The 218,970-nt window shown below is 68.0% G+C and carries 224 protein-coding genes, 7 tRNA genes, 1 pseudogene and 1 riboswitch (1 of these 233 only partly in view); of the genes and pseudogenes, 120 read left to right on the top strand and 112 right to left on the bottom strand.

Annotation, left to right across the window (positions count from 1 at the left end; translation table 11 throughout):
* The 3 genes from ACSVDD_RS15620 to ACSVDD_RS15610 form a co-directional block, all read right to left on the bottom strand.
* Nucleotides 1–388, bottom strand: partial view of an inorganic phosphate transporter gene (locus ACSVDD_RS15620; protein WP_448190288.1) — the beginning only. The gene continues 626 nt to the left of window position 1, outside the view; 388 of the gene's 1,014 nt are visible here — the first part of the coding sequence; it begins with the start codon at nt 386–388; its stop codon lies beyond the left edge, outside the window.
* A gap of 85 nt (nt 389–473) precedes the next feature.
* Nucleotides 474–722, bottom strand: coding sequence for a hypothetical protein (locus ACSVDD_RS15615; protein ID WP_448190287.1), 249 nt, complete (start codon nt 720–722; stop codon nt 474–476).
* A 15-nt stretch (nt 723–737) separates the two neighbouring features.
* Entirely contained in the window at nt 738–1,379 is a 642-nt protein-coding gene (locus ACSVDD_RS15610; RefSeq protein WP_448190286.1) for a DUF47 domain-containing protein, read from the bottom strand.
* A 219-nt stretch (nt 1,380–1,598) separates the two neighbouring features.
* Here ACSVDD_RS15610 and hisE point away from each other — a divergent pair, with 219 nt between their 5' ends.
* Nucleotides 1,599–1,982: a phosphoribosyl-ATP diphosphatase gene (gene hisE, locus ACSVDD_RS15605; RefSeq protein ID WP_448190285.1), complete on the top strand. Its 384-nt coding sequence runs from the start codon at nt 1,599–1,601 to the stop codon at nt 1,980–1,982.
* A 52-nt stretch (nt 1,983–2,034) separates the two neighbouring features.
* Here the strand turns inward: hisE and ACSVDD_RS15600 are convergent, their stop codons facing one another.
* Nucleotides 2,035–6,885 (bottom strand): NAD-glutamate dehydrogenase, encoded by a 4,851-nt coding sequence (locus ACSVDD_RS15600; RefSeq protein WP_448190284.1) that lies wholly within the window; start codon nt 6,883–6,885, stop codon nt 2,035–2,037.
* A gap of 123 nt (nt 6,886–7,008) precedes the next feature.
* Between ACSVDD_RS15600 and ACSVDD_RS15595 the strand changes: the two genes are divergently transcribed.
* The gene (locus ACSVDD_RS15595) at nt 7,009–7,248 is read left to right on the top strand and encodes a hypothetical protein (RefSeq protein WP_448190283.1); all 240 of its coding nucleotides are present in this window, start codon (nt 7,009–7,011) and stop codon (nt 7,246–7,248) included.
* A 59-nt stretch (nt 7,249–7,307) separates the two neighbouring features.
* On the opposite strand, the gene ACSVDD_RS15590 is transcribed toward ACSVDD_RS15595, so the two are convergent.
* Nucleotides 7,308–8,423, bottom strand: coding sequence for a THUMP domain-containing class I SAM-dependent RNA methyltransferase (locus ACSVDD_RS15590; protein ID WP_448190282.1), 1,116 nt, complete (start codon nt 8,421–8,423; stop codon nt 7,308–7,310).
* Between the two features lie 440 nt (nt 8,424–8,863).
* Between ACSVDD_RS15590 and ACSVDD_RS15585 the strand changes: the two genes are divergently transcribed.
* The 7 genes from ACSVDD_RS15585 to ACSVDD_RS15555 all read left to right on the top strand — a co-directional run bounded on the left by ACSVDD_RS15585 (nt 8,864) and on the right by ACSVDD_RS15555 (nt 19,313).
* Nucleotides 8,864–10,231, top strand: a complete 1,368-nt coding sequence (locus tag ACSVDD_RS15585; protein ID WP_448190281.1) for an MFS transporter — start codon at nt 8,864–8,866, stop codon at nt 10,229–10,231.
* Nucleotides 10,232–10,259: 28 nt separating this feature from the next.
* Nucleotides 10,260–11,609 carry an MFS transporter gene (locus ACSVDD_RS15580; RefSeq protein ID WP_448190280.1) on the top strand — a complete coding sequence of 450 codons (1,350 nt, stop codon included), beginning with the start codon at nt 10,260–10,262 and terminating at the stop codon, nt 11,607–11,609.
* 48 nt (nt 11,610–11,657) lie between these two features.
* The gene (locus ACSVDD_RS15575; protein WP_448190279.1) at nt 11,658–15,413 is read left to right on the top strand and encodes a nitrate reductase subunit alpha; all 3,756 of its coding nucleotides are present in this window, start codon (nt 11,658–11,660) and stop codon (nt 15,411–15,413) included.
* Between the two features lie 13 nt (nt 15,414–15,426).
* Nucleotides 15,427–16,950, top strand: a complete 1,524-nt coding sequence (gene narH / locus ACSVDD_RS15570) for a nitrate reductase subunit beta (RefSeq protein WP_448190278.1) — start codon at nt 15,427–15,429, stop codon at nt 16,948–16,950.
* Complete coding sequence (narJ, locus tag ACSVDD_RS15565; RefSeq protein ID WP_448190277.1) at nt 16,950–17,639, top strand: nitrate reductase molybdenum cofactor assembly chaperone; 690 nt, start codon at nt 16,950–16,952, stop codon at nt 17,637–17,639. Before narH ends, narJ begins: the two co-directional genes overlap by 1 nt.
* 137 nt (nt 17,640–17,776) lie before the next feature.
* Nucleotides 17,777–18,466, top strand: coding sequence for a respiratory nitrate reductase subunit gamma (gene narI, locus ACSVDD_RS15560; RefSeq protein ID WP_448190276.1), 690 nt, complete (start codon nt 17,777–17,779; stop codon nt 18,464–18,466).
* 67 nt (nt 18,467–18,533) lie between these two features.
* Nucleotides 18,534–19,313, top strand: coding sequence for a peptidylprolyl isomerase (locus ACSVDD_RS15555; RefSeq protein WP_448190275.1), 780 nt, complete (start codon nt 18,534–18,536; stop codon nt 19,311–19,313).
* A 68-nt stretch (nt 19,314–19,381) separates the two neighbouring features.
* Here the strand turns inward: ACSVDD_RS15555 and ACSVDD_RS15550 are convergent, their stop codons facing one another.
* Nucleotides 19,382–21,658: a molybdopterin-containing oxidoreductase family protein gene (locus ACSVDD_RS15550; RefSeq protein WP_448190274.1), complete on the bottom strand. Its 2,277-nt coding sequence runs from the start codon at nt 21,656–21,658 to the stop codon at nt 19,382–19,384.
* Between the two features lie 384 nt (nt 21,659–22,042).
* On the opposite strand from ACSVDD_RS15550, the gene ACSVDD_RS15545 reads away from it, so the two are divergent.
* Nucleotides 22,043–24,085 (top strand): PAS domain-containing hybrid sensor histidine kinase/response regulator, encoded by a 2,043-nt coding sequence (locus ACSVDD_RS15545; protein ID WP_448190273.1) that lies wholly within the window; start codon nt 22,043–22,045, stop codon nt 24,083–24,085.
* A gap of 224 nt (nt 24,086–24,309) precedes the next feature.
* Here ACSVDD_RS15545 and ACSVDD_RS15540 read toward each other — a convergent pair whose 3' ends face one another.
* Complete coding sequence (locus ACSVDD_RS15540) at nt 24,310–25,308, bottom strand: hypothetical protein (RefSeq protein WP_448190272.1); 999 nt, start codon at nt 25,306–25,308, stop codon at nt 24,310–24,312.
* Nucleotides 25,309–25,834: 526 nt separating this feature from the next.
* Between ACSVDD_RS15540 and ACSVDD_RS15535 the strand changes: the two genes are divergently transcribed.
* Both ACSVDD_RS15535 and ACSVDD_RS15530 read left to right on the top strand, forming a co-directional pair.
* Nucleotides 25,835–27,007 carry a molybdopterin molybdotransferase MoeA gene (locus tag ACSVDD_RS15535; RefSeq protein WP_448190271.1) on the top strand — a complete coding sequence of 391 codons (1,173 nt, stop codon included), beginning with the start codon at nt 25,835–25,837 and terminating at the stop codon, nt 27,005–27,007.
* A gap of 30 nt (nt 27,008–27,037) precedes the next feature.
* Complete coding sequence (locus tag ACSVDD_RS15530) at nt 27,038–28,993, top strand: molybdopterin biosynthesis protein (RefSeq protein WP_448190270.1); 1,956 nt, start codon at nt 27,038–27,040, stop codon at nt 28,991–28,993.
* A 16-nt stretch (nt 28,994–29,009) separates the two neighbouring features.
* On the opposite strand, the gene ACSVDD_RS15525 is transcribed toward ACSVDD_RS15530, so the two are convergent.
* Nucleotides 29,010–29,921, bottom strand: a complete 912-nt coding sequence (locus ACSVDD_RS15525; protein ID WP_448190269.1) for a pirin family protein — start codon at nt 29,919–29,921, stop codon at nt 29,010–29,012.
* A gap of 55 nt (nt 29,922–29,976) precedes the next feature.
* On the bottom strand, nt 29,977–31,767 hold the full coding sequence (locus ACSVDD_RS15520) for a monovalent cation:proton antiporter-2 (CPA2) family protein (protein WP_448190268.1): 1,791 nt from the start codon (nt 31,765–31,767) through the stop codon (nt 29,977–29,979).
* A gap of 101 nt (nt 31,768–31,868) precedes the next feature.
* On the opposite strand from ACSVDD_RS15520, the gene ACSVDD_RS15515 reads away from it, so the two are divergent.
* Entirely contained in the window at nt 31,869–32,099 is a 231-nt protein-coding gene (locus tag ACSVDD_RS15515; protein WP_448190267.1) for a hypothetical protein, read from the top strand.
* Between the two features lie 114 nt (nt 32,100–32,213).
* On the opposite strand, the gene ACSVDD_RS15510 is transcribed toward ACSVDD_RS15515, so the two are convergent.
* The 6 genes from ACSVDD_RS15510 to ACSVDD_RS15485 all read right to left on the bottom strand — a co-directional run bounded on the left by ACSVDD_RS15510 (nt 32,214) and on the right by ACSVDD_RS15485 (nt 36,849).
* Complete coding sequence (locus ACSVDD_RS15510) at nt 32,214–32,477, bottom strand: hypothetical protein (RefSeq protein ID WP_448190266.1); 264 nt, start codon at nt 32,475–32,477, stop codon at nt 32,214–32,216.
* A gap of 200 nt (nt 32,478–32,677) precedes the next feature.
* Complete coding sequence (locus ACSVDD_RS15505) at nt 32,678–33,970, bottom strand: MgtC/SapB family protein (RefSeq protein ID WP_448190265.1); 1,293 nt, start codon at nt 33,968–33,970, stop codon at nt 32,678–32,680.
* 102 nt (nt 33,971–34,072) lie between these two features.
* A tRNA-Asp gene (locus ACSVDD_RS15500) sits at nt 34,073–34,149 on the bottom strand.
* A 2-nt stretch (nt 34,150–34,151) separates the two neighbouring features.
* Nucleotides 34,152–34,226: transfer RNA gene (locus ACSVDD_RS15495), tRNA-Asn, on the bottom strand.
* Nucleotides 34,227–34,307: 81 nt separating this feature from the next.
* Nucleotides 34,308–36,173 (bottom strand): sensor histidine kinase, encoded by a 1,866-nt coding sequence (locus tag ACSVDD_RS15490; protein WP_448190264.1) that lies wholly within the window; start codon nt 36,171–36,173, stop codon nt 34,308–34,310.
* A 73-nt stretch (nt 36,174–36,246) separates the two neighbouring features.
* Nucleotides 36,247–36,849 (bottom strand): DUF4337 domain-containing protein, encoded by a 603-nt coding sequence (locus ACSVDD_RS15485; RefSeq protein ID WP_448190263.1) that lies wholly within the window; start codon nt 36,847–36,849, stop codon nt 36,247–36,249.
* Between the two features lie 152 nt (nt 36,850–37,001).
* Between ACSVDD_RS15485 and ACSVDD_RS15480 the strand changes: the two genes are divergently transcribed.
* Entirely contained in the window at nt 37,002–37,274 is a 273-nt protein-coding gene (locus tag ACSVDD_RS15480) for a hypothetical protein (RefSeq protein WP_448190262.1), read from the top strand.
* On the top strand, nt 37,271–38,194 hold the full coding sequence (locus tag ACSVDD_RS15475) for a DMT family transporter (protein ID WP_448190261.1): 924 nt from the start codon (nt 37,271–37,273) through the stop codon (nt 38,192–38,194). Before ACSVDD_RS15480 ends, ACSVDD_RS15475 begins: the two co-directional genes overlap by 4 nt.
* Before the next feature lie 114 nt (nt 38,195–38,308).
* Here ACSVDD_RS15475 and ACSVDD_RS15470 read toward each other — a convergent pair whose 3' ends face one another.
* Together ACSVDD_RS15470 and ACSVDD_RS15465 are read right to left on the bottom strand one after the other, a co-directional pair.
* Entirely contained in the window at nt 38,309–38,461 is a 153-nt protein-coding gene (locus ACSVDD_RS15470; protein ID WP_448190260.1) for a TRAP transporter small permease subunit, read from the bottom strand.
* A 70-nt stretch (nt 38,462–38,531) separates the two neighbouring features.
* On the bottom strand, nt 38,532–39,557 hold the full coding sequence (locus ACSVDD_RS15465; RefSeq protein WP_448190259.1) for a DctP family TRAP transporter solute-binding subunit: 1,026 nt from the start codon (nt 39,555–39,557) through the stop codon (nt 38,532–38,534).
* Nucleotides 39,558–39,704: 147 nt separating this feature from the next.
* On the opposite strand from ACSVDD_RS15465, the gene ACSVDD_RS15460 reads away from it, so the two are divergent.
* Both ACSVDD_RS15460 and ACSVDD_RS15455 read left to right on the top strand, forming a co-directional pair.
* On the top strand, nt 39,705–40,325 hold the full coding sequence (locus ACSVDD_RS15460) for an OmpA family protein (RefSeq protein ID WP_448190258.1): 621 nt from the start codon (nt 39,705–39,707) through the stop codon (nt 40,323–40,325).
* Nucleotides 40,326–40,506: 181 nt separating this feature from the next.
* Nucleotides 40,507–40,698 carry a hypothetical protein gene (locus ACSVDD_RS15455; protein ID WP_448190257.1) on the top strand — a complete coding sequence of 64 codons (192 nt, stop codon included), beginning with the start codon at nt 40,507–40,509 and terminating at the stop codon, nt 40,696–40,698.
* 18 nt (nt 40,699–40,716) lie between these two features.
* Here the strand turns inward: ACSVDD_RS15455 and ACSVDD_RS15450 are convergent, their stop codons facing one another.
* The 5 genes from ACSVDD_RS15450 to ACSVDD_RS15430 all read right to left on the bottom strand — a co-directional run bounded on the left by ACSVDD_RS15450 (nt 40,717) and on the right by ACSVDD_RS15430 (nt 47,224).
* Entirely contained in the window at nt 40,717–42,030 is a 1,314-nt protein-coding gene (locus ACSVDD_RS15450; protein ID WP_448190256.1) for a solute carrier family 23 protein, read from the bottom strand.
* Nucleotides 42,031–42,234: 204 nt separating this feature from the next.
* The gene (gene recQ / locus ACSVDD_RS15445; RefSeq protein ID WP_448190255.1) at nt 42,235–44,118 is read right to left on the bottom strand and encodes a DNA helicase RecQ; all 1,884 of its coding nucleotides are present in this window, start codon (nt 44,116–44,118) and stop codon (nt 42,235–42,237) included.
* Between the two features lie 366 nt (nt 44,119–44,484).
* Complete coding sequence (locus tag ACSVDD_RS15440; protein WP_448190480.1) at nt 44,485–44,943, bottom strand: (deoxy)nucleoside triphosphate pyrophosphohydrolase; 459 nt, start codon at nt 44,941–44,943, stop codon at nt 44,485–44,487.
* Between the two features lie 11 nt (nt 44,944–44,954).
* Nucleotides 44,955–46,196, bottom strand: a complete 1,242-nt coding sequence (argJ, locus tag ACSVDD_RS15435; protein ID WP_448190254.1) for a bifunctional glutamate N-acetyltransferase/amino-acid acetyltransferase ArgJ — start codon at nt 46,194–46,196, stop codon at nt 44,955–44,957.
* A 92-nt stretch (nt 46,197–46,288) separates the two neighbouring features.
* A complete protein-coding gene (locus ACSVDD_RS15430) occupies nt 46,289–47,224 on the bottom strand; it encodes a peptidylprolyl isomerase (protein ID WP_448190253.1) in 936 nt (311 codons plus the stop codon).
* 305 nt (nt 47,225–47,529) lie between these two features.
* On the opposite strand from ACSVDD_RS15430, the gene secA reads away from it, so the two are divergent.
* Entirely contained in the window at nt 47,530–50,238 is a 2,709-nt protein-coding gene (gene secA / locus ACSVDD_RS15425) for a preprotein translocase subunit SecA (protein ID WP_448190252.1), read from the top strand.
* Nucleotides 50,239–50,282: 44 nt separating this feature from the next.
* Here the strand turns inward: secA and ACSVDD_RS15420 are convergent, their stop codons facing one another.
* Entirely contained in the window at nt 50,283–50,921 is a 639-nt protein-coding gene (locus ACSVDD_RS15420; protein WP_448190251.1) for a hypothetical protein, read from the bottom strand.
* A 274-nt stretch (nt 50,922–51,195) separates the two neighbouring features.
* Between ACSVDD_RS15420 and ACSVDD_RS15415 the strand changes: the two genes are divergently transcribed.
* Complete coding sequence (locus tag ACSVDD_RS15415; RefSeq protein ID WP_448190250.1) at nt 51,196–51,669, top strand: flagellar basal body-associated FliL family protein; 474 nt, start codon at nt 51,196–51,198, stop codon at nt 51,667–51,669.
* 104 nt (nt 51,670–51,773) lie between these two features.
* Here the strand turns inward: ACSVDD_RS15415 and ACSVDD_RS15410 are convergent, their stop codons facing one another.
* Both ACSVDD_RS15410 and ACSVDD_RS15405 read right to left on the bottom strand, forming a co-directional pair.
* Nucleotides 51,774–52,769, bottom strand: coding sequence for a cobalamin biosynthesis protein CobD/CbiB (locus tag ACSVDD_RS15410; protein WP_448190249.1), 996 nt, complete (start codon nt 52,767–52,769; stop codon nt 51,774–51,776).
* Nucleotides 52,770–52,778: 9 nt separating this feature from the next.
* Nucleotides 52,779–53,327, bottom strand: a complete 549-nt coding sequence (locus ACSVDD_RS15405) for an ankyrin repeat domain-containing protein (RefSeq protein WP_448190248.1) — start codon at nt 53,325–53,327, stop codon at nt 52,779–52,781.
* A gap of 69 nt (nt 53,328–53,396) precedes the next feature.
* Between ACSVDD_RS15405 and ACSVDD_RS15400 the strand changes: the two genes are divergently transcribed.
* Together ACSVDD_RS15400 and ACSVDD_RS15395 are read left to right on the top strand one after the other, a co-directional pair.
* On the top strand, nt 53,397–53,552 hold the full coding sequence (locus tag ACSVDD_RS15400; protein WP_448190247.1) for a hypothetical protein: 156 nt from the start codon (nt 53,397–53,399) through the stop codon (nt 53,550–53,552).
* 67 nt (nt 53,553–53,619) lie between these two features.
* Nucleotides 53,620–54,387, top strand: coding sequence for a sulfite exporter TauE/SafE family protein (locus ACSVDD_RS15395; protein ID WP_448190246.1), 768 nt, complete (start codon nt 53,620–53,622; stop codon nt 54,385–54,387).
* Between the two features lie 179 nt (nt 54,388–54,566).
* Here ACSVDD_RS15395 and ACSVDD_RS15390 read toward each other — a convergent pair whose 3' ends face one another.
* Nucleotides 54,567–55,460: a methyltransferase domain-containing protein gene (locus ACSVDD_RS15390; protein WP_448190245.1), complete on the bottom strand. Its 894-nt coding sequence runs from the start codon at nt 55,458–55,460 to the stop codon at nt 54,567–54,569.
* A 100-nt stretch (nt 55,461–55,560) separates the two neighbouring features.
* On the opposite strand from ACSVDD_RS15390, the gene ACSVDD_RS15385 reads away from it, so the two are divergent.
* The 4 genes from ACSVDD_RS15385 (at nt 55,561) to ACSVDD_RS15370 (ending at nt 57,733) form a co-directional block, all read left to right on the top strand.
* Nucleotides 55,561–55,827, top strand: coding sequence for a flagellar biosynthetic protein FliQ (locus tag ACSVDD_RS15385; protein ID WP_448190244.1), 267 nt, complete (start codon nt 55,561–55,563; stop codon nt 55,825–55,827).
* Between the two features lie 14 nt (nt 55,828–55,841).
* On the top strand, nt 55,842–56,579 hold the full coding sequence (locus ACSVDD_RS15380) for a ComF family protein (RefSeq protein ID WP_448190243.1): 738 nt from the start codon (nt 55,842–55,844) through the stop codon (nt 56,577–56,579).
* 63 nt (nt 56,580–56,642) lie between these two features.
* Nucleotides 56,643–56,903 carry a glutaredoxin 3 gene (gene grxC / locus ACSVDD_RS15375; protein ID WP_448190242.1) on the top strand — a complete coding sequence of 87 codons (261 nt, stop codon included), beginning with the start codon at nt 56,643–56,645 and terminating at the stop codon, nt 56,901–56,903.
* Nucleotides 56,903–57,733: a carbon-nitrogen hydrolase family protein gene (locus ACSVDD_RS15370; protein WP_448190241.1), complete on the top strand. Its 831-nt coding sequence runs from the start codon at nt 56,903–56,905 to the stop codon at nt 57,731–57,733. Before grxC ends, ACSVDD_RS15370 begins: the two co-directional genes overlap by 1 nt.
* A 17-nt stretch (nt 57,734–57,750) precedes the next feature.
* Here ACSVDD_RS15370 and ACSVDD_RS15365 read toward each other — a convergent pair whose 3' ends face one another.
* Together ACSVDD_RS15365 and ACSVDD_RS15360 are read right to left on the bottom strand one after the other, a co-directional pair.
* A complete protein-coding gene (locus ACSVDD_RS15365) occupies nt 57,751–59,148 on the bottom strand; it encodes a glycosyltransferase 87 family protein (RefSeq protein WP_448190240.1) in 1,398 nt (465 codons plus the stop codon).
* 81 nt (nt 59,149–59,229) lie between these two features.
* The gene (locus tag ACSVDD_RS15360) at nt 59,230–59,826 is read right to left on the bottom strand and encodes a class I SAM-dependent methyltransferase (protein WP_448190239.1); all 597 of its coding nucleotides are present in this window, start codon (nt 59,824–59,826) and stop codon (nt 59,230–59,232) included.
* 127 nt (nt 59,827–59,953) lie between these two features.
* Between ACSVDD_RS15360 and ACSVDD_RS15355 the strand changes: the two genes are divergently transcribed.
* The 5 genes from ACSVDD_RS15355 (at nt 59,954) to ACSVDD_RS15335 (ending at nt 65,149) form a co-directional block, all read left to right on the top strand.
* Nucleotides 59,954–60,427, top strand: coding sequence for a DUF1178 family protein (locus tag ACSVDD_RS15355; protein WP_448190238.1), 474 nt, complete (start codon nt 59,954–59,956; stop codon nt 60,425–60,427).
* Nucleotides 60,428–60,647: 220 nt separating this feature from the next.
* On the top strand, nt 60,648–60,950 hold the full coding sequence (locus tag ACSVDD_RS15350) for a DUF485 domain-containing protein (RefSeq protein ID WP_448190237.1): 303 nt from the start codon (nt 60,648–60,650) through the stop codon (nt 60,948–60,950).
* Nucleotides 60,950–62,668 (top strand): cation acetate symporter, encoded by a 1,719-nt coding sequence (locus ACSVDD_RS15345; protein ID WP_448190236.1) that lies wholly within the window; start codon nt 60,950–60,952, stop codon nt 62,666–62,668. The genes ACSVDD_RS15350 and ACSVDD_RS15345 overlap by 1 nt, the downstream gene beginning before the upstream one ends.
* Before the next feature lie 116 nt (nt 62,669–62,784).
* A complete protein-coding gene (locus tag ACSVDD_RS15340) occupies nt 62,785–64,587 on the top strand; it encodes a DUF294 nucleotidyltransferase-like domain-containing protein (RefSeq protein ID WP_448190235.1) in 1,803 nt (600 codons plus the stop codon).
* A gap of 13 nt (nt 64,588–64,600) precedes the next feature.
* A complete protein-coding gene (locus tag ACSVDD_RS15335; protein ID WP_448190234.1) occupies nt 64,601–65,149 on the top strand; it encodes a 3'-5' exonuclease family protein in 549 nt (182 codons plus the stop codon).
* A 9-nt stretch (nt 65,150–65,158) separates the two neighbouring features.
* On the opposite strand, the gene ACSVDD_RS15330 is transcribed toward ACSVDD_RS15335, so the two are convergent.
* Nucleotides 65,159–66,811 carry a sensor histidine kinase gene (locus ACSVDD_RS15330; protein WP_448190233.1) on the bottom strand — a complete coding sequence of 551 codons (1,653 nt, stop codon included), beginning with the start codon at nt 66,809–66,811 and terminating at the stop codon, nt 65,159–65,161.
* Nucleotides 66,812–66,964: 153 nt separating this feature from the next.
* Between ACSVDD_RS15330 and mtnA the strand changes: the two genes are divergently transcribed.
* Together mtnA and ACSVDD_RS15320 are read left to right on the top strand one after the other, a co-directional pair.
* Nucleotides 66,965–68,068: an S-methyl-5-thioribose-1-phosphate isomerase gene (mtnA, locus tag ACSVDD_RS15325; protein ID WP_448190232.1), complete on the top strand. Its 1,104-nt coding sequence runs from the start codon at nt 66,965–66,967 to the stop codon at nt 68,066–68,068.
* Between the two features lie 61 nt (nt 68,069–68,129).
* Nucleotides 68,130–68,615: a YchJ family protein gene (locus tag ACSVDD_RS15320; RefSeq protein WP_448190231.1), complete on the top strand. Its 486-nt coding sequence runs from the start codon at nt 68,130–68,132 to the stop codon at nt 68,613–68,615.
* A 13-nt stretch (nt 68,616–68,628) separates the two neighbouring features.
* Here the strand turns inward: ACSVDD_RS15320 and ACSVDD_RS15315 are convergent, their stop codons facing one another.
* A complete protein-coding gene (locus ACSVDD_RS15315) occupies nt 68,629–69,219 on the bottom strand; it encodes an NUDIX domain-containing protein (protein WP_448190230.1) in 591 nt (196 codons plus the stop codon).
* 287 nt (nt 69,220–69,506) lie between these two features.
* Here ACSVDD_RS15315 and ACSVDD_RS15310 point away from each other — a divergent pair, with 287 nt between their 5' ends.
* Nucleotides 69,507–70,580 carry a class I SAM-dependent methyltransferase gene (locus ACSVDD_RS15310; RefSeq protein ID WP_448190229.1) on the top strand — a complete coding sequence of 358 codons (1,074 nt, stop codon included), beginning with the start codon at nt 69,507–69,509 and terminating at the stop codon, nt 70,578–70,580.
* A gap of 44 nt (nt 70,581–70,624) precedes the next feature.
* Here the strand turns inward: ACSVDD_RS15310 and ACSVDD_RS15305 are convergent, their stop codons facing one another.
* The gene (locus ACSVDD_RS15305; protein ID WP_448190228.1) at nt 70,625–71,860 is read right to left on the bottom strand and encodes a phenylacetate--CoA ligase family protein; all 1,236 of its coding nucleotides are present in this window, start codon (nt 71,858–71,860) and stop codon (nt 70,625–70,627) included.
* Between the two features lie 193 nt (nt 71,861–72,053).
* Here ACSVDD_RS15305 and ACSVDD_RS15300 point away from each other — a divergent pair, with 193 nt between their 5' ends.
* Nucleotides 72,054–72,200 carry a hypothetical protein gene (locus ACSVDD_RS15300; RefSeq protein ID WP_448190227.1) on the top strand — a complete coding sequence of 49 codons (147 nt, stop codon included), beginning with the start codon at nt 72,054–72,056 and terminating at the stop codon, nt 72,198–72,200.
* Between the two features lie 382 nt (nt 72,201–72,582).
* Here the strand turns inward: ACSVDD_RS15300 and ACSVDD_RS15295 are convergent, their stop codons facing one another.
* The 5 genes from ACSVDD_RS15295 to rraA form a co-directional block, all read right to left on the bottom strand.
* Nucleotides 72,583–72,852: a type II toxin-antitoxin system RelE/ParE family toxin gene (locus tag ACSVDD_RS15295; RefSeq protein WP_448190226.1), complete on the bottom strand. Its 270-nt coding sequence runs from the start codon at nt 72,850–72,852 to the stop codon at nt 72,583–72,585.
* Nucleotides 72,849–73,025 (bottom strand): hypothetical protein, encoded by a 177-nt coding sequence (locus ACSVDD_RS15290; protein WP_448190225.1) that lies wholly within the window; start codon nt 73,023–73,025, stop codon nt 72,849–72,851. The genes ACSVDD_RS15295 and ACSVDD_RS15290 overlap by 4 nt, the downstream gene beginning before the upstream one ends.
* A 67-nt stretch (nt 73,026–73,092) precedes the next feature.
* Nucleotides 73,093–74,856: a hypothetical protein gene (locus tag ACSVDD_RS15285; protein ID WP_448190224.1), complete on the bottom strand. Its 1,764-nt coding sequence runs from the start codon at nt 74,854–74,856 to the stop codon at nt 73,093–73,095.
* 73 nt (nt 74,857–74,929) lie between these two features.
* The gene (acnB, locus tag ACSVDD_RS15280; protein ID WP_448190223.1) at nt 74,930–77,497 is read right to left on the bottom strand and encodes a bifunctional aconitate hydratase 2/2-methylisocitrate dehydratase; all 2,568 of its coding nucleotides are present in this window, start codon (nt 77,495–77,497) and stop codon (nt 74,930–74,932) included.
* A 328-nt stretch (nt 77,498–77,825) separates the two neighbouring features.
* Nucleotides 77,826–78,323: a ribonuclease E activity regulator RraA gene (gene rraA, locus ACSVDD_RS15275; RefSeq protein WP_448190222.1), complete on the bottom strand. Its 498-nt coding sequence runs from the start codon at nt 78,321–78,323 to the stop codon at nt 77,826–77,828.
* A 186-nt stretch (nt 78,324–78,509) separates the two neighbouring features.
* On the opposite strand from rraA, the gene acnA reads away from it, so the two are divergent.
* A complete protein-coding gene (gene acnA / locus ACSVDD_RS15270; RefSeq protein ID WP_448190221.1) occupies nt 78,510–81,200 on the top strand; it encodes an aconitate hydratase AcnA in 2,691 nt (896 codons plus the stop codon).
* 180 nt (nt 81,201–81,380) lie between these two features.
* Here acnA and ACSVDD_RS15265 read toward each other — a convergent pair whose 3' ends face one another.
* From ACSVDD_RS15265 to ACSVDD_RS15230, 8 genes are all read right to left on the bottom strand, one after another.
* On the bottom strand, nt 81,381–81,956 hold the full coding sequence (locus ACSVDD_RS15265; protein ID WP_448190220.1) for a hemerythrin domain-containing protein: 576 nt from the start codon (nt 81,954–81,956) through the stop codon (nt 81,381–81,383).
* Between the two features lie 69 nt (nt 81,957–82,025).
* Complete coding sequence (locus tag ACSVDD_RS15260; protein ID WP_448190219.1) at nt 82,026–82,586, bottom strand: Uma2 family endonuclease; 561 nt, start codon at nt 82,584–82,586, stop codon at nt 82,026–82,028.
* A 65-nt stretch (nt 82,587–82,651) separates the two neighbouring features.
* Nucleotides 82,652–82,990, bottom strand: a complete 339-nt coding sequence (locus tag ACSVDD_RS15255; RefSeq protein WP_448190218.1) for a type II toxin-antitoxin system PemK/MazF family toxin — start codon at nt 82,988–82,990, stop codon at nt 82,652–82,654.
* Nucleotides 82,987–83,232 (bottom strand): AbrB/MazE/SpoVT family DNA-binding domain-containing protein, encoded by a 246-nt coding sequence (locus tag ACSVDD_RS15250; RefSeq protein WP_448190217.1) that lies wholly within the window; start codon nt 83,230–83,232, stop codon nt 82,987–82,989. The genes ACSVDD_RS15255 and ACSVDD_RS15250 overlap by 4 nt, the downstream gene beginning before the upstream one ends.
* Before the next feature lie 250 nt (nt 83,233–83,482).
* Nucleotides 83,483–84,541 (bottom strand): hypothetical protein, encoded by a 1,059-nt coding sequence (locus tag ACSVDD_RS15245; RefSeq protein ID WP_448190216.1) that lies wholly within the window; start codon nt 84,539–84,541, stop codon nt 83,483–83,485.
* 119 nt (nt 84,542–84,660) lie between these two features.
* Nucleotides 84,661–84,879, bottom strand: a complete 219-nt coding sequence (locus ACSVDD_RS15240) for a DUF1150 family protein (protein WP_448190215.1) — start codon at nt 84,877–84,879, stop codon at nt 84,661–84,663.
* Between the two features lie 49 nt (nt 84,880–84,928).
* Nucleotides 84,929–85,402 (bottom strand): Hsp20 family protein, encoded by a 474-nt coding sequence (locus ACSVDD_RS15235; RefSeq protein WP_448190214.1) that lies wholly within the window; start codon nt 85,400–85,402, stop codon nt 84,929–84,931.
* A 336-nt stretch (nt 85,403–85,738) separates the two neighbouring features.
* The gene (locus ACSVDD_RS15230) at nt 85,739–86,842 is read right to left on the bottom strand and encodes an NAD(P)/FAD-dependent oxidoreductase (protein ID WP_448190213.1); all 1,104 of its coding nucleotides are present in this window, start codon (nt 86,840–86,842) and stop codon (nt 85,739–85,741) included.
* 135 nt (nt 86,843–86,977) lie between these two features.
* Here ACSVDD_RS15230 and ACSVDD_RS15225 point away from each other — a divergent pair, with 135 nt between their 5' ends.
* The 3 genes from ACSVDD_RS15225 (at nt 86,978) to ACSVDD_RS15215 (ending at nt 90,006) form a co-directional block, all read left to right on the top strand.
* Complete coding sequence (locus ACSVDD_RS15225; RefSeq protein ID WP_448190212.1) at nt 86,978–89,173, top strand: hybrid sensor histidine kinase/response regulator; 2,196 nt, start codon at nt 86,978–86,980, stop codon at nt 89,171–89,173.
* Nucleotides 89,174–89,200: 27 nt separating this feature from the next.
* A complete protein-coding gene (locus ACSVDD_RS15220) occupies nt 89,201–89,464 on the top strand; it encodes a hypothetical protein (RefSeq protein WP_448190211.1) in 264 nt (87 codons plus the stop codon).
* Between the two features lie 209 nt (nt 89,465–89,673).
* Nucleotides 89,674–90,006 carry a hypothetical protein gene (locus ACSVDD_RS15215; RefSeq protein ID WP_448190210.1) on the top strand — a complete coding sequence of 111 codons (333 nt, stop codon included), beginning with the start codon at nt 89,674–89,676 and terminating at the stop codon, nt 90,004–90,006.
* A 277-nt stretch (nt 90,007–90,283) separates the two neighbouring features.
* Here ACSVDD_RS15215 and ACSVDD_RS15210 read toward each other — a convergent pair.
* The 7 genes from ACSVDD_RS15210 to ACSVDD_RS15180 all read right to left on the bottom strand — a co-directional run bounded on the left by ACSVDD_RS15210 (nt 90,284) and on the right by ACSVDD_RS15180 (nt 91,577).
* A tRNA-Gly gene (locus tag ACSVDD_RS15210) sits at nt 90,284–90,358 on the bottom strand.
* A 4-nt stretch (nt 90,359–90,362) separates the two neighbouring features.
* Nucleotides 90,363–90,439, bottom strand: a tRNA-Asp gene (locus tag ACSVDD_RS15205).
* A gap of 60 nt (nt 90,440–90,499) precedes the next feature.
* Nucleotides 90,500–90,575 (bottom strand) — tRNA-Ala (locus ACSVDD_RS15200).
* A 5-nt stretch (nt 90,576–90,580) separates the two neighbouring features.
* A tRNA-Leu gene (locus ACSVDD_RS15195) sits at nt 90,581–90,667 on the bottom strand.
* A 95-nt stretch (nt 90,668–90,762) separates the two neighbouring features.
* The gene (locus ACSVDD_RS15190) at nt 90,763–90,966 is read right to left on the bottom strand and encodes a hypothetical protein (protein ID WP_448190209.1); all 204 of its coding nucleotides are present in this window, start codon (nt 90,964–90,966) and stop codon (nt 90,763–90,765) included.
* Nucleotides 90,966–91,214 carry a hypothetical protein gene (locus ACSVDD_RS15185; RefSeq protein ID WP_448190208.1) on the bottom strand — a complete coding sequence of 83 codons (249 nt, stop codon included), beginning with the start codon at nt 91,212–91,214 and terminating at the stop codon, nt 90,966–90,968. The genes ACSVDD_RS15190 and ACSVDD_RS15185 overlap by 1 nt, the downstream gene beginning before the upstream one ends.
* A gap of 288 nt (nt 91,215–91,502) precedes the next feature.
* Nucleotides 91,503–91,577: transfer RNA gene (locus ACSVDD_RS15180), tRNA-Gly, on the bottom strand.
* Between the two features lie 157 nt (nt 91,578–91,734).
* Between ACSVDD_RS15180 and ACSVDD_RS15175 the strand changes: the two genes are divergently transcribed.
* The 9 genes from ACSVDD_RS15175 (at nt 91,735) to ACSVDD_RS15135 (ending at nt 95,989) form a co-directional block, all read left to right on the top strand.
* On the top strand, nt 91,735–92,274 hold the full coding sequence (locus ACSVDD_RS15175) for a prolyl-tRNA synthetase associated domain-containing protein (protein ID WP_448190207.1): 540 nt from the start codon (nt 91,735–91,737) through the stop codon (nt 92,272–92,274).
* A 72-nt stretch (nt 92,275–92,346) separates the two neighbouring features.
* The gene (locus tag ACSVDD_RS15170) at nt 92,347–93,273 is read left to right on the top strand and encodes a tetratricopeptide repeat protein (RefSeq protein WP_448190206.1); all 927 of its coding nucleotides are present in this window, start codon (nt 92,347–92,349) and stop codon (nt 93,271–93,273) included.
* Nucleotides 93,274–93,313: 40 nt separating this feature from the next.
* Complete coding sequence (locus tag ACSVDD_RS15165) at nt 93,314–93,985, top strand: LON peptidase substrate-binding domain-containing protein (RefSeq protein WP_448190205.1); 672 nt, start codon at nt 93,314–93,316, stop codon at nt 93,983–93,985.
* Between the two features lie 34 nt (nt 93,986–94,019).
* Nucleotides 94,020–94,271 carry a Trm112 family protein gene (locus ACSVDD_RS15160; protein ID WP_448190204.1) on the top strand — a complete coding sequence of 84 codons (252 nt, stop codon included), beginning with the start codon at nt 94,020–94,022 and terminating at the stop codon, nt 94,269–94,271.
* Complete coding sequence (locus ACSVDD_RS15155; protein ID WP_448190203.1) at nt 94,271–94,654, top strand: gamma-butyrobetaine hydroxylase family protein; 384 nt, start codon at nt 94,271–94,273, stop codon at nt 94,652–94,654. Before ACSVDD_RS15160 ends, ACSVDD_RS15155 begins: the two co-directional genes overlap by 1 nt.
* Nucleotides 94,655–94,779: 125 nt before the next feature.
* Nucleotides 94,780–95,016 carry a hypothetical protein gene (locus tag ACSVDD_RS15150; protein ID WP_448190202.1) on the top strand — a complete coding sequence of 79 codons (237 nt, stop codon included), beginning with the start codon at nt 94,780–94,782 and terminating at the stop codon, nt 95,014–95,016.
* 50 nt (nt 95,017–95,066) lie between these two features.
* Entirely contained in the window at nt 95,067–95,285 is a 219-nt protein-coding gene (locus ACSVDD_RS15145) for a hypothetical protein (RefSeq protein WP_448190201.1), read from the top strand.
* Nucleotides 95,285–95,605, top strand: coding sequence for a type II toxin-antitoxin system RelE/ParE family toxin (locus ACSVDD_RS15140; protein ID WP_448190479.1), 321 nt, complete (start codon nt 95,285–95,287; stop codon nt 95,603–95,605). The genes ACSVDD_RS15145 and ACSVDD_RS15140 overlap by 1 nt, the downstream gene beginning before the upstream one ends.
* 165 nt (nt 95,606–95,770) lie before the next feature.
* A complete protein-coding gene (locus ACSVDD_RS15135; RefSeq protein WP_448190200.1) occupies nt 95,771–95,989 on the top strand; it encodes a DUF1127 domain-containing protein in 219 nt (72 codons plus the stop codon).
* A 68-nt stretch (nt 95,990–96,057) separates the two neighbouring features.
* On the opposite strand, the gene ACSVDD_RS15130 is transcribed toward ACSVDD_RS15135, so the two are convergent.
* The 5 genes from ACSVDD_RS15130 to ACSVDD_RS15110 form a co-directional block, all read right to left on the bottom strand.
* Nucleotides 96,058–97,194: a type III PLP-dependent enzyme gene (locus ACSVDD_RS15130; protein ID WP_448190199.1), complete on the bottom strand. Its 1,137-nt coding sequence runs from the start codon at nt 97,192–97,194 to the stop codon at nt 96,058–96,060.
* Nucleotides 97,195–97,657: 463 nt separating this feature from the next.
* Nucleotides 97,658–98,851: a multidrug effflux MFS transporter gene (locus ACSVDD_RS15125; protein WP_448190198.1), complete on the bottom strand. Its 1,194-nt coding sequence runs from the start codon at nt 98,849–98,851 to the stop codon at nt 97,658–97,660.
* A 93-nt stretch (nt 98,852–98,944) separates the two neighbouring features.
* Nucleotides 98,945–99,508 (bottom strand): hypothetical protein, encoded by a 564-nt coding sequence (locus tag ACSVDD_RS15120; RefSeq protein WP_448190197.1) that lies wholly within the window; start codon nt 99,506–99,508, stop codon nt 98,945–98,947.
* Entirely contained in the window at nt 99,505–100,110 is a 606-nt protein-coding gene (locus tag ACSVDD_RS15115) for a response regulator (protein ID WP_448190196.1), read from the bottom strand. Before ACSVDD_RS15115 ends, ACSVDD_RS15120 begins: the two co-directional genes overlap by 4 nt.
* Nucleotides 100,111–100,253: 143 nt before the next feature.
* On the bottom strand, nt 100,254–100,991 hold the full coding sequence (locus ACSVDD_RS15110) for a M48 family metallopeptidase (RefSeq protein WP_448190195.1): 738 nt from the start codon (nt 100,989–100,991) through the stop codon (nt 100,254–100,256).
* A 222-nt stretch (nt 100,992–101,213) separates the two neighbouring features.
* On the opposite strand from ACSVDD_RS15110, the gene ACSVDD_RS15105 reads away from it, so the two are divergent.
* The 7 genes from ACSVDD_RS15105 (at nt 101,214) to ACSVDD_RS15075 (ending at nt 107,631) form a co-directional block, all read left to right on the top strand.
* The gene (locus ACSVDD_RS15105; RefSeq protein ID WP_448190194.1) at nt 101,214–102,257 is read left to right on the top strand and encodes a sensor histidine kinase; all 1,044 of its coding nucleotides are present in this window, start codon (nt 101,214–101,216) and stop codon (nt 102,255–102,257) included.
* 71 nt (nt 102,258–102,328) lie between these two features.
* Entirely contained in the window at nt 102,329–102,679 is a 351-nt protein-coding gene (locus ACSVDD_RS15100; RefSeq protein WP_448190193.1) for a nucleotidyltransferase family protein, read from the top strand.
* The gene (locus tag ACSVDD_RS15095) at nt 102,651–103,145 is read left to right on the top strand and encodes a ribonuclease toxin HepT-like protein (RefSeq protein ID WP_448190192.1); all 495 of its coding nucleotides are present in this window, start codon (nt 102,651–102,653) and stop codon (nt 103,143–103,145) included. The genes ACSVDD_RS15100 and ACSVDD_RS15095 overlap by 29 nt, the downstream gene beginning before the upstream one ends.
* 205 nt (nt 103,146–103,350) lie before the next feature.
* The gene (gene ugpB / locus ACSVDD_RS15090) at nt 103,351–104,679 is read left to right on the top strand and encodes a sn-glycerol-3-phosphate ABC transporter substrate-binding protein UgpB (RefSeq protein ID WP_448190191.1); all 1,329 of its coding nucleotides are present in this window, start codon (nt 103,351–103,353) and stop codon (nt 104,677–104,679) included.
* 152 nt (nt 104,680–104,831) lie between these two features.
* Complete coding sequence (ugpA, locus tag ACSVDD_RS15085) at nt 104,832–105,716, top strand: sn-glycerol-3-phosphate ABC transporter permease UgpA (protein WP_448190190.1); 885 nt, start codon at nt 104,832–104,834, stop codon at nt 105,714–105,716.
* Entirely contained in the window at nt 105,713–106,561 is an 849-nt protein-coding gene (gene ugpE / locus ACSVDD_RS15080) for a sn-glycerol-3-phosphate ABC transporter permease UgpE (protein ID WP_448190189.1), read from the top strand. Before ugpA ends, ugpE begins: the two co-directional genes overlap by 4 nt.
* A 5-nt stretch (nt 106,562–106,566) precedes the next feature.
* A complete protein-coding gene (locus ACSVDD_RS15075; protein ID WP_448190188.1) occupies nt 106,567–107,631 on the top strand; it encodes a sn-glycerol-3-phosphate import ATP-binding protein UgpC in 1,065 nt (354 codons plus the stop codon).
* A 4-nt stretch (nt 107,632–107,635) separates the two neighbouring features.
* Here the strand turns inward: ACSVDD_RS15075 and ACSVDD_RS15070 are convergent, their stop codons facing one another.
* From ACSVDD_RS15070 to dapD, 3 genes are all read right to left on the bottom strand, one after another.
* Nucleotides 107,636–108,205 carry a hypothetical protein gene (locus ACSVDD_RS15070; protein WP_448190187.1) on the bottom strand — a complete coding sequence of 190 codons (570 nt, stop codon included), beginning with the start codon at nt 108,203–108,205 and terminating at the stop codon, nt 107,636–107,638.
* 15 nt (nt 108,206–108,220) lie between these two features.
* Nucleotides 108,221–109,372 (bottom strand): succinyl-diaminopimelate desuccinylase, encoded by a 1,152-nt coding sequence (gene dapE / locus ACSVDD_RS15065; RefSeq protein ID WP_448190478.1) that lies wholly within the window; start codon nt 109,370–109,372, stop codon nt 108,221–108,223.
* A 69-nt stretch (nt 109,373–109,441) separates the two neighbouring features.
* Nucleotides 109,442–110,284, bottom strand: coding sequence for a 2,3,4,5-tetrahydropyridine-2,6-dicarboxylate N-succinyltransferase (gene dapD / locus ACSVDD_RS15060; RefSeq protein WP_448190186.1), 843 nt, complete (start codon nt 110,282–110,284; stop codon nt 109,442–109,444).
* 526 nt (nt 110,285–110,810) lie between these two features.
* Here dapD and ACSVDD_RS15055 point away from each other — a divergent pair.
* Nucleotides 110,811–110,939 carry a DUF1289 domain-containing protein gene (locus tag ACSVDD_RS15055; protein ID WP_448190185.1) on the top strand — a complete coding sequence of 43 codons (129 nt, stop codon included), beginning with the start codon at nt 110,811–110,813 and terminating at the stop codon, nt 110,937–110,939.
* A 189-nt stretch (nt 110,940–111,128) separates the two neighbouring features.
* Here the strand turns inward: ACSVDD_RS15055 and ACSVDD_RS15050 are convergent, their stop codons facing one another.
* On the bottom strand, nt 111,129–111,806 hold the full coding sequence (locus ACSVDD_RS15050) for a pyrimidine 5'-nucleotidase (protein WP_448190184.1): 678 nt from the start codon (nt 111,804–111,806) through the stop codon (nt 111,129–111,131).
* Between the two features lie 162 nt (nt 111,807–111,968).
* On the opposite strand from ACSVDD_RS15050, the gene ACSVDD_RS15045 reads away from it, so the two are divergent.
* The 3 genes from ACSVDD_RS15045 to ACSVDD_RS15035 are packed head-to-tail and all read left to right on the top strand — an operon-like array spanning nt 111,969 to nt 115,690.
* Nucleotides 111,969–113,657 carry a sensor domain-containing diguanylate cyclase gene (locus ACSVDD_RS15045; protein WP_448190183.1) on the top strand — a complete coding sequence of 563 codons (1,689 nt, stop codon included), beginning with the start codon at nt 111,969–111,971 and terminating at the stop codon, nt 113,655–113,657.
* Complete coding sequence (locus ACSVDD_RS15040; RefSeq protein WP_448190182.1) at nt 113,654–114,925, top strand: DUF2336 domain-containing protein; 1,272 nt, start codon at nt 113,654–113,656, stop codon at nt 114,923–114,925. The genes ACSVDD_RS15045 and ACSVDD_RS15040 overlap by 4 nt, the downstream gene beginning before the upstream one ends.
* Before the next feature lie 27 nt (nt 114,926–114,952).
* The gene (locus ACSVDD_RS15035) at nt 114,953–115,690 is read left to right on the top strand and encodes a hypothetical protein (protein WP_448190181.1); all 738 of its coding nucleotides are present in this window, start codon (nt 114,953–114,955) and stop codon (nt 115,688–115,690) included.
* Here the strand turns inward: ACSVDD_RS15035 and ACSVDD_RS15030 are convergent.
* Nucleotides 115,647–115,886, bottom strand: coding sequence for a hypothetical protein (locus ACSVDD_RS15030; protein ID WP_448190180.1), 240 nt, complete (start codon nt 115,884–115,886; stop codon nt 115,647–115,649). The two genes, ACSVDD_RS15035 and ACSVDD_RS15030, sit on opposite strands and share 44 nt — an antisense overlap.
* A 457-nt stretch (nt 115,887–116,343) precedes the next feature.
* On the opposite strand from ACSVDD_RS15030, the gene ACSVDD_RS15025 reads away from it, so the two are divergent.
* Nucleotides 116,344–117,036, top strand: coding sequence for a hypothetical protein (locus tag ACSVDD_RS15025; protein ID WP_448190179.1), 693 nt, complete (start codon nt 116,344–116,346; stop codon nt 117,034–117,036).
* Between the two features lie 4 nt (nt 117,037–117,040).
* Here the strand turns inward: ACSVDD_RS15025 and ACSVDD_RS15020 are convergent, their stop codons facing one another.
* Both ACSVDD_RS15020 and ACSVDD_RS15015 read right to left on the bottom strand, forming a co-directional pair.
* Entirely contained in the window at nt 117,041–117,463 is a 423-nt protein-coding gene (locus ACSVDD_RS15020) for a VOC family protein (protein WP_448190178.1), read from the bottom strand.
* A gap of 3 nt (nt 117,464–117,466) precedes the next feature.
* Complete coding sequence (locus tag ACSVDD_RS15015; RefSeq protein WP_448190177.1) at nt 117,467–118,816, bottom strand: pentapeptide repeat-containing protein; 1,350 nt, start codon at nt 118,814–118,816, stop codon at nt 117,467–117,469.
* Nucleotides 118,817–119,145: 329 nt separating this feature from the next.
* On the opposite strand from ACSVDD_RS15015, the gene ffh reads away from it, so the two are divergent.
* From ffh to ACSVDD_RS14975, 8 genes are all read left to right on the top strand, one after another.
* Nucleotides 119,146–120,579, top strand: coding sequence for a signal recognition particle protein (ffh, locus tag ACSVDD_RS15010; protein ID WP_448190176.1), 1,434 nt, complete (start codon nt 119,146–119,148; stop codon nt 120,577–120,579).
* Nucleotides 120,576–120,953 (top strand): VOC family protein, encoded by a 378-nt coding sequence (locus tag ACSVDD_RS15005; RefSeq protein WP_448190175.1) that lies wholly within the window; start codon nt 120,576–120,578, stop codon nt 120,951–120,953. The genes ffh and ACSVDD_RS15005 overlap by 4 nt, the downstream gene beginning before the upstream one ends.
* Before the next feature lie 47 nt (nt 120,954–121,000).
* Nucleotides 121,001–121,354, top strand: a complete 354-nt coding sequence (rpsP, locus tag ACSVDD_RS15000) for a 30S ribosomal protein S16 (protein WP_448190174.1) — start codon at nt 121,001–121,003, stop codon at nt 121,352–121,354.
* Between the two features lie 147 nt (nt 121,355–121,501).
* Nucleotides 121,502–122,047: a ribosome maturation factor RimM gene (gene rimM, locus ACSVDD_RS14995; protein ID WP_448190173.1), complete on the top strand. Its 546-nt coding sequence runs from the start codon at nt 121,502–121,504 to the stop codon at nt 122,045–122,047.
* On the top strand, nt 122,044–122,841 hold the full coding sequence (trmD, locus tag ACSVDD_RS14990; RefSeq protein WP_448190172.1) for a tRNA (guanosine(37)-N1)-methyltransferase TrmD: 798 nt from the start codon (nt 122,044–122,046) through the stop codon (nt 122,839–122,841). The genes rimM and trmD overlap by 4 nt, the downstream gene beginning before the upstream one ends.
* Nucleotides 122,842–122,881: 40 nt before the next feature.
* Complete coding sequence (gene rplS / locus ACSVDD_RS14985) at nt 122,882–123,283, top strand: 50S ribosomal protein L19 (protein ID WP_448190171.1); 402 nt, start codon at nt 122,882–122,884, stop codon at nt 123,281–123,283.
* A gap of 110 nt (nt 123,284–123,393) precedes the next feature.
* Nucleotides 123,394–123,708: a BrnT family toxin gene (locus tag ACSVDD_RS14980; RefSeq protein WP_448190170.1), complete on the top strand. Its 315-nt coding sequence runs from the start codon at nt 123,394–123,396 to the stop codon at nt 123,706–123,708.
* Between the two features lie 4 nt (nt 123,709–123,712).
* Nucleotides 123,713–123,892: a hypothetical protein gene (locus ACSVDD_RS14975; RefSeq protein ID WP_448190169.1), complete on the top strand. Its 180-nt coding sequence runs from the start codon at nt 123,713–123,715 to the stop codon at nt 123,890–123,892.
* Nucleotides 123,893–123,894: 2 nt separating this feature from the next.
* Here the strand turns inward: ACSVDD_RS14975 and ACSVDD_RS14970 are convergent, their stop codons facing one another.
* Nucleotides 123,895–124,269, bottom strand: coding sequence for a BON domain-containing protein (locus ACSVDD_RS14970; RefSeq protein ID WP_448190168.1), 375 nt, complete (start codon nt 124,267–124,269; stop codon nt 123,895–123,897).
* 107 nt (nt 124,270–124,376) lie between these two features.
* Nucleotides 124,377–124,495: riboswitch (TPP riboswitch) on the top strand.
* A gap of 67 nt (nt 124,496–124,562) precedes the next feature.
* Between ACSVDD_RS14970 and thiC the strand changes: the two genes are divergently transcribed.
* On the top strand, nt 124,563–126,362 hold the full coding sequence (gene thiC / locus ACSVDD_RS14965) for a phosphomethylpyrimidine synthase ThiC (RefSeq protein WP_448190167.1): 1,800 nt from the start codon (nt 124,563–124,565) through the stop codon (nt 126,360–126,362).
* 198 nt (nt 126,363–126,560) lie between these two features.
* Here thiC and ACSVDD_RS14960 read toward each other — a convergent pair whose 3' ends face one another.
* The 4 genes from ACSVDD_RS14960 to ACSVDD_RS14945 all read right to left on the bottom strand — a co-directional run bounded on the left by ACSVDD_RS14960 (nt 126,561) and on the right by ACSVDD_RS14945 (nt 128,427).
* On the bottom strand, nt 126,561–127,463 hold the full coding sequence (locus ACSVDD_RS14960; protein WP_448190166.1) for a DMT family transporter: 903 nt from the start codon (nt 127,461–127,463) through the stop codon (nt 126,561–126,563).
* 62 nt (nt 127,464–127,525) lie between these two features.
* Entirely contained in the window at nt 127,526–127,930 is a 405-nt protein-coding gene (locus ACSVDD_RS14955; RefSeq protein WP_448190165.1) for a hypothetical protein, read from the bottom strand.
* Between the two features lie 58 nt (nt 127,931–127,988).
* Entirely contained in the window at nt 127,989–128,195 is a 207-nt protein-coding gene (locus ACSVDD_RS14950) for a hypothetical protein (RefSeq protein ID WP_448190164.1), read from the bottom strand.
* 46 nt (nt 128,196–128,241) lie between these two features.
* Nucleotides 128,242–128,427, bottom strand: coding sequence for a hypothetical protein (locus tag ACSVDD_RS14945; protein WP_448190163.1), 186 nt, complete (start codon nt 128,425–128,427; stop codon nt 128,242–128,244).
* A 158-nt stretch (nt 128,428–128,585) separates the two neighbouring features.
* On the opposite strand from ACSVDD_RS14945, the gene leuC reads away from it, so the two are divergent.
* From leuC to ACSVDD_RS14930, 3 genes are all read left to right on the top strand, one after another.
* Nucleotides 128,586–129,992 (top strand): 3-isopropylmalate dehydratase large subunit, encoded by a 1,407-nt coding sequence (gene leuC, locus ACSVDD_RS14940; protein ID WP_448190162.1) that lies wholly within the window; start codon nt 128,586–128,588, stop codon nt 129,990–129,992.
* Between the two features lie 159 nt (nt 129,993–130,151).
* Entirely contained in the window at nt 130,152–130,766 is a 615-nt protein-coding gene (locus tag ACSVDD_RS14935) for a glutathione S-transferase family protein (protein WP_448190161.1), read from the top strand.
* Between the two features lie 139 nt (nt 130,767–130,905).
* A complete protein-coding gene (locus ACSVDD_RS14930) occupies nt 130,906–132,078 on the top strand; it encodes a M20 aminoacylase family protein (RefSeq protein ID WP_448190160.1) in 1,173 nt (390 codons plus the stop codon).
* Nucleotides 132,079–132,195: 117 nt separating this feature from the next.
* Here ACSVDD_RS14930 and ACSVDD_RS14925 read toward each other — a convergent pair whose 3' ends face one another.
* From ACSVDD_RS14925 to ACSVDD_RS14915, 3 genes are read right to left on the bottom strand one after another with little or no spacing between them, the layout of a single operon-like run.
* On the bottom strand, nt 132,196–133,089 hold the full coding sequence (locus tag ACSVDD_RS14925) for an ABC transporter permease (protein ID WP_448190159.1): 894 nt from the start codon (nt 133,087–133,089) through the stop codon (nt 132,196–132,198).
* 10 nt (nt 133,090–133,099) lie between these two features.
* A complete protein-coding gene (locus ACSVDD_RS14920) occupies nt 133,100–134,077 on the bottom strand; it encodes an ABC transporter permease (RefSeq protein WP_448190158.1) in 978 nt (325 codons plus the stop codon).
* A 7-nt stretch (nt 134,078–134,084) separates the two neighbouring features.
* The gene (locus tag ACSVDD_RS14915) at nt 134,085–135,746 is read right to left on the bottom strand and encodes a peptide ABC transporter substrate-binding protein (protein WP_448190157.1); all 1,662 of its coding nucleotides are present in this window, start codon (nt 135,744–135,746) and stop codon (nt 134,085–134,087) included.
* Between the two features lie 147 nt (nt 135,747–135,893).
* Here ACSVDD_RS14915 and ACSVDD_RS14910 point away from each other — a divergent pair, with 147 nt between their 5' ends.
* The 3 genes from ACSVDD_RS14910 to ACSVDD_RS14900 all read left to right on the top strand — a co-directional run bounded on the left by ACSVDD_RS14910 (nt 135,894) and on the right by ACSVDD_RS14900 (nt 139,465).
* The gene (locus ACSVDD_RS14910; RefSeq protein WP_448190156.1) at nt 135,894–136,670 is read left to right on the top strand and encodes an enoyl-CoA hydratase/isomerase family protein; all 777 of its coding nucleotides are present in this window, start codon (nt 135,894–135,896) and stop codon (nt 136,668–136,670) included.
* A gap of 536 nt (nt 136,671–137,206) precedes the next feature.
* The gene (locus ACSVDD_RS14905) at nt 137,207–138,097 is read left to right on the top strand and encodes a LysR family transcriptional regulator (protein ID WP_448190155.1); all 891 of its coding nucleotides are present in this window, start codon (nt 137,207–137,209) and stop codon (nt 138,095–138,097) included.
* A gap of 546 nt (nt 138,098–138,643) precedes the next feature.
* Nucleotides 138,644–139,465, top strand: coding sequence for a flagellin (locus ACSVDD_RS14900; protein ID WP_448190154.1), 822 nt, complete (start codon nt 138,644–138,646; stop codon nt 139,463–139,465).
* A 69-nt stretch (nt 139,466–139,534) separates the two neighbouring features.
* On the opposite strand, the gene ACSVDD_RS14895 is transcribed toward ACSVDD_RS14900, so the two are convergent.
* The 3 genes from ACSVDD_RS14895 to ACSVDD_RS14885 all read right to left on the bottom strand — a co-directional run bounded on the left by ACSVDD_RS14895 (nt 139,535) and on the right by ACSVDD_RS14885 (nt 140,676).
* Entirely contained in the window at nt 139,535–139,717 is a 183-nt protein-coding gene (locus ACSVDD_RS14895; protein ID WP_448190153.1) for a hypothetical protein, read from the bottom strand.
* 105 nt (nt 139,718–139,822) lie between these two features.
* Complete coding sequence (locus ACSVDD_RS14890) at nt 139,823–140,296, bottom strand: helix-turn-helix domain-containing protein (RefSeq protein ID WP_448190152.1); 474 nt, start codon at nt 140,294–140,296, stop codon at nt 139,823–139,825.
* 167 nt (nt 140,297–140,463) lie between these two features.
* On the bottom strand, nt 140,464–140,676 hold the full coding sequence (locus ACSVDD_RS14885) for a hypothetical protein (protein WP_448190151.1): 213 nt from the start codon (nt 140,674–140,676) through the stop codon (nt 140,464–140,466).
* Nucleotides 140,677–140,932: 256 nt separating this feature from the next.
* On the opposite strand from ACSVDD_RS14885, the gene ACSVDD_RS14880 reads away from it, so the two are divergent.
* Nucleotides 140,933–141,304: a hypothetical protein gene (locus tag ACSVDD_RS14880; RefSeq protein ID WP_448190150.1), complete on the top strand. Its 372-nt coding sequence runs from the start codon at nt 140,933–140,935 to the stop codon at nt 141,302–141,304.
* 12 nt (nt 141,305–141,316) lie between these two features.
* Here the strand turns inward: ACSVDD_RS14880 and ACSVDD_RS14875 are convergent, their stop codons facing one another.
* Nucleotides 141,317–141,517, bottom strand: coding sequence for a hypothetical protein (locus ACSVDD_RS14875; RefSeq protein ID WP_448190149.1), 201 nt, complete (start codon nt 141,515–141,517; stop codon nt 141,317–141,319).
* A 253-nt stretch (nt 141,518–141,770) separates the two neighbouring features.
* Entirely contained in the window at nt 141,771–142,607 is an 837-nt protein-coding gene (locus ACSVDD_RS14870) for a universal stress protein (protein ID WP_448190148.1), read from the bottom strand.
* Between the two features lie 310 nt (nt 142,608–142,917).
* Between ACSVDD_RS14870 and ACSVDD_RS14865 the strand changes: the two genes are divergently transcribed.
* Nucleotides 142,918–144,663 (top strand): putative bifunctional diguanylate cyclase/phosphodiesterase, encoded by a 1,746-nt coding sequence (locus tag ACSVDD_RS14865; protein ID WP_448190147.1) that lies wholly within the window; start codon nt 142,918–142,920, stop codon nt 144,661–144,663.
* A gap of 18 nt (nt 144,664–144,681) precedes the next feature.
* On the opposite strand, the gene ACSVDD_RS14860 is transcribed toward ACSVDD_RS14865, so the two are convergent.
* Nucleotides 144,682–145,311: a glutathione S-transferase family protein gene (locus ACSVDD_RS14860; protein WP_448190146.1), complete on the bottom strand. Its 630-nt coding sequence runs from the start codon at nt 145,309–145,311 to the stop codon at nt 144,682–144,684.
* 144 nt (nt 145,312–145,455) lie between these two features.
* Between ACSVDD_RS14860 and ACSVDD_RS14855 the strand changes: the two genes are divergently transcribed.
* Together ACSVDD_RS14855 and hemA are read left to right on the top strand one after the other, a co-directional pair.
* Nucleotides 145,456–146,835: an aspartate aminotransferase family protein gene (locus ACSVDD_RS14855; protein ID WP_448190145.1), complete on the top strand. Its 1,380-nt coding sequence runs from the start codon at nt 145,456–145,458 to the stop codon at nt 146,833–146,835.
* Nucleotides 146,836–147,040: 205 nt separating this feature from the next.
* Complete coding sequence (gene hemA, locus ACSVDD_RS14850; protein WP_448190144.1) at nt 147,041–148,255, top strand: 5-aminolevulinate synthase; 1,215 nt, start codon at nt 147,041–147,043, stop codon at nt 148,253–148,255.
* A 70-nt stretch (nt 148,256–148,325) separates the two neighbouring features.
* Here the strand turns inward: hemA and ACSVDD_RS14845 are convergent, their stop codons facing one another.
* A complete protein-coding gene (locus ACSVDD_RS14845) occupies nt 148,326–148,823 on the bottom strand; it encodes a hypothetical protein (protein WP_448190143.1) in 498 nt (165 codons plus the stop codon).
* Nucleotides 148,824–148,995: 172 nt separating this feature from the next.
* Between ACSVDD_RS14845 and ACSVDD_RS14840 the strand changes: the two genes are divergently transcribed.
* Both ACSVDD_RS14840 and ACSVDD_RS14835 read left to right on the top strand, forming a co-directional pair.
* On the top strand, nt 148,996–149,541 hold the full coding sequence (locus ACSVDD_RS14840; RefSeq protein ID WP_448190142.1) for a hypothetical protein: 546 nt from the start codon (nt 148,996–148,998) through the stop codon (nt 149,539–149,541).
* A gap of 113 nt (nt 149,542–149,654) precedes the next feature.
* Nucleotides 149,655–150,431, top strand: a complete 777-nt coding sequence (locus tag ACSVDD_RS14835; RefSeq protein WP_448190141.1) for an Hpt domain-containing protein — start codon at nt 149,655–149,657, stop codon at nt 150,429–150,431.
* Nucleotides 150,432–150,586: 155 nt separating this feature from the next.
* Here ACSVDD_RS14835 and ACSVDD_RS14830 read toward each other — a convergent pair whose 3' ends face one another.
* A complete protein-coding gene (locus ACSVDD_RS14830; protein ID WP_448190140.1) occupies nt 150,587–151,324 on the bottom strand; it encodes an SDR family NAD(P)-dependent oxidoreductase in 738 nt (245 codons plus the stop codon).
* 130 nt (nt 151,325–151,454) lie between these two features.
* Between ACSVDD_RS14830 and ACSVDD_RS14825 the strand changes: the two genes are divergently transcribed.
* On the top strand, nt 151,455–152,624 hold the full coding sequence (locus ACSVDD_RS14825; RefSeq protein WP_448190139.1) for a ChaN family lipoprotein: 1,170 nt from the start codon (nt 151,455–151,457) through the stop codon (nt 152,622–152,624).
* 3 nt (nt 152,625–152,627) lie between these two features.
* On the opposite strand, the gene ACSVDD_RS14820 is transcribed toward ACSVDD_RS14825, so the two are convergent.
* Complete coding sequence (locus ACSVDD_RS14820; protein ID WP_448190138.1) at nt 152,628–153,197, bottom strand: NUDIX hydrolase; 570 nt, start codon at nt 153,195–153,197, stop codon at nt 152,628–152,630.
* 122 nt (nt 153,198–153,319) lie between these two features.
* Here ACSVDD_RS14820 and ACSVDD_RS14815 point away from each other — a divergent pair, with 122 nt between their 5' ends.
* Nucleotides 153,320–154,738, top strand: a complete 1,419-nt coding sequence (locus ACSVDD_RS14815) for a DNA recombination protein RmuC (RefSeq protein WP_448190137.1) — start codon at nt 153,320–153,322, stop codon at nt 154,736–154,738.
* A gap of 45 nt (nt 154,739–154,783) precedes the next feature.
* Here the strand turns inward: ACSVDD_RS14815 and ACSVDD_RS14810 are convergent, their stop codons facing one another.
* Together ACSVDD_RS14810 and ACSVDD_RS14805 are read right to left on the bottom strand one after the other, a co-directional pair.
* Nucleotides 154,784–155,293, bottom strand: coding sequence for a hypothetical protein (locus ACSVDD_RS14810; protein WP_448190136.1), 510 nt, complete (start codon nt 155,291–155,293; stop codon nt 154,784–154,786).
* 2 nt (nt 155,294–155,295) lie between these two features.
* Nucleotides 155,296–155,517: a hypothetical protein gene (locus ACSVDD_RS14805; protein WP_448190135.1), complete on the bottom strand. Its 222-nt coding sequence runs from the start codon at nt 155,515–155,517 to the stop codon at nt 155,296–155,298.
* A gap of 377 nt (nt 155,518–155,894) precedes the next feature.
* Between ACSVDD_RS14805 and def the strand changes: the two genes are divergently transcribed.
* The 5 genes from def to ACSVDD_RS14780 all read left to right on the top strand — a co-directional run bounded on the left by def (nt 155,895) and on the right by ACSVDD_RS14780 (nt 160,134).
* Entirely contained in the window at nt 155,895–156,413 is a 519-nt protein-coding gene (gene def, locus ACSVDD_RS14800; protein ID WP_448190134.1) for a peptide deformylase, read from the top strand.
* 7 nt (nt 156,414–156,420) lie between these two features.
* The gene (gene fmt / locus ACSVDD_RS14795) at nt 156,421–157,383 is read left to right on the top strand and encodes a methionyl-tRNA formyltransferase (protein WP_448190133.1); all 963 of its coding nucleotides are present in this window, start codon (nt 156,421–156,423) and stop codon (nt 157,381–157,383) included.
* 1 nt (nt 157,384) lies between these two features.
* Entirely contained in the window at nt 157,385–158,128 is a 744-nt protein-coding gene (gene truA, locus ACSVDD_RS14790) for a tRNA pseudouridine(38-40) synthase TruA (protein WP_448190132.1), read from the top strand.
* 329 nt (nt 158,129–158,457) lie between these two features.
* Nucleotides 158,458–158,775 carry an EF-hand domain-containing protein gene (locus tag ACSVDD_RS14785; protein ID WP_448190131.1) on the top strand — a complete coding sequence of 106 codons (318 nt, stop codon included), beginning with the start codon at nt 158,458–158,460 and terminating at the stop codon, nt 158,773–158,775.
* 6 nt (nt 158,776–158,781) lie between these two features.
* Nucleotides 158,782–160,134 carry a branched-chain amino acid ABC transporter permease gene (locus ACSVDD_RS14780; RefSeq protein WP_448190130.1) on the top strand — a complete coding sequence of 451 codons (1,353 nt, stop codon included), beginning with the start codon at nt 158,782–158,784 and terminating at the stop codon, nt 160,132–160,134.
* 13 nt (nt 160,135–160,147) lie between these two features.
* Here ACSVDD_RS14780 and ACSVDD_RS14775 read toward each other — a convergent pair whose 3' ends face one another.
* The 4 genes from ACSVDD_RS14775 to fsa form a co-directional block, all read right to left on the bottom strand.
* A complete protein-coding gene (locus tag ACSVDD_RS14775; protein WP_448190129.1) occupies nt 160,148–161,911 on the bottom strand; it encodes a sensor histidine kinase in 1,764 nt (587 codons plus the stop codon).
* A gap of 279 nt (nt 161,912–162,190) precedes the next feature.
* Nucleotides 162,191–163,147: a tyrosine recombinase XerC gene (locus ACSVDD_RS14770; protein ID WP_448190128.1), complete on the bottom strand. Its 957-nt coding sequence runs from the start codon at nt 163,145–163,147 to the stop codon at nt 162,191–162,193.
* The gene (locus ACSVDD_RS14765; protein ID WP_448190127.1) at nt 163,144–163,857 is read right to left on the bottom strand and encodes a DUF484 family protein; all 714 of its coding nucleotides are present in this window, start codon (nt 163,855–163,857) and stop codon (nt 163,144–163,146) included. Before ACSVDD_RS14765 ends, ACSVDD_RS14770 begins: the two co-directional genes overlap by 4 nt.
* A 33-nt stretch (nt 163,858–163,890) precedes the next feature.
* Nucleotides 163,891–164,547 (bottom strand): fructose-6-phosphate aldolase, encoded by a 657-nt coding sequence (gene fsa / locus ACSVDD_RS14760; protein ID WP_448190477.1) that lies wholly within the window; start codon nt 164,545–164,547, stop codon nt 163,891–163,893.
* A gap of 154 nt (nt 164,548–164,701) precedes the next feature.
* On the opposite strand from fsa, the gene ACSVDD_RS14755 reads away from it, so the two are divergent.
* On the top strand, nt 164,702–166,939 hold the full coding sequence (locus ACSVDD_RS14755; RefSeq protein WP_448190126.1) for a primosomal protein N': 2,238 nt from the start codon (nt 164,702–164,704) through the stop codon (nt 166,937–166,939).
* A gap of 27 nt (nt 166,940–166,966) precedes the next feature.
* Here the strand turns inward: ACSVDD_RS14755 and ACSVDD_RS14750 are convergent, their stop codons facing one another.
* On the bottom strand, nt 166,967–167,290 hold the full coding sequence (locus ACSVDD_RS14750; protein ID WP_448190125.1) for a hypothetical protein: 324 nt from the start codon (nt 167,288–167,290) through the stop codon (nt 166,967–166,969).
* A gap of 320 nt (nt 167,291–167,610) precedes the next feature.
* On the opposite strand from ACSVDD_RS14750, the gene ACSVDD_RS14745 reads away from it, so the two are divergent.
* The 6 genes from ACSVDD_RS14745 to ACSVDD_RS14720 all read left to right on the top strand — a co-directional run bounded on the left by ACSVDD_RS14745 (nt 167,611) and on the right by ACSVDD_RS14720 (nt 173,671).
* Nucleotides 167,611–168,180, top strand: a complete 570-nt coding sequence (locus ACSVDD_RS14745; protein WP_448190124.1) for a F0F1 ATP synthase subunit delta — start codon at nt 167,611–167,613, stop codon at nt 168,178–168,180.
* On the top strand, nt 168,180–169,709 hold the full coding sequence (gene atpA, locus ACSVDD_RS14740; protein WP_448190123.1) for a F0F1 ATP synthase subunit alpha: 1,530 nt from the start codon (nt 168,180–168,182) through the stop codon (nt 169,707–169,709). The genes ACSVDD_RS14745 and atpA overlap by 1 nt, the downstream gene beginning before the upstream one ends.
* Before the next feature lie 88 nt (nt 169,710–169,797).
* The gene (locus ACSVDD_RS14735) at nt 169,798–170,685 is read left to right on the top strand and encodes a F0F1 ATP synthase subunit gamma (RefSeq protein WP_448190122.1); all 888 of its coding nucleotides are present in this window, start codon (nt 169,798–169,800) and stop codon (nt 170,683–170,685) included.
* 59 nt (nt 170,686–170,744) lie between these two features.
* Nucleotides 170,745–172,190: a F0F1 ATP synthase subunit beta gene (atpD, locus tag ACSVDD_RS14730; protein ID WP_448190121.1), complete on the top strand. Its 1,446-nt coding sequence runs from the start codon at nt 170,745–170,747 to the stop codon at nt 172,188–172,190.
* An 82-nt stretch (nt 172,191–172,272) separates the two neighbouring features.
* Nucleotides 172,273–172,692: a F0F1 ATP synthase subunit epsilon gene (locus ACSVDD_RS14725; protein ID WP_448190120.1), complete on the top strand. Its 420-nt coding sequence runs from the start codon at nt 172,273–172,275 to the stop codon at nt 172,690–172,692.
* Between the two features lie 154 nt (nt 172,693–172,846).
* A complete protein-coding gene (locus ACSVDD_RS14720) occupies nt 172,847–173,671 on the top strand; it encodes a ferritin-like domain-containing protein (RefSeq protein WP_448190119.1) in 825 nt (274 codons plus the stop codon).
* Nucleotides 173,672–173,846: 175 nt separating this feature from the next.
* Here the strand turns inward: ACSVDD_RS14720 and odhB are convergent, their stop codons facing one another.
* From odhB to mdh, 5 genes are all read right to left on the bottom strand, one after another.
* Nucleotides 173,847–175,088, bottom strand: a complete 1,242-nt coding sequence (gene odhB, locus ACSVDD_RS14715) for a 2-oxoglutarate dehydrogenase complex dihydrolipoyllysine-residue succinyltransferase (RefSeq protein ID WP_448190118.1) — start codon at nt 175,086–175,088, stop codon at nt 173,847–173,849.
* Nucleotides 175,089–175,122: 34 nt separating this feature from the next.
* Complete coding sequence (locus ACSVDD_RS14710) at nt 175,123–178,023, bottom strand: 2-oxoglutarate dehydrogenase E1 component (RefSeq protein ID WP_448190117.1); 2,901 nt, start codon at nt 178,021–178,023, stop codon at nt 175,123–175,125.
* Nucleotides 178,024–178,189: 166 nt separating this feature from the next.
* Nucleotides 178,190–179,065, bottom strand: coding sequence for a succinate--CoA ligase subunit alpha (gene sucD / locus ACSVDD_RS14705; protein WP_448190116.1), 876 nt, complete (start codon nt 179,063–179,065; stop codon nt 178,190–178,192).
* Between the two features lies 1 nt (nt 179,066).
* A complete protein-coding gene (sucC, locus tag ACSVDD_RS14700) occupies nt 179,067–180,263 on the bottom strand; it encodes an ADP-forming succinate--CoA ligase subunit beta (protein WP_448190115.1) in 1,197 nt (398 codons plus the stop codon).
* A gap of 199 nt (nt 180,264–180,462) precedes the next feature.
* A complete protein-coding gene (mdh, locus tag ACSVDD_RS14695) occupies nt 180,463–181,431 on the bottom strand; it encodes a malate dehydrogenase (RefSeq protein WP_448190114.1) in 969 nt (322 codons plus the stop codon).
* A gap of 239 nt (nt 181,432–181,670) precedes the next feature.
* On the opposite strand from mdh, the gene ACSVDD_RS14690 reads away from it, so the two are divergent.
* Nucleotides 181,671–182,105 (top strand): hypothetical protein, encoded by a 435-nt coding sequence (locus ACSVDD_RS14690; protein ID WP_448190113.1) that lies wholly within the window; start codon nt 181,671–181,673, stop codon nt 182,103–182,105.
* A gap of 12 nt (nt 182,106–182,117) precedes the next feature.
* Here the strand turns inward: ACSVDD_RS14690 and ACSVDD_RS14685 are convergent, their stop codons facing one another.
* From ACSVDD_RS14685 to ACSVDD_RS14665, 5 genes are all read right to left on the bottom strand, one after another.
* The gene (locus ACSVDD_RS14685; protein ID WP_448190112.1) at nt 182,118–183,164 is read right to left on the bottom strand and encodes a phytanoyl-CoA dioxygenase family protein; all 1,047 of its coding nucleotides are present in this window, start codon (nt 183,162–183,164) and stop codon (nt 182,118–182,120) included.
* Nucleotides 183,165–183,231: 67 nt separating this feature from the next.
* Nucleotides 183,232–184,437 (bottom strand): DUF2336 domain-containing protein, encoded by a 1,206-nt coding sequence (locus ACSVDD_RS14680; protein ID WP_448190111.1) that lies wholly within the window; start codon nt 184,435–184,437, stop codon nt 183,232–183,234.
* 77 nt (nt 184,438–184,514) lie between these two features.
* The gene (locus tag ACSVDD_RS14675; RefSeq protein ID WP_448190110.1) at nt 184,515–185,447 is read right to left on the bottom strand and encodes a hypothetical protein; all 933 of its coding nucleotides are present in this window, start codon (nt 185,445–185,447) and stop codon (nt 184,515–184,517) included.
* A 90-nt stretch (nt 185,448–185,537) separates the two neighbouring features.
* On the bottom strand, nt 185,538–186,065 hold the full coding sequence (locus ACSVDD_RS14670; RefSeq protein ID WP_448190109.1) for a DUF2867 domain-containing protein: 528 nt from the start codon (nt 186,063–186,065) through the stop codon (nt 185,538–185,540).
* A 267-nt stretch (nt 186,066–186,332) separates the two neighbouring features.
* Entirely contained in the window at nt 186,333–187,895 is a 1,563-nt protein-coding gene (locus ACSVDD_RS14665) for a lysine--tRNA ligase (RefSeq protein WP_448190108.1), read from the bottom strand.
* Between the two features lie 141 nt (nt 187,896–188,036).
* Between ACSVDD_RS14665 and ACSVDD_RS14660 the strand changes: the two genes are divergently transcribed.
* Nucleotides 188,037–188,360, top strand: a complete 324-nt coding sequence (locus tag ACSVDD_RS14660; RefSeq protein ID WP_448190107.1) for a DMT family transporter — start codon at nt 188,037–188,039, stop codon at nt 188,358–188,360.
* A gap of 9 nt (nt 188,361–188,369) precedes the next feature.
* Here the strand turns inward: ACSVDD_RS14660 and ACSVDD_RS14655 are convergent, their stop codons facing one another.
* Together ACSVDD_RS14655 and ACSVDD_RS14650 are read right to left on the bottom strand one after the other, a co-directional pair.
* Nucleotides 188,370–189,527 carry a DUF2061 domain-containing protein gene (locus tag ACSVDD_RS14655; protein ID WP_448190106.1) on the bottom strand — a complete coding sequence of 386 codons (1,158 nt, stop codon included), beginning with the start codon at nt 189,525–189,527 and terminating at the stop codon, nt 188,370–188,372.
* A complete protein-coding gene (locus ACSVDD_RS14650; RefSeq protein ID WP_448190105.1) occupies nt 189,482–190,510 on the bottom strand; it encodes a hypothetical protein in 1,029 nt (342 codons plus the stop codon). The genes ACSVDD_RS14655 and ACSVDD_RS14650 overlap by 46 nt, the downstream gene beginning before the upstream one ends.
* Nucleotides 190,511–190,821: 311 nt before the next feature.
* Here ACSVDD_RS14650 and ACSVDD_RS14645 point away from each other — a divergent pair, with 311 nt between their 5' ends.
* Complete coding sequence (locus ACSVDD_RS14645) at nt 190,822–191,361, top strand: Spy/CpxP family protein refolding chaperone (protein WP_448190104.1); 540 nt, start codon at nt 190,822–190,824, stop codon at nt 191,359–191,361.
* Between the two features lie 175 nt (nt 191,362–191,536).
* Here ACSVDD_RS14645 and mtgA read toward each other — a convergent pair whose 3' ends face one another.
* On the bottom strand, nt 191,537–192,208 hold the full coding sequence (mtgA, locus tag ACSVDD_RS14640; protein WP_448190103.1) for a monofunctional biosynthetic peptidoglycan transglycosylase: 672 nt from the start codon (nt 192,206–192,208) through the stop codon (nt 191,537–191,539).
* A gap of 116 nt (nt 192,209–192,324) precedes the next feature.
* Between mtgA and ACSVDD_RS14635 the strand changes: the two genes are divergently transcribed.
* Nucleotides 192,325–195,093, top strand: coding sequence for an ATP-dependent DNA helicase (locus ACSVDD_RS14635; protein WP_448190102.1), 2,769 nt, complete (start codon nt 192,325–192,327; stop codon nt 195,091–195,093).
* Here the strand turns inward: ACSVDD_RS14635 and ACSVDD_RS14630 are convergent.
* The 3 genes from ACSVDD_RS14630 to ACSVDD_RS14620 all read right to left on the bottom strand — a co-directional run bounded on the left by ACSVDD_RS14630 (nt 195,077) and on the right by ACSVDD_RS14620 (nt 197,187).
* A complete protein-coding gene (locus tag ACSVDD_RS14630) occupies nt 195,077–195,637 on the bottom strand; it encodes a hypothetical protein (protein WP_448190101.1) in 561 nt (186 codons plus the stop codon). The genes ACSVDD_RS14635 and ACSVDD_RS14630 overlap by 17 nt on opposite strands.
* Before the next feature lie 49 nt (nt 195,638–195,686).
* Nucleotides 195,687–196,115: a hypothetical protein gene (locus ACSVDD_RS14625; protein ID WP_448190100.1), complete on the bottom strand. Its 429-nt coding sequence runs from the start codon at nt 196,113–196,115 to the stop codon at nt 195,687–195,689.
* 127 nt (nt 196,116–196,242) lie between these two features.
* The gene (locus ACSVDD_RS14620) at nt 196,243–197,187 is read right to left on the bottom strand and encodes an AEC family transporter (protein WP_448190099.1); all 945 of its coding nucleotides are present in this window, start codon (nt 197,185–197,187) and stop codon (nt 196,243–196,245) included.
* A gap of 144 nt (nt 197,188–197,331) precedes the next feature.
* Between ACSVDD_RS14620 and ACSVDD_RS14615 the strand changes: the two genes are divergently transcribed.
* Together ACSVDD_RS14615 and ACSVDD_RS14610 are read left to right on the top strand one after the other, a co-directional pair.
* Nucleotides 197,332–197,736 carry a tellurite resistance TerB family protein gene (locus ACSVDD_RS14615; RefSeq protein ID WP_448190098.1) on the top strand — a complete coding sequence of 135 codons (405 nt, stop codon included), beginning with the start codon at nt 197,332–197,334 and terminating at the stop codon, nt 197,734–197,736.
* Nucleotides 197,737–197,746: 10 nt separating this feature from the next.
* Nucleotides 197,747–198,637 (top strand): NAD(P)-dependent oxidoreductase, encoded by an 891-nt coding sequence (locus ACSVDD_RS14610; protein ID WP_448190097.1) that lies wholly within the window; start codon nt 197,747–197,749, stop codon nt 198,635–198,637.
* Nucleotides 198,638–198,649: 12 nt separating this feature from the next.
* Here ACSVDD_RS14610 and ACSVDD_RS14605 read toward each other — a convergent pair whose 3' ends face one another.
* A complete protein-coding gene (locus ACSVDD_RS14605) occupies nt 198,650–199,093 on the bottom strand; it encodes a DUF6647 family protein (protein ID WP_448190096.1) in 444 nt (147 codons plus the stop codon).
* 65 nt (nt 199,094–199,158) lie between these two features.
* Nucleotides 199,159–200,178: an aspartate-semialdehyde dehydrogenase gene (locus tag ACSVDD_RS14600; RefSeq protein ID WP_448190095.1), complete on the bottom strand. Its 1,020-nt coding sequence runs from the start codon at nt 200,176–200,178 to the stop codon at nt 199,159–199,161.
* Between the two features lie 127 nt (nt 200,179–200,305).
* Between ACSVDD_RS14600 and ACSVDD_RS14595 the strand changes: the two genes are divergently transcribed.
* The 8 genes from ACSVDD_RS14595 to ACSVDD_RS14560 all read left to right on the top strand — a co-directional run bounded on the left by ACSVDD_RS14595 (nt 200,306) and on the right by ACSVDD_RS14560 (nt 205,685).
* On the top strand, nt 200,306–200,569 hold the full coding sequence (locus tag ACSVDD_RS14595) for a hypothetical protein (RefSeq protein WP_448190094.1): 264 nt from the start codon (nt 200,306–200,308) through the stop codon (nt 200,567–200,569).
* Nucleotides 200,570–200,647: 78 nt separating this feature from the next.
* Nucleotides 200,648–200,902 (top strand): type II toxin-antitoxin system VapB family antitoxin, encoded by a 255-nt coding sequence (locus ACSVDD_RS14590; protein WP_448190093.1) that lies wholly within the window; start codon nt 200,648–200,650, stop codon nt 200,900–200,902.
* Nucleotides 200,899–201,300 carry a type II toxin-antitoxin system VapC family toxin gene (locus ACSVDD_RS14585; RefSeq protein ID WP_448190092.1) on the top strand — a complete coding sequence of 134 codons (402 nt, stop codon included), beginning with the start codon at nt 200,899–200,901 and terminating at the stop codon, nt 201,298–201,300. Before ACSVDD_RS14590 ends, ACSVDD_RS14585 begins: the two co-directional genes overlap by 4 nt.
* A 318-nt stretch (nt 201,301–201,618) precedes the next feature.
* Entirely contained in the window at nt 201,619–201,945 is a 327-nt protein-coding gene (sdhC, locus tag ACSVDD_RS14580; RefSeq protein ID WP_448190091.1) for a succinate dehydrogenase, cytochrome b556 subunit, read from the top strand.
* 14 nt (nt 201,946–201,959) lie between these two features.
* A complete protein-coding gene (gene sdhD, locus ACSVDD_RS14575; protein WP_448190090.1) occupies nt 201,960–202,361 on the top strand; it encodes a succinate dehydrogenase, hydrophobic membrane anchor protein in 402 nt (133 codons plus the stop codon).
* A 6-nt stretch (nt 202,362–202,367) separates the two neighbouring features.
* Nucleotides 202,368–204,155 carry a succinate dehydrogenase flavoprotein subunit gene (gene sdhA, locus ACSVDD_RS14570; protein ID WP_448190089.1) on the top strand — a complete coding sequence of 596 codons (1,788 nt, stop codon included), beginning with the start codon at nt 202,368–202,370 and terminating at the stop codon, nt 204,153–204,155.
* 31 nt (nt 204,156–204,186) lie between these two features.
* Entirely contained in the window at nt 204,187–204,963 is a 777-nt protein-coding gene (locus ACSVDD_RS14565; protein ID WP_448190088.1) for a succinate dehydrogenase iron-sulfur subunit, read from the top strand.
* A gap of 80 nt (nt 204,964–205,043) precedes the next feature.
* Nucleotides 205,044–205,685 carry a trimeric intracellular cation channel family protein gene (locus ACSVDD_RS14560; RefSeq protein ID WP_448190087.1) on the top strand — a complete coding sequence of 214 codons (642 nt, stop codon included), beginning with the start codon at nt 205,044–205,046 and terminating at the stop codon, nt 205,683–205,685.
* A gap of 10 nt (nt 205,686–205,695) precedes the next feature.
* Here ACSVDD_RS14560 and ACSVDD_RS14555 read toward each other — a convergent pair whose 3' ends face one another.
* Nucleotides 205,696–205,884 carry a hypothetical protein gene (locus ACSVDD_RS14555; RefSeq protein ID WP_448190086.1) on the bottom strand — a complete coding sequence of 63 codons (189 nt, stop codon included), beginning with the start codon at nt 205,882–205,884 and terminating at the stop codon, nt 205,696–205,698.
* 134 nt (nt 205,885–206,018) lie between these two features.
* Here ACSVDD_RS14555 and ACSVDD_RS14550 point away from each other — a divergent pair, with 134 nt between their 5' ends.
* Genes ACSVDD_RS14550 through ACSVDD_RS14540 form a run of 3 tightly spaced genes read left to right on the top strand, consistent with a single transcriptional unit; the run spans nt 206,019 to nt 208,386 of the window.
* Complete coding sequence (locus ACSVDD_RS14550; protein ID WP_448190085.1) at nt 206,019–206,876, top strand: branched-chain amino acid aminotransferase; 858 nt, start codon at nt 206,019–206,021, stop codon at nt 206,874–206,876.
* Nucleotides 206,873–207,808 carry a DMT family transporter gene (locus ACSVDD_RS14545; protein ID WP_448190084.1) on the top strand — a complete coding sequence of 312 codons (936 nt, stop codon included), beginning with the start codon at nt 206,873–206,875 and terminating at the stop codon, nt 207,806–207,808. Before ACSVDD_RS14550 ends, ACSVDD_RS14545 begins: the two co-directional genes overlap by 4 nt.
* A gap of 53 nt (nt 207,809–207,861) precedes the next feature.
* A complete protein-coding gene (locus ACSVDD_RS14540) occupies nt 207,862–208,386 on the top strand; it encodes a hypothetical protein (protein WP_448190083.1) in 525 nt (174 codons plus the stop codon).
* Nucleotides 208,387–208,417: 31 nt separating this feature from the next.
* Here the strand turns inward: ACSVDD_RS14540 and ACSVDD_RS14535 are convergent, their stop codons facing one another.
* From ACSVDD_RS14535 to ACSVDD_RS14525, 3 genes are all read right to left on the bottom strand, one after another.
* The gene (locus ACSVDD_RS14535; protein ID WP_448190082.1) at nt 208,418–209,077 is read right to left on the bottom strand and encodes a TVP38/TMEM64 family protein; all 660 of its coding nucleotides are present in this window, start codon (nt 209,075–209,077) and stop codon (nt 208,418–208,420) included.
* A gap of 76 nt (nt 209,078–209,153) precedes the next feature.
* Nucleotides 209,154–209,450, bottom strand: a complete 297-nt coding sequence (locus ACSVDD_RS14530) for a hypothetical protein (RefSeq protein ID WP_448190081.1) — start codon at nt 209,448–209,450, stop codon at nt 209,154–209,156.
* Nucleotides 209,451–209,508: 58 nt separating this feature from the next.
* The gene (locus tag ACSVDD_RS14525; protein WP_448190080.1) at nt 209,509–210,141 is read right to left on the bottom strand and encodes a S24 family peptidase; all 633 of its coding nucleotides are present in this window, start codon (nt 210,139–210,141) and stop codon (nt 209,509–209,511) included.
* A gap of 194 nt (nt 210,142–210,335) precedes the next feature.
* On the opposite strand from ACSVDD_RS14525, the gene ACSVDD_RS14520 reads away from it, so the two are divergent.
* Together ACSVDD_RS14520 and ACSVDD_RS14515 are read left to right on the top strand one after the other, a co-directional pair.
* Nucleotides 210,336–210,701 carry a hypothetical protein gene (locus tag ACSVDD_RS14520; RefSeq protein WP_448190079.1) on the top strand — a complete coding sequence of 122 codons (366 nt, stop codon included), beginning with the start codon at nt 210,336–210,338 and terminating at the stop codon, nt 210,699–210,701.
* The gene (locus ACSVDD_RS14515) at nt 210,698–211,093 is read left to right on the top strand and encodes a hypothetical protein (RefSeq protein WP_448190078.1); all 396 of its coding nucleotides are present in this window, start codon (nt 210,698–210,700) and stop codon (nt 211,091–211,093) included. The genes ACSVDD_RS14520 and ACSVDD_RS14515 overlap by 4 nt, the downstream gene beginning before the upstream one ends.
* Nucleotides 211,094–211,175: 82 nt before the next feature.
* Here the strand turns inward: ACSVDD_RS14515 and ACSVDD_RS14510 are convergent, their stop codons facing one another.
* A complete protein-coding gene (locus tag ACSVDD_RS14510) occupies nt 211,176–211,349 on the bottom strand; it encodes a hypothetical protein (protein ID WP_448190077.1) in 174 nt (57 codons plus the stop codon).
* A gap of 53 nt (nt 211,350–211,402) precedes the next feature.
* Between ACSVDD_RS14510 and ACSVDD_RS14505 the strand changes: the two genes are divergently transcribed.
* The 6 genes from ACSVDD_RS14505 to ACSVDD_RS14480 all read left to right on the top strand — a co-directional run bounded on the left by ACSVDD_RS14505 (nt 211,403) and on the right by ACSVDD_RS14480 (nt 217,183).
* Nucleotides 211,403–211,576, top strand: a complete 174-nt coding sequence (locus tag ACSVDD_RS14505; protein ID WP_448190076.1) for a hypothetical protein — start codon at nt 211,403–211,405, stop codon at nt 211,574–211,576.
* 3 nt (nt 211,577–211,579) lie between these two features.
* A complete protein-coding gene (locus ACSVDD_RS14500; protein WP_448190075.1) occupies nt 211,580–211,750 on the top strand; it encodes a hypothetical protein in 171 nt (56 codons plus the stop codon).
* A 153-nt stretch (nt 211,751–211,903) separates the two neighbouring features.
* Entirely contained in the window at nt 211,904–213,163 is a 1,260-nt protein-coding gene (locus ACSVDD_RS14495) for a tyrosine-type recombinase/integrase (protein WP_448190074.1), read from the top strand.
* Entirely contained in the window at nt 213,156–214,691 is a 1,536-nt protein-coding gene (locus ACSVDD_RS14490; RefSeq protein WP_448190073.1) for a site-specific integrase, read from the top strand. Before ACSVDD_RS14495 ends, ACSVDD_RS14490 begins: the two co-directional genes overlap by 8 nt.
* Nucleotides 214,684–216,762, top strand: coding sequence for a hypothetical protein (locus tag ACSVDD_RS14485; RefSeq protein WP_448190072.1), 2,079 nt, complete (start codon nt 214,684–214,686; stop codon nt 216,760–216,762). Before ACSVDD_RS14490 ends, ACSVDD_RS14485 begins: the two co-directional genes overlap by 8 nt.
* Nucleotides 216,755–217,183, top strand: a complete 429-nt coding sequence (locus ACSVDD_RS14480; RefSeq protein ID WP_448190071.1) for a hypothetical protein — start codon at nt 216,755–216,757, stop codon at nt 217,181–217,183. The genes ACSVDD_RS14485 and ACSVDD_RS14480 overlap by 8 nt, the downstream gene beginning before the upstream one ends.
* Nucleotides 217,184–217,270: 87 nt before the next feature.
* On the opposite strand, the gene ACSVDD_RS14475 is transcribed toward ACSVDD_RS14480, so the two are convergent.
* Nucleotides 217,271–217,465 carry a helix-turn-helix domain-containing protein gene (locus ACSVDD_RS14475; protein ID WP_448190070.1) on the bottom strand — a complete coding sequence of 65 codons (195 nt, stop codon included), beginning with the start codon at nt 217,463–217,465 and terminating at the stop codon, nt 217,271–217,273.
* Between the two features lie 193 nt (nt 217,466–217,658).
* On the opposite strand from ACSVDD_RS14475, the gene tnpA reads away from it, so the two are divergent.
* Complete coding sequence (gene tnpA / locus ACSVDD_RS14470; RefSeq protein WP_448190069.1) at nt 217,659–217,964, top strand: IS66-like element accessory protein TnpA; 306 nt, start codon at nt 217,659–217,661, stop codon at nt 217,962–217,964.
* A gap of 31 nt (nt 217,965–217,995) precedes the next feature.
* On the opposite strand, the pseudogene ACSVDD_RS14465 reads toward tnpA, so the two are convergent.
* Nucleotides 217,996–218,787 (bottom strand): annotated as a pseudogene (locus tag ACSVDD_RS14465) (IS3 family transposase); the annotation flags it as partial.
* Between the last annotated feature and the right edge of the window lie 183 nt (nt 218,788–218,970).

Here is a 218,970-nt window from a genome sequence, read left to right as displayed (position 1 = left end):
CAGAAGCCGTTCCAGTCTTGGCCAAGGCGCCGCCGATGAGGCCGCCGATGAGGGCGTGGCTGCTGCTCGACGGAATTCCACCCCACCAAGTGATGATGTTCCAAGCGATGGCGCCACCAAGTGCCCCTAGCACAACCTGAGGATCGGCGATTGTCGGATCTATGATGCCCTTGCCGATGGTGTTCGCAACGTGAAGCCCGAAGAACAGGAATGCGATGAAGTTGAAGAAAGCAGCCCAAACAACAGCGTATTGTGGTTTGAGAACTCGCGTTGATACGACTGTTGCAATACTGTTGGCTGCATCGTGCATGCCGTTGGATAGGTCGAATGCGAGGGCGATTACGATGATTGTAACCAGGAGCGGAAACCCAATCGACATCGTGTCCATGGTGGACTCCAGGGCGCCCGGCGTCAGGGGCGAGTCAGAAATGGTAGGGAGTGTTCGTAGGTCTGCCAGGCGCAAGCCATTGAATCTAAATACATAATATGCGGGCTGTGGGTATAAGGGTCTTCTGCGCGTCGTTGCCGCCGTGCCCCAGCGAGTACAGCGACGCCGAGACGAACTGCAACTGGCGGAAGCGCCGGTCCACCGCGAACGGCGTGGCGCTGACGATGCCCGTGCCGATGGTGTTGGCGACGTGCGTGCCGTTGATAAAGTCGAAGAACAGTGCGAGCGCGATCAGTCCGACCAGCGCCGGCATGGCGAGCGTCATGGCATCCATGGGGCGGGCTCCCGGTCAGACCTGTTCGATGACGATGCCGTCGATCACGTTGGCGACGTCGTCGCAGTGATCGACGATCTCCTCCAGGAGTTCGTAGATCTCCTTGAGGATGACGAAGCGCTTGGGGTCGTGCTCCCCGGCGGTCAGTTGGGACAGGCAGTCGCGCATCAGCGCGTCCGTCTCGCCCTCGATCCGCGAGATTTCCACGCTCATGCGCTGGAGGTGCTTCAGGTTGTTGTTGATCGAACCGAGCAGCGGCACCCCCTCGCGCAGCAGCCGGGCGCACTGCATGGCGGCGTCGGCCATCTGGCGCATCGCCGGGGTGAACTCGGTGATGTTGTAGATCATGATGCGCTGCGCCGTTTCCTCGATGAAATCGATGGTGTCATCCATCGACGTGATCAGCGCGTGGATGTCCGAGCGGTCGAACGGCGTGATGAAGCTGCGGTGGATGGCCTGGAGCGTGCGCTTGGTGATCTGGTCGGCGGCGTGCTCGGCGGCCAGGATGCGCTCGAACGCCGCCCGCCGGTCGCTCCCCGCGCTCAACAGGTCCTGCAACGCCGCGGCTGCGTCCATGATCCGCTCGGAGTGCTCGCAGAAATGGTCGATAAACTTCTCTTCCCTGGGCATCATGGCGCGGAACAGGCGAAGAAACATGACCATGGGTCCTTGGCGGGGTGGCGGGTGGACGGCGGCGGTGGTTTAGCACCGGACGCTGGTGCCCGCCAGATGCATGACATATTTATGGCGATGGCGGCGGCAATCCGGGCTTCCGCCGGCCGGGCGGCGGCCGGGCGGCGGCCGGGCGGCGGATGGCGGGGCTCTTCCGCTGTTGATGCCGGCAGCGAATCGGGGAAGCCGGAAGAGCGGGGGCGCATGGTTCACTACATCGGTATCGACGTCCTGCGCTCGCTGCACGAGGGCATCGTCGCGCGGCGCAAGGGCGACGCCAAGACCTCGCGCACCGCCAAGCTGTTCTCCCAGGGCAGCCGCAAGGTGGCGGCCAAGGTCGGCGAGGAAGCGGTCGAGGTGGTCATCGAGGCCATGCGCGACGACAAGCACGGCGTGGTGATGGAGAGCGCGGACCTGCTCTATCACCTCGTGGCGCTGTGGGTGGACCTTGGCATCAAGCCCGACGTGGTGTGGGCCGAGCTGCGCCGCCGCGAGATGACCTACGGTGTCGCCGAGAAGCTGCTCAAGGAGGAGGACGCGCCGGCTGCCGTGGTGGCGCGGCCGAAGAAGGCGCGGAAGGGGAAGTAACGTTTTGTCCCTCCCCCGCCGGAGGCGGGGGAGAGCTTGAAACCGCTCCCGCCTATCCCGCCGTCAACCCCCGCAACTGCCGGTTCGCCACCGCCAGCATGGCGAGGTCCACGTTGGCCTGGGTGCGCAGCTCCGATACCAGTTGCTCTACCCGCTCGACCACCGACCGGCGCAGCGCGATCCAGGAATCCACAGGGGACTCCACCGGCGCTTCCGCCGACAGCCCGCCCGTGCCGTCCAGCACGCGCACGGTCAGTTCCTTCTGGTGCGCGAACAGGTCGTCGACGATGGCCGCCACCGCCTGCTTCTGCCAATGGTTGTCGCTCTTGGCGCCGCTGGCCTTGTCGCGCAGCCACTCCAGCCCGAAGCGCCGGCCCAGCATGAAGTACACCGCCGCCACGCCGGCCACCTCGCGTCCGGTGCGCTCGGCGATGCGCACGAGGTCCGGCGCCGAGGCCAGCACCGGCAGGGCTGCGATGCGCTTCGCCAGCTCCTCCGGCACCCCCTGCGCCGTGTAGAGCGCGGCGCGCGCCGCCAGCCGCGCCGCTTCTTCGGCGTCCAGCACCGCCTCAAGACCCGCGCTCAGCGCCTCGACGCCGGGGCGGTAGATCTCGGTCTCCGCGGCGATGGACAGCGGGTGCGTGCCGCCGGTGAGGAACCACGCCACCGTGCGCTCCATCAGCCGGATCGTCTCGGCCAGCATGGCGGTCTGCACCGCCGCCGGCACGCACGTGTCCAACTCCTCGATGGCCTTCCACAGCGGGCGCAGCTGGAAGGCGTCGCGCACGATGGCGTAGGCCCTCGCCACGTCGGCCGGCCCCATGCCGGTCTTCTCCATCATCTCCTTGACGAACACCGGGCCGACCCGGTTGACGATGGAGTTGGTCACCCCAGTGGCGACGATCTCGCGCCGCAGCCGGTGCCGGGCGATGGCCTCGGCGAAGCGCTCGCGCAGCGGCACGGGGAAGTAGCGCACGAGGTCCTCGTGCATGAACGGGTCGTCCGGCAGGTCGGACGCCAGCAGCTCGTCGTACAGCGTGATCTTGGCATAGGCCAGCAGCACCGCCAGCTCCGGCCGGGTCAGCCCCTGGCGGTTGGCCATGCGCGCCGCCAGTTCCTCCTCGTCCGGCAGATACTCGATGGCGCGGTTGAGCCGCCCGGCCTTCTCCAGCGCGCGGATGAAGCGCGCCTGCGGCTCCAGCATGTCCGGCCCGCGCGCCTGCGCGATGGTCAGCGCCTGGCTTTGCAGATAGTTGTCGGTCAGCACCAGCGCCGCCACCTCGTCGGTCATCGCCACCAGCAACTGGTCGCGCTGCTTCACGGTCATGTCGCCGCGCGCCACCACGTCGTTCAGCAGGATCTTGATGTTCACCTCGTGGTCGGAGGTGTCCACGCCCGCCGAATTGTCGATGGCGTCGGTGTTGAGCCGCACGCCGGCCTGCGCCGCCTCGATCCGGCCGCGCTGGGTGACGCCGAGGTTGGCGCCCTCGCCGATCACCTTGGCGCGCACGTGTGCGCCGTCGATGCGCAGCGCGTCGTTGGCCTTGTCGCCAACCTCGGCGTTGCTCTCGTCGGAGGATTTCAGGTAGGTGCCGATGCCGCCGAACCACAGCAGGTCCACCTCGGCCTTCAGCATCGCCTGCATGAGTTCCGCCGGGGTGACGTGCTCGGCGATGATGCCGAAGCGCTCGCGGATCTCCGGCGTCAGGACCAGCGACTTGGCCGAGCGCTCGAAGATGCGCCCGCCCTTGGACAGCAGCGCTGCGTCGTAGTCCGCCCACGACGAGCGCGGCAGCGCGAACAGCCGCTCGCGCTCGGCGAAGCTGGTTGCCGGGTCCGGGTCGGGGTCGCAGAAGACGTGGCGGTGGTCGAAGGCGCCGACCAGTTTGGTGTGCTTCGACAGCAGCATGCCGTTGCCGAACACGTCGCCGGACATGTCGCCGACGCCGACGACGGTGAAGTCCTGCGCCTGGATGTCGCGATCCAGCTCGCGGAAGTGGCGCTTGACCGACTCCCACGCACCGCGCGCGGTGATGCCCATCTTCTTGTGGTCGTAGCCTTGGCTGCCGCCCGACGCGAAGGCGTCGCCCAGCCAGAACCCGTAATCCAGCGACACCGAGTTGGCGATGTCCGAGAAGGTCGCCGTGCCCTTGTCGGCAGCGACCACCAGATACGGGTCGTCGCCGTCATGGCGCACCACGTCCGAGGGCGGCACCACGCTGCCGTCGGCGGCCAGATTGTCGGTGATGTCCAGCAGGCCGCGCATCAGCGTCTTGTAGCACTCCACCCCCTCGGCCAGCGCCGCCTCGCGCCCGGCCGATGCCGGCGGCGGGCGCTTGACGACGAAGCCGCCCTTGGAGCCCACCGGCACGATGACGGTGTTCTTGACCATCTGCGCCTTCATCAGGCCGAGGATCTCCGTGCGGAAGTCCTCGCGCCGGTCGGACCAGCGGATGCCGCCGCGCGCCACCTTGCCGCCGCGCAGATGCACGCCCTCCATGCGGGGCGAGTAGACGAACACCTCGACCCACGGGCGCGGCAGCGGCAGTTCGTCGATGGCCATGCTGTCCAGCTTGAAGGACAGGTAGCTCTTGGGCTGGCCGTCGGCGCCCTTCTGGTAGGCGTTGGTGCGCAGCGTGACGCGCACGAGGTTGACGAAGCGCCTGAGGATGCGGTCCTCGTCCAGGTTGGTGACGGCGTCCAGCGCCGCTTCGATGTCGGCGAGGATTGCCGCTTCATCGCCGGGCTTGGCGGGATCGAAGCGCGCCTGGAACAGGCGGACCACCAGCCGGGCGGTCTCCGGGTGGGCGGCCAGCGTCGCCTCGACGGTGTCCTGAGTGAAGGCGAAGCGGGCTTGGCGCAGGTACTTGGCGTAGGCGCGCAGCACCGTCACCTCCCGCGCGCTCAGCCCGGCGCGCAGCACCAGCCGGTTGAAGCCGTCGTCTTCCATCCGGCCGTCCCACACCGCGCCGAAGGCGTTCTGGAACGCCTCCTTCGCCACCGCTACGTCCACCGGCGCGCCGGTCAGCGTGCGCAGCGCGAAGTCGTGGATCCACACCGGCGCCGGTCGGCCGGCGACGGCGACCTCGAAGGGCTGTTCGGTGATGACCTTGAGGTCCATGTGCTCCAGCATCGGCAGCACGTCGGACAGCGGGACGGGATTGCCCTCGTGGTAGATCTTGAAGTGCAGCTCGGCCGGTTCGGCCTCCAGCGGGCGGTACAGGTTGATGCCCATGCGGCCGTGCTGCACGGCGGCCTCGATGCGCTCGATGTCGTGCACCGCGGCCTCGGCGGCGAACGCCTCGCGGTAGCTGGTGGGGAAGGCTTGCGTATAGCGCTCCAGCAGGCTGGCGCCAGCCTCGTCGCCGCGCGCGTCCACCAGCGCGTCCTTCAGCATGTCGGTCCAGTCGCGCGCCGCTTGGACCAGCCGCGCCTCGATGTCCGCCACCGAATAGGCCGGCGCCCGGCCGGGTTCGGTCTTGATGATGAAGTGGATGCGCGCCAGCACGCTCTCGGCCAGCTGCGTGGTGAAGGAGGTGCAGGTGCCGTTCAGCGCCGCTTCCAGGATCACCTGCATGCGCCGCCGCAGTTCGGTGTCGTAGCGGTCGCGCGGCACGAACACCAGACAGGAGGCGAAGCGCTCGAACGGGTCCTTGCGCACGAACAGCGCGAGGCGCTGGCGCTCCTGCAGATGCAGGATGCCCAGCACCGTGTCGAACAGCTCCTCGACGCTGGCCTGGAACAGCTCGTCGCGCGGGTAGGTCTCGATGATGTTGAGCAGCGCCTTGCCGTCGTGGCTCCGGGCATCGAATCCGGCCCGCTCGATCACCGCCGCCACCTTGCGGCGGACGAAGGGAATGTCGCGCGGGCTGCGGTTGTAGGCGGACGAGGTGAACAGGCCGACGATCAGCCGCTCGCCGACGATCGTCCCATCGGCGTCGAAGCGCTTCAGCAGCACGGCGTCCATGTGCACCGGCCGGTGCACGTCGGAGCGTTTGTTGGCCTTGGTGACCATCAGCGCGCGCGGGGCCCGCAGGAACTCGCGCACGTCGGGCGCCAGCGCCGAATAATGCCGCAGCCCGTCGAAGACGGTGATCTGGTCATCGTGCAGGATGCCCAGCCCGCTCTCCGGCACCAGGGTCAGCGCCGGCTCGCCGCCGGCCGGCGCCGGCTCGAACCGGTACTCGCGGTAGCCGAGGTAGGTGAAGTGGTCCTCGTCCATCCAGCGCAGGAACGCCTCGGCCTCGGCCACCTCGTCGGCGGGCAGCGTGGCGCGCATGGCCGGCACCTCGGCCAGAACCCCCTGGACCTGGGCGCGCATGGCGCGCCAGTCCACCACCGCGCCGCGGACCTCGCACAGCACGCGTTCCAGCCCGGCGCGCACACGCTCCAGCGCCGCGGCGTCGGAGTGCGCGTCGACCTCGACGTGCATGTAGGATTCGGCGGTGGCGTCCTTCGGCGCCGCGTCCGGCTCGTACAGCTCGGTCAGCCGGCCGTTCCCGTCGCGCGCCACCCGCACCACCGGGTGAATGACCAGATGCACGGTGAAGCCCTGGCGGTTCAGCTCGGAGGTGACGGAATCCACCAGGAACGGCATGTCGTCGTTGACGATCTCCACCACCGTGCGCGGCGACTGCCAGCCGTGCTCCTCGATGCGGGGGTTGTAGACGCGCACAGTGGCCTTGCCCGGCTCGCGCTTCTGGCCCCACTGCCACATGGCGATGGCGGCGCCGTAGAGCTGGTCGGCGGGTGCCTGGACGATGTCGTCCGGCGGCACGTTGGCATAGAACTGCCGCACGAATCGCTCCGCCAGATCGACCCGGCTGCGATCAAGGCGTCCGCGCACCTGGCGGACCACCTCCTCGGTCAGCTCGTCCTTGAGCTGCTCGGCACGGAGCGCCATGACCTGTCCTCCCCAAACCCTTTTCTATCGTTGCTGCAAGGGTAGCTGATCCACGGCCCGTGGCAAGCGCGCACTCCCCCGTATGTGACGACCCGCAATCTTCAGGAGAACCCGCAGGCCTTCTTGTTCCTGATCGACTATGCCCGCCGGCGCCGCGTGAAGATCTGGGGGACGGCTCGGGTCGTGAAGAACGATCCGGAGCTTATCCGCCGCCTGGAATTGGACACCTATCCGGCCGAAGCGGAACAAGCGGTTCTGTTCACGGTGAAGGCCTGGGACGTCAACTGCACAAGTCACATCCCCCCTCGTTCTCGGCGAGGAGGCCGCCGGCACCATCAGAACGCTTCAGTCGCGGATCGCTGAGCTTGAGCGTGAAAACGCGGCTCTCAAGGCGGCTGGCCGATGACGTCCCGGTTGATCCGTCAGGTCAGTGGGCCAGTCAAGAACAACGTCACACGCAGTCCCCCATGCGACACCGGGGCAGCGGGAGGCGCGAAGGGCAAGCTGGTCGCCTTGGCGAGCGATGCCTCGTTCGTCACCAGCCCCACTCTCCAGCCGACGAAACGGGTGAGGAGTGTTTGTCCGAGCGCGTGGTAGAGCGCATAGAGGGGCTTCTTGTCCCCGATCCGGGTGCCGTATGGCGGGTTCACGATGACGAGGCCGGGCGGTCCGCTCGGCGCAACGAGGTCGCTGATCGCGTGCTGCCGGAACTCCGTCAGCTCGGCGACTCCTGCACGCGCCGCGTTGGCGCAGCTCATGCCGATCGCGCCTGCGTCGCGGTCGCTGCCGTAAAACCGGACGGCAGGCTTGGCACCGCCCCCTGTGGCGCGCAGACGCTGCCAAGCCGCCTCGTCGAAGGTTGCCAGTTGCTCGAAGGCGAAGCGCCGCGACCGGCCAGGGTTGAGGCCGGCGGCGATTTCCGCCGCCTCGATGACGAAGGTGCCCGACCCGCACATCGGATCGACGACGGGCTCGGTGCCGTCATATCCGCATTGCCGCAGGAAGAGAGACGCCAGGGTCTCCCGCATCGGTGCCTTGTTGACGGCCTCCTTGTGCTCGCGCTTGTGCAGGGATTCGCCCGACGTATCGACGCTGATGGTGCATAGATCATCATCGATGCGCGCCTTGATACAGACCTCGGCGTCACGAGAAACCGGCGCGCCGAGTTCCTCCTGGATCGCCCGTTCGATCCGCTGCGCCGCGGCACCGGCGTGATAGATGCGGGAGCCCTTGCAGGCCGCCTCGACGCGGACCGGCACATCGGGACGCAGGATGTCGCCCCACGCCAGGCGGCGCGCGCGCTTGTCCAACTGGGCGAGATGAAACGCCCGGAAGGCGCCGATGCGCGCAAGAACGCGGCTGGCACCTCGGACCTCGAGGTTCGCCCGCCAGACGTCGGGCCAGCCGCCCCTTACCGTCACCCCGCCCTTGACGGGCGTGGGGTCCTTGAATCCCTTGGCCTGCACCTCCGCGCAGAGCACGGATTCCAAGCCGGGGGCGGTCACGATGAAGATTTCGAAGTCGCCGTCTGCGTTCATCCCGCTTACTTATCGCGAAGACATGTCGCTATCGACATCTTTCTCGCTGCGCCCCCCCCCTTGCGCGCGGGGGCTCGTGACGGCGGCTCTCGTTCGCTGTGTACGGCATCGGGGCCGCGGCTCCAGTGAGGCCGCCTTCCTACCCGACACCCCAGCCCAGACCGACATCCGAGCGATTTACGCGCCAAAGCCGAGTCGCCGCAGAAAAACGGCGCCTCGGCCTTTCATGACATTTATCAAGAAGCCATAAGACGTCAATCATATAACCAACCGCCATAGGTTAAACATTACAAAAAGCCGCCATTATGGTGCGACATATTCTCCGGTACTTGCCGTTCTTGATCGCGGTCAAGCGGTCACGGCCACGCATTGCCGATCAATACCCCCTCTACGCATAGGGACAGGCGATTGACGCCGGCCCAACCCACGGGGGTGAAGCGATGATGAACCTGGATACCGTCACGCCCGGACAGCAGGCACGGGCGCTGACCTTGAGCACGGTGGCGTTCACCGTGTGCTTCGCGGTGTGGACGATCTTCGCCATCATCGGCGTGCAGATCAAAAAGGACCTCGGCCTCTCCGACACCCAGTTCGGCCTGCTGGTCGGCACGCCGATCCTGACGGGCTCCTTGAGCCGGCTGTTCCTCGGCATCTGGACGGATCAGTACGGCGGCCGCATCGTCTACACGGCGGTGATGCTCGCCGCGGCGGTCGCCACGCTCGGGCTGACGCTGGCCTACGACTACCCGACCTTCCTCATTGCCGCGCTGTTCGTCGGCATCGCCGGCGGCTCGTTTGCGGTGGGCATCGCCTACACCTCGCGCTGGTACAAGAAGGACCGCCAGGGCACGGCGCTGGGCATCTTCGGCATGGGCAACGTGGGCGCTGCGGTCACCAAGTTCGCCGCGCCCTTCGTCATGGTCGCCTTCGGCTGGAAGATGGTCGCCATGGTGTGGGCGGCGGCGATCTTCCTGATGGCGGTGATCTTCTGGTTCTCCACCGAGGACGATCCCGTCCTCCAGGAGCGCCGCGCCAAGAACCTGCCGGCCGAATCGACGGCGATGCACCTGTCGCCGCTGAAGAACCTCCAGGTCTGGCGCTTCTCGCTCTATTACTTCTTCGTGTTCGGCGGCTTCGTGGCGTTGGCGCTGTGGCTGCCGCGCTACTACATCGGCGCCTACGGGCTGGACATCCAGACCGCCGGCATGCTGGGTGCGGCGTACTCGATCCCCGCCTCGATCTTCCGCGCCTTCGGCGGCGTGCTGTCGGACAAGTACGGCGCCCGGCGCGTCATGTACTGGACGTTCGGCATGTCGGTGCTCTGCACCTTCCTGCTGGCCTACCCCGACACCCACTACGTGGTGCAGGGCATCAAGGGGCCGATCGAGTTCGACATCAAGCTCGGCTTCATTCCCTTCACGCTGATCGCCTTCGTGCTGGGCTTCTTCATGTCGCTCGGCAAGGCCGCGGTCTACAAGCACATCCCGGCGTACTACCCGAACAACGTCGGTTCGGTCGGCGGCATCGTCGGCCTGATCGGCGGCCTGGGCGGCTTCATCCTGCCCATCGCCTTCGGTGCCATGAACGACATCATGGGCGTGTGGACGAGCTGCTTCATGCTGCTCTTCCTGATCGTCTCCGTGTCGTTCCTGTGGATGCACGTCACCATCCAACAGATGGAGCGCCGCCGCGTGCCGGCGCTGGCCGAGCTGCCCGAACTTCCGGAAATGGAAGGCATGAAGCGCTCCGCCGCAGCCGCTCCCGCGGATGCGCCGTTGGCCGCCGAACCCATCACGCCGCGCGCCTAGAAAAAGACCTCACAGGGGAAACACAACCATGACTGCTGCACCCGCGACGGCGCTGCCGTCCGACACGGTCGCCGACTGGCGGCCAGAGGACGCGACCTTCTGGGAAGCCACCGGCAAGCGCCTCGCATGGCGCACGCTGTGGCTCACCACCGCCAACCTGATCATGGCGTTCATCGCCTGGTTCCTGGTGTCGGCGCTGGTCGTTCGCCTGCCCGGCATCGGCTTCAAGTTCACGCCGACCGAGCTGTTCTGGCTGACCGCCATGCCCGGCCTTGCCGGCGGCACCATGCGCATCGTCCACACCTTCCTGGTGCCGCTGTACGGCACGCGCCGGGTGGTCGGGTGGTCGACGCTGAGCCTGCTGATCCCGCTGGTCGGCCTCGTCTACGCGGTGCAGGACCCGACGACGCCCTACTGGGTGCTGATGGCGCTGGCCTTCTCGGCCGGCCTGGGCGGCGGCAACTTCTCGTCCTTCATGCCGTCGACCAGCCTGTTCTTCCCGAAGCGCCTGCAAGGCACGGCCCTGGCGATCCAGGCCGGCATCGGCAACTTCGGCGTCTCGGTGGTGCAGTTCCTGACGCCGTGGGTGATCGGCTTCGCCGTGTTCGGCGGCGTGCTGGGCGGTCCCGAAGTGTTCACCAAGGGCACCGCGCAGTCGTCGATCTGGCTGCAGAACGCCGCGGCGATCTACGTCCCCTTCGTCATCGTGTTCGGGCTGGCCGGCCTCGCCATGCTGAAGAGCGTGCCGGTGCGCGCCAACGTCAAGGAACAGCTCGACATCTTCGGCAACAAGCACACGTGGCTGATGACGTCGCTGTACGTGATGACCTTCGGCTCGTTCTCCGGCTTCTCGGCGACCTTCCCGCTGCTGATCAAGCAGGTGTACGGCGGCTTCCCGAACGCGCCGGACCCGCTGGCCTACGCCTTCCTCGGCCCCCTGGTCGGCTCGCTGATGCGCGTCGTCGCCGGCCCGATCTCCGACAAGTTCGGCGGCGCCATCGTCACCCAGATCTCGGGCATCGGCCTGCTGGTGTGCACCGTTGCGGTGACGTTCTTCACGGCGCCGACCTCGGTGGAAAGCTTCCCGTGGTTCGTCGGCTGCATGCTGGCGCTGTTCTTCTTCACCGGGGTGGGCAACGCGTCCACCTTCAAGCAGATCCCGATGATCCTGCCGCCGCGGCAAGCCGGCGGCGTCATCGGCTGGACCGGTGCCGTGGCCGCCTACGGGCCGTTCATCTTCGGCATGCTGTTCGGCGCGTCGTTCTCGATGACCGGCTCGCCCAACGCCTTCTTCTACGGCGCCGGCGTCTTCTACGTCATCAACATCGCCATCAACTGGTGGTTCTACGCGCGCAAGGGCTGCGAAGCCCCGTGCTGAGCAAGCAATTGCTGACACGATAATGCGCGAGCGTTAGGGAGCTTTATTATGAGTCACTTCCTCGACCGCCTGATGTTCTTCAAGAAGAACGTCGGCACCTTCTCCAACGGCCACGGCGTGGTCACCCAACAGGACCGTTCCTGGGAGGAGGCCTACCGGAATCGCTGGCGGCACGACAAGATCGTCCGCTCGACGCACGGAGCGAACTGCACGGGCTCGTGCTCGTGGAAGATCTACGTCAAGGGCGGCATCGTCACCTGGGAGACGCAGCAGACCGACTACCCGCGCACCCGCGCCGACCTGCCGAACCATGAGCCGCGCGGCTGCCAGCGCGGGGCCAGCTATTCCTGGTACCTGTACTCGGCCAACCGGGTGAAGTACCCGCTGATCCGCTCGCGCCTGCTGCGCCTGTGGCGCACGGCCAAGCACGCCCACAAGGACCCGGTGACCGCCTGGGCCTCCATCGTCGAGGACCCCGCCAAGGCGCACGAGTACAAGTCGTTCCGCGGTCGCGGCGGCTTCGTCCGTGCCCAGTGGGACGAGGCGCAGGAGATCATCGCGGCGGCCAACATCTACACCGCCAAGACCTACGGCCCCGACCGCGTCGCCGGCTTCTCGCCGATCCCGGCCATGTCGATGGTCAGCTACGCCGCCGGCTCGCGCTACCTGTCGCTGTTCGGCGGCGTGTGCATGAGCTTCTACGACTGGTACTGCGACCTGCCGCCGGCCTCGCCGCAGACCTGGGGCGAGCAGACCGACGTGCCGGAATCGGCCGACTGGTACAACTCGAAGTTCCTGATGATGTGGGGCTCCAACGTGCCGCAGACGCGCACGCCGGACGCCCACTTCATGTCCGAGGCGCGCTACAACGGCACCAAGACCGTGGTGGTGACCCCCGACTATTCCGAGGCGTCGAAGTTCGCCGACCTCTGGCTGCACCCGCAGCAGGGCACCGACGCGGCGCTGTCCATGGCGATGGGCCACGTCATCCTCAAGGAATGGCACCTCGCGGCCAAGAGCCCGTATTTCGAGGACTACTGCCGCCGCTACACCGACATGCCGTTCCTGGTGCGTCTGGTGAAGCAGGGCGAGCATTACGTCGCCGAGCGCATGCTGCGCGCCTCGGACTTCGCCGACGGCCTCGGCGAGACCAACAATCCCGAGTGGAAGACGGTCGCCATCGACGAGGCGACCGGCAAGGTGGTGGCGCCGCTGGGCTCCATCGGCCATCGCTGGGGCGAGAAGGGCAAGTGGAACCTCAAGGACGAGGACGCCCAGGGCAACAAGCAGTCGCTGCGCCTGTCGCTGATCGACGTGCGCGACGACGTGGCGCCGGTCGGCTTCCCCTACTTCGGCCGCCGCGCGCCCGAGTATTTCCGCGGCACCGAGCATGCCGAAGTGCAGGTCCGCAACGTCCCCATCAAGAAGGTGGCGCTGAAGGACGGTGAGGCGCTGGTCGCCAACGTCTACGACCTGTTCATCGCCAATTACGGCATCGACCGCGGTCTGGGCGGCGGCAACGTCGCCACCAGCTTCGACGACGATGTGCCCTACACCCCGGCGTGGGCCGAGCGCATCACCGGCGTCAAGAAGGACCTGATCGTCACCACGGCCCGCGAGTTCTCGGCCAACGCGCACCAGACGAATGGCAAGTCGATGATCATCATCGGCGCCGCCATGAACCACTGGTACCACATGGACATGAACTACCGCGGCATCATCAACATGCTGGTGATGTGCGGTTGCATCGGCCAGGAGGGTGGCGGCTGGGCCCACTACGTCGGCCAGGAGAAGCTGCGCCCGCAGCCGGGCTGGACGGCGCTGGCCTTCGCGCTCGACTGGGGCCGCCCGCCGCGGCAGATGAACTCCACCTCCTACTGGTACGCGCACACCGACCAGTGGCGCTACGAGAAGGTCGGCATCAACGAGATCCTGTCGCCGACCAGCGACGTCAGCGTCTCCGGGTCGATGATCGACTTCAACGTGCGGGCCGAGCGCATGGGCTGGCTGCCCTCCGCGCCGCAGCTCGAACTCAACCCGCTGGAGTTGACCAAGCAGGCCGCCGCCGCCGGCAAGGACGCCAAGGACTACGTGTCCGAGCAGCTGAAGGCCGGAAGCCTGCGCATGAGCTGCGAGGACCCGGACAACCCCAAGAACTTCCCGCGCAACCTGTTCGTCTGGCGGTCCAACCTGCTGGGTTCGTCGGGCAAGGGGCACGAGTATTTCCTCAAGCACCTGCTGGGCACCGAGAACGGCGTGCAGGGTGGCGACATCGGCGTCACCGGCGAGGACAAGCCGGAGGAGATCGTCTGGCACGACAAGGGGCCGGAGGGTAAGCTCGACCTGCTGGTCACGCTGGACTTCCGCATGTCCACGACCTGCGTCTACTCCGACATCGTGCTCCCCACCGCCACGTGGTACGAGAAGCACGACCTCAACACCTCGGACATGCACCCGTTCATCCACCCGCTGACCGCGGCCGTCGATCCGGCCTGGGAAGCGCGTTCGGACTGGGACATCTTCAAGGGCTTCGCCAAGAAGGTGTCGGAGCTGTCGCCCGGCCATCTCGGCGTCGAGAAGGACCTCGTGCTGGTGCCGCTCCAGCACGACACGGCCGGCGAGCTGGGCCAGGCGCTGGACGTCAAGGAGTGGCGCAAGGGCGAGTGCGACCTGATCCCCGGCAAGACCGCGCCGGGCATGGTCGTGGTCGAACGCGACTACCCGAACATCTACAAGCGCTTCACGTCGCTCGGGCCTCTGATGGAGAAGCTCGGCAACGGCGGCAAGGGCATGGCCTGGGACACCAAGGACGAGGTCGAGTTCCTCAAGGAACTCAACGGCACCGTGGTGGAAGAGGGCCAGAGCCAGGGCCTCGCCAAGATCGAGACCGACATCCAGGCCTGCGAGGTCATCCTGACGCTGGCGCCGGAAACCAACGGCCACGTGGCGGTCAAGGCGTGGGATTCGCTGTCGAAGAACACCGGCATCGACCACACCCACCTCGCCATCCCGCGCGAGGACGACAAGATCCGCTTCCGCGACGTCATCGCCCAGCCGCGCAAGATCATCTCCTCGCCGACCTGGTCGGGTCTGGAGAGCGAGAAGGTCTGCTACAACGCCGGCTACACCAACGTGCACGAACTGATCCCCTGGCGCACGCTGACCGGCCGTCAGCAGCTCTACCAGGATCATCCGTGGATGCGGGCGTTCGGCGAGCAGCTGTGCGTCTACAAGCCGCCCGTCGACATGAAGACCATCAAGTCGGTCATTCAGGAAAAGGCGAACGGCAACGCGCAGGTGGTGCTGAACTGGATCACCCCGCACCAGAAGTGGGGCATCCACTCGACCTACACCGACAACCTGCTGATGCTGACGCTGTCGCGCGGCGGTCCGATCATCTGGATGAGCGAGACCGACGCGAAGAAGGCCGGTATCGAGGACAACGACTGGATCGAAGCCTACAACGTCAACGGCGCGATCGCCTGCCGCGCCGTGGTCAGCCAGCGCGTGCCCGAAGGCATGTGCATGATGTACCACGCGCAGGAAAAGATCGTGAACACGCCGGGCGCCGAGACCACGAAGATGCGCGGCGGCATTCATAACTCGGTGACGCGCACCATCACCAAGCCGACGCACATGATCGGCGGCTACGCCCAGCAGAGCTACGGTTTCAACTACTACGGCACGGTGGGTGCCAACCGCGACGAGTTCGTCATCATCCGCAAAATGAAGACCGTGGACTGGATGGAAGACCCTGCGCCGGCCTATCGGCCGGTCACGGCCCCCGCCCAGGCCGCCGAGTAAGGAGCACCGAGACATGAAAATCCGCGCTCAGATCGCCATGGTCCTGAACCTGGACAAGTGCATCGGCTGTCACACCTGCTCGGTCACTTGCAAGAACGTCTGGACCAGCCGCGAAGGCGTCGAATACGCCTGGTTCAACAACGTCGAGACCAAGCCCGGTGTCGGCTACCCCAAGGAATGGGAGAACCAGGACCGCTGGAACGGCGGCTGGGTCCGCAATCTCAAGGGCAAGCTGGAGCCGCGCCTCGGCGCCAAGTGGCGGGTGTTGTCGAAGATCTTCGCCAACCCCGACCTGCCGGAGATCGACGACTATTACGAGCCCTTCACCTTCGACTATCAGAACCTGCAATCGGCGCCCGAGAGCAAGACCATGCCGACGGCGCGTCCGGTCTCGCTGATCACCGGCGAGAAGATGGACAAGGTCGAGTGGGGCCCGAACTGGGAGGAAATCCTCGGCGGCGAGTTCTCCAAGCGCTCGAAGGACAAGAACTTCGACGGCATCCAGAAGGAGATCTACGGCCAGTTCGAAAACACCTTCATGATGTACCTGCCGCGCCTGTGCGAGCACTGCCTCAATCCGGCGTGCGTGGCGGCCTGTCCGTCGGGGTCCATCTACAAGCGTGAAGAAGACGGCATCGTCCTCGTCGACCAGGACAAGTGCCGCGGCTGGCGCATGTGCGTCTCCGCCTGCCCGTATAAGAAGATCTACTACAACTGGCAGTCGGGCAAGGCCGAGAAGTGCACCTTCTGCTACCCGCGCATCGAGGTCGGCCAGCCGACCGTGTGCTCGGAGACGTGCGTGGGCCGCATCCGGTACCTGGGTGTGCTGCTCTACGACGCCGACCGCATCGAGGAAGCCGCCTCGGCGGTCGATGAGAAGGACCTGTACCAGAAGCAGCTCGACATCTTCCTGGACCCCAAGGATCCGAAGGTGATCGAGCAGGCCCGCCTCGACGGCGTGCCGGAGGCGTGGCTGGAGGCGGCTCGCAACTCGCCGGTCTACAAGATGGCGATGGAGTGGAAGATCGCCTTCCCGCTGCACCCCGAGTACCGCACGCTGCCGATGGTCTGGTACATCCCGGCGCTCAGCCCCATCCAGGGTGCCGCCGAGAAGGGCCACATCGGCTTCGTCGATGGCCTGCCGGACATCAAGAGCCTGCGCATCCCCGTCAAGTACCTCGCCAACCTGCTGACGGCGGGCGACGAGGAGCCGGTGGTGACGGCGTTGCAACGCATGTACGCGCTGCGCATCTACCAGCGCGGCCGGACGGTCGAGGGGCGGATGAACACCGACGTGCTGCGTCAGGTCGGCCTCACCGCCAATCAGGTCGAGGACATGTACCGCATCCTCGCCCTGGCGAACTACGAGGACCGCTTCGTCATCCCGACGACGCACCGCGAGTACGCCGAGAACGCCTTCGACCTGCGCGGCTCGTGCGGCTTCAGCTTCGGCAACGGCTGCTCGGACGGCTTCTCGGAGGGCAACCTGTTCGGCACCCGCAAGCCGAAGACCAAGTCCCTTGAGGAGGCCGATTGATGCTGACCTACAAGGCGCTTGGCGCGCTGCTCACCTATCCCGACGAGGATCTGGTGGACGGCCTGCCCGACATCATGCAGGCGCTGGCGGCGGAAGGGCTGGTTTCCCCGGCCCATCTCGCCGGCATCGCCGGGCTGATCGGGGAGTTGCGGGCGGACGATCTGATGGAGGCGCAGGAGCGCTACGTGTCGATGTTCGACCGTTCGCGCCGCCTGTCGCTGCACCTCTATGAGCACCTGCATGGCGAATCCCGCGACCGCGGGACCGCCATGGCGACGCTGGCCGAGCTGTATCGTTTCCACGGCTTCGAGATGAACGCCCGCGAACTGCCGGATTTCCTTCCGATGGTCTGCGAGTTCCTCTCCTTCCTGGACGACGCGGTCGCCCGCGGCGTGCTGGCCGACGCGGCCCCCATCCTCGAAGCGCTGGCCCGCCGGCTCGCCGAGCGGGAAAGCCGCTACGCCGCGGTGCTGCACGCCCTGGTGGCACTGTCCGCACAGCCGGCCGACGCCGCCGAGGTGGAGGCCATCCTGGCCGCCACCCCGGAGGATGCCGACAGCCTGGAGGAGTTGGACAAGATCTGGGAAGAGGAGCCCGTCACCTTCGGTCCGGGCGACGCGCTCCAGAGCTGCCCGATCGCCCGCAAGCCACCCGCCCACCACACGCTGGGAGCCGCCGGGATGGGGTGAGGCCCCGCGGGCGCCTGGAGCACCCCGACGGCTCGGACGCCCCGGATCTTCGACCCTGAGCCCTCCCCCTCCCGGCGTCATGGGAGGGGGAGGATCTCGGCCCCAACACGGAATTCCCCCTCGGAGGGAGAACAGTCATGAGTCACGCTTATCAGTTCCTGTTCGGCTACCTGCCCTACGTGTCGCTTACCGTGCTCATCGTCGGCAGCATCATGCGCTTCGACCGTGAGCAGTACACGTGGCGCAGCGGCTCCAGCCAGATGCTGCGCAAGAAGAGCCTGTATCTGGGCTCCAACCTGTTCCACGTCGGCATCCTGCTGCTGTTCATGGGCCATCTGTTCGGCCTGCTGACGCCGCCGGAAGTCTACCACGCGTTCGGCCTGTCCACCGGCGGCAAGCAGCTGTTGGCCTGCATCGCCGGCACGGTCTTCGGGCTGACCGGATTCGCCGGGCTCAGCATCCTGCTGCACCGCCGTTGGACCGACCCGCGCATCCGCAAGAACTCCTCCACCATGGACATCGCCATTCTGGCGATCCTGTGGGTGCAGATGCTGCTCGGCCTCATCACCATCCCGATGTCGCTGGGCCACCTGGACGGCAGCATCATGGTGAAGCTGGCCGACTGGGCGCAGCGCATCGTCACCTTCCGCGGCGAGGCGGCCGACCAGTTGGTCGGCGTTCCGTTCGCCTACCGGCTGCACCTCGTTCTCGGCATGGTGATCGTCATCCTGTTCCCGTTCTCGCGTCTGGTGCACGTCCTCAGCGCCCCCGTCGGGTACCTGAGCCGCAGCTACCAGATCGTGCGGACGCGGTTCCGGACGGCGTGATTCCAAAGTCGCGTGGGTTGGGGCAAGCCCAGCCCACGCAGCACCCCCAACAAGCACAGAGGCTTCCATGCCGATCACCGTGAACGGTACCGAGATCCCGGACACCGCCGTGGACCAGGAAATCCAGTACCATCCGGCACCGACCCTGGACGACGCCCGTGAGTCCGCCGCCCGCGCGCTGGTGGTCCGCCAACTGCTGCTGGACGAGGCGCGCGCGCTGGGCCTCGACGGCGCGTCGGCCGCCGGCGAGGAGACGGCGGAGGACGCCGCCATCCGGGAGTTGCTGGACGCGGAAGTCCACATTCCCGACGCCGACGAGGCGACCTGCCGGCGCTACTACGAGAACAACAAGGCCAAGTTCCGCAGCCCCGACCTGTTCGAGGCCTCGCACATCCTGTTCCCCGCCGCTCCCGACGACGACGAGGCGCGCGCATCGGCCAAGCAGCAGGCGCTGGACACCATCCAGATCCTGGTGGACCACCCCGACCGCTTCGCCGATCTGGCGCGCGAGCGCTCCGCCTGCCCCTCCAAGGCGCAGGGCGGCAACCTTGGGCAGATCGCCCGCGGCCAGACGGTGCCGGAGTTCGAAACCTTTCTGTATCACATGCTGCCCGGCACGCTGTGCCTGGTGCCGGTGCCGACGCCGTTCGGCTACCACGTGCTGCGCGTGGACCGCCGCATCGACGGCCGCGACCTGCCCTTCGAGATGGTTGAGAAACGCATAGCCGGCTACCTGCACGACGCAAGCTGGCACCGTGCCGTGCACCAGTACATCCAGCTGCTCGCCGGGCGCGGCGAAGTGACGGGGTTTGCCCTTCCGACAACCGGATCACCTCTGGTGCAGTGAGGCGAGGCTTTCGCGCGCAAATCGGCGACGGCGCGGTGATCTGACGATCCGGGTGACGCCCGGCGCGATCACCGCCCGGAAGCCAAAGTCACGCGGCAGCGGCTCGACTTCAGCGCGTTCGAGCCGCTGACCGGATCGAAGGTCTCGCCCGTCAGCACGGCGTTGAGGTTCTCCGGCCACCAGCCGTACTGGGCACACACCACGCCCTCCGCCAGCGCTTCGTTCAGGCGCGCCCGCGCCCGCACGCATCCCAGCTCCGTCGCGATCTCCACCGCGTCACCCTCGGCGATGCCGTGCGTGCGCGCGTCCGCCGGGGCGATCTCCACCAGCGGTTCGGGCATGCGCTCGCGCACCGAAGGCAGGTGGCGGTGCTGGCTGTGGCAGAACTGCGGCCACTTGGCCGAGGTCAGCACCAGCGGATACCCCTCGTCCGGCGCCGGCGCCTGAAACGCCGGCAGCGGCGGCTGGCCGGCCTCCAGCAGCGCCGTCGAGTAGAGTTCGATCAGCCCGGTCGGCGTGGCAAAGCCCGTCCGCTCGAAGCTCCTTGCTTCGTCCCCGAGGCCGACGCGCACGCCGCCCGGCGTGGCGCGGAGCCGTTCGGCCGTGACGCCCGTGTCGGCCAGCGCATGCGCCAGCCCCGCCTCCGGATCGCCGCCGAAGAAGTGGTTCGACAGCCCCAGCCGGCCGGCGAGGTCGAAGACGATGCGCGTGTCGGACCGGCACTCGCCCAGCGGGTCCAGAACCCGTGGGCGGAGTTGGAGCAGGCGTTCGGCCTCGCGCCCGATCTGGAAGCCGGCCTGCAGTCCCTCGCGCTCCCACGGCGAGGCCACCGGCAGCACGATGTCGGCGAAGCGCGCTGTGGGCGTCATCACCATGTCGGTGTGGACGTACAGCTCGAGTGCCGCCAGCGCCTCCTCATGCCCCGGAGTGTGCGGCTTGCTCAGCAGCGGGTTGGAGCCGAAGGCCACCAGGGCGCGCACGGGGTAGGGCGTGTCCGTCAGCACCGCGCGGACGACGTCGCGGCTGGTGACCCAGCCGCGCGCAGGCGGCCCCAACGGGCGCTCCGCCAAGCCGAGCGTCCTGGCCCGCTGCGCCGCCGGCAGCAGGTCGCGCCCGGATACGTCGCGCACCGGTGGCTTGGCGAACAGCCGGTTGCCGCCGACGCCGTCCCGGCTGCCGGTCAGCGCGAACAGCAGGGCGAGCGCGCGTGTCGTTTGCGTGGCGTCGGCGTGCTGGCCGGTGCCGGTCCAGGTGTACCACGACACCGGACCGGACTCGTGGATCAGACGCGCCGCGTCGCGGATGGCCTGCACCGGCACGCCGGTCACCGCCGCGGCCCGCTCCAGCGTCCAGGACGCGCACAGCGCCCGCACCAGATCGAAGACAGGACGGCAGGCGACGGGGCCAGCCAGGGTCACCACCGTCACCTCCCCGGACAGCGCCCATGGCGTCTCGGCGGCCCGCGGATCATGCGCGACGGCCCGGCGCTCGCCGCCATGCCAGGCGAGGAAGCGGCCGGCCGCGCCGCCCTGCGCCACGTCGGCCTCCGTCAGCAGGCGCCCGGTGTCGGCGCGCACCAGGAGCGGCCCGTTGGTCCAGCGCAGCACGAAGTCGGAGTCGTACCAGCCCTCCTCCAGCAGCACGCCCGCCAGCGCCAGGGCGAGCGGTCCGTCGGTGCCCGGACGCGGGCCGAGCCACCGGTCGGCCCGCGCGGCGAGGCCGGTGCGGCGCGGATCGACGGCGATCAGGCGCGCCCCTCGCCGCGTCGCCGCCAGCACGGCCCTCGCCATGGACGGCCACGTGGCGGCGGGGTTGGCCCCCCACAGCACGAGGCAGCCGGTGTTCTCGAAATCGGGCATGCCGATCCCGGTGCCGTAGGTCAGCGCGGCGCCGAAATCGCGGTGCCAGTTGCAGTTCTCCGTGGCGAACAGGACGTTGGGGCTGCCGAAGGCGTTCGCCAGCCGGTGGATCCAGGCGAAGGCGTCGGCCACCGCGGTGCCGCTGGGCGTGGCGACGCCGAACACCACGGCCTCGGGCCCATGCCGCCCGGCGATCCGGTGCAGCCCGTCGGCCACGAGCGCAAGCGCCTCGTCCCAGGACACCGGCTGCCAGCCCGGATCGGGGTCGCCCTTCGGGCGGGTGCGGCGCAGCGGGGTGAGCAGGCGTTCGGGCGCGTAGACCATCTCGGGCGCGGCGCGCCCCTTGACGCACACCGCGCCGCCGGTGGGATGGTCGCGGTCGGCCTCCACGCCCACCAGCCGCCCGCCTGCCAGCATGGAGACGATCCCGCAACGGGAAACGCACAACGGGCAATAGCCCCGCACCTTGTCCGTGCCATCGGCCATGGCGGTCACCTCGGTTTCGCGGCGGTCTCGCGAAGGAGAGGCGCTGGGGCCGCAAGCCCAGCTCGCCGCACGCGAGGGTCGGTCTGCAAGCTACGCCCAAGTTCAGGGGGGCGGAAGCCGGGGGACATGCGGCGATTCCGCGCAATCGGTACCGCAATGCCAAGTAAACTCCGCTCCCAGCGGGAGCTTAACAGAGATGTCCCCTGCTTCGAGGGAGGGGCAACTTGACTCGTTACCGACAGCGCGCACTCCCCGCCGAACGGCCGATGCGGAATGGCGCCGGGTCTGGCTTTCCTCGTTTACGTCCAAAGCGCGAGTGGACGCGAGACGTGTTCGAGTCTGAAGTGTTCCTAGCTCAACGTGCACTGAAGTGAGGCGGGGGGGATGGACGTGGCCAGCTGGATCGGCGCCGCGGTCATCGCGATAGCGACGGCGGGGGTGTCTTCGTGGGTGACGTGGCGCGTGGCGCGGAGGCAGCCGGCTCCGCCGCCGGCACGCGATCCCGCACCCGCACCCGCGCCCTGCGCCGTGGCGGGTGAGGCGCTGACGCAGGCGATCCTCGACGCGGCGGTGGACGCCATCATCATCATCGACTCGCGGGGTATCGTCCGCTCGCTCAACCGCGCCGCCGAGCGGCTGTTCGGCTACCTTCCCGACGAGGTGATCGGCCAGAACGTCAGCATGCTGATGCCCGAGCCGCACCGCAGCGCGCACGACGGCTACCTCGCGCGTTTCCTGGAAACCGGCGAGGCGCGCATCATCGGCATCGGCCGCGAGGTGCAGGGCCTGTGCAAGGACGGCCGCGTCTTCCCCATGGAACTGGCGGTCGGCGAGGCGGCGGCGAGCGGCGGCGAACGGCTGTTCGCCGGCATCGTGCGCGACATCACCGTGCGCAAGGAAACCGAGGAGCGCCTGCGCTACAGCGAGGCGAAGAACCGCGCCATCCTGGAGGCGGCGGTGGACGGCATCATCACCATCGACGAGAAGGGCCGGATCGAGAGCTTCAACCGCGCCGCCGAACGGATCTTCGGCTACTCCGCCGCCGAGGTGCTGGGCCGCAACGTCAACGTGCTGATGCCCGCCCCCTACCGGCAGGAGCACGACACCTACCTCAAGCGCTACCTGCAAACCGGCGATCCGCGCATCATCGGCATCGGGCGCGAGGTGCAGGGCCGCCGCAAGGACGGCAACATTTTTCCCATGGATCTGGGCGTCGGCGAGGGCTTCGTCGCCGGCCGGCGGATCTTCGCCGGCACCGTGCGCGACATCACCGAACGCAAGGCCGCCGAGGACATGCTGACGCGCGCCAAGGAGGACGCGGAGCGCGCCAACCTCGCCAAGACCAAGTTCCTCGCCGCCGCCAGCCACGATCTGCGCCAGCCGGTGCAGTCGATGGTGTTCTTCACCTCGGCGCTGGCCGCCCAGCTGGCCGAGGGGACACCCACCCGCACCATGGTCAGCGACATGGAGCTGGCGATCGACGCGATGAAGATGCTGCTCGACTCGCTGCTGGACGTGTCGAAGCTGGACGCCGGCGTGGTGACGCCGAAGCACATGGACTTCCCCATCGACACGCTGCTGGCGACCATGCGCGTCAACTTCGCGGGTGTCACCGAGTCGCGCGGGCTGGGGCTGCGCGTGGTGCCGTCCAGCGCCGTGGTGCGCAGCGACCCGGCGCTGCTCGGCCGGCTGGTGCAGAACCTGCTGGAGAACGCCGTGCGCTACACCCAGCGGGGCACCATCCTGCTCGGCTGCCGGCGGCGCGGCGGCGCCCTGCGCATCGAGGTGTGGGACACCGGCATCGGCATCGCGCCCGAACTGACCAACGAGATCTTCGAGGAGTTCACCCAAGTCGCCAACCCCGAACGCGACCGCACGCAGGGCCTCGGCCTCGGGCTTGCAATCGTCAAGCGTCTGGCGCGGCTGATGGGCCACGAGGTGGGGGTACGCTCGCTGCCCGGCCGCGGCTCGGTGTTCTGGGTCGAGGTGCCGCGTCTGGCGACCACCCAGCCGCCGGCCGCCGAGGCCGAGCGGCCGGCGGAGAACGGGTTGGGGCGCGGCACCATCGTGCTGATCGATGACGAGCCGGTGGTGCTGTCCAGCCTGCGCGCCCTGCTGCAAGCCTGGGGGTACGACGTGGTGGCGGCGCAGTCGGAGGACGAGGCGGTGCGCCTGCTGCGCGGGCTGCCCAAGGCGCCCAGCATGATCCTGGCGGATTACCGCCTGCGCGAGGGCCGCACCGGCACCGAGGCGATCCGCGCGCTGTGCGAGCTGTACCACCAGCCGATCCCCAGCATCATCCTGACCGGCGACACCGCGCCCGAGCGCATCCGCGAGGCCGAAGCCAGCGGCATCAGCGTCCTGCACAAGCCGGTGACCCCGCCGGTGCTGCTTCACGCGCTGGCCGAGACCATGGGGAACGCGTAGGTTGGGCCAACGGCCCAACGCCCTTTCCATCGCGGCGCGTGTTGGGCCGGCGGCCAACCTCCGACTTGTCCCTTGAGCGGCCGATGTGCGCCAGGAACGGACATCAGGCGAGCTCCCCCCCCCCCCGAGGGCAATGTGAGTAGATTATGCTCACACTGCTTCCTTCAAGCACCAGCCTCCTCGCTCGCTAAGTATTTTGAGAACGAATGTGTATGTCGCCTGCATCAATCTGTATGGTCCCACAGGCGATGCACAACGTGTCCCGTTTGCAGATAGTTTAGGACAGCTTTCAAATAGTCGCTAAAGTTTCTATTTTCCTGAGCAATCCTGTTTGCATTAGCCCAGTCAACCTCCTCTCGCTCCTTTGCTGGAATCAGTATCCTGCTCTCCGTAAAATCGTCCGGGTCAATTGAGATGTAGCCAAGTCCATGGAGGGCGCAGAGCATATTCAGCTCTTCTAGAGTTTCTTCACCCTTAATCTCCATAGCCGCCAAGTAGGCGCGGTTTGCCCAGAGAGAGTTAGATACAGCCTGGAAAAATGACTCTCGAATGTCTCCAGCCGTGAGTCTGATTTTTACCTCAACTGATACTAATTTCGCTTTCCTCGTTGGCAGCGCCATTGAGCATTGCCGAACTACGTCACTCCACCCTTGCCCCGGCGCAAGCATTCCAACAATATCCGGATGAAGCCACTTATTTCCATTGCGGCCACGCCGGTTGCTGCTTACCGATTCGCGAATTCTCTTTGAAACAATTTCAAGCTCAAGATGCAAAAAACGTTGCAGTGGCTCATAAATTTCATGCTCGGTTATCTCCTCTTCTTTGCTTAACTGCTCAGCATAGCTATCTAAATTTTGTGATTGAGGTGGGCTTTGGCCGAGCTCAATGAAGCTGGGCGACCAAACAGACTCGGTTGGCAAGGGGGTTCCAATAGTTTGTCGTCTTCCAGGCTCCAATTCAATAAACCACCTTGCTGGACGCCTCGACGTGTCGACCGAAATATCGTTATGATGATTAAGTATTTCTTTTCTTTGCGCTGATATTTCTTTTGAAATTTGATCAATTAGCGTTGTGCGACCTGCGAGCTTTCGCTCCTTTTCAATAAATCGCTCTCTGTTATTTGAAGTCACTCCTCGAGCGATGTCGCCGACCGTTAGCCGCTCACCCGCTCTGCTTCGAAGGTAGTCCGCAACAAGTCGGTGCAAGGGCAAAGCGCTGCTCAACATCGCCTCCGGTTACGCATAAAAACTACTCAAAATCTTCGGAAAGCTACACGACCCTGATGAGGCTGAAAACCCTCTTTACGGGTGGTAAGGGGACGCGTTGCTCAATACGCGCCAAGCTCTTGCCACCGCCCTGGGCGGGCTTGCATGGCAGGTTTGTCTGTGGTGTATCCGGACCGAATCTGGGCAAATTATGGCCCCTGGCGTCCGCTCTGGGTCATGTGCGGTCGATTGGGGAGTCTGGATGCGATTCCGCGCCAACCCAATATGCCGTGGGTGTCCGCGTTGATCGGATAGGCGCGGATCCAACCGACGAAGGCTTGCTCCGAACGCCGAAATTTCGTAGGATTTCGATCCTTCCCCTGCCTGCTTCCGCAGGCAGCCGGGCGGGATGAAACACACAGTGAAATCGCGTTGCATGGTGTTACACAATGTTTCATTCGCCGGCACCGGACCAAGCCAAGTCCTTGATTTTGCGAAAAACCCGGCGCCGGCCGCTGGGCGCGCATGAAACGCCGTGCGTCGCATGACCGACACCCGTCTCCCCGACGTGCGCGGCCGGGGGTTCCCGTCGCGCACCGCGCTCGCCGACGCCGCCCGCTGGCTGGACGCCCACACCGCCGCGCTGCCGGCCGAAGAGGTGCCGCTTGGTGACGCCGCCGGCCGCGTGCTGGCCGTGGACGTTGCCGCGCCCGCCGACCTGCCGCCCGCCGACCGCGCCGCGCGCGACGGCGTCGCGGTGGCCGCCGAGGCGACGCTGGGGGCCGGCGGCTACAACCCGATCTTGCTGACCGCCGGTCAGGCGATCCGTGTCTCGGCCGGCGATCCGCTGCCGCCGGGCGCCGACGCCGTGCTGCCGGTGGAAGCGGCGCAGACGTCCCCTTTGGGCGTCGAGGTGCTGGACGCTCTGCCCGCCGGCAGCGGCGTCGAGCGCCGCGGCGAGCAGGCGAAGGCCGGCGCCGTCCTGCTGCCCGCCGGCCGCGTGTTGCGCCCGCAGGACATCGGGCTGCTGGCGACGCTCGGGCTGGACGGGGTGGCGGTGGTGCGGCGGCCGGCGGTGCGCATCCTCATTGCCGGTGGGCCGCGCGCGGGGAGCGAGGCCGATGCGGCGATGCTCGCCGCCCTGGTCCGGCGCGACGGCGGCGTGCCGGAACTGCGCGGGCCGTTCGGCCCCGCGGCGTTGGTCGCGGCGTTGACCGAGCCGAGCGCCGACATGGTGCTGGTCTGCGGACGCACCGGGCTTGGCGCGGACGACGAGGCGCCGCTGGCGCTGGCGGACGCCGGCGCGCTGGCGGTGCACGGGGTGGCTCTGCGGCCCGGCGATTCGGCCGGCCTGGGGCTGGCGGGCGGCGTGCCGGTGGCGCTGTTGCCCGGCGAGCCGGCGGCCTGCGCCACGCTCTACGATCTGCTGGCCGGCCGCGCCGTGCGCCGGCTGGGCGAGCGTCCGGCCGATCCGCCCTACGCCATGCGGCGGGTGCCGGCGGCGCGCAAGCTGGTGTCCGAGATCGGTTTCGCCGAAGTCCACCGCGTCCGCCTGACCGAGCGCGGCGCCGAGCCGGTCGCTTCCGCCGCGGTGGCCGGCTTGGCGGCGGTGGCGCGGGCCGACGGCTTCGTGCTGATCCCGGCGGAGAGCGAGGGCGTGCCGGCCGGTGCCGAGATCACCGTCTGGATGTACGATTCTCCCGCCGACGCGCTATGATGGCGCGCGAATAACGGTGTGGAGGAAACGGTGTCCAACGAGGACGTCCGGCGCTTCGTGAAGCAGGCGGCGCGGCAGCAGCAATTCCTTGAGGTGGCGAGCCGCGACGAGGCGTGGGACCGCTGGCGCGCGGCGCTGGACCTCACCCCGCGTGGCGAGGAGCGCGTGGCGCTGGCCGACGCCCGCGGCCGGGTGCTGGCGCGCGACGTGGTGGCCGGCGTGGACGTGCCCGGTTTCGACCGCTCCAGCGTGGATGGCTTCGCGGTGCGGGCATCCGACACCGCCGGGGCCAGCGAGCACGCGCCGGTGCTGCTGACCCTGAATGATGAGGTGCTGTCGGCCGGCGCCCAGCCGCGCGAGACGGTGGCGCCCGGCACCGCCACGGTGATCGCCACCGGCGGCATGGTGCCGCGCGGCGCCGACGCCGTGGTGATGGTCGAGCACACCGAGACGCACGACGGGGACGGCGAGCTCAAGGTCGAGATCCGCAAGCCGGCGGTGCCCGGCGGCTTCGTGGCCGCCGCCGGCTCCGACATCGGGCGCGGCGAGACGGTGCTGCGCCGCGGGCAGGTGTTGACCTCGCGCGAGGTCGGCGTGCTGGCGGCGGTGGGCTTGGCGGAGGTGGACGTGCTGCGCCGGCCGCGCGTGGCGATCCTCTCCACCGGCGACGAGATCGTGGCGCCGGGCCAACCGATCCGCCCCGGCGCGGTGTACGACTCCAACGCCGCCATCCTCGCGGCGGCCGTCGAGGAACTGGGCGGCGAGCCGGTGCGCCTGGGCGTCAGCCCGGACAGCGAGGCGGAACTGGAACGCCTCGTGGCGCGGGGGGTGGAGTGCGACGCGCTGGTGCTGTCGGGCGGCACGTCGAAGGGGGCGGGCGACCTGTCCTACCGCATCGTCAGCCGCCTGAATGACCCCGGCGTGCTGGTGCACGGCGTGGCGCTGAAGCCCGGCAAGCCGCTGTGTCTGGCGGCGACCAAAGGCAAGCCGGTGGTGATCCTGCCGGGCTTCCCGACCTCGGCGGTGTTCACCTTCCACGAGTTCGTGGCGCCGGTGATCCGCGCGCTGGCCGGGCTGCCGGTGGCGGCCAAGGAGGCGATTGCGGCGACCCTGCCCATGCGCGTCGGTTCGGAGCGCGGGCGCATGGAGTTCGTCATGGTCTCGCTGGTGCGCGGGGCGGACGGCTTGGTGGCGTACCCGCTGGCGAAGGGGTCCGGTTCGGTCACCGCGTTCAGCGCGGCGGACGGCTTCATCGCCATCGACCAGCACGCCGAGGCGGTCGAGGCCGGCACGCCGGTGTCGGTTCAGCTCATCGGCGGCAGCGCCCGACCGGCGGATCTGATCCTGGTGGGCAGCCATTGCGTCGGCCTGGACGCCGTCGTCGGCCGGCTGATCGGCGAGGGGCTGACGGTCAAGGCGCTCAACGTCGGCAGCATGGGCGGGCTGAACGCCGCAAAGCGCGGCGAGTGCGACCTGGCCGCCGTCCACCTCATGGACCCAGCGACGGGGGTGTACAACACGCCGTTCCTGACGCCGGAGCTGGAACTGGTCCCCGGCTACCGCCGCCTGCAAGGCGTGATCTTCCGCCCCGGCGACGCGCGGTTTGAAAGTAAGGCGGGGGCGGAGGCCATCGCGGCGGTGGCGGCGGACGCCGGCTGCCTGATGGTCAACCGCAACGCCGGCAGCGGAACGCGCATCCTCACCGACCGGCAGCTAGGCAGCATACGGCCCGCCGGATACTGGACGCAGGCCAAGTCGCACAACGCCGTGGCTGTCGTGGTGGAACAGGGCCGGGCGGACTGGGGCGTGGCCATCGAGAGCGTGGCGAAGCTTTATGGATTGGGCTTCCTGCCCTTGCAGGAGGAGCGCTACGACTTCCTCATCCCCCGCGCGCGCCTGGACCGCGAGCCGGTGCGCCGGTTCCTGGCGGCGCTGGAGAACGCGGAGGTGGGGGAGGCGTTGAAGGAGATGGGGTTCGGGCGGTAGGGGAAGCCGCTGCCCCCTACGGCTCCTTCGCCACCACTGGCGCTTGCTTATCCTCCGGCAACGGGATGAACTCCGTCTCCCCCGGCACCGCCGTAAACCGCCCGGCCTTCCAGTCCGCCTTGGCGGCGTCGATGCGGTCCTTGGAGCTGGAGACGAAGTTCCACCAGATGTGCCGCGGCCCGTCCATCGGCTCGCCGCCCAGCACCAGCACCCGCGCGGCGGTCTCCGCCTCCACCGTGATGGCATCGCCGGGGCGCAGCACCAGCAGTTGCCCGGCCTCGAAGCGGTCGCCGCTCACGATCACCGTCCCCTCGGCCACATAGACCGCGCGCTCCGGGTGCTCGGCCGGCACCGGCAGCCGGGCGCCGGGGGCCAGCGCCGCGTCCACGTACAGCGTCTCGCTGAAGGTCGCCAGCGGCGAGCGCTCGCCATAGGCCCGCCCGGCGACGATCCGCACCCGCTTGCCCTCGCCCTCCACCATGGGCAGGGCCTCGGCGGGGTGGTGGATGAAGGCGGGGGCGGCTTCCTCATGCGCGGTGGGCAGCGCCATCCAGGACTGGATGCCGAACACCCGCTGGCCGGTGCGGCGGGTCTCGTCGCTGCTGCGTTCGGAGTGGGCGATGCCGCGGCCGGCGGTCATCCAGTTCACCGCGCCGGGGCGGATCGCCTGCACCGAGCCGAGGCTGTCGCGATGCAGGATCTCGCCGTCGAACAGGTAGGTGACGGTGGCGAGCCCGATGTGCGGGTGCGGCCGCACGTCCAGGCCGTGGCTGGGCGTCAGCTCGGCCGGCCCCATCTGGTCCCAGAAGATGAACGGCCCGACCATGCGCCGCTGCGCCGAGGGCAGGGCGCGCCGCACCTCGAACCCGCCGATGTCGTGCGTGCGCGGCACGATCTGTGTCTCCAGCCACTCCCGCGGACCTTCCATGCCTGCCTCCTGCTGTCTTTGCCAGTGAGGTGGGGCGGAGTGGCGGGACGGCCAGTCACCGTTCCGGCCGGTCCGCCTCGAACAGCGATTGCAGCTCCTTCGCGGCGTCTTGCGAGGTTTGGATCAGCCGTTGCTCATCGTGGTAGATGGCGTGCTGGCGCTCCAGCGTGCGCTCGTCGTGGGCGCGGAAGGTCTCGATGGTGCGGTGCGCTTCCCCGGCGTCGAGGCCGGTGGCGGTCAGCACCTTCTCGGTCAGGCTCAGGCTGGACAGGAAGGTCTCGCGCTCGATGATCGTCACGCCGCGGTCCATCAGCAGATGCGCGTGGCGCCGGTTGCGGGCGCGGGCTGCGATGGTCAGGTGCGGGAACAAGCGCTGCGCCATGTCGACGACGGTCAGGCACTCGGTCATGTCCGCCAGCGCCACCACCAGCACCTTGGCGCTGTCCGCCCCGGCGGCGCGCAGCAGTTCGGGCCGGGTGGGGTCGCCGTAGAACACCTTGGTGCCGAAACGGCGGACGAAGTCCACCTGATCGGCGCTCTTTTCCAAGGCGGTGAACGGGATGCCGCGCAGCCGCAGCACGCGGCCGACGATCTGCCCGACCCGCCCGAATCCGCAGACGATCACCGGCGGCGTGCCGTCCACGTCGATGCTGTCGAAGGCGCGCGGCGTCTTGGTCCCCAGGCGCGGAACGAGCCAGCGCTCGGTCGCCGCGAAAAGGAACGGCGTGGCAATCATCGACAGCGTCAGCACCAGCATGGCGGCGTTCGAGTGCTCCTGGCCCATCGCCCCGACCGCCGTCGCCAGCCCGAACAGCACGAAGCCGAACTCGCCGCCCTGCGCCAGCACCGCGGCCATGCGCACACTGCCGCGCGGCGTGTTGCCGGCGTATCGCGCCAGCGCGAACAGCACCGCCGCCTTCACCGCCACCAGCCCGAACATCACCAGCAGCATGCGCCCCGGCGCCGCCAGGAACCCCGCCACATCCGCCGACACCCCCACCGATACGAAGAACAGGCCGAGCAGCAGGCCCTCGAACGGCTCGATGTCGGCCTTCACCTCGTGCCGGTACTCGGAATCGGACAGCAGCACGCCGGCCATGAAGCTGCCCAGCGACATGGACAAGCCCGACGCCTCCACCAGCGCTCCGGTACCCAGCACGATCAGCAGCGCCGTGGCGGTGAAGATCTCCGGCGTCTTGGCGGCGTTGACCAGCCGGAACACCGGCCGCACCAGCAGCCGCCCGCCGGCCAGCACAATCAGGATGGCCCCGGCCGCCTTGGCGACGGCGATCCAGGCGTCGGCGCCGCTGGCCCCGTGGTTCACCGCCACCGCGCCGCCGTCGCCCAGCAGCGGCAGCAGCGCCACCAGCGGGATCACCGCCAGATCCTGGAACAGCAGGATGGAGAAGCTGTCACGCCCGGCGTGCGTCGCCAGCAGGTCGCGCTCGGCCAGCAGCGGCAGCGCGATGGCGGTGGACGACAGCGCCAGCCCGGCCCCCGCCACCGCCGCTGCGCGCGCCGGCAGCCCCAGCGCCAGCGCCGCCCCGGCCAGCACCGCCGCGCTCAGCAGCACCTGCGCGCCGCCCAGCATGAACACCGACTTGCGCATCACCCACAGGCGTTGCGGTCGCAACTCCAGCCCGATCAGGAACAGCAGCAGGACGACGCCCAGTTCGGAGACGTGCGCCATGCTCTCCACGTCGGTGATGATTCCCAGGCCACTCGGCCCGATGACCAGTCCGGCGGCCAGATAGCCCAGCGGGCTGCCGAAGCCCAGCCGCTTGGCCAGCGGCACCGCCAGCACCGCGGCGGCGAGCAGCACGATGGCCGTGTGGACGAGCGGCATGCGAGATTCCCCCTGGAACGTTTCGGCGGGTTACATCGCAGACATCGTACGGAAATACGCGGCGGCTAGTCTTCCCTCTCGGTCGGCAACGGACGTCGGCGATGCGCAACCTGAGCAGGGCGGTCTTCGACGACGCCATCGAGATGACGCTCCGCAGCGGGCGGCTGAGCGATGAGCAGAGGGTTGGGCTGCTCCAGCGGCTTCGTCTGGTCCGCGACGGCTTCTGCGACAAGGGGGTTCAGTGCGCCGACTGCCCCGAGCGCTGCGCGTGTGAGGATCTGGTGCGTCGGGCGTTCGCCGCGGGCGCGTCGAAACGGAGGTTTGGGCAATGAGTTCGCTGCGCGACTGTATCGGCGCTATAGCGATTGGTTACGGCTCGCTGCTCGTCGGTGTCGGGTACCTTCTGGTGCGGGGCTGGCTGCTTGGGTGAGGGGCGCTTCCGGCTCTCAGTGCGCCTTGCCGCCGCCGCTGCACCCGCAGCCGCAACTGCGGCCTTCCTGCACCTGCACGCGGATCTCGCCACGGGCGTAGGCCAGCACGAGGTCGAGCGGCAGCCCGATCGCTTCGGCCACGTCGCCCAGCGTCACGTCGCCGGGCAACCCGCCGGTCGGGCCGAAGGCCGGGTGCAGCGTCGACAGGCGCGACACGGCGTCCGGGTCCTGCCGGGTCACGGTGTCCAGGCGGGTGGTGGCGGCGAACTCGATGGGCATAGGTGTCCTTTCCAGCGAACGGGGGCGGCGCTTTCTTGCACCGGTGTGCGTCCATCGGCGTTGATCCGCGTCAATCATACCGAAGGCGCTTGATGTCTTCTATCAAGCGCCTTCGGTTCAAACCCGGCAGCTCAATGCCTGCATTGAGCGGGAGGGTGATACGGCCGGCCGATCATGGAAGCGTCCATGTGCCGGCCGTATCATCGCGTCAGCAACGCCGCAGCACCCAGCCCCAGCACCGCCAGCGCCCCGAGCACCAGCGCCGGGCGCCGCGCCACCGCCCAGCCGCCGAAGGCGGCGGCGTAGGCCGCCTTTGCCAGATTGTTGGTGGATGAGGCGATGAGGATTGCCGCCGCCACGCTTTCCGGTGCCAGACCGGGCACGCTGCCCTGAATGACGCTGAGCACGAAGGGGTCGATGTCGGTGACGCCTACCACGGCCGACAGGGCGACGATGCCGGCCTCGCCGAACGTCGCCTGCGCCCAGCGCGACGCCACCGCGACGACGATGAACAGCGCGGCGAAGACGATGGCGGCGTTGACCTGCAAGGGGTTGGTGACGGGCAGCGCCTTGCGCTCGGCGGTCTGCGGCGCCGGGCGCCACAGCGCCGCGGCGGCCAGCGCGCCGACGATGATCAGCCCGACCAGCGGCAGGGCCAGCACCCGCACCACCGGGGCGTTGAACAGCGCGACGATCAGGCCAAGGCGCAGGTACATCATGGCGGTCGCCGCGACGATGCCGGCCGACAGCTCATGCGTCGGCGCGCCCGGCTCTGCCAAGCGGCGGGCCAGCACCACGGTCGCGGCGGTGGAGGAATACAGCCCGCCCAGCACCGCCGGCACCAGCGTGCCGTGCCGCAGCGGCGCGTAGCGCTGCACCAGATAGCTGCCGTAGGACAGCGCGCAGACCGCCACCACCGCCATCCACGCCTGATAGGGGGTCACCGGCACGCCGGCCAGCACCGGCTCGTTGGGCACCAGCGGCAGCACGACGCCGATCAGCACCAGGAACTTGCCGGCGGTCAGCACCTCCTCGCTGGGGACGACGTGGACCAGCGCGTGCAGCCGTTCGCGCGCACCCAGCAGCAGCGCCGCGCTGACCGCCAGCGCCACGGCGACCCACGGCGGCTGCGTCAGCGACACCGGCCCCAGCAGATAGGCGGTCAGGCTCGACACCGGGACGATCAGCGTCGGGGTCATGCCGCCGGCGAGCGTCGAGGCCGGCGGGTTGCCGTGCAGCGTGGCCCGCACATAGGCGTAGAGCCACGCACCCACCACCAGCAGCCCGACGGTGACCGCCGAGGCGTGCGCCGGCTCCAGCAGGAGCAGCATGGCGCCGGCCAGCGCCAGCAGCGGGAAGGTGCGGATGCCGCCGGGCGCGCGGCGGTCACCGCGCTTGTAGACGTCCTCGAACGCCAGCCCGAGGAACACGCCGAGCAGCAGGGCAAGGCCCAGGCGCTCGGCCAGGAACATGGGGTCGAGGGGGGAGCCCATGGGCGGCTCCGATCATGGCCGGCCCGGAATTGGGCCGTCTATGACTGTAGGACGGGGGAATGAAGGGAGTGTGAATGCCATCTCCCCCCGCTGGGAGGAGAATGGCGCGAGTGACGGGACTTGAACCCGCGGCCTCCGGCGTGACAGGCCGGCGCTCTAACCAACTGAGCTACACCCGCGCTGGCTCCGGCGGTAGGATTCGAACCTACGACCAACGGATTAACAGTCCGCTGCGCTACCGCTGCGCCACGCCGGAAGAGAGCGGGCTTATACGGTCCCTCGTCGGGGTTGGCAAGGGGATTTTGCGAAAAAGGAGCCGGAATGCGAAGTGGAGGTATCAGTGGGCCGGTGACGGGCTTCGCGCCGGGGCCTTCGGGTTTGCGTCCGGCACCCCCGCCGCCTCCGGCGACACGCGCGGGAAACGGATGGTGAAACGGGTTCCGGCGTTCGGCCGGCTAGTCACCGCGATGGTGCCGCCAAGCGCTCCCGTCACCAGATTGTGCACGATGTGCAGGCCCAGGCCTGTGCTGCCGGCGCTGCGCCGGGTGGTGAAGAACGGCTCGAAGACATGCTCCAGGTCGGCGGCGGGGATGCCACGGCCGTCGTCCTCGAAGACCAGTTCGACGGTGGCGTAGTCGGGTGCCGTGGCGGCGATGCGCAACGTCCCGATCCGCCCCTCCGGGTAGGCGTGCACCAGGGCGTTCATCACCAGATTGGACAGCGCCTGGGACAGCGCGCCCGGATAGCCGTCCACCGCGATGCCCGGCGGGCACTCCACCTCCACCCGGTGGCCGGACCGCTTCCACGCCGGGCTCAGGGTGAACAGCTGGTCCCTGAGCCGGGATTCGAGGTCGAAGATCCGCCGGACCTCCGAGGTCTGGTCCGCGGCCACCTGCTTGAAGGACTGGATGAGGTCTGCGGCGCGCTGAATGTTGGTCACGATCAGGCCCAGGCCCTCGTCCTGGATGTTCAGGAACGCCTCCAGGTCGCTGCGGTTCAACCGGCCGGAAGCGACCTGCCGGCGGAACTGCTCCTGGCGGTCGGTCAGGAAGGTCGAGGTGGTCAGCACGATGCCGATGGGCGTGTTCGCCTCGTGCGCGACGCCGGCCACCAGGGCGCCGAGCGAGGCGAGCTTTTCCGACTGGATCAGCCGGCTCTGCGCCTGCCGAAGGTCGTCCAGGGCGGTCTCCGCGGCCCGGCGCGCCGCCTGGGTGTCCTCTTCGGACTGCTTGCGGGCGCTGATGTCGACCACGCCGGCCATCAGGCATTCCGTCCCGCCCGCGTGGAAGCCGGTGACCGCCAGCAGCACGTCGTGGATGGACCCGTCTGCCAGCCGCACCCGCGTTTCGAACGCGCCGACCCGCCCGCCCGTCTCGACCGCCATGAGCAGCGCCGCGCGCGCCGCCGGGTCGGCGTAGACCTCGGCCAGCGAGTGGATGCCCACGGCGACGGGGTCGGCGCCGAAATAGGTGTACGCGGCGTCGTTCGCCTTGATCAGGCGCCCATCGGATTTTGCCGTCACCACCAGCGGGATGGGAACGGCCATCAGCATGCTTTCGACCATGCGCTGGCTTTCCGCCAGGTCTTCCTTGGCGCGCCGCTCCGCCTGGGTCGCCACCCACTCCAGCCGCCGCAGGCGGTTCGAGCGCAGGACCACCAGCGCCAGCGCGCTGTTGAGCATGAACATTGCAAGCACGAGGCCGGTCGTCGTGGACGGCAGCGGTCCCGCCAGCAGATAGCCGGCCAGCATCATGGCGCTGCACCCGACGCCGGAGATCAGGCTCCAGCGGAACGCGGTCGGCACCACCAGATAGTAGATGGACGGCAGCATGAGGACGACGAACAGCGCCAGTTCACTGCGCGAGCTGACCAGCGCCGCCACCGCGGCCCCGTTGATCCACTGCCACGCGATCATCGCCGCCTGCGCGTGGCGAAACGAGCCGCTCCGCTTGACCGCGGCCCAGCAGGCCAGCGAGACCGCCACCACCACCGCCCGCGCGGGGATGGCGACGAAGAAGTGCGGGTCTCCGTGGAAACGCCAGTCGCTGGCGAAGAACAGCGTGTTCAGGATGGCCGAGAGCAGGAACAGCAGCCGGGCGTGGCGGACGGTTTCCGAAAGGCGCTCTGCCTGGAACGCCGCCTCGCGCACCGCATCGAGGAACTCGCCGCTGAACGCCGACAGGGAAGGGGAGGGCAACGCCACGGGAGCGAACGTCCTGCCCGCTCCATCGGTCGTGCCGCTCCGCTCCATGGCTGTTGCCCGCCCCGCGCTGGGCTCAGTGCCCGCCCAGATGCAGGGCGGTCGGCGCCAGCCAGCCGACCAGCGAGATCGCCGTGCCCAGCAGGCCCAGCCCGGCTGACAGCCACGCCAGCGGCAGGAAGCCGGTGATCACCGTCGCCGAGGCCAGCACGATGGCGATCTGGAACGCCGCCGAGCCGTACTCGTACAGGTGATAGGCGGCCAGGGAATGGTCGCGGATCTCCTCGGCGTGCTTGGCGCGCGCCGCCAGTTCCTTGCGGCCCTCCTGGGTCTCCGGCTCGCTGTCGTAGCGCTGGGCGGCCTGGGTCCAGCTGTCCGCCTGTTTCTGGAAAGCGGCCTTGCGCTCGTCGGGCAGGTCGGGGGTCAGTTGCAGCTTCACTTCGTCGGCCGCCGTGCGCACCGTCGTCATGCGGATCGTCTTGGCCTGGAAGAACGCCCAGAGGTTCGACGCCTCGACGTTGCGGTTCAGCGCCTCGGTCTGTGCGCTCTTGCCCGCCGCCTCGGAAATGGCCAGCAGCGCCGCCAGCGTGGCGATCATCAGGCCGATGCGGCGGTTGCTCGGATGGCCGCCATGCGCGGCCTCGTGGGCCTTCTCGTGGTGCTCGAACGCTTCGGACATGTGTTCCTCTCATGCTGGGCGGTGCCGGTCGGGCGGCGCAAAGATGCCTTGTCACAGCGCCATGCGCCACCTCGTTTGCGTGGGGCTTGCGCACGCACCGGTGGACCCGGTATCAGGGCGTCCTGTTCCACAAGCCCGTGAGTGAGAGACCCATGCGTGCCTTTGACGGCCAGCATTCCGACAACGTCGCCATCAAGCGCACCCGCGAGCAGAAGGAGCGCGCGCTGCGCGAGCTCAAGGAGCAGTTGGCGACGCTGAAGAGCCACGCCGCCCCGGCCATCCGCGAGGCGCTGGTGAAGCGAATCGCCGAGATGGAAGCCGACCTCAAGGCCCCGCCCAAGAGCAACGACCGTGGCGACCGCAGCGGTGACCGGGGCGGTGATCGGGGCGGCGACCGCGGCTTCCGCAGCCCGCGCCGGGCATGACCGAGGCACCGGCGAAGGCCGGCCGCACGACTTTGCTGGACCGGCCGTGGCTGCTGCTGATGCTGCCGCCGCTGTTCTGGGCCGGCAACTTCGTGCTTGGCCGCGCCGTCGCCAACGCCGGGGCGGTGCCTCCCGTGGCGCTCGCCTTCTGGCGCTGGGTGGTGGGGGCGCTGATCCTGCTGCCCTTCGCCTGGCCCCATTTGCGGCACGACGTGCCGGTGCTGGTGCGGCATTGGAAGATCGTGCTGCTGCTGTCGGGGCTGGGCATCGCCGTCTTCAACACCTTCGCCTATATCGGGCTGGCGAGCACCACGGCGCTCAACGGCGTGATGATCCAGTCCGCCATGCCGGTGATGATCGTCGGCATGAGTTTCCTGTTCTTTCGCGACACCGTCACGCCCTTGCAGGCGCTGGGCATCGCGGTGTCGCTGGCCGGGGCGGTGGCGCTGGTGTCGCGCGGCGACCCGGCGGCGCTGGCGAACCTGCACTTCAACGTCGGCGATCTGTGGATCCTCGCGGCGGTGACCGCCTACGCCGCCTACACGGCGCTGCTGCGCCGCCGGCCGCAGGTGCACGGCTTCAGCTTCATCGTCGTGACGTTCCTGCTGGGCGCCCTGATGCTGCTGCCCTTCATGGTGCTGGAGACGCTGAACGGGCGGCCGCTGGTGGTCAGCGCCGTGTCGCTGGCGTCGATCGCCTACGTCGCGGTGTTCGCGTCGATCCTCGCCTACATCTGCTTCAACCGGGCGGTCCTGCTGCTGGGCGCCAACCGCACGGGGCTGTCGATCCACCTGATCCCGGTGTTCGGCAGCCTGCTCGCCATGCTGTTCCTGGGGGAACGGCCGCAGTGGTTCCATGCGGCCGGCATTGCGCTGATCGCGACCGGGGTGGTGTTGGCGACGCGTAAGCCTCAGACATAGCCGAGGCCGCGCGGCAGCCAGAGCGAGTAGCGAGGTTGGTGGTCAGCATGACGCCGAACCACACCGGGTCTCACTTGAACGCCGTCATGATCGGCGTCAGCAGCGGCAGCAGGATCAGGACGATCGACACCACGTCCAGCAGCGCCAGATCAGGACGCTGAACATGACCAGTGCCGCACCCCAGGCGATGGTCTCGGTGAGGCGGCGCAGGCCGGGGGGCAGGCGGTCCACCGGGAAGGTGATGCGGATGTGGCGGGCGGCGGCCACTGAGGCGAGTACTTACCCCACAACCTCCCCCGTTGGGCGGGGGAGGGGCCGGGTGGGGCAAGTTGCCGCGTTACTTCCGGTTGGCAATGGACTCTTCGGCCTGTTTGACCAGCGCCGGGCCGATCGTCTGCGCCCACTTGTCGAAGACCGGGCGGGTCGCCGTCTGGAAGGCCTTCTGCTGCGCGGGCGTCAGCTGCACCACATCGACGCCCTGGCCCTTGATGTCCTTGATCAGGCTGTCGTCCTGGGCGGTGATGCCCTTGCGCGAGATCGCGATCTCCTCCTGGCCGGCCTGGAGGGCGGCGGCGCGCACGGCCTCCTGGTCCTCCTTGGACCACGAGTTCCAGACCTCCTTGTTGACCACGAAGATCAGCGGGTCGGCGACGTAGCCCCACAGCGTCAGGTTCTTCTGGTTCAGCGTCGGCAGCTTGGCGGCGGTGAACACGGCCACCGGGTTCTCCTGGCCGTCCACCGCGCCGGTGGACAGCGCCGGCTGCGCGTCGGCCCAGCTCATCTGCGTCGGGTTGGCGCCCAGCGCCGTGAAGGTGTCGAGGAACAGCGGCGAGCCGACGACGCGGATCTTCAGGCCCTTCAGATCCTCGGGCGTCGTCACCGGGCGCTTGGAGTTGGACAGCTCGCGGAAGCCGTTCTCGCCCCAGGCCACCGGCACCACGTCCTTGGTCGCCAGCAGGTCGAAGATCTGCTTGCCGACCGGCCCCTGCGTCAGCGCGTCGATGGCCTTGTGGTCGGGCATCAGGAAGGGCAGGGCGAAAAGGTTCAGTTCCTTCACCTGTGGCGACCAGTTGATGGTCGAGCCGACGGCGAGGTCGATGACCCCCTGGCGCAGCGCCGTGAATTCCTTGGTCTGGTCACCGTTCACCAGCGAGGTGCCAGGGTACATCTTGATGTTGATGCGCCCTTGCGTCTTCTCCTTGACCAGCTCGGACCAGCGGTCGCCGGCCACACCCCAGGGGAACGGCTTGCCCAGCACGGTGGACAGCTTGTATTCCGCCTTGTAGTCGGCAGCCATTGCGGCGCCCGGCAGAACGAGCGCGGCCAACGCCAGACCGGCCCAAAGCGCCTTCATCGACTTCATGCGGCATCCCTCCGTTATGTTTTGCCGTCTCAAATGGAGGGGGATGGTAACAGGCATGATCGTGCCAAGCCACAACCGGCGTGCGCCGGTTTGACCGGTCCCGCCACTTGCCCGACAATGGCGCGCTAACGGTGGGGGAGATTTGCGATGCGGGTGGAATGGTGGATGGCGGCGGCGCTGGCTCTGGCGCCGCCCGTTTTGCTGCCGCGGGGCGTGCAGGCCGCCGAGGCGCCGATCATGCTCGGCACCAACCCCAGCGAATGCGATATCTCCCGTGCGTTGCTGGGCGTCGCACCGCCCAGTTGCCCGCCGGCCCCGGTGGTGATCCCCGCCGCCCCCGCAATAGCGGTGGAGCCTCCCGCGGCGGCGCCGACGACGGCGATGCGCCCGGCCCCGTCCGTCATCGCCGCTCCGGCCAGGGAAGAGCGCCGGGTGGCATTTCTTATCAACTTCGATTTCAACTCAACGCGCATCCGGCCGGAGTCGCAGGCGGTGCTCGACCGGGTGGCGGCGGTGATCATGGCGCCGGACTCCGGTGCGGCCCGCTTCCGCATCGTCGGCCACACGGACGGCGTCGGTTCCGACGCGGCGAACCTGGACTTGTCACGCCGCCGCGCCGCCGCAGTGAAGGACTATCTGGTGCGCCACCACCACGTTGCCGCCGCTCGGCTGGACGCCACGGGCATGGGCAAGCGCGAGCCCATCGACCGCGCCAACCCCCGCGCCGCCGAAAACCGACGGGTGGAGATCGTCACGCTCGGCGGATAATCGCCAAGTGGATGTGTTGGTCTTTTCTCTCTAAGAAGAGGTATGCCGCCGGTACAGGTCGGCTGTTTACTGCTGCTTAAGTGATTCGGGCCGAATCTTCGCGGGCAACGTGGTTGCGCTTTTCTCGCAGGGACTTGAGCTTAGCCATAAGTTCGCGAGATGCGCTCTTGGAGTTCGCGCCGTGGCCCAGTCCGTTTCCCGCGCTCTTCACGCCCTCAAGCGCTACAACGCGCAGCCCGAGCAGATCGATCAGACGATCCTGTCGGCCATCAACGTCACGCTGTGCTTGGCCTCCGGCGGTGACGACCGCGTCGCCGAAGGCTTCAACGCCGACATCGCGCTCAGCGGCCGGGCCTTCGGCCTCCGCCACTGAGCGCGGTCCGTCCACTCCTCAGACGTGGGTAGACGCCAGGATCTCTTCCGCGTCGGCGCCGGTGCCGCGGCCCGGCAGCAGGGCGTTGAGCAGCACGCCGAGCAGCGCCGACAGCGCCATCGACGACACCACGAACCCGCCATCGCCGAACTTCAGCGACGCGCCGCCAATGCCGATCACCAGGATGGTGGAGGAGATCAGCAGGTTGCGCTTGTCGCCCAGGTCCACCTTGCCCTCGATCAGCGTGCGGATGCCCGACGACGCGATGACGCCGAACAGGGCGATGGACACACCGCCCATGACCGCGGTGGGGATGGTCGACAGGAACGCCGACAGCTTGCCGACGAAGCCCAGGACGACCGCCATGCCCGCCGCTCCCGCGATGACCCAGACGCTGAAGATGCGCGTCACCGCCAGCACGCCGATGTTCTCGCCATAGGTGGTGGCCGGCGGGCCGCCGATGGCGCCGGCGATCATGGTGGCGACACCGTCGCCGAGGATCGAGCGGTGCAGGCCCGGATCCTTGATCAGGTTGCGGCCGACGACGCGGCTCAGCACGATCTGTCCGCCGATGTGCTCGGCGATGGTGACGAGCGCCACGGGGGCGACCATCAGGATCATGGCGATGACCGAGGCGCCGTCCTTCATGTTCGAGAACAGGAAGTGGAAGTTCGGCACCTGAAACCACGGCGCGTTGGCGATCAGGGTGAAGTCCACCAGCCCGGCGGCCAGCGCCGCCAGATAGCCGGTGACGATGCCCAGCAGGATCGGCACCACCGTGAAGAAGCCGCGCAGCACGATGGAGTAGACGAAGATGCTGCCCAGCGTGAACAGCGCGACGAGGAAGTGCGGCAGGCTGTAGACGCCGCCGCCCGCGGTGTTCTGCGCCATGCCCACCGCCACCGAGGCGAGGCCCAGCCCGATCACCACGATCACCGGCCCGATGACGATGGGCGGCAGGATGGCCAGCAGCCAGCGCACGCCGAAGCCCTTGATCAGGAAGGCGACCAGCACATAGACCGCCCCCGCCGCGCAGGCGCCGACCAGCGCACCGCCGGTGCCGCCGATGGCGGTGGCGGTGAGGATCGGCCCGATGAAGGCGAAGGACGAGCCGAGATAGGCCGGCAGCCGCCACTTGGTGAAGCCCAGGTAGATCAGCGTGCCCAGCCCCGACGACACGAGGCCGACCGCCGGGTCGAGCCCGGTGAGGATGGGGACCAGCACGGTGGCGCCGAACATGGCGAACAGGTGCTGAAGGCTGAGCAGGATGAAGGTGGCCGGCGCCGGGCGTTCGTGGACGTCCAGCACGCAGTCGCGGGTGACGGCGGTCATGGGTGGCTGATCCCTGAACCTTGTGAGAGGTGCGGACCGATACCGCGGGTTGGGGAGAAGGTCAAACGACCTTATTCCCTCTCCCGTCCCGGGAGAGGGAGGGGCCCGCGCGAAGCGTGGGAGGGTGAGGGTCGTGCAAGGATCCTTGGATTTACCCTCACCCGGCCGCTGCGCGGCCACCCTCTCCTGGGGCGGGAGAGGGAATCACGAATGGTCCCGGATCACGTCCAGGAAGGAATCCGCGTACAAATCCAGCTTCCGCGCCCCCACGCCGGGCAGGCGCGAGAATGTCTGCCGGTCCAGCGGCCGCTGCTCGACCATCTCCAGCAGCGTCGAATCGTGGAAGATCACGTAGGGCGGCACGCCCTGGTCGCGCGCCAGTTCCAGCCGGCAGGCCTTCAGCGCGTGCCACAGCGTGTCGTCCGCCGGGCTGAGCGCGCCGCGCGCGCCGGACCGCGACACGCCCTCGCCCGACCGCCCGCCGCCGCGCACCTGCCGGCGCAGTGCGTCGTGCACCGAGCGGCGGCGCTCCGGCACCGGGTCCTTGCGCAGCGTCACGGCGCGCTGGCCCTTGATCACCGCCACGCCGGCATCGGTCAGGCGGAAGCCGCCGAAGCCTTCCATGTCCACCGTCAGCAGCCCGGCCGCGACGAGCTGGCGGAACACCGACTGCCACTCCGCCTTGCTGATGTCCTTGCCGACGCCGAAGGTCTTGAGCTTGTCGTGGTGCATCGCCGCCACCTTCTCGGTGGTGTTGCCCAGCAGCACGTCCACCAGATGCCCGGCGCCATAGCGCTGTCCAGTGCGGTAGACGGCGCTCAGCGCCTTCTGCGCCGCAACCGTGCCGTCCCAGCGCTCGACCGGCTCCAGGCAGGTGTCGCAGTTGCCGCACGGCTCGCCCATGTGCTCGCCGAAATAGTTCAGCAGAACCTGCCGGCGGCAGGTCGCCGTCTCGCAGAAGCCCAGCAGCGCCTCCAGCTTGGAGCGCTCGACCCGGCGGTGCGTCTCGCCGGCTTCGGACTGCTCCAGCATCTGGCGTAGGCCGACCACGTCGGCCATGCCGTAGGCCATCCAGGCGTTGGCCGGCAGCCCGTCGCGCCCGGCGCGGCCGGTTTCCTGATAGTAGGCTTCCAGGCTCTTGGGCGGGTCGAGGTGGGCGACGAAGCGCACGTTGGGCTTGTCGATGCCCATGCCGAAGGCGACCGTCGCCACCATGACGATGCCCTCGCCCTTGATGAACAGGTCCTGGTTCGCCTCGCGCACCTCGGCCGGCAGGCCGGCGTGGTAGGGCAGCGCCTCGCGCCCCTGGCCGTTCAGCCATGTGGCGACGGCGTCCACCTTCGCCCGTGACATGCAGTAGATGATGCCGGCGTCTTCCGGGTGGTTCTCGCGCAGGAAGCCGAGGAGCTGCTGGCGTTCCGAGTTCTTCGGCAGGACGCGGTAGGTGATGTTCGGCCGGTCGAACGACGACAGGAAGATCCGCGCCTCGGTGAGGTTCAGCTTGTCGGCGATCTCCGCGCGGGTCTGCGCGTCGGCGGTTGCGGTCAGCGCGATGCGCGGCACGGTCGGGTAACGCTCGTGCAGCACCGAGAGCTGCAAGTACTCGGGCCGGAAATCATGCCCCCACTGCGACACGCAGTGCGCCTCGTCCAGCGCGAACAGCGACAGTTTCGTGCGCTCCAGCAGGTCGAGGAAGCGTTCGGTGACCAGACGTTCCGGCGCTACGTAGACAAGGTCGATGTCGCCGTTGACCATGGCGCGCTCGACGTCACGGGCCTCGCCAGCCCCCAGCGACGAGTTGAGGAACGCCGCCCGCACGCCGAGCTGGCGCAGCGCCGTCACCTGATCGCGCATCAGCGCGATCAGCGGCGACACGACGATGGTCACGCCGTCGCGCACCAGTGCCGGGATCTGGTAGCACAGCGACTTGCCGCCACCGGTCGGCATCAGCACCAGCGCGTCGTTGCCCGCGACCACATGGTTGATGATCTCCGCCTGCTGGCCGCGGAACGCGTCGTAGCCGAACACGCTGCGCAGCACGTCCAGGGCCGAGTCGGTGTGTCTGGAAAACAGCGTATCCACGCCCATCCGATGCTAAATCCGGTGGCCGGGAAGCCGGCCCTTACACAACGGCTATGATGTGGCACAGATCCGCGCGCCGGTGAAGCGGCATTGTGGCAGGGCCGGGTGGACACTGGTGCGGACATCGGTGCGACAGCGCGGCACACGCGAATACGCTTGTGTTCGCCTCGCGTGTCGCGCGTAAAATGGAAACGGCGGGTGGATTGGCCACCCGCCGCTTTCAGAGGAGGAAAAGGCATGAAAAAGATGCCCTTTCTCCTGGTGCTCGAATGGCGGGGCTGGCGGATCGTGATCCACCGGACCCGTCGCTAGGCACGAGGAGCGGCCGGTGGGTGCTGCGAACACCCACCGGCCAGCTCCCAATATAATCGCTTACAGCAGGTCCCGCAACATCGCCACCAGCGGCACGTCGGCGGGCGGCATGGGGTAATCGCCCATGCGGTTCGGGTACACCCACTTCAACTGCTGCCCCTCTAGCGCCCGCACATTGCCATTCCACACCCGGCAGATGTACAGCGGCATCAGCAGGTGGAAGTCCTCGTAGGTGTGCGAGGCGAAGGTGAACGGCGCGAAGCAACTCGCCGCCGTATCGATGTCCAGCTCCTCCTTCAACTCGCGCACAAGTGCTGCCTCGGGCGTCTCGTCGGCGTGGACTTTGCCGCCGGGGAACTCCCACAGGCCGGCCAGCGACTTGCCGGGCGGGCGTTGCGCCAGAAGCACGCGCCCGTCCGCATCCACCAGCGCCACCGCCACCACGAACAGCAGGCGCTTGGAGCCGGCCGGCGGGGTGGAGTTGGGGTTGAAGCAGGGTGTCGGCTCGTCCAGGTCCATGGTCACGCCGGTCAGCTCCGGTAGCTGCCGTTGATGTCGATGTAGCCGTGCGTCAGGTCGCAGGTCCACACCGTCGCCGTGCCCGTGCCGCCCAGGTCGAGGTCGACGAGGACGTCCACCTCCTTGCCCTTCATGTGGGCGGTGATCGGCGCCTCGTCATAGCCCGGCACCTCCATGCCGTCGGCGCAGATCAGCACGCCGCCGATGGAGATCTTCAGCTTGTCGCGGTCGGCGCGCTCGCCGGCGCGGCCCACCGCGGCGACGACGCGGCCCCAGTTGGCGTCCTCGCCGGCAATCGCCGTCTTCACCAGCGGCGAGTTGGCGACGGTCATCGCGATGCGCTTGGCCGCTTCGTTGCTGTCGGCGCCCTTGACGGTAACGGTGACGAACTTGGTGGCGCCCTCGCCGTCGCGCACGATCTGTTGGCTGAGGTCGAGCGCCACCTCTTCCAGCGCCTTGCGGAAGCCGGCCAGTTCCGGGTCGGCGGGCACGGACGGGGCGGGGTTGCCGGCCTTGCCCGTGGCGAACAGCAGCACGGTGTCGGAGGTCGAGGTGTCGCCGTCCACGGTGATGCTGTTGAAGCTGCGCTCGTTGATCTCCGACAGCAACGCCTGGAGCACCGGCGCCGGGATGGCCGCGTCGGTGAAGATGTAGCCGAGCATCGTCGCCATGTCCGGCGCGATCATGCCCGAACCCTTGCAGAAGCCGTTGATGGTCACCGTCTTGCCCGACAGCGTCGCCGTGCGGGTGGAGCCTTTGGGGAAGGTGTCGGTGGTCATGATGGCGCGCGCCGCGGCTTCCCACGCGGATGCGGATTCGGACAGGCTGTCGGCCATGCCCGGCAACACGCGGGCGATGGCGTCGGCGGCCAGCGGGATGCCGATCACGCCGGTGGAGGACAGGTAGACCTCGGCCGGGGCGCAGCCGGCGACCGCCTCGGCGGCCCTGACGGTGGCCTGCACGGTGGCGTCACCGGCCTTGCCGGTGAAGGCGTTGGCGTTGCCGGCATTGACCACCACGGCGCGCGCCTGCCCGTGCGGCAGCGCCATGCGGCACCACTCGACCGGCGCGGACGCCGTCTTCGAGCGCGTCAGCACGCCGGCCACCGTGGTTCCGGCGTCGAGCACGGCGAGCATCACGTCGTCGCGCCCCTTGTAGCGGATGCCGCTGTTCGTCGTGGCGAAGCGCACGCCCGGAATCACGGGCAGCGTCGGGAACGAGGCCGGGGCGAGCGGGGAGACGGTCAGTGCCATGGGGTGTCCGTGGGCGGTGGGGGTGGTCGGTTCGGTTTGCGGCGAAGGGGCAAGCCCCTCCCCCGCAAGGGGGGAGGGGCTTCAGGCGGTGCTTACTTCTTCGCCGGCTCAACCGGCTTGGCGGCGGCCGGGTCTTCTTTCGGCATGGGCGAGCCATCCACCTGGAAGGTCTCGACCTTGGCGGTCTTGCGCAGATCGTCGATCACCGTGGTGACGATGTCCTTGGACATCTCCTTCTCCAGCTGCGGCTTCACCTCGTCCAAGGTCGGCTGCGGCGCCTTGCGCTTGTCCTCGACCTTGATGACGTGCCAGCCGAATTGGGTCTTCACCGGCTCCTTGCTGATCTCACCCGGCTTCATGGCGAAGGCCGCCTTGGCGAAGGGCTCGACCATCGTGTCCTGGGTGAAGTAGCCGAGATCGCCGCCCTGCTGGGCCGCCACGGTGTCCTTCGACTTCTCCTTGGACAGCTTGGCGAAGTCGCCGCCTTTGGCGAGCTGGGCGATGATGTCCTTGGCCTCGGCCTCGTTCTCCACGAGGATGTGCGACGCCTTCACCTCGTCCTGGGCCGGGTTGTCCTTCAGGAACTCCTGGTACTTGGCCTCCAGCATGGCGGGCGTGATGCGCGACTGCACCGCCTTGGTGATGAAGGCGCGCTGCACGATGCGCTCCTCGGCCTGCTTCAGCTCGGCCTTGGCGTCGGCGGTCTTGTCCAGGCCCTCCTTGTAGCCGGCGGCCGCGATCAGCTTCTGGTTCACCAGCTGATCGACCAGCGCCGGATAGATCATGTCGAGCGGCATCTGCTGCACCTGCGGCGGCAACTGGCTGACCAGACGCATCACCTCGGAGAGGTGGATCTCCTGCTCGTTGACGCGGGCGACGACGGGATCGCTGCCGGCAGCCGACTTCGGGGCGGCCTGCGAGGTGGCCGGCGCGGCCGGAGTCGCCGGCGGGGTCTGGGCGTGCGCGGCCAGGGCCAGGCCGCAAGCCGCGAACGACAGCAACGCGCTGCGGAGCACTCGGTTCACCATGGGTTCCCTATTCCTTCCGGGCGGACGTCTATAGAAGAGGCGACACGGGGCCGTCCGCCGACACCCCGCGCCCGGTATTTGGGACCGATTAAGCATGGCTCAACCCCGCTCGGCAAGGTGGGTTGCGGGGGGCCGTGGCGCTTTCGCCCCAAAGTTCCGTTGGAAGAGTCCCACTCTTGCACTAAGGTGTGGCCGCTTCGTGGCGTGTGCCCGCGTCGGCGGGTCTCGTTGACACCTTCCGGCAACGGTCTTATGTGACAGCCGTTCGAAGCAGATCCTGCTCTATCCGTATATCTGAGGTTTTCATGTTCGGTGCTCTCGCCCGCAAGATCTTCGGCAGCGCCAACACGCGCGTGGTCAAGGCCCTGCAGAAGCCGGTCCAGCAGATCAACGCCCTGGAGCCGGAGCTGGTCGCGCTGAGCGACGACGCGTTGCGCGCCCGCACCGACTGGCTGCGCGGCCGGATCAGCGGCGGCGAGTCGCTGGACGACATCATGCCCGACGCCTTCGCCACCGTGCGCGAGGCGGCCAAGCGGGTGCTCGGCCAGCGGCACTTCGACGTGCAGCTGATGGGCGGCATCGTGCTGCACCAGGGCAAGATCTCGGAGATGCGGACGGGCGAAGGCAAGACGCTGGTCTCCACGCTGCCGGTCTACCTCAACGCGCTGGAGGGCAAGGGCGTCCACGTCGTCACCGTGAACGACTACCTCGCCCAGCGCGACAGCGAGTGGATGGGCCGCATCTACCGCTTCCTCGGCCTGACCGTCGGCTGCGTCGTGCACGGCCTGGACGACGACGAGCGCCGCGCCGCCTACGCCGCCGACATCACCTACGGCACGAACAACGAGTTCGGCTTCGACTACCTGCGCGACAACATGAAGTTCCGCCTGGAGGAACTCGTCCAGCGCACCTTCAACTTCGCCATCGTCGACGAGGTCGACTCGATCCTCATCGACGAGGCGCGCACGCCGCTCATCATCTCCGGTCCGTCGACGGATTCGTCCGAGATGTACGTGGCGGTGGACAAGCTGATCCCGCACCTGAAGCCCGAAGACTACGAGAAGGACGAGAAGCAGCGCGGCGTCAGCTTCTCCGAAATCGGTCAGGTCCACATGGAGGATCTGCTGCGCGAGTCCGGCCTGCTCAAGGCCGGTGGCATGTACGATCTGCAGAACGTGGCGCTCGTCCACCACGCCCAGCAGGCGCTGCGCGCGCATCATCTGTTCCAGCGCGACAAGGACTACATCGTCAAGGACGACAAGGTCATCATCATCGACGAGTTCACCGGCCGCATGATGGAGGGCCGCCGCTATTCGGAAGGCCTGCACCAAGCGCTGGAGGCCAAGGAAAGCGTGGAGATCCAGCGCGAGAACCAGACGCTCGCCTCGATCACCTTCCAGAACTACTTCCGCCTGTACCCGAAGCTGGCCGGCATGACCGGCACGGCGATGACCGAGGCGGCCGAGTTCGCCGAGATCTACGGCCTCGAGGTCGTGGACATCCCGACCAACCTGCCGGTCTCGCGCAAGGATAACGACGACGAGGTCTATCGGAAGGCGTCCGAGAAGAACAACGCCATCGTCACCCTGATCGAGGAGTGCCGGGCGCGCCAGCAGCCGAGCCTGGTCGGCACCACCTCCATCGAGAAGTCGGAGGAGCTGTCGGCGCTGCTCAAGAAGAAGGGCATCCCGCACAACGTGCTGAACGCCCGCCATCACGAGCAGGAAGCCTACATCGTCGCGCAGGCCGGCCGTCCGGGCGCGGTGACGGTCGCCACCAACATGGCCGGCCGCGGCACCGACATCCAGCTCGGCGGCAACGTCGACATGCGCATCAGGATGGAACTGGCCGAAATCGCCGACGAGGCCGAGCGCGAGCGCCGCATCCAGCAGATCAAGGATGAGGTCGAGCAGGCCCGCGAACTGGTGAAGCAGGCCGGCGGCCTCTACGTCATCGGCACCGAGCGGCACGAGAGCCGCCGCATCGACAACCAGCTGCGCGGCCGTTCCGGCCGCCAGGGCGATCCGGGTGCGTCGAAGTTCTTCCTGTCGCTGGAAGACGACCTGATGCGCATCTTCGGGTCGGAGCGCATGGACAGCATGCTCCAGCGCCTCGGCCTCCAGGAGGGTGAAGCGATCATCCATCCCTGGATCAACAAGGCGTTGGAGAAGGCCCAGCAGAAGGTCGAGGCGCATCACTTCGAGACGCGCAAGAACCTGCTGAAGTTCGACAACGTGATGAACGACCAGCGCAAAGTCATCTACGAGCAGCGCCGCGAGATCATGGACGCCGAGGACATCGGCGACACCGTCAAGGAGATGCGCCACTACGTCGTGTCGCAGCTGGTGAGCGCGGCGATCCCGAACAATTCCTACTCCGAGCAGTGGGATATGGCGGGTCTGCACGAGGAGGTGAACCGCGTCCTCGGTCTCGACCTGCCGGTCGCCGACTGGGCCAAGGAAGAGGGCATCGCCGAGCCGGAGATCGAGGAGCGCGTGCGCGAGGCGGGCGACGCCAAGTACGCGGCGAAGGTCGCCAACTACGGCCCCGAGACCATGCGGCACGTGGAAAAGAGCCTGCTGTTGCAGATCCTCGACCAGGAGTGGAAGGACCACCTGCTCCAGCTCGACCATCTGCGCCAGGGCATCAGCCTGCGCGCCTACGCCCAGAAGGACCCGCTGAACGAGTACAAGCGCGAGGCCTTCGAGATCTTTGAGACGATGCTCGTGCGCCTGCGCGAGGCGGTGACCAGCGTGCTGATGCACGTCGAGGTCCGCCTGCAGCCGACCGAGGAGGAGCTGTTCGCCCAGCGCATGCAGGAGATGCACGAGGGCCGCTCCGACCCGGCGCTGGCGATGGCCGGCGGCGGTTACGCGGACGACGACATGCCCGAGGGCATGCGCCGCTCGGCTGGTGCCGCGGCGTCGGACGACGCCTGGGCGAACACGCCGCGCAATGCCCCGTGCCCTTGCGGCTCGGGCAAGAAGTACAAGCACTGCCACGGCAAGGTGTAACCCTTGAAGCCCCCCTCCCCTTACGGGAGAGGGGCTTTCCCCCCCTACCGCACCGTACACTCCTGCTTCTTCGCCCGCATAGCCGTGCAGAACCGCATGGCCTCTTCGCGGCCGGCGAAGCCGGCGATGCGCACGATGGTGAAGGCGCGGCCGTCCTTGCTGCGCGTCCGCGTCACGAACATCGGCTCGCGCCCATCGAGCAGCTGGCCCAGCACTTTCTTCATGTGCAGCCAGTCCACGCGGGCTTTCGGCTCGGCGTCGTAGGTGCCGAGTTCGACCTCAACCCCGCTCGCGGCCGGAGCCGCGCCCACCGCCGGCCCCTTCTCCGCCGCCAGCGCCTGCGCGACGCAGTCCGTCATTGCCCGCAGGCTGTTCCGGGCGCCCTCCAGCGCGTAGCCCACATCGTCGCCCAACCCGTCGAGGTACAGCCAAGTGCCGTGGCGCAGCAGGTCCTGCGTGCCGTCCGCGTCCGGCAGGTCGATGATGGCGCTTTGCCGCAGCAGATCGGCCGGCGCCTCGTACACCAGACCCTTGTCCACCTTGTAGCGGACGGTCCGCGTCTGGCCCTCCGGCAGGTGGAAGCGCGGGTTCCCCACCACCAGGAAGAAGTCGCGCTCGCGCGTCAATGCGAAGGACAACACGCTGTCGTCATCGAACTCGCGGGCGACGGCGCAGCTTTCCAATTGCCCGTTGCTGTCGCGCAGAATATTGCCCGCCCAGGAAGTGCCGGCATCGAATGCCTCCCCCCACGCAGGAACAGTCGCGCCGGTGAGTATGACTGCGGCGGGAAGCAGGCCGCAGCAGAATTTTGGCAATTTGATCATGGCGGTATTTAGACAGATTTGCGGCTTTCCCGAAAGAGCGTGCCGTCCCCACGGCCGCCGCACGGGAACAATCCCTTAACGGAAAAGGGGTTATGCTGGGAGTCCACAAGCTCACGGGCTTGGGAGGTGCCCCATGGCCCACAACGTCCACCGTCAAAATGTCCGGCGTCACCCGGCACACGACCACTCGGCCATCCGGCTCGTGCTGTTCATGTTCGGCGTGCTGGCGACGCTGGCAGCGCTCGGCTGGGCCGGCACCAGCATGTACCAGCGCGCCACGCAGCAGCGCACCCTCGTCACCATGATGGGAGCCAAGGGCAACTTCGCGGCGCTGCCGCAGATGGAGCTGAACCTGGGCGGCTCGCGCTCGCTGGACCTCAAGGTGACGCTGGAGTTGAGACCCAAGGCCAACCCCGCCGTTGCCGACCGCAACAGCCGCCGCATCATCGACCGCCTGTACGACGACATCCGCCAGGTCGAACCGCAGGACTTGCTCGGCCCCGGCTCGGCCAACGTGGTGAAGCAGTCCGTCACCCGCGCCGTGCGCGGCGTGACCGGCCAGGACATGGTGAAGGACGTGCTGATCGAGCGGATGGTGGTGAAGTAGCAATCAATATTTTTGCCCTCAGACGGCGGGCGGGGCCATCCGGCCCCTTGCCTTCGCGGCCACGAGGCCGCGGGGCCTCAACGGCCCAGCCGCGCTACGCGCGCCTACAGCCCCGCCGCCACCGTCAGCAACCCCACCGCCAGCACCACCAGTAGATCGCCCAGCGCGGTCAACCCCAGCGCGCGGCCGATGTCGGCGGCGGTGGCGCGGGCCTTGCCGCGGCCGATCCACGGCTCGTCCACGGTGACGCCGCCGTCGCGGTGCGGGCCGCCCAACGCCAGATCGAGCGCCCCGGCGGTCGCCGCCACCGGCCAGCCCATGTTGAAGGACGGGTGCTTGCCGGCGTCGCGGCCCAGCGTGGCGAAGGCGCTGCCGACGCTCGCCGTTCCGAGGAACGGCGCCGCCAGCGCCAGCAGCACGCCGGCGATCCGCGCCGGAATGGCGTTCAGCGCGTCGTCCAGCCGCGCCGCGGTGTGGCCGAAGCGTTCGTGCCGCGTGCCCGGATGGCCGAGCGCCCGGTCGGCGCCATCGATAAGGCTCCACGCCAGCATGCCCGGCACGCCCAGCAGCAGGTACCAGAAGGCCGGCGCCACCACCTTGCGGTCGAAGGCCTTGGCGGCGTGCTCGACGGCGGCGCGGACCACCCCGTGCTCGTCCAGCCATTGAACCGGGCGGCGGGTCATGTCCGCCACTTCCATGCGCGCCGCCGGCAGGCCGCCGTGCTCCAGCGCGCGGCGCACGGCGCGCACCCGCACCCAGGCGCTGCGCCCGCGCACGCAGGCCAGCACCGCCGCCAGTTCGACGATCCAGCCACGCTCCTGTCCGCCGGTCCACTCGATGGCGACTCCCAGCGTCACCGCGACCAGCAGCAGCGCCAGCACCACCAGGGCGCCGCGCATCATCAACGTGGTGTCGCCGCGCTCCGGCCGGTTGATGCGGCGGTCCAGCGCGGCACAGAGTCGTGCCGACAGCGCCGCCGGGTCTCGCAGCACGCGGCCGATCCAGTCACCGGCGGCGGCGTCCAGCAGCAAGGCCATCAGCAGAATGAGGTGCGGGGCGGGGCCACCGAACAGGGAGCCGCCGAAAAGCGTGCCGACCATCGCGGGCGGTCAGCGCTTCACTTGGCGCAGCAGCGTGGTGACGCGGCTGTTGCGGCTCTCCTGCGCCCAGCTCAGCGCGTCGCGGCCGGCGAAGTCGTTGCGGTCGGGCTTGGCGCCGGCCTTCAACAGGCGCTCCACCACCTCGGCGCGGCCACTGCGCGCGGCGGCCATCAGCGGCGTGACGCCCTGCTTGTTCTCCTGGTCCGCCTTGGCGCCCTTGGCGAGCAGCAGGTCGACCATGGCGGCGTCGCCGCCCTCGGCCGCCCAGTACAGCGGCGGGTTGCCGCCCCTGTCGGTGCGGTCGGCGCGGGCGCCATTCTCCAGCAGCAGCGTCGCCATCTCCTGGTACCCGGAGATGATGGCGTGGATCAGCGGCGTGCGGCCGCCCATGTCGACGACGTTCGGATTCTCGCCGCGCCGGAGCTGTTGGCGCGCCAGGCCGAGGTCATTGGTGGTCACCGCCTTCACAAGGTCGGGGCCGGCCATCAGGTTGATCTCCGCGTGCGCCGGCGCCGCCAGCCCGAAGGCCAGAAGTCCGGCCAGGATCAATCGCTTCACGTCCCTCTCCTTTCGTCGTCAAGAGGTTTGGCGCATATTAGTCGGACCCGGCCACCGAAGACCAGAACCATGCTGCGCAACCCTCTTGCCCGCCACGTCGCCCTATTCCTTACGGTCAAGGCCTTGCTGATCGGGCTCGGCCTGTGGTGGTTCCTCGGCTCCGCCATGCCCGAGCCGCGCGGCATGGTGCCGGCTCCGGCCGCCGCACTGCCTGGGCAGCGTTGACCCAGGTCATAGGCGTTCCGCCGCCGCCGTCCTATCTATGAGCGGACGATCATACGGAGCCCCGCCCGTGGACGCCCATTCCGCGCTCTCCCTGCTCGAGGCCGGCCTGAACCAGTGCGCCGTGGTCATCGACCGCGACGGCGGGCTGCTGCTGGCGCTGCTCACCGCCGGACTGGTCGGCGGCACCACGCACTGCGCGGGCATGTGCGGGCCGTTCGTGCTGGCGCAGGTGACCGCGCGTCTCGAACAGGTGCCGGTGGCGCGGATGAGCGAACTGCACCGGCTGACCGGCGCCGCCGTGCTGCCTTACCATCTCGGCCGCGCCACCACCTATGCGCTGCTGGGCGCGGTGGGCGCGCTGGTGGCCGGGCATGTCGGTGCGCTGCCGGGGCTGCGCTGGGTGTCGGTGGCGCTGCTGGCCTTCGCGGCGCTGTTCTTCCTGGGCTACGCGGTGAAGGGCCTGTCGGCGTGGCTGCCGTCCGGCGAGGGGCGGTTCCGCCGCTGGTGGGGCGAGCGCGTGTCGCGCCTCGCCCGGCCGCTGTTCGGCAATCCCACGGGCTGGCGCGGTTACGGGCTGGGGGTGGCGCTGGGCTTCATCCCCTGCGGCCTGCTGTACGGCGCCATCGCCGTCGCCGCGGCGAGCGGCAGCGCGCTGAGCGGCGCCGTCGGCATGTCGGCGTTCGCCTTGGGCACGGTGCCGAGCCTGCTGGCGGTCGGCTTGGCCGGCCATCTGGCGGGCCGCACCTGGAGCGCCGCGGTGGCGCGCGCCGCGCCGGTCATCATGGTGGTCAACGCCGGTGTGCTCGGCTGGATGGCGTGGCGGCTGGTGGCTTGACCTCGCGGCGGTGCGAACAACAGGGTTCACACGGATTTTGGGGATTTGAACACGGATTACACGGATTTTTTTATGCTTGCGGCGCATCGGCCCTCCCGCAAGCCGATGCTGCGCACGAATGAAAAAAATCCGTGTAATCCGTGCCTAAATCCGTGCAATCCGTGTGAATCCTGTTGTTTTCAAGGTACAGGCTTCTCGCCCTTCAGCACCTCCGCCAGCGGAATCTGCCCGCTGCCCGGCTTCAAAGGCTGCTGCTGGCTCTCATGCGGCGCCCAAGCGGCGAGGTAGAGCACCTGGAAGGTCGCCGGAATACGGCCGTCCGGTTCGGCGAATCGCTCGGCGTAAAGGCGGGCCGCCTCGAACAGCAGGGCGCGCGACGCCGGCACCGTGCGGCGCGCCAGCACGGCGTTGGTCTCGCCCATGCCGCGCAGGTCGCGCATCAGCGCGAAGGCGTCGGCGTAGGTCACCGTGATGGTGTCGCTGTCCACCACCGGCAGCGCGAAGCCTGCCCGTTGCAGCAGGGCGCCCGCGTCGCGCACGTCGGCGAAGGGCGAGACGCGCGGGCTCATGCCGCCCGAGACGATCTGCTCGGCCTCGATCAGGCAGTGGCGCAACTCGACCAGCGTCTCGCCGCCCAGCATGGAGGCGCACAGGAAGCCGTCGGGCTTCAGCGTCTTGCGGATCTGCAACAGCGCGCCCGGCAGGTCGTTCACCCAGTGCAGGCTTAGGTTGCTGACCACCAGATCGACGCTGGCCGGGGCGAAGGGCAGGAACTCCTCGTCGGCGGCGACGGCGGGGGAGCCGGCGCGCGCGGCGAAGGCCGGCGACAGATCGCTCGCCACCAGCGTCTCGATCCCCTTCAGCCCGTGCAGCGCCCGGCGCACCGCGCCGTCGTGAGCGCCCAGGTCGAGCGCCACGGGGAAGTCGCGCTTGATGTCGAGCAGCCGGTCGGACAGACGCTCGGCGATTTCCTCAAACAGGAAGCCGAACTCGGCGAAGGCGGGGGCGGCGCGGTCCCGATGCCGGCGCACCAGCGCGCGGTCGAAGACGGTCATGGTGTCGGATTGGGTCATGGTGTCCGCAATATAGTCCAGGCGCGCGCGTGCACAACATTCGGTGCGGCGCATCCGCCGTGCTAGAATGCGGCAGCCGATCCGCAGCGGAGCCCCGACCATGGGCATCGAGGACGCCATCGCCGCCACCGTCGAGGCGCTGATGGTCATCATCAAGATCACCTTTCCGACGCTGATGATCACCACCGGCATCGGTCTGGTGGTGACGCTGTTCCAATCGGTGACCCAGATCAACGACCAGACCATCCAGCAGAACCTGAAGATGGCGGCGACCTTCGCCATGCTGTTCGCCACCGTGCCGGCGATCATCATCGCGCTGCGGGAGTTCACCCTGGTCATCTTCGACCGCATCGGCGCGCTGCACTGAACGCGCGGCGGACGATGGCGGCGCTCGCCCGCTTCGCCGTCACGGCGGCCGGCGCTGCGCTGAACGCGCTGCTGCCGCCGCGCTGCCTGTCCTGCGGCGCCGCCGTGGACCGCCAGGGCGGCCTGTGTCCCACATGCTGGTCCGCGCTGACCTTCATCGCACCACCGGCCTGCACCTGCTGCGGCCTGCCGTTCGAATTCGCGGTGGAGGGGGAGAATCTCTGCGGTGCCTGCGTCGCCAATCCGCCGCGCTTCACCCGCGCCCGCGCGGTGGTGGTCTACGACGACGCCAGCCGGCCGCTGGTGCTGGGCTTCAAGCACGGCGACCGCACGCATGCCGCCAAGCCATTCGGCGTCTGGCTGGCGCGCGCCGGGGCGGAGCTGCTGGCCGACGCCGACCTGCTGGCGCCGGTGCCGCTGCACCGCTGGCGGCTGTTCATGCGGCGCTACAACCAGGCGGCGCTGCTGGCGCGCGAGGCCGGGCGGCAGGCCGGCGTGGCGGTGGTGCCCGATCTGCTGGTGCGCGGGCGGCGCACGCGCTCGCAGGGCGGGCTCGACCGCAGCGGGCGGCGGCGCAACGTGGCTGGCGCCTTTGCGCTCCGCCGTCCGGGCTCGGTGGAAGGCAAGCGCGTGGTGCTGGTCGACGACGTGCTGACTACAGGCGCCACGGTCGGCGAGTGCGCCAAGGTGCTGCTGCGCGCCGGGGCCGCGCGGGTGGACGTGCTGACGCTGGCGCGTGTGGTGAAGGCGTGACCCTGGTATGGCAGGAGGGTTGCATCATATATGCGGTAGACCATCCCGGAGAGTTGCCGAACCATGGCTGACATCGTCATCTACACCACCCCGTTCTGCCCCTACTGCGCGCGCGCCAAGCGGCTGCTCGACACCAAGGGCGTCACCTATGAGGAAATCGACCTCTACATGCACCCCGGCCGCCGCGAGGAGATGATCCAGCGCGCCCAGGGGCGCACCACGGTGCCGCAGATCTTCATCGACGGCACGCCGTACGGCGGCAGCGACGACATCCACGCGCTCGACCACGCCGGCAAACTCGATCCGCTGCTGGGCATCGCGTGATGGGCGCGCGGCTGACGGTCGCCTGCGTCCAAGTCAACGCGGGCACGGAGATCGCGGAGAACCTGACCGCCGCGGGCGACCTGATCCGCCGCGCCCGCGACGCCGGGGCCGCGTTCATCGCGACCCCCGAGAACGTGAGCATGATCGTTCAGGGCCGTGACAAGGTGCTGGCCCGCGTCCGCCCGGAATCCGGCCACCCCGGCATTCCCTTTTTCGCCGGTCTGGCGCGCGAGACCGGGGCGTGGCTGCTGGCCGGCTCGCTGGGGGTGCTGCTGGATGACGGCCGCGTGGCCAACCGCAGCATCCTGTTCGACGACCAGGGCCGCGTGGCGGCGCGCTACGACAAGATCCACATGTTCGACGTCGACCTGAAGGATGGCGAGAGCTACCGCGAATCCGCCACCTTCCGTCCCGGCGAGCGCGCCGTGCTGGCCGCCACGCCCTGGGGCGGGCTGGGCATGACCGTGTGCTACGACGTGCGCTTCGCGGCGCTGTACCGCGCGCTGGCGCAGGCGGGGGCGGCGATGCTCACCGTGCCGGCGGCGTTCACCGTGCCCACGGGGCGCGCGCACTGGCACGTGCTGCTGCGCGCCCGCGCCATCGAAACGGGCTGCTTCGTCCTCGCCCCGGCGCAGACCGGCACCCACGACGCCGGGCGCAGGACCTACGGCCACTCGCTGATCGTCAGCCCGTGGGGCGAGGTGCTGGCCGATGCCGGCGATGAGGTGGGCTTCGTCACCGCCGAGATCGACCTGGATCAGGTCGCCGAGGCGCGCGGCATGGTCCCGGCGCTGACCCACGACCGGCCGTTCGAGGTGGTGAAAGTCTGACGTCAGTTCCGCCCGGCTCAGTTCCGTCTTCCGCGCATCCAGGCCAGCACCGGTCCCGCCGCGGTGACCAGAGCAAAGGCCAGCACGTTCAGCGAGACCACCAGGATCAGGAAGTCGGTGGTGTCGAAGCTGGACAGCCGGCCGCGCAGCGAATCGGCGGTGATCAGCCGGTACACCCCGAAGGCTGGCGGCACCAGCAGGCACAGCACCAGCGCCACCCGGTTGGGCAGCCATGTGTTGATATGCACCGGCTCGGGCGGCGGGTCGGTCAGCGAGCGGCCGGTGGCGATGAGCATCGCCACATAACCGGCAAACGCCAGCGCCAGTGCCTGCCGCAGCCAGCCCTGCACCGGCCGCTGGATCCAGTCGCCATACAGGTGCAGCCCGAGCGCCAGCGCCATCGCGCCCAGCAGCACCGGCAGCGCCGCCAGCGGCCGACGGGCGTGTTCGGCGAAGGCGGCGAGGCCGGCCAACACGGCCAGCGTGGCGTACGTCCCCTCTGTCGTCCGCGGGTCGAACAGCAGCACCCACGGCACCCCCAGCATCAGCACGGCAACCGAGGCCGAGGGCCGGTCGAGCCGCCTGGACGCCTGCATTCCGGCCCACAGCACGGCGCCCGCGGTCACGATGCGTACACCCGTCATTGAGGCGTACGCCGGCTCGAATCCCAGGTCCCGCAACGCCGAGGCGAGGTCGAAGCCGCCAGCGGCGCGGGGCAGCGCCTCGATCAGGGCGGCGTACTGCTGGGCGACGTACGCCGGATGCGGGTGCAGGAACGGTCCGAGCAGCACCGCCGCCAACCCGATCATCAACCACGGCAGCACCCGCCGGCACACCGCGCCGAACAGCAGCGCCGGCACCAGCGCTGCCGGGTTCAGCGCCGCCGCGAGCGCCAGCAGCAGCCCGCCGCGCGCCTCGTGCCGCATGGCGATGTCCGCGGTGGCGTGCAGCAGGACGCCCAGCGTGATCAGCTCCCACCGGTTGTGCAGCAGATCGAGGCCGATGGTCGGAATGGCAAGCACCAGGACGTGCTGTGCGATCCGCCCGCCATCGTCGGGGCGCAGCAGGCGTGCCGCGCGGTACACCGCCAGCGTCAGCACCGCGACCGAGAGCAGGCGCCAGAGTTGATCGGCGGCCACCATCGGCAGCAGCGCGAAGGGGGTGAACAGCACCGCCGCTGCGGGCAGGTGCAGGAAGCCGGAGGCGCCTGCGTAGAGCGGCTCGCCGGCCCACCAGTCGAGGCTGGCGGCGACGAAGGTGCGGGTGGAAGGCAGCAGCGGCCGGAAAAGCGCCAGAGCGGCGACGCTGGCGTTGACGAAAATCCACAGCATCAGGCCCCAATCGGCGCGCAGGAGGCCCGCGGGGCTGTGTGCTCCGCCGTCCGCCGCCTCCCGCTGAACCCCGGCGCCGTCCATCACCGCCTCGTTCGAGAAGAGTGAACCTCACCCAAAGGTGTAGCGGATTTCCGTTTGAATTCAAAGACGGTCCCAGGCACGTCAAGGCTCCGGCAACGGCCGTGGCTCGGGATCGCCGTCGAGGCCAGCATCGGGCGTCAGGTCGGCGACGGCGACCAGCCGCTGCACCACCGCGGCGCGCGGGCTGGCGACTTCGCCGTGCTCGTAGGCGACCACCTGGAGCCGGCCGCGCGCCAGTTCCAGCAGTTCCCCCTGACGCAACAGGAAGCCGGGCGAGGACGGCTTGCCGAAGCGCGCGTTGCCCAGGGCAAAGGTCTCGTAGAGCAGTACCCCGCCGGGCGCCAGCGCGCCCAGAATCGCCGGAAACAGCGGCCGGTGCAGGTAGTTCGCCACCACGATGCCGGCGAAGCGCCGCTCGGCCGGCAACGGCCAGGGGGCGCCCTGCTCCAGGTCGGCGGCCAGCAGCTCGACGCCTGGCGTGCCGGTCAGGTCGGCGGCGCCGCGCAGGTCGATGTCGATGCCCAGCACCGGGTGCCCCAGGCGGTGGAACAGCCGCAGGTGCCGCCCCGACCCGCAGGCGAGGTCCAGCACCGGCCCGCCGGCCGGCACCAGGGGCGCAAAGCGCTCCACCCAGGCGGAGGGCGGCGGGGCGACGGCGTGCGGGAGGGATTCGCTCATGATCCGCCTTATACTTATACAGTGTGGGCATGCGGGGCAGGGTTCCGACCGTTTGACGCGGACGGGCCGGCGTGCTTGAAGTATAAGGCATCCACATCCGAGCAACGAGCGGGGTTTCGTCGGGGATATGATCCTCTTCGAGCTGAAATGCGCCTCCGACCACAGGTTCGAGGTCTGGTTCCGCAACGGCGCCGCCTATGAGGCGCAGGCCGCGGCGGGCGCCATCGCCTGCCCGCTGTGCGGCGACACGCACGTCGGCAAGGCGCCGATGGCGCCGCGCATTTCCAAGGGCCGCAAGGACGCAGGGGAATCGGCGAAGGCCTCCGTCAACACCACCATCAACACTGGCGTCAAGACCGACAAAAAGGCCATGGCGCTTCAGGCCGAGGTGCTGCGACAGCTTGGCGAAATGCGGCGCGCCGTGGAGGACAACTGCGACTATGTCGGCGAGCGCTTCGCCGAGGAGGCGCGGCGAATCCACTACGGCGAAACCGACGCCCGCGGCATCTACGGTGAAGCCAGCCCCGGCGACGTGGCCGAACTTAAGGAAGAGGGTGTGGCAATACACCGCATCCCCTGGCTGCCGCGCACAGACTCCTGACCAGACGAATCAGCGTCGTTTTCGTGATCCCCTCCGTCATTCCGGCGGACTGTTGGTCGCGCGTATGGTGGGGAGCAACACTTCTGCGTTCCGTCAAGCGCGTTTTTAGTAGGTCTTGCCATCAAAAAGGTTGACGCGACGGGGTGTTACAAAGACCATACGCGCCGAGTGTCTTAAATGACCCTAACAAAGCTCTCTGGCACTCGCGAGGGGACGCACGATGCAAGCAAACGCACAAAGAATTCTCGACAATCCCAAGTTCCAGGAGTTGGTCGCCAAGCGGTCCGCGTTCGCGTGGACGCTGTCGGTGATCATGCTGGTTATCTACTTCGGCTTCATCCTGCTGGTCGCATTCGGCAAGCAGTTCCTTGGAACGCCGATCGGCAGTGGTGTGACCACGTGGGGCCTCCCCATCGGTGTGTTCACCATCGTCTCGGCCTTCATCCTGACGGGCATCTACGTCAATCGGGCGAACGGCGAGTTCGACGAACTGAACCGGCAGATCCTGGAGGAGTCGAAGTAATGCGGTCCATGTTTACGCGCCTGGGCGCGGCTGCCGCTGTTGCCGGCGCCATGCTGCCCAACACCGTCCTTGCCGCTGCCGTCGAAGGCGCCGTGCAGAAGCAGGCGGTGAACTACGAAGCCATCTTCATGTTCGTGGCCTTCGTGGTGCTGACGCTCGGCATCACCTACTGGGCCGCGCGCCGCACCAAGACGGCGAAGGACTTCTACTCCGCCGGCGGCGGCATCACCGGTTTCCAGAACGGCCTCGCGATCGCCGGCGACTACATGTCCGCCGCGTCGTTCCTGGGCATCGCCGGCCTGGTGTACAGCTCGGGCTTCGACGGCCTGATCTATTCGGTGGGCTGGCTGGTCGGCTGGCCGCTCATCCTGTTCCTGATCGCGGAGCGGCTGCGCAACCTCGGCAAGTACACCTTCGCCGACGTGGCCTCCTACCGCTTCCAGCAGACCCCGATCCGCACGCTGGCCGCTTGCGGCTCGCTGGCCACGGTGACGTTCTACCTGATCGCCCAGATGGTCGGCGCCGGCAAGCTCATCCAGCTGCTGTTCGGCATGGACTACATGTACGCCGTCGTCATCGTCGGCGTGCTGATGATTCTCTACGTCACCTTCGGCGGCATGATCGCCACCACCTGGGTGCAGATCATCAAGGCCGTGCTGCTGCTGTCGGGTGCGTCGTTCATGGCGTTCGCCGTGCTCGCCAAGTTCGGCTTCAGCCCGGAGGCGCTGTTCAAGCGCGCCACCGAGGTGCACACCAACGGCATCAAGATCATGCAGCCGGGTACGCTGGTCACGGATCCCATCTCGGCGATCTCGCTGGGCATGGCGTTGATGTTCGGCACCGCCGGCCTGCCGCACATCCTGATGCGCTTCTTCACGGTGTCGAACGCCAAGGAAGCCCGCAAGTCGGTGTTCTACGCCACCGGCTTCATCGGTTACTTCTACATCCTGACGTTCATCATCGGCTTCGGCGCCATCGTGCTGATCCTGGCTCCGGATGCCAACGGCATGTATCCGTTCCTCGACGCGGCCAAGGTCGTTGCGGCGGGCGGCAAGGTCACCCCGGTGATGATCACCGGCGGCACCAACATGGCGGCCATCCACACCTCGCACGCGGTGGGCGGCGACCTGTTCTACGGCTTCATCTCGGCCGTCGCCTTCGCCACCATCCTCGCGGTGGTGTCGGGCCTGACGCTGGCCGGCGCCTCGGCCGTGTCGCACGACCTGTACGCCTCGGTCTTCTTCAAGGGCCGGGTGTCCGAGCGTGACGAGATCCGCGTGTCGAAGATCACCACGGTGGTCCTGGGCATCATCTCGATCTTCCTCGGCATCGCCTTCGAGAACCAGAACGTGGCCTTCATGGTCGGCTTGGCCTTCGTCATCGCGGCGTCGGCGAACTTCCCGATCCTGCTGATGTCGATGTTCTGGAAGCGCATGACCACCCGCGGCGCGGTGATGGGCGGCTGGATCGGCCTGATCTCGTCGGTCGTCATGCTGATCCTCGGCCCGACCGTGTGGAAGGCCGTGCTCGGCAACCCGACGGCGATCATCCCGTACGACAACCCCGGCATCTTCTCGATCACCCTGTCGTTCATTGCGATCTGGTTCTTCTCGATCACCGACAACAGCCAGAACGCCAAGGACGAGCAGCGTGCGTTCGACGCCCAGTACATCCGGTCGCAGACCGGCCTGGGTGCCGAGGGTGCTTCGGCTCACTAAGTACGAACTGTCGCACCCGCTTCCGCCCATCGGAAACGTGGTGTAGTCTCTGCGGCGCCCCAAGAGCAGTCTTGGGGCGCCTTTTTTTTGTTTCGCTCCTGCGTGCGGAGACGGTCTTGCCCGAAGCGTTCGATTTCACCGTTCCTCCCTTCGACCGGCTGACGCCGGACGAGCAGAAGATGTTTGCGGATTCCCTCGACCTCGGCGTCTATCCCAAGGACAGCGTCGTGCTGGGCCGGGACGAGCCGGCCGACTGCCTCTTCATCGTCATGAAAGGGCTGGTGCAGGAGCGCCACCATGGCGAAACCCTGGGCGCCTTCGGGCCGGGCGACGCCTTCGACCTGCGGGCGCTGTTCGGTCGCGGCCAGAGCCACAGCTTCGTCGCCGTCGAGGACACGGTCTGCCACCTGTTGCCGCGCCCGGTGCTGGTGGAACTGGCGCGCACCAGCCCCGCCTTCGGCGAGGTCGTCTACGAGGATTTCGCCGAGCGTCTGAGCGCACTGGCCAGCGAGCGTTCCAATCGCGAGATGGCGGCGCTGACCATGGCCCGCGTCCGGCAGGCCTACCTGCACCCGCCGGTCTATGTGGAGGCGGAGGCCACGCTGCGCGACGCGGCGCTGGCCATGAAGACGCACCAGACCAGTTCCGTCCTGGTGCGCGACGGCGCCCGGACCGGCCTGCTGACCGGCACCGACCTGCGCGACCGCGTCGTGCTGGACGGCCTGCCGGTGACCTCGGCGGTAGGGCCGCTGGCCCGGTACGAGCTGATTTCGCTGGACCGCGACGAGCTGCTGTTCAACGCGCTGATCCTGATGACCAAGCACTCCGTGCGCCGCATCGTCATCACCGAGGGCGGTGAGATCGCCGGCCTGCTGGAGCAGATCGACCTGCTCTCGGCGCTGTCCAACCACAGCCAGGTGATCGCACTCCAGGCGGACCGGGCCTCCAACACCGACGATCTGCGCAAGGCCAGCGAGGACACCGTCGGCCTGATCCGCACGCTGCACGCCACCGGCGTGCGGGTGCCGTTCATCGCCGAACTGGTGACCGAGTTGAACCGCAAGATCTTCCGCCGCCTGTTCGAACTGGTGGCGCCGCCGGACCTGCTGGAGAATTCGTGCCTGCTGGTCATGGGCAGCGAGGGGCGCGGCGAGCAGCTGCTGAAGACCGACCAGGACAACGGCCTGATCCTGCGCGACGGCTACAGCTGCCCCGACCTGCCCGACATCACCGCCGCGTTCACCCGCCATCTGGTGGAGTTCGGCTACCCGCCGTGCCCCGGCAACATCATGGTGTCGAACCCGGAATGGGCGAAGCCGCTCGCCGCCTACAAGGACGCGCTGTTCCACTGGATCCACCAGCCGGACGAGGCGGCGCAGCTCAACCTCGCCATCTTCTACGACGCCGCAGCGGTGGCCGGCGACGCCAGCCTGCTGGAGGAGGCCAAGGGCTATCTCCAGGCGCGGCTGTCGGACAATTCCGGCTTCTTCTCGCACTTTGCGCGGCCGACGCTGGCCTTCGACACGCCGTCGGGCCTGTTCGCCAACCTGTTCGACCGCCGCGGCGCCCAGGCCGTCGACATCAAGAAAGCCGGCATCTTCCCCATCGTGCACGGCGTGCGCGCGCTGGCGCTGGAAAGGCACATGACGGACACCAACACCGTCGAGCGGCTGTGGGCGCTGGCCGACAAGCGGGTGATCGACCGCAAGCTGGCCGGCGAGCTGGCGGAGGCCTTCACCTTCCTGTCGACGCTGCGGCTGAAGGCGCGCATCGACGCGGCGCACGAGGTGAAGATCGACAACATGGTCCGCCCGGCCGAGATGTCGAAGATGGACCGCGACCAGTTCAACGATTGTCTGGCGCTGGTGAAGACCTTCAAGGAGTTCATCTCCTATCACTTCCACCTGAACCTGCACTGAGCCGGAGCCTGCGATGCTGACCGACTTGAAGTCCCGCCTGAAGGGGCAGCAGCTGAGCGACCCGCAGTACGGTTTCCTGCTGTCCGAGGAAGACACCGGCGAGCAGGTGGCGATCCATTGCGAGGCCACCTCCTACGACCCGGCCAAGGCCGACCTGCGCACGCTGGCGGCGGTGCGCATCCGCGGCAACCGCATCCTGGCGAGCCAGCGCCTCACCGTCTCCTTCTGGCCGACCGAACCGCCCGAGCCGGCGCTCGACCGTTTCCTGCGCCTGATCGGCAACCGGCCGCTGGTCGGCTACTACCTGGACTTCACGGTCGGGCTGGTCGAGCGCTATGTGCAGCCGATGATCGGCATCCCGCTGCCGAACGAGCGCATCGAGGTGTCGAGCCTGTATTACGAGAGCCGGCTGAAGGTGCCGGGCAAGAACGCGCTGGATTTGCGGCTGGATTCCATCGTCAAGGCGCTCGACCTGCCGGAGCGCGGTGGCGACGACGCCTACACCAACGCCCTGGCCTCGGCCATGGTGTACCTGCGGCTGAAGCCCCCGGAACGGGGCTGACGCCGTTCGCTACGCCGCTTCCGCCCGTCCTTTAGTATCGGGGCCTGCGGCATCGGGAATGGCCACGGTGAAGCGGGTGCCGGCGTCGCGGTCGATTCTCAGGTCGGCGTGGGCCTGCTTTGCCAGCGACTGCACCAGCACGAGGCCCAGCCCGCCGCGCCGTTTGCCGACCATGGGCGTCGCCGGAAGGTCGGCGGGCAGGCCGACCCCGTCGTCGCGCACCTCCATCTGCATGCCGACTGTCCTGCCCCCTGCCGGTCCCAGCCGCAGATTCACCACAACGCTGCCGGTATGCCCGTCCGGGAAGGCGTGGCGCAACGCGTTGGACACCAGTTCGCTGGCGATCAGCGCCAGCGGCATGGCGCGGTCGGCGTCGAGAATCCAGTCCTCCGCCTCCACCGTCACCCGCACCGGCGTCGGGCCGGAGGCCCGCGCCAGAGTATCGCAGAGCTGGCGCAGGTACTCTGCGAAGTTGATGCGCCCCGGTTCGACCGAGCGGTAGAGCAACTCGTGCACCAGACTCATGGACTGGATGCGCCGCAGGCTCTCGTCGAAGGCGACGCGCGAGCGGTCGTCCAGACGGGCGGCCTGCAGGCGCAACAGGCTGCAAATGACCTGCAAATTATTCTTCACCCGATGCTGGACCTCCTTCAGCAGGATCTCCTTGTCGGCCAGCGCGCCTTCCAGGCGGTGGTTGGCGTCTTCCAGTTCGCTGGTGCGGCGGTGGACGTTCTCCTCCAGGGTGTCGTAGGCGTGCTGGAGCGCGTCTTCCGCCTCGCGCTCGCGCCGTGCGCGCTGCATGGCGAGCATGCCAATGCCGATCACCACCAGCACCGCGCCGAACCCATAGGCCGTGTAGGTGCCCAGCCGCCCCAGCCATTCGGCGCGGACACTGGACAGGGGAATGGATACTTCGGCGATCAGGCCATAGCGCTCGACCGCCCGGCGGGCGGTGATCGCCTCGCCGTCGTCCGTCCCCTCGCCGCCGCTTTCGCGCACCAGCACGGTGCCGTCCGGGCGCTGGAGTGACACCGTCGTCCGGTAGCCGATGTCGAAGGTGCGGTAGATGTCGGCGAAGCGGTGCGGCGACAGGGTCACCGTCACGAAGCCCCTAAAACTGCCCGGCGGCGCCGGCAACGGCCGACTCAGCACCAGCACCTCGCCGGAGCCGTCGCGGCTCGCGTCGACGCGGCCGACATAGGGCGTGCCGGTGCCGGCCCTGGCGGCCTGGAAGTAGGCGCGGTCGGCGGCGTTGATCGGCGGCGGCGGGTGGGTGCGCGACGTCAGCACCGCGTTGCCCTGGGCGTCGCCGATCCAGATCGACACCACCTGCGGCGCTGCTGCGGCGAGGTCGGCCAACCGCTGCCACGTGGCCCGGTCGGTCGGCAGCGCTGCGTCCGGCGGACCGGCCAACTCGGCCGTCTGGCGCAACGTCAGGTCGCCGATCTGGATCAGGCGGGCGGCGTGCTCGGCCACCAGCAGGCTGACGTTGGCGGACACCCCGCGGGCCCGCTCCATGGAGGCGACGCGGTCCCGCCACGCGAACATCGCCATCAACCCGGCGGTGACCAGCACCGACAGCGCACAGGCGATCATCACCAGCAGCGTGCCGGGCAGGTGATAGAGCGGCGACGGGTGGGAGCGGAACGTGCGCAGCGGCATGATTGCGGAAGGCTCCCTTCTGGGCGATGGCATTCCAACATCCGCGCGCGGGCGGTGTTCCTGGCTGTTGAACCGTTGCGTGTCGGTGCCTAATGTCGGGGCCTGATGTTGGGATGCGCCCCGCCGGGCGCCAGTGAGCAACGGAGCGACCCCATGAAGGTGAACGGCACGGCCTATCGCACGATCTGGCTGGCGAAGGACGGCTGGTCGGTGGAGATCATCGATCAGACCAAGCTGCCGCACGACTTCGCGGTCGCCCGCCTGACCACCCTGGAGGAAGCGGCGCACGCCATCCACGCCATGCTCGTGCGCGGCGCCCCGCTGATCGGCGCCACCGCGGCCTACGGCGTGGCTCTAGCGCTGCGCGCCGACCCTTCCGACACCGCACTGGACATGGCGTGCGACGTGCTGCTCGCCACCCGCCCGACGGCGGTCAATTTGCGCTGGGCACTGGAGCGCATGCGCAGCCACCTGCACGCGCTGCCGGTGGAGGAGCGCGTCCTCGCCGCCTACGCCGAGGCGGCGTCGGTGGCGGACGAGGACGTCGCCATCTGCCGTGCCATCGGCGAGCACGGCGCCGCGCTGATCCGCCAAGCCGCGAAGGGCAAGAAACCCGGCGAGCCGGTGCACGTGCTGACCCACTGCAACGCCGGCTGGCTGGCGACGGTGGACTGGGGCACGGCGCTGGCACCGATCTATGTGGCGTTCGAAGAGGGCATCCCGCTGCACGTGTGGGTGGACGAGACCCGCCCGCGCAACCAGGGCGCCAGCCTGACCGCGTGGGAGCTGAACCGCCACGGCGTGCCGCACACGGTGATCGTCGACAACGTCGGCGGCCACCTGATGCAGCACGGGCAGGTGGATCTGTGCATCGTCGGCACCGACCGCACGACGGCCGGCGGCGACGTCTGCAACAAGATCGGCACCTACCTCAAGGCGCTGGCGGCGCACGACAACGGCGTGCCGTTCTATGTGGCGCTGCCATCGCCGACCATCGACTGGCGCATCTCCGACGGCGTCAGGGAGATCCCCATCGAGGAGCGCCACGGCGCCGAGGTGACCGAGCTGACCGGCATCACCAGGGACGGCCGCATCGAGACGATCCGCGTGACGCCCGAAGGCAGCGACGTGGCGAACTTCGCCTTCGACGTGACGCCCTCACGGCTGGTGACCGCGCTGATCACCGAGCGCGGCGTCTGCCCCTCCACCCGCGACGGGCTGTTGAGCCTGTTCCCGGAGCAGCGGGCGGTGGCGTGAGGTCTTGGCGTTGGGGGCGGCTTGCGCTATGCAGGGCCGCTCAAGACGGAGGCTATGACCAATGACCGATTGCCCCTGCGGCTCCGGCAAGACGCTCGAGGCGTGCTGCGGCCCTTACCTGTCGGGCGCCGTGCCGGCACCGACGGCCGAGGCGCTGATGCGCTCGCGCTATTCGGCGTTCAGCACGAAGAACGTCGACTACCTGCACGACTCGCTGCTGCCCGAGACCCGGCACGACTTCAACCGCGAGCACGTCACCGACTGGGCCAACAACAGCGAGTGGCTGGGCCTCGACGTGCGCTCGACCGAGGCCGGCGGCCCGGAGGATTCGGAAGGCGTGGTCGAGTTCGTCGCCCGCTTCAAGGTGGACGGCAAGGACTACGTCCACCACGAGACCAGCACCTTCGCCAAGCGCGACGGCGTCTGGTACTACGTGGACGGCATCATGGGCCAGCGGCCGCGCACCGCCCCCAAGGTCGGCCGCAACGAGCCGTGCCCGTGCGGCAGCGGCAAGAAGTACAAGAAGTGCTGCGGAGCCTCGGCTTAACGCCGCCCCACGCTCACTTCAGCATCAGCGTCGCCAGCTCGTCCGGCAGGGCGCCGTCCTGCGCCAGCAGGCGGGCCTTCAGCAGGCTGGCGACCGCTATGGCGTCGGTGATGTCGCCGCGCATCGCCATGTCGCAGGCCTCGCGGAAAGGCACACGGCGGAGCTGAAGCTCCTCCGTGTCTTCCGGCTCGGCCATGCCCTGTTCCAGATCCCAGGCGAGGAAGGTGTGCGCCACCTCGTCGGTGATGCTGTTCGACAGGTGGAGGGTGAGCAGCGGGAGCCATTCGCGGGCGATCAGGCCGGTTTCCTCGGCCAGTTCGCGCTGCGCCGATTCCAGCGGCGGCACACCGGGCTTGCCCCCGCCTTCCGGGATCTCCCAGCTGTATTGCTTCAAGGGAAAGCGGTACTGGCCGACCAGCGTGGTGCAGCCGTCCGCGTCGATGGGGATCACGCCGGTGGCGATGTGCTGGAGATGCACGATCCCGTAAATGCCGGGCTTGCCCTTGGGGTTGAGTACATCGTGCTCGACCACGCGGATCCACGGGTTCTCGTAGATCGGCTTGGTGCACAGGATCGTCCAGGGATTGCCGGTCTTGTTCGGCACGAGGCGCCTCCGTTCGAGTCCCGAGGACTATAGGCAGTGCGGCACGGTGCCGCAACGCGGCGCTTCGGCCGAACGTTTCCGGGGCCGGGCAAATTCCCGAAAATTATGCCTAAAACAATGAATATTGACCGTTGGCTTGGCAGGGTCTACCACTTTATTTCGGATATGCAACGTACATTGCATTTACCCTAAAGCAACTTTCCGATTTTTGCTTTGCGATGTTTTCCGAAGCGCGGCCGATGATTGTGGCGGCGCCTTGTCCCGGTGGGAGCTGACGGAGAGGGCTGGTGGAACCACAAGACATCCAGCGCTGGTTGGACCCGGATTGGCGGGCCAAGCTGGAAGCTTGGTGGGAAGGCTATGACCTCGCGAGCCTGCGCAACGAGGCCAAGGCGCTGCGGGCGTCGCGCTGGACCGCCAAGCCCGACGTGCGCCGCATGGACACCGCCGCGGTCACCGCGGACCCGCTGCACCCCGCCGATACCCCCACCGACGCCCCCACCGACGCCCCCACCGACACTCCAGTTTCCGCCGCGGTGCCGGACGACGACCCGGAAGCGCGCGGCCTGGAAGGGCTGGACATCGACCGCCGCGGCAAGCCGGTGTGGTCGGTCGAGCAGGCGCGCGGCGCGCAGATGCTGTGGGGCGAGGACTTCGTCGGGCCGGGGAACGGGGCGTTCATGGTCGATGCGGTGCGCTCCTTCGGCCTCACCCCGGCCAAGAGCGTGCTGGACTGCTCGGGCGGGCTGGGCGGGGCGGCGCGGGCCATCGTCTCGGCCTACGACACCTGGGTGACGGCGCTGGAGCCGTCGCCGCTGCTGGCGCGGCTGGGCATGCGCCGCTCGCAGGCGCTCGACCTCGACCGCAAGGCGCCGGTGATGCCCTACGACCCGGAGGCCTTCAGCCCCGCCGGCAGCTACGACCTCGTGCTTGCCGACCGCATCGTCCACCGCGTCCGCGACAAGGAACCCTACCTCGACCACCTCTGCGATTGCGTGAAGCCCAAGGGCTCGGTGCTGCTGATGGACTATGTGATCGACGGGGCGCCCGGCTCCAGGGACAGCTGGAACGCCTGGAAGGACACCGAGCCGCTGGAGCTGTACCCCTGGACCGCCCAGCGCATGAAGGACGAGTTGACGCAGCGGAACATGGACGTGCGCATCGTCGAGGACCTGACCCCGACGCTGCGCCGCCTGATCGTCGAACGCGTCCGCTGGCTGGCCGAGGCGCTGCAAAGCGCTGCGGTGGACAAGGGCCTGCTGGCCGGGCTGGCGCGCGAGCTGCAACTGTGGTGGGCGCGCCTGAGGGTGCTCGGCCATGGCCTGCGCTATTACCGCTTCGTGGCGATGAAGCCGGCGTGAGTTTCTGGCCACCATTTTCCACGTGAAGACTTGGTACTCCCCCCTCAGTCGTATTTCCGAACGTCGTCGATGACCTTGCCGTCGTTGGGCAGGCTGCCGGGCGGCTCCAGCTCGACGCGGCCCTTCAGCTTGGTCACGGCGGCGAGGCTGTCGGCGACGGCCGACTCCAGCCCCTCTTCCGGCACCGCCTCGATCTTCAGCACCATCACGTCGGTGTCGCCCTGCCGGTCCACCACCAGCCGGGCGCGCAGCACGTCGGGGTGGCGCGTCAGCACCTCGGCGATCTGGCGGGGGTGGACGAACATGCCCTTGACCTTGGTGGTCTGGTCGGCGCGGCCCATCCAGCCTTTGATGCGCGTGTTGGTGCGCCCGCACGGGCTCACCCCCGGCAGCACCGCCGACAGATCGCCGGTGGCGAAGCGGGTCAGCGGGTAGGCGGCGTTCGGCACGGTGATCACCACCTCGCCGACCTCGCCGGCGGGGACGGGGTCGCCGGTGCCGGGGCGGACGATCTCCAGGATCACCTCCTCGGCCACCACCAGCCCCTCGCGGGCGGAGGTCTCGTAGGCGATCAGGCCGAGATCGGCGATGCCGTAGCTCTGGAACACCTGGATGCCGCGCTCGGCGTACAGCGCGCGCTGCGCCGGCAGGAAGGCGCCGCCGGTCACGTGGCCAAGCCTCAGCGAGGGCAGGGCGACGCCCAACTCGTCCGCCTTCTCCAGGATGATCTTCAGATAGTCGGGCGTGCCGACGTAGGCGGCCGGCTTCAGGTGGGCGATGACCTGCACCTGCTGCTCAGTGTTGCCGGTGCCGGCCGGGAAGACCGGGCAGCCGATGGCGTGGGCGCCGGCCTCGAACATGCGGCCGGCTGGGGTGAAGTGGTAGGCGAAGCAGTTGTGGACGATCTGCCCCTTGCGCACGCCGCTGGCGTACAGCGCGCGGGCGGTGCGGTAGTGGTCCGGCCCCTGGCCCTCCGGGTCGAAGATCGGCCCCGGCGAGCAGTAGATGCGCGCCAGATCGGCGACGGCCACGCCGGTCAGCCCGCCGAACGGAGGCTCGCCCGCCTGCATCTCGGTCAGGTCGGACTTGCGCGTCACCGGCAGCGAGGCGAGCGCCGCGCGGCTGGCGATGCTGTGCGGGCCGATGTCGGCCAGCAGCCGGGCGTAGGCCGGCGCGTTGGCCTTGGCATGCGCCACATGGCCGGGCAGCGCCGCCATCAGCGCCGCCTCGCGCGCCTGCGGATCGCGGGTTTCCAGGGTGTCGTAGTGCTCGCCGGTCATGTGCGTTTCCATCCCGTTTTTTGCTTGCCGCCACGGTAGCCTTTCTGGACGGCGCTGGACAGGCCCGGATGACTCTCCCCGGCGGGCGTGTTGCCGCATATCGGAAAAAATTTGGCGGAGTGATGCCCATCACAGCCGGATGAGCGGCAATTGGCTAAAATGTAATGCATCAACCAGCCCTCGGGAGCTTGCCATGGACGCCGCCCTCTCCGACCTCTCGTCCTTCCCCCTGATGAGCCCGGTTCTGCCCGCCAACGACAACGAGGCCGACGCGCGCTTGATCGTGGACGTCCTGTCCAAGCTGCGGGACCTGCTGATGGCGGACGCCCGTCAGGCCTGATGCGGCGCGCAGCCCCGGCGAGCCGCGCCGCCACTGTGCGCCGTTGTGCACACCCCGGCGAATGCACAATGGCGGGGATCAGCCAATGTCCGTGTCATCCCAAGAGCTTACGGCCGGTCGTTCGTGCGCGGCCGTGTAGCACCTTCTTCGAAGGCGAAGGACGTCTCCGGGGCGGATGCAACACGATGCAACGCTGTGCGACGCCTTTCACGGAGGCGTTGCATTCGGCCACCGAGCGGACGCAATTCGGGTGTTCGCAGGACTGATATCCTAAAGAGGGTGTGCGACTGCGTCAAGATCGGGCCTCACTCGGCCTTCGGAGCCGCCTTGCGTTCGATCCGCTCGCGCACGGCGTCGGAGCACCCGCCGGTGGCGTGCATGACTATGCCAACAGCTTTCCGTGCCAAACGCGAAGGATTGTCACAGCGTCTTCGCCGACTTCATAGACGATCACGTACGGTGTCGCTGCGAGAAGTTCTCGGGTTCCTGGGATTCGGCCGCGCCGACCACGAAGCGGAAGGGCGCAAAGGCTGTCGCCGGTCGTGAACAGCGTGATACCGAGTTCGCGCGCCGCCAACGGATTCACTTCGGCAAGATAAGTGACGTGCGACTGCACGTCTCGAACGGCCGGCGTGGTCCATATGACCTTCACGGCAGAGGTGGGTCCGTCATCTTCCCCTGCGCGAGATCCAGCAGCCACTCGCGCATGCGCTCATGGGGGACCACGTCGCCGCGCTTGGCTGCGGCGCGCGCTTCCTCGACAGCCGCGCGAAGCTGTTCCAACTCGATGTCGTTGTCGTCGGGGATGCGCTGGGCCTGGGTCATGGGTCCAAGATGGCATCTACGCGCTTCGCTGTCGAGTGCGCGCCGAGGGGTAAACACGCGGGGGCGCCTACCCGTCCGCCTTCAGTTTCTTTGCTGGTTTCTTCAGTTCCTTAGCGTGCTCAGGGATCAGTCTCTCCAGAAGCTTCAGCCCGCGTTCGATCTGGTCGTAGCCGGCGAACAAGGCAACGAAGCCGAACGCGGGGACGCCGAATACGGGATCGGTGAGCGCACTGACCAGCCCGGCAAAGCCGAAGATTGGGGCGTGCTTCAACACCACCTCGGCACCATCAAGGGCGCCCCGCTGCACCCGGTCCCATATGTCCCAGCCGAACCGGACCACTTCCGAAAGGAAATTGCGGTTGACTACCACCTGTTCGACGATCCGCTCCCGTTGGGCATCCGCTGGGCCATCCGCCGCCTCGCACGTCATGGTGCTCATGGTTACGAGCGCGGCGGCGGCCTGTTCGGTCACCACCTCCGGCGCTTGCGCCGCGACCTTGGAAACCTCCGCCAGCGCTTTGGCGATCTGCCGTTCCTGCCCCGGCGGGATGGCCCGCGCGATCTCCTCCCGCTCGCGGTTGCGTTGGTCGGGGAAGCTCAGCATTAGTTCCCGCCCGATGAGGGCGAGCCCCGTCACCTGCATGGTCGGGTCGTCCGCCAACTCTCGCGATGCCCCCGCGGTTTGGAGAGTCACCACCGCGGCGTCGATGGAAACGAGCCGGCAGCGCAGCAGGAAGGGGTTCAGGTCGGCCGCCGCGGCCGGCAGGAAATCGCGCAGCCGCGAGACCTCGGCCTCCAAGAAGGGCACGGCGTTGCGGGCGTTCTCCAACCGCTCCGCCGCTTGGACCGCCCGTTCCCGCAACTCGTCCAGAAACGCTTGTGCGGCTGCGAGGTTAGTTGCCGTGACATCCTGGGGCGCCAGTCCGATGCGGCCGCCCTGCTCGGTGAACCGGTAGGCCGCTGGCACCTGCGGCGGTACGGCCGTCTCCGCGTCCTGCTCCGCCAGCCACGCCGCAATATCCGCGTTGACGGCCTTCGCGCCGCGATCCCACCACCCCTGCGGTTGCAGGGCGATCCGGCGGGTCAGAGGCGGGCCGAAACGGTCGCTCGGCGTGGTGCCGGACAGCGGCAGCAGACCCTCGTACCAGTCGAACCAGGGGGCGAAGCCGGCTTTGCGGAGCGCAGAATCGCCGCATAGCGCGGTCCAGCACTTGCGCGCCCAGGCTGGGGTCTTTGCTTGCGGCCAGAGCGGTGTCCGCAGGAGGGAGATGACCGGGTCACTGGCTTCACCGATGGTGAGCGTGCATGCATCGCTTTCTACGGCCTTCCAAGAAGCGGTGAAGGCGGCGGGGCTGATGGCGGCAGCGTCGGCGGTGGCACTGACGACAGCGTCGGCGGTTGCTGCATGAATGTCGGTATCGTTGGTGGCGTAAGCGACACGGGCGGCAGCGGCGTAGGTAGTGTAGACATAGGCAGCGCGCGAGAGCGTCCCGTCGGGTGGCCCCAACTCTGCAGTCGACGAGATGAGCGCGGCGCGGAACACGGCAAGGGTCAAGGTTGTAGATTTAGAAGCATCGCGTTGGTGCTCTGCCAGTCTTTCCAGAACCGGCAGTGCCCGCAACGCTGCGCGCGCCGCGATGGCCATAGCCCACGCGCGTGGCTTGCCGGCCAGCCAGTGCTCAAACTCCTTTCTGGAGGTGATTATCACTTGTTCTGCCACAAATCGATCCATCAACGCCAGAATACGCACCTCAGGATAGCAGATCGCCGTCTTTGGAGAAGCGGCGATTACCGAGCATTGGGCGGCGTTTCCGGGGTGATGTCCGTCCAAAAACGGCGCACAAACAAAAACGCCCCCGCCAATCTCCCGGCGGGGGCGCTTCGTTTCCAGTGCTATCCGACGCTTACGCGTTGGCGAACTCCGGGATCTGGTCGAAGTTCATGTAGCGGTAGACGTCGCCGGCCTTCTGGTTGACCACCGCGACCTGATCCATGTACTCGGCCACGGTCGGGATCTTGCCGATCAGCGCGCACACCGCCGCCAGCTCGGCCGAGCCGAGATAGACGCGGGTGTCCAGGCCCAGGCGGTTCGGGAAGTTGCGGGTGGACGTCGACATCGCCGTCGAGCCCTTGCGGACCTGCGCCTGGTTGCCCATGCACAGCGAGCAGCCCGGCATCTCCATGCGCGCACCGGACTTGCCGAGCACGCTGTAGTAGCCCTCCTCGCTGAGGATCATCGCGTCCATCTTGGTGGGCGGCGCGATCCACAGGCGGGTCGGGATGTCGGACTTGCCTTCCAGAACCTTACCGGCCGCGCGGAAGTGGCCGATGTTGGTCATGCACGAGCCGATGAACACCTCGTCGATCGTGTCGCCGGCAACCTCGGACAGCAGCTTCACGTCGTCCGGGTCGTTCGGGCAGGCGACGATCGGCTCCTTGATGTCGGCCAGATCGATCTCGATCACCGCCGCGTACTCGGCATCCGCGTCCGGCTGCAACAGGTCCGGCTTGGCGATCCAGGCCTCCATCGCCGCGATGCGGCGGCCCAGCGTGCGGGCGTCCTGGTAGCCGTTGGCGATCATCCAGCGCATCAACGCGATGTTGGAGCGCATGTACTCGATGATCGGCTCCTTGTTCAGGCGCACCGTGCACGCCGCCGCCGAACGCTCGGCCGAGGCGTCGGACAGCTCGAACGCCTGCTCGACCTTCAGGTCGGGCAGACCCTCGATCTCCAGGATGCGGCCGGAGAACAGGTTCTTCTTGCCCTTCTTCTCCACCGTCAGCAGACCCTGGCGGATGGCGTAGAGCGGGATGGCGTTGACGAGGTCACGCAGCGTGACGCCCGGCTGCATCTTGCCCTTGAAGCGCACCAGCACGCTCTCCGGCATGTCCAGCGGCATGACGCCGGTCGCGGCGGCGAAGGCCACCAGACCCGAGCCGGCCGGGAACGAGATGCCGATGGGGAAGCGCGTGTGGCTGTCGCCGCCGGTGCCGACGGTGTCCGGCAGCAGCAGGCGGTTCAGCCAGGAGTGGATGACGCCGTCACCGGGGCGCAGCGCGACGCCGCCGCGGGTCGAGATGAACGACGGCAACTCCTGGTGCGTCTTCACGTCCACCAGCTTCGGATAGGCGGCGGTGTGGCAGAACGACTGCATGACGAGGTCGGCCGAGAAGCCCAGGCAGGCCAGATCCTTCAGCTCGTCGCGGGTCATCGGGCCGGTGGTGTCCTGCGACCCCACGGTGGTCATCTTCGGCTCGCAGTAGGTGCCGGGGCGGATGCCCTTGCCCTCGGGCAGGCCGCAGGCGCGGCCGACCATCTTCTGCGCCAGCGTGAAGCCCTTGCCGCTGTCCGACGGCGAGGTCGGCAGGCGGAACAGGGTGGACGGGGCCAGGCCCAGCGCCTCGCGGGCGCGGGCGGTCAGGCCGCGGCCGATGATCAGCGGAATGCGGCCGCCGGCGCGCACTTCGTCGAAGATCACGTCGGACTTCACGGTGAACTCGGCGATGACTTCGCCGTTCTTCAGGGCCTTGCCCTCATAGGGGCGCAGCTCGACCACATCGCCCATCTCCATCTTGGAGACGTCCAGCTCGATGGGCAGCGCGCCCGCGTCTTCCATGGTGTTGTAGAAGATCGGCGCGATCTTCGAGCCCAGGCAGACGCCGCCGAAGCGCTTGTTGGGGACGAAGGGGATGTCCTCGCCGGTGAACCACAGGACCGAATTGGTCGCCGACTTGCGCGACGAGCCGGTGCCCACCACGTCGCCGACGTAGGCGACAAGGTTGCCCTTGGCCTTGAGGGCTTCGAGGTGCTTGACCGGGCCGCGGGTGCCCGGCTCTTCCGGCTCGATGCCGGGGCGGGCGTTCTTCAGCATCGCCAGGGCGTGCAGCGGGATGTCCGGGCGCGACCACGCGTCGGGGGCCGGCGACAGGTCGTCGGTGTTGGTCTCGCCGGTCACCTTGAAGATGGTCAGCGTCAGGCTGGCCGGGACCTCGGGGCGCGAGGTGAACCACTCCGCGTCGGCCCAGGACTGGATGACGCCCTTGGCGTTGGCGTTGCCCGCGTCGGCCAGCGCCTTGACGTCGTGGAAGTAGTCGAACATCAACAGCGTGGTCTTCAGGCCGGCGGCGGCCGCGGCGCCGCACTCGGCGTCGCCCAGCAGCCCGATCAGCGGCTTGATGTTGAAGCCACCGAGCATGGTGCCCAGCAGTTCCGTCGCCTTGACCTTGGAGATCAGCGCGCACGCTTCCTCACCCGCGGCGACCTTGGCCAGGAACGCGGCCTTGACCTTGGCGGCGTCATCCACGCCGGCGGGGACGCGGTGGGTGATGAGGTCGACCAGGAAAGCCTCCTCGCCCTTGGGCGGGGACTTCAGCAGGGCGACCAGTTCCTCGGTCTGCTTGGCGGTCAGCGGAAGGGGCGGAATTCCGAGCGCAGCACGCTCAGCCACATGCTGGCGGTAAGCTTCAAGCACGGCTAGGTCCTCTCGTTGCGGGTTGTTGATCGACGTGCGTTTCTTGTTCTTAGGCTGACCATTCCGACCCATTCCGATGGGCTTCTCGTGGATTTGCGGCGTGTGGCCGCATCCATCTTTGTGTTCGTGCGGAGGGGGTGGGGGCGGCGGAATCGTTTCGGCCATTGCTTCGGCCTCTGCCTCGCATGGACCCGTCGACGAATTCGGACATCGCCCCTACCTTGGAACCTGTTCACACAGGCGCGTCCGGGGATGACAGTACCCAGAACGGCGAGGTGTTATATCCCCGTGCCCGCACTGCGGCAAGCAATAGGCGACTCGTTGGGCTTCAGGCTGCGCCGGACGTGTCCAGGGCACCGGCGTCCAGCACCAGCACGCCGTCCTCGTCGGCGAACAGGCGGTCGCCGGGGCTGACGCGGATGCCGGCGAAGCTGATCGGCAGACCGGTCTGGCCCTCGCCGTTGCGCACGGTCTTGCGCGGGATCGCCGCCAGCGCCTTGATGCCGAGGTCGAGGGTGAGCAGCACGCCGGTGTCGCGCACGCAGCCGTGGATGACCACCCCTTCCCATTCGTTCTTCACCGCCGACTTGGCGATCAGGTCGCCCATCAGCGCCGCGCGCAGGCTGCCGCCGCCGTCCACCACCAGCACCTTGCCCTTGCCCGGCGTGGCGAGGATCTCCTTCACCTGCGAATTGTCCTCGAAGCACTTCACGGTCACCACCTCGCCGGAGAAGCGGTGGCGCCGGCCGAAATCGCGGAACACCGGGTCGGCGACGCGGGCGGTGGCTTCGAAGCGGTCGTAGAGATCGCAGGTGCTCTCGAACATCGTGGGTGTCTCCCGAAGCAGGAATCGCAAAGCGTGGGCGCGACGATAGGGGAAACGCACCCGAAACGCACGATTTCCGCCCGCTTGAGGATCGAATCTCTGCCTTCCGCCTTATACCGGTGCAGGACCAGCACTCTATATCCTCAAAAAGACCGTTCGTTCGACGTCAGCAGCGGAGGCCGCCCCGTGACCACCTTCACCGGACATGACCAGCTCAAGACCCGCCGCACCCTGACCGTGGGCGGCAAGAGCTACGGCTATTACAGCATCAAGGCCGCCGAGGAGGCGGGCTTGGGCGATCTGTCCCGCCTGCCGTACTCCATGAAGGTGCTGCTGGAGAATCTGCTGCGCTTCGAGGACGGCCGCTCGGTCAGCGTGGACGACGTGAAGGCCGTCGCCCAATGGCTGAAGGACAAGCGCTCGGATCGCGAGATCGCCTACCGCCCGGCCCGCGTGCTGATGCAGGACTTCACCGGCGTGCCGGCGGTCTGCGACCTCGCCGCCATGCGCGAGGCGATGGCCGACCTGGGCGGCGATCCCAAGAAGATCAACCCGCTGGTGCCGGTGGATCTGGTCATCGACCACTCGGTGATGGTGGACTTCTTCGGCACCAGGGACGCCTTCGGCAAGAACGTCCATCTGGAGTTCGAGCGCAACGGCGAGCGTTACGCCTTCCTGCGCTGGGGCGGGAAGGCGTTCGACAATTTCCGCGTGGTGCCGCCGGGCACCGGCATCTGCCATCAGGTCAATCTGGAGTACCTGGCGCAGACGGTGTGGACCGACACCGACCCGGCCGGCACGCTGGTCGCCTATCCAGACACGCTGGTCGGCACCGACAGCCACACCACCATGGTCAACGGCCTGGGCGTGCTGGGCTGGGGTGTCGGGGGCATCGAGGCGGAGGCGGCCATGCTCGGCCAGCCCATCTCCATGCTGATCCCCGAGGTGGTCGGCTTCAAGATGACCGGCACGCTGAAGGAGGGCTCGACCGCCACCGATCTGGTGCTGACCGTCACCCAGATGCTGCGGTCGAAGGGGGTGGTCGGCAAGTTCGTCGAGTTCTACGGGCCGGGCCTGGACGGGTTGACGCTGGCCGACCGCGCCACCATCGGCAACATGGCCCCGGAGTACGGCGCCACCTGCGGCATCTTCCCTGTGGATGCCGAGACCATCAACTTCCTGAAGTTCACCGGCCGCGACGCCGACCGCATCGCCCTGGTCGAGGCCTACGCCAAGGCGCAGGGCATGTGGCGCGAGGCGGGCTCGCCCGACCCGGTGTTTACCGACACGCTGGAGTTGGACCTCAGCACCGTCGAGCCATCGCTGGCCGGCCCGAAGCGCCCGCAGGACCGCGTGGCGCTGTCCGCGGCGGCGCAGTCCTTCGGCAAGGATCTGGTGGAGGCGTTCAAGGCCGAGGAACCGGCCCGCACGGTCAAGGTGCAGGGCGCCGATCACGAACTGGAGCAGGGGGCGGTGGTCATCGCCTCGATCACGTCGTGCACCAACACCTCCAACCCGGCGGTGCTGATCGCCGCCGGGCTCGTCGCCCGCAAGGCGGTGGAGAAGGGGCTGACCCAGAAACCGTGGGTGAAGACCTCGCTGGCGCCGGGCTCGCAGGTGGTCACCGACTATCTGGCGAAGGCCGGCTTGCAACCGTACCTGGACCAGTTGGGCTTCAACATCGTCGGCTACGGCTGCACGACCTGCATCGGCAACTCCGGCCCGCTGCCCGACCCCATCGCCGCGGCGGTGGAGGAAGGCAATCTGGTGGTCGCCGCCGTGCTGTCCGGCAACCGCAACTTCGAGGGTCGTGTCAACCCGCACACCCGCGCCAACTACCTCGCCAGCCCGCCGCTGTGCGTCGCCTACGCGCTGGCCGGCAACATGCGCATCGACTTGAGCAAGGACCCGCTGGGCACCGGCAAGGACGGCCAGCCGGTCTACCTGAAGGACATCTGGCCGAGCGCCCGCGAGGTGAACGACGCCATCAACGCCTCCCTGTCGCCGGAGATGTTCCGCGCCCGCTACGGCGACGTGTTCAAGGGGCCGCCGGAGTGGCAGGCCATCGCCACCGCCGAGGGGCAGACCTACAAGTGGCAGGAAGCCTCGACCTACGTGAAGCTGCCGCCCTTCTTCCAGGACATGCCGCGCACGCCGGGGGCGGTGTCGGACGTGCACGGGGCGCGGGCGCTGGCGGTGCTGGGCGATTCCATCACCACCGACCACATCTCGCCCGCCGGCTCGATCAAGAAGACCAGTCCGGCCGGCGAGTATTTGCTGAGCTACCAAGTGCGCCCGCAGGACTTCAACTCGTACGGCGCCCGGCGCGGCAACCACGAGGTGATGATGCGCGGCACCTTCGCCAACATCCGCATCAAGAACGAACTGGTGCCGGGCGTCGAGGGCGGCGAGACCAGGCACATGCCGTCCGGCGAGCGCATGCCGATCTACACCGCGGCCATGCGCTACGCCCAGGAGGGCGTGCCGCTGGTGGTGATCGCCGGCAAGGAGTACGGCACGGGCTCGTCGCGCGACTGGGCGGCCAAGGGCACCAAGCTCTTGGGCATCAAGGCTGTGATCGCCGAGAGCTTCGAACGCATCCACCGCTCGAATCTGGTGGGGATGGGCATCCTCCCCCTACAGTTCAAGGACGGGTTGACGCGGAACGATTTGAAGCTGGACGGCTCGGAAGCCTTCGACGTGGTCGGCATCGAGCAGGATCTGCGGCCCCGCAAGGACGTGACGCTGACCGTCACGCGGGCCGATGGGCGCAAGGAGGAGCACAAGCTGCTGCTGCGCATCGATACGCTGGACGAGGTCGAGTACTACCGCAACGGCGGGGTGCTGAACTTCGTGCTGCGGAATCTGGCGGCGTAGAGACTTAAAGCCCCTCTCCCTCTACGGGATCGGCGCGTGCAAGCGCCGATGGTTGGGGAGAGGGTGGCGCCGGCAGCGCCGGCCAGTCGCTTTTCACCGCACTGCCGTGCGGCATGCCCCCTCTCCCCAAACCCCTCTCCCGCGAGGGGAGAGGGGCTTCAAGATGAAGGGAAATACGCTTTAGAGGATCAGCGCTTTTTCGCGCTGAATGGTGCCGGACACCAGGACGGTGTCCTTCTTGTCCAGGCGCTCGCGCAGTTTCGGAAAATCGACCTCTTCCTCCTGGCGGATGTGGCCTTCGATCAGGGTCTTCAATTCCCGGACGAGGCCGTTCCAGCGTTGATCGTCCTTCGGCGTCTGCTCCAGCGCGAACAGTCGCACCTTCATGTCGGCGTGCTCGTCGTAGAGGTGCCGGGTGTCCTCGGTCGCCCGCGCCCGGTCGAACAGCAGCGGATAGACCACGTCTTCCTCGGCCAGCGCATGCGCGGCCAGCCGGCGCTTCAGGCGGAGCAGCAGTTGCGTGCGGTTGAAGGGAGCGTTGTCCGGGCTGCGCTCCAGCGCGTCGAGCAGCGAGAGGATGGCCCGGTGATCCTCGGCCAGCGCGTCGAACGGATCGCGCCCGGCGGCGGCCTGCGCCGAGCCCGCCGCCTGGGCCAGGATCGGTGGCAGGACCCGGCTGGCGATGAGGGCCACCACCGCACCCCCGGCAAACGCGGCCAAGCTGCGCCCGGAGAACCATCCCGTGTCCGTCGCCATGGGTTCCGTCCTTTCCTGCCGGTTGTGGGGTAACAGGCAGGCAACAGCGGGCGGGGAGGGGCGTTCCAGTCAGGCGTCCCCGTACAGTTCCTCCAGCCGCCACTCCGCGCCGAACCGTGGCAACACCAGCACCGCGGTGGGGCCGCTCAAATGCGGCGCCAGAGTCCAGGCGCCGTTGACGGTGCGGGTCCAGTGCTCGACCGCGTAGGCGTCCTGCTCGACCAGCAGGATGTCGGTGAGGCTGTCCACCGCCTGATAGGCGTGCAGCTTCTTCATCATTTCGGTGGCGCTGTTGGACGGCGACAGCACCTCCACCACCAGCGCCGGGGCGCCCGGCGTGTTGCGGTCGCTGCCGCAACGGACCAGCACGTCCGGACCGAGATTGTAGTCGCGGTCCAGGCGGATCTCCACGCCGGTGCCGGTTTCCGTGCGGCAGGGTAGCTTGCCGGCGCGGATGGCGTTGAACAGGTGCGCGCCGATGGTGGCGGCGATCTGCCCATGCCGCGACGTTGGAAACGCCTGCGCCACCACGATCACGCCGTCGATCAGCTCGGCCTTGCGGTCGCCGAAGCGCATGGCCTGGAATTCCTCCAGGGTCACGGGGTCGATCCGTTGCGCCGCGTTGGCCATGCCGCGTTCTCCTCCACGTCCACAACGCCAGTGTGACGCAAAGCGCTCCCGTGGTGAAGGGGGCGTCACATCCCCATCAGCGCGGCCAGCTTCGCCCGTACCTCGGCCAGCGTGGCCGGCGGCACGGCGCTGCCGGCGTAAGCGATGGGGCGGGCCAGCGTGTCGATGCTGCGCACGTGGCTGGTCAGCACCTCGCCGGAAAGCGGCAGGCCGTCGGGCAGCACGGCGCTGGTGGGGAAGGGGCGCACGCGGGTGGTGATCGGGCAGACGATGGCGAAGCCGGAGACGCGCCAGAACGCTGCCGGTGACACCACCAGCGCCAGCCGGCGTCCGCTCTGTTCGCGCCCGACGCGCGGATCGAAATCGGTCCAGATCAGGTCGCCGGCATCAGGCTCATAGCTCATTCGCCCACGGCCTCGCGGCCGGCGTCGGGACCCCAATCGAACGCCGCGCGCATCTCCTCGGGGGTGATGCCCTCCAGCAGTTCGTCGAGTGTGTAGTGCGGGCGGCTTACGGAGATGATGATCCGGTCGCCTTCCGCCTCGATGTCCACGCGAGCGCCCTCCGCGAGGCCGACGCGGCAGGCGATGTCCTTGGGAATGCGAACGCCGAGGCTGTTGCCCCAGCGGGCGAGTTGAACCTGCATGCCGTCCTCCATCCCGTCCATGACGATGATATGGGATATCCGCGGGATATACAAAGCGCTTCCCGGCGTCTGCCGAAAAGAATCGCGGGGACCGGAGCGCACAGCTCCGGCCCCCACGGCGGGAGTCCCCGGCATTGGAGTGGGTACGCACGATGCAGCCGAATCGTGGCCGTATCCGGCGGGCGTCGGGTTGATGGCGGTCAAGCCGTCGTGCGGCAGGGCGTCGCGGAAACGGAAGGAGGGACCGGCCTCAATGCTGCGCGTGGCTCGCCGCCGACTGTTCCAGGCTCTTGATGCGGGCCATGCCCGGCAGGATCTCGGACTTGATGAACTCCAGGCGGCGGTTGGGGCCGCCGCCGCCGCGGGCGAAGCGGGCCTTCCACAGGTCCATCTTCACCGCCAGACCGCACAGCACGCCGCCGATGGTCACGTGGTGCGCGGTGATCAGTTCGCGGATCGAGCGGAAGGTCTCGGCGTTGATGTCGCGCCAGAAATCGCGGGACCGGTTGTCGAAGCTCTCGAACCGGCCGGTGATCGAGGTCGAGATGTCGGTCAGGTCGCGGCTGATGTCGTCCAGCATCTTCACCTGCCGGGCGTCGCGCTTGACCTCGGTGGAGGAGCGGATCTCGGCCATCCAGGACAGGAAGCGCTGGATCTCGGGGACGAGATCGTCCAGGCATTTCTTGAAATAGGCCAGCGACAGGAAGATGTCGCCGTAGTCCTCCAGGAAATTCGGGATGTCCATCAGCCCGATGTCCAGCCGGTCGGCCATCATGCGCAGATTGCGCAGCGCCTCCTCGCGGTTGGGCGAGGCGAACATCTTGATGAGCTGGTCGACGCTGTCGATCTCCACATTCTCCGACCCGTAGACGAACTCCATCAGCGGGCGGGTGAAGACGGTCATGTACTGCGTCAGTTCGACCTTCTTCTTGTCCGACAGGGTCAGCGCCTCGTGGTGGCTGATGTCGATGTTCAGCCGGCGCAACTCGATGCGCGAGGTGTAGACGTCGAAGCTGGCGGCCTGCGCGATCTTCTCGATCTTCGGCAGGTCGCGCTCGACCTCCTCCTTGTAGGATTCGAAATAGACAGGAATGTCGCGCGGCTTTACCTGACCGCTGCCGGTCTGGGCGTCGTTGAAGATCTCGATGACGGTTTCCAGGCGCACGTTCTTGATCAGGCGCGCGTGCTGCAACCCCGGCGTCTCGAGTGGAATCATGGACAGGGGAAGGATGTGCAGGGCGTCGCGTGCCTCGTCATCCCAGGCCTTGCGCCGTGCGTCGTCGCTCTCCGCCTGTTGACCGCCGCTCACGGACTCTCTCCTGAAAACGCGAACCAGGCCGAGTGGTCCTGCCGCCAGCTTTCCTTACAATACCGGGCGGCGCGCCCGACACAAGCCGGAATACCGCCGGGGTGGCGTACCGGTGAGCGTCAGTGGACGCTCACCGGCTCCAGGTCGTTCTGGCGGACGGCGGCGGAGGCCACGTCGCGGTCGGGCAGCACGGTCAGCGGCGTGCCGTCGGCGGCGTGGATGGCGAAGGCGGCGACCCCGTTGACGAGGACCGGCTTGACGTAGGCCAGATGATCGACGCCGAAGGCCGCGAAATCCTCGGCGGACAGGTGGCGCACGATGGCGGGGGAGGTGTTCATGTCGGCACTTTCTTTAAAGAGCGGGCTTCAAAAAGAGAGCGGTGCTGCGTCAGGCGTCGGAGCGGTCGGGCGCCACGTCGATGGTGCGGGCGGTGCCGCCGTCGTCGGGCTTGGGCTGCTCGATCTTGATGGTGCGCACCTTGGGCTCGGGCATCGGCCGCGTCAGGTCGATGTTCAGAAGGCCGTTGTCCAGCGACGCGCCGATCACCTCGATCCCCTCGGCCAGCACGAAGCTGCGCTGGAACTGGCGGGCGGCGATGCCGCGGTGCAGATAGATCCGGCTTTTGTCGTCCTGCTGGCGTCCGCGGATGACGAGCTGGTTGTCCTCGATCTGCACCGACAGATCTTCGGCTGAGAAACCGGCCACCGCGAGCGTGATCCGCAGGCCGTCGTCGCCGGTCTGCTCGATGTTGTAGGGCGGGTAGCCCTCGGCCGAGCTTTTGGCGATGCGGTCCAGCGTGCGCTCGAACTGGTCGAAGCCGAGCAGAAGCGGGCTGTTGAAAAGCGAAAGACGTGTCGACATGGCGCATCCTCCTCGGGACTGAGCGAGTTGCTGCAAAGGGCCCGTTTCCGGCGCCCGACGGGTGGCGCAGCCCGAGGTCGTCGGCGCTGGCCTGAACAATAAGTGGGGAAGCCTATCTTTCGGTCAAGGCTTTGGCGGTCCTCGCCGGTTTGGCGCGTTGTGCCGTGGGAGACACAGGATTCACACGGATTGCACGGATTTAGGCACGGATTACACGGATTTTTTTATTCGTGCGCAGCATCGGCTTGCGGGAAAGCCGATGCGCTGCAAGCATCAAAAAAATCCGTGTAATCCGTGTTCAAATCCCCAAAATCCGTGTGAATCTTGTGTCCCTGCTTATCCCAACAGCTCCGCCACATGGTCGGCGATGGCGAGGCAGGAGGTCAGGCCCGGCGACTCGATGCCGAACAGATGGACCAGCCCCGGCACCCCGTGCGTCTCCGGCCCCTGGATCAGGAAGTCCGCCTGCGGCTGGCCGGGGCCGGTCAGCTTCGGGCGGATGCCGCAATAGGCCGGCACCAGTGCGCCGTCCGGCAGCTCCGGCCAGTAGCGGCGCACCGAGGCGTAGAAGGAGTCGGCGCGCGCCGGATCGACGCTGTACTCGACGCGATCCACCCACTCCACATCCGGGCCGAAGCGCGCCTGCCCGGCGAGGTCCAGCGTGATGTGCACGCCCAGGCCGCCCTCGATCGGCATCGGGTAGACCAGCCGCGAGAACGGCGAGCGCCCGTGCGCCAGCGCGTAGTAGTTGCCCTTGGCGAGGAACCGCGGCGGCACGTGCCCGGCCGGGAAACCCTCCAGCGCGCGGGCGGCGTCCCAGGCGCCCAGGCCGGCGCAGTTGACCAGCACGTCGCAGGCGATGCGCATGGGCTCGGCCCCGCCGGCCTCGATTTCGATGCCGGAATCGGTCAGGCGGCCGGCCACCAGCGGGCTCTTGAAGGCCAGCATGGCGCCGTGCTCCTCCGCCTCGCCGCGCAGCGCCAGCATCAGGCCGTGGCTGTCGATGATGCCGGTGGACGGCGACAGCACCGCCGCCACGCAGTGCAGGTTGGGCTCGAGCGCGATGGCCTCGGCGGCGCTCAGCAGGCGCAGATCGTCGACGCCGTTCAGCGCGGCCTGCTTGCGGATCGCCTCGAACCTGGCCAGCTGGCCCTCGTCGGTGGCGACGATCAGCTTGCCGATGCGCTTGTGCTCGACGCCGTGCGAGGCGCAGTAGGCGTACAGCGCGTCCCGCCCGGCGACGCACAGCCGCGCCCGCAGCGTGCCGGTGGGGTAGTAGATGCCGGCGTGGATGACCTCGGAGTTGCGCGAGCTGGTGGCGGTGCCGATGGCGTCCTCGGCCTCCAGCACGATCACCTCACGCCCGGCCAGCGCCAGCCGGCGGGCCACCGCCAGCCCGACCACCCCGGCTCCGACGACCACGCACTCCACCCGCTCCATGCACCGTCTCCGCTTGTGATGACGGGGGGAAGGGTGGGGGCAATCGGCGCGGCGCGCAACCACCGAATCCACGGACATCCGTCCCGGATGCGTGTATGGTTTTGCGCTAATCCACGCCTCTGACGGACTTGGTTCATGGCAGGCGACACTGCACACGCCGTCCTCGGTATCCTTCAGCACATCGGCCTGTTCGCCATCATCGTCGTCGGCTATGGCGTGGTGCGCGGCCGGCTGGGTGCCGTGCGGCGCAATCCGCGTGCGCAGGAGATCGTCCTGGGCGTCTTCTTCGGCGCCGGTGCGGTGTTCGCCATGATCCAGGCGGTCACGGTGATGCCCGGCGTGATCCTCGACGCGCGCTCCACCATGCTGGCGCTGGCGGCGCTGTACGGCGGGCCGGTGGCGGCGTTGATCGCCGGCGCCATGGCCGGCGGCTACCGGCTGTTCCTCGGCGGCAGCGGCGCCCCGGCGGGGCTGCTGGCGCTGGCGGCGGTGACGGCGACGGCGCTGGGCTACGCGGCGCTGGCGCGTCGGCGCGGCTGGCCGCTGGACACGCTCCGGCTGGCGGCGCTCGGCCTGTTCACCACCAGCGCCAGCCTTGCGGTGGTGGTTCCGGTCATGGGGGTCGAGCGCGGCGCCGCGGTGGTCGGCACGCTGGCGCTGCCGCTGCTGGTCGCCAACAGCGTGGGCACCGCCTTCCTGGGCACGCTGCTGCGCCTGGAGGAGCGGCGGCACGCCGCCGAGGCGGCGCTGACGCTGAGCGAGGCGCACTACCGCGCGCTGTTCCACGAGGCGACCGACAGCCTGTTCGTCGTCGACGTGGCGGACGGCGGCTTCACCTTCCAGTCCTTCAACCCCGCCACCGAGCGCTGGCTCGGCATCGCCAACGGCGCCGGCACCGGCCGGCGGCCGGACGAGGTGCTGCCGCCCGACGTGGCGGCAACCTGCATCGAACACTATCGCCGCTGCGTCGCGGTGGGCGAGACGGTCCGGTTCGAGATTACCGCGGATCTGGGCGGCAGCACGCGCACCTGGGACACGGTGCTGGTGCCGCTGTCCGGCGTGGACGGCCGGGTGGTGCGGCTGCTGGGCACGTCGCGCGACGTGACCGAGCACCGCCGCCTCGTCGCCTCGCTGGCCGAGGCCAAGGAACAGGCGGAGGCCGGGGCGCGCGCCAAGTCCGACTTCCTGGCCGCCATGAGCCACGAGATCCGCACGCCGATGAACGGCATCATCGGCTACGCCACCTTCCTGGAGGATCTGGCGACCACCGCCGACCAGCGCCACTACGCCCGCCAGCTCCGTCAGGCGAGCCGGTCGCTGCTGGCGATTATCAACGACGTGCTGGATTTCTCGAAGATCGAGGCTGGCAAGGTCCGCGTCGATTCGGCGCCCTTCGACCTGCGCGAGGCGGTGGAGCAGGTGGTGGCCCTGGTGCAGCCCGACGCGCGCGAGAAGGGGCTGGACCTGCGCCTGGACCTCGCCCCCGACCTGCCGGCGTGCGTCACCGGCGACGCGGTGCGGCTGCGGCAGATCCTGCTGAACCTGCTGTCCAACGCGGTGAAGTTCACCCCGCGGGGCGGGGTCGCGCTGTCGGTGCTGCGCCTGGACGCGGCTATCGGCACAGTGACGCTGAACTTCGTCGTCGCCGACAGCGGCATCGGCATCGCGCCGGACAAGCAGGCGCTGCTGTTCGAGAAATTCTCCCAGGTGGACCGCACGGTGGCCCGCAAGTACGGCGGCACCGGCCTCGGCCTCGCCATCTCCAAGGCGCTGACCGAGGCGATGGGCGGCAGAATCGGCTTCCACAGCGTCGCCGGGGTAGGCAGCACCTTCCACGTCACGCTGACCCTGCCGGTGCCCGACGCCGCGGCGCTGGCCGCGTCGTCGGCGGGCGGGGCGCACGCCGCCGACGCGCCGCGCCACGGCCGCATCCTGCTGGCCGAGGATCTGGCGATGAATCAGGAGCTGACCGGCACCATGCTGCGCAAGGCCGGCCACACGGTGGACATTGCCGACGACGGCGCCCAGGCGGTGGAGGCGGTGCGGCGGCAGCGTTACGATCTGGTTCTGATGGATTTGCAGATGCCGGTGATGGACGGGCTGCTGGCCACCAAGGCGATCCGCGCGCTGCCCGGCGGCAACGGCGCGGTGCCCATCGTGGCGCTGACCGCCTCCGTCCAGCCGGAGGAGATCGAGCGCTGCCGCGCCGCCGGCATGGACGGCCACGTGGCCAAGCCGGTGGAGCGCGATGCGCTTCTGGGCACCATTCAACACTGGCTGCATCCGGCGGCGAGGGCGGTGCCGGCACCGGCGTCGGTCAAGGCGGGCTGACGGATGCGAACGGACCGGAAAACGGCGATGAACTGGTACTTCAGCCGCGCGCTGGGAATGATCGGCCTGCTGGCGGGGGTGGTGCGGGTCGCGCTGGCGCTCATCCTCGACAACACTGGAGCGGGGGCCGGAGCTGGGGCCGGGGCGGAACTGATGGGCGCGGTCGGCACCGGCATCCTGTTCGTCGTCGGCGGCATGCTGTCCGGCGCCGTCGTCGACGTGGTCATCCGGGCTCGCAAGCCGGCGCGTCCGCGGGAGCCCGGCCGGTCCAAGCCACTCCGAAAGCAGTGAGGCTGTCCGCGTCCGGAGTCCCCCATCCGCGCCGCTCCCCTATCCGCCTCCACGTTCGCGCGGGGGGCTGTTCGCTGATAGGGTTCGATCACGCCATGGACTCTCCCTTCTGACAACTCGCCCGCCCCGGCAACGGGGCGGGCTTTTGATTCGGATTAAAAACAATATTATGCTTGTTGGTGAAGGGTGGTCGGCAACAGGAGCCTGAAATGCGCTCGAAGATTCTGATTTCCGGCGCTGTGGCGGGCTCGCTGCTGGCGTCCGGTTGTGCGAACACCACCGGGGAAGACGTGGCGGGGGCGCTGCTGATCGGAGCGGTCGTCATCGGCCTCGGCGTCCTGGCGGCCAGCGGCTCCGACAGCGATGACAGTGACTACCGCTACAACCACTCGTCCGGCCACCGGCACCACGACCGGGAGCGCTCGCGCTACGCCAACAATGGCCGTTGCGACGACCCGGACTATCGAACCTCCAACGGCGGCCACGCCAGCCCCGGCAGCGACGAGCGCGATTGCCGGCGGTACGGCGATGGCCTGAAGTGATGTCGAGCCGGCGCGCTCCGGCGTGTTAGGATCGACGCACGCCCGTCATCCGCCCATCATCCAGAGGTCGCGCCATGATGTGGGTTCTGCTCGCGCTGTTCATCGCCGCGCTGGTCGTGGTGTTCGCGCTCGGCGCTCCGCGCCCTGCCGCACGGGGACGGCGCAAGGGACACCGGTAAGCTGAGGATCGCGGTTCGCTCGCCTCCGCGTGCCCCAGACATGCGAAAGGCCGGCACAAGGCCGGCCTTCTGCTCCGCGGCTCTCCCTTGGGAGAGAATGGAGCGGGCGAAGGGATTCGAACCCTCGACCCCAACCTTGGCAAGGTTGTGCTCTACCCCTGAGCTACGCCCGCATACTGGCGCGAGTGACGGGACTTGAACCCGCGGCCTCCGGCGTGACAGGCCGGCGCTCTAACCAACTGAGCTACACCCGCGCAAGGGAGCGGCCTTGTACGGGAGCTTGGCCGAAGACGCAAGCACCAATTATCGAAAAATGGTGGAGCCGAGGGGGATCGAACCCCTGACCTTCGCAATGCCATTGCGACGCTCTCCCAGCTGAGCTACGGCCCCCCAAATGGTGCGCTCGGAGGGAGTCGAACCCCCACGGCCTTTCAGCCACTAGGACCTGAACCTAGCGCGTCTACCAATTCCGCCACGAGCGCATCCCGCGTCATCTGGGGTGACGCGGGATGGCGGGTATAGGCGGGAGCGCGGCCATACTCAAGCAGAAAGCGTCACAGGCCGCACTGTTTCGGCATCACGGCTGCACCCGCTGGTACAGGCTGCGGTCGGTCAGCGCCGAGAGGCCGATCAGAATCGGCCCGCCCCCGCCTTCAAGGGCGAGTTGCGCGTGCGACGGCTCCCCCGGCTTGGTCCGGATGCCGGTGACGACGTAGACCTTCTCGAGCTGGCCCGTACGGGTGAAGCGGTCGCCGATGGCGACGGTCGGGGTGCGGGCCATTATGCACCCGCCTTTATGGAGTCGATCATGGCGGTGAATGCGGCCTTCGCTTCGCCGGCGCTTCGCGAGGGGAGTTCGCCGCGCCCGGCTTCATAGATCGGCGCGCCGTCCGGCGCGGAAAGCATCACGTCGAGCAGAGCGTCAAGCACCTCGTCCGGCGTCGTCGCCCCTGACACGACAGCCGGAGCCGATGACCGGATCCACCGCGCCATCCGCTCCCGCATCGGTTTTTCATGAAGGTTGCTCATGGTGTCTCTCTCTTGGCCGGGGTGGTGCGTCACCGCACGCCGGCACCTCAGGCAGTTGACGGTCGCCAGACGACTCGTCGAGCCGCCAGTATACATACCGCCTTGAGCATCGAGCAAAAGTTCCCTGCCGTACAAGCTCTGCGCTTCCATGCGGGCGAGCCGGGGGCGCGTGGCGATCGGGAGGGGGAGCAAATCGATGGGGTGGTCGCGGTCCGGAGCGTGCCCCGGACAAGCGAAAGGCCGGCACAAGGCCGGCCTTCTTCACCGCGGCTCTCCCTTGGGAGAGAATGGAGCGGGCGAAGGGATTCGAACCCTCGACCCCAACCTTGGCAAGGTTGTGCTCTACCCCTGAGCTACGCCCGCGCTCCGTGCCGTCGTTCGTCCCGTTTGCCTCGTTCGAGGCGGTCCGTCCGGCGGCGTGCGGCGGAATATACAGATCGGATTTTTCAATGCAAGCGCCTTGTTACGTTTTTTTTCGACGGCTGGACGGAGGCCCGGAAGGCACGGTAAAACCCAGGCCATGGCTCACGATCACACCACCGCACCGGCCCCCTTGTCGACCGCACCGGAACAGCTTCTGGCCCGCCTGGACGCGCTCGGCTTCGCCACCGTCACCCACAGCCACCCGCCGCTGTTCACCGTGGAGGAGAGCAAGGCGCTGCGCGGCGCGCTGCCCGGCGGCCACTGCAAGAACCTGTTCCTCAAGGACCGCAAGGACCAGTACTGGCTGGTGGTGGCGCTGGAGGATGCGCCGGTGGCACTCAACAGTTTCGACAAGGTGATCGGCTCGGCCCGGCTGTCCTTCGCTTCCGCCGAGCGGCTGTGGGAGGTGCTGGGCGTGCGGCCGGGCTCGGTGACGCCGTTCGCACTGGTCAACGACACCGGGCACCGCGTCAACGTCGTCCTGCAAAAGGCGATGCTGGACCACGACCCGTTGAACTATCATCCTCTGCTGAACGATCGGACCACGGCGATCCGGCCGGCGGACCTGTTGGCCTTCATCCGGGCCTGCGGGCACGAACCGCGCATTGTCGATTTCGGTGCGGACCCTGTAGAATGAGCTGAAATCCTTGCTACCGCCGCACCGCGCGCTCATTTAATCACGCGAGATTCAAACGGGATTGCCAAAGCCATGTTCTCTCCGCCGCCCAACACCGCCGCCGCCGCTTCCTCCGCCGACCTGATCAAGGACGGTTCCGACCGCACCTTCATGGCCGACGTCATCGAGGCGTCGCGCGACACGCCCGTGATCGTCGATTTCTGGGCGCCCTGGTGCGGCCCGTGCAAACAGCTCGGCCCGGCCATCGAAAAGGCGGTGCGCGCCGCCAAGGGCGCGGTGAAGCTGGTCAAGATCGACACCGACCAGCACCCGATGATCGCCCAGCAGCTGCGCGTGCAGTCGATCCCGGCGGTGTACGCCTTCTTCCAGGGCCGCCCGGTGGACGCCTTCGTCGGCGCCCAGCCCGAGTCGCAGATCAAGGCCTTCGTCGATCGCCTGACCAAGCTGGCCGGCGGGGCCGGCGGCATGGACGAGATGCTGGAGGACGCGCTGGCCCAGGCCAAGGAGGCGCTGGACACCGGCGACGTCGCCACCGCGTCGGACATCTACGGCCAGATCCATCAGGCGGTGCCGGAGAACGCGGCCGCCTACGCCGGTCTCGTGCGCTGCCTGATCGTCGGCGGTGAGTTGGACCGCGCCAAGCAGATGATCGCCGACGCACCCGAGGCGCTGGCCAAGGACAAGGACCTGATCGCCGCCAAGACCGCCCTGGAGGTCGCCGAGCAGGCCAAGAGCGCCGGCCCGGTCACCGAGCTGATGGAAAAGCTGGCGCACGACAAGAACGACCATCAGACGCGCTACGACCTTGCCATGGCGCTGTACGCGGCGGGCAAGCGCGAGGCGGCGGTGGACGAGCTGCTGGAGGTGGTGCGCCGCGACCGCACCTGGAACGAGGAGGCCGCGCGCAAGCAGCTGGTCAAGCTGTTCGAGGCGTTCGGGCCGACCGATCCGCTGACCATTTCGACGCGCCGCCGGCTGTCGACTATCCTGTTCAGTTGATAAGCCTGTTCGACCGGGCGGGGGCTTCTATTTTACAGGCATGAGCCGGAGCCCCTTCGACCCGACCATCGACCGACTGCCGCGCGAGCTGCCCGTGTTCCCGCTGCCGGGGGTGCTGCTGCTGCCGCGCGGCCGGTTGCCGCTCAACATCTTCGAGCCGCGCTATCTGGCGATGGTCGCGGACGCGCTGGCGGCGGACCGCATGATCGGCATGATCCAGCCCACCGACCCGGCGTCGCGCGCCAAGGCGCCGGCGCTGTACGAAACGGGGTGCGCCGGGCGAATCACCTCCTTCGCGGAGACCGAGGACGGCCGGCTGCTGATCACGCTGACCGGCGTGTGCCGATTCACGGCGTTGCGCGAGCTGCCGTGCGAGCGCGGCTACCGCCGGGTCCATCCGGCCTGGGAGCGCTTCGCCGCCGACCTGGACGGCGAGGCGTCCGGCGGCATCGACCGCGACCGGCTGCTCGGCGGGCTGAAGGGGTATTTCAAGGCCCAGGGCATCTCGGCCAACTGGGAGGCCATCGAGGGCACGCCGGACGAGCGTCTGGTGACCTCGCTGGCGATGATCTGCCCCTTCGAGGCGAGCGAGAAACAAGCGCTTCTGGAGGCTCCCGACCTGCCGGAACGCGCGAAGCTCTTGATCGCGCTGATCGAGATGGCCATTCTCGACGGCCACGAGGGCGACGGCACCGCGCTGCCGCGCCATTGACACGTAAAGACACCAACACAGGCGGGCCGCTTCCATGAGCGCATCGACTTCTGAGGACAAGGCCGGCGAAGGCAAGACGCAGGCGCGCGTCGACCGCAAGCTGCTGGAGATCCTCGTCTGCCCGCTGACCAAGGGTCCGCTGCGCTACGATTCGGAGCGCAACGAACTGATCAGCGAGCGCGCCAGTCTGGCCTATCCGATCCGCGACGGCATCCCGATCATGCTGATCGACGAGGCGCGCCGGCTCGACGACCATGCCCCGGTCCGCGGGCCCGGTGCAGCGTGATGGCCGAGGATCGCGGCACCCAGCATTGGCCGACCGAGGTCCGCCTCAAGGCGGCCGAGAAGCGGCTGGAGATCGACTTCGACGACGGCCGCAGCTTCTCGCTGCCGGCCGAGTTCCTGCGCGTCGAGAGCCCGTCCGCCGAGGTGCAGGGCCACGGGCCGGGGCAGAAGACGCTTCAGCGCGGCAAGATGCACGTCGGCATCATGTCGCTGGAGCCGGTCGGCCACTACGCTCTGCGCATCCAGTTCGACGACCTGCACGACAGCGGCATCTATACGTGGTCCTACCTGTACGAGCTGGGCGAGAACCAGGATCGGCTGTGGGCCGAATACTTGGCCGAGCTTGAGGAAAAGGGCTACAGCCGCGACCCGCGCGCCCGCTGAGGGGTGTGCGCAGGGGTGCGGCGTGGCGCCGCGGGCCGTCCGGCCACGGGCGCCCTTGCTTTTATAGATAAAATTTTATATAAAAGCGTCACGAATATGATTTACCTCCAAAAGGGAGGCGAGCCGTGACGATGGATTGGGTTGACGAGCGCCTTGAGCAGCGCCGCTGGATGGTCCGCCGCCAGCTTCAGGCCCGTGGCCAGGACGTGAGGCGCAAGCGCCGGATGAAGATGCGCGGCTTGGCCCGTGCGGCGCTTGTCGTGTCGCTGGTGGCGCTGAGCGTCCTGGCGCTGGAGATCGGCCGCAAGGCCGTCGTGGTGATGCACCACGCCCAAGTGGCCGGATACACGCAGGTTTCCTGAGGCTGTCCATCACCCTGGAACCGGGGCATCCGGCACGCTATTGTTAGGGTATGGCTGGTTTCCACCGCTTCCGCACGACCGCCCCCATCCCCACCGACGCGCTGTCGGCGGAAAAGCGTGTAGCTGTCCAGGAGGGGCTCCGGGACATCGATGAAGGACTGGGCGTTCCGCTCGACGAGGTGGAAGCCTGGGTCGAGTCCTGGGATACGCCGGACGAACTGCCGATGCCCCAGCCACGCGTCATCAAAGGTCTTGGACGCATCCGTTGATGGTCCGTCGCCGGGTCATCCTGTCGCCGATGGCGACGCGCGATCTCGAACAGATACGCACTTGGTACTCTCAACCCGGTTCAGGCCCGCGTGCCAAGCGGAAAGCCTCAGCCATTGTCCGGGCTCTGCGTGAGTTGGAGCGGTACCCGTTCATTGGCTCGCCGAGCGACGAGCCCGGCCTGCGGGAGCGCGTCGTCGAGGAGCATACCGTCATCTATCGGATCCAGAACGACGCCGACGTGCCGGAGAGCGCGGGCGACATCGTGGTGATCCGCATCTGGCAACCGGGCCAGAACAGGCCTCGTCCCTCGCTTCTGTGACATCGCCGCGGCAGTCATGGCAAAACCACACGCCGGGCATGTCCATCCGGCGTTGGTGAGTGGGCTGAAAATCGGGTAATTATATTTCTCATTAACCAACGCACACAGAAGGCGCGGCGGCCCGGACGGGGCGGCCCCTTCGGTACAAAAAACGGAATCACCACCATGAGCATGGCTCTGCGCTCGGTCCAGCACCTGGACCATTCCCTGGCGACGATCGTTTCCCATCGCCTGAACCAGTTCCTCGACACCGTGGCCGAGTGGCACTCCCGCGCCGCGTCGCGCCGCGAGCTTGCCCAACTCGACGACCGCATGCTGCACGACATCGGCGTCAGCAACGTCGACGTGGAGCGCGAAATCTCCAAGCCGTTCTGGCGCTCGTAAGGCGCCGCCAAACGAAAAGGCCGCTTCCCCGGAGGGAAGCGGCCTTTTTCGTGCCGGAACCGAACCGATCAGATGCAGTACTGCTGGAGCGGCTCGAAGCCGTTGAAGCAGACGGCGGCGTAGGTCGTCGTGTAGGCGCCGGTGGCGTGGATGCGCACGCGGTCGCCGGCCTTCAGGTCGAGCGGCAGCTTGTACTCGGCCCTCTCGTACAGCACGTCGGCGCTGTCGCAGGTCGGGCCGGCCAGAACCACCGCCTCGGTGTCGGCGTCCGCCGACTCGCCCAGCACCTCGATGGGGTACTGGATGGCTTCGTCCATGGTCTCGGCGAGGCCGCCGAACTTGCCGATGTCCAGATAGACCCAGCGCTTGGTGTCGGTGTTCGACTTGCGGGACACCAGCACCACTTCGCTCTCGATAATGCCGGCGTTGCCGACCATGCCGCGGCCGGGCTCGACGATCGTCTCGGGGATGTGATTGCCGAAGTGGCGGCGCAGGCTGTCGAAGATCGCCTGACCGTAAGCCGCCGATTCCGGCACGTCCGAGCGGTAGCGCGTCGGGAAGCCGCCGCCCAGGTTGATCATGCCGAGGTCGACGCCGAGGATCTCCAACTCGCGGAACAGCATCGCCACTTCATGGATGGCGAGGTCCCACTGCATGACGTCCTTCTGCTGCGAACCGACGTGGAACGACACGCCCCACGGTTCGACCCCCATGGTCTTGGCCTTCAGCAGCAGGTCGCGGGCCATCTTCAGGTCGCAGCCGAACTTGCGCGACAGCGGCCACTCCGCGCCCTCGCCCGAGGTCAGGATGCGGCAGAACACGCGCGAGCCGGGGGCGGCGCGCGAAATCTTCTCCAGTTCCTCGACCGAATCGAAGGCGAACAGCCGCACGCCCAGTTCGAAGGCGCGGCGGATGTCGGATTCCTTCTTGATGGTGTTGCCGTAGGAGATGCGGTCGGCCGTGCAGCCGGCGCCCAGCACCATCTGGATTTCCGGCACGCTGGCGGTGTCGAACGCCGAGCCCAAGCGCGACAGCAGCGACAGGATCTCCGGCGCCGGGTTGGCCTTCACGGCGTAGTAAATGCGGGCGTCGGGCAGGGCGTCGGCCAGCGCGTGGTAGTTCTGCTCGACCACGTCGAGGTCCACGACGAGGCACGGGGTCTGCGGGCGTCGCTCCTCGAAGAAGCGCGCAATCTTCTCGTTCATCCCAGTCTCCCGGACGAAAGCAAATAAAGACAAAGCGGGGGTGTGGCGTCGGGTGCGGAGCGGCCGAACGGGTAAATCTGACCGAAGATGCCGGTCAGGCGTTCAGGCCGCCCATACTGGACGTCCGTTTGTCCATACTGGACTGTAGCGGGAGCTGTCGGAGACGGGTGGGCCCAAGCCCACCGACAACAACATGAACCATCGTAACCTCCAAGTCGCCGCCTTGCTTAAGGGACGGTCGGAAATCACGCGTTACGTCGTTGCATAACCACTATCTCGATGGACGAGGGCGGGCCAGCGGCACGTGCGCTTGCGAGTTCGCGTTACATAGATCCAATGGGCCGCAGAGAAAAGAGAAAAATCCATGACGCTGTAAAAAAACCGACACGCGGTCCGCAGGGGTGTGCGGGCATCGAAAACATTCATTGAAAACAATGGCTTGGATGCGGTTTTGCGGCGGCGTTCAGGCCGCTGCGGCGCCCTTCGCGGCGAGCGCCCGATACGCCCCCGCCGCCCCCAGCGCCACCAGCGCCACCGCCCCCATCATCGGCAGCGCGGTGCCGTCGTAGAGGTGCCCGACGAGGATGCCGACCACCGCGGCCACCGTCATCTGCACGAATCCCATCAGCGCCGAGGCCAGCCCGGCCATGGTCGGGTACGGCCCGACGGCGCCGGCCATGGCGTTGGGCATCGTCATTCCGACTCCGAGGATGAAGAGGAACATCGGCCCGACCACCGTGGCAACGCTCGTCACGTCCGCCGCCGCCAGCGCCGCGCCGAGCAGCCCGCTCATAACCGAGATCAGCGTGCCCAGGCGCACCATGCGGTCGACTCCCAGGCGGTGCGACAGCCGCCCGGCGAGGAACGTCCCCACCATATAGCCCACCACCACGCCGCCGAAGCTCAGGCCGTAGGCCGCTGGCGACAGGTGCAGCTGGCCGATCAGCACGAAGGAGGAGCCGGAGATGAACGCGAAAATGCCGCTGTACGCGCACGCCACCGTCAGCATGTAGCCGACGTACGCGCGGTCGCGGAACAGCCGGATGTAGTTGCCGAGCAGCCGCGACGGCCTCAGCGCCTCGGCGTCGCGGTGCTCGTTGGTCTCGCTCAACAGCAGCAGGGTCGCCGCCAGCACCGCCATCGCCACCAGAATCAGCACCACGAAGTTGGAGCGCCAGCCGAACAGCTCGGTCAGCAGGCCGCCGAGCACCGGGCCGACCGCCGGGGCCATCGCCATCGCCATGGACATGTAGGCCAGGATGGTGGCCGCCCGATCGCGGCCGAACACGTCGCGCACCACCGCGCGCGCCACCACCGGCCCACAGCACGCCCCCACCGCCTGGAACGCCCGCGCGACGATGAGCTGATCGATGCTGGCGGCCAGCGCGCACGCCACGCTCGCCGCCAGATAGATCGTCACGCCGGTGATCAGCGCCGGCCGCCGGCCATAGCGGTCGGACAGCGGCCCGTAGACCAGCTGTGCCCCCGCGAAGCCCACCAGGAACACCGACAGGGTGAGCTGCACGGTGACGATGTCGGTGCCGAACACCGCCACCAGCGAGGGCAGCGACGGCAGATAGAGGTCGGTGGACAGCGGCCCGAACGCAACGAGCGCGGTCAGCAGCACGCGAATGGCCAGGGAATCGGGACGAGGCATGCGCAGGAGAACCGGGAGGTGCGGTGGGGACGGTCCGGCACTATACGCGCAGGCGTGGGCGCTGTCCCCTTCCGCATCCTCGACGCGTTTCCCTCAGCTCAGCCCGCAGGGCCGCCCGATCTCGGAGCAGTCGGCGCCGTCGCACGGCGTGAGGACGTGCCGCACCGCGCGGGCGAGCCCCTCGTACAGCGTCTGCGCCACGGTGGCCGCCATCTCCTCGCCCTGGGTGTCGCTCTCCGCCTTCAGCATGGTCATGGTGTCCACGTGCAGCACGATCACCGCGTCGCTGCGCGCGCGGCCGTGGCCGCCGGCTTCGAAGAACTTGCACAGCGAGTCGGCGATGCAGCCGACGCAGGCGAAGCCGAACGTCTTCGCCTCGCCGCGGATCTGGTGGGCAATGGTGAAGATGGTGTCCGCGTCGATGCCGCCTTCGCCCTTACCCCCACCTTGACCTTTGGCCGCCGCCGCCAGCGCGCGCAGCTGGCGGATCTGCCGGTCCAGGTGCCGGGCATACTCGGCGGCGCTGGCGTGCACCAGCGCCTGGAAGGTGGGCGGCACCGTGGCGGGCAGGGTGGCGCTGCCGTGGCCGACCTTGCTCTTCAGCCGGTTCGGCGGGCGGAAGATTTTCACGGAGTCGGAAGCGGTCCCGGTGCTCATCCGCGTGCCTCCATCGGTTCGGCCATGGGATCCATGACGCCGTTCATGATGGCGGAGATCTCGGCCTGCGAGAGTTGCCGTTCCGTAAGGTTCGGCGGCAGTGGCGGCTGCTCCCGGTCGCCGCGGCGGCGGTTGTGGCCGGCGCCGTCCGGCACGTCCCGGCGCCGCCGGTCCGGCCCGGAATAGCCCGGCGCCTCGACGAACATCCGCGGCCGTTCGATGACGGCGACCAGATGATGATAGAGCGTCTGCGGCGCCACCGGCTTGACCAGGAATTCGCTGACCCCGGCGTTGCGCGCCGCCAGCACGTTGCCCAGCGTGCTGAAGGCGGAGATCATGATGACCGGCGCGAAGCGCGCCTCGCCGGGCAGCCGGCGGATGCGCCGCGTCAGCTCCAGCCCGTTCATCGGCCGCATGTCCCAGTCGGCCAGGACGATGTCGGGCGGGGAGGTCTTCACGGTCGCCAGCGCGGATTCGCCGTTGTCGGTTTCGGCGATGTGGGAGAAGCCCAGCGCTTTCAGCATCTGGCGCAGGATGACGCGCATCCAGGCGCTGTCGTCCACCAGCAGCACGCTGGCCTTGTCGAAGGCATATCCTTTCATGCTGCCTCCCGAGGCGTCCGGCGCGTTGCGGTCCGCGCCCAACACCGTTTGCAATCAAACGATACCCCCAAAGGTTAAGTGTGATTGTAATTGTGTTGCAACACGACCTACGACCGTAGGCTGCCGGCCTTAGGCCTATATCGTCAGCCGTAGCGCAGCAGCCGGGCGCCGTTCGCCTTCAGCCAGGCGCGGGGCGCCTTCACCTCGGCGGTCAGCCCGGCGCACACCGCCCAGAAGCTCTTGGAGTGGTTCATTTCCTTCAGGTGCGCCACCTCGTGCGCCACCACGTAGTCGAGCACCGCCTCGGGCGTCAGGATCAGCCGCCAAGAGAAGGACAGCCGGCCATCGGCGGCGCAGCTTCCCCAGCGGCTGCGGGTGTCGCGCACCGTCACCGCCGTCACCCGCTTGCCGAGCAGCGCCGCCTTGGCGCGGGCGCGCTCGGCCAGTTCGCGGCGCGCCTCCGCCACGAGGTGATCGTGGACGCGGCGTTCCAGATGCTCGGGCCGGCCGCCGACCAGCAGCAATCCGTCCTCGCGCCGGGTGCCGCCGCGCAGTTCGGGAACATGGCGGATCACATGGTCGACGCCCAGCACCGGCACCATTGATCCATCGGCGAAGGGCAGGCGCGGCGGCAGTGCCTCCAGGCGCGCGCGCAGCCAGCCGTCGTGGCGGCGGATGAAGTGGTGCACCTCGGCTTCGGAAATGCCGGTAGGCACCACCACCTGGATGAGGCCGCGCCCGGCGTCCACCCGCAGCGTCAGCCGGCGGGTGCGGGCGCTTTCGCGCAGTTCGAGGGGGACGGGCAGGCCGGCGATCGCCAGCGCCCGCGTTCCCCCGGAGGTGCCGGCGGAGGTGCCCTTGGAAGTGCGATGGGTGATCATGTTCCCTTTATAGACCGGCGGCATGGTTCGGCAACAGAGGGGCCGGACGGTTTCTGCCCATTGTCGCGTGTTCGATCCGGCGTCGTCCCAGGCCATAGACGATCGTCTCATTTGACAAGAGCGCCGCCGTTGCAAGATAATTGCGACTTAGAGTAATTATCGGGCAGGGCTGCCGTGGGTGAGTATAACCAAAGTCAACTGGCCGAACGGCAGGGTCAAAGCTTGGCCGTTGACCGCGAGAATTTGTTGGACGCGTTGCTTGCCGCGGGTGGCGGGCGGCTGGCGATGTTCGATCCGGCGGCCCGGTTGCTTGTGGTGAATCGCCCCTTTGCCGACGCGCTGGGGCGCCGGCCCGGCCAGCTCGAAGGTCTCACGCTGGCCGAGGCCGGCATCGCCCAGGCCGCGGCGCTGGAGGCGCAGGTGCGCGCCGTCGCGGCGTCGGGCACGACGCTGAGCGTCGGCGGGCTGCTGCCGGACGGCGATGTGACGCTGGCGCCGGAGCGCGACGCGTCCGGCGCGGTGGTCGCGGTGGTGGCGCGTGGCCGCAACCCGGCCGAGGAGGCGCGCGCGCTCAACAGCCGTTTCCTGTCCACCGCCAGCCACGATTTGCGCCAGCCCATCCAGGCCATGCAGCTGTTCCACCACCTGCTGCTGACCCGCATCACCGAGCCGTCCGCGCACGAGATGGTCGAGCGCATGGGGCAGGCCATGGAGGGTGCCGAGAGCTTCATCCGCCTGATTCTCGAAGCGGCGTCGCTGGAGGGCGGTCTGGTGCGGGCGCAGCGCGGCCCGGTCGCCGTGGACGATGTGCTGAGCACGCTGCTTCAGGAGTTCGAGCCCAAGGCCGAGGCCAAGGGGCTGCGCCTGTCGGTGCGCCCGGCCGATCTGTCCATCGTCACCGACCAGAACCTGCTGGAGCGCCTGCTGCGCCACGTGGTGGACAATGCCGTGCGCTACACGGACAGGGGCGGCGTGCTGATCGCCGCGCGGCGGCGCGGCGCGCTGCTGCGGCTGGAGGTGTGGGACACCGGACCGGGCATCCCCGAGGCCGATTTGCCGGCGCTGTTCGACGACTTTCACCAGATCGCCGGCCGCGAGCGCACCAAGGGGCATGGTTTCGGCCTGTCGCTGGTGCGCCGCCTGAGCGCGGTGCTCGGCCACCCCGTGCGCGTGCGCTCCAGGATCGGGCATGGGACGGTGATCTCCGTGGACATCCCGGCCGTCGCCGCGCCGGTGCGGGTTCTGGAAGCGGCGCCGGTCGGCTGACGTTGCCGTAACAGGCTGCCGGAGCGTCCGTTTTCCGCTATATAATGAGCGTGAGACCGGAGCGAACGGCGATGCCCGATACCAGCTACCCGACATACGAGGACATCCGCGCCCGGCGGATCGCGGCGCGCCGTGCCGCCGCGCTTGACGCGTTGCGGCGCGCCGATGTGGTGGCGCGTCGGGCTGGCGGGCGCCTCGTGGTCTTCGGCTCGCTGGCGGAGGGCGGCTTTGACGAGCGGTCGGACCTGGACGTCGCGGTGTTCGGCCTTCCTCCGGGTCCTGACGGCGACGTGGCCGCGGAGGTCGACACCGTCCTGACGTTGGCCGGCTTTGCGGCCGACGTTATTCCGGATCGTTTTCTCTCCCCTTCACTGCGCGAGCGAGTGCTTTCGAATGGCTCTGACCCCTGCGCTTTGGGCTGACGTTCGGCGCGACCTCGACGCGGCGCGTGCCAACGTGGAGAACGCCGCCGCGCGGGCGGAAACGTTGCGTGATGCGGCCATGCCTTCCGATGCGCGGCTCGACCGCGAATACGCGGTAGGGCTGATGCTCCACAACGGCTATGGAGCCATGGAAAGCGCGCTCGAACGGCTGATCCGGGCCATTGACGGCGACTTGCCCGCCGGGGCCTCCTTTCATGCCGAGATCATTCGCAGGGCGGCCTATCCGGTCGCAGGCGTCCGGCCGGCGATGATCGGAGCGCAGACGGCCGCACGGCTTCAGAAGCTGCGGAGCTTTCGGCACGCGTTGCGGCATGCGTACGATGATTTCGACTACAGCCGCGCGGCCGAGAACGTGCCGGTGGCGGTCGAAGCCGAACGGGCGTTTCGCGCCGACATCGAGGCGTTCACCGCGGCTCTTGGGAACGCGCCCGACCTGTCCCTCTGACCCCCGGCTGATTGACAAGCGTCCCTGGGCTCCCGCAGGCTGTTGGAAAAGCGGGAGGAGTATAAGTGGGACACGGCGCTCAGCGCCCCGGCCGAGCCGACGCCCATGAGTGTCGCCGTCCCATAAGCTTCACCGAACCAACACGAGACGGACACCCGGCCCGGCCACGGTACCGGAAGTCCGCGAAAAAACAGGGAGGTTCACTGTGACCACACGTCTTACGCTGGCTGCCGGCACGGCGGTCGCTCTCGTCGCCTTCGCCGGTCCGGCCGCCGCGCAGAAGACCCAGATCGAGTTCTGGCATGGCCTGCCCAACCCGCGCGGCGCCCAACTCGAACAGATCGTGCAGGACTTCAACAAGGCGCAGGACAAGGTGCAGGTCAACCCGACCTTCAAGGGCTCGTACCCCGACGCCATGCAGTCCGCCATCGCCGCCTTCCGCGCCGGCAATGCGCCGCACATCGTGCAGATGTTCGAGGTCGGCACCGCCACCATGATGGCGGCCGGCCCGGCCATCAAGCCGGTCTACAAGCTGCTGGAGGAGACCGGCTCGACGCTCGACCCGTCCGGCTACCTGCCGGCGGTGGCCGGCTATTACACGACCGCCGACGGCAAGCTGATGTCGATGCCGTTCAACAGCTCGACCACCATCCTGTTCTACAACAAGGACGCCTTCCAGAAGGCCGGCCTCGATCCCAACAGCCCGCCCAAGACCTGGCCGGAGCTGATCGACGCGGCGAAGAAGCTCAAGGCCTCCGGGCACGCCTGTCCGTACACCACCTCCTGGCCGACCTGGACGCACTTCGAGCAGTTCAGCGCCGTTCACGACGTGCCCTTCGCCACGCAGGACAACGGCTTCAAGGGCCTGAACGCCGAGTTGAAGATCAGCAGCCCGCTGCACGTCAAGCACCTCCAGGCGCTGGTGGACATGCAGAAGGACGGGCTGTTCAAGTACGCCGGCCGCGACGCCGCACCGGACTCGCTGTTCCCGGCGGGCGAGTGCGCCATGCAGACCGGCTCGTCCGGCCTGCGCGGTCAGGTCGAGCGGGAGGCGAAGTTCGCCTGGGGCGTCGGCATGCTGCCCTATTGGCCGGACGTGAAGGGGGCGCCGAAGAACTCGATCATCGGCGGCGCGTCGTTCTGGGTGATGACCGCGCCCAAGCGCACCGCGGACGAGTACAAGGCGGTGGCCGAGTTCTTCAAGTACATCGGCCAGCCGCAGGTCGATGCCAAGTGGCACATGGACACCGGCTACCTGCCGATCACCGCCAAGGGCTATGAGGCGGCGAAGGCCACAGGCTTCTACGACAAGAATCCCGGCGCCGACGTGCCGTACTTGCAGATGGCGCGCTCCGCGGTGACGCCGAACACCAAGGGCCTGCGCCTCGGCGGCCTGCCGGAGATCCGCAACATCATCCAGGAGGAGATGGAAAAGGCATTCCAGGGCCAGCAGTCCGCCCAGCAGGCGCTCGACACGGCGGTCCAGCGCGGCAACGCCGTGCTGCGCAACTTCGAACGCGCGAACAGGGGGTAAAGAATACCCCTCTCCCGTCCCGGGAGAGGGTGGCCGCCATAGGCGGCCGGGTGAGGGTAGCGCAAGGATCCTTGCACGCACCCTCACCCTCCCGCTCGTTCCGAGCGGGCCCCTCCCTCTCCCGGGACGGGAGAGGGGAACAGAGGACACCCATGCAACGACGCGTCGTCTTCGAGAGCCGTTGGCTTCCCTACCTGCTGGTGGCGCCGCAGGTGGCGGTCTCGCTGGTGTTCTTCCACTGGCCGGCCGCCCAGGCCATCGAGCAGTCCATGCTGTTGCAGGACGCCTTCGGCCTGCGCCAGACCTTCGTCTGGTTCGAGAACTTCGAGATCGTGCTGAGCGATCCGAACTACCTCGGCACCCTGCGCGTCACCGCTGTCTTCGCCACCGCGGTGACCGTGCTGTCCATGGCGCTGGCGCTGCTGTTCGCCGTGCTGGCCAACGCGCAGATCCGCGGGCGCGGCGTCTACAAGACGCTGCTGATCTGGCCCTACGCGCTGGCGCCCGCCGTGGCGGCGGTGTTGTGGATGTTCATCTTCAACCCGGAAATCGGCGTCCTCGGCCGCGCGCTCAACAACTGGGGCCTGCGCTGGGACTACCGGCTGAACGACGCGCAGGCGCTGACCATGGTGGTGCTGGTGTCGGCGTGGAAGCAGGTCAGCTACAACTTCATCTTCTTCCTGGCCGGGCTCCAGGCGATCCCGCGCTCGCTGCTGGAGGCGGCGGCCATCGACGGGGCCGGGCCGGTGCGGCGGTTCTGGACGGTGACGTTCCCGCTGCTGTCGCCGACCACCTTTTTCCTGCTGGTGGTCAACATCGTCTACGCCTTCTTCGAGACGTTCGGCGTCATCCACGCGCTGACCAAGGGCGGGCCGGGCAAGGCCACGGAGACGCTGATCTACCGCGTGTACCTCGACGGCGTGATCAACAACGACCTTGGCGGCTCGTCGGCTCAGTCGGTGCTGCTGATGCTGGCGGTCATCGCGCTGACCGCCATCCAGTTCCGCTTCGTCGAACGCAAGGTGCACTACGCATGAAGGCCCGCCGGTTGATGGACGCCGTACCGCACGCCGTGCTGATCCTCGGCGTGCTGATCTTCGCGTTCCCGATCTACATGACGCTGATCGGCTCGACCTGGGACGCCGCGACCATCGGGCGCGGCAACCTGCCGCTCACCCCCGGCCCGGAGATGGCCGACAACTACGCCCACGCCTGGAGCGAGGGCCGCGGCGAGCGCGCCGTCTACACCCCCGTCCGCATCATGATGATGAACAGCGTCATCATGGCGCTGGTCATCGCGCTGGGGAAGATCGTCATCTCCATCCTGTCGGCCTTCGCCATCGCGTTCTTCCGCTTTCCCGGCCGGATGCTGGTGTTCTGGCTGATCTTCATCACGCTGATGCTGCCGGTGGAGGTGCGGATCATCCCGACCTACAAGGTGGTCGCCGACTTAGGGCTGATCGACACCTACGCCGGGCTGACCATCCCGCTGATCGCGTCGGCCACGGCAACCCTGCTGTTCCGCCAGTTTTTCCTGACCATCCCGGACGAACTGGTCGAGGCCGCCAAGATCGACGGCGCCGGGCCGATGCGGTTCTTCTTCGACGTGCTGCTGCCGCTGTCGCGCACCAACATCGCGGCGCTGTTCGTCATCCTCTTCATCTACGGCTGGAACCAGTATCTGTGGCCGCTGCTGATCACCACCAGCCGCGACATGCAGACCATCGTCATCGGCATCACCCAGATGATCGGCACCGGCGAGTCCGCCACGGATTGGAACCTGATTATGGCGACGACGGTGCTGGCGCTGCTGCCGCCGGTGGCGGTGGTGGTGCTGATGCAGCGGTGGTTCGTCAAAGGCCTTGTGGACAGCGAGAAATAACAGACATGGCAACGGTAGACCTTCGGCAGGTCCGCAAGTCCTACGGCGGCGTCCAGGCGATCAAGGGCGTCGATTTGAGCGTCGCGGACGGGGAATTCCTGGTGCTGCTCGGCCCATCCGGCTGCGGCAAGTCCACGCTGCTGCGCATGGTCGCCGGGCTGGAGGCGATCACCGCCGGCGACATCGCCATCGGCGGCCGCGTGGTCAACGCCCTGGAGCCGAAGGACCGCGACATCGCCATGGTGTTCCAGAACTACGCGCTCTACCCGCACATGAGCGTGTTCGACAACATGGCCTATGGCCTGAAGATCCGCGGGCTGGCGAAGGCCGACATCCTGGCGCGGGTGGACAAGGCGGCGGCGATCCTGGAACTCGGTCCGTACCTCGCCCGCAAGCCCAGCCAGTTGTCCGGCGGCCAGCGCCAGCGCGTCGCCATGGGCCGCGCCATCGTGCGCGAGCCGGCGGTCTTCCTGTTCGACGAGCCCCTGTCCAACCTGGACGCCAAGCTGCGCAACCAGATGCGGGTGGAGATCAAGCGCCTCCAGGACCGCTTGCGGATCACCAGCCTGTACGTGACGCACGATCAGGTCGAGGCGATGACGCTGGCCGACCGCATCGTCGTGATGAACGGCGGCTTGGCCGAGCAGGTCGGCACGCCGCTGGAGGTCTACCAGCGCCCGGCCAGCCTGTTCGTGGCGGAGTTCATCGGCTCGCCGCCGATGAACGTGCTGGACGCAACCCTGGACGCCGCCGGCCGCTTCGCCGACCTGGGCGGCGTCGGGGTGGATCTGCCGCGTCCGTATGCGGAGCATGCCGGGCGGGCGGTGAAGCTCGGCGTGCGGCCGGAGCATTTGCGGCCGGGCGAGGGCGGCTTGCCGGTGGTGGTGGAACTGGTCGAGGCGCTGGGGGCGGACACGGTGGTGCACGGCCGGCTGCCGGGCGGGCAAGTGCTGCTGGCCCGACTGCCGGGGTTGCCGGCCTGCCGGGCCGGCGATTCGCTGACGCTGACCGCGCCGGCCGACGCGCTGCATCTGTTCGACGCGCAGACCGGGCGCCGGGTCGAGGGCTGACCGACTACAGCAGATTGTCCGCGAAATCGCCGATCAGCGCCGACAGGAACAGGTCGAGCAGCACCAGCGCCGCGGCGGCCATGCTGTTGACCTCCAGCGCGGTGCGCAGCACGAACCACTGATAGACCATCATCGCCAGCATGACGCCGAACACCAGCCCGGCGCCCAGCGCCTCGGGCAGCACGCCGATCTTGCTCAGCACCACGGCGGGCAGGTAGGCGCCCATCTGCACCACCGCCGCCCAGTTGTTGGCGGCCACCGCCCCGGCATAGCGCGCCTGCCGGTCGAGCATCCCCGCCACCCGGTACAGCGCCAGCGGGAAGGCGACCCAGTTCACCACGTAGGCGATCAATTCGACCAGCGTCACCTGCAGGAACGGCGCCTCGGTGCCCTGGTCGGCCAGCCGGAGCGCCAACAGCAGCGCGTACGCCGGCAGCACGATCACCGCGGCGTAGAAGGACTTCAGCGCCCCATCCGCCGTGCGGTCGATGTAGTCGAGCCCGGTCGGGTCGAACCGGGCGAGCCGGTACGCGCCGAACACCGAAAAGGCCACGTCGCGTGCGGTGAGCGTCATGCGGGCCTTACAACGTCAGGGAAGCCGGGCAAAGACATCCCGGAGGATCGCCCCATAGATGTCGGTCAAGCGCAGGAGATCGTCGAGGGCGACGTGCTCGTCCACCTTGTGCATGGTCTGCCCGACCAGCCCGAACTCGACCACCGGGCAGTGGTCCTTGATGAAGCGCGCGTCCGAGGTGCCGCCGGTGGTCGAGTACTCCGGCCGCCGGCCGGTCACCCCCTCCACCGCGTCGGCGACCAGTTCGGTGAGCGGGCCGGGCGGCGTCAGGAACGACTCGCCGCTGGTGCTCATGGTCAGGTCGTAGGCACCGCCCACCGCGTCGAACTTCGCCCGCAGCCACGCCTCGATGGAGGCCGGGGTGTGCGCGTCGTTGAAGCGGATGTTGAACACCGCCGTGCCCTGCGCCGGGATGACGTTGGTCGCCGGGTTGCCGACGTCCACCGTGGTCAGCGCCAGCGTCGAGGCCTGGAAGTGCGCGGTCCCAATGTCCAGCGGCTCATCGGTGATCGCCACCAGCATGCGCGCCAGACGGGGCAGGGGGTTGTCGGCGAGGTGCGGGTAGGCGGTGTGGCCCTGCGCGCCATGAACGGTGAGCCGCCCGGTGGTGCTGCCGCGCCGGCCGATCTTGATCATGTCGCCGAGCTTGGCCGGGTTGGTCGGCTCGCCCACCACGCAGGCGTCCAGGCGCTCGCCGCGGGCCTTCAGCCAGTCCAGCACCTTCTTCGTGCCGTTGACCGCCACGCCCTCCTCGTCGCCGGTGATCAGCAGGCTGACCGAGCCGGCGGGCGTGCGCCCGGCCTCCAGCTCGCGCGCCACCGCGGCGACGAAGGCGGCGACGGCGCCCTTCATGTCCGCGGCGCCGCGGCCGAACAGCTTGCCGCTCAGGATCTCGCCGCCGAACGGGTCGACCGACCACGCCTTGAGGTCGCCGGGCGGCACCACGTCGGTGTGCCCGGCGAAGCAGACGTTCTTGCCGGTGGTGCCGAGCCGCGCGTACAGGTTCTCCACGGGCTCGGTGCCCGGTTCCTCGAAGCGCAGGCGGTGGCAGGTGAAGCCCAGCGGCGTCAGCGCCGCCTCCAGCACGCCGAGCGCGCCGGCATCCTCCGGCGTCACGCTCGGACAGCGGATCAGGGCTTGAGCGAGCGTGACGGGATCGGTGGACATCATGCGGACAGTTCCGGCGGGTTGGCCTGAAGCCCCTCCCCCGCGAGGGGGGAGGGGCTTTAAGAGGGTTCAGTCGCGCAGCAGGTCGTTGATGGAGGTCTTGGAGCGGGTCTTCTCGTCCACGCGCTTGACGATCACGCAGCAGTACAGGCCCGGTCCCGGCGTGCCGTCCGGCAGCGCCTTGCCGGGGATGGTGCCGGGCACCACCACCGAATAGGACGGCACGCGGCCCATGAACACTTCGCCGGTCGCGCGGTCGATGATCTTGGTGGAGGCGCCGATGTAGCAGCCCATGGAGACCACGGCGCCGCGCTCGACGATGACGCCCTCGGCCACCTCGGAGCGGGCGCCGATGAAGCAGTCGTCCTCGATGACGACCGGGCCGGCCTGCAACGGCTCCAACACGCCGCCGATGCCGACGCCGCCCGAGAGGTGCACGTTCTTGCCGATCTGCGCGCAGGAGCCGACCGTGGTCCAGGTGTCGACCATCGTGCCCGAATCCACATAGGCGCCGACGTTGACGAAGCTCGGCATCAGGATGACGCCCGGCGCGATGTAGGCCGAGCGGCGGACGATGGCGCCCGGCACGGAGCGGAAGCCGGCGGCCTGGAACTGGCCTTCCTGCCAGCCCTCGAACTTCGGCGCCACCTTGTCGTACCAGGACGAGCTGCCGGGGCCGCCGGGGATCGTCTCGTTGGCGTTGAGGCGGAAGGACAGCAGCACCGCCTTCTTCAGCCACTGGTTGACCCGCCAGGAGTCGCCCTCCTTCTCGGCGACGCGCAGGTCGCCGGAGTCGAGGCCGGCCAGCGCCTCGTCGACCGAGTTGCGCACGGCGCCGGTGGTGGCGGTGGACAGCGTGTCGCGGGTTTCCCAGGCGGCGTTGATGGCGGATTCGAGGCGGGCGTTGGGCATTGAGAGTATCCGGTCGGGGTGGACTGTGAAGCGGCGAAACATGGGCCGGGCGCCGCGGCCTTGTCAACACGGGCCGTCGCCGGGCGAATGCCGGGTACGACCAATGGACCGTGGCCATGCTCCGCCGGAAGTTCGGCTCCATATGTTTTGCAATCAAACGAATAGGCCGAATGTGCTATCAAAATTGTACTATTAGCTAAGCAAGTCTGGTCGAACGCGCACGGTCCTTGCGCGCGGCGCCGGATTTCCCTTGCGCTTTTTTGCAGCCGAATGAATATTATCCGCGCTGCATACGTGCGGCAAAGGCCCGAGTTGGGGAGGAACGAAAGCAACGGGTGAAAACGCCGGCAGCCAAGCCCTGCGACCGCAGGAGCCCGGCGCCAAGGCGGCCCGAGCCCCGGATCAATCCGGCGGTGCATCGAAGTTTCTGGGGGAAGCGCAGGGCGGGAAGCGAAAGCTTTCCCGCCCTCGTCGTTTGTAATGGCTTGACCTTGACGGTGTCCGGTCTCAGCGCCATTTCCGGCGGATGGACGACGAAATCCCCTGCATCGGCATCTGCATCATCGGCGAGGACGGCCGCTGCGAAGGCTGTGGCCGCACCGAGGACGAGATCTACGGCGCCCCCGACATCGTGGAAACGCCGCCGCTCGATTGAGGCGGTTTGCGTGCTTGCTCTTGCCGGCGATTTGCGTTAGGATAAATTTCCTTTCGGAGAAGCCGTGTCCGCGCGGTGCCGGTCGAATGGAACACCCCCTGCACACTGTTCCAAAGTGTTCCACAGCGTTCCATCCAGCGCCGCCGAACCGCCAAGGAAACCCGACGTCATGGTATCGGGGAAGCGGCCCTAGCCGGCCGGCACCGCCTCCAGCCAAGCGACGAGGTCGTCGGCGATGTGGTCGATGTGGGAGCCGGTGCCGACGCCGCCGTGATCGGGGCGTGCCCAATCGGCCTCGCTGCGCACCCACACCGTGGTCATTCCCATGGCGTGGGCGGGCGTCAGGTTGCGGGCGATGTCCTCGACCATGCAGGCGCGCTTGGGATCGATGGCGTGCCGCTCGACCAGCGTGACGTAGGGGCGCGGGTCGGGCTTGGGGATGTAGCCGGCCTCGACGATGCCGAACACCGTGTCGAAATGGTGTGCGATGCCCAGGCGGGCGGTGACGTTTTCGGCGTGCCGCACCGAGCCGTTGGTGTAGATCACCTTGCGCCCCGGCAGCCGGCCCAGCGCCCGGTCGAGCGCCGGCGAGGGCGACACCGGCGTTACGTCGATGGCGTGCACGTATTCCAGGAACGGCTCCGGTTCCACATCGTGCTCGACCATCAGGCCGCGCAGAGTCGTGCCGTGCTCGCGGAAGAAGCGCTTCTGCATGACCCGCGCTTCGTCGTAGGGGATGCCGAAATGCGCGGCGATGAACTCGCTGATGCGCCGGTCCACCTGGGCGAACAGGTTGCAGGATGCGGGGTACAGCGTGTTGTCGAGGTCGAAGATCCAGGCTTCGATGGCGGAGAGGGGCAGGGTCATGCGCTGACAATGGGCAACGCCGGTCCATCGGGCAAGACCGTTTCCGGTGAACCCCTCCGCGAACGATCCAAGGTTGATTGCGCGCGTCATCAATAATCGCTAGCCTCTGCCCGGTATCCTCCGCACGACGCACGCGCAGCCCCCGTGGATCACGCCCAGCCCTTGTCCGTCCCGACACCCGCCGACACGGCCGCCACTCCGTTCATCGTCGCCGGCTATCCCGGACCGGCTTTCCGCCTCGCCCCCGACCTGCGGGTGGCCGAGGCCAACGCCGCGGCGCAGGAGCTGCTGGACGCCGATCCGCGCTGGCTGCCCGACGTGCTGGGCTGGCTGTCCACGTCCAGCGTGGCGCCGGGGCTGCGCTCGGTGCCGGTGCAGGTGCCGCGCGGCGGCATGGTGGTGGAATGGGCGGCGGTGCCGCTGGACGGCGGCAGCACGCTGCTGCTCGGGCGCGACGCCACGCTGGAACGCCAGCTGCGCCACACGCTCACCGAGTCGCGGCGGCGCTACAAGGATCTGGTCGAGGTCTCCAGCGACTTCGCCTGGGAAACCGGGCCGGACGGCCGCTTCGTCTTCGTCACCACCAAGGGCGCGCTGGGCTACGGGCCGGAGGCGCTGATCGGCCGCGACCCGCGCGAGATGGCGGTGGAGGAGTGGGAAGACCTCCCGCTCCCCTTCGACGCCCGCCGCCCGGTGGATCAGGCGGAGCTGTGGCTGAAGCGCGCCGACGGCAGCCAGGCCTGCGTCGTCGCCTCGGCGCTGCCGCTGTACGACGCTGCCGGCGGTTGGGCGGGCGCGCGCGGCGTCTGCCGCGACGTCACCGAAACCGTGACCCGCTCGGCCGAGCTGGCCCGCGTGCGAAACCGCGAGAAGCTGCTGGCGCACATCGTCCACACCCTGCGCAACCGCCTGGACGCCGACGAGGCGCTGGCGGTGGCCGCCGCCGAGACGGCGCGGGCGCTGGGGGCCGAGGGCTGCCGCATCTACCGGGCCGGCGAGGACGGGCAACTGCTGCTCGCCATCGACTTCGGCGGCGACGCGGCGCCCGACGAGATGGCGGCCGACGCGCTGCTGCCCATGCTGCGGCAGGTGGCGGCGACCGACGATCCGGTGCCGGGCGTGCTCGGCGAGACCCGCGTGCTGGGCGCTCGCACCGAGTACCAGCAGGCGGTCAACGGCGCCGTGCTGGTCTGGCGCGGCGACTACGCCGACCCCTGGGACGACGAGGACCGCCTTCTCATCGGCGGCGTCGCCGACCAGTTGGGCATCGCGCACGCCCATTGGGCCTACCAGGAGCGGCTGCGCCGCCTGTCGGAGCGCGACGGGCTGACCGGCCTGTTCAACCGCCGCACCTTCTTCGAGCGGATGGAGGACCAGCTGGACCTGCGCGAGACCGGCCCCTCGGCGCTGCTCTATGTGGATCTGGACAACTTCAAGGCGGTCAACGACCTGCACGGCCATCAGCAGGGCGATCTGGTGCTGAAGGCCATTGGCCGGCTGCTGACCACCGGCGTGCGGCCGGGCGACCTGCCGGGGCGGCTGGGCGGCGACGAGTTCGTGCTGTGGCTGGGCCGCACCGACGAGGACCAGGCGCGCGGCGTGGCCGAGCGTCTGCTGGCCGGCGTCAAGAGCCTGAGCCACCTGTCGGCCAGCCCGGACAAGCCGCTGGGCCTGTCCATCGGCATCGCCGTGCACCGGCCGGGCATCGGCGAAACGGTGCAGGAACTGACCGACCGGGCCGATTCCTCCATGTACGCCGCCAAGAAGCGCGGCAAGGGCAACTACGCCTTCGCCCCCCCGCACATCCCCGCCCCGCCAGCCGCTCCTTCCGAAGCGGAGACCGCCTCGTGACGACTGACCCGATCGACTACGCCACCGCCAAGGTGATGATCCAGAGCGAGGACCCGGCGGTCCGCCGCCGCGTCGCCGAACACCCGGAGACGCGGGGCGAGCTGCTGTACTACCTCGCCGTCGACGCCGCGGCCGAGGTGCGGCAGGCCATCGCCACCAACGCCGGCACGCCGCGTCAGGCCGATCTGCTGCTAGCCTCCGACTCCGACCAGCTCGTCCGCGGCGCGCTGGCCCGCAAGGTGGCCGGGCTGGTGCCCGACCTGCCGGCCGACCAGCTCTCCCAGATCGAGCGCATGACGGTGGAGTGCCTGGAGACGCTAGCCCGCGATCAGGCGACGGAGGTGCGCTCCATCCTCGCCGACACGCTGAAGGATCTGCCCAACGCGCCGCACGCGCTGATCAACGCGCTGGCCCGCGACGTCGAGCTGTCAGTGTGCGGCCCGGTGTTGCAGCACTCGCCGATCCTCACCGAGGAGGATCTGCTCGACATCATCATGCTGGGGCCGGTGGCCGGCGCGCTGTCGGCCATCGCGTGGCGGCACGACGTGTCGCCGTCCGTGGCGGACGCCATCGCGCGCTCCGACGACGAGGCGGCGGTGACGGCGCTGCTCGGCAACCCCTCGGCGCAGATCCGCGAGGAGACGCTGGACCGCATCATCGACGACGCGCCGCGGCACGAGCCGTGGCACGGCCCCCTGGTGCGCCGGCCCAAGCTGCCGGCCCGAGCGGTGGCGCGGCTGGCCAGCTTCGTCGCCGACAATCTGCTCAAGGTGCTCCAGCAGCGCGACGACCTGGAGCCGGAGGCGGCGCGCAAGCTGGCCGACGCCGTGCGCGAGCGCGTCGCGACCGGCGAGGTCAAGCCGCGCGGCCCGGTCGATTGGGGGGAAGAGGTGCAGGAGGAAAAGCCGGTCGAGCGCCCGAGCGACCGCGCCGCCCGCCTCAACAAGGAAGGCAAGCTGACCGAGAAGGTGCTGGACGGTTCGCTGAGCGAGGGCGACCGCGCCTTCGTCATGGCCGGGCTGGGCGAGCTGGCCGGCATCCCGCTGGGCACGGTGGACCGCATCATCACCACCCACGCGCCGCGCGCGGTGACCGCGCTGGTGTGGCGCGCCGGCCTGACCATGCGCTTTGCCAAGCAGGTGCAGCTGCGCCTCGCCCAGATTCCGCCAAAGTCGGCGCTTAATGCTCGGGACGGCGTCGGCTACCCGATGGGCGAGGACGAGATGCGCTGGCAGCTCGAATTCTTCGGCGTCGAGGAAAAGAAGTAGGCGCCCGCCGCAACCACGGGCTCGATCATGCGCAAGCTTCTCTTCGCCGTCCTCCTGCTGTTCACCGCTGCCCCGGCCGTCGCCGCTCCGCCGCCTGTCCCGACGGAGGAGGAGAAGCAGGTTGGCGCGGTGTTCGATACGGCGCGCACCGCGCTCCAGCAGGGCAAGGGCTCGGCGCTGGTGCCGCTGCTCTCGCACGCCACGGTGCAGAAGCTGGAGTCGGTCCGCACGGTGGCGCGCACCGGCGATCCGGTGGCGATCGGCCGCCTGGAGCCCGGCGAGAAGTTCGCCGCCATGGGCCTGCGCCGCCACCTCAACCCGTCCGAGCTGCGCCGCATGAACCTGGGCGACATCACCGACCACGCGGTAAAGCAGGGTTGGCTCGGCCCCAACGTCATCGCGCGGAGCGCGCTCGGCCCGGTGCGGGTCAAGGGCGACCGGGCGTCGGCGCTGCTGCTGGTGGACAACAAGCCGGCGATGGTGCCGGCCGACTTCGTGCGCGAAGGCGGTGCGTGGCGCATCGACCTGACCAGCGTCTTCACCTTCGGCGGCCAGATGCTGAAGGGCTTCGCCGCCATGTCCGGCAAGACCGAGGACGCCTACATCAGCGACCTTCTCGACCGCCTGCCGGTGGGCAAGGCGGCGGCCGGACGCCTGCCGCTCGCCGCCCCGTCCGGCGAGGGAGCCGCCCCGCGCGCCGCGCGCGGGGGCGGCGACAAAGTCATCCGGGAAGCGCTGCCTCCTCCCAACGCGGCCGCTCGGTAGCCGCCGCGTCCTCGGCGCGGGACCGCGCGGGGCGCGTGGTGATCCACGAATAGGTCAGCCCGGCCTTCTCCGCGCAGCCGTAGTGCCAGGGCCGGCCCTGGCGGTCGCCGGCCCAGTGCGGCTCGCCGGTGCGCAGGGGGCGGCTGCAATAGCAGCAGTGCGGGCGCGGCGGGACCGCCGGTTCGTTGTCGTTCATGGCGCGGTATCCCTTCTGTCCAGTCCGCCGTTTTGCTTTTCCGGGAGGATAGCGACGGCCGGCTGGCGGCCAAGAGCGTGGGAGGTGAAGGAAAACGCCGGACCTACCTCGTGGGACTATACCCTCTGGCCAAAACGTCCGGTCTCGGTAGCCTGGACGCGCGCTTTCCCGGCCTGAATCAACGGGTTAGAGTTTCTTGTCTCCAGAGCCGCGGAGTGCGGCGACGGTTTCGCTTCGACGGTGGCTGTGGCGGGCGCATCACAAATGTTCGGATGTGTGCCCATCCGGCCACGCTTTGGCGACGCCGTTGCTACTTTTGGCGGATGGGGTGTTCCCTGCATCGGGATGTGGCCAATTTGCCGCGCCCGCGTCCGGTGGCGCGACTCGGACGAATGTTGCAAGGAATCTACTACTTGCGTTAAGCTCGCCGCGCACGCACTACGCCTTGGTGCCGCTGATGACCGCTCCCGATGGATTCCCCATGGACGCGCTGGACCACCGGTCCGACGTGCAGGGGCTTTCCGCGCTCGAAGCGTTCGCGTCCGCCAGCGTGTCCGTGCCTGTTCCGGCGCGGCCCCTTGCGGCGCAAGACGTGCTCCATGCCGTACCCTGCGAACCGGCCTTCCGGGCCGCCGTGCTGGAGTTGGCGGCACGGCGCGGCTGCGACGTTGCGGCGCTGGTGGGGGCGGCTCTGCTGCTCGGCGCCGAAGCGATGCCGGACCCCGGTGCCGGCGAAGCGACCCTCGACCTGCGACTTAGCCCCGGCCTGGATGGGGCTGCGGTCCGCCGGGCGCTCGCCACGGCGCTGGCCGTCGCCGACGGCTGGCGGCTGGCGGGCCGGCTGGAGACGCTGGAATACCGCAACAAGGCGCTGGCCAACGCGCTGGAACGCGTGTCGTTCCAGCCGCTGGAGGGCGAGCTGACGCATGTGCGCGACGCCGCGTCGCTGTTCGGTTTCGTCAACGAGTGGTGCTTCGACGAGGACCGCGTGGTGCGCCGCTTCCGCGAGTTGGCGCCGGTCTACCACCCCGACACCGGCATGGTCGGCTGCCGGCAGCGCATGGCGCAGCTCATCGAGGCGCGCAACCTGCTGATCAAGCACGTCCGCACCGCCTACAGTTCCGGCGAATGGGCGAAGCGGCGGCGGTAGCGCCTTACGGCAGCGCCAGCCGGCCATCGTCCGTGAAGGAGATGAACGGGTTCCAGGCGACTTCCCAGGGGTGCCCGTCGGGGTCGGCGAAGTAGCCGGAATGGCCGCCCCAGAACACGTCCTGCGCCGGTTTGAGGATGCGCCCGCCCGCCGCCTCGGCCTCGGCCAGCACCGCGGCCACATCCTCGCGCGCACGCACGTTGTGGGCCAGCGTGATGCCGCCGAAACCGCTGCCCGCTGGTGACAGGTGGGCATCCTCGGCCAGCGCGTCGCGGCCGTACAGCGACAGCACGACGCCACCGGCGGAGAGGAAGGTGACCGCCTCCTGGCTCATGGGTGAGGCGGTGAAGCCCAGGCGTTCGTAGAAGGCGCGGCTGCGCGCCATGTCGGCCACGCCCAAAGTCACCAGGGACAGCCGCGGTTCCATGGGTCAGCCCCCGAAGCCGATGGTTTCGTCGAGGATGGCGTCGGTGAAGATCGCGCCGGCGGTGTCGGCGCCGGTCAGGTCGGCACCGGTCAGGTCCGCCTCGGCCAGATTGGCGCCGCGCAGGTCGGCGCCCACCAGATTGGCGCCGCTCAGGTTGACCTTGTGCAGGTCGGCGTTCTTCAGGGTCGCCATGCCCAGCCGGGCGCGCTGGAGGTTGGCGCGCCAGACGTGGCCGCTCATGGTCTGGATGTGCACCGGGCCGAGCTTGGCGTCGGTCAGGTTGGCGTTGGACAGCGTGGCGCGCTCGAAGTTGATGCCGCGCAGGTCGGCGCCGGTGAAGTTCGCCTTGCGCAGGTCGGCCAGCGACATGTCGGCGATGGCCAGTGACGCGCCGGCCAGCGAGGCGCCGCGCAGCGTGATGCATTGCAGGATGCCGGCCGACAGGTTGATGCCGTCCAGCGCCTGACTCGACAGGTCGAGCGCCGATAGGTCGGCGCGCTTGCCTTCCTTGCCGCCGCTGTCGATCCAGGAGAGGTGCGCGGCGATGATCCCCTTCAGGGCGCTCTCGGCGTTCTCCATTACCTTGGCGGTCACCGCACCCGCCAGATTGGGCGAGCGCAGCTGGCCCGAATCGAGGATGGCGCCGATCAGGTTGGTGTTGGCGAAGTTGGCGCGGCCGATGGCCGCCCCGGTCAGCACCGCGCCGGACAGCCGGGCGCCGGACAGGTTCGCTTCCGACAGGTCGGCGTCGGTCAGGTCGCAGCCGGTCAGGTTGGCGTTGGTCAGGTTGGCGCGCTGGAACTTGGTGCCGCGCAGGATCGCGTCGGTCAGGTCGGTCTGCATGACGAAGGAGTTCGCCAGCTTGGCGCGCGACAGGTCGGCGGCGCGCATGGTGGCCGCCGTCAGTTCGGAGTTGAGGACGTTGTCGAACTGGTGCTCGCGCACGTCGCCGGCTTCATTGTAGTGCAGCAGCGTGCCGTCGCGCAGGTCCACCTCGACCAGGATCGCCTCGTTCAGAACGGCGCCGCGCAGGCAGGCGCCGCGCAGGTCGGCGCGCCGCAGGTCGGCCTTTTCCAGGTTCGCCAGCCGCATGTCGGCGGCGTACAAATTGGCGTTCTGAAGGTTGGCGCCGGTCAGGCGCGCGCTGAACAGCTTGGCGCCGCACAGGTCGGCGTCCGACAGGTCGATGCCGGAAAGATCGAGGTGCGACAGGTCGCGCATCTTCAGGTTGGCGCGCACGCCGCCGGGCTGGCTCTTCCGGAAGGCCTGATGGCGCATCAGGATAGCGTTCAGCTGGCTCTGCGTGAGCTTGGTGCGCGGCGAGTTCGAACCGAAACCTTGCGATGTCGACATCGCGGCGAGCCTTTGCATCGTGAGGCTGACAGCTTGGCCGCAAGCCACAAACAAAGAGTTAACCAGAGCCGGGAATTTATTCAAATCAAAGAGGTAAGACCACACGGACAATGGGTCTATGCATCCTGGGGACCTTCCCGGAGCGGAGTTGATCATAGGTGCGGCGCCCCGGTTGACTCACGCCCTCCGCATCCGTATTGTCCGGCCTCCAGCTTCTGTCGATGTCCTCGACGCCGTGCCTACGGGCACCAGCCAGTCCGCGAGTGTCGCGCACTGGCACGTTTGCGTTTGGGGCGGTCGGTGGGGCTCATTGGAGTTTTGAGGAACCCATGTTCGAAGGCCTGACCGGACGCCTGGGCGACATCTTCGACAAGCTGCGCCGCCGTGGCGCGCTGAGCGAGGAAGACGTCTCCGCCGCGCTGCGCGAAGTGCGCGTGGCGCTGCTGGAGGCCGACGTCGCCCTGCCGGTGGTCAAGCAGTTCGTGGCCCAGGTCAAGGAGCGCGCCGTCGGGCAAGAGGTGCTGCGCTCCGTCACGCCGGGCCAGCAGGTCATCAAGATCGTCCACGACTGCCTCGTGGAGATGCTGGGTCAGGGCGAGGACATCAACCTCAACGCCGCAGCGCCCGTGCCGATCCTGATGGTCGGCTTGCAGGGCTCGGGCAAGACCACCAGCACCGCCAAGATCGCGCTGCGCCTCAAGACGCGCGACCGCAAGAAAGTGCTGATGGCGTCGCTGGACGTGCGCCGTCCGGCCGCGCAGGAACAGCTCAAGGTGCTGGGCGAACAGATCGGCGTCGCCACGCTGCCCATCCTCATGGGCCAGGGCCCGGTGGACATCGCCAGGCGGGCGATGGAGACCGGCCGCCTCGAAGGCTATGATGTGGTCATGCTCGACACCGCCGGCCGGCTCTCCATCGACGAGGAGTTGATGGCCGAGGTGGCCGCCGTGCGCGACGCGACCAAGCCGGTCGAGACGCTGCTGGTCGCCGACGCCATGACCGGCCAGGACGCGGTGACGGTCGCCACCAACTTCAACGACAAGGTCGGCATCACCGGCATCGTGCTGACCCGCGTGGACGGCGACGCCCGCGGCGGTGCGGCGCTGTCCATGCGCCAGATCACCGGCAAGCCGCTGAAGCTGCTGGGCGTCGGCGAGAAGATCGACGCGCTGGAGCCCTTCCACCCCGACCGGGTCGCCGGCCGCATCCTCGGCATGGGCGACGTGGTGTCGCTGGTCGAGAAGGCGGTCGAGACCATCGACCAGGAAGAGGCCGAAAAGCTCGCCCGCAAGATCGAGAAGGGCCAGGGCTTCGACCTCGACGATATGGCGAGCCAGCTCAAGCAGCTGCGCAAGATGGGCGGCATGTCGGGGCTGATGAGCATGTTGCCGGGCATCGGCAAGATCAAGAACCAGCTCAAGGACGCCAACATCGACGACAAGGTGATCAAGCGCCAGGAGGCGATCATCTCGTCGATGACCAAGAAGGAACGCAAGACGCCGGAACTCATCAAGGCGTCCCGGCGCAAGCGCATCGCCGCCGGCTCGGGCACCTCGGTGCAGGAGGTCAACAAGCTCCTGAAACAGTTCGAGGACATGCGCTCGATGATGAAGCAGGTCCAGAAGCTGGGTAAGAAGGGCCTGATGCGCGGCGGCCTCGGCAACCTGCTGCCGAAGGGCCTGGGCGGCTTCGGTGGTGGCGGTGGTGGCGGCCCGTTCGGCGGCGGCTTCGGCGGCGGTGGCGGCAAGGGGCCGTTCGGATGATCGACCACATCTCGCTGCCCGTCACCGACATCGAGCGCGCCAAGAGCTTTTACGACTCCGTGCTCGCCGCCGTCGGCTATCGCCGGATGATGGATTTCGGCCAGGCCGCCGGCTATGGCGACGAGCACCCGCATTTCTGGATCGGCGTGCCGCCGGAGGACGAGGCCCTGGGGCCGGCTGCCGGCGTGCACATCGCCTTCCGCGCCAAGGACCGTGCGGCGGTGGATGCGTTCCACGCTGCGGCGTTGGCCGCGGGCGGTCGCGACAACGGCGCGCCGGGGCTCCGGCCGCGCTATCACCCCGACTACTACGCTGGATTCGTCTTCGACCCGGACGGTAACCGGATCGAGGCGGTCTGCCATCTCCCCGCCTGACCGGCGGTTCTCCTTTCACCACCTGACCAAGAAGAGAGTTTCGACCCATGTCCTTGAAGATCCGTCTGGCCCGCGGTGGCGCCAAGAAGCGCCCGTTCTACTCGATCGTCGTCGCCGACGCCCGCAGCCCGCGTGACGGCCGTTTCATCGAGAAGATCGGCACCTACAACCCGATGCTGCCGCGCGAAGACGAGAAGCGCATCCAGTTCGACGCCGAGCGCGCCAAGCATTGGCTGTCGGTCGGCGCCCAGCCGACGGACCGCGTGGTGCTGTTCTTCGCCAACGCCGGTCTGGTCGAGAAGCCGGCCATCCGCGAGACTCCGAAGAAGTCCGCCCCGAAGGCGAAGGCCCAGGAGCGCGCCAAGGCCGCTGCTGCCGCCGCTGCCGCCGCTGGCGAGTGAGGACAAAACCCTCTCCCGTCCCGGGAGAGGGTGGCGCGAAGCGCCGGGTGAGGGTGCTGGCAAGGATCCGTTCAGGATTCTCGACGGCACCCCCACCCCGACCCTCCCCCGGGGCGGGGGAGGGGGATTGGCTGCGGTTCGATATCCATGTCCAGCAAAGTCTGCATCGGCCAGTTCGCCGGCTCGCACGGCGTGCGTGGCCTCGTAAAGCTGAAGAGCTTTACCGGGGATCCCAAAGCCGTGGCCGCGTACGGCCCGTTGTCCGACGAGAGCGGCAAGCGGACCTTCCGCGTGACGCTCACCGGGGCCCCCAAGGACGATGTCTGGCTGGCCCGCGTGGAGGGGCTCACCACCCGCGAGCAGGCGCAGGCACTGACCGGCGTGCGGCTGTACGTCGAGCGTGCGGCGCTGCCGGACACGGACGACGAGGACGAGTTCTATCACGCCGATCTCATCGGCCTGCGGGCCGAGACGACGGCGGGGGAATTGTTCGGGACGGTGCTGGCGATCTACGATTTCGGTGGTGGTGACGTGCTGGAGATCCGCACGGAGTCGGGTGCCACCGAGCTGTTGCCGTTCACCAGGGCCTGCGTGCCGGTGGTGGACGTCAAGGGCGGACGGGTGGTCGTCGACCCGCCCGTGGTCGTCGAAGCCCGGCCCGAAGGGCAGGGCAACGGGGAGTCGGAGCCGTGAACCACGGCGCCACCGGCGCGCTCGCCTGGACGGTTAAGGTGCTGACGTTGTTCCCGGAAATGTTTCCGGGGCCGCTCGGTCACAGCCTCGCGGGCAAGGCGCTGGAAAATGGCGTGTGGTCTCTGGAATCAGTGGACATTCGCGATTTTGCGCGCGATAAACACCGCTCCGTTGACGATGCCCCCTTCGGCGGGGGTGCTGGCATGGTGATGCGGCCGGACGTTCTGGACGCCGCGTTCACCGCGACCTGCGGACTGCTGGGGCAAGAGGGACGCGGCCGGGTGATCTACCTGTCGCCGCGTGGTCGGGTCCTGGACCAGGCCCTGGTCAAGGAGTTGGCGGCGACCCCGGTCGTGACGCTGCTCTGCGGCCGGTACGAAGGGGTTGACGAACGGGTGCTGGAAGCGCACGGGGTCGAGGAGGTCAGCCTCGGCGATTTCGTGCTGTCCGGCGGCGAGCCGGCCGCGCTTGCCCTGATCGACGCCGTGGTGCGCTTGCTGCCCGGCGTCATGGGGAACGTGGCGACGGCCGAAGACGAGAGTTTCGAACGGGGATTGCTCGAATATCCCCACTACACGCGGCCTGCCGTCTGGAACGACGGGCTGGGTGTGGAGCGACCGGTGCCGGAGGTTCTTCTCTCCGGTCACCACGAAAAGGTTCGTGCCTGGCGGCTTGCCGAGGCGGAGCGGATCACACGGGCCAGACGGCCCGACCTGTGGTCCCGCTACGAGGCGGGTCGTCCGGTGCCGGAAAAACGGGCCCGCAGACGCAGGCCGAGTGGAACGACGGAGTGACGGTCCGCCGAGAGGCGCGCCGAGGAAAAGGGGTAGTGTCATGAACTTGTTGCAGCAGATCGAGCAGGAGCAGGTCGAGAAGGCCCTCGGTAGCAAGACCATTCCCGAATTCTCGCCGGGCGATACGCTCCGCGTGAACGTGAAGGTCGTCGAGGGCACTCGCGAGCGCGTGCAGGCTTACGAGGGCGTGTGCATCGCCCGCAAGAACGCCGGTGTGAACTCCTCGTTCACCGTGCGCAAGATCAGCTATGGCGAGGGTGTGGAGCGCGTGTTCCCGCTGTACAGCCCGCGCATCGATTCGATCGAGCTGGTCCGCAAGGGCGACGTCCGTCGCGCCAAGCTGTACTACCTGCGCGATCGTCGCGGCAAGTCGGCCCGCATCTCGGAGCGCACCACCGGCCGCGGCATCAAGCCGCGCGGCACCGCCGCCGCTGCGGAGTAATCCGCCGGCACGCTTCGCCGTTGCATGTTTTCCGGCGCCCGCCGTGGGGATCTCCCGCAGCGGGCGTTCGGCGTTGCGGAGAGAGGCTGCACCATTGACAGGGGCCCGCCATGACGGTGAAGACGGGCTATCGGCGTGACGCCGAGACGTTCAAGGGAATCATCTGGAAGCCCGCCATCCGCGACGCGCACTATAAAAGGTGCGGCATCGACTTTCCGATTGCCAAGACGTTCGATTGGGAACGGGTTCTGAAGCGCAAGGAAGACGAGCGTCCGGGACAGCCTGTCCGATTCCATGCTTTGGTCGGGATGCCCGGTGCGGATCTTGTGTTTCTCGCCGTGTACACGCGGCTGGACGATTGGTTGAACATCATCAGCATCAGGCGCGCCGATGTCGAAGAACGCACTCTCTTCCGCGAGCGCTAAGCCCGTGCTGGACGACGACCGCACCGACCTGTCCGCGCTGCTGGCGCAGAGCGACGCCGACATCGACTACGGCGACGCGCCGAAGACGACGCCGGTCGATTGGGCGAACGCCAAGCTGGTCCGGTTCCGGTTCACCGGCAGCCGCATCGACAATCGCGGCTCGAAGAAGGTGCCCAAGAAGTAAGCTCAGCGGCGCGTCAGCGAATTGGTGTGTGCGGCCTTCAGCGTCGCCGGCTCGTTCCTGTCGCCGACCACGCCCGTGGTGTGGGTGTCGTCGCGGTCGTCGGGGCTGGAGCCGATTTCCGTCATGGCCGCCGCGGCTTGCGCGGTCCGGCGCACGCCCAGGTGATTGATCACCCCCGTCACGCCGGGAAGGCTGGCGGCCAGCGCTTCGGCGCGGTGCACCTGTTCGACCGACGCGACGCTGCCGACCAGCGTCACCACCCCGTCGCGGAGGCTCACCTCCAGGTCGGTGCCGTCGATGTACTCGTCCTCATCCAGGCGGTGGATGAGGTCGTGGCGAATCCGCGCGTCCGAAGCGGTCTCGTTGTGCCCGAACATGGCCGTTCTCCCTGCATCTGTCCTGAAGGGAACATGGCCGCGTCGGGCGCGGTTCCGGCGGCCGGCTTTCCCATTTGACAATCCTTCGCAACACCATCAGCATAGCGCCTTCATTCCAGGGGGGTCCCGTTAGGGGGCTGAGATACCACCGGCCAAATCGGCAACGTGGTGACCCTTCGAACCTGATCCGGCTCATACCGGCGAAGGGAGGGAAACGCTGCGGCACTGATCCTCGACCGCACCTTCTTCCGCACAAGTGACCGGATCTCCTCGATGACCGAAGGAGACCGACCATGCCCAAAGATCTGTCCGACGCCGACTTCTCCGTCTCCACCGGGCCGCTGCCCGCCTCGCGCAAGGTGTACGTGCCGGGCGAGCGGGAGGGTGTACGTGTGGCCCTGCGCGAGATCTGCGTGGGCGGCGGCGAACCGCCCGTGCGCGTCTATGATCCGTCCGGTCCCTACACCGACGCCGACGTGGCGGTGGATATCCGCAAGGGATTGCCGGCCTTGCGCGATGCCTGGATCCGCGGGCGCGGCGATGTCGAGGCGTACGACGGCCGCGCCGTACGTCCCGAGGATGACGGGCTGAAGGACGGCGAGGCGCGCAACCTCGACGTACACCCTGGCTCGACCCGCCGGCCATTGCGGGCCAAGCCCGGCAAGGTGGTGACGCAGATGGCGTACGCCCGCGCCGGCATCGTCACGCCGGAGATGGAATACGTCGCCATCCGCGAGAACCTCGGCCGCGCTGCGGCGCTGGAACAGGCGCGCGACGGCGAGTCCTTCGGCGCCAGCATCCCCGATGTCATCACGCCGGAGTTCGTGCGCGACGAGATCGCCCGCGGGCGCGCCATCATCCCCTCCAACATCAACCACCCCGAAGCTGAGCCGATGATCATCGGCCGCAACTTCCTTACCAAGATCAACGCCAACATCGGCAACTCGGCGGTGGCGTCCTCGATCGGCGAGGAGGTGGACAAGATGGTGTGGTCGATCCGCTGGGGCGCCGACACCGTCATGGACCTGTCCACCGGCCGCAACATCCACACGACGCGCGAGTGGATCATCCGCAATTCGCCGGTGCCCATCGGCACCGTGCCGATCTATCAGGCGCTGGAGAAGGTCAACGGCAAGGCCGAGGACCTGACCTGGGAGATCTTCCGCGACACGCTGATCGAGCAGGCCGAGCAGGGGGTGGACTACTTCACCATCCACGCCGGCGTCCGGCTCGCCCACATCCCGCTGACCGCCAAGCGGGTGACCGGCATCGTGTCGCGCGGCGGCTCGATCCTCGCCAAATGGTGCCTGTCGCACCACAAGGAGAACTTCCTCTACACGCACTTCGAGGAGATCTGCGAGATCCTCAAGGCGTACGACGTGGCGTTCTCGCTGGGTGACGGGCTGCGTCCGGGCTCCGTCGCCGACGCCAACGACGCCGCCCAGTTCGCCGAGCTGGAGACGCTGGGCGAGCTGACCAAGATCGCCTGGAAGCACGACGTGCAGACGATCATCGAAGGCCCCGGCCACGTGCCGATGCACAAGATCAAGGAGAACATAGACAAGCAGCTCGCCCTGTGCGGCGAGGCGCCGTTCTACACCCTCGGGCCGCTGGTGACCGACATCGCGCCGGGCTACGACCACATCACCAGCGGCATCGGTGCGGCGATGATCGGCTGGTTCGGCACGGCGATGCTCTGCTACGTCACGCCGAAGGAGCATTTGGGGCTGCCGGACCGCGACGACGTCAAGGTGGGCGTAGTGACCTACAAGATCGCCGCGCACGCCGCCGATCTCGCCAGGGGCCACCCGGCGGCACGCCTGCGCGACGATGCGCTCTCAAGGGCGCGGTTCGAGTTCCGCTGGCGCGACCAGTTCCACCTGTCGCTCGACCCGGAGACGGCGGAGCGCTTCCATGACCAGACGCTGCCGGCCGAAGGCGCCAAGGTGGCGCACTTCTGCTCCATGTGTGGGCCGAAGTTCTGCTCGATGAAGATCACGCAGGAGGTGCGGGACTACGCCAACTCTGGCATGGCCGAGATGTCGGAGACGTTCCGCGCGCAGGGTGGGGAAATTTACAAGGCGGCGGAGTAGTCGCTCCGCTGGGGACAACAGGGTTTACACGGATTGCACGGATTTTGGCACGGATTACACGGATTTTTTATGCTTGCAGCGCATCGGCCTTCCCGCAAGCCGATGCTGTGCACGATCAAAGAAAATCCGTGTAATCCGTGTTCAAATCCCCAAAATCCGTGTGAACCCTGTTGTTCCCCGTCAGCCGTACCCGCGGGGTTATCGGGCACGCGCCGTAATCACGATCCCCGCGGCGATCAGGCCGACGCTCAGCAGCACACCGGTGCTCAGCGGTTCACCGAAGATCAGGGCGCTTTCCAGCAGTGCGGTGATCGGCACCAGACAGACGATCTGTCCGGCTTGCGCCGCCGGCATCACCGCCAACGCCTTCGACCACCACCAGTAACAGAGCGCCGTGCCGACCAGCCAGTTGTACACCAGCGCCCCGATCAGCGTCGGCGTCCAGGCGATGGGGTGGCCGGCGTCCAGCGCCGGAGCCATGGGGACGACGACCACGGCGCTGACGGCGATCTGCCAGAAGGTCTGGGTCCAGAACGGCGTGCGCCAGACACGCCGCCGGTAGAGGCTGGCCGCCGTCGCCCAGAAGACCGCCGAGGTCAGCAGCAGCCCGTTGCCGAACAGCGCGCGATGGTCGCTCCAGTCCATCAGCGCCGGGTTGAAGAACACCAGCACGCCGGCGAAGGCCAGCGCGCCGCCGACGATCCTCTGGCCGGACGGCCGCTCGCGGGCGATCAGGAAGGCCAGGGGCAGGGCCCAGATCTGCATGGTGTAGACCAGCACCGCCGCGCGGCCGGGCGGCACGGATTGCAGGCCCAGCGTGCTCAGCCCCAGCATGCCGCCGACTTGCAGGAAGCCGATGACGCCCAGCATCGTCCGCTCGCCGCGCCGCGGCAGCCACGGCGCACCCAGCACCGGCAGCAGGGCCGCCAGCAGCAGCGCCGAGCCGCTCATGCGCAGCGCATTGAAGGTGAACGCTCCGATGTTCGGCAGCGCCGCCTTCATGATCAGCCAGTTGGTGCCCCAGAACAGCACCACCGCCGCGAGCTGCGCGTAGATCGCCATGCCGGGCGCGCCGCGCGCCGCAGCCGCCTGATCCGCCACGGGTTCCTCCCTTGCGTCCGCTGCATCTTAAACCGGCGCGGCGCCGGGAAAGGCATGCATCGTCAGCGCGTCAGCAGGGCGCTTTCCTTGCCGATCAGCACGAACACCTTGGCGTAGGTCTTGAGCAGCGCGTCGGTCAGCGCCCGCACCTCGGCGCTGCGCATGGCCTTCGGCTTGCCGGGATCGACGTGCAGCACGCAGCTGTCCGGCGTGTCGTTGTACGCCGCCAGCGCGTGGATGCGGTCGGGGCGGAAGTCCTCGGGGAAATTCTCGTCCATCAGCCAGAAGCACTGGAAGTTCCGGCAGGATGGCGGGCGCTCGTCATACACGGTGCAGCCCTTGCCCTGGTCGCATGACTCGCACCAGCGCGCTGGGGGCTTCTTCAACTCGGGCACGCCCATCAGCTTGCAGCACAGGGTGCATTCGCCGCAGGTGCGGGAGGAGGTGGTCTCGGCAGTGTCGGTCATGCGCCGGGTTGCAGCACACCGGCGCGCGCGCGTCAAACGGAAAGCCGGCCGTTACCCCTCAATCGGGCACGGCCACGCCGGGGGTGCCGCCCAGCATGCCGTACAACAGGCTGCCGATCAGCGTCAGCATGGGCAGGACGAACATCGCCACCATGACCAGGCGGACCACCATGTCCTTGCGGCGCACGGCCTGGCATTCCTCGCAATCCTTGCCCTTGGCGTAGGGGGCGCCGCAGGCATGGCAGAGGTCGTCGTCGTCGCTCATGGTCTGGCTCGCAACGGGTTGGGGAGACGCGGCAGTCATGGGCACCCTACATGATGAACTGCATGCCGAGCCAGCCAACCAGCGCCAGGACCGCCAGCATGATGACGGTGGTCATGATCAGAATGTTGGTCTGGCGGATGCGGTGGCAGCGCGGGCAGGCCGGTTCCGCCGCGGGGTAGATCAGGTCGCAGCGCGGGCAGCGGGCCTGGGCGTCGGTGTGTGCGTCGGTCACGGAATACGGGCCTCCGGCGAAAAGCGGTCGGACGCTAGCACACGGCTCCGCTGTGCGGAAGGTCCGCTTGTCCCGCGCGGCCCACATGGCTATTGTGCCGGCTTGCGCCCGGAAACCGGCGCCGATCGGCCGTTTGCCTGCAAGAGAGAGCCTGCACGATGTCCAAGCCGCGCACCCTGTTCGACAAGATCTGGGACAGCCATATCGTCCACCGCCAGGAGGACGGCACCTGCATCCTCTACATCGACCGCCATCTGGTCCACGAAGTGACCAGCCCGCAGGCGTTCGAGGGGCTGCGAACCGCCGGCCGCCAGGTGCGCCGGCCGGAGCTGACCATGGCCGTGCCGGACCACAACGTGCCGACGAAGGACCGCGCCAAGGGCATCGTCGAGGAAGAGAGCCGCATCCAGGTCGAGGCGCTGGATGTGAACGCCCGTGAATTTGGCGTGCGCTACTTCCCGATGGACGACGTCCGCCAGGGCATCGTGCACATCGTCGGCCCCGAGCAGGGCTTCACGCTGCCCGGCACCACCATCGTCTGCGGCGACAGCCACACCGCCACGCACGGCGCCTTCGGCGCGCTGGCCTTCGGCATCGGCACGTCCGAGGTCGAGCACGTACTGGCCACCCAGACGCTGTTGCAGAAGCCGGCCAAGAACATGCTGGTCCGCGTCGACGGCGCGCTGCCGGCCGGCGTCACCGCCAAGGACATCGTGCTCGCCATCATCGGCAAGATCGGCACCGCCGGCGGCACCGGCCACGTCATCGAGTTCGCCGGTCAGGCGATCCGCGACCTGTCCATGGAAGGCCGCATGACGGTCTGCAACATGGCCATCGAGGGCGGTGCGCGCGCCGGCCTGATCGCGCCCGACGAGAAGACCTTCGCCTACGTCATGGGCCGCCCGCTGGCGCCCAAGGGCGGCGCGTGGGAGCAGGCGGTGGCCCAGTGGAAGACGCTGCCCAGCGACGAGGGCGCGGTCTACGACACCACCGTGGTGCTGAACGCCGCCGACATCGTCCCGCAGGTCACCTGGGGCACCAGCCCGGAGGACGTGCTGCCGATCACCGCGACGGTGCCGAACCCGGCCGACGTCGCCGACCTGGGCAAGCGCGCCGCCGTCGAGCGCTCGCTGGAGTACATGGGCCTGACGCCGGGGCAGAAGCTGTCCGACGTCAAGGTGGACACGGTGTTCATCGGCTCCTGCACCAACGGCCGCATCGAGGATCTGCGCGCGGCGGCCGACATCGCCAAGGGCCGCAAGGTGGCCGCCGGCGTGCGCGCGCTGGTGGTGCCCGGCTCCGGTCTGGTCAAGGAGCAGGCCGAGCAGGAGGGCCTGGATCAGGTCTTCACCGAGGCCGGCTTCGAGTGGCGCGAGCCCGGCTGTTCCATGTGTCTGGCGATGAACGCCGACCGGCTGTCGCCGGGCGAGCGTTGCGCCTCCACCTCGAACCGCAACTTCGAGGGCCGCCAGGGCCGCGGCGGCCGCACCCATCTGGTCAGCCCGGCCATGGCCGCCGCGGCGGCCATCAAGGGCACGCTGACCGACGTGCGCGACCTGCGCTGAGCGGACTCGGGCATCTCGGATGAACGGGAGGGGGCCGCAAGGCCCCCTTCGCGTATCAACGGCGGGCGGGGCGCCGGGGTCCGCCCGTACTGGCGCCGGGCGCGCAAATCGGCGACAGTGACGGCAAGAATCACGAACCCCGCGGGAGGGTCGTCACCGATGATCACGCTCTACACGTTCCCCACGCCCAACGGGCACAAGGCCTCCATTCTGCTGGAGGAGCTGGGGCTCAGCTACAAGGTGCACCGGCTCGACCTGACGGCCGGGGAGAACAAGCACCCCGACTATCTGAGCATCAGCCCGATCGGCAAGCTGCCGGCCATCCTGGAGGAACTGCCGGGCGGCGTGCAGCGCCGGCTGTTCGGTTCGGGCGCCATCCTGCTGCACTTCGCCGAGCGCACCGGCCGCCTGCTGCCGCAGGGCGACGCCAAAGGCGAGGCGCTGTCCTGGATGATGCTGGGCGTCTCCGACCTGGGGCCGACGGCGGTGGACATGTTCCGCTTCTCGGTCCGTGCACCGGAAAAGATCCCCTACGCCATCGACCTGTTCAAGGGCGAGCTGCTGCGCTGCTACAAGGCGCTGGACGACCGGCTGGCGCAGGTCGAGTACCTTGCCGGCGAGTACTCCATCGCCGATATCTCCTGCTTCCCGTTCATCGCCGTGGCGGCGACCAGCGGCGGCCGGTTGCGGGAGCGCTACCACAATCTGATGCGCTGGCACGACACCATCGCCGCGCGCCCCGCCGTGCAGCGCGGCATGGCCGTCCCGGAGTAAAGGCGAACATTTTTCTTTTCCCTCAGACGCCGGGCGGCCGCATCCGCGGCCTTGGCTTCGCGGCCATAGGGCCGCGGGGCCTCAACGGCCCAGTCGCGCTACGCGCTCCACAGTTCACGGCTGACGGACCGAGAGCACCATGCCCATCATCAACCGCATCGCCGACTTCCACGCCGACATGACCGCGTGGCGCCGCGACATCCACGCCCACCCGGAACTGGCCTACGAGGAGCGCCGCACCTCGGACCTCGTGGCCGCCAAGCTCCAGGAGTTCGGCGTCGACGTGCACCGCGGCCTCGGCGGTACCGGAGTCGTCGGCACGCTGCGCGGCCTTGGTGGTGGCGAGCGCGCCATCGGTCTGCGCGCCGACATGGACGCGCTGCCCATGCCGGAAGCCAACGGCTTCGCGCACGCCTCCACCGCGCCCGGCAAGATGCACGCCTGCGGCCACGACGGGCACACGACGATGCTGCTGGGGGCGGCGCGCTATCTGGCGGAGACGCGCAACTTCGACGGCACCGTGCACTTCATCTTCCAGCCGGCCGAAGAGGGCAAGGCCGGCGCCCGCGCCATGATCGAGGATGGGCTGTTCCGCCAGTTCCCCATGGACCGCGTGTTCGGCATGCACAACTGGCCCGACCTGCCGCCGGGCACAATCGCCGTGCACCCCGGCGCCGTCATGGCGGCGGCCGACCAGTTCACCATCACCGTGGAAGGGCAGGGTGCGCACGCCGCCATGCCGCACCTGGGGGTGGACCCGGTGCTGATCGGCGCGCACATCATCACGGCGGCGCAAAGTCTGGTCAGCCGCGGCACCGACCCGCAGGACAGCGCGGTGGTGTCGGTGACCTGGGTGCAGGCGGGCACGGCCTTCAACGTCATCCCCAACGAGGCGCTGCTGCACGGCACCATCCGCAGCTTCCGCCCGGAGACCCGCGCACGCCTGCACGAGCAGTTCGCCCGGCTGGTGTCGAGCGTCGCCACCGGCTTCGGCGCCACCGCAAAGCTGACGATCCGCCCTGGCTACCCGCCGACCATCAACAGCGAGGCCGAAGCCAAGCTGGCCGCCGAGGTGGCGTCCCGCGTGGTCGGCGCGGTCAACGTGAGCTGGGACCCGGCCCCATCCATGGGGGCGGAGGACTTCGGCTTCATGCTGCACGAGCGGCCGGGCTGTTACGTGTGGCTAGGCCAGGGCGGCAGCCCGTCGGGCTGCACGCTGCACAACCCGCACTACGACTTCAACGACGAGATGCTGCCGGTCGGGGCGAGCTACTGGGCGACGCTGGTGGAGACGCTGCTGGCGCGGGGGTGAATGGAACAGTTTGGAACACCGTGAAACACTGTGCAGGGGGTGTTCAGTACGCATTCCCTTGCGCGGCACACACGGCGCCCATGTTCTCGGACAACGTACCTGAAGATGGGAATGTTGTCAACGAGACCCGCCGCTCCTCGGGTCGAGCGCGTCCTGCAAGCCGTCGCCCAGCAGGTTGACGGCGATCACCGTGACGAAGATGAACAGCCCCGGCCACACCGCCAGCATCGGCGCGGTGGAGATCATCTCCTGCGCGTTGGTCAGCATGTTGCCCCAGCTCGGCAGCGGCGGCTGGATGCCCAATCCCAGGAAGCTGAGCACCGATTCCAAGAGGATGACGTTCCCCACCGTCAGCGTCACCGCCACCACGGCGGGGGCGGCGACGTTGGGCAGGATGTGCGTCAGCATGATGCGCCGGCTGCCCGCACCCAGCGCCACCGCCGCCAGCACATAGTCGCGCTTGCGCGCCGACAGCGTCGCCCCGCGCACCAGCCGCGCCACCGTGGTCCAGCCGAACAGCGCCACCAGCACGACGATGCGGCCCAGGCTGGCGTCCTCACCCGACACCCATTCCGCCGGCAGGCCCAGGCGCGTCGGGTCAATGGCGGCCATCACGATCAGCAGCGGCAGCAGCGGCAGCGCGATCATGCCGTCGGTCAGCCGCATCAGCGCGTCGTCCAGCCGTCCGCCGAAATAGCCGGCCAGCAGCCCGATCGCCGTGCCGATCAACGCCGAGGCCAGCGCCGCCGCCAGCCCGACGAACAGCGACACCCGCCCGCCGTACAGCAGCCGCACCAGCACGTCGCGCCCCAACTCGTCGGTGCCCAGGGGGTGGTCGGCCGAGGGGGCGGCGAAGCGGTCGAGCAGGCTGACCGCCGTCTGGTCCACCCCCAGCGCCGCCGCGATCCACGGCGCGGCCAGCGCGGCCAGCGCCAGCAGCGCCAGTATGACGGCGCTGATCGTCGCCAGACGGTGGCGGGTGAAGCGGCGCAGGAAGGGGCGGCCCCTCACGAGCGGCCCCTCACGAGCGCACGTCCTTGAAGGTGATGCGCGGGTCGAGCGCCGCGTAGGCCACGTCGGCCAGCAGATTGCCGGCCAGCGTCGTCGCCGTCGCCAGCAGCAGCGCCACCAGCGCCACGTTGACGTCGTTGCCCATGATCGAGTCGTAGATCAGCTTGCCCATGCCCGGCCACGCGAACATGGTTTCGGTCACCAGGGCGCCAGAGAACAGCGTGCCGAACTCCAGCGCCACGATGGTGACTATGGGGATCAGCGCGTTGCGCAGCGTGTGCCGCCACACCACCTGCCCCTCGGCCAAGCCCTTGGCGCGCGCGGTCCGCACATAATCCTGGCGCAGTTCCACCAGCATCGAGGCGCGCACATAGCGGGTGTAGCCACCGACGCTCGCCAGCGTCAGCGACGCGACGGGCAGCACGAAGTACGGCAGCCGCGCCAGCCATCCCTGCTCGCCGGCCGGCCCCCCAATTGGCCCGATCCCGGACGCCGGCAGCCAGCCGAGTTCCACCGCGAACAGCAGGATCAGCAGCAGCGCCAGCCAGAACGCCGGGACCGAGATGCCGGCGAAGCAGAACAGATTGACCGCGTCATCCACCCGCGAGTGCTGGTTGCGCGCCGCATAGACGCCCAGCGGCAGCGCGATGGACAGCGCCAGCACGAAGGCAGCGCCCAGCAGGATCAGCGTGTTGAGAAGCCGCGGCAGCAGCACCGCCGGCACCGGCTGCGAGAACAGCCGCGAATAGCCGAAATCGCCGGACAGCGCTGCCCACAGCCAGTTGACGTAGCGCTCCCACAGCGGCCGGTCGAGGCCGTACAGCGCCTTGAGCCGCGCCGCGTCGGCCGGGGTGGCGCGCGGGTTTCCGGCAATCATCAGGTCCACCGGATCGCCCGGCATCAGGGCGATGAGCACGGTGACCAAAAAGCTCATCAGCAGCAGGACGACGAGCGCTTGCAGCAGGCGGGAGGCGAGGAAGCGGGTCAAAGCTCCCTCACTCCTTGACCGTCCACGTCTCGATCCACAGCGTCGTCGCCGACTCGTGGCCCGTCGGCACGATGCCGTCGATCCAGGTCGGCAGGATGTGCGGGTCGGCGCGGAAGAACAGCGGCAGCGCCGGCAGCTCGTCCGCATAGATCTGTTGTAGCCGCGTCCACAGGCGCTTGTTGGCGGCGGGCTCGCACACCGTCTCCAGATCGTCGAGCACCTTGTCCATCTCCGGGTTCTTGAAGCCGGTGTAGTTCTGCCCGGCCCAGCCGTTGGCTGCGGTGGGGATCATGGTCGAGTGGAAGGTCGTGCGCGGAATGTTCTCCGGCGAGGAGATCCAGGCGAACAGAGCCATCGCCTTGTGGCGGCGCTCACGCAGGGTCTGGCCGAAGAACACGCGCGCCGGCTCGTTGACGATGCGCACCTCGATCCCGGCCTGCTTCCACTGCGCCTGCATCACCTGCTCCAACAGCTCGCGCGAGCGGTTGCCGGCGGTGGTCATGATCTCCAGCGCCAGCTTGTCGCCCTTGGCGTTGACCCGGACGCCGCCGCGCTTCTCGGCCCAGCCGGCCTCGTCCAGCAGCTTTGCGGCCTCCTTGGGATCGTAGGGATAGTGCTTGAAGTCCTCGCTGTAGATCCGGTCCAGCGGGTTGACCTGATTGTCGGCCACCGGCTGGCGGCCCTCGAACAGCTGCTTGGAGATGGCGCCGCGGTCCACCGCCAGCAGCAGCGCCCGGCGCACCCGCGCGTCGGCCAGCACCGGATTGTCGAGGTTGAGGTCGATGTGCTCGAAGGACAGGCCGGGCTTGAAGACGATCCGGTACTTCGCCCCGTGCTTCTTCTCGAAGGCCAGCACCTGATCGAACGGCAGGCCGGCCTCACCGGGAATCAGGTCGACGCCGCCGGACAGCAGATTGGCCTCCAGCGCCGCGGTGTTCTCGATGGCCTTGACCACCACGCGCTTGAACGGCGGCTTCGGCCCCCACCATGTCGGGTTCGGTTCCAGCACCACGTGCGCGCCGGACTCCACGGCGGTGATCCTGTACGGCCCGTACCACAGCCCCGGATTGGTGGTGTCGGTCTCGTACTTGGAGCGCTGGCGGTAGGCGGCCGGATCGGCGTCGAACACAGGCTTTTCCAGGTGCGCCGGCAGCACGGCGAAATCGCCGATCTCCGCGTAGGTGCACAGCGGCTTGTCGCGGTGGATGGTGAAGGTCTTGTTGTCCTTGGCGTCGATGCTCAGAATGTCGCGGGTGTAGAGGTCGGCGTTGGTGAAGCCGCTCTGCGGGTGCCGGCCGACCTCCCAGGTGAACAGCACGTCCTTTGTGGTGATCGGCGTGCCGTCGCCCCAGGTCGCCTGCGGGTGGATGGTGTAGGTGACGGCGTAGCCCTGTTTGCCGTCCGCCCGCGTCTCCAGCACCGCCGATCCGGCCTCGACGCTGGGCAGGGCGGTGCACAGCATGCACGTCAGCTTCCAGTCCGCGTCGTAGGTGGTGAAGGGCCGGCGTGCCATCTCCAGGACGTAGTGCTTGGCCGCCATCGCCTCGATGGAGGGGTGCCAGTTGGCCGGGAACTGGCTGATGCCGATGGTCAGCGTGTCGCGTGCGGCGAACGCCGGGGCCGCAACAAGGCACAGCGTCAGCATGAGCGCGCCAAGACGGTGTCGCATCGTCCCCCCTTCGTAACTGCTTTCCAACTATAGGGCCAACTATGGGGAGTGCGTCGGCCCCGGTAAAGCTCTTGACCGCTTGGCGCTCGCGGCAGACCATCGCCGCCCCATCCGTTGACCCAATCCGTTTACCAGGAGACTTGCCGCATGGCCGGCACCGTGACCGTGGAGCGCGACGGCGTCGTCGCCACCGTTCTGCTCAACAACCCCGGACGGCTCAACGCCTTCGACAAGCCGCAATGGCTGGCGCTGCGCGACGCCATGACCACGCTGTCCGCCGACGGGTCGGTGCGCGTCGTGGTGCTGCGCGGCCAGGCCAAGGCGTTCAGCCCCGGCGCCGACATCTCCGAGTTCGAGAGCGAGCGCAACGCGCCAGATCAGGCGCAGGCCTACGGCGACCTGATGGACGCGATCATGTTCATGATCCGCGACTGCCCGCATCCGACTCTGGCGGCCATCGACGGGCCGTGCACCGGGATCGGGCTGGCGGTAGCGCTGGCCTGCGATCTGCGGGTGTGCACCGAGTCCAGCCGCTTCGGCGTGCCGGTCAGCCGGCTCGGCATCTCCATGGCGCTGCCGGAACTGAAGCTGCTGTTCGACGTGGTCGGCCGGCCCTTCGCGCTGGAAATCCTGCTGGAAGGCCGGGTCTTCGGCGCCGATCTGGCGCGCGAGATGCGGCTGGTCAACCGCGTGGTGCCCGATGGCGGCCTGGACGCCGAGGTGACGGCGACGTGCAAGCGGATTGCCGACGGCGCCCCGCTGGCGGCGCGCTGGCACAAGCAGTTCGTCAGCCGCGCCGCCGACCCGGCGCCGTTCTCCGAGGCGGAGATGGCGGAATGCTACCGCTGCTTCGGGACGGACGATTTCCGCGAGGGCTACCGGGCGTTCCTCGACAAGCGCAAGCCGGTGTTCGGCGGGAGTTGAGGGCTGCCCCCGATTCCGAAAGATCCGCCTTGGAGGCAACATTCACACGGATTGCACGGATTGAGGCACGGATTACACGGATTTTTTTCATGCTTGCGCAGCGCTCGCCTATCCCGAAGGCCGATGCTGCACACGAGTAAAAAAAATCCGTGTAATCCGTGTTCAAATCCCCAAAATCCGTGTGAATGTTGCCCGCGATGCCACGCCCTGGCGGACAACCGGGACTCCGCCACTTTACTTCCATAGCGCGCCCGGACGCGTTCCAGCCGGCGGGAAGTGCGAGTCGATCCCGAGCAGATCACCACGCGCACCACCATCACGGCGTTGCGCGCCGTCGCGCAAGGCAACCAGGGCGGCGATCGGCCGCCCTTTTCCTGCTTTCCGGCAAGTATTGCACAGCTTTTGCGCCGATATCCGTCGGTTGGGCGTGCTTTCGTGCCGCGTTAACGGTATAACCGAAGTCGGCGTATTATGCGCTGCACAAACCAAAAGAAGAGCGGATCTGTTTCTCCGCCAACGCTGAACAGGACTGGATGATGGACTGGGACAAGCTTCGGGTGTTCCATGCCGTGGCCGAAGCAGGGAGCTTTACGCACGCCGGCGAATCTCTCAACCTGAGTCAGTCGGCCGTCAGCCGGCAGATCAGCGCGTTGGAAGAAAGCCTGGGCGTTCCGCTCTTCCACCGCCACGCGCGTGGGCTGATCCTCACGGAACAGGGCGAGCTGCTGCATCGCACGGCGCGCGACGTGTTCGCGAAGCTGTCGATGACCGAGGCCATGCTCACCGAGAGCAAGGAAACCCCGAAGGGGCCTTTGAAGGTCACCACGACGGTCGCCTTCGGCTCCACGTGGCTGACGCCGCGCATCCAGGAATTCCTGTCGATCTACCCCGACATCCAGCTGACGCTGCTGATCGACGACAACGAGCTGGATCTGGCCATGCGCGAGGCGGACATCGCCATCCGCATGAACACGCCGCGCCAGCCGGACCTGATCCAGCGGCACCTGATGTCAGTCCGCTTCCACCTCTACGCGCACCAGAGCTATGTGAAGAAGCACGGCATCCCCAAGACGGCGGCCGATTTGCTGGAGCACGACATCATCGTCTACCCGCCCGACGTCCGCGCCCCGGTGCCCAACGTCAACTGGATCCTCGATCTGGGCGAAGGTGTGGCGCGCGGGCGCCGGCCGGCGTTGCAGGTCAACAGCGTCTACGCCATCTACCGCGCGGTGGAGAGCGGGCTTGGCATCGCCGCGCTGCCGGATTTCCTGGTGGAGAACGCGCGCGACTTCGTGCGCGTGCTGCCCGACCTCACCGGCCCGAAGGTCGACGCCTACTTCGTCTACGCCGAGGAGCTGCGCCACTCCAAGCGCATCGCCGTGTTCCGCGACTTCCTGGTGCGCAAGGTGGCCGAGAGCCAGTTCTGAAGCGGGCAGCGTTGACCGGACGCGCGGCAAACCCGCTCCGATTCCGGCAGCGACTCGCAAAACACGTGAACGGCCCGTGCCAGACTCCCGGCAACGGGCCGTTTCTTTTGGGGAACCCCGAACGGAAACGCGATTCCAGTCGGGATTCCAGTGCCTTGCAAGCCATGCGGGCAGTGCATGGTAGGCTTAATGAATTGTAAATAGCGTCACCCCTGCGGAGCGCTCAGATTTGTCCCGTTGGGTGCTGCGCCGCAGCATCCGGCGTTTCATCCTGGGGCTCTCCCAGGGCTGGGCTTCGGCCCGGCGTCTCCCAGACGTGAAGCCTCCCTGTTCAACTTCGCCGCTAAGTCAATGACTTAGCGGCGGATTTTTTGTTGGGGCAGGAGCGGAGGCGTTGCTCTGAGCGGTCTTCGGGGCAACGACGCCAAGTGGTATGGCCACTTCGCAAAACGGGATTTGGCCAGCAAATAATTGCAATCTCTAAGGGGTTTGCGCTATTCTTTGTGGGCGTGGCGAGAAAATATCGCTGCGGTGAAGGAGCGTAAAATGGCAAACTCCGTCAACACGAATCCGGGTGCGCTTGTCGCACTGCGGAGCCTGAACAGCACTGTCACCGAACTCAACAGGGTTCAGAAGCGGGTCACGACCGGTTACAAGGTCGCCGACTCGGTGGACGACGGTGCGGCGTTCTCGGTGGCGCAGTCGCTGCGCTCAAGCAAAACCGCTCTCGACGCCGTCAACAGCCAGCTCAACGTCGCCAAGGGCGCCACGACTGTGTTCAGCAGTGCGGCGACCAACATCTCGGACGCGCTGGCCCGGTCGCGCGAGACGCTGACCAAGCTGGCCGACCAGAACCTCAACACCGACATGCGCACGAAGTACAACAACGACTTCACCGCGCTGAAGGCCGAGGTGCAGAACTACATCAAGGGCGCCAAGTTCAACAACATGAACTTGTTGAGCGGCCAGAAGACCAACATCTCGGTCATCGCCAGCACGGACGGCAGCCAGTACACCGTCGGCGGCACCGGCGTTGCGCTGTCGGCGGCCATCTCGGCGGCGTTCGCTGCGGTCGGCACCGCGACGTCGGCGGTCACGCTGCTCACCGGCAACTTCGCCTCGGCGGAGAAGAAGGCCGGCAATGCCCTGAACACCTTCGGCGCCGACTCGCGGCGCCTCGACTCACAGATCAAGTTCAACAGCTCCATGCAGGATGCACTGACCACCAGCTTGGGCGCCATCGTCGACACCGATCTGGCGAAGGACAGCGCGGCCTTGCAGGCGTTGCAGATCAAGCAGCAGTTGGGTGGGCAGACGCTGGGCATCGCCAACCAGGCCCCGCAGATCCTGTCCAGCCTGTTCCGTTAAGCGATATCGACCGCACCACCGGGCCGGAACCGGAGCGCACCCGCGCTCACGGCCGGCCTGCGGTCGTTGTTACGGTCGGCCTGCGGCCGTTGGCGGCTTGGCGTCGATGCCGTGATAGCCTTCGGGGCCGGCTTCCGCCACCACGTACGCCGAATAGGCCGCCGCGGCGATCATGCCGGCCGCCACCAATCCCAGGAACGCGAACCAGAGGCGGAACGACCAGGGCATGCGGCGGCGTGGCGGGGTGGTCATGGGCTGATCCTGTTCACTCTGATGCGGCGGGTCTCGCGACCCGGCCGGAGGGCCGCCAGCTTATACTGGCCGGCCCAACGCGTCCGGGAAAATCCCCCGGCCCGCTCAGCTCTTCGGCTGTTCGTCGTCGGCGGCGCCCATCGCCTTGAACAGGTCGTAGATGCGCCGGCGCACCGGCTCGTTCTGGATGCGGTAATAGGCGCGCACCAGTTCCAGCGTCTCGCGCCGGGTCATGACGCCGGTCGACTCGCCTTCGCCGGACGGCCCCATGGCGCCGGGGTGGCCGCGGTCCGCCAGCAGTTCGGCGGGCATGTCGTCGAAGAAGAACGACACCGGCACGTCCAGCACCTGGCAGAACTGCCACAGGCGGGACGCCGAGACGCGGTTGCCGCCCTTCTCGTACTTTTGGATCTGCTGGAACGTCAGCCCGACGGAATCGGCGAGTGCCGTCTGGCTCATGCCCATCAACGTCCGCCGCAGCCGGATTCGCGATCCGACATGGATGTCGACGGCGTTGGGGCCGCCCTCTTCGTCGTCATTCTTCAGGCGGGCGGGCTGCTGCGTGCTGCGCTTGACCATGGGAGCCTACGGATGGGTTGTCGCGATGTGCGGTGTACATACTGCCGTATGCTCGCCGGACGCTCGCGCAAAATCAATGGCAATGCTTATACCTTTGAAGGATCCGATGTGAATAAATAAGCGAAGGGCACCCCTCGGGCGCCCTTCGCGGTGTGGCCGGACGGCTCTTATGCGTCGGTGGACGGTGCGGCGGTGCTGGCTTCCTGTGGTTTCGGGGCGCCGTCGGCCTTCGGGCGCGGGCGGCCGCGCATCGAGTGCTTGTAGGTCACGTTTTCCGAAGGACCCGGGGCGCATTGCTGGATTGTGCCGCCCTTGGACAGGTATGCCTCGGTCAGAGCTTCGAGACTGTTGCGGTCGGTCGCTTTCGAGTCGGACTTCATGAGGTCTCCATTTGCCGCCGAATGCACGGCTCTCCTGTGCGACCATAGCAGGCGCCGGAGACGCAGGGCATGTCACAGATGGAATAGCACGAAACGGAAAGGCATCACACCGGGGCGTGCGCGTGATCCGGCCGTCCGCGTCCGGCGGGGCACACCCTTTTCGTTAGCCCGTCCGCCGCCGGTTACCCCGGCTTTGCGCTCGAATTCCGGTCCGGGCGTGCGTTTATCTCGTGGGTTCCCATCGAGGAAGCGCGGCATGCGGCTGGCGGTGTGCGGGGCGGCGGCCCTGGCAGTTCTCACGATGGCCTGCGAGGCGCCGGCCGCCGGCGCGGCGCGGCCAGCCGACTGCTGGCTGCTCGACGAGGCGGCGCTGGCCCGCGCGCAGGCGCAGGGCGGCTGCCACGACGTCTTCGCGCGTGGCGCCCCGCAGCAGGCCAAGCCCGCCCGCGCCCGCACGGCCAAGCCCGCCCGCCGCGCGGCGTCCAAAGCGGCGCCGAGTCCCTGGGCGTCGCTGGAGCGGCTGATGGGACGCATCAAGCCGGACGCGGGATCGACCGGCCAATCCCGGTATGGCGGCATCGACCACCTCGCCTACGGACGCCCGGATCGTACGCCGGTGCAGCGGTAATGGGGGGGCGCGTCAGGTCGGGCTGGCCGGCGGTTGCGGCGGCGAGTCCAGCAGTTGGACCCCGCAGGCGGCTAGGATCTTCAGTGCGAGTTCGACGGCGTCGTTCCGCGCCAGCAGGAATTCGCGGCCGGCGATGTCGATGCCGACGGTCTCCGGGTCCTCCGTGAAGGTCCGAACGCGCGGCGTCGATGGAGGGCTTGCGGGGAGCGACATCGGGCCGGCTCGGCAATGAAGGGAATTCCACCGCTTAAGGTGGGGTTGCTCGCACTTAGTCTCAAGCGGCCGTCCGGGCGAGCGGCGCCGTCTCGACTCGGGGGCGCGGTTCGAAGCAACGCGGGCGTTCCACCACCGGCCCCTCCGCCGCGGCAGCCGCGGCGGGGTTCCGGCCGCAGTCGCCGCGATGGCGGCAGCGGGAGCTGCGGCAGGCCGGTGGGGATTCGGACACGCGCGGCTCCCGGACCGATGGTCAATGGCTCAGCAGCACCGGCACGGTCATGTGCTGGAGCATGTAGCGCGTCATGCCGCCCAGCACCTGCTCGCGCAGGCGCGAGCGGCCATAGGCCCCCATCACCACCAGATCGCACGACTCGTCCGCGATGGTGTTCAGCATGGTGTCGCCGGGCTCCACCGCATCGGTGGTGACGTGCGTCACCTGGATTCGGCCGTGCCGCGACAGGTGGCGGGCGATGTCCGCCCCCGGCTCGTCGCCGAGGCCGAGCTGACCCGGCTTCGGGTTCACCGCCAGCACCAGCACGCGCTGCGCCGTGGCGATCAGCGGCAGGGCGTCGCCCACCGCGCGCGCGGCCTCGCGGCTGGCGTTCCAGCCGACCAGAATCCGCTCGCCCACCGACGCGAAGCTGCCGGCATAGGGCACCACCAGCAACGGCCGGCCGCAGTCGAACACCAGATCCTGCGGCAGCAGCGCCGGCATGTCGCGGTCGCGCCTGGGATCGACCTGACCCACCACCACAAGGTCGGCGTAACGGCCGTGCAGCGCCACCAGCTCGGTCGGCGCACCGCGCACCGCCCGCCACTCCGAACGGTCGGTCAGCCCGAAACGCCGCATGCGGTCGTCGAACAGCGCGGCGGCCTTGGCCGTCTGCTCCTCGGCGCGGGCGCGTTGGGCGGAGCGCACGGCTTCCGGGATCTCGGCTTCCAGGAAGTTCGGGATGGTCGCCATGGTGATCACATACAGGCCGGTCACATGGGCGTCGTGCTTCACCGCCAGTTGGGCGGCCACGTCGATTCGCGCGGCCGCGGCCGGCGTATCGTCGACCACCACCAGCACATCCTTGAGTGCCATGTTCCTCTCCCCTCGTCGCTCCGGATTTTCTGTAACTATAGACTGGCCGGCGTCCTGAAATCGATGGCGATGAAGGCTGCCCCCCTACGCGCCCGGCGCAGGGCGGGCAACGGCGGCTGCGCACGTGCGCGTGTCTGCTTGGCTGATGCGGCAACCGTGACGTGCTGCGCGGCGTCTGGCGTCTGTGCATACCAGCGTATAATTGTTGGGGCCGGCGGCGTTATTGGCGGGTTTGGTTTTGACGCGCACGCGAGGTTTCGCGTAATTGTTGCCTGTTCACTTGTCCTTTGGTGCGACCTTTCCCCTGCCCATGACCCCGGACCCTCACCTCGACGCGCTGGCCGCTTCCCTGACGGGGAGCGACACCGACGTGCCCGCGCTCGACACGCTGTTGCAGGTGATGGAGGCGATGCCGGTCATGATCGGCTTGTTCGACACGCACCGCCGGCACGTGTACGCCAACCCGGCCTATCAGTCCTTCATGGGCAACGGCTTGCCCGACCTCAGCGGCCGGACCATTGCCGAGGTGCTGGGCGACGACCACTTCCGCGTGACTCAGGCCATGGCCGACCGCGCGTTGCGCGGCGAGGTGGTGCAGACCGAAGGCTGGATGCCGCACCCCAGCGGCGGGCAGCACTACGTCATACGTTTGCACGTGCCGTACCGTCGGCCGGGCGGCGCCGTCGCCGGCTATTTCGTGCTGCTGCACGACATCACCGAGCGGCGCAAGACGCAGGACGACCTGTTCCGCCTCGCCTACTACGACCCGGTGACCGGGCTGGCGAACCGCCTTCTGCTGCAAAAGCACATGGGCGACTATCAGGCGGTGGGCGAGCCGTTCACCCTGGTCATCCTCGACATGGACCGCTTCGTCGAGATCCGCACCAGCCTCGGCCAGGGCTTCGCCGACGAGCTGCTGATCGACCTCGCCGACCGGCTGGGCCGTGACGGCGGCCCGGTGGATCTGCTGGCGCGCGTCAGCGACCACGCCTTCGCGCTGCTGATCGCCGGCGAGTGCGACCCGCCTGCGGTCGAGCGCAAGATCGAGCGCGTTTCCGAAGTGGTGCGCGCCGCGCGCTCCAGCTCGGGGGCGGCGGTGTTCCTGTCGGCCAGCATCGGCGTGGCGACCTGGAGCGAGACGCACGAGCGGGCCGAGGACGTGCTGCGCGACGCCGAGATCGCGACGGGCCGCGTGCGCGAGCAGGGCGGGGCGCGTCACGCCTGGTTCGACCCGGCCATGCACGCCCGCGTGGTCGAGCAGGTGCGCCTGGAGCACGATCTGCGCCGCGCCATGGAGCGCGGCGACGAGCTGTGGGTCGCCTACCAGCCGATCGTCGACATGGTGACCGGCGGCCTCGCCGGCTTCGAGGCGCTGATGCGCTGGAGCCACCCGGAGCGCGGCCTGATCCCGCCCGTCGTCTTCATCCCCATCGCCGAGAGCACCGGCCTGATCGTCAAGCTGGGCGAATGGATTCTGCGCGAGGCGTGCCGGCAGGTCGCCGGGTGGCAGGAGAAGCGCGCGCCGGGCTCGGCGCCGCTGTTCATGAGCGTCAACCTCTCGACCCGCCAGTTGCGCGAGCCGAACTTCGTGGACATCGTGCGCGGCGTGGTGCGCGAGACCGAGGTCGAGCCGTCGTGGGTCAAGCTGGAGCTGACCGAGAGCGCGGTGATGGAAAAGGCGGAGCAGTCGATCCGCCTGCTCCAGACGCTGCGCGGGCTAGGCATCAAGCTGTCCATCGACGATTTCGGCACGGGCTATTCGTCGCTGTCGTACCTGCACAAGCTGCCCATCGACAGCCTGAAGGTGGACCGCTCCTTCGTCTCGGCCATGCACCAGTCCGAGGAGAACCGGGCCATCGTCCGCATCATCGTGGACTTGGCGCGCCTTCTGGGCTTCGACGTCATCGCCGAGGGCATCGAGACGACGGCCGACGCAAACCTGCTGCGGGCGCTGGCCTGCGACTACGGCCAAGGCTACCACTTCGCCAAGCCGCTGTCCGCCGAGGAAGCCGAGAAGATGGTCGAAGGCAACCTGCCCTGGCGGCAGGAGCCGTAGTCGCCCCGGTCGCCGGCGTCAGTAGAACGCCTCGCACGCCTCCGCCGCGTACACCGCCTGCACCGATGGCCGCGCCTGAATGCGCGCCAGATACGGCCCGAGGTTCGGCAGGTCGCGCGCCTTGCGCGGCATGTGCCGGGTCCAGCGCGCCAGCATGAACAGATAGATGTCCGCCGCCGAGACCCGCTCGCCCAGCAGGTACTCCCGGCCCTCCAGTTCCGTGTCCAGCAGCGCGAAGTGGCCCATCAGGCGGTCCACCATGATGGCCTTGACGCGGTCAGAATCCTCGGGCGGGGCGAAGCGGTCGGGATAGAAGTACGGCAGCATGTCGGCCTGCACCGTGTTGGTGAGGTAGACCAGCCATTGGTAGAAGCGCGCCCGCTCCGGCGTGCCGACCGGCGGGGCGAGGCCGCGGTCCGGGTGCTGGTCCACGAGGTGCAGGCAGATCGCCGCCGATTCGAAGACCACCAGATCGCCGTCCACCAGCGTCGGCACGCGGCCCATGGGGTTCAGTTTCAGGTACGCGGTCGCCTTGTGCTCGCCGTGTTCCCTGTCGAGGATGACCAGATCGAACGGCGCTCCGATCTCGCGCAGCAGGATGTGCGGCGCCATGGCGGCGCTGCTCGGCAGCAGGTAGAGCGTGGGCATGGCGGGGCTCCAAGGCGTGAGCCGCCATTGGACCGCGTGTCCCCCGCTGGGCGCAAGGCCGCGATGCGGGTGTGGCATATTGCATCAGGGGTGTTTAATATTTCGAACTACCGGGCCGACGTCCCAAGGCCCCAGGGAGGATTCATGACCGCCACCACTGCCACCGGCAACTCGGCCGCCAGCCGCGACAAGGCGCATTTTCTGCACCCCTACACGAACCTGAAGGTCCACGAGACCACCGGTCCGCTGATCGTCGAGCGCGGCAAGGGCGTGTACGTCTACGACGACTCCGGCAAGGAGTACATCGAGGGGCTGGCCAGCCTGTGGTGCGTGTCGCTGGGCTTCGACAACGAGCGTCTGGTCGAAGCCGCCGCGCGGCAGATGCGCAAGCTGCCGACCTACCACGTGTTCGGCTCCAAGTCGCACGACCCCGGCATCGATCTGGCCGAAGCGGTGCTCGCCCGCGCTCCGGTGCCGATGTCGAAGGTGTTCTTCGCCAACTCGGGCTCCGAGGCGAACGACACGGCGGTCAAGCTGATCTGGTACTACAACAACGCGCTGGGCCGGCCCGAGAAGAAGAAGATCCTGTCGCGCAACAAGGCCTACCACGGCGTCACCGTGGCGACGGCCAGCCTGACCGGTCTGCCCAACAACCACCGCGACTTCGACCTGCCGATCGCGCGCATCCTGCACGCCGACTGCCCGCACCACTACCGCTTCGCCAACGAGGGCGAGAGCGAGGAGGCGTTCGCCACGCGCCTCGCCGAAAGCCTGGAGGCGCTGATCCTCGCCGAGGGGCCGGACACCATCGCCGCCATGTTCGCCGAGCCGATCATGGGGGCGGGCGGCGTCATCGTGCCGCCGGCCACGTATTTCCAGAAGATCCAGCCGATCCTGAAGAAGTACGACATCCTGCTGGTCGCCGACGAGGTGATCTGCGGCTTCATGCGCACCGGCAACTTCTGGGGCACGCAGACCTTCGGCATGCAGCCGGACATCCTGACCTGCGCCAAGGCGCTGTCGTCGGGCTATCTGCCGATCTCCGCGGTGATGGTGTCGGAGGCGATCTATCAGGCCTGCGTTGTGGAAAGCGAGAAGATCGGTACCTTCGGTCACGGCTACACCTACTCCGCGCATCCCGTGGCGGCGGCGGTGGCTCTGGAGACGCTGAAGATCTACGACGAGCGCGACATCCTCGGCCACGTGCGGTCGGTGGCGCCGGCGTTCCAGCGCCGCCTGAAGGCCCTGGCCGACCATCCGCTGGTCGGCGAGGCGCGCGGCACCGGGCTGATCGGCGCCATCGAACTGGTGGCGGACAAGGCGTCGAAGACGCCGTTCGAGCCGGTGGGGGCTGCGGGTGCGGCGGTCAACGCGCTGTGCCATGAGAACGGCCTGATCTCCCGCGCCATGGGCGACAGTCTGGCGCTCTGCCCGCCGCTGATCATCACCGAGGCGGAGGTCGCCACCATGTTCGACCGCCTGGAAAAGGCCCTCGACGCCGCGGTGCCGGCGTTGAAGCGGTAGGGGCTTCGTGTGCCCTCTCCCCGGCTGTTGGCGGGGGAGGGGGCGCATCTCCGGCGGCCCGATTCCCTTCGTTCCCGCACAGTTGATTTCGGTCAATGCCAAGTGGCGCCTCGGCAATAATGATGCCATCCTAATGCGGCGCCCCAAGGGGATGGCCGCTGTCGGTGGCAACCGGCGCCCAGGCACTGTGAACGGATCCCGCGAGATGGATTACGAGAGCTTCTTCAAGAGCCAGATCGAGACTCTCAAGCACGAGGGCCGCTACCGCGTGTTCGCCGACCTGGCCCGGCACGCCGGCAAGTTCCCGCGCGCGACCTTCTGCGATGCCACCGGCAAGGACCGGACCATCACCGTCTGGTGCTCGAACGACTATCTCGGCATGGGCCAGAACCCCAAGGTGCTGGAAGCCATGCACACCGCCCTCGACGAGGTCGGCGCCGGTGCCGGCGGCACGCGCAACATCTCCGGCACCAACCACTACCACGTGCTGCTGGAGCGTGAGCTGGCCGACCTGCACGGCAAGGAAGGCGCCTTGCTGTTCACCTCGGGCTACGTGTCGAACGACGCGGCGCTGGGCACGATCGGCAAGCTGCTGCCGAACTGCATCATCTATTCCGACGCGCTGAACCACAACTCTATGATCACCGGCATCCGCAACAGCGGCGCCGAGCGGCACGTCTTCAAGCACAACGATCCCGAGCACCTCGACCAGCTGCTGCGCGCCGCCGACCCGGCGCGGCCGAAGCTGGTGGCGTTCGAGAGCGTCTATTCCATGGACGGCGACATCGCGCCGATCCACGCCATCTGCAACGTCGCCGAGAAGCACGGCGCCATGACCTACATCGACGAGGTGCACGCGGTCGGCATGTACGGCCCGCGCGGCGCCGGCGTGGCCGAGCGCGATGGCGCCATGGGCCGCATCGACATCATCGAGGGCACGCTGGGCAAGGCGTTCGGCGTGCAGGGCGGCTACATCACCGGCTCGGCGGCGCTGATCGACTGCGTGCGCTCGTTCGCGCACGGCTTCATCTTCTCGACCTCGCTGGCCCCGGTGCTGGCGGCCGGCGCGCTCGCCTCGATCCGCCACCTCAAGGCCAGCCAGACCGAGCGCACCCGCCACCAGGAGCGCGCGGCGACGCTGAAGCGCCTGTTCGCCGAAGCCGGCCTGCCGGTGATGGACAGCGTCAGCCACATCGTCCCGGTGATGGTGGGCGACGCCAAGCGCTGCAAGCGCGCGTCCGACCTGTTGATGGAGCGCCACGACATCTACGTCCAGCCGATCAACTACCCGACCGTGCCGCGCGGCGCCGAGCGGCTGCGCTTCACCCCCACCCCGCTGCACGACGACGCCATGATGGCGCATCTGGTCGAGGCGCTGCGCGACGTGTGGGACGAGCTGGAGCTGAAGCTCGCCGCCTGATCCGGCGCGGAATGCCGACACGCGAAGGGCTCGGGGGACCATTCTCCGAGCCCTTTCGCGTTTTTTGTGTTCACCGGCGCGGTTGCTGATCGGACGAGCCGGAACTGCCCGGCGGCGGGTTGTTGCGGCCGTCGTCGGCGCGCTTGACCGGGGTGCGCCCGCCCGGATCCGCGCGGTGCGACGGGTCGGAGCGGTCGGCGGTGGCCGGACGGCGGCGGTTCTGCCCTTCGTCCTCGCCCATGCTGCCCTGGCCGACGCCGGTCTTGGCGCTGGTCGCGGTGCTGTCGCCCTTGCGGGCGCCCGGCTTCATGCCGTTGGCCGGCGCTGCCGTGTTGGGATCGGCCGGGCGCGCCAGCGCGTCGCCGGCCGGGCGGCCGTGCTGTTCACCGATGCTTGATTCGCCACGGCCGATGGTGCTGCTGCTGCCGGATTCATGCTCCTCGGCCTTCGGGCGCTGGTCGTTGGGAAGCTGCGCGCGGGGCTGCGGCTGCTGAGCCAGCGCCGGGCCGGCAAGCCCCAGGAGCAGGGCGGCGGCAAGCGGTGCGAGCTTGGTCAAAGCGATCTCCATCTCCTTGGTTCCCAGTCCAGCAACAGCCCCGTCGCCCGCCCGTTCCGCCGGGCGAGGCTGTGGTGACAATGCGCCGATGCCCGCTTGACCCCTGGACTTGCCGGGGCTGTGCGCTTAGCTTAGGGAGGTGGACGACTCTCCGTCGCCCATTCGACGACCTGTGGAGGCCGCCATGTACCGCGACAACTCGCTGATGCCGAAGGAAGCCGTCCGGCTGGCCGTGCTGGGCACGCTGATCCAGGGCGGATCGATGCGCTATGCGGACCTGGCCGGTTCGATTCGCCACTTCCTGGACCGCATCGTCGGGCCGTCGCTCGACCTCATGGGCACGTCGCTGGAGATGCTGCGCTACGAGGGCCTGATCGAGGCGCTGGACGGCACCGGCATGGAGGACAACGCGCTGCTCGGCCCCACCGCGGTCGGCCGGGCGGAGTTCGACACGCTGATGCGCGCCAACGTGCGGACGCCCTCGGCGGACGGGCTGAACAAGCTGGTCATCAGCCTGAAGCTGCGCTTCCTGCACCTGCTGGACGCCGAGTCGCAGCGCGAGCAGCTCGACAACCTCGTCTCCATGCACGAGACGGAACTGGCCCGCCTGGGCGACCTGAAGCGTCGCCACGACGGCGACACCGGCTATCTGCCGGCGTTCCTCGACCACGACATCGCGCTCGCCGAGTCGCGTGTGGCGTGGTTCAACGAGCTTCTGGCGCGCGTCTGATCTTCCCCCCCGCGTCGTTTCGTCCCGGTCAGCGAGCGTTTGTTTCGCTGAACGATTCTGGTGTACTCTCCGGCGCGTAATAAATCCCCGCCACTCGACCCGGAATCGTCCCAATGGCCAATGCCAAGCTGACCGAGGATCTCGAAGACCGTCTGCGTTGCGAGTTCATGGACGACGCCCGCGACCGTCTTCAGGCCATGTACGCCTCCCTCGACAGCTTGGCGGACAAGACCCGCAGCGATGCCGACGTGATCGGCGTGATCCGCCTGGAAGCCCACAACTTCAAGGGTATGGGCACCTCGTTCGGCTATCCGACGGTGAGCCTGATCGCGCACCGGCTGGAGGAGTACCTGACCGGCGTCACCCGCCTGGACCAGCGCGAGCGGGTCGATCTGCCGGTGTTCCTCGACCGCATCGCCGAGGTGGTCGAGCGCGCCGAGCAGCCGGCGCTGGCCGAGACCAACAAGATCATCCGCGCGCTGCCCGTGCGCTATCGTTTCGACGTGACGGACGTGGAAATCCGCAACGTCGAGATCATGCTGGTGACGCCGTCCAAGGTGGTGGCGAAGAAGATCGGCGGCGAGCTGGCGGCCTGCGGCTTCCGCACGGTGACGGTGAACGACCCCATCGAGTCGATCAGCCACGCGGTGCGCGTGCCGCCGGACATGCTGATCGCGTCGATGGTGATGGACGGCCTGTCCGGCCTCGACCTCATCCGCGGCCTGGGCGCCATGAACGTGACCAAGGCCGTGCCGATGGCGCTGCTCACCTCCATGAGCCTGGACAACCCGGCGCTCAAGGAGATCCCGGCGGGGGTGGCGGTGATCCGCGTCGGCGAACACTTCGGCGACGACTTCGCCGCGGCGGTGACGCGGTTCAATCTGGGCTGAGGGTGGGAAGCAACCCGGTTTTCACGGATTGCGCGGATTTTGCCACGGATTTCACGGATTTTTCTTGATCGTGCGCAGCAGCGGCCTTCGGGATGCCCCGAGGCTCTGCAAGCATCATCTAAATCCGTGCAATCCGTGAAGGCTTGGTACGTCCCTCAGTACAGATGCTGCCCGCCGGTGATGAAGATCTCCGTCCCCGTCACGTACTGATAATCCGCCCCGCACAACGAGAAGATCACCGACGCCACCTCCTCCGGCGTGCCCATGCGCTTCAACGGGATGCGCGGGATCAGCACGTCGTACTCGGGGCCGGTCATGGCGGTTTCGATCTCGCCCGGCGCCACGGCGTTGACGCGCACGCCAATCTCGGCGAACTCCACCGCCATCTCGCGGGTCAGGCCCGACAGCGCCGCCTTCGACGTCGAATAGGCGGAGCCGGCAAAGGCGTGCACCGAATGCCCGGCGATGGAGGTGACGTTGACGATCGCCCCCTTGCCGCGCGCCAGCGGCGCCGCGAAGCCGCGGGCCAGCACCAGCGGCGCGAAGAAGTTCAGCTCGAACACCCGATACCAGCCGGCGATGTCGCCGTTCAGGCAGCCCAGCCGCTCCTTGATCGGTGTCTTGGGCGAGACGCCGGCGTTGTTGACCAGCGCGTGCAGCGGGTCGCCGTTCAGCGCCGCGCTGGCTTCCTTGACGAAGTTGGCGCGGCTTTCCGGGTCCGACAGGTCGGCGCTGATGTGGTGCGTCCAGTTCGGGTCGCGGCGGCAGTGCTCCGGCACCTCCTCGCGCGAGCAGGAAATGACGCGCCAGCCCTCGGCGCTGAAGCGCTGCACGGTGGTGTGGCCGATGCCTCGGCTGGCTCCGGTCAGGATGACGGTCTTGCGGTGCGGCATGAGGAGCATGCTAGCGCGGAACGCCGGGTCGCGCCATGCCCTTCGGGTGCCCCCCGTCCTTCGATGGATTGAACCCAGCATGGCCCAGCCCAACCTACACAAAAGCCCTCCCCGCCTGAGGATATTCCCTGTGCTGCTTCGCCTGTTCGTTGTGTTGCTGCTGGCCGGCGGCCTCGCCACCGAATCCCATGCGACCCCCGCCGCCGACGCGCCTGCGGGCGAGGCGGCGGCGTGCGTGTCCCCCGGCGCCTGGGCGGACGCCGCCGGCCACCCCACGGACCGGGCCGCGCTGCTGGAGCGCGCCGCCAAGGCCCCCGCCGTTCTGCTGGGCGAGCGGCACGACAGCGCCGAGCAGCACCGCTGGCAATTGCAGATGCTGAACCAGATCTACGGCCTCAACCCCAACATCGCGGTGGCGCTGGAGATGATCCCGCGCGCCAAGCAGGCGGTGCTCGACCGCTGGGTGGACGGCAAGCTGACCGAGGCGGAGTTCCTGCGCGAGGTGGATTGGCGCACGGTGTGGGGCTTCGACCCGCAGCTCTACTTGCCGATCCTGCACTTCGCGCGGATGAACCGGGTGCCGCTGGTGGCGATCAACGTCGAGCAGGACCTCGTCCGCCGGACCAGCAAGGAGGGCTGGGCCGCCGTGCCCGAGTCCGAGCGCGAGGGCGTCGGCACCGCCGCCGCCGCCTCGGCGGAGTACCAGGATTTCCTCGCCAACGTGCTGGGCCAGCACGACGCGGAGGCCGGCCGCGACTCCGAGCGTTTCAAGCGCTTCGTCGAGGCGCAGTCGGTGTGGGACCGCGCCATGGCCGAGCGCATCGCGTCCGTCCACAAGCAGACCGGGCGCACGGTGGTGACCATCGTCGGCGCCGGGCATGTGCAGAGCCGCTTCGGCATTCCGCACCAACTGGCCGACCTGGGGATTCCCAACGCGCTGGTGTTGCTGGCGTGGGATGCGGACCGGCCGTGCAAGGATCTGGACGGCAAGATTGCCGACGCGGTGTTCGGCATCGACACCGGCGGCGAGCCCTCTGGTCCGCCCAAGCCGCGCCTGGGCGTGATGCTGGAGCCGGGCAAGGACGGTGTCAGGATCGGCGCGGTGATGGATGGCAGCGTCGCCGCCGCGGCCGGGCTGAAGAAGGGCGACGTGGTGACCGTGGCGGCGGGCCAGCCCGTGCGCGCCCCCGGCGACCTGACCGCCGCCGTCCAGCGCACCGGCCCCGGCACATGGCTGCCGGTGACCGTCAAGCGCGGCGGCCGCACGAAGGAACTGGTGGCGAAGTTCCCGGTGGAGTGAACGCTACAGCATCGTCTCCCACCGCGCCGCCACGTCGGGCGCGGGGTTGATGGCGGGGGCGAAGGCGGTCTGGCCCAGGCGCGCCTGATGCTCGCGCAACGCCCAGTGCACCGTCGGAAAGGCGATGTCGCCCCACGGAATCTCGTCCCAACGGAACAGCGCGACCTCCTCGCTCTCCGGGCCGGCGGCCACGTCGGGCGTGGTCAGACGGGCGCGGAAGATCAGCTGCACCTGGCTGATGCGCGGAATGTCGTAGACGGCCAGCAACGCGTCGATCTCGATGCGCGCCCGCGCCTCCTCCCACGCCTCGCGCATGGCGCCGGCCTGGGTGGTCTCGTGCTCCTCCATGAAGCCGGCGGGCAGCGTCCAGTACCCCTTGCGCGGCGGGATGGCGCGCCGGCACAGCAGGATCCTGTCCTCCCCATTCTCGGCCCAGGTCGCCACGGACCCCACCACGATCAGCGGGTTCTGGTAGGCGACATAGCCGCAGTCCGGGCACAGCAGCCGTTCCCGGTCGTCGCCGGGCGGGACGGCGCGGACGCGTGGGCCTTGCGTGGGGGTATCCTCGGGCATGCGTCGGATATGGCGCATTCCGCGCGGCGCGGCAAGCCGGCGTCATGTCGCAGCCGTTCTTTGCCTGTTCTCATCCTCGCGGTCCTCCGTTAGGCTTCCCGGCCGGCTATGAGGGGATGGGCATGCAGTTCGCGTTCGACGGAATCTCGCTGGTCATCGGCGTTCTGCTGGGCGCCGGTGCGGCGTGGCTGTGGCTCCGCGCCGCGGCGACGCGCGCCGGCACCAGGGCCGCCGCGGAGCGCGGCGCGCTGATCGCCCAACTGGACATGCGCGGCCGCCTGGAGCGGGAACTGCGCGACGGCGTGACCGAGCGCGACCGGCAGATCGCCCGCCTCCAGGCCGAGCTGGCGGCATCGCGTGAGAAGCACGCGGAGCTGGTGACCACGCTGGACAAGGAACGGACCTCCGCCACCGAGAAGCTGGCGCTGCTGGAGACGGCGCAGGCCAGCCTGTCCGACGCCTTCAAGGCGCTGTCGTCCGAGGCGCTGCGGCAGAACAACCAGAGCTTCCTCGATCTCGCCCAGCAGACGCTGACCAGTTTCCAGGAGCAGGCGAAGGGCGACCTGGAGAAGCGTCAGCAGGCCATCGGCGAGATCGTCGCCCCGGTGCGCGCGTCCCTGGAGACCATGGACCGCCAGATCCAGGAGATGGAGAAGTCCCGCGCCGGTGCCTATGAGGGGCTGAAGCAGCAGGTGGTGTCGCTGCTCGACACGCAGAACCAGCTGCGCGCCGAGACCGGCAATCTGGTGCGGGCGTTGCGCTCCCCCATCGCCCGCGGCCGCTGGGGCGAGATCCAGTTGAAGCGCGTGGTCGAGATGGCCGGCATGCTCGACCACTGCGACTTCTTCGAGCAGGCGAGCGTCAACGCCGAGGGCGGCAAGCTGCGCCCCGACCTCGTGGTCCGGCTGCCCGGCGGCAAGACCATCGTGGTGGACGCCAAGACTCCGCTGGAGGCCTATCTGGACGGCATCCAGACCGCCGACGACGGCACCCGGCGCGACGCCCTGATCCGCCACGCCCGCCACGTGCGCGACCACATGAAGCAGCTGGGCGGCAAGGCCTATTGGGACCAGTTCGACGCGACGCCGGAGTTCGTGGTGCTGTTCCTGCCCGGCGAGAACTTCTTCTCGGCGGCGCTGGAGCACGATCCGGCGCTGATCGAGGCCGGCATGGACCATGGCGTCATCCTGTCGACGCCGACCACGCTGATCGCGCTGTTGCGCGCCGTGGCCTACGGCTGGCGGCAGGAGCGGCTGGCCGACAACGCCCGCGACATCAGCGCGCTGGGGGCCGAGCTGTACAAGCGGCTGTGCGACCTGGGCGGCCACATGGACCGGCTGGGCGCCCAGTTGGAGAAGGCGGTCGGCTGCTACAACGGCGCGGTCGGCAGCCTGGAGGCCCGCGTCCTGGTCAGCGCCCGGCGCTTCCGCGACCTGCACGCCGCGCCGGAGGGCGTGGAGATTCCGGTGCTGCAACCCCTCGACCACACGCCCCGCCAGATCCAGGCGCCGGAGCTAAGGGGAGCGAAGGCTTCGGCGTGAGAGAGGACGCGGACCTGGTAGCGTTTGGAATTGAACTCTTTTGGGCTAACGTTGCGTGAATGCCTCAAGGAGTTGGGCCATAACCGCTCCTTCCACATCCCGGTAATGCGCAGAGTACAAAATATCATGCAGTAAGCGTCTGTCTATCCTGGTACGGCTCGCGCGCGTGAAGACCAAGGCGTTGGTCAACGCGAAGTCGGCGTTGACGACAATGGCGCGACGCTGGGCTTCGCGAGTCAATCCACCAATCGGACCAACCTGGATCGGCCGAATCCGACACAGCCATTTCACCGAAAAGCCAGCTCTCTTGAATCGGTTGGCGCGTTCAAGGCCATGAAACGTCTTCAGTCGCTGAATATCCAAGAAGTAGCTTTCGACGGCGTGCGCCAGAAGACCTTTGTTCATCTCGGCGCTTTCCAAGCCATGCGCCTTGAGCTTGGTGTTGTAGTGTTCAAAAGCCTTAAGGAAATAGTCGCATCGCTTTGCGTAACGATCCAACTCATCCTGCGGAGATAGAGGCCCCGTCAGGTCGTCCGGCGTGTCGGATTCCGCCATGCCTATCTCTTTTGGTTGTGCGATTGACCCGAAATTTCTTCAATGGCTTCGGACATAAGATCGAAAAGCCCATCCACTTCATCTTCAAAGTGCGCGAGCGTCACGTCCTCATCAAACGGCTGGTCGCCGTTCGGCAACGTCCAACGCGAAACATCTCGTAGGCCTTCGGCTTGCAGGAGCTGCTTGAACTCTTCGACGTACGAAGCTCGCTTCTGTTCCGACATTGTGCAAAGCCCTTGGTGTGCGCGTTACGGCAGGCAGGGCCAACCGTCGAGGCGGCGATACTATTGGATCGGCGCACTCAGTCAAGGCGCTTGCGCGTGTGGAAATGCGCTTGCACACACTTTTCCGAGTTCGCACCTGCTGGATGCTGCCGCATTCGTGCGTGTTTCTCACCAAACGGTCGCGTGAGAATCAGTGCTAATGATAAGGGAGAGTAGCTCGAATCGCAAGAGCGATCATAGCTGAGCGGGCGGCGCACATTCCTATGCGGTGCCCTTCGTGGGCACTTTTAACGGCAACTGCCCACTTCCTTGACCTGCCGCCCCACCGTCCATATTTTGCAACTTTGTAACCTCACCCCTACGAGTCCCGAGCACCCATGGCCCTCTTGCCGATCCTCGTCGCCCCGCATCCGGTCCTGAAGCAGAAGGCCAAGCCCGTCGCCAAGGTCGACGCCCGCATCGCCAAGCTGATGGACGATATGGTCGAGACCATGTACGACGCCCAGGGCATCGGGCTGGCCGCGCCGCAGATCGGCGTGCTGGAGCGCGTCATCGTCGTCGACGTGCATGAAAAGGACGAGCCGTCCAACCCGATCCGCATGGCGAACCCCGAGGTGGTCTGGGCGTCGGACGAGCAGGTGCCGTGCGAGGAGGGCTGCCTGTCGGTGCCCGAGCACTACGCCGAGGTCACGCGGCCCAAGGCCGTGCGCGTCCGCTACCTCGACCAGCAGAACGAGATCCGCGAGATCGAGGCCGAGGGCATGCTGTCCACCTGCCTCCAGCACGAGATCGACCACCTCAACGGCGTGCTGTTCGTCGACCGGCTGTCGCTGCTCAAGCGCAACATGATCCTGCGCAAGCTGCAAAAGCAGCAACGCCAGAACGCCACGGCCTGATCGCGCCATGACACCGCTCCGCCTCGTCTTCATGGGCACGCCGGACTTCGCCGTGCCCAGCCTTCGTGCGCTCATCGATGCGGGGCACGCGGTGGTCTGCGTCTACAGCCAGCCGCCACGCCCGGCCGGCCGCGGCCAGCAGGTGCAGAAATCCCCCGTCCACCGCTTCGCCGAGGAGCACGGCATCGCCGTGCGCACGCCGAAGACGTTGCGCACCGCCGAGGCGCAGGCGGAATTCGCCGGGTTGAACGCCGACGCCGCGGTGGTTGCCGCCTATGGCCTGATCCTGCCGCAGCCGGTGCTCGATGCGCCGCGGCTGGGCTGCCTCAACGTGCATGGCTCGCTGCTGCCGCGCTGGCGCGGGGCGGCGCCGATCCAGCGCGCCATCCTGGCGGGCGACGCCAAAACCGGCATCACCATCATGCAGATGGACATCGGGCTGGACACCGGCGCCATGCTGCTGAAGGAAGCCGTGCCGATCACCGCCGAAACCACGGCGTCCAGCCTGCACGACGCCTTGGCCGACCTCGGCGCGCGGATGATCGTCGAGGCGCTGGACGGCCTCGCCCAGATGCGCCTGACGGCCGAGCCGCAGCCGGAGGAGGGCGTCACCTACGCCGCCAAGCTGACGCGCGAGGACGGCCGGCTGGACTGGTCGAAGGACGCCGCCTTCGTCGAGCGGCAGGTGCGCGCCCTCACCCCTTGGCCCGGCTGCTGGTTCGACGTGCCGACGCCGCAAAGCGGTGCCGAACGCATCAAGGTTCTGAAGGCCGAGGTGGCGCCCACCGGGCCGCACGCGGCGCCGGGCACGATGGTGGACGACCGTCTGACCATCGCCTGTAACGGTGGCGCGGTGCGCCTGACGCTGGTGCAGCGGCCCGGCAAGGCGCCGGTGGACGGCGCCGCCTTCCTGCGCGGCTTCGCGTTGCCACCCGGCACGGTGCTGGATGTCGCGGTGACGACCCCCTGACATGCAGCGCTGGAAGCTGACCATCGAGTACGACGGCCGCCCGTTTTCCGGCTGGCAGCGGCAGGATAACGGCCCGTCGGTGCAGCAGGCGCTGGAGGAGGCGGTTTGCAAGCTCTCCGGCGGCGAGACCGTACGTGTCCATGGGTCGGGACGTACGGACGCAGGCGTACACGCGCTGGGGCAGGTGGTGCACTTCGACCTGGAGAAGCCGTTCGCCGCCGACAAGATCCGCGACGGGCTGAACTTCCACCTGCGGCCCTGGCCGGTGGCCGTGCTGGCGGTGGAGGCGGTCGGCGAGGATTTCCACGCCCGCCTGACCTCCACCGGACGGTCGTACGTCTACCGCATCCTCAACCGCCGCGCTCCGCCGGCATTGGATTTGGGGCGGGTGTGGCACGTGCAGCGGCCGCTCGACGCCGCGGCCATGCACGAGGCCGCGCAAGCGCTGGTCGGCCGGCACGACTTCACCAGCTTCCGCGCCTCGCTCTGTCAGGCGAAGTCGCCGCTGAAGACGCTGGACCGGCTCGACGTGGTGCGCGAGGGCGACGAGGTGCGGGTGTACGCGGCGGCGCGCTCGTTCCTGCACCATCAGGTGCGCAACATGGTCGGCACGCTGGAACTGGTCGGCATCGGAAAATGGAGCGCCGCGGACGTGCGCGCCGCGCTGGAGGCCCGCGACCGCAGCCGCGCCGGCCCCACGGCGCCGCCGGACGGCTTATACTTTATCGAAGCCCGCTACCCATAGGGGTTGCCCTGTCTTGAGGGGGCCATCCGTTGGTCCGTCTGCCCTTCGTTCGGGTTGCGGTGTGTCGGCTGCGCTGCCTACTGTCGTGGCGTGTTTAACCTGAACAAGGTCAGGCCCGCGATGCTGTACCGACTTTCGAGCTTCGGAGTGCTGTTCGCGGCAACCGTGCTGTTCCCCGTGCTGTGGGCCGTCACCACCCAGGACGACGAGACCAATACGCTGCACTGAAGCGGGGCTGTCCGCCCCGGAAAACACTTGCTCCCGGCCACGCTCCCGCCGGATGATGCTCGCCCTTACGCGGACGGGCCGCGGAAAATCGGGAGTTGGCGATGAAGACCACGACTTGTCTGGCTGCCGCGACGGTGGTTGCCCTCCTCTCGCTGGCCTCGGTTGCCGCGGCGCAGCAGGGGCAGCCGACCCCTTCCAAGCGTGTCGCGCCGATGTTCGAGGCGCTTGATACCAACGGTGACGGTGTGATCTCTCTGGAGGAGTTCCTGAACCGCCCGTCCGAGGGGGGCGCGCTGAGCCCTGAGTCGCGCCAGCATCTGGAAATCCGCTTCCGGCAGCTCGACAGCGACGGCAACGGCACGCTCAGTCACATCGAACTGGTCGGCCGCAATCAAAACCTGACGCCGACGCAACACTAGGGGCGTATGCCCGCCTTGCCGACCCGCACCGCATCGTCTCGCCTGCTGTTGCTGGCGCTCGCCGCGGCGCTGCTGGCGTCGTGCGGGGTGGATGCGCGGCAATCGGCGCTGTGCCGGCGGCTGATCCCGGCCTTCGAACCGCACCCCGAGCGCATCCGAATCCTCGACGAATCCTACGCCGCCGATGGACGGACGCTGACCGTCCGCTATACGGCGGAAGCGGATGAGCACTCGATCGCCTGCCGCTTCGCCGGCCGCTATTTCGACGCCGGCCGCGACGAGGTGGAGCAGGTCGCCACCGACAGCACCGGCGACCTCAGCGGCATGCAGATGACCATGCTGCGCGTCTGGGCCGGGCTGGGCGGCCGGTGGGAGCTTCCCGACGTGCCGGAGCACGGTGGGGCGGAGCGCGGTTCCGGGCCGGCGTCGTCGCCGTGGGCGCCCGTGCTGTTCTTCCTCCAGCAGGTGGTCAATGCCGCCACGGTGGCCTGTGTGTACGGGCTGCTCGCCATAGGCTACACGCTGGTCTACGGCATCCTCGGCCAGATCAATCTGGCGATGGGCGAGTTGACGATGGTCGGCGCCATGTCGACGGCGGTCGCCACCGCCGGGCTGGTCATGCTCGGCGCCCAGGGGGCGGCACCGGCGCTGCTGGCGGTGCTGCTGGCGGTGATGGGATTCACGGCGGTGCAGGGCTGGGCCATGGACCGGCTGGTGTTCCGGCCGTTCCGCGCGCTGCGCACGCACACGCCGCTGATCGCCGCGGTCGGCCTCGCCATCGCCTACCAGGAGGGGGTGCGGCTGCTGCACGGCGCGCGCGACTGGTGGCCGCAGCCGGTGTTCGGCACCCGCCATGATCTGGCGAGCGCCGGCGGCTTCACGCTGACCGCGCTGACCTCGCAGGTGATCGTCCTGGCGCTGACGATGGTGCTGTACGCCGCGCTGGCCTGGGTGATGCGGCGGACCGCCTTCGGCCGCGCGCACCGCGCCTGCACCGACGACGTGGGCGCGGCGGCGCTGATGGGGCTGGACGTCAACCGCACGGTGGCGACGACCTTCGCCATCGGCGGGGCCTACGCGGCGGCGGCCGGCTATGTGATCGCGCTGTATTACGGCGGGGTGAACTTCTTCACCGGCTATCTGGTGGGATTCAAGGCGCTGGCGGCGGCGGTGGTCGGCGGCATCGGCTCGGTGCCCGGCGCCATGCTGGGCGGCGCCCTGCTGGGCGTGGTCGAAACCTTCTGGTCCGCCTATTTCGCCATCGAGTATAAGGACATCGTCGCCTTCGGCCTGCTGGCCTTGTTCCTGATCTTCCGTCCGCACGGGTTGCTGGGGCAGGCGCGCTCAAGGGGGGATTGAGGGGCGGCCGGATTTACCCCTCCACCTCCGCCAGCCCCATCACCCGAGCCGGCGGGAAGTGCAGGGAGACGGTGGTGCCGGCGTTGGGCGTGCTCTCGATCAGCAGATGGCCGTCGTGCAGCTGCGTCAGCGCCTTGGCGATGGGCAGGCCGATGCCGGTGCCCTCGTGGGTGCGGGCCATGCTGGTCTCGATCTGGCCGAACATGCTCAGCGCCCGCGGGATCTCCTCCGCACTCATGCCGATGCCGGTGTCGGACACCGACAGCACCATGCCGCCGCCCTCGTCCAATGCGGCGCGCACCGTCACCGTGCCGGGGTCGGGGGTGTACTTGATGGCGTTGGACAGCAGGTTGATGAGGATCTGCTTCAGCCGCAGCTCGTCGCCCCACAGGCGCGGCAGGTCCGGCGGGATCGCCGCCTCCAGCGCGATCTCGCGGCCCATGGCGCGGCCGCGCGCGATGTCCAGGCAGGAGGCGGCGAGGGTGGCGACGGTCACCTCCTGCTCGTTCAGTTCCAGCCGTTCGGCGCTGATCTTCGACAGGTCGAGGATGTCGTTGATGATGTTCAGCAGATGCGCGCCGGACTGGTGGATGGTGTCCAGGTACTGGCGCTGTTTGTCGGTGAGCGGGCCGGGATGGCCGCTCGCCAGCAACTCGGAAAAGCCGATGACGGCGTTCAAGGGGGTGCGCAGCTCGTGGCTGACGTTGGCGAGGAAGTGCGATTTCGCCTGGCTCTCGCGCTCGGCGTCCTCCTTGGCGGCGGTCAGTTCGGCGGTGCGCTCGGCCACGCGCTGTTCCAGGCTGCCGTTGGCCTGCACCAGGGCGAGGCGGGCGGTCTCCTCGCGGTTGATGGCGGCCAGTGCCAGCACCGCGAAGCCGATCACCGACAGCAGCGCCGCCGCGAACACCGCGCTGGTCCACAGCACGCGCTCGCGCCAATCGGCCAGCGCGTCGGCATACTCCACCGCGGCGGTGACCACCAGCGGCAGGCCGGCGACGCGGCGGTAGGCGACGATGCGCTGGCCGCCGTCCGCCGCCGCCTCGGTGAACTCGCCGGCGGCGGCCTGCGGCAGGTGGGTACGGAACAGCGCGGAGTCGCGCAGGTTGGTCCCGATGTCGGCCATGCCCATGGGATGGCGGATCAGCAGCGAGCCGTCGTCACGGAAGATGGCGATTTCGCCCTTCGACTTGCCGCGGCTGAGACCGAGCGATTGGTAGAAATCATGGAAGTAGCCGGTGTCGATGGCGGCCATCGCCACTCCGGCGAAGGCCCCGTTGGCGCCGGTCAGGCGCCGGCTGACGGTGAACACGATGCGGCCGGTGACGGGGTTGACCACCGCCGGGCCGATCACCGTGGTTGTTCCGGTATCGCGGTGGGTGCGGAAGTACTCGCGGTCGGCGACGCTGCCCTCGGGCGAGGGGCGTTGCAGCGAGGACAGCACGAAACGGCCCTCCGCGTCGGTGAGGAAGATCCAGCCGATCTGCGGCAGGTACTCCGCCAGCCCTTTGATGTCGGTCCAGATGCGCTCGGAGGTGACGACCTCCTCATAGCCATGCTCGCGGATCTGGTTGGCGACCTGGATGAGGATGAGGTTGCTGGCGTCGACCGTGCGCTTGGCGTGCTCCTCCAGCAGGGCGGCCACGTCGTAGGTGGTGCGCTGGGCGTCGTGCACCGAGTCCCGGTAGTCGGACCACGCCGTGCCCACCCACAGCACGCCGCCCAGCAGCGCCATGACCAGCGCGAAGGCGACGACGGCGATCCTCGGTTGGGTCTGCATGCGAGGGTGGTCCCTGAGCGCTCGAAGGTTCAAGGGTTTCGTATGGAGCAAAGACTAAACGTTCGGCGCGCGGCAACCAAGGGGTGACGTGACGGATGCCTCATACCGGCGGCGTTTGACCGCTTCCATCGAACGCCGCCGGTAAAACCCGACAGATCAATGCGATAGCTTTCGCCCTTTGCCACGGGCAAAGGGCTGCCGCCAGCGCTTTTGGAACAAAAGCGCGATAGGCATTGATTGAAAGGGTGATACGGACGACGCCTTTAGGCGCCGGCCGTATCACTCCCGCTTGCGGGCGCGGGGATGGGCGCCGTTGTAGACGGCGAGCAGATGTTCGGCCTCGACGTCGGTGTAGCGTTGGGTGGTGGACAGCGAGGCGTGGCCGAGGAGGTCCTGGATGGCGCGCAAGTCGCCGCCGCCAGCCAGCAGATGCGTGGCGAAGCTGTGGCGCAGCGCGTGCGGCGTCGCCGTCTCCGGCAGGCCCATCAGGCGGCGCAGGTGCTGCATCTGCCGTTGCGCGATGGCCGGTTGCAGGCATTTGCCGCGGGCGCCGAGGAACAGCGGCCCGTCCGGGCCGGGGTTGAAGGGGCAAGCGTCGAGATAGGCGCGCACCGCCTCGTTCACCACCGGCAGCACGGGAACCATGCGCTCCTTGCGGCCCTTGCCGAGCACCCGCAACGTGTCGCTCAGCGGTGCGTCCTTGCGCAGCAGGCCCAACGCCTCGGAGATGCGCAGGCCGCAGCCGTACAGCAGGGTGAACAGCGCCCGGTCGCGCTTGCCGATCCACGGCGCGTCCGGCTCGTCGCCGGAGGTGTCGAGCAGCGCCGATGCATCCTTCTCGGTGAGCGGGCGCGGCACCGGGCGTTTGGCCTTTGGCGTGCTCAGCGTGCCAATGGCGGCGTTGTGCAGCCGGCCCGAGCGGTCCATCCAGCGGAACAGGTTGCGCACGGCGGCGAGCGCCCGCGCCCGGCTCGCGGCGATCAACCCGTCATCGGCGCGCTGCGCCAGCCACGCGCGGAAGTCGGTGGCCTTCAGTGCGCCGAGATCGTTCATGGATGGCGGCCGGCCGCGGTAGCCGGTGAGGAACTTCAGGAACTCGGATACGTCGCTCACATAGGCGGTGAGCGTGTGCGGGGAGACGTTCTTCTCGCTGGTCAGCCAGCGGTGCCAGTGGGTCAGCGCGTCCTGCACGTCACCCTGGGCGGAGAAGCCCAGCACCGCCTGGGGTTCGCTCATGCCGGCAGTTCGAGCCAGGAGCGGATGCAGCGCTCGACCACGCGGGCGAGGAAACACACCAGTTCGGTGCCCTGGCCGGTGTGGAACATGTCCGGCTCGCGCGAGCCGAAGGCCAGCAGACCCTCCGGCGTCTCGCTGGAGATCTGCAGGCGGATCAGCGCCTCCGAGCGCACCAGTCCGGCGCCGGGGCCGAACAGCTCCGGGTCGCCCTGGACGTCGGATTTCAGCACCACGTCGCGGGGCCCCAGCCACTGGTCGATCATCCCCGGCTCGACCACCCGCACGCCCGAGCGGTGCACGTGCGGGATGTCCAGCCCGTTCGACTCGACGACCAGACAGGCGACATCCAGGTCCAGCAGCACCGCCAGATCGGTGGCGATGGTCTGGATCAGCTGTTCGAAGTTCTGCGCGTCCAGCAGGAACAGCACCGCCGCGTGGATGCGGTTCTGGCTGTTCAAATTGGCGCGGGTGGTGGTGATCAACTCGCGCTGCTGATCCTTCATCTGGCGGATGTCGCCGCGCAGCCGATCCACCATGAAGGCCTGGAGATCGACCACCCCGCGCCCGCGGTCGTGCGACGGCGGGGCGAGGTGATCGACGATTTCGGCGTGCTGGGCCAGGAAGTCCGGATGCTCGCGCAGGTAGGCGCAGACGTCCTCGGCGGTGAGGGCGTCCTGCATACGGTGCGTGGGTCCCGGCTCACGGGCCATGCTGGTCTCCGAAACCTTACAGGATCGGCATCATTACAGAATGGACTGACCCGTCTTCTTCCAATCGTCGACGAACTGGGCGAGGCCCTTGTCGGTCAGCGGGTGGTTGAACAGCTGCTTCAGCACCGACGGCGGGGCGGTCACCACATGCGCGCCCAGGCGGGCGGCCTTGACGATGTGCACGGGGTTGCGGATCGAGGCCACCAGCACTTCGGTCTTGAAAGTGTCGTAGTTGCTGTAGATCTCGCAGATGTCCTGGATGATGCCCATGCCGTCCTGGCCGATGTCGTCCAGGCGGCCGACGAACGGCGACACGAAGCTGGCGCCGGCCTTGGCGGCGAGGATCGCCTGCGCCGGGGAGAAGCACAGCGTGACGTTGACCATCGTCCCTTCCGACGACAGGATCTTGCAGACCTTGAGCCCGGCCGGGGTGAGGGGCACCTTCACGGCGACGCGGTGGGAGATCTTGGCGATCTTGTGCGCTTCGAGCAGCATGGTGTCGAAGTCGGTGGAGGCCACCTCGGCGCTCACCGGGCCGTTGACGACCTCGCAGATCTCGGCCACGAGGTCGAGGAACTTGCGGCCGGACTTGGCGACCAGGGAGGGGTTGGTGGTAACACCGTCCAACAGGCCGGAGTCAGCCAGATCCCGGATCTCGGCGATGTCCGCGGTGTCGACGAAGAACTTCATGATGACGGGTCCATACTTGATGCGGTTGGGCAGAAAGCGTTCGGGCAGTGTTGCCAGCGTGTGCAGTGTTGCCAGCGTGTGCAGTGTTGCCAGCGTGTGCACGCCCTACCACAACAGCGGCACCGGGCGCATCGTCCGAAAGGCAGTTTAACGTATGCGCGCTTCGCACGCCAGTTCCGCCCCGGCCGACCTGCTCGGCCATACCGTGCCCTCCCAGACCGCTGGCGAGGTGCGGGTGAGCGTGCTGCTGCCCTTGCCGTTGCGCGAGGCGTACGACTACCGCGTGCCGCCCGGTCTCGCCCTCCAGCCCGGTGACTATGTCGAGGTGCCGCTGGGGCCGCGCCGGGTGATCGGCGTCGTCTGGGGGGAAGGGGCAGGGGCGGTGGAGTCCGGCCGGCTCAAGGCGGTGGTGCGCCGCTTCGACGTGCCGCCCATGCCGGAGGTGGAGCGCCGCTTCATCGACTGGGTGGCGGGCTACACCATGACCATGCCGGGCATGGTGCTGAAGATGGCGGTCAGCGTGCCCGCCGCCCTGGAGCCGCCGCGCCCGACCATCGCTTATCACCGCAGCGGCGGCGAGGCGCCGCCCGGCTTCAAGATGACCGAGGCGCGCAAGCGCGTGCTGGCTCTGCTCGACGACGGACCGCCGCGCACCGCCGCCGAACTGGCCGACGAGGCGGGCTGCGGCGTCACCGTGGTGCGCGGGCTGGCCGAGGCCGGGATGCTGGAGCCGGTGATGCTGCACCCGACCCGGCCGTCCACGCCCGAGTGGGACCGCGCCGGCCCGACGCTGTCGGGCGACCAGCGGGCGGCGGCCGACACCCTGATCCGGCGGGTGGAGGCGCGGGCCTACGCCACCGTGCTGCTGGACGGCGTCACGGGGTCGGGCAAGACCGAGGTCTATTACGAGGCGATCGCCGCCTCGCTCCGGCAGGGCCGGCAGGTGCTGGTGCTGCTGCCGGAAATCGCGCTGTCGGCGCAGTGGCTCGACCGCTTCGCCAGGCGGTTCGGCGCCCCGCCGGCAGAGTGGCACTCCGACCTCACCGCCGCGCAGCGCCGCGACACGTGGCGGGCGGTGGCGCATGGCGAGATCCCCGTGGTGGTCGGCGCCCGCTCGGCGCTGTTCCTGCCTTATAAGGATCTCGGCCTGATCGTCGTCGACGAGGAGCACGACGCCGCCTATAAGCAGGAGGAGGGCGCGATCTACCACGCCCGCGACATGGCGGTGGCGCGGGCGCACATCGGGCAGATCCCCATCGTGCTGGCCTCGGCCACCCCGGCGCTGGAGACGCAGGTCAACGCGGACAGCAATAGATACACCCGCATCCACCTGCCGGGCCGGCACGGCGGCGCCATGCTGCCCGACGTCAAGCTGATCGACCTGCGTGCCGACCGGCCGCCGCCGCGCCACTGGCTGGCACCGTCCCTGCGCAAGGCGCTGACCGAGACGCTGGCGGAGAAGGAGCAGGCCATGCTGTTCCTCAACCGCCGGGGCTACGCGCCGCTGACGCTGTGCCGCGCCTGCGGCCACCGGCTGCAATGCCCGAACTGCACGGCGTGGCTGGTCGAGCATCGGCTTGCCCGCAAGCTGCAATGCCACCACTGCGGCCTGTCGCAGCCGCTGCCCGAGGCTTGCCCGAACTGCGGCGAGGCCGGCACGCTGGCCGCCTGCGGCCCCGGCGTCGAGCGCATCGCCGAGGAGGTGGCCGAGCTGTTCCCTGATGCCCGTGCCGCCGTCATGGCGTCGGACACGCTGTTCGGTCCGAAAGCGATCCAGGAGATGATCCGCCGGATCGGCGACCACGAGCTGGACATCATCATCGGCACCCAGGTGATGGCCAAGGGCCACCATTTTCCCATGCTGACGCTGGTCGGCGTGGTGGACGCCGACCTTGGGCTGGCAGGCGGCGATCTGCGGGCCGGCGAGCGCACCTATCAACTGCTGCATCAGGTTGCCGGCCGTGCCGGACGCGGCGAGCGGCCGGGCACCGTGTATCTGCAGACCTACATGCCCGAGCACCCGGTGATGCAGGCGCTGGCAGCCGGCGACCGTGACGGCTTCTACCAGCTGGAGGCGGAGATGCGGCAGGAGGCGGCGATGCCGCCCTTCGGCCGGCTGGCGGCGCTGATCGTGTCGGGTGAGGACGCGGCGCTGGTGGAGCGCGTCGCCATGGCGTTGGGCCGCGCCGCGCCGCGCTCCGACACGGTGGCGGTGCTGGGGCCGGCACCGGCGCCGCTGGCGCTGCTGCGCGGCCGCCACCGCCGCCGCCTGCTGCTTAAGGCGCCGCGCAGTGCGCCGGTGCAGTCGCTCATCGCCCAGTGGCTGGCGCAGGTCGAGGTGCCGCCCGCGGTGCGCGTGCAGGTGGACGTGGACCCTTACAGCTTCCTGTGACGCCGCGACTCGGGGGCTGAACGTGCGCTACAGGGCCGCCTCGGCGCGTTGGGGCCGGGCGCGCGGGCGCCAGATCGACAGGCACTCCGTCGCGGTGGCGCCGCTGCCGATGCCGTACCAGCCGGCGCGGTCGTTGAAGCTCAGCGTGTAGCGGCCCTTGCCGTCGCGCTCGAAGCGGAACACCGGGCGCTCGACGCCGGGCAGCATGACCAGCAGGCGGTCGAAGTCGCGGCCGGACTCGCGGATGATCCCCGCCCAATGGCCGAGGCGCAGCTTAGGCTCAGCCACCAGTTCGAACGCGTTGATGTCCGAGGGTGTGAACCGGGCACAGGAGAAGGCGACGACGGTCATGGCAGGGCACACTGATCGCGGGTGATGTGTCCTCGACCGTGCAGCCCGATTGGTTAACCACGAGTTAAGGTCTTGCGGAGTTCACAGCCCCCGGTTGGCGTGCCAGTGGTACGGAAGATTGCCTTTTTCCTGAGCGTGCATACCGCTTCTGTCCAAAGTCCCCTTTCGATGCAAGGAAACTGTCCAGACTCGGTTGCGCATAGGCGAATCCTGTGATATTGGACCGCTCGCTTTCGCGGCCGGGGCCGTCGCCAAGCAGTTCAGCTCTCCTTAAGGCCCTGATAATTCACCGTCTACCGAACTCATATTCGAGGGATCAGGTGGCTTCCGAAGGTACTGGCGTTTCCGAGCTGTCCGGCCGCTATTCAAAGGCGCTGTTCGAGCTTGCGGATGACAACAAGGCGCTCGATCAGGTCGCAGGCGATCTGACCGCGCTCAAGCAACTTCTTGCCGAGAGCGCCGACCTTCGCCGCCTCGTCCAGAGCCCGGTGATCAGCCGCGGCGAGCAGGGACGAGCCATGGCTGCGGTTATGGATCGTGCCGGCATATCCGATCTTACCAAGCGCTTCATAGGGCTGGTGGCGAAGAACCGCCGCCTGTTCGCGCTGTCCGGTATGATCAACGGCTATCTGGCCGAGCTGGCGCGGCGCCGGGGCGAGACCACGGCGTACGTGACGGCGGCCAAGCCGCTGTCGGACGCCCAGGTCCAGGCCGTGACCGACTCTCTGAAGAAGTCGGTCGGCTCCAAGGTGACGGTGAGCGTTACCGTCGATCCCGCGCTGATCGGCGGCATGATCGTGAAATATGGCTCGCGCATGGTGGACACTTCGGTGCGCACCAAGCTCGATAAGTTGCAACTCGCCATGAAGGCCTCAGGGGGACAAGTCTGATGGATATCCGCGCCGCAGAAATCTCTGCGATCCTCAAGCAGCAGATCGCGAATTTCGGGACCGAGGCGGACGTCGCCGAAGTGGGCCAGGTTCTGTCGGTGGGCGACGGCGTCGCCCGCGTGCACGGCCTGGACAACGTGCGCGCCGGCGAGATGGTGGAATTCCCCGGCGGCCTGAAGGGCATGGCGCTCAACCTCGAGACCGACAACGTCGGCGTCGTGATCTTCGGTAACGATCGCGATATCAAGGAAGGCGACACCGTCAAGCGCACCGGCACCATCGTGGACGTGCCGGTCGGCCGCGGCCTGCTGGGCCGCGTGGTGGACGGCCTCGGCAACCCGATCGACGGCAAGGGCCCGCTGGTCGACGTCGAGCGCAAGCGCGTCGAAGTGAAGGCCCCCGGCATCATTCCGCGCAAGTCGGTGCATGAGCCGATGCAGACCGGCCTGAAGGCCGTGGACAGCCTGGTGCCGGTCGGCCGTGGCCAGCGCGAGCTGATCATCGGTGACCGTCAGACCGGCAAGACCGCCGTCGTGCTCGACACCTTCATCAACCAGAAGCCGATCAACCAGGGCGACGACGAGAGCAAGAAGCTCTACTGCATCTATGTCGCCGTCGGTCAGAAGCGTTCGACCGTCGCCCAGATCGTCAAGACGCTGGAAGACGCCGGCGCGCTGGAGTACTCGATCGTCGTCGCCGCGACCGCGTCGGAGCCGGCTCCGATGCAGTTCCTGGCGCCGTACACCGGCTGCACCATGGGCGAGTACTTCCGCGACAACGGCATGCACGCCGTGATCGTGTATGACGATCTGTCCAAGCAGGCCGTCGCCTACCGCCAGATGTCGCTGCTGCTGCGCCGCCCGCCGGGCCGCGAAGCCTACCCCGGCGACGTGTTCTATCTCCACAGCCGCCTGCTCGAGCGCGCCGCGAAGATGAACGACAGCATGGGCGCCGGTTCGCTGACCGCCCTGCCGATCATCGAGACGCAGGCCGGCGACGTGTCCGCGTACATCCCGACCAACGTGATCTCGATCACCGACGGTCAGATCTTCCTCGAGACGACGCTGTTCTATCGCGGCATCCGCCCCGCCATCAACGTCGGCCTGTCGGTGTCCCGCGTGGGCTCGGCGGCGCAGATCAAGGCGATGAAGCAGGTCGCCGGCTCGATCAAGCTCGAGCTCGCCCAGTACCGCGAAATGGCCGCCTTCGCGCAGTTCGCCTCGGACCTCGACGCCTCGACCCAGCGCCTGCTGGCCCGCGGCGCCCGTCTGACCGAGCTCTTGAAGCAGGGTCAGTACCAGCCGCTCCCGGTCGAGGAGCAGGTGGTGTCGATCTTCGCCGGCGTGAAGGGCTTCCTCGACAAGATCAAGGTCGAGGACGTGACCCGCTTCGAGAAGAAGTATCTCGAAGAGATGCGCTCGAAGGGTGCCGACATCCTGGCCGCGATCCGCAACGAGAAGGCGATCAGCCCGGCCACCGAGGAAAAGCTCAAGGGCTTCCTCGAGAACTTCACCAAGGTGTTCGTCTGATCTGATCGATGAAGTCCGGGGCCGCAAGGTCCCGGACTTTCGGCCAGAAGTTTTCGGGCGCAGAACTCTCGCGGGATGAAGGGCCGGTATGCCTAGCCTCAAGGACCTCAAAAACCGGATCGCCAGCGTCCAATCGACGCGGAAGATCACTTCGGCCATGAAGATGGTGGCCGCCTCCAAGCTTCGCCGCGCGCAGGAGCAGGCCGAGGCGTCCCGCCCCTATGCCGAGCGCATGGGCCGCATGCTGACGTCGCTCGCCGCCAACGTTCAGAATGGGGCCGGCGGCCCCAAGCTGATGACCGGCTCGGGCTCCGATCAGGTGCACCTGCTCGTCGTCATTTCCTCCGACCGCGGCCTGTGCGGCGGCTTCAACGGCTCCATCGTCCGCGAGGCGCGCCGTCAGATCCAGCGCCTCCAGGGCGAGGGCAAGACGGTGAAGGTGATGACCGTCGGCCGCAAGGGCCGCGACAACCTGCGCCGCGACTACGCCTCGCTGATCGTCGAGACGTACGAGGACATCGGCCGTCGCCGGCTGTCGTTCGTCGAGGCGGATGCGGTGGCCAAGAAGGTCAACGAGATGTACGAGGCGGGCGAGTTCGACGTCTGCTCGGTCATCTACAACAAGTTCAAGTCCGCCATCACGCAGATCGTCACCGTTCAGCAGCTCATCCCGTTCGCGGTGCCGGAAACGGCTGCGGACGAAGCGGCGAGCGAGGCGAAGGCGACCTACGAGTTCGAGCCGGACGAGGAGCAGATCCTCGCGGAGTTGCTGCCGCGCAACCTGTCGATCCAGGTCTACCGTGCTCTCCTGGAGAGCGCCGCGTCCGAGCAGGGCGCGCGGATGACCGCGATGGACAACGCGACCCGCAACGCCGGCGACATGATCAACCGCTTGACGCTGACCTACAACCGGACGCGCCAGGCGTACATCACCAAGGAGCTGATCGAGATCATCTCCGGCGCCGAGGCGATCTGAGGCACTGCGTGATCCGCGGTTTTGTTTGACACATTCGAGTTCCGAGGGAGCTTTACCCCATGGCTAAGAAGACCGAGGCTCAGGCCACCAACGCCGGCGGCCGGATCACCCAGGTGACGGGCGCCGTCGTCGACGTCCAGTTCGACGGCGAACTGCCGGCGATCTTGAACGCGCTGCACACCCAGAACGAGGGCAAGACCCTGGTTCTCGAGGTGGCGCAGCATCTGGGCGAGAACACCGTGCGCACCATCGCCATGGACAGCACGGACGGCCTTGTCCGCGGCCAGGAAGTGGTTGACACCGGCGCCCCGATCGCCGTGCCGGTCGGCCCCGAGACGCTGGGCCGCATCATCAACGTGATCGGTGAGCCGATCGACGAGCGCGGCCCGGTCGGCAACAAGGCCGTGTCGCCGATTCACCGCTCCGCTCCGGAATTCGTCGAGCAGTCGACCGAAGCCGAAGTGCTGGTCACCGGCATCAAGGTCGTCGATCTGCTGGCGCCGTACGCCAAGGGCGGCAAGATCGGCCTGTTCGGCGGTGCGGGCGTCGGCAAGACCGTGCTCATCATGGAGCTCATCAACAACGTCGCGAAGGCGCACGGCGGTTACTCCGTGTTCGCCGGCGTCGGTGAGCGTACCCGCGAGGGCAACGACCTCTACCACGAGATGATCGAGTCGGGCGTTATCAAGCTCGACGGTCCGGGTTCCAAGGTGGCCCTGGTGTACGGTCAGATGAACGAGCCGCCGGGTGCCCGTGCCCGCGTCGCGCTGACCGGCCTGACGGTCGCGGAGTACTTCCGCGACGAGGAAGGCCAGGACGTGCTGTTCTTCGTGGACAACATCTTCCGCTTCACGCAGGCGGGCTCCGAGGTGTCGGCGCTGCTCGGCCGCATCCCGTCGGCGGTGGGTTACCAGCCGACGCTGGCGACCGACATGGGTGCGCTCCAGGAGCGCATCACCACCACCAAGAAGGGTTCGATCACCTCGGTGCAGGCCATTTACGTGCCCGCCGACGACTTGACCGACCCGGCTCCGGCCACTTCGTTCGCCCACCTGGACGCCACGACGGTGCTGTCGCGCCAGATCGCCGAGCTGGGCATCTACCCGGCCGTGGACCCGCTCGACTCCACCTCGCGCATCCTCGACCCGCGCGTCGTCGGTGACGAGCACTACAAGGTCGCCCGCGACGTGCAGCGCGTTCTGCAGACCTACAAGTCGCTGCAGGACATCATCGCGATCCTGGGCATGGACGAGCTGTCGGAAGACGACAAGCTGGTCGTCGCCCGCGCCCGCAAGATCCAGCGCTTCCTGTCGCAGCCCTTCCACGTCGCCGAGGTGTTCACCGGCACCCCGGGCGTGCTGGTCTCCATCGAGGAGACGATCAAGGGCTTCAAGGGCATCGTGAACGGCGACTACGACCACCTGCCGGAGTCGGCCTTCTACATGGTCGGCACCATCGACGAGGCCGTCGCCAAGGCCAAGAAGATGGCCGCCGAGGCCGCCTAAGGCCTTGTCACCGCTACGTTGAAACGGCAACCCCCTCCCGACCGGCAACGGCGGGAGGGCTGGTTGAGGGAGCCCCTGTCCGATGGCCGATAAAGTCGAATTCGAACTGGTGTCGCCGGAAAAGCTGCTGAACTCGCAGCCGGTGGACATGGTCGTGGTGCCTGGTACCGAAGGTGACTTCGGCGTCCTGGCCGGCCACGCGCCGATGATCTCCACCGTGCGTCCGGGCGTCATCGACATCTACGAGGGCGACCGCATCGTCGACCGCGTCTTTGTCGCCGGCGGCTTCGCCGAGGTGACCGAGACCCGCTGCACCGTGCTGGCCGAGCAGGCCCTGCCGCTCGCCGACATCGACCGCGCCAAGGTCGAGCAGGACGTCAAGGACCTCTCCGAGGATCTCGACGACGCCAAGTCCGACGGCGAGCGTGCCGAGGTGGAGGCCAAGCTGGCCGTCGCCCGCGCCAAGCTCGAAGCCGCTGGCGCCGGCAGCACGGCGCACTGACGCAATACCTCTTCCGGCCTGCGACAAAGCGGACCGGGGCGAGCTTGTTGCATTGTGGCCGCGAGCCCATACATTGTTCGAGCGTTGACGCGCCCTCCGGCCCTGCCGGGGGGCGTCGTCGATTCAACCGGCATTTTCCGAGGGTGGCGGAGCCATGGCGCAGTTGCATTGGCGGTACGACGAGCTTCCATGGGACAGCGTGGACCGCAGCAAGGTCGATCCCGATCTGGTGCCGCTGATCAAGGCGGCGTCGCTGGTCGAGTTCAACGCCAACGACTACACCGCCTATCTCTGCAACGTCTTCCACGACGATCCCGAGTTCCGGGAGGTCGCCCATGATTGGGCCGTCGAGGAGGTGCAGCATGGCCGCGCGCTCGGCCGCTGGGCCGAACTGGTCGATCCCGATTTTGATTTCGAGCGCGCCGTCCAACGCTTCCGCACCGGCTACCAAGTGCCCATCGACCTGACGCACTCGGTCCGCGGGTCGCGCAGCGGCGAGTTGATTGCCCGCTGTATGGTTGAGACCGGCACCAGCTCCTACTACGCGGCCATCGCCGACTCGACCGACGAGCCGCTGCTGAAGCTGATCTGCCGCAACGTCGCCGCCGACGAACTGCGCCACTACAAGCTCTTCTACGGCTACGCCAAGCGCTACCTGGAAGCGGAGCGCCTGAGCACGTGGCAGCGCCTGAAAGTGGCGCTGGCGCGCATCGGCGAGACCGAGGACGACGAACTGGCCTACGCCTACTACGCCGCCAACGCGCCGGAGGGAGCGCCGTACGACCGCAAGACTTTCAATGCGGCGTATGCCGCCCGCGCCTGGGGCCGCTACCGCCGCCCGCACGTGGACCGCGCCATCGCCATGGTGTTCAAGGCGTGTGGGCTGAAGCCGCACACCACGCCGTTCAAGCTGGCGACGACGGTGGCGTGGTGGCTGATCGCTGGAAAGGCCAGGCGCTCGGCGCGGGCGGAGGCGTAAGCGAGAGGGCGCGGCCCTCTCGCGCTCTCCCGCCAAGGGCCGGGGGCCCTTGGATCCCGAGACTTGATCGCCGCATCGCTCGGCTCATGGCCACGAGTGCGGCCTTTATGCCGGGAAATTTCCCAAAGAAAAAGGCGCCCGAAGGCGCCTTTTCCCTTGAGCCTTACGGCCCGTGTCAAACGTCCAGCAGCAGGCGCCGCGGGTCTTCGATGCACTCCTTCAGGCGCACCAGGAACGTCACGGCTTCCTTGCCGTCGATGATCCGGTGGTCGTAGGAGAGGGCCAGGTACATCATCGGACGGACCTCGACCTTGCCGTTGATCACGACGGCGCGGTCCATGGTCTTGTGCATGCCGAGGATGGCCGACTGCGGCGGGTTGATGATCGGCGTCGACATCAGCGAGCCGTACACGCCGCCGTTTGAGACGGTGAAGGTGCCGCCGGTCAGCTCGTCCATGGAGAGCTTGCCGTCACGGCCCTTCTTGCCCAACTCGCCGATCTTCGCCTCGATCTGGGCGAAGCTCATCTTGTCGGCGTCGCGGACGATGGGAACCACCAGACCCTGCGGCGTGCCGACGGCGACGCCGATGTCGTAGTAGTTCTTGTAGACGATGTCGGTGCCGTCGATCTCGGCGTTCACCGCCGGGATCTCCTTCAGGCCCTGGATCGCCGCACGCACGAAGAAGGACATGAAGCCGAGACGCACCTTGTGGCGCTTCTCGAAGAAGTCCTTGTACTCGTTGCGCAGCGCCATCGCCGCGCTCATGTCCACCTCGTTGAAGGTGGTCAGCATGGCGGCGGTGTTCTGCGCCTCCTTCAGGCGCTCGGCGATGCGCTGGCGGAGCCGCGTCATGCGGACCCGCTCCTCCTGCGCGGCGCGCGGGCGGTCGCCCTGCGTGCCCGGAGCCCAGACAACCTTCGGCGCCGGAGCGGCGGCGGGAGCCGCCTTCGGGGCGGCCGGCCGGTCCAGGACCTCGATGACATCGCCCTTGGTGACGCGCCCGCCCTTGCCGGTGCCGGCGATCTGCGAGGCGTCGAGGCCCTTTTCCTCGATCATCTTGCGGGCGGCCGGCAGCGGCTCGGCGCCCGGCGTCGGAGCGGCGGCGGGAGCCGGAGCGGCGGCCGGGGCCGGGGCGGCCTTCGCCGGGGCCGGAGCGGCCGCGGCGGCGGTCGCCACGGCGCCCTCGGTGATGATGCCCAACAGCGCGGCGACGCCGACGTTGGCACCCTCGGGCGCGACGATCTCGGACAGCGTGCCGGCGACCGGCGCGTTGACTTCGAGCGTCACCTTGTCGGTTTCCAGCTCGACCAGCGGCTCGTCGGCGTTGAACGAAGAGCCGACCGGCTTCAGCCAGCGGGCCACGGTCGCTTCGGAGACCGATTCGCCCAGGGTGGGGACCTTGATTTCGGTAGCCATGATTCCTCTCGCGTCCTTCTTTTTATGTCCTGGGTCAGCGAATCGTCAGAGCGGCGTCGATCAGCTTGGCCTGTTCCTGGTTGTGCCGCTTCAGCAGACCGGTGGCGGGGGCGGCGGCGGGCTCGCGGCCGACGTAGTTCGGCCGGCTCGCCTTGTGCTCGATCGAGCGCAGGCAGCCCTCGATGCGGCGGTCCATGAAGTGCCAGTAGCCCTGGTTCTCAGGCTCTTCCTGGCACCAGACGACCTCGGCGTTCGGGTACTTGGCGAACTCGTCCACCAGCGTCGAGCGCGGGAACGGATAGAGCTGCTCGACCCGGATGATCGCCACGTCCTTGATGTTCCGCGCGGTGCGCTCGGCCAGCAGGTCGTAGTAGACCTTGCCGGTGCACAGCACGATCCGGCGGACCTTCTCGTTCGGCGCCAGATCGGTCGCCGTCTCGCCCAGCACGCGGCGGAAGTGCGTGCCCTCGGTGAAGTCCGACAGCTTGGAAACGCACAGCTTGTGGCGCAGCAGCGACTTCGGCGACAGCAGTACCAGCGGCTTGCGGAAGTTGCGGCGGACCTGCCGGCGGAAGGCGTGGAACAGGTTGGCCGGCGTGGTGATGTTGCAGATCTGCCAGTTGTCCTCGGCGCACATCTGCAGGAAGCGCTCCGGCCGCGCCGAGGAGTGCTCGGGGCCCTGGCCCTCGTAGCCGTGCGGCAGCAGCATGACCAGACCGGACATGCGCAGCCACTTGGACTCACCCGACGAGATGAATTGGTCGATGATGGTCTGCGCGGTGTTGGCGAAATCGCCGAACTGCGCCTCCCACAGCACCAGCTCGTTGGGCTCGGCCAGCGAGTAGCCGTACTCGAAGCCGACCACGGCGGCTTCCGACAGCGGGCTGTCGTGCACCTCGAACGGGGCCTGGTCCTTGCTGATGTGGCTCAGCGCCACGTATTTCGCCTCGGTGTTCTGGTCGTAGACCACCGCGTGGCGGTGCGAGAAGGTGCCGCGGCCCGAGTCCTGGCCGGACAGGCGCACCGGGGTGCCCTCGACCAGCAGCGTGCCGTAGGCCAAGCCCTCGGCCGCCGCCCAGTCGATGTTCTCACCCGACTCGATGGCCTTCCGCTTGGCGTCGAGCTGGCGGGCGATCTTGGAGTTGATGGCGAAGCCCTGCGGGACCTCGCACAGCTTCAGGCCGACCTGCTTCAGCACGTCGAGCGACACGGCGGTGTTGCCGCGGTGCTCCTCGTCGAGGGCGGCGGCCTCCAGGCCGGACCACTTGCCCTCCAGCCAGTCGGCCTTGTTGGGCTTGTAGTTGTTGGCGGCCTCGTAGTCGTTCTCCAGGCGCTTCGTGAAGTCGGTGACCATCTGGTCCGCTTCGGCCTGGGTGACGACGTTCTCGGCGACCAGCTGCTTGGCGTACAGATCGCGCGTCGTCGGGTGCGAGCGGATGATCTTGTACATGATCGGCTGGGTGAAGCCCGGCTCGTCGCCTTCGTTGTGGCCGTGCCGGCGGTAGCAGACCATGTCGATGACCACGTCGCGCTTGAAGCGCTGGCGGAACTCCATGGCGATGCGGCTGACGTGCACCACCGCCTCGGGATCGTCGGCGTTCACGTGGAAGATCGGCGCCATCACCATCTTTGCCATTTCGGAGCAGTAGATGCCCGAACGCGAATATTGCGGGTTGGTGGTGAAGCCGATCTGGTTGTTGATGATGATGTGCACGGTGCCGCCGGTGCGGTAGCCGCGCAGTTCCGACAGGCCGAGGCTCTCGGCCACGATGCCCTGGCCGGCGAAGGCGGCGTCGCCGTGCAGCAGGATGCCCATGACCTCGGAGCGCTCCAGGTCCTTGCGCTGCTGCTGCTTGGCGCGGACGCGGCCGAGCACCACCGGGTTCACCCACTCCAGGTGCGACGGGTTGGCGTTCAGCGTCAGGTGGACGATGTTGCCGTTGAAGTCGCGGTCCGACGAGGTGCCGAGGTGGTACTTCACGTCGCCCGAACCCTGCACGTCCTCGGGGCTCGACGGGTTGCCCTGGAACTCCGAGAACACGGCCTGGAACGGCTTGCCCATGAAGTTGGTCAGCACGTTCAGGCGGCCACGGTGGGCCATGCCGACCACGACTTCCTTGAGGCCGAGCTGGCCGCCGCGCTTGAGGATCTGCTCCAGCGCCGGGATCATCGACTCGCCGCCGTCAAGGCCGAAGCGCTTGGTGCCGGTGTACTTGACCTGGAGGAACTTCTCGAAACCCTCGGCCGCGGTCAGGCGTTCGAGGATGGCGCGCTTGCCGTTGACCGTGAAGTCGGTGTGGTTGCGGCCGCTCTCGATGCGTTCCTGAATCCAGGCCTTTTCTTCCGGGTCCTGGATGTGCATGAACTCGACACCGATGGTGCCGCAGTAGGTCTTGTTCAGGATCTCGAGGATCTGGCGCAGCGTGGCGGTTTCCAGGCCCAGCGAATAGTTCAGGAAGATCGGCCGGTCCATGTCGGTCGGGCCGAAGCCGTAGGTCGCCGGGTCCAACTCGGGATGCGGCTCGCGCTTTTCCAGGCCCAGCGGGTCGAAGTGCGCGTTCATGTGGCCGCGCACGCGGTAGACGCGGATCAGCATCAGCGCGCGGATCGAGTCGAGCACCGCCTGGCGCATCTGCTCGTGCGTAACGCCGCCAAACGTCTGCTGCACGTGCTGGACCATGCCGCCGTTGCCGGGGCCGGTCAGGGCCGTCGCGGTTTCTTCCGCCGCACCGTTGAGGACGTCTTCCGGCAGCGACCAGGATGCGCCGCGCAGCTCGTCGAGGACGGCGCGCGAATCGTCATCCAGTTCCTTGAAAAAGCCGTTCCAGCTCGGATCGACCGAGGCCGGATTCTTCAAGAAGCGGGCGTAGAGTTCGGCCACGTACTGGGCATTTCCGCCGAACAGGAACGAGGACTTCTCCAGATTCACCGACATGGTTTTCCCTCGGGCTGAGCGCCCGGTTCCCTATTGTTTTGTTCTGTTTTTTAAGGACCCCACCGGCGGCCGAAAGGCTCTTGGACCCCTTTTGGGGATCCAAGAGCCTCCGTCCAACAACAATCGGGCGTGTTGCGGGGGCGTGGTCGACGTCCCCCACTTCACCTTAGCCCTTCATCACTTTCAGCATGGTCGAGCCGAGGCTCGCCGGGCTGTCGGCGACCGCGATGCCGACCGACTTCATGAAATCGATCTTGAAGTCGGCGGTGTCGTTGCCGCCCGAAACAACCGCGCCGGCGTGACCCATGCGGCGGCCCGGAGGAGCCGTGCGACCGGCGATGAAACCGACGACCGGCTTCTTGGTGCCCGAGTCCTTGATGAACTGCGCGCCCTTCACCTCAGCGTCACCACCGATCTCGCCGATCATGATGATGCCCTCGGTCTCCGGGTCCTTGATGAACAGGTCCAGAGAGTCGATGAAGTTGGTGCCGTTCACCGGATCGCCGCCGATGCCGATGCAGGTCGTCTGGCCGAGGCCGGCCGCCGTGGTCTGCGCGACGGCTTCGTACGTCAGCGTGCCCGAGCGGGACACGATGCCGATCTTGCCGCGGCGGTGGATGTGACCGGGCATGATGCCGATCTTGCACTCGTCCGGGGTGATGATGCCCGGGCAGTTCGGACCGATCAGGCGGGTCTTGGAGCTCGCCAGGGCGCGCTTGACGCGCACCATGTCGAGCACCGGGATTCCCTCGGTGATGCAGACCACCAGCGGGATCTCGGCGTCGATGGCCTCGAGGATCGCGTCGGCCGCGAAGGGGGGCGGGACGTAGATCACGGAGGCGTTGGCGCCGGTGCGCTCGACCGCGTCGGCGACGGTGTCGAACACCGGCAGGTCGAGGTGGGTGGTGCCGCCCTTACCGGGGGTGACGCCGCCGACCATCTTGGTGCCGTAGGCGATCGCCTGCTCGGAGTGGAAGGTGCCCTGCGCGCCGGTGAAGCCCTGGCAGATGACCTTCGTGTTGGAATCGACGAGAACAGCCATCTTATTTGGCCTCCTTCACGGCCTTGACGACCTTTTCCGCGGCGTCGGCCAGATTGTCGGCCGACAGGATCGGCAGGCCGGACTCGGACAGGATCTTCTTGCCCAGCTCGACGTTGGTGCCTTCCAGACGGACGACCAGCGGAACGTGCAGGTGAACCTCACGCGCCGCGGCGACCACGCCCTCGGCGATGACGTCGCAGCGCATGATGCCGCCGAAGATGTTGACCAGGATGCCCTCGACGTTCGGATCCGACAGGATCAGCTTGAACGCCGCGGTCACGCGCTCGCGCGTCGCACCGCCGCCGACATCGAGGAAGTTGGCCGGCTCGCCGCCGTACAGCTTGATGATGTCCATGGTGGCCATCGCCAGACCGGCGCCGTTCACCATGCAGCCGATCGAGCCGTCGAGCTTGACGTAGTTGAGGCTGTGCTTGGCCGCCTCGATCTCCGCCGGGTCCTCTTCCGACTCGTCGCGCAGCTCTTCGACATCCTTGTGACGGAAGAGCGCGTTGTCGTCGAAGTTCATCTTGGCGTCGAGCGCCAGGATCTCACCCGAACCGGTGACGATCAGCGGGTTGATCTCGACGATCGAGCAGTCCAGGTCCACGAACGCCTGGTACATGGCGGTCAGGAACTTGGCGCAGGCACCGACCTGCTTGCCTTCCAGGCCGAGGCCAAAGGCGACCTTGCGGGTGTGGAAGCCCTGGATGCCGGTAACCGGATCGATGGCGACCTTCAGGATCTTTTCGGGGTGGTTGTGGGCAACCTCCTCGATCTCCATGCCGCCCTCGGTCGAGGCGATGATGGTCACCGTGCCGGTGGCGCGGTCGATCAGCATGCCGAGGTACAGCTCGCGCTTGATGTCGGCGCCTTCCTCGACGTAGATGCGCTTGACTTCCTTGCCCTCGGGGCCGGTCTGCTTGGTGACCAGAACCTTGCCGAGCATCTCGCCGGTGTTCTTGCCGACGTCTTCGACGGACTTGACGACGCGGACGCCGCCCTTGCCCTGCTCGTTGCCCTTGAAGCGGCCGGCGCCGCGGCCACCGGCGTGGATCTGCGACTTGACGACCCAGACCGGGCCGCCCAGCTCGCGGGCGACGGTCTCGGCTTCCTGGGGGGTGTAAGCGACGCCGCCGCGGGGAACCGCGACACCGTACTTCTTCAGCAGGCTCTTGGCCTGGTACTCATGGATGTTCATCGGGCGTCCATTTTTTTGTTGGTCGGCTGACGATGATGATCGGACGCGGGAAAGGCGCCGTGCGTTTCAGCCATACATCCGGAAGCGTATATCGCCCGAATGGATGGCTGCCGCCACTGTACCACCTGGGACGGAAGCTTCAACCTTCCGTCCCGGCATGGCAGGGCGCCTTCCCGTGTGCAGGCAAAAAAAGACCGCCTTAGGAGGCGGCCTTCTCCGACTGCTGCTTCTTGACGACGTCGACCAGCGTCTGGACTGCCTGGACCGAATTGTCGAACATCTTGCGCTCTTCGGCGTCGAGCTCGATCTCGATGATCTTCTCGATGCCGCCTTCGCCGATGATCGTCGGCACGCCGACATACATGTCCTTCACGCCGTACTGGCCGGTCAGGTACGCGGCGCAGGGCAGCACGCGCTTCTGATCCTTCAGGTAGCTCTCGGCCATCTGGATGGCGGAGGCGGCCGGGGCGTAGAAGGCCGAACCGGTCTTCAGAAGCTTGACGATCTCGGCGCCGCCGTCACGGGTGCGCTGAACGATCTGGTCGAGCTTTTCCTGCGAGGTCCAGCCCATCTTGACCAGATCCGGCAGCGGAATGCCGGCCACGGTCGAATAGCGGACCAGCGGGACCATGGTGTCGCCATGGCCGCCCAGCACGAAGGCGGTGACGTCTTCGACCGACACCTTGAACTCTTCGGCCAGGAAGTAGCGGAAGCGCGACGAGTCGAGCACGCCGGCCATGCCGACCACCTTGTTCGCCGGCAGGCCCGAGGCCTGCTGGAGCACCCACACCATCACGTCGAGCGGGTTGGTGATGACGATGACGAAGGCGTTCGGGGCGTACTTCTTGATGGCCTCGCCGACCGTCTGGCAGACGCCGGTGTTGATGCCGATCAGGTCGTCGCGGCTCATGCCCGGCTTGCGCGGCACGCCGGCGGTGACGATGACGACGTCCGCGTCCGCGATCACCGAGTAGTCGTTGCCACCGGAGAGAGCGGCGTTGAAGCCCTCGACCGGCGAGGTCTCGGCGAGATCGAGCGCCTTGCCTTCCGGCATGCCTTCGGCGATGTCGAACAGGACGATGTCGCCCAGTTCCTTGAGTCCAGCCAGGAGAGCCAGCGTGCCGCCAATCTGGCCGGAGCCGACGAGCGCAATCTTCTTGCGTGCCATGGAGCGTTCCCTGCGCATGTGCGTCCCCCCTTCAGCGGAGGACTGAACCAATGAATGGGTCTTTTCTTAGGGGTCCAGCGCCCTTAGAATTCGAGGCGGGTTCCTAGCGCGAATCCACTCGAAGGGCAAGCGTGACGGGGAGCACAGAACCGGAACGGGATAAGGAATCCGGAGAATCCTTGCGTCAGGCTGGTCTGCCCACCTATTGAAAGACTGCTTTTGCCCCTTGGGAGGTCACGATGATGCGCTTCGCACCCGCTGCGACACTGGCGATGGTTGCCGCTCTGCTGGCGGCCCCGGTGTCCGCGCAGACGGTTCCGGATTACGAGGCGGCGCTGGCCGCGGTGCCCGCGGCTCCGCCGCCGGCCGTCGCCCAGGCGTGCCTGCCGTTGCAGAACTACGTGGTCACGGCGATCGAGCCGGGGCAGCGCAAGGGGCCGTGGATGCTGTCGCTGCTGCCGTTCACCCCGTTCGCCACCGACGTGGCGGCCGGCGCGCGGCGCGACTGCGGGGCGGTGCGCGGGAGTGCGGTGATCGCCTTCAACCAGAACAGCACCGAGGAGATCGTCACCCCGCCGATGCTGGAGGACGAAAGCCAAGTCCGCCCGCTCGAGCCCGCACCGCCGCAGGCCGGCTACGACAAGCCGCGCCGGTCGAAGCCGCCGGTGCAGTGAGGTCCTGACGTCTCAAAGCCAAACTGGATTGTAGCCGAAGTCGGCCGGGAACATCTTGACGTAGTGGACAAGGCGCGGCCGGTCCGCCCGATTGGGGGTGGGGCCGTGCGGCAGCGCGTGGTGCCACAGGATCAGGTCCCCGGCCTTTCCGGCGATGGGCGTCATCTCCAGATGCCGTGCGGCGAAATGGTTCGGGTTCACGCCGGGCGGCAGCGCGTCGACCCACGCGTCGATGGTGCGGTGCATCCCCGGCACCAGGGCGAACGCCCCTTGCTCGGCCGTGGTGTCGGTCAGGTAGATCAAAGCCTGGATGCCGAACGGAATCGGTTTGGCCAAGCTGACGTCCCAGTGGATGCCCGGACCGGGGAAGGGGCGCTGGGGTGTCACGGGTGGATTGAAGCCGACGCGGTCGGTGCTCACCCACAGGTCGGCGGTGCCCCAGAGCTGAGCGAACGCCTTGCGGATGCGGCGTGAGCGGCGGTTGGCGTCGAGCGCCGGATGCCGGAAGAGCTGGACGAACACGCATTGCTGCACGCGGCGCTGAACGTCCCAGCCGGCGGGATCGTCCGGGTCCAGGTCCAGCACGTCCCAGATGGCCTGGGCGGTGGCGCGGCAGGCCTCCGGCGTGATGGCATCGGGCAGGATGACCCAGCCATGCTCCTCCCAGTGCGCGAGGTCCTCCGGGCTCAGCACCGGCGGCATCGCCTCGATGGCGGCGATGCTGGCCTGTGCGTCGGGTGGCGGGGCCTGCCCGGTCAGGGCGGCGTTGATCCGGGCGATCACCGCCGGATCGATGGCGCCGCCGTTGCGCTCCAGCACCCACGCCTCGAACTCCGCGAAGCTCGGCTGGACGGTGCCGAGGTGGCGCAGGGTCTCCTCCAGCCCCAGTTCCAGGCCGCTGAACAGCACGTGGGTCGCCCGCCATTCGTCCGCGGTGTCGTTGGGGGCAGCCCGCTCCCCGGACAGGAGCCGCGACCACAGGCGCTTGAGATGGACGACTCCGAGTGTGCCGAGCTCCGTCAGGCCGGCGACAGGGGATGCGGTTTCGGTTGTCGTCATGGCGGGGCCTTCGAAAATTCGGCGGGGGATGCGCGATCATGCCCGCTGGCGGCCGCGATGGCGATCCCTACTTCAACCCATACAGCTCCAGCTGCCGCGCCATCTCGGCCGGCGGCAGCGGGAAACCGGTGCCCTGGCGGGCGTTCAGCATGGCGTGCGGCGGGATGCCGGCGGCGTGCGCCTGCACCTGCATGGCGCAGCGCATGGAGAACCCCGCCCGCCAGACCAGCGCGGTGACCGCCCGCGGGTTGCCCGAGCCGAACACCAGTTCCACCGCCTGCGCCGGTGCCCCGGCGCGCAACGCCAGCGCGGCGCGCACGAAACCAACCTCGTCCCACGACAGCGCGTCGCCGATGGCGGTCTCGTCCAGCGCGCCCAGGCGGTGCAGGCGCAGCGCCCTGCGCTCCGGCGTCTCGCTGGGGGCGCGTTCGATCCACTCGACGCGGCGGCGCACGGCGGCGGCGATCTCGGCGACGGTGGACTCGTCGAAGTCCGGGCGGCTGCGCAGCACCGCGACCACCGAGCGGTCCACGAAGTCGGCCAGCCGCAACGCCAGACGCGGCGGCAGCGCCGGGCGCTGCGCCAGCTTGGCCTGCAAGGCGCGATTGCGGGTCGAGTCCTCGACCACGCGTTCCAGCGCCGGCTCGGGGATGATGGCGCCGCTGTTGTCGAGCAGCACGCCGGTCGCCTGGGCGTCGCCGGCCTCGACGATGGCGGTGGACACCGGCGCGCTGACGTGGCTCCGCCCGGCGATGGCCGACAGCGCCCACGGGGTGGGCTGCGACGCGATGACCGTCAGCAGATCGGAGTCGGTCAGCGTGGCGCAGCAGTGCAGGATCGGCTCGGCCACCGAGCGCTCGACGTCGCGGGCCAGACGCTGCACCACCGGCGGCGGGGCGCAGGCAATGTCCTTGATGGCGGTGGCGAGGGCGGCGCGGACGAAGGTGACGTGGTCGCGGGCCAACTGCTCCAGCGCCCGCAAGGCCACGGTGGCAACGGTGTCGCGCCCGTCCGGCGGCAGGTCGGGCAGCAGCCGGCAGAGCTGGCGCGCGAGAGCGGCGCGCACCGCCTCGTCGCCCCAGCCGGACAGCCGCGACTGCGCCAGCAGCGCGCCCAGCGCGCGGGCCGGGGTGGGGGCGGGGACACTCGGCAAACCGGCCGGCGGCTCGTCGAACAGGTAGTCGAGCTGCTCCGCCGCCACGCCATCGTCGGATGGGGGATCGTCGAGGGTGGCCGGTGGGCGCGGCCGGAGAAGGTGCGGTTTGCCAGTCATGGCGTGTCGAGCCCAGAGGGAACCAATCTGCCTTATGGGAACCTCTGCTCGGTTAACGAGCAGCTAATTCCGAGCACTCAACGGCGGCGCGGCAACGGCGTGGTGGCGGGCGGCTTTATCGCGCCGCCCAGTGTGCGCATCGGCTGCGCCCGCTCCTGGCGCGCCTTGTCGAAGGCCGCGAAGATGCGCATCAGGTGACCCGACGTCTCGTCGCCATATCGGACATCCATGCGCGCCCGGCCCAGTTCGGTGCGGATTTCCTCGCGCAGATGGCCGAACAGCGCCTCGAAAAGCTGGTCGAAATGCTCTTCGGCGAAGCTGAAGGTGCGCGGGCCGACGTTCGTCATCAGGCGGATGAAGGTCTGACGCTGCAAGTGGAACTGCTTGAAACGCAGCATGATCCGCACGAACAGCGCGTGGGTCAGCACCGGCAGCGTGGCGTGCCGGGTGACGCGCGGCCACACCTCCTCCTCGCGCTCGGCGCACGCGAGTTGGAGGATGGAGCGGGCGTCGGCGTTCATCGCCTCCCATTCCTTTTCGTAGAACAGCGCCGTCAGGTTGGCCTGAAGGCCCGGCAGGATGATCCGCGGGAAAACGGCGCCGGTGACCGGGTCGGTGGTCTCCGGGATGTGCTGGGTGACGGAGGAGAACAGCAGCCGCGTGACGAAATCGCGCCGCCGACCCTCCTCGGCTCCGGCCCCGGTGGGGATCGCCAGCGTGACCAACTCCGCCGGGTCGGATTGGCCGTCCATGCAGCCCCGGCAGGTGCGCGCGAACAGCGGCATCGTGCGCGGCCAGTTCTCCATCATCAATTCGAAGGCGCGGGTGAACTCCTCCTGCGTCAGCGAGCCGCGCGCGGCGATCTGCGGCCCGATGGCCTCCTGGAAGGTCTGGATCAGCGCCCGAGCGACGCCGTGGTGCTGCACGAACGCCGGAAGACCGGGCTCGGGAGCCGCCAGGGCCGTCGACAACGCGCCGGTGCGCGTGCGTTGCGTGTCGGGAATGCTCATGGCCGTCACGGGGTGAGCGGTTAAAATTTACTCTGCATTTTATATAATGGAGGAGGATGCGCTGTGACGGCGGTCACAGGCGGCAAAGAATCAACCGACCGAACGGGAGACGTAGGCCCTGACCGTCGCGGGGGCGATGATCCGGTGGAGGGGCTTGACCACCAGCATGTAGAAGCGGCCGAGGGTGTTCTTCGTCCGGACCACGGTGGTGATCACCGCCCAGTGGCCGGAGCCGTCGGCGGGAAGCTTGCAGACCGACAGCCAGACGTCGAGGTGCTTGTCACTGTCGCCCACGATGACTTCGGAATCGGCGATCTCCCCGATCGAGAAGATGCCGACCCGGTCGCCCGGCCGGTAGGAACTGGCGGGTTTCGACGGGTCGACGGTGGCAAGCACGCCGAGGTCCTTCAAGCCCACCAGTTGGACCAGCCTGTTCCGCAGCCACATCAGCCGGTCGATCCAAGCCGGGGTCCGGGCCATGATGGCCACGACGATCTCCAGCGCGGACAGATTTGGGTCGTGCAGGGGAAAGCGGTAGGCGTCGTGGAAGTCCGCCCCCTCGAGATGCCGCCTCACCGCGCTGTGCATCGGAGCGTCCGCAAGCTGGATGTGGGGCATCGGGGGAAGTTTCCACGGAAGGGACGGATTTCCCCACGTTCTGCGGCTGCAACTGCGGTGTCAAGACGCCCCAGGGCTTCGGAGCGGACAAGAAAAAAGGCCGCCGTCTTGCGACAGCGGCCCGAAGTCTAGGGAGGAAACGCACGGCACGAGTGCCGTAGTCGCGCCGAACCTACCCCGATATGCGCGCAAGTGGTAGTACCAATTGCGTATGTGTGCGCTGCAACATACGCATGGCTGCGACTTTGGCAGGAGGCCCGCGCCGGGTCAGGCCAGCTTCTGGCGGACGAGCGCCTTGGTCTCCTCGATGCCGTACAGCTCGATGAACGAGCCCATGCGCGGCCCGGTGGTCTGGCCCAGCAGGATCTCGTAGAGGGCTTGGAACCACGCGCGCAGCTCGGTGAAGCCGTGCGCCTTGCCGACCTCGAACACCTCGTTCTGGATGGTCTCGGCCTTGGCGTTCGACAGCAGGTCCAGGCGGTTCAGCAAATCCTCCAGCGCGGCGCGCTCGGCGTCGGTGGGGGCGCGGTACTGCTTCATCGGCTTGATGAAGTCCTGGTAGTAGCGCACCGCGTAACCGGCCATGCGGTCGAGGAGCGCGCTGTTCTCCGGCGTCGCTTCGGGCGCGTAGCGGCTGATGAAGCCCCACATCACGTCCTTGGTCTCGGCGTTCGCCACCCCGGCGAGGTTCAGCAGCAGTCCGAAGCTGAGGTCGGCACGGATGGCCGGCGCCTTGCCGTCGTGGATGTGCCACGCCGGGTTCTCCAGTCGCTTGGTCGGCTCCTCGTTCGGCAGCTTGGAGGCGAAGGCGATGTACTCGTCCACCGCGCGCGGGATGACGTCGAAGTACAGGCGCTTGGCCGTCCTGGGCTTCTGGAACATGTAGAGCGACAGGCTCTCCGGCGGGGCGTAGGTCAGCCACTCGTCGATGGTCAGGCCGTTGCCCTTGGACTTGGAGATCTTCTGCCCCTTGTCGTCGAGGAACAGCTCGTAATTGAAGCCCTCCGGCGGCGTGCCGCCGAGGATCCTGACGATCTTGCCGGCCAGCTCGACCGAGGGGATCAGGTCCTTGCCGGCCATCTCGTAATCGACGCCCAGGCCGTACCAGCGCATGCCCCAGTCGGGCTTCCATTGCAGCTTGACGTGGCCGCCGGTGACCGGAATCTCGACCTTCTTCCCGTCCTCGTCCTCGAAGACGATGGTGCCGGCGTCCGCGTTGCGCTCCAGCACGGGAACCTGGAGGACGCGGCCGGTGGAGGGTGAGACCGGCAGGAACGGACTGTAGGTCTGCTGGCGCTCCTCGCCCAGGGTGGGCAGCATCACCGCCATGATCTCGTCGTAGTGCTGCAAAACCTTCAGCAGCGCGTCGTCGAAGCGGCCGGACTTGTACCAGTCGGTGGAGGACTGGAAGTCGTAGTCGAAGCCGAACTGGTCGAGGAAAGCCCGCAGGCGCGCGTTGTTGTGGGCGCCGAAGCTGTCGTGCGTGCCGAACGGGTCCGGCACCTGGGTCAGCGGCTTGCCGAGGTGCTGGGCCACCATCTCCTTGTTGGGGATGTTGTCGGGCACCTTGCGCAGGCCGTCCATGTCGTCGGAGAAGGCGAACAGCTTGGTCGGCAGGTCGGACATGCGCTGGAACGCCTGACGCACCATGGTGGTGCGCGCCACCTCGCCGAAGGTGCCGATGTGCGGCAGGCCCGAGGGGCCGTAGCCGGTCTCGAACAGGACGTAGCCCTTGGCCGGCGGCGCTTTGGCGAAGCGCGCCACCAGCTTGCGCGCTTCTTCGAACGGCCACGCCTTCGCCTGCAACGCCAGTTCCCGCTCGCTCGTCATCGCCCGAAACCCTTCGACACACACTTATGGGAGGCTCGGACCCTAGGGCGGTTGCGGATGTGCGTCAACGGCGGAGCCTTGCCTGAAGTGAACGCATGACCCACCCTCTCGCCACCGCAAGCAACCGGAGAGCACGCGCCCATGGGCTGGGTCTACCTGTCGGTCGCCATCGGCTTCGAGATCGCCGGCACCACCGCCATGAAGCTGTCGGACGGTATGACGCGCCTGGGGCCGGCCCTGGCGGTGGTGGCGTGCTACGGCGTGTCGTTCACGCTGATGGTCTGGGCGCTGCGCACCGTCGAGGTGGGCGTGGCCTACGCCGTGTGGTCGGCGATCGGCACCATGGCCATCGCCGTCATCGGCATCCTGGTGTTCGGCGAAAGCGTCGGACCGCTGAAGCTGCTGGGCATCGCCCTGATCGTCACAGGCGTGGTCTGCTTGCGCTTCGCCAATCCGGGGGCGTGAACCATCCTCCTACCGGTCCCGGCCGATCTCCGGAAAGTCCAGGCTGGCGAGCGACGCCTTGGCGCGGCCGACGCCGGAGCCGGCCCAGGCGATCTCGTTGAAATAGGCCAGGAACGGCTTGGTGACGGCGTTGATCGACGCGAAGCCGATGGTCTGCCCGACGCTCTGCGTGATGAACCACGACACGGCGAGGGTGTCGATGGTGGACGCCACCCGGTAGGTGACGACCTTGTACAGCGAGCGCGTCCACAGCGACCAGCTCTGCTCCGGCGGATGGCCGGCCTCTTCCTCGACCACGGCGAGCTGGCGGGCGTATTCCGCCTCGTCGATGGCGCCGGCTGAGCGCAGCGCGTCGAGCGGCTGGCGCTTCTGCGCCATATGGCGGGCATCGACCTCCTGGGCGTTCCAGGGCAGGGGCAGGCCGCCCATGGCCGTCGGCATGCGGCCGCGCACGCCCAGTTCCGCCGGCTCGCGCAGGGCGTCGGCCCAGCGGCGCAGCTGCGACACGCGCTGCTGGAGGGCGGGGGAGTCCGCGGCCCGCGCCGGGTTCAGCGGCGCCTCGTCCCAGGCCGCGAGCTGAATGCCGCCGCGGGGCTCCACCGGGTCCGGCGCGGTGAAGTAATAGCGCAAGTCCAGCAGGTTTTCGCGCGTGCGGGCGCGGGCGCCGACCATCATCAGCTCGGACGGCAGGGCCACGCCGTCGGCGGCCAGCCGGAGGGCCGCCGCCTCCCACGCGGCACCGCCGCCGAGAGGCTCGGGCAGCACGGCGTTGGCGTAGGTGCAGTAGCCGTCCACCGGCGTGTCGTAGCGGATCACCGCGAAATAACTGTCCGAGCGGCTGCACTCGCTGCTCGTTCCCATGACTTCCTTGGTCTTGCGCCGGTTGGTGCGGACCACGGCGAGGGCGTCGAGCGCCTTGCCGTTCAGGCGCCCGAGCACGGTGGCGGTGATGTCGTCGGCCTCGTCGCGGGCCAGCACGGTCCAGGTGCCGGCCGGCAACGGCGCCTGCTTGCCGTCCGAGGTGATGGCGCCGCTGACGGTGGCCGGCGGCGCTTCCTGCGCGGCGGCCGGCGTCGCGAGGCCGAGGAGGAGGGCGAGGGTCAGGAAATGCCGCATGGCCGTCACCGTCCGGTCGTGAAGGTGGTGACGGGCACGCTGGGCGGCCATTCCCACGCCATCTCGTTGCCCCAGTAGACGGTGCTGTGGGTGAGGCCTTGCCAGAGGGCGACCCAGGCGCCGGTGGCGACGTTGCCGCCGGCCAGCAGCGTCGCCACCAGGAAGCTGTGGCTGCTCGACAGCACGCGGTAGGACATCAGCTTGTAGACGCTCATGCGCAGCGCCGAGATCTCTTCCGGCGTCTTTTCCGTCGCGGCGGCGTCGAAGTAGGGCGCCTTCAGCGCCGGCACCTGATCCGGCGGGTCGCGCAGGGCGGCTAGCGTGACGGCGCGCGCGCCCTGCACCCAATCGCCCAGCCGCTCGATCATCGCCGCGCGCTCCGGGTCGGCCGCCACGGCGGCCGGCGACCAGTCGGCGTTCAGGTCGCCCGGCGGCAGCAGGCCGAAGCGCACGTCGATCACGTCGCGCCGGTCGCTGACGCGCAGCCCGGCGACCAGCGTCACCGGCGGCAGCCGGTCGCCGATCCATCCGCCGATCCCGCCGCCGCCCCCTGCGCCTTGGCCCGGCTGCCCGGCCGGGCCGAGGCCGTAGGTGCCGATGGGGGTGATGAAGGAGCAGGCGTTCTGCGCGTGGCGCGCCTCGGATGCGCTTTGGAAGAGCATGCCCTCCGCCGCGCATTCGGACGGCTGCCCCCAGCCGTCCTGCACGGGCAGGACGTTGGTGCGCGCCAGGACGAAGCCGCGGTCCGCCGCCCCGTCCGCCATCCTGTCCGGCGGCCGCACCAGCAGAACCCCGCCGATGGCACCGTAGGCGCCGGAGACGACGCCGTCGGTTTCCGCCCGGCCGAAGCCGCTGGCCGCCACTTGCCACGGCCCCGGCGGCAGGGGAATGCGCTTGCCCAAAAGCTCGACGGAGGCTGACGCCGCGCTGCCCGGCTCTGGCAGGGCGGTCGCCGACGCGGCGCCCGGCCCAGCCAGAAGTCCGGCGAAGGCAAGGGCGCACAGAGCGCCGAGGCCGGTCTTTCCCGATGCCATATCCCCCATCCGGTCGTGATGGCGACGAACGAGCGAAAGAGGTAGCACGAATTCGCGCGAGGCGCCTCATTTCGAGCGCCAGTGCACCGACGCAGACATCGTCCGTTCTGCACCCAGCCTCTGCGCCTCGGATCTTTCTGTGCCCGCCCCCCCAACGCCTCGCCAGTGGTAAACTGCTTGAGCGCCTGCTTTGCCGCCTCAACACTATCGCGCACTTTCCGGCCCTGAATATTCAGGTATAGGGTCAAGCCTGCGCTGGTTTTGCTTTTTGAGTTAGGCGATTGCTACACAGCGTTACCTGGAGACACGCCATGAAACGCGCTCTGCTCACCACGCTGGCGGTTGCCGGCAGTCTCGCCGTCGCGGCGCCGGTGTTCGCCCAGCCGGCGGGCCCCAAACAAGGCGCCCCTCAGGGCACCCCCCGCGGTGGCGAACGCGGCTCGATGTACGACGGCGGCGCCCGCTTCGCCCGCATGTGCGAGACCCAGGACGCCCGGCTGGCCGGCATGTTGGCCTTCGCCGAGAAGCGCCTGAAAATCACCGAGGCGCAGAAGGCGGCCTGGAACAAGTTCGCCGACCAAGCCCGCGCCAGCCAGAAGCCGATGCAGGACGTCTGCGCCACCCTGAAGGACAAGCCGCAGCCGACCAACGCCATCGAACGCCTTGATCGCGTGGACGCCATAATGACGGCGCGCCAAGCGCAGTTCCATCAAATGCTGCCGGCGCTCAAGGAGATGTACGGGCAGCTGACGCCGGATCAGCAGAAGGTCGCCGACGAGCTGCTGAAGCGCGACCCCAGCTCCGGCGCCCGCGGCGCCCCCCGCCAAGAGCGCGGATCGCGGAGCAAGTGATGTCGTTCTCCCCCTGCACCTTCGGACGGAGTCAGTGCACCGGATGAAACGCCATGAAACGCTATGAAACACGAATCTGGCCGATGTCTCACTCGACCGGCGCGGACATAGCTCGCCCGTGAAGACTATTATCCTATAGCGAAACGCTGCCAGGAGCAAGCGCGCCGCTTGACCGTCACCGCACGCAATCGTCCAGCCGCTCGCGCTCCACGACCGCCATCCGCCGCTCGATGACCCCGGCGCGGCGCTGCACGTAGGGCGTGGCCGGGGTCCAGTTGCGCGGGCTGGGCAGCAGCACCGCCAGAACCGCCGCCTCGCGCCGGGTCAGCGCCGCAGCGGACTTCCCGAAATGGTGCCGCGCCGCCGCCTCGGCGCCGTAAACGCCGTCCGCCCATTCGACGATGTTGAGGTACACCTCCATGATCCGGCGCTTCGACCAGAGCGTCTCGATCAACAGGGTGAAGCCCGCCTCCAGCCCCTTGCGGACCCAGGTGCGGTCCGGCCACAGGAAGGCGTTCTTGGCGGTCTGCTGGCTGATGGTCGAGCCGCCCTTCAGGCGCCGGCCGTCCTCGTTGTCCTCCAGGGCGCCCTCGATGGCGTCCCAGTCGAAGCCGGCGTGGCCGCAGAACTTGGTGTCTTCCGAGGCGATCACCGCGCAGGCCAGCGCTGGGGCGATGCGCGGCAGCGGCACCCAGTCCTGGCGCATCGCCGACCCGCCCGCGGCGCGCAGCAGCATCAGCGGCGTTCCCGGCACCGGCACCACCTTGTAGAGCAGCACCCAGCCGACGCTTAAGCCCGCCAGGGCCACGCATGCAGCCAGCAATCCGCGGATCAGGCGGCGCAGCATCGCTGCGCCAATGGGGGAGTGGAGACGATTTCCATCGTGCCGGCCGAAAAATACCTTTAAGGGACGCAACCGGAGCGCTCGTACCGAAGGAGCCGGCTCCTTATACTGCACGCCCCATGGACCCGTCCCACCCCGCATCGCCTTCGCTGTCGCCCGACACCGCCCCGGTCATCGTCGCCGGGGCGCGGCACGTCGTCTGGCTGACCGCCGACGGCGAGGTGGAGACGCCGACCCTGGCCGAGGCGGTCCGCTGGGCGCGCCGCCACACGCCCATCGTCTGCCACGCGCGCAGCGTCGCCCGCCGGCTGGGCGTCGATCCGTTCCCGATGCTGGACGTGCTGGAGCTGTTCGCCTTCGTCAAGCCGGCCTGCTTCTGCGTGCCCACCCCGCGCGGGCTGGCCGAGGCGCTGGACCTGCCGCTGCCGGCGGACGGGCTGGAGGCGGAAGCGGTGGCGCTCCAGCGCGCCGCCTTCCGGCTGTTGAAGATTCTTGGCGCGCCGGGGCGCGAGGAGCGCTCCGATCCCGTCGCCATCGCCTGGGAAATGGGGCGCGCCGGCTGGCCGTGGGCGGGCGCGGTGCTGGCGGCGCTGGGCGCCCCCAACGGGCCGGAGCGCGGCCGGGCGCTGCACGGCTTCCGGGTGTGGACGCGGCTGAAGGAAATCGAGGAGGGGGCGCCGTCGCCGCCGCCCGCCCACCACCCGGTGGACCCGGACGAGGCGCGGCGGCGGCTGGCCGGCATGCTGTCCACCGCGGTCGCCGGACGGCACACCGAGCCGCGCCCGCAGCAGGCGGATTACGCCAGTGCGGTGTCGGCCGCCTTCGCGCCGCGCCCGGCGCCGGACAGCCCGCACATGGTGCTGGCCGAGGCCGGCACGGGGGTCGGCAAGACGCTGGGCTACCTCGCCCCTGCCACGGTGTGGGCGGAGAAGAACGGCGGCACGGTGTGGATCTCCACCTACACCCGCAACCTCCAGCACCAAATCGATTCCGAGCTGGACCGCCTGTTCGAGGACCCCGCCACCAAGGCCCGCAAGGTCGTCGTGCGCAAGGGCCGCGAGAACTACCTGTGCCTGCTGAACCTGGAAGACGCGGTGCGCGGCCTGCCGACGCAGCATCACAACGCGGTGGCGCTGGGGCTGATGGTGCGCTGGGTGGCGGCGACGCGCGACGGCGACCTGAACGGCGGCGATTTTCCGGGCTGGCTGGTCGATCTGCTGGGGCGCGGGCGGACCATGCTGCTGGCCGACCGGCGCGGCGAGTGCATCTATTCGTCCTGCGACCACTACACCAAGTGCTTCATCGAAAAGAGCGTGCGCCGCGCCCGCAAGGCCGACGTGGTGATCGCCAACCACGCGCTGGTGATGATCCAGGCGGCGCTGGGCGGCGGTGACGACATCGGCCTGCCGACCCGCTATGTCTTCGACGAGGGGCACCATGTCTTCGACGCCGCCGACAACGCCTTCGCCGGCCATCTGACCGGGCGCGAGACGCAGGAGCTGCGCCGCTGGCTGCTGGGTGCCGAGGAAAGCCGCGGCCGGGCGCGCGGGCTGAAGCGCCGGCTGGAGGATCTGACGGCCGGCGACGAGCCGGCGCAGAAGCTGCTGGACGAGGTGCTGATGGCGGCGTTCCGGCTGCCGGGCGACGGCTGGGCGGCGCGGCTGGCCGCCGACAACCCTAACGGCCCGACCGAGCGGTTCCTGATGCTGGCGCGCCAGCAGGTCTACGCCCGCACCGATGGGAACGCCGGCCCCTACAGCCTGGAGGCGGACACCGCCTATCCGGTGGATGGCCTGTATGAGGCCGCCGACGAGCTGGGCAAGGCGCTGGCCGAGCTGTCGAAGCCGTTGGAGGAGCTGTCGCAGCGCCTCGCCCGGCGGTTGGACGACGAGGCGGCGGAGTTGGACCCCGACCAGCGCCGGCGCATCGACGCGCTCTCAAGAAGCCTGCACCGCCGCGGGACGCTGACCGTCGAGGCGTGGCGGGCGATGCTGGCCTCGCTGACCGCCGCCACGCCGCCGCAGTTCGTCGACTGGTTCGCCGTCGAGCGGCTGGAAGGGCGCGACGTGGACGTCGGGCTCTACCGGCACTGGATCGACCCGACCATCCCCTTCGCCGAGGCGGTGAGTTCGCAGGCGCACGGCATGGTGGTCACCTCGGCGACGCTGACAGACGGCACCGGGGATGTGAACCTGGACTGGGAAGCGGCGGAGGCGCGCACCGGGGCACTGCATTTGCCTATGCCGGCGGTGCGCGCGCAGGTGCCGTCGCCCTTCGACTACAAGGCGCAGACCCGCGTGCTGGTGGTCAACGACGTGCGCAAGGACGATTTGAACCAAGTGGCCGCCGCGTATCGCGAGCTGTTCCTGGCGGCGCGCGGCGGCGGGCTGGGGCTGTTCACCGCGATCAGCCGCCTGCGCGCCGTGCACGAGCGGCTGGCCGACCCGCTGGACCGCGCCGGTTTGCCGCTCTACGCGCAGCATGTGGACCCGCTGGACGTATCGACGCTGATCGACATCTTCCGCGGCGAGGAGCACGCCTGCCTGCTGGGCACCGATGCGGTGCGCGACGGGGTGGACGTGCCGGGGCGGTCCTTGCGGCTGATCGTCTTCGACCGCGTGCCGTGGCCGCGGCCGGACATCCTGCACCGGGCGCGCCGCGACGCCTTCGGCCGGCGGCGTTACGAGGACATGCTGACCCGCCTGCGCCTGAAGCAGGCGTTCGGCCGGCTGGTGCGCCGGGCCGACGACGTCGGCGTGTTCGTGCTGCTCGACCCGATGATGCCGTCCCGCCTGTTCGGCGCCTTCCCGGAGGGCGTCGAGGTGCAGAAGGTCGGGCTGAAGGACGCGGTGCAGATCACGCGGGAGTTTCTTACGCCGCCTTTTTGATTTTGAGGCTGGCGAGGATTTGCTCCACCTCGTGGCTCAATGCGTCGGCTGCGCGGGAGAGGTGTTCGGCTGCGCCCAAGACCTCGTCGGACGCACCCCCCGTTCCTTTCGCTGCAAGCTGCGCGTTGCGGTTCACCTCCTCCATTGCAGCGGCCCGTTCCCGTATGAAAGCGACAACGGCGGCAACGGCCGCCGCCGCAGTTTCCAGGCCGTGGCTTAGCGACTCCGTGGTGGCGTTGGCCGAGCCGTCGCCGGGGGGCGGCTCGGCAACAGTATCGGTGTTCCGTGCCGCCGCTATCTGCTCGGCGGCCGCTATCTGCTCGGCGATGGAAGCAAACGCGTCGTTCAGGGCTGCAACAGCTTCGGCTATACTGTGGCAAGCGTCCGGCGCATTCTGGGTGCGAGCGGCCTCGATGATCCCCTTCATGGCCTCGCGACGGCGCGCAACGTCGGCATCGCTCATGAGGCGCTTGCCGTCGTAGACGTTCGGGCTCGTGTAGCCGCTCATGTCGGAACCCCGCTCGGGAGGCTTCGCGGCAGGCATGGCCTGATCTCCTTTACCGCGCAATGTTCTCAACGAACATGCGTTTGCGTCAATACACTGTTCGTGACATAGCCCAAAACGTCCGCCCCGCCGGGTCCGTTCCGGTTTGGGTTACGCCATAGCCGGCCTCGACGCACACGGCGGTCAGCGTCTCGTGCTTGCGCATCGCCTTCCCCGGAAGCGACCGGCCCTTGGTGACGCGGTACAAGCCGCTGGGCCGCTCTTTGTCCAGCAGCTTCCGGCAGGCTTGGCCCACGATGTCCATAACGCGTGACCGGACGGACTCCGGGATGTAGCCGCGAGCGATCTCGCGGTCCTGCGTGGTAAAGGACTCCTCGCTGCCGTCCTCCGAGAGGACCGCGATCTCGAACGAGAACTCCCAGAAGGACGCGCCGCCGTACTCGGCCGGCACCAGCCGTGAGTCCACCGTCACCAGGCGCCCCGTCTCGGAGCAGAACGCGAGCGGTTCGGAAATCATCCATCCCGGACCGTCCTTGTCCTCGATGAGACTTAAAGCTGGAGGTTCTGCGAGGATGGGGCGGAACATGCTGCGTGCATAACGGCGCACCGCCGCATCCGCAAGCGTGGGTTTATCCCGGCGCCCATCACCCCGGCGTGTAGATCGCCAGCAGGACACTCAGCGTCACCACGCTGACCACGGTGGACACCAGGATCGCCGCCGACGTGCGGTCGATGTAGATGCGGTACTGCGTCGCCACCACGAAGGTCAGCGCGCCCGTCGGCAGGGCCGCCAGGATGATCGCCGAGGCGGTCCAGAACGGGTCCATCGGGAACAGCGTCTCGATCAGCAGCCAGCACAGCAACGGGTGCGCCAGCAGCTTCAACGCCACCACCCAGCCGATCTCACCCAGGGGGGCCTTGATGTCGCGCGTCGCCAGGAACAGGCCGATGGCGACCAGCGCGCAGGGGCCGGCGGCGGCGCCCATCAGCTCGCAGAAGGTGACCAGCGGCTGCGGCACCGCGACGTGCGGCAGCGTCACCGACCACAGCACGCCCGCCGCCGTCGAGACGATCAGCGGGTTGCGCGCGATGGCCTTGCCGACGTCCTTGAGCGCCTTGCCCAGCCCGTGCCCATGGCTGGCGGCGAACTCCAGCCAGATCACCGCGATGCCGACCATGATGGCGCTCATGATCACCGTGGCGAGGATGGCCGGGGCCAGCCGGTCGGCGCCGAAGGCGGCGAGGAACAGCGGGATGCCCATGTAGCCGGTGTTGGAGAAACACGCGGTGAGGCCCTGCATGCACAGGATCTCGGACTTCTCCCGGTGCAGCAGGCGCCCGAGCAGCGCACCCAGCGCGTAGACCAGCAGCATGGAGCCGAGGAACGCGCCGATGAACGGGCCGTTCAGCAGCTCGGCCAGCGGGCGGCGGGCGGTGCCGAGGAACAGCACCGGTGGCAGCGCCATCCAGTAGACGAACTTGTTCAGCGCCTCCGACGAGGCGCTGCCGAGCAGCTTCGCCTTGCCCGACAGATAGCCGGCCAGGATGATGGCGAAGACGGGGAGGACGACGTTGACGACCGCGGACATGGGGGACGAGGGTAGGCGACGCCGCAGCCCCTGTCGACCCGCGCAAAGCGCCGCCCAGGCTTGACATAGCGGGCTTGACGGGCCGGGCTTGACGTTGTGGGGGGAGAGGGCGAGATTGCCGGTATCCGTTGCCCAGGAGTTGCAATGATCGACCATCACCGCGCGCTCATCTACGTCATGGTGCTCGTTTCGGCCTCGGACGCCGACATGACGGACCTGGAGCTGGAAGCCATCGCCGAGAACGTCCGCTATCTGCCGATCTTCCGGGACTTCGACTCGGAAAAACTGTTCGAGGTGGCGCGCGAGTGCACCGCGCTGCTGGACGACCCGGAGGGGCTCGACAAGACGCTGGAACTGATCAAGAAGTCGCTGCCGGCCAAGCTGTACGAGACCGCCTACGCCGTGGCCTGCGACATCGCCGCCGCCGACGCCACCGCGACACAGGAGGAACTGCGCCTTTTGGAGATGCTGCGCCACAAGCTGAACGTCGACCGCCTGTGCGCCGCCGCCATCGAGCGCGGCGCTCGCGCCCGGCACGCCCGCCTGTGAGCGCGGGGCTGTGACCGCCGTGGACGACGCGCCGCGCCCTGACCTGCCCGGCCGCACGGTCGGAGTCATCGGCCTCGGCCTGATGGGCCGGCCGATGGCGCGCAACCTCGCGCAGGCCGGCGCGGCGGTCGTCGTCCACAACCGCAGCCCCGGTCCCGCCGAGGAGCTGGCGAAGCAGGGCCTGCGCCCCGCCGCCAGCCCGGCGGAGGTGGCCGGCGCCGCCGACACGCTGATCCTCATGCTGACCGACACCCCGGCGGTGGAGGCGGTGACCGATGCGCTGCTGGGCGCGCTCAGGCCCGGCCATCTGGTCATCGACATGGGCACCACGGCCGTGGGCGCCACCCGCTGCCTGGCCGAGCGCGTGCGCGCGGTGGGGGCGGACTGGGTGGACGCGCCGGTGTCCGGCGGGCAGGTGGCGGCCGAGGCGGCGACGCTCACCATCATGGCCGGCGGCACGGTGGAGGCGTTCGAGCGGGCGAAGCCGCTGTTTCAGACGCTTGGGCGCCGCATCACGCATGTGGGCGACGTCGGTGCCGGGCAGATCGCCAAGACGGCCAATCAGGTGATTGTCGGCCTGACCATCGGCGCCGTGGCCGAGGCGCTGGCGCTGGCCAAGGCGGCCGGCGCCGACCCGGCGAAGGTGCGCGAGGCGATCCGCGGCGGCTTTGCCGAGTCGCGCATTCTGGAGCTGCACGGCGGCCGCATGGTGTCCGGCGACTTCGCGCCGGGGGCGCGGGTGACGACGCAGTTGAAGGATCTGACCCAGGCGGAAGCGCTCGCCGAGGACGCCGGCATCGACCTGCCGGCGGTGTCGCTGTGCCGCGAGCTGTACGAGATGCTGGTCGAAAAGGGCGACGGCGGGCTGGACCACGCGGCGCTGTACCGGCTGTTTTCGTAGGGGCGAAGGGCCTCAGCACCGGCTGTACATCGCCGCCCAGAAGGTCCGGTTCGGCAGCGGGTCCTCGGCGTGGTGCTCCTTGAGAAACTGGCCGCCCAGTCGATAGGCCTCGCGCTCGCCCTGGGCCGGACACTGGTAGCGGGCGTACTGGCCGTTCACGCGCTGCACGTGGTGCACCAGCTCGTGCAGCAGGCGCTCCTGAAACTCCACATCGTCCAACGGCTTGTCGTGGACCACGTAGACGATGCCGTGCCCGCCGCCCTCCATATCGTAGAGCGCCCAGATGCGGTCATCGATTTCCGGGCGCTCATAGGCGGAGATCCGCGCCTCGGCGTAGTATTCGGCGGTGATTTCCTGGGCGGTCACCAGCCGGACCTCGGGAAGGGGAATGCCCTCCACCCGGTATCCGCTGTGCGCCCCGATCCATATCAATAAGGCCGCGACCAGTTCGCCCATCGCCAGCACTCCATCCCCGGTATGGATGGATAACCGGGTGGAGTGCCGGGGTGTTGCGCGTGGCTTTACTTCCGCAGGTGATCGCTGACCAACAGTTCGGCGATCTGCACGGCGTTCAGCGCGGCACCCTTGCGCAGGTTGTCGGCGACGCACCAGAAGGACAGGCCGTTGTCCACCGTCGGATCCTCGCGGATGCGGCTGACGTAGACGGGGTCGTCGCCGGCCACCTCGACGGGGGTGAGGTAGCCGCCGGGCTCGTGCTTGTCCATGACCACGATCCCCGGCGCGTGGCGCAGCGCCTTGCGCGCCTCGTCGGCGGAGATCGGGTCGGCGAACTCGACGTTGACCGCTTCGGAATGGCCGATGAACACCGGGACGCGCACGCAGGTGGCGGTCACCCGGATCTTGGGATCGAGGATCTTCTTGGTCTCGACCACCATCTTCCACTCTTCCTTGGTCGAGCCGTCGTCCATGAAGGTGTCGATCTGCGGGATGACGTTGAAGGCGATCTGCTTGGGGAACAGCTTCGCGTCGACGGGGTCGGCGACGTAGATGGCGCGGGTCTGGGTGAACAGCTCGTCCATCGCCTCCTTGCCGGCGCCGGACACCGACTGGTAGGTCGACACCACCACGCGCGTGATGGTGGCGAGGTCGTGCAGCGGCTTCAGCGCCACCACCAGCTGGATGGTCGAGCAGTTGGGGTTGGCGACGATGCCGCGCTTGCGGTACCCGGCCAGCGCCTGCGGGTTGACCTCCGGCACCACCAGCGGCACGTCGGGGTCCATGCGCCAGTGCGAGGTGTTGTCGATGACCACCGCGCCGGCCGCGGCGGCCTTGGGCGCGAACTGCGCCGACACCTTGGCGCCGGGCGACGACAGCACGAGGTCGATGCCCTTGAAGTCGAACTTGGCGAGGTCGCGCACCTTGAGGATGTCGGTCTCGCCGTACGAGACCTCACGGCCGACCGACTTTTCCGACGCCAGCGCGACCACCTCGTCGGCGGGGAAATCGCGCCCCGCCAGGGTGGCCAGCATCTCGCGCCCCACGTTGCCGGTGGCGCCGACGACCGCAACTCGGTAGCCCATGGCGGAAATCCCTTGTCCTGGGTTTGGGAGAGCGCTTGACCTATGCGCTTTCCGTTGGAATTGCAACGGGGGCCGCGCTGTGCAAACGTGGCCGCCGCCCCGACCCGCCCGAGCTTTGCCGCGCCGTATGCCGACCCCGCTGGAAGACATCATCGCCAAGGCGATCAAGGACGCCGACAAGTCCTTCTTCAACGAGGACTACACCAAGCAGGCGCGGGCGGTGATGGCCGCGGTGAAGAAGGCCGGCTACGAGGTGGCGCCGATCAAGCCGCCGCCCGGCCTCGTCGAATGGGCCAAGGACAACATCCCCTTCGGCCGCCTGCGCCCGACCGAACTGATCACCCAGATGTACTCGATGATGGTCGAGAACGTGCGGCGGTTCGACAAGTAGGAGTGGTGCGGCGTTGCCGGAACGCCGGCCGCGCACTATGCTAGACTCCGTGGACGCGTTCGCTCGGAGGGCGCTGCGATGAACATGACGATCAACAGCGACGAGGCGGAACGGCTTGCCAGGCAGTTGGCGGAGCTGACCGGCGAACCTTTGGCGACCGTCGTGACCGAAGCCTTGCGTGAGCGCCTGGAGCGCAAACAGCGCGAGCGCGGGCGCGAGGGTATGGCCGAGCGGCTTCTTGCCATCGGTGCCCGCTATGCGGCGCTGCCAGACAAGGACACGCGGACGCCGGACGAAATTCTCGGCTACGACGAGAACGGGCTGCCGACGTGATCGTCGTCGACACGTCGGCGATCATCGCCATTTTCCGTCGAGAGCCGGACGCTCCGGTCATTGCAGGAAAGCTGGAAAACGCGGATGTGGCCGTCATTGCGGCCGCCGGCGTTCTTGAAGCCTCGATCGTCCTTCGATCCTTGAAAGGACTGTTTCCCGCCGAGGCGGAGCGCTGGCTCGATGAGTTCATCATCGAAGCGGACCTCAAAGTCATACCGATGACCATCGACCATGTGCGCGCCGCCCGCGCCGCGCACCTGCTGTTCGGCAAGGGGACGGGGCATCCCGCCCGGCTGAATTTCGGCGACTGCTGCACCTATGCGTTGGCGAAGGTGTTCGGCGCGCCGCTGCTGTTCAAGGGCGACGACTTCTCGAAGACCGACCTAATCGCCGTCTGATCTTCCCCCAAGACGCCCCCGTTGTGCGCCGCAACGCTGGTAGTACCATCGACATTTGCGCCTGGATTTTCAGCGCCTTGCGGTCATAGGACTAAAATTGCCATGGTCAAGCCCCCGTCGTTGACTCGGGCAGTCGGGAGGGGTAATTCAATGCGCCAATTCAGGACGCCCCGTCCCTCCTTTCCGTCTCGCTTCACCAGCCGCTGCGGCAATCTTCTTTTCGCCGCGCCCGGCAGCCGATCAGAGGACGACCCAATGGCAAACGGCAGCAGTCGGCCGCTTTCTCCGCATCTTCAAGTCTATCGCTTTCAATGGACCATGGCGCTGTCGATCACGCACCGCATTACGGGTGTGGGTCTGGTCCTGGGCACGCTGCTGCTGAGCTGGTGGCTGATCGCCGCCGCCGCCGGTCCCGACGCGTTCGCGCGGGCGCAGAAGTTCATCGGTTCCGGCCTCGGGCTGCTGCTGCTGTTCGGCTGGACCTGGGCGCTGTTCTTCCACCTCGCCAACGGCATCCGCCATCTGGTGTGGGACGCCGGCTACAGCTTCGAGCTGCAGGACGCCGAGCGTGGTGCGTACATCGTCGCCGGAGCGTCGCTCGGCCTGACGATCGTCACCTGGATCGCCGCCCTGGCGGCGTGGTGAGGGAGTAGATACCTATGACGACGCAATCCTCCAAGAGCCTCCGCTCGCCGCTGGCCCAGGCCCGCGGCCTCGGCTCGTCCAAGCACGGCACCGAGCATTGGTGGCACCAGCGCCTCACCGCGCTGGCGCTGGTCCCGCTGGCGATCTGGTTCGTCTTCGCGGTGATCGCGCACCTCGGCGCCGATTACGCGCAGTTCACCGGCTGGCTGAAGGCCTCGCCGTTCTCGGCGATCATGCTGGTGCTGACCGTCGCCGCCGTGTTCCACCACGCCCAGAGCGGCATGCAGGTGGTCATCGAAGACTACGTCCACGTCGAGTGGCAGAAGCTGGCCGGCGTCATCGCCGTGAAGTTCCTGTGCTTCGCGCTGGCCGCGGCCTGCATCTTCGCCGTCCTCAAGATTTCGTTCGGAGCCTGACGCGCCATGGCGAACGCCTATCAGATCATCGATCACACCTATGACGTCGTCGTCGTCGGCGCCGGTGGTGCTGGCCTGCGCGCCACCTTCGGCATGGCCGAGAAGGGCCTGAAGACGGCCTGCATCACCAAGGTGTTCCCGACCCGCAGCCACACCGTGGCGGCGCAGGGCGGCATCTCGGCGGCCCTCGGCAACATGGGCGAGGACGACTGGCGCTACCACATGTACGACACCGTGAAGGGGTCGGACTGGCTGGGCGACCAGGACGCCATCGAGTACATGTGCCGCGAGGCCATCCCGGCCATCATCGAGCTGGAACACTACGGGATGCCGTTCTCGCGCACCCCGGAAGGCAAGATCTATCAGCGCGCCTTCGGTGGCATGACCGCGCAGTACGGCAAGACGCAGGCCTATCGCACCTGCGCCGCCGCCGACCGCACCGGCCACGCCATGCTGCACACGCTGTACCAGCAGGCCCTGAAGCACGAGGCGGAGTTCTTCGTCGAGTACTTCGGCCTCGACCTGATCATGGATCAGGACGGCACTTGCCGCGGCGTCATGGCCTGGAACCTGGACGACGGCACCATCCACCGCTTCAACGCCCAGCTCGTCGTGCTGGCGACCGGCGGCTACGGCCGCGCCTACTTCTCGTGCACCTCGGCGCACACCTGCACCGGCGACGGCGGCGGCATGGTGATGCGCGCCGGCCTGCCCATGCAGGATCTGGAGTTCGTGCAGTTCCACCCCACCGGCATCTACGGCTCCGGCTGCCTGATCACCGAGGGCGTGCGCGGCGAAGGCGGCTACGTCACCAACTCCAACGGTGAGCGCTTCATGGAGCGCTACGCGCCGTCGGCCAAGGATCTGGCGTCGCGCGACGTGGTGTCGCGCTCGATGACCATCGAGATCCGCGAGGGTCGCGGTGTCGGCGAGCACAAGGACCACATCCACCTGCACCTCGAGCACCTGCCGCCGGAGATCATCCACCAGCGCCTGCCCGGCATCGCCGAGACGGCCAAGATCTTCGCCAACGTGGACGTCACCAAGGAGCCGATCCCGGTTCTGCCGACCGTCCACTACAACATGGGCGGCATTCCGACCAACGTTCACTGCGAGGTGGTGCGTCCGACCAAGGACAACCCCGACGCCACCGTGCCGGGCCTGATGGCCATCGGCGAGGCGGCGTGCGTGTCGGTGCACGGCGCCAACCGCCTGGGCTCCAACTCGCTGCTCGACCTCGTGGTGTTCGGCCGTTCGGCCGCCAACCGCGCCGCGCAGATCGTCGAGAAGGGCAAGGTCCGCGACCTGCCGGCCAACAGCGCCGACTTCGCCCTGGACCGCCTGGACAAGACGCGCAACGCCAAGGGCGAGGTTCGGGTCGCCGACCTGCGCCTGGAAATGCAGAAGGTCATGCAGAACAACTGCGCCGTCTTCCGCACCGGCGAGGTGCTGGAGGAGGGCTGCAAGCTCATCGACCAGACCTTCGCCAAGAAGGGCGGCGTCGGCATCACCGACCGCTCGATGGTGTGGAACTCCGATCTGGTCGAGGCGCTGGAACTGGACAACCTGCTGTTCCAGGCGGTCGGCACCCTGCACTCGGCGCGCAATCGCCTGGAAAGCCGCGGCGCGCACGCCCGCGAGGACTATCCGGAGCGCGATGACGTCAACTGGATGAAGCACACCACGGTGGAAGTCACGGACAAGGGCGATGTGACCCTGGGCGACCGCCCGGTGCACCTCTACACCCTGACCAACGACGTCCAGGTGTTCCCGCCGAAGCCGCGCGTCTACTAAGGCCCCGACCCAGAAGGCAAGGAAGATACCCATGGTTGAGCTCAACCTTCCCGCCAATTCGAAGGTCGGCGTCGGCAAGACGATCAACGCCGCCAACGGTGCGAAGCGGGTCAAGACGTTCAAGATCTATCGCTGGAGCCCCGACGACGGGCAGAACCCGCGGGTCGACACCTATGTGGTCGATCTCGACAAGTTCGGCCCGATGATCCTGGACGCGATCATCTACATCAAGAATACCCTCGACTCGACGCTGACCTTCCGCCGCTCGTGCCGTGAAGGCATCTGCGGCAGCTGCGCGATGAACATCGACGGCCTGAACACGCTGGCCTGCCTGAAGGCCATCGAGGACATCAAGGGCGATGTCAAGATCTACCCGCTGCCGCATCTGCCGGTGGTGAAGGATCTCGTCCCCGACGTGAACCACATCTACGCCCAACTGGCCTCGATCAAGCCGTGGCTGCAAACGCAGTCCCCGGCCCCGAGCCGCGAGCGTCTGCAGTCGCCGGAGGACCGCGCCCGTCTGGACGGCCTCTACGAGTGCATCCTGTGCTTCTGCTGCTCGACCTCGTGCCCCAGCTACTGGTGGAACGGCGACCGTTACCTCGGTCCGTCGGTTCTGCTCCAGGCCTACCGCTGGATCGCCGATTCGCGCGACGAGATGACCGGCGAGCGTCTGGACAATCTCGAAGATCCGTTCCGCCTGTACCGCTGCCACACCATCATGAACTGCACCCAGGCCTGCCCGAAGGGCCTGAATCCGGCGAAGGCCATCGCCGAGATCAAGAAGCTCATGGTGGTCCGCCGCTGAGGCTGGACGTTACCATCGTTGTCGGAGTGGGGGCCGCAAGGCCCCCATTTTCGTTTTTTGCAGCAGCATCATCGCCGGCCATGCCCCATCTCCCCACGCTTCCCGTCGAACCGTCCGTCCTGCTGTTGTGGATGGACCTCGTCGGCATCTTCATCTTCGGGCTGACCGGCGGCACGCTGGCGGTGCGGCACAAGCTGGACGTGTTCGGCGTGCTGGTGCTCGCCATGGCCTGCGCGCTGGCCGGCGGCGTGGTGCGCGACCTGATGATCGGCGCGGTGCCGCCGGCCACCTTCCGCGACGACCGCTATCTGTGGTCGGCGCTCGCCTCGGGCATCGCGGCGTTCTTCGGACACCGCTGGATCGAGCGGATGAGCCGGCCGGTCATGGTGCTGGACGCGCTGGGGCTGGGGATCTTCGCGGTGGCCGGCTGCCAGAAGGCGTTGGCCTATGGGCTGGCGCCACTGCCGGCGGCGCTGCTGGCGGTCATCACCGCCATCGGCGGCGGCGTGCTGCGCGACGTGCTGGTCAGCGAAATCCCCCGCGTGCTGCGCGAGGAGATCTACGCGGTGGCGGCGCTGCTGGCGGCCGTCATCGTCGTTACCGGCACGCGGCTGGGGCTGCCGGAACTGCCGGTCGCGGTGGCCGGCGCGCTCGCCGCCTTCGTGCTGCGCGTGGTCAGCGTCTGGCGGAACTGGAGCGCGCCGCGCGCGCCCTGGTCCTAGCGCTGGGGTCTTAACGCTGCGTGGGAACCGACGGCTGAACGTCGTCACCGCTGGCCGGCACGTCGCCGAGGCCGGGGCGCGGGGTCGCCAGATCGGGGTTGTCGGTGGCGGGCTTGCCGCCCGGCGACGGAGCGTCGGTGTCGCGGGGCGGGGCGGGGCGCAGCGGGCGCGGCGCCGGGGTCATCGACATCCAACCCATGGGGAAAACTCCTCCATCGTTCAGAACCGGACCAGTAAACAAGGCAGATGGGCTTTTGGTGGCCGTTGACCGAGTGCACTGAGGGGGTATCCTCTCTTGTCAGGGGCAGGCACACACCAGAGGGAGGGAACATCATGGCCGGGCACGGCACCGGAACGAGCAGCGCGCTCACCTACGTCAAGGGCGAGTGGCTGGAGGGCAACCCCGGTCTGATCGGACCGATGAGCCACGCCATGTGGCTGGCCTCGCTGGTCTTCGACGGCGCCCGCGCGTTCGAGGGGGTGGCCCCGGACCTCGGCCTGCACTGCGCCCGCTCCGTGCGCTCGGCGCTGGCCATGGGGCTGGCGCCCATGCTGACCGGCGGTGAGATCGAGGAACTGTGCTGGGACGGCATCCGGCGGTTTCCCAAGGACGTGGCGCTCTACATCCGCCCGATGTTCTGGGCCGAGGACGGCTTCGTGGCGCCGGACCCGGACAGCACGCAGTTCGCGCTGACCATCAACGAATCGCCGATGCCGCCCGCCTCGGGCTTCACCGCCTGCCTGTCGACCCGCCGCCGCCCGACGCCGGCCAGCGCGCCGACCGAGGCCAAGGCCGCCTGCCTCTATCCGAACGCCGGGCTGGCCCTGAAGGAAGCGCGCGAGCGCGGCTTCGACAACGCGATCATGCTGGACCCCATCGGCAACGTCGCCGAGTTCGCCACCGCCAACCTGTTCATCGCCAAGGACGGCGCCGCCCACACGCCGGTGCCCAACGGCACCTTCCTCAACGGCATCACCCGCCAGCGCGTCATCGGCCTGCTGCGCGACTCGGGCGTGACGGTGTATGAGCGCACGCTGACCTTCGCGGAGATCATGGACGCCGACGAGGTGTTCTCGACCGGCAATTACTCCAAGGTGGTGCCGGTGACCCGCGTCGAGAGCCGCGATCTTCCGCCCGGCCCGGTCGCCCGGCGCGCCCGTGCGCTGTATTGGGAGTTCGCGCACTCGTGACTTTGGAACGCCGGTCGCACCTGGACGCCACGGCGGTCGGGTGCATGGTCCTGCTGTGCGCCCTGTGGGGCTTGCAGCAGGTCGCGATCAAGGTCGCCAACGCGGGCGTCTCGCCGATCCTCCAGGCCGGATTGCGCTCGGCCGGGGCGGTGCTGCTGCTGTGGGCGTGGTCGGCGTGGCGCGGGCAGAGGCTGTTCGCGCGCGACGGCGCGTTGTGGCCGGGCCTCGCCGCCGGGCTGCTGTTCGCCGCGGAGTTCCTGCTGATCTACACGGCGCTGGTCTACACCAGCGCGTCGCGCGGCGTGCTGCTGCTGTATGCCGCCCCGTTCTGGACGGCCATCGGCCTGCACCTGACTGTGCCGGGCGAGCGGCTGACGCGCATCCAGGCGTTGGGGCTGGTGTGCGCCTTCGTCGGCGTGGCGGTGGCGTTCACCGACGCGTTGCGGCTGCCGACGTGGCGGGAGCTGACCGGAGACTTGATGATCCTGCTGGCCGGCGTGCTGTGGGCGGCGACCACGGTGGTGATCCGCGCCACGCGGCTGATCAAGGTGCCTGCGGCCAAGACGCTGTTCTACCAGCTCGGCATCTCGGCGCTGGTGTTGCCGGTGGCGTCGCTGGTGGCGGGGGAGCCGGGAATCGTCGATCTCACGCCGGCGCTGGTGGCGAACCTTGCCTACCAGACGGTGGTGGTGGCGTTCGCCAGCTATCTGACGTGGTTCTGGCTGATCACCCGCTACCCGGCGTCGCGGCTGGCGGCGTTCTCGTTCCTGACGCCGCTGTTCGGTGTGCTGGCCGGCGGGCTGATCCTGTCGGAACCCATCACCCCGGCGCTGGTGGCGGCGCTGCTGCTGGTGGCTGCGGGGATCAATCTGGTCAATCGGAAGGCTGCGCCGACCCCGGCAGGCCCCTATGCGGCCCAAAAGCGGGCTTGATATGCGGCCGATGTCTGGGCATGCTATGGCCGGTTTCGAGAAGGAATACGGCCATGCAGTTCCGTGAACGCCGCCGCGTGATCCAGGTGATCCGCACCACCTACGACCCCGAGCTGAAGCGCGGCCGCTCGGAAATGCTCGGCAAGCTGGACAAGTCCGCTCCCGCCGTTACCGACGCGCTGCGCGCCGCCTGCACGGCCGAGGAACTGGCGGAGGTCGCCACCTACCTCGACGGCCGGCAGGAAAACCATCGCAGCGCCTCGGTGCGCGCCGGTGCCGAAACGCTGCCCGACCAGATGCGCAAGGCGGCGGAGTACTTTCACGCCCACCAGGACGACAAGGCGCTGGCCTTCGCCACCGAGATCCGCGGCGCCTGGGAGGAGCTGAAGAAGGCCATGCGCAAGGCCGGTTTTTCAAAGGGGAAGGTCCGTCACGCCGCCAAGGCGGTGAAGTCCGAGGAGGTCAAGCCGGCGAAGCCGTTGGTGGCCAAGGCGGCGGTTAAGCCGGCTGTGGTGAAGGCGCCGAAGCCGAAAGCTCCGGCCAAGAAGGCTGTCGCGCCGGAAACCGCGGAGAGTTGAGGCGTCCATTGGAACGGGGCGGCCTTGTGGCTCATCCCGTTCCGCCGCTGCGTCGGCGGCGCCAATGCAGCGCGAACAGGCCGGCCGCGGTCGCGGCGGCCAGCGTCAGAACGGGCCACGGCAGCGCGATCATGTGGCTGCCGACCAGAACGCTGGCGATGGTGAGGGGCAGGATGCCCACGGCGGTGGTCCAGATGAAGGTCCACCAGCCGACGCCGGCCAACCCGGCGGCGTAGTTGATCAGGTTGAACGAGATCACCGGAATCAGCCGCGCCAGGATCAGCCCGCCGGCTCCGGTGCGGTCCGTCCAGGAATCGATGGTCCGCCAGTTCCGCTCGCCGACCAGCGGCCGGACGACCCCTTGCCCCAACCAGCGCGCCAGCGCGAACGCCACCAGCGCGCCGAGCATGGCGCCGCTCCAGGTGAGCGCGGTTCCCACCGCCAGCCCGAACAGCATGCCGTTGGCGACGGCCAGCATTTCGGCGGGGAAGGGCAGGACCGAATGAACCACCATCAGCCCCACCGAAGCGGCCGGCCCCCAGGCGCCCCAGGATAGGATCGCGTCCTCGATGCGGTCCGCCGGGGCGGTCAGGACGCTCAGGTCGAGGGTCCGCAGCCAGGGCCACGCCAGCACGGCGAGCGCCGCCAGACCGGCCGCGCCGGCCGTCAGGAGAGTCTTGCGAAGCGTCATGACGGCGTGCCGCACAGGATGCGCCCGGAAGGATGGCATCGCCGCCCGTGCGGCGCAAAGGGGCAAGTGGTGCCGCCTAATCCGAACGGCGCTCCGCCGCGTGCCGGTGATGCGCCAGCGCCGCGGCCAAACGGGCCAGCCACGAATCTTCGATCACGGCAAGGCCGGGAAGGGCGGAGCGCCGCCGGGCCGCGCCCAGGCGGGCGTCGGCGGCGAGGCGCTGGTGGTGGTGGTACGCGGCGTCGCGCGCCCGATCATCGGCCCTGAGCCGGCCGCCCAATTCCGCCACCCGGACGGCGTGCGCCGGGGGCGGGCCGTCGTGGCGGCGGTGCAAATCGTCGAGCGTGGCCGGAGGGAAGAAAATGCGCGCCATGCGTGCGACTGTGCGCGCGCATGGCGGTCCTGTCAAGGAATTGTGTCCTAGGACGACTTTACTGGCTGGCCCAGACGATGCGGGCCATCCAGGCGATCTCGCTGCGCGGGATCGAGCGGTCGGGGTGGGCGCGGTTGATGGACAGCAGCTCGACCTTGTTGGCGCTCTCGCGCACCAGCTGCTTGGCCATCACCTCGCCGTCCTTGGTGCGCACGACCACACGGTCGCCGCGGCGGATCTGCGCCGCGGGCGAGACAATGACGGTGTCGCCGTCGCGGTACACCGGCTCCATGCTCTCGCCCGACACCTCCAGCGCGTAGGCGTGCGGATCGCCCAGGCTGGGGAACAGCAGCTCGTCCCACCCCGAGCCCACGGGGTAGCCGGCGTCGTCGAAATAGCCGGCGCTGCCTGCCTGCGCATAGCCGATCACCGGCACGCGCTGCACGGCGCCCGGCCCCGACGCCTCGCCGATCAGGCTGACGAACTCGCCCAGCGAGGCGCTCGTCGCCTCCAGCACCTTGGCGATGCTTTCGGTGGAGGGCCAGCGCAGCTTGCCGTCGCTGCTGGTCCGCTTGCTCTTGTTGAACGTGGTCGGATCCAGGCCGGCGCGCTTCGCCAAGCCCGATGCCGACAGCCCGTTCTGCACGGCCAGGCGATCAAGCGCCCGCCAGATATCCGAATGCTTCAACATGGGACCATAGTCTCACAATCCGGCCCCTCAGTCCCTAGGATCATATTCACAAATAACTTGACTGAGGAATATAAACCGAACATAACAGGAACGTCCGTTCCACTCCGCCGCGAGCCCGGGGGTGGGCCGCTCGGAAACCGCGAGCGGGACCCCACCCCGACAGGCGCGGCGCGCAATCCCAAGAGGTGTTTCCGATGGCTCGCGAGCGCATTTATGCCCCCCGTACCGGCGACGCTCCCGGCGTTCCCTTCGGCAGCGCCGAGGAGGCGTGGTTCTGGTCGGTCCAGGCCCAGGAGGCGCGGGCCGAGGGCGCCCGCTGCGCCGCCGGGCTCGGTCTGGTTCAGCGCCCGTGCGAGCCGTTCGACGTGATGCGCGCGGTGGACCGGCTGTACCGCCAGCGCTGCCTGGCGCGGGACCACCTGCACGTGCTGGTCCACTACGGCCGCCGCTCGATGCCGCCCGATCCCGACCGCTTCCGCGAGCAGCGCGCCAGCGTCCTGTGGCGCGAGGCGTTCGATCACATCGGCCCGCTGCTGCGCGACAAGGGCATCGTTCAATGAGCGGCGCGCCCGCTTCCGACACGGCGCCGCCGCGCGCCTGGGTCGTCTTCTGCGGCCGAGCCGAGCTGTGGTGGCTGCGCGTGCTGCGCCCCGGTTTCCGCCACTGCTTCGTGGCGCTGAACGACGGCCGCCACTGGGTGGTGGTCGATCCTCTGGCGCCGTTCACCGACGTGGCGGTGCTGGACCTGCCCGCCGGCTACGACCTGCCGGATTGGTTCCGCGGCCTGGGGCTGACCGTGGTGCCGGCGCGCCTGCGCCGCGGCCTGACCCGGCCGGCGCCGTGGGGTCCCGCCACCTGCGTGGAGGCGGTCAAGCGGGTGCTTGGCCTGCACGCCCCCTTCGTCCTGACGCCCTGGCAGCTGTACCGCCGCCTGACGCGGCCCGGCGCCTGACTAGTCCCCCTTCACACGCCACCCACACCGGGAGATCCCCGCATGGCCAATCTGTTTTCCGCCCCCCGGCCGCCGACGCAGATCATAACGCAGGCGCCGGCCCCGGCTCCGACGCCGCCCCCTCCGCCGGCACCCACGCCCACACCGGAGCCGCCTCCACCGCCACCGCCGCCTCCACCGCCGCCTCCACCGCCGCCCCCGCCCCCTCCGCCGGAGCCGCCTCCGCCGCCGCCCTGGTGGGTGACCAACCCGCCACCGCCGCCCTCCTACGACCCGCCCCCGGCTCCAGCCGCGTCCGCGGCGCCGGTCGTGGCTGCACCGGCGGCGACTCCGGCAACGCCCGCGGCGGACCCGGAGAAGGCCGCCGAGGCCGCCATCCAGCGCCGCCCGCGCAGCCGCATCGGCACGGTCGCCACCTCGTGGCGCGGCGTGCTCAACCCGGACGCCGCGGTGCCCGGACGCAAGCGCCTGCTGGGGGAATAAGCCATGGCGAACCCTCGCAAACCTGATGTTTCCGGCAAGCCCGACGATCCCTCGGCGCTGGTCGAGCGCTTCCGCGCCGCCAAGGCGCGCCGCTCCGTCTGGGAGGCGCACTGGCAGGATTGCTATGACTACAAAAGCTCAACGATGTATTCTATTGTAAATAGAAGCGCATAACATATTGAAATAATTCAATTATCTCGCCTATTGACGGGATTGCCGCCATATACCATCTTTAGGGGTATGGAGCATGGACAGCCATCGACGTTGCGCGTCCGGGCGCCGTTCCGAGTTATGGTATCCGTCTTCACTGGCGGCGAACGCTGTCCGATGCTCGTGGATGCCACCGGCGTACCGCTCTTCGACCCCACGGTCTGGTCGATCTCTTCGCACCGTCACAAGAGCGCAGCGACGATGGAGCAGGCTCTGCGCGGGGCGATGCTGCTTCACCTGTTCTGCCTGCGGCGAGGCATCGACCTGATAGAGCGCGTCCGCGACGGTTCCTTCTTCGACGTCGGAGAGCTCGACGCTTTGGCCGCAGATGCCGCTCGGCCCTTCGCCAATTTATCGGTACAGCTACCGTCACAGGCCAGGGTCCACAGGCGGAGCGGTGGGGCTGCGAAGGTGACGCGTTTCCTGCGCAGGTTGCCGTCCGTTAAGCAAGTGCCGACCGTGGATCCGGAAACGACCCGCATCCGCCTCCACTACCTCAAGGACTATCTGAAGTGGCTTGGAACTAGGCAAAGGCTGAGGCTCGCTGACGGTGCGCCGAACAGCGTGGCCGTAGCCCACGGTTACGGGGTGCAACTGGATACCGTTTTAGAGCAGATCCAGGAGCGTATGCCGAATCCCATCGACGACCGCGGACGGGTTAGCCTCACTGCGGAGCAACTGGCGCGGCTGCTTGAGATTGCCGCACCGGATAGTCCGTCGAATCCATGGAAGAAACCGTTCGTCCGCCTGCGGAACTGGCTCATCATTCGCTGGCTTCTCGCAACAGGAATGCGTCGGGGGGAGTTCTTGGGAGCCTGGGTGAGGGATTTCAATCGCGGGCGTGGCTACCTGGAAATCCGACGCCGCCACGACGACAAAGCCGATCCCCGCGTGCGGCAGCCCAACGCCAAGACCCTTGAGCGCTTCGCGCCGCTCAACGAAGAAATGGTGGAGATTGGTGAACGGTATCTGGTGGCTCGCAACAGCATCATCGCTGCCAGGAAGCACCCCTTCCTACTCGTCTCCGAGGACGGCAATCCGCTCTCGCTCTCTTCTATCACAGAAGTATTCGCCGTACTTCGAGAGCATCTGCGGCAAGAATTCTCAGATATCGAGCTAAGCGCGCACGTCCTGCGGCACCAGTGGAACCAAGATTTTTCAGCCTATGCGGATGGCATCTGTTTAGATGAGGACGATGAGGTCAAAGAACGTTGTTGGCTAATGGGATGGTCTCTGACTTCCTCAATGCCTACCCACTACCTTAAGCGCCGAACAAAGTCAATGGCCGACGAGCACAGTAAGGCGATGCAAGGAGGCCTCATGCGTCATCGTCAGGAAATCCTGGCTCGGTTGGGCAAGGAGACCGCCAATGAATAGTCAGATCCAACGACCGACTGTTGTCGACGATTTGCCCCGGCAGGCACTAACGAGCGATGGAATTGCATATGATCCGCGGGATGACGAGTGGCAGATTCTGACGACCAAGCGCCGATTTCACTTCAATTTTCAAAGCATCGAAGCTTCATCTTTGTTGTTGGTTAGCCTCAAGAAATTCATGGTCCACTTGCTCCGGACCGGCGCGCCCTCAACGGCTCAAGCAAAGTACCGCTACATTACGAGCCTTCTGCGTCACATTGCTGAGCACGATCCTTGGACCGAAACTATTACCCAGGCGCACCTAGCAAACCACCGTGCTTCGCTGGGACCGCGAGGCTTATACGACACGACACACCTCCACCAAGCCATCTGTCAATGGGCAAGACTGGGCATTCCCGGCGTCTCTGATGAGGCCTTTGCTTATGCCAGGGAAGCTAGCAGGCACAGACATCCGGCGGGTAAGGCCGTGCGACAACGGGATCCGCACAAGGGTCCCTTCTCGGACCTCGAATATGACGGCATCTGCAAGGCACTTCATGTCGCCTTCGCCGAGGGAAATGTTTCGATTGCCGATTACAGCCTGTGCCTTCTGAGCATCGCGCTTGGGGCGCGACCAGAGCAATTTGCTTCGCTCTGGCTCAAAGACCTGAAGATCGTTTCCGCTTCGGCTGGTATCTCTTACGTGTTGGCGGTCCCCAGGGCGAAAGGAGGCCGGCGCTTTCGGGCGCAGTTCACTGACCGCCCACTGACAGAAGAGATCGGCATCGTCATTGAGGCGCAAGCTCGGCTTGTCCGCGACATTGCGTTGGCCGCCGGCATGGAAAGGCCTGAGGAGGCGCCTCTATTCCCGGCGCGGCGGAAGACCGCTCTATTCTATGGAGAGGGCACGGCTCCCGTGCAGATGACCCCGAGTGCTATCGGGAGGCAGATCATGCGCTGTATTGGAAGCCTCCGCGTTCGATCCGAACGCACAGGCATGCCGATCAATTTCACCGCCACCAGGGCAAGAAGGACAGTCGGCACCCGAGCGGCGTTGGAGGGGCGGTCTCTGGCCGAAATCGCTTCCCTACTTGATCACAGCACCCTCGACAGCGCGCGCATCTATATCGAACTGCGCGGTCAGCTTCTGGAGCGGCTTGACAAGAAATTGGCACTTCATCTTGCGCCCCTAGCACAGCGCTTCGCAGGCACGCTCATCCCTCGCGGCCAGGACGCGGCGCAGGGAATCGCGCGCCACGTGGTCAGCCCCATAGGCCAAGCCGTAATCGATATCGGAGGGTGCAGCAAACATAGTCTCTGCGGCATGGGCAAGCCTATCGCGTGCTACACGTGCAGGCTATTCCGGCCTTGGCTGGACGGGCCGCACGAGGCAGTCCTCGATGACCTGATCGAAAGGCGGGAACGGATGGCCGGCGAGGGCTCGATCCAAGTCGCGGTGGGCCTTGATGATACTATCGTCGCATGCGCCGAGGTGGTACGGCAGTGTTACGAGCGGAAATCAGTCGCAGAGGAGCTGAGTCATGGCTGATTTTGCAGCTTTTGTTCCCAGGTCCGATGTCGTGGCGTCCAGTAACATGCAAGATTTTGTCAAATTCTGCCGCGAAGAACTGACTACATTCGGGAGTGATATTGATTTCGATTCTGCTACATGGAATGTAACAAGTCACTACTATTCTCGCGGATATTCTTATCGTTTATTTCTTAATTTCACGCTGCCTGGCCCGAGTAACAGGATGATCGGCCCGCCAATGCCCGAGCCGTTCGCCAGCCAAATCAAGGCGTATATCCGGTATAGCGCCGCTACATCCGCCAATCGCTGCCCGCCACGCATGAAGCTGGTCGCCATGCGCGTCCTTCTTGCCGCTTTTCAGGACAAGGGGTTGGTGCCTGACTTATGCAGGCTCGATATCCAGATTCTCGACCACGCGATCGCCTTGGCGACTCGGAAAAATTCCGACCATGCTCCAATGTGCGGCGGCCACTTCCGCTCCCTCGCGCGCTTTCTGAAGGAAAAGAAGCTGGCCGCACATGCTCCTCTCGACTGGAAACATGGCTGTAGTTGGGGCAAGAACGAGATACTGCGTATCGGGAAGGAGGCGGAAGCCAAGCGAGCGCAACGGTTACCCTCGCCGGAGGCCTTGGCCGCTCTCCCGGAAGCATTCCGGAAAGCAACGGAGCCGAGGGACACCATTGCCACGTCGGTGCTGGCACTCCTCTGCTGCGCACCATCACGCATCAATGAGATCTTCGCCTTGCCGCACGACTGCGAAATCAAGCCGTTGACGGAGGCGGAAGGCGGCACCACGCTGCGTTGGGCTGGATCCAAGGGATTCCACGACTTTGCCAAGGACATTCCTTCCGTCATGGCCGACGTGGCGCGAGAGGCCGTTTCCAAGCTGCGACAGCACACGGACGAGGCCCGTCGCATTGCCGCTTGGTACGAGGAGCATCCTGGCGATCTCTACCTTCCAGCGGACTGCGAACACCTGCGCGGCGCAGATCTCATCGCTGAAGAGATCGCACGCATCATTGGTCTTGCTCATGGGCAAAACTGGCACGTTACCGCCTCAAAGTATGGTGTTTCCGCCAACGGTTACAGGAATTGGCACGGAAAGGTGCCGACGAAAGTCTTTAGTTTTCGCGACATCGAGAAATTCTTGTTGAGATTTCTGCCGCCGAACTTCCCTGTCTTCGACAGGGCCACAGGCCTACGCTATAGTGAAGCACTGATGGTTGGCCGCAAATACGAGTTCTCAAACAGAAAATCGCAAAATATAGCGTGGCGTTGCATGGTTGCTCCATTAACATACAATAATATTGTTGATCAGTTCAATGCATATAGTGACAAGCTTGGGCGAGGTATATTTAATCGACTTGGCATATCTGCTCACGATAGTCCAATCAAGCTCCGTCCGCATCAGCTGCGTCATTATCTCAACACGCTTGCCCAGATCGGTGGCTTGTCCGAGCTCGAGATCGCCGCTTGGAGCGGGCGGAGGGATGTTGCGCAGAACCGCGCCTACGACCACCGCACTCCCGAGGAGATGCTGGAGCGCATGCGTAGCCGGGAACGGGCCATCGCCCTGGCCTCAGGTGGCAGGACAGTCAAGGTCAATGCTCCGGTCACCCATGGCGAGATCCGGCAGCGGAATGTCCACGGCCATGAGACCGAGTTCGGGTTCTGCGAGCACGATTTTTCATCTGGCCCCTGCGTCATGTTCATGGATTGCTTGCACTGCACCAAGCACACCTGCGTCAAGGGTCGAGATCCCCGGCATCGCGAACGAGTTGCCCTCGCCCTTAATACGGCGCGGCGACACCTCGCCATCGCCCAGAAGGCAGTGTTCGAATGCGACTACGGCGCCGACGAGTTTGTGCAGGCCCATTCCGAGACGGTGCAGCGTTTGGAGCAGCTGCTAACCATCCTGTCGGATGACAACGTTCCCGATGGATCGGTCATTCGCCTCTCGAAGTCTGGACGCTTCTCGTTGGTGGAGCAGTCCGTTAGGGATCATGAACGGGCCCTCGGCATTGTCCTGCTTTCATCCCCTGATCGGGCCGCGCTACCTGCTTCCGTCAAGGAGAAGACGCATGGCTGAGGCGAGTCCGAGGGGCAGACGCCGCCGCCGCGCCCCAACGATCACCGAAGAACGCATTGCAGCCATTGTCGAGATCATTCGCAACTGGGAAGGGCGCCTGACGTGGGACACCCTTTGCAGTGCTGTCGAGCACCAAACCGGTGCTAGGTACACGCGGCAGGCCCTCGACAAACACACGCAAATCAAGGTTGCCTTCCAGGCGTATAGGGTAAGACCCTCGCCTCCGATGGGCGGCCGGAAGATTAGCCAAGCGGAGCAGCGCATCTTGGTGCTCCAAAGGCAAGTCCACGAGCTGGAAAAACTGCGCGATACTCTTCTCGAGAGGTTTGCTCGGTGGGCCTATAACGCTAGCACGCGCGATCTCGACGAGGCATTCCTGGATCAGCCGTTGCGCCCCATTGATCGGGCTGGAACGCGTTGAAATGGCCAAGTTGTGCATCGGTGCCAGCTTGGAGTCATTTTTGCAACAGAGTCTTGCATAATTACCCGCGGCGGCAGCTGGTGCATTTCAGGTTTTTGTCTGTCGCCCCTCGATCACGATGTATTCTATAAGATCGCTCATCTGAATATTTAACGCACCACAAAGTGCGGCAATAAGCAGAAGGCTTGGGTTTCTGCGCCCGTTCTCGAGCTGTCTGAGGTAGCCGATCGCGATACCCGCCCAGTGGGCGACTTCCTCGTACGCGTCCGGTGAGCCTTTCAATTACCCACAACCGGCCGGGTCGCCGGTGACGGCGGCGTCCGCCTCGAACCTGGACGGTCTCCAGCCTGTTGGCATCGAACGATGTTCGGGAGGTGCGTAAGCAGCTACGGAACGCCGCCTTGCCGGAGATGAGGTGACCGGCGAAGAGCGAGTCTACGGAGGCTCCAAGGGAGCCCCATTGGAGGCTCGCTTGATGTCGAGAGTGGAGATCATCACCGGCCGCGGTGAGCGGCGGCGGTGGAGCGCCGAAGAGAAAGCCCGGTTGGTGGCCGAGACGTACGAGCCCGGGGCAGTCATCACCCACGTGGCCCGTCGGCACGGCGTGGCCGAGAGCTGCCTGCACCTGTGGCGCAAGCAACTGGGGATCCCCGGCGCCGTCGTCCCGAACGAGCTGATCCCGGTGACGCTGGATGGGCCGCCGGTCGCCAGCCCGGAGGCGCCGCCTTCACCGGCGCCATCACGCGCCTTGATCACCTTTCCCGACGGGACACGCCTGTGACCTGCCCCCACGTGGGACACCAGAGACTATGTTAGCCAAAACCGCCCGGCGGCTCCTGTCCAGCCCGGCGGAGCGTAGCGGAGCCGGGCTGGACAGGAGCCGGCACCACCGCGGCCGGCGCCGGTGGGCGGTAACCAAGCGCGCTGTGAGGACGCATGGTGTTGTAGGCGGCGCGCCAGCGCTCGATGAGCACCTGGGCCTCGTGCAACGTGTAGAAGATCTCCCGCGCGAGCAGCTCGTCGCGCAGCTTGCCATTGAAGCTCTCGTTGTAGCCGTTCTCCCACGGGCTGCCCGGCTCGATGAACAGCGTCGTCACCCCGACCTGCGCCAGCCAGTCGCGTACCGCCGTGGCGGCGAACTCCGGGCCGTTGTCGGAGCGGATGAAGTCCGGTGGGCCACGCTGGACGAACAGCTCGGCCACCCGATGCAGGACGTCATCCGAGGTGAGCTGGCGGGCGACGTCGATGGCCAGGCACTCGCGGGTGAACTCGTCGATGATGGTCAGCATGCGGAAGCTCCGTCCATCGTGTCCATCGTGCGTGCGGTCGGTAACGAAGTCGTCGGCCCAGACGTGGTTGGGCCAGCTTGGGCGCAGACGCACGCACGAGCCGTCGGTCAGCCACAGTCGTCCCCGCTTGGGCTGCTTCTTGGTGGGTACCTTCAGCCCCTCCCGGCGCCAGATCCGCTCGACCCGCTTGTGGTTCACCCGCCAGCCCTCCTGACGCAGCAACGCGGTGATGCGCCGGTAGCCGTAGCGGCCATACTGACCGGCCAACCGCACAATCGCGGAGGTGAGCGCATCCTCGTCGGCCAGAATCGCAGGCATGTGTGCAACGACAATTTCGAAGTCCGGCCAGCGTCAATTACGGGTTCTTCCGCATTTTTGGTGCAAAACAGCCCTCGGTGGAATGGCTTTAGGGACGACAACTTCACGCGGCGGCCAGAACCCGGCTTCGCAGCAGGTCGTGCTTCGCCCGGCCGTACATTTGCCGCTTCAACCCTTTCA

The organism is Azospirillum terrae, assembly GCF_053470425.1.
This window is presented reverse-complemented; position numbering and strand designations above follow the sequence as displayed.

Bases quoted from the DNA above. Each gene is read 5' to 3' on its own strand.
- ACSVDD_RS15615 (WP_448190287.1), bottom strand. From the start codon at position 722: ATGGATGCCATGACGCTCGCCATGCCGGCGCTGGTCGGACTGATCGCG.
- ACSVDD_RS15610 (WP_448190286.1), bottom strand. From the start codon at position 1,379: ATGTTTCTTCGCCTGTTCCGCGCCATGATGCCCAGGGAAGAGAAGTTT.
- hisE (WP_448190285.1), top strand. From the start codon at position 1,599: ATGGTTCACTACATCGGTATCGACGTCCTGCGCTCGCTGCACGAGGGC.
- ACSVDD_RS15600 (WP_448190284.1), bottom strand. From the start codon at position 6,885: ATGGCGCTCCGTGCCGAGCAGCTCAAGGACGAGCTGACCGAGGAGGTG.
- ACSVDD_RS15590 (WP_448190282.1), bottom strand. From the start codon at position 8,423: ATGAACGCAGACGGCGACTTCGAAATCTTCATCGTGACCGCCCCCGGC.
- ACSVDD_RS15585 (WP_448190281.1), top strand. From the start codon at position 8,864: ATGATGAACCTGGATACCGTCACGCCCGGACAGCAGGCACGGGCGCTG.
- ACSVDD_RS15580 (WP_448190280.1), top strand. From the start codon at position 10,260: ATGACTGCTGCACCCGCGACGGCGCTGCCGTCCGACACGGTCGCCGAC.
- ACSVDD_RS15575 (WP_448190279.1), top strand. From the start codon at position 11,658: ATGAGTCACTTCCTCGACCGCCTGATGTTCTTCAAGAAGAACGTCGGC.
- narH (WP_448190278.1), top strand. From the start codon at position 15,427: ATGAAAATCCGCGCTCAGATCGCCATGGTCCTGAACCTGGACAAGTGC.
- narJ (WP_448190277.1), top strand. From the start codon at position 16,950: ATGCTGACCTACAAGGCGCTTGGCGCGCTGCTCACCTATCCCGACGAG.
- narI (WP_448190276.1), top strand. From the start codon at position 17,777: ATGAGTCACGCTTATCAGTTCCTGTTCGGCTACCTGCCCTACGTGTCG.
- ACSVDD_RS15555 (WP_448190275.1), top strand. From the start codon at position 18,534: ATGCCGATCACCGTGAACGGTACCGAGATCCCGGACACCGCCGTGGAC.
- ACSVDD_RS15550 (WP_448190274.1), bottom strand. From the start codon at position 21,658: ATGGCCGATGGCACGGACAAGGTGCGGGGCTATTGCCCGTTGTGCGTT.
- ACSVDD_RS15545 (WP_448190273.1), top strand. From the start codon at position 22,043: ATGGACGTGGCCAGCTGGATCGGCGCCGCGGTCATCGCGATAGCGACG.
- ACSVDD_RS15535 (WP_448190271.1), top strand. From the start codon at position 25,835: ATGACCGACACCCGTCTCCCCGACGTGCGCGGCCGGGGGTTCCCGTCG.
- ACSVDD_RS15525 (WP_448190269.1), bottom strand. From the start codon at position 29,921: ATGGAAGGTCCGCGGGAGTGGCTGGAGACACAGATCGTGCCGCGCACG.
- ACSVDD_RS15520 (WP_448190268.1), bottom strand. From the start codon at position 31,767: ATGCCGCTCGTCCACACGGCCATCGTGCTGCTCGCCGCCGCGGTGCTG.
- ACSVDD_RS15515 (WP_448190267.1), top strand. From the start codon at position 31,869: ATGCGCAACCTGAGCAGGGCGGTCTTCGACGACGCCATCGAGATGACG.
- ACSVDD_RS15510 (WP_448190266.1), bottom strand. From the start codon at position 32,477: ATGCCCATCGAGTTCGCCGCCACCACCCGCCTGGACACCGTGACCCGG.
- ACSVDD_RS15505 (WP_448190265.1), bottom strand. From the start codon at position 33,970: ATGGGCTCCCCCCTCGACCCCATGTTCCTGGCCGAGCGCCTGGGCCTT.
- ACSVDD_RS15485 (WP_448190263.1), bottom strand. From the start codon at position 36,849: ATGTCCGAAGCGTTCGAGCACCACGAGAAGGCCCACGAGGCCGCGCAT.
- ACSVDD_RS15480 (WP_448190262.1), top strand. From the start codon at position 37,002: ATGCGTGCCTTTGACGGCCAGCATTCCGACAACGTCGCCATCAAGCGC.
- ACSVDD_RS15475 (WP_448190261.1), top strand. From the start codon at position 37,271: ATGACCGAGGCACCGGCGAAGGCCGGCCGCACGACTTTGCTGGACCGG.
- ACSVDD_RS15465 (WP_448190259.1), bottom strand. From the start codon at position 39,557: ATGAAGTCGATGAAGGCGCTTTGGGCCGGTCTGGCGTTGGCCGCGCTC.
- ACSVDD_RS15460 (WP_448190258.1), top strand. From the start codon at position 39,705: ATGCGGGTGGAATGGTGGATGGCGGCGGCGCTGGCTCTGGCGCCGCCC.
- ACSVDD_RS15450 (WP_448190256.1), bottom strand. From the start codon at position 42,030: ATGACCGCCGTCACCCGCGACTGCGTGCTGGACGTCCACGAACGCCCG.
- recQ (WP_448190255.1), bottom strand. From the start codon at position 44,118: ATGGGCGTGGATACGCTGTTTTCCAGACACACCGACTCGGCCCTGGAC.
- ACSVDD_RS15440 (WP_448190480.1), bottom strand. From the start codon at position 44,943: ATGGACCTGGACGAGCCGACACCCTGCTTCAACCCCAACTCCACCCCG.
- argJ (WP_448190254.1), bottom strand. From the start codon at position 46,196: ATGGCACTGACCGTCTCCCCGCTCGCCCCGGCCTCGTTCCCGACGCTG.
- ACSVDD_RS15430 (WP_448190253.1), bottom strand. From the start codon at position 47,224: ATGGTGAACCGAGTGCTCCGCAGCGCGTTGCTGTCGTTCGCGGCTTGC.
- secA (WP_448190252.1), top strand. From the start codon at position 47,530: ATGTTCGGTGCTCTCGCCCGCAAGATCTTCGGCAGCGCCAACACGCGC.
- ACSVDD_RS15415 (WP_448190250.1), top strand. From the start codon at position 51,196: ATGGCCCACAACGTCCACCGTCAAAATGTCCGGCGTCACCCGGCACAC.
- ACSVDD_RS15410 (WP_448190249.1), bottom strand. From the start codon at position 52,769: ATGGTCGGCACGCTTTTCGGCGGCTCCCTGTTCGGTGGCCCCGCCCCG.
- ACSVDD_RS15400 (WP_448190247.1), top strand. From the start codon at position 53,397: ATGCTGCGCAACCCTCTTGCCCGCCACGTCGCCCTATTCCTTACGGTC.
- ACSVDD_RS15390 (WP_448190245.1), bottom strand. From the start codon at position 55,460: ATGACCCAATCCGACACCATGACCGTCTTCGACCGCGCGCTGGTGCGC.
- ACSVDD_RS15385 (WP_448190244.1), top strand. From the start codon at position 55,561: ATGGGCATCGAGGACGCCATCGCCGCCACCGTCGAGGCGCTGATGGTC.
- ACSVDD_RS15380 (WP_448190243.1), top strand. From the start codon at position 55,842: ATGGCGGCGCTCGCCCGCTTCGCCGTCACGGCGGCCGGCGCTGCGCTG.
- grxC (WP_448190242.1), top strand. From the start codon at position 56,643: ATGGCTGACATCGTCATCTACACCACCCCGTTCTGCCCCTACTGCGCG.
- ACSVDD_RS15370 (WP_448190241.1), top strand. From the start codon at position 56,903: ATGGGCGCGCGGCTGACGGTCGCCTGCGTCCAAGTCAACGCGGGCACG.
- ACSVDD_RS15365 (WP_448190240.1), bottom strand. From the start codon at position 59,148: ATGGACGGCGCCGGGGTTCAGCGGGAGGCGGCGGACGGCGGAGCACAC.
- ACSVDD_RS15360 (WP_448190239.1), bottom strand. From the start codon at position 59,826: ATGAGCGAATCCCTCCCGCACGCCGTCGCCCCGCCGCCCTCCGCCTGG.
- ACSVDD_RS15355 (WP_448190238.1), top strand. From the start codon at position 59,954: ATGATCCTCTTCGAGCTGAAATGCGCCTCCGACCACAGGTTCGAGGTC.
- ACSVDD_RS15350 (WP_448190237.1), top strand. From the start codon at position 60,648: ATGCAAGCAAACGCACAAAGAATTCTCGACAATCCCAAGTTCCAGGAG.
- ACSVDD_RS15345 (WP_448190236.1), top strand. From the start codon at position 60,950: ATGCGGTCCATGTTTACGCGCCTGGGCGCGGCTGCCGCTGTTGCCGGC.
- ACSVDD_RS15335 (WP_448190234.1), top strand. From the start codon at position 64,601: ATGCTGACCGACTTGAAGTCCCGCCTGAAGGGGCAGCAGCTGAGCGAC.
- ACSVDD_RS15330 (WP_448190233.1), bottom strand. From the start codon at position 66,811: ATGCCGCTGCGCACGTTCCGCTCCCACCCGTCGCCGCTCTATCACCTG.
- mtnA (WP_448190232.1), top strand. From the start codon at position 66,965: ATGAAGGTGAACGGCACGGCCTATCGCACGATCTGGCTGGCGAAGGAC.
- ACSVDD_RS15320 (WP_448190231.1), top strand. From the start codon at position 68,130: ATGACCGATTGCCCCTGCGGCTCCGGCAAGACGCTCGAGGCGTGCTGC.
- ACSVDD_RS15305 (WP_448190228.1), bottom strand. From the start codon at position 71,860: ATGACCGGCGAGCACTACGACACCCTGGAAACCCGCGATCCGCAGGCG.
- ACSVDD_RS15300 (WP_448190227.1), top strand. From the start codon at position 72,054: ATGGACGCCGCCCTCTCCGACCTCTCGTCCTTCCCCCTGATGAGCCCG.
- ACSVDD_RS15290 (WP_448190225.1), bottom strand. From the start codon at position 73,025: ATGACCCAGGCCCAGCGCATCCCCGACGACAACGACATCGAGTTGGAA.
- rraA (WP_448190222.1), bottom strand. From the start codon at position 78,323: ATGTTCGAGAGCACCTGCGATCTCTACGACCGCTTCGAAGCCACCGCC.
- ACSVDD_RS15265 (WP_448190220.1), bottom strand. From the start codon at position 81,956: ATGGCGACGGACACGGGATGGTTCTCCGGGCGCAGCTTGGCCGCGTTT.
- ACSVDD_RS15260 (WP_448190219.1), bottom strand. From the start codon at position 82,586: ATGGCCAACGCGGCGCAACGGATCGACCCCGTGACCCTGGAGGAATTC.
- ACSVDD_RS15255 (WP_448190218.1), bottom strand. From the start codon at position 82,990: ATGAGCTATGAGCCTGATGCCGGCGACCTGATCTGGACCGATTTCGAT.
- ACSVDD_RS15250 (WP_448190217.1), bottom strand. From the start codon at position 83,232: ATGCAGGTTCAACTCGCCCGCTGGGGCAACAGCCTCGGCGTTCGCATT.
- ACSVDD_RS15240 (WP_448190215.1), bottom strand. From the start codon at position 84,879: ATGAACACCTCCCCCGCCATCGTGCGCCACCTGTCCGCCGAGGATTTC.
- ACSVDD_RS15235 (WP_448190214.1), bottom strand. From the start codon at position 85,402: ATGTCGACACGTCTTTCGCTTTTCAACAGCCCGCTTCTGCTCGGCTTC.
- ACSVDD_RS15230 (WP_448190213.1), bottom strand. From the start codon at position 86,842: ATGGAGCGGGTGGAGTGCGTGGTCGTCGGAGCCGGGGTGGTCGGGCTG.
- ACSVDD_RS15225 (WP_448190212.1), top strand. From the start codon at position 86,978: ATGGCAGGCGACACTGCACACGCCGTCCTCGGTATCCTTCAGCACATC.
- ACSVDD_RS15220 (WP_448190211.1), top strand. From the start codon at position 89,201: ATGAACTGGTACTTCAGCCGCGCGCTGGGAATGATCGGCCTGCTGGCG.
- ACSVDD_RS15215 (WP_448190210.1), top strand. From the start codon at position 89,674: ATGCGCTCGAAGATTCTGATTTCCGGCGCTGTGGCGGGCTCGCTGCTG.
- ACSVDD_RS15190 (WP_448190209.1), bottom strand. From the start codon at position 90,966: ATGGCCCGCACCCCGACCGTCGCCATCGGCGACCGCTTCACCCGTACG.
- ACSVDD_RS15185 (WP_448190208.1), bottom strand. From the start codon at position 91,214: ATGAGCAACCTTCATGAAAAACCGATGCGGGAGCGGATGGCGCGGTGG.
- ACSVDD_RS15175 (WP_448190207.1), top strand. From the start codon at position 91,735: ATGGCTCACGATCACACCACCGCACCGGCCCCCTTGTCGACCGCACCG.
- ACSVDD_RS15170 (WP_448190206.1), top strand. From the start codon at position 92,347: ATGTTCTCTCCGCCGCCCAACACCGCCGCCGCCGCTTCCTCCGCCGAC.
- ACSVDD_RS15165 (WP_448190205.1), top strand. From the start codon at position 93,314: ATGAGCCGGAGCCCCTTCGACCCGACCATCGACCGACTGCCGCGCGAG.
- ACSVDD_RS15160 (WP_448190204.1), top strand. From the start codon at position 94,020: ATGAGCGCATCGACTTCTGAGGACAAGGCCGGCGAAGGCAAGACGCAG.
- ACSVDD_RS15155 (WP_448190203.1), top strand. From the start codon at position 94,271: ATGGCCGAGGATCGCGGCACCCAGCATTGGCCGACCGAGGTCCGCCTC.
- ACSVDD_RS15145 (WP_448190201.1), top strand. From the start codon at position 95,067: ATGGCTGGTTTCCACCGCTTCCGCACGACCGCCCCCATCCCCACCGAC.
- ACSVDD_RS15140 (WP_448190479.1), top strand. From the start codon at position 95,285: ATGGTCCGTCGCCGGGTCATCCTGTCGCCGATGGCGACGCGCGATCTC.
- ACSVDD_RS15135 (WP_448190200.1), top strand. From the start codon at position 95,771: ATGAGCATGGCTCTGCGCTCGGTCCAGCACCTGGACCATTCCCTGGCG.
- ACSVDD_RS15130 (WP_448190199.1), bottom strand. From the start codon at position 97,194: ATGAACGAGAAGATTGCGCGCTTCTTCGAGGAGCGACGCCCGCAGACC.
- ACSVDD_RS15125 (WP_448190198.1), bottom strand. From the start codon at position 98,851: ATGCCTCGTCCCGATTCCCTGGCCATTCGCGTGCTGCTGACCGCGCTC.
- ACSVDD_RS15120 (WP_448190197.1), bottom strand. From the start codon at position 99,508: ATGAGCACCGGGACCGCTTCCGACTCCGTGAAAATCTTCCGCCCGCCG.
- ACSVDD_RS15115 (WP_448190196.1), bottom strand. From the start codon at position 100,110: ATGAAAGGATATGCCTTCGACAAGGCCAGCGTGCTGCTGGTGGACGAC.
- ACSVDD_RS15110 (WP_448190195.1), bottom strand. From the start codon at position 100,991: ATGATCACCCATCGCACTTCCAAGGGCACCTCCGCCGGCACCTCCGGG.
- ACSVDD_RS15100 (WP_448190193.1), top strand. From the start codon at position 102,329: ATGCCCGATACCAGCTACCCGACATACGAGGACATCCGCGCCCGGCGG.
- ACSVDD_RS15095 (WP_448190192.1), top strand. From the start codon at position 102,651: ATGGCTCTGACCCCTGCGCTTTGGGCTGACGTTCGGCGCGACCTCGAC.
- ugpA (WP_448190190.1), top strand. From the start codon at position 104,832: ATGCAACGACGCGTCGTCTTCGAGAGCCGTTGGCTTCCCTACCTGCTG.
- ugpE (WP_448190189.1), top strand. From the start codon at position 105,713: ATGAAGGCCCGCCGGTTGATGGACGCCGTACCGCACGCCGTGCTGATC.
- ACSVDD_RS15075 (WP_448190188.1), top strand. From the start codon at position 106,567: ATGGCAACGGTAGACCTTCGGCAGGTCCGCAAGTCCTACGGCGGCGTC.
- ACSVDD_RS15070 (WP_448190187.1), bottom strand. From the start codon at position 108,205: ATGACGCTCACCGCACGCGACGTGGCCTTTTCGGTGTTCGGCGCGTAC.
- dapE (WP_448190478.1), bottom strand. From the start codon at position 109,372: ATGTCCACCGATCCCGTCACGCTCGCTCAAGCCCTGATCCGCTGTCCG.
- dapD (WP_448190186.1), bottom strand. From the start codon at position 110,284: ATGCCCAACGCCCGCCTCGAATCCGCCATCAACGCCGCCTGGGAAACC.
- ACSVDD_RS15055 (WP_448190185.1), top strand. From the start codon at position 110,811: ATGGACGACGAAATCCCCTGCATCGGCATCTGCATCATCGGCGAGGAC.
- ACSVDD_RS15050 (WP_448190184.1), bottom strand. From the start codon at position 111,806: ATGACCCTGCCCCTCTCCGCCATCGAAGCCTGGATCTTCGACCTCGAC.
- ACSVDD_RS15035 (WP_448190181.1), top strand. From the start codon at position 114,953: ATGCGCAAGCTTCTCTTCGCCGTCCTCCTGCTGTTCACCGCTGCCCCG.
- ACSVDD_RS15030 (WP_448190180.1), bottom strand. From the start codon at position 115,886: ATGAACGACAACGAACCGGCGGTCCCGCCGCGCCCGCACTGCTGCTAT.
- ACSVDD_RS15025 (WP_448190179.1), top strand. From the start codon at position 116,344: ATGACCGCTCCCGATGGATTCCCCATGGACGCGCTGGACCACCGGTCC.
- ACSVDD_RS15020 (WP_448190178.1), bottom strand. From the start codon at position 117,463: ATGGAACCGCGGCTGTCCCTGGTGACTTTGGGCGTGGCCGACATGGCG.
- ACSVDD_RS15015 (WP_448190177.1), bottom strand. From the start codon at position 118,816: ATGTCGACATCGCAAGGTTTCGGTTCGAACTCGCCGCGCACCAAGCTC.
- ffh (WP_448190176.1), top strand. From the start codon at position 119,146: ATGTTCGAAGGCCTGACCGGACGCCTGGGCGACATCTTCGACAAGCTG.
- ACSVDD_RS15005 (WP_448190175.1), top strand. From the start codon at position 120,576: ATGATCGACCACATCTCGCTGCCCGTCACCGACATCGAGCGCGCCAAG.
- rpsP (WP_448190174.1), top strand. From the start codon at position 121,001: ATGTCCTTGAAGATCCGTCTGGCCCGCGGTGGCGCCAAGAAGCGCCCG.
- rimM (WP_448190173.1), top strand. From the start codon at position 121,502: ATGTCCAGCAAAGTCTGCATCGGCCAGTTCGCCGGCTCGCACGGCGTG.
- rplS (WP_448190171.1), top strand. From the start codon at position 122,882: ATGAACTTGTTGCAGCAGATCGAGCAGGAGCAGGTCGAGAAGGCCCTC.
- ACSVDD_RS14980 (WP_448190170.1), top strand. From the start codon at position 123,394: ATGACGGTGAAGACGGGCTATCGGCGTGACGCCGAGACGTTCAAGGGA.
- ACSVDD_RS14970 (WP_448190168.1), bottom strand. From the start codon at position 124,269: ATGTTCGGGCACAACGAGACCGCTTCGGACGCGCGGATTCGCCACGAC.
- thiC (WP_448190167.1), top strand. From the start codon at position 124,563: ATGCCCAAAGATCTGTCCGACGCCGACTTCTCCGTCTCCACCGGGCCG.
- ACSVDD_RS14955 (WP_448190165.1), bottom strand. From the start codon at position 127,930: ATGACCGACACTGCCGAGACCACCTCCTCCCGCACCTGCGGCGAATGC.
- ACSVDD_RS14950 (WP_448190164.1), bottom strand. From the start codon at position 128,195: ATGAGCGACGACGACGACCTCTGCCATGCCTGCGGCGCCCCCTACGCC.
- leuC (WP_448190162.1), top strand. From the start codon at position 128,586: ATGTCCAAGCCGCGCACCCTGTTCGACAAGATCTGGGACAGCCATATC.
- ACSVDD_RS14935 (WP_448190161.1), top strand. From the start codon at position 130,152: ATGATCACGCTCTACACGTTCCCCACGCCCAACGGGCACAAGGCCTCC.
- ACSVDD_RS14930 (WP_448190160.1), top strand. From the start codon at position 130,906: ATGCCCATCATCAACCGCATCGCCGACTTCCACGCCGACATGACCGCG.
- ACSVDD_RS14915 (WP_448190157.1), bottom strand. From the start codon at position 135,746: ATGCGACACCGTCTTGGCGCGCTCATGCTGACGCTGTGCCTTGTTGCG.
- ACSVDD_RS14910 (WP_448190156.1), top strand. From the start codon at position 135,894: ATGGCCGGCACCGTGACCGTGGAGCGCGACGGCGTCGTCGCCACCGTT.
- ACSVDD_RS14905 (WP_448190155.1), top strand. From the start codon at position 137,207: ATGGACTGGGACAAGCTTCGGGTGTTCCATGCCGTGGCCGAAGCAGGG.
- ACSVDD_RS14900 (WP_448190154.1), top strand. From the start codon at position 138,644: ATGGCAAACTCCGTCAACACGAATCCGGGTGCGCTTGTCGCACTGCGG.
- ACSVDD_RS14895 (WP_448190153.1), bottom strand. From the start codon at position 139,717: ATGACCACCCCGCCACGCCGCCGCATGCCCTGGTCGTTCCGCCTCTGG.
- ACSVDD_RS14890 (WP_448190152.1), bottom strand. From the start codon at position 140,296: ATGGTCAAGCGCAGCACGCAGCAGCCCGCCCGCCTGAAGAATGACGAC.
- ACSVDD_RS14885 (WP_448190151.1), bottom strand. From the start codon at position 140,676: ATGAAGTCCGACTCGAAAGCGACCGACCGCAACAGTCTCGAAGCTCTG.
- ACSVDD_RS14880 (WP_448190150.1), top strand. From the start codon at position 140,933: ATGCGGCTGGCGGTGTGCGGGGCGGCGGCCCTGGCAGTTCTCACGATG.
- ACSVDD_RS14875 (WP_448190149.1), bottom strand. From the start codon at position 141,517: ATGTCGCTCCCCGCAAGCCCTCCATCGACGCCGCGCGTTCGGACCTTC.
- ACSVDD_RS14870 (WP_448190148.1), bottom strand. From the start codon at position 142,607: ATGGCACTCAAGGATGTGCTGGTGGTGGTCGACGATACGCCGGCCGCG.
- ACSVDD_RS14865 (WP_448190147.1), top strand. From the start codon at position 142,918: ATGACCCCGGACCCTCACCTCGACGCGCTGGCCGCTTCCCTGACGGGG.
- ACSVDD_RS14860 (WP_448190146.1), bottom strand. From the start codon at position 145,311: ATGCCCACGCTCTACCTGCTGCCGAGCAGCGCCGCCATGGCGCCGCAC.
- ACSVDD_RS14855 (WP_448190145.1), top strand. From the start codon at position 145,456: ATGACCGCCACCACTGCCACCGGCAACTCGGCCGCCAGCCGCGACAAG.
- hemA (WP_448190144.1), top strand. From the start codon at position 147,041: ATGGATTACGAGAGCTTCTTCAAGAGCCAGATCGAGACTCTCAAGCAC.
- ACSVDD_RS14845 (WP_448190143.1), bottom strand. From the start codon at position 148,823: ATGGAGATCGCTTTGACCAAGCTCGCACCGCTTGCCGCCGCCCTGCTC.
- ACSVDD_RS14840 (WP_448190142.1), top strand. From the start codon at position 148,996: ATGTACCGCGACAACTCGCTGATGCCGAAGGAAGCCGTCCGGCTGGCC.
- ACSVDD_RS14835 (WP_448190141.1), top strand. From the start codon at position 149,655: ATGGCCAATGCCAAGCTGACCGAGGATCTCGAAGACCGTCTGCGTTGC.
- ACSVDD_RS14830 (WP_448190140.1), bottom strand. From the start codon at position 151,324: ATGCCGCACCGCAAGACCGTCATCCTGACCGGAGCCAGCCGAGGCATC.
- ACSVDD_RS14820 (WP_448190138.1), bottom strand. From the start codon at position 153,197: ATGCCCGAGGATACCCCCACGCAAGGCCCACGCGTCCGCGCCGTCCCG.
- ACSVDD_RS14815 (WP_448190137.1), top strand. From the start codon at position 153,320: ATGCAGTTCGCGTTCGACGGAATCTCGCTGGTCATCGGCGTTCTGCTG.
- ACSVDD_RS14810 (WP_448190136.1), bottom strand. From the start codon at position 155,293: ATGGCGGAATCCGACACGCCGGACGACCTGACGGGGCCTCTATCTCCG.
- ACSVDD_RS14805 (WP_448190135.1), bottom strand. From the start codon at position 155,517: ATGTCGGAACAGAAGCGAGCTTCGTACGTCGAAGAGTTCAAGCAGCTC.
- def (WP_448190134.1), top strand. From the start codon at position 155,895: ATGGCCCTCTTGCCGATCCTCGTCGCCCCGCATCCGGTCCTGAAGCAG.
- fmt (WP_448190133.1), top strand. From the start codon at position 156,421: ATGACACCGCTCCGCCTCGTCTTCATGGGCACGCCGGACTTCGCCGTG.
- truA (WP_448190132.1), top strand. From the start codon at position 157,385: ATGCAGCGCTGGAAGCTGACCATCGAGTACGACGGCCGCCCGTTTTCC.
- ACSVDD_RS14785 (WP_448190131.1), top strand. From the start codon at position 158,458: ATGAAGACCACGACTTGTCTGGCTGCCGCGACGGTGGTTGCCCTCCTC.
- ACSVDD_RS14780 (WP_448190130.1), top strand. From the start codon at position 158,782: ATGCCCGCCTTGCCGACCCGCACCGCATCGTCTCGCCTGCTGTTGCTG.
- ACSVDD_RS14775 (WP_448190129.1), bottom strand. From the start codon at position 161,911: ATGCAGACCCAACCGAGGATCGCCGTCGTCGCCTTCGCGCTGGTCATG.
- ACSVDD_RS14770 (WP_448190128.1), bottom strand. From the start codon at position 163,147: ATGAGCGAACCCCAGGCGGTGCTGGGCTTCTCCGCCCAGGGTGACGTG.
- ACSVDD_RS14765 (WP_448190127.1), bottom strand. From the start codon at position 163,857: ATGGCCCGTGAGCCGGGACCCACGCACCGTATGCAGGACGCCCTCACC.
- fsa (WP_448190477.1), bottom strand. From the start codon at position 164,547: ATGAAGTTCTTCGTCGACACCGCGGACATCGCCGAGATCCGGGATCTG.
- ACSVDD_RS14755 (WP_448190126.1), top strand. From the start codon at position 164,702: ATGCGCGCTTCGCACGCCAGTTCCGCCCCGGCCGACCTGCTCGGCCAT.
- ACSVDD_RS14750 (WP_448190125.1), bottom strand. From the start codon at position 167,290: ATGACCGTCGTCGCCTTCTCCTGTGCCCGGTTCACACCCTCGGACATC.
- atpA (WP_448190123.1), top strand. From the start codon at position 168,180: ATGGATATCCGCGCCGCAGAAATCTCTGCGATCCTCAAGCAGCAGATC.
- ACSVDD_RS14735 (WP_448190122.1), top strand. From the start codon at position 169,798: ATGCCTAGCCTCAAGGACCTCAAAAACCGGATCGCCAGCGTCCAATCG.
- atpD (WP_448190121.1), top strand. From the start codon at position 170,745: ATGGCTAAGAAGACCGAGGCTCAGGCCACCAACGCCGGCGGCCGGATC.
- ACSVDD_RS14725 (WP_448190120.1), top strand. From the start codon at position 172,273: ATGGCCGATAAAGTCGAATTCGAACTGGTGTCGCCGGAAAAGCTGCTG.
- ACSVDD_RS14720 (WP_448190119.1), top strand. From the start codon at position 172,847: ATGGCGCAGTTGCATTGGCGGTACGACGAGCTTCCATGGGACAGCGTG.
- odhB (WP_448190118.1), bottom strand. From the start codon at position 175,088: ATGGCTACCGAAATCAAGGTCCCCACCCTGGGCGAATCGGTCTCCGAA.
- ACSVDD_RS14710 (WP_448190117.1), bottom strand. From the start codon at position 178,023: ATGTCGGTGAATCTGGAGAAGTCCTCGTTCCTGTTCGGCGGAAATGCC.
- sucD (WP_448190116.1), bottom strand. From the start codon at position 179,065: ATGGCTGTTCTCGTCGATTCCAACACGAAGGTCATCTGCCAGGGCTTC.
- sucC (WP_448190115.1), bottom strand. From the start codon at position 180,263: ATGAACATCCATGAGTACCAGGCCAAGAGCCTGCTGAAGAAGTACGGT.
- mdh (WP_448190114.1), bottom strand. From the start codon at position 181,431: ATGGCACGCAAGAAGATTGCGCTCGTCGGCTCCGGCCAGATTGGCGGC.
- ACSVDD_RS14690 (WP_448190113.1), top strand. From the start codon at position 181,671: ATGATGCGCTTCGCACCCGCTGCGACACTGGCGATGGTTGCCGCTCTG.
- ACSVDD_RS14685 (WP_448190112.1), bottom strand. From the start codon at position 183,164: ATGACGACAACCGAAACCGCATCCCCTGTCGCCGGCCTGACGGAGCTC.
- ACSVDD_RS14680 (WP_448190111.1), bottom strand. From the start codon at position 184,437: ATGACTGGCAAACCGCACCTTCTCCGGCCGCGCCCACCGGCCACCCTC.
- ACSVDD_RS14675 (WP_448190110.1), bottom strand. From the start codon at position 185,447: ATGAGCATTCCCGACACGCAACGCACGCGCACCGGCGCGTTGTCGACG.
- ACSVDD_RS14670 (WP_448190109.1), bottom strand. From the start codon at position 186,065: ATGCCCCACATCCAGCTTGCGGACGCTCCGATGCACAGCGCGGTGAGG.
- ACSVDD_RS14665 (WP_448190108.1), bottom strand. From the start codon at position 187,895: ATGACGAGCGAGCGGGAACTGGCGTTGCAGGCGAAGGCGTGGCCGTTC.
- ACSVDD_RS14660 (WP_448190107.1), top strand. From the start codon at position 188,037: ATGGGCTGGGTCTACCTGTCGGTCGCCATCGGCTTCGAGATCGCCGGC.
- ACSVDD_RS14655 (WP_448190106.1), bottom strand. From the start codon at position 189,527: ATGGCCGCCCAGCGTGCCCGTCACCACCTTCACGACCGGACGGTGACG.
- ACSVDD_RS14650 (WP_448190105.1), bottom strand. From the start codon at position 190,510: ATGGCATCGGGAAAGACCGGCCTCGGCGCTCTGTGCGCCCTTGCCTTC.
- ACSVDD_RS14645 (WP_448190104.1), top strand. From the start codon at position 190,822: ATGAAACGCGCTCTGCTCACCACGCTGGCGGTTGCCGGCAGTCTCGCC.
- mtgA (WP_448190103.1), bottom strand. From the start codon at position 192,208: ATGCTGCGCCGCCTGATCCGCGGATTGCTGGCTGCATGCGTGGCCCTG.
- ACSVDD_RS14635 (WP_448190102.1), top strand. From the start codon at position 192,325: ATGGACCCGTCCCACCCCGCATCGCCTTCGCTGTCGCCCGACACCGCC.
- ACSVDD_RS14630 (WP_448190101.1), bottom strand. From the start codon at position 195,637: ATGCCTGCCGCGAAGCCTCCCGAGCGGGGTTCCGACATGAGCGGCTAC.
- ACSVDD_RS14625 (WP_448190100.1), bottom strand. From the start codon at position 196,115: ATGATTTCCGAACCGCTCGCGTTCTGCTCCGAGACGGGGCGCCTGGTG.
- ACSVDD_RS14620 (WP_448190099.1), bottom strand. From the start codon at position 197,187: ATGTCCGCGGTCGTCAACGTCGTCCTCCCCGTCTTCGCCATCATCCTG.
- ACSVDD_RS14615 (WP_448190098.1), top strand. From the start codon at position 197,332: ATGATCGACCATCACCGCGCGCTCATCTACGTCATGGTGCTCGTTTCG.
- ACSVDD_RS14605 (WP_448190096.1), bottom strand. From the start codon at position 199,093: ATGGGCGAACTGGTCGCGGCCTTATTGATATGGATCGGGGCGCACAGC.
- ACSVDD_RS14600 (WP_448190095.1), bottom strand. From the start codon at position 200,178: ATGGGCTACCGAGTTGCGGTCGTCGGCGCCACCGGCAACGTGGGGCGC.
- ACSVDD_RS14595 (WP_448190094.1), top strand. From the start codon at position 200,306: ATGCCGACCCCGCTGGAAGACATCATCGCCAAGGCGATCAAGGACGCC.
- ACSVDD_RS14590 (WP_448190093.1), top strand. From the start codon at position 200,648: ATGAACATGACGATCAACAGCGACGAGGCGGAACGGCTTGCCAGGCAG.
- sdhC (WP_448190091.1), top strand. From the start codon at position 201,619: ATGGCGCTGTCGATCACGCACCGCATTACGGGTGTGGGTCTGGTCCTG.
- sdhD (WP_448190090.1), top strand. From the start codon at position 201,960: ATGACGACGCAATCCTCCAAGAGCCTCCGCTCGCCGCTGGCCCAGGCC.
- sdhA (WP_448190089.1), top strand. From the start codon at position 202,368: ATGGCGAACGCCTATCAGATCATCGATCACACCTATGACGTCGTCGTC.
- ACSVDD_RS14565 (WP_448190088.1), top strand. From the start codon at position 204,187: ATGGTTGAGCTCAACCTTCCCGCCAATTCGAAGGTCGGCGTCGGCAAG.
- ACSVDD_RS14560 (WP_448190087.1), top strand. From the start codon at position 205,044: ATGCCCCATCTCCCCACGCTTCCCGTCGAACCGTCCGTCCTGCTGTTG.
- ACSVDD_RS14555 (WP_448190086.1), bottom strand. From the start codon at position 205,884: ATGGGTTGGATGTCGATGACCCCGGCGCCGCGCCCGCTGCGCCCCGCC.
- ACSVDD_RS14550 (WP_448190085.1), top strand. From the start codon at position 206,019: ATGGCCGGGCACGGCACCGGAACGAGCAGCGCGCTCACCTACGTCAAG.
- ACSVDD_RS14540 (WP_448190083.1), top strand. From the start codon at position 207,862: ATGCAGTTCCGTGAACGCCGCCGCGTGATCCAGGTGATCCGCACCACC.
- ACSVDD_RS14535 (WP_448190082.1), bottom strand. From the start codon at position 209,077: ATGACGCTTCGCAAGACTCTCCTGACGGCCGGCGCGGCCGGTCTGGCG.
- ACSVDD_RS14530 (WP_448190081.1), bottom strand. From the start codon at position 209,450: ATGGCGCGCATTTTCTTCCCTCCGGCCACGCTCGACGATTTGCACCGC.
- ACSVDD_RS14525 (WP_448190080.1), bottom strand. From the start codon at position 210,141: ATGTTGAAGCATTCGGATATCTGGCGGGCGCTTGATCGCCTGGCCGTG.
- ACSVDD_RS14520 (WP_448190079.1), top strand. From the start codon at position 210,336: ATGGCTCGCGAGCGCATTTATGCCCCCCGTACCGGCGACGCTCCCGGC.
- ACSVDD_RS14515 (WP_448190078.1), top strand. From the start codon at position 210,698: ATGAGCGGCGCGCCCGCTTCCGACACGGCGCCGCCGCGCGCCTGGGTC.
- ACSVDD_RS14500 (WP_448190075.1), top strand. From the start codon at position 211,580: ATGGCGAACCCTCGCAAACCTGATGTTTCCGGCAAGCCCGACGATCCC.
- ACSVDD_RS14495 (WP_448190074.1), top strand. From the start codon at position 211,904: ATGCTCGTGGATGCCACCGGCGTACCGCTCTTCGACCCCACGGTCTGG.
- ACSVDD_RS14490 (WP_448190073.1), top strand. From the start codon at position 213,156: ATGAATAGTCAGATCCAACGACCGACTGTTGTCGACGATTTGCCCCGG.
- ACSVDD_RS14485 (WP_448190072.1), top strand. From the start codon at position 214,684: ATGGCTGATTTTGCAGCTTTTGTTCCCAGGTCCGATGTCGTGGCGTCC.
- ACSVDD_RS14480 (WP_448190071.1), top strand. From the start codon at position 216,755: ATGGCTGAGGCGAGTCCGAGGGGCAGACGCCGCCGCCGCGCCCCAACG.
- tnpA (WP_448190069.1), top strand. From the start codon at position 217,659: ATGTCGAGAGTGGAGATCATCACCGGCCGCGGTGAGCGGCGGCGGTGG.